The sequence below is a fragment of the Streptomyces sp. NPDC007264 genome (assembly GCF_042869095.1).
In the GTDB taxonomy this organism is placed as follows: Bacteria; Actinomycetota; Actinomycetes; order Streptomycetales; family Streptomycetaceae; genus Streptomyces.
In genome coordinates, this window is sequence record NZ_JBIAFD010000013.1 from 54,724 (window position 1) to 225,137 (window position 170,414).

At 72.1% G+C, this 170,414-nt stretch carries 129 protein-coding genes, 1 pseudogene and 1 riboswitch (1 of these 131 running past the window's edge); of the genes and pseudogenes, 39 read left to right on the forward strand and 91 right to left on the reverse strand.

Annotated features, from left to right (window positions below; genetic code table 11):
- Window positions 1-368, reverse strand: the 5' end (the start) of a protein-coding gene (locus ACFYMU_RS22565) for a cupin domain-containing protein (RefSeq protein WP_388375913.1). It extends 802 nt beyond the left edge of the window; 368 of the gene's 1,170 nt are visible here — the first part of the coding sequence; it begins with the start codon at window positions 366-368; its stop codon lies off the left edge, out of view.
- Between the two features lie 75 nt (window positions 369-443).
- On the opposite strand from ACFYMU_RS22565, the gene ACFYMU_RS22570 reads away from it, so the two are divergent.
- Window positions 444-1,220 carry an IclR family transcriptional regulator gene (locus tag ACFYMU_RS22570; RefSeq protein WP_388375916.1) on the forward strand — a complete coding sequence of 259 codons (777 nt, stop codon included), beginning with the start codon at window positions 444-446 and terminating at the stop codon, window positions 1,218-1,220.
- A 343-nt stretch (window positions 1,221-1,563) separates the two neighbouring features.
- Window positions 1,564-3,201 (forward strand): MFS transporter, encoded by a 1,638-nt coding sequence (locus tag ACFYMU_RS22575; protein WP_388375919.1) that lies wholly within the window; start codon window positions 1,564-1,566, stop codon window positions 3,199-3,201.
- 114 nt (window positions 3,202-3,315) lie between these two features.
- Here the strand turns inward: ACFYMU_RS22575 and ACFYMU_RS22580 are convergent, their stop codons facing one another.
- From ACFYMU_RS22580 to ACFYMU_RS22605, 6 genes are all read right to left on the reverse strand, one after another.
- The gene (locus ACFYMU_RS22580) at window positions 3,316-5,040 is read right to left on the reverse strand and encodes a CocE/NonD family hydrolase (RefSeq protein ID WP_388375921.1); all 1,725 of its coding nucleotides are present in this window, start codon (window positions 5,038-5,040) and stop codon (window positions 3,316-3,318) included.
- A 19-nt stretch (window positions 5,041-5,059) separates the two neighbouring features.
- On the reverse strand, window positions 5,060-5,998 hold the full coding sequence (locus tag ACFYMU_RS22585; protein WP_388375925.1) for an MBL fold metallo-hydrolase: 939 nt from the start codon (window positions 5,996-5,998) through the stop codon (window positions 5,060-5,062).
- A gap of 88 nt (window positions 5,999-6,086) precedes the next feature.
- Window positions 6,087-7,010, reverse strand: coding sequence for an alpha/beta hydrolase (locus ACFYMU_RS22590; protein WP_388375928.1), 924 nt, complete (start codon window positions 7,008-7,010; stop codon window positions 6,087-6,089).
- Window positions 7,011-7,015: 5 nt separating this feature from the next.
- Window positions 7,016-8,140 (reverse strand): FAD-dependent oxidoreductase, encoded by a 1,125-nt coding sequence (locus tag ACFYMU_RS22595; protein ID WP_388375930.1) that lies wholly within the window; start codon window positions 8,138-8,140, stop codon window positions 7,016-7,018.
- Between the two features lie 25 nt (window positions 8,141-8,165).
- A complete protein-coding gene (locus tag ACFYMU_RS22600; RefSeq protein ID WP_388375933.1) occupies window positions 8,166-9,119 on the reverse strand; it encodes a phosphotriesterase in 954 nt (317 codons plus the stop codon).
- Window positions 9,120-9,176: 57 nt separating this feature from the next.
- The gene (locus ACFYMU_RS22605; RefSeq protein ID WP_388375936.1) at window positions 9,177-10,151 is read right to left on the reverse strand and encodes a phosphotriesterase; all 975 of its coding nucleotides are present in this window, start codon (window positions 10,149-10,151) and stop codon (window positions 9,177-9,179) included.
- Window positions 10,152-10,332: 181 nt separating this feature from the next.
- On the opposite strand from ACFYMU_RS22605, the gene ACFYMU_RS22610 reads away from it, so the two are divergent.
- From ACFYMU_RS22610 to ACFYMU_RS22625, 4 genes are read left to right on the forward strand one after another with little or no spacing between them, the layout of a single operon-like run.
- Window positions 10,333-11,505, forward strand: a complete 1,173-nt coding sequence (locus ACFYMU_RS22610; protein ID WP_388375939.1) for a cytochrome P450 — start codon at window positions 10,333-10,335, stop codon at window positions 11,503-11,505.
- Window positions 11,502-11,690 (forward strand): ferredoxin, encoded by a 189-nt coding sequence (locus tag ACFYMU_RS22615; protein ID WP_360748075.1) that lies wholly within the window; start codon window positions 11,502-11,504, stop codon window positions 11,688-11,690. The genes ACFYMU_RS22610 and ACFYMU_RS22615 overlap by 4 nt, the downstream gene beginning before the upstream one ends.
- Complete coding sequence (locus ACFYMU_RS22620; protein WP_388375942.1) at window positions 11,687-12,826, forward strand: NAD(P)/FAD-dependent oxidoreductase; 1,140 nt, start codon at window positions 11,687-11,689, stop codon at window positions 12,824-12,826. Before ACFYMU_RS22615 ends, ACFYMU_RS22620 begins: the two co-directional genes overlap by 4 nt.
- Before the next feature lie 10 nt (window positions 12,827-12,836).
- A complete protein-coding gene (locus ACFYMU_RS22625; RefSeq protein WP_388375945.1) occupies window positions 12,837-13,760 on the forward strand; it encodes a LysR family transcriptional regulator in 924 nt (307 codons plus the stop codon).
- A 73-nt stretch (window positions 13,761-13,833) separates the two neighbouring features.
- On the opposite strand, the gene ACFYMU_RS22630 is transcribed toward ACFYMU_RS22625, so the two are convergent.
- The gene (locus ACFYMU_RS22630) at window positions 13,834-14,442 is read right to left on the reverse strand and encodes a TetR/AcrR family transcriptional regulator (protein ID WP_388375948.1); all 609 of its coding nucleotides are present in this window, start codon (window positions 14,440-14,442) and stop codon (window positions 13,834-13,836) included.
- Between the two features lie 98 nt (window positions 14,443-14,540).
- Window positions 14,541-15,809 (reverse strand): PucR family transcriptional regulator, encoded by a 1,269-nt coding sequence (locus ACFYMU_RS22635; RefSeq protein ID WP_388375950.1) that lies wholly within the window; start codon window positions 15,807-15,809, stop codon window positions 14,541-14,543.
- Window positions 15,810-15,957: 148 nt separating this feature from the next.
- On the opposite strand from ACFYMU_RS22635, the gene ACFYMU_RS22640 reads away from it, so the two are divergent.
- The 5 genes from ACFYMU_RS22640 to ACFYMU_RS22660 all read left to right on the forward strand — a co-directional run bounded on the left by ACFYMU_RS22640 (window position 15,958) and on the right by ACFYMU_RS22660 (window position 21,884).
- The gene (locus tag ACFYMU_RS22640; RefSeq protein ID WP_388375953.1) at window positions 15,958-17,427 is read left to right on the forward strand and encodes a class I adenylate-forming enzyme family protein; all 1,470 of its coding nucleotides are present in this window, start codon (window positions 15,958-15,960) and stop codon (window positions 17,425-17,427) included.
- 3 nt (window positions 17,428-17,430) lie between these two features.
- Window positions 17,431-19,236, forward strand: coding sequence for a DUF3556 domain-containing protein (locus tag ACFYMU_RS22645; RefSeq protein ID WP_388375956.1), 1,806 nt, complete (start codon window positions 17,431-17,433; stop codon window positions 19,234-19,236).
- Window positions 19,233-20,642 carry a phytoene desaturase family protein gene (locus tag ACFYMU_RS22650; RefSeq protein WP_388375958.1) on the forward strand — a complete coding sequence of 470 codons (1,410 nt, stop codon included), beginning with the start codon at window positions 19,233-19,235 and terminating at the stop codon, window positions 20,640-20,642. Before ACFYMU_RS22645 ends, ACFYMU_RS22650 begins: the two co-directional genes overlap by 4 nt.
- A gap of 182 nt (window positions 20,643-20,824) precedes the next feature.
- Window positions 20,825-21,232 (forward strand): hypothetical protein, encoded by a 408-nt coding sequence (locus tag ACFYMU_RS22655; RefSeq protein WP_388375961.1) that lies wholly within the window; start codon window positions 20,825-20,827, stop codon window positions 21,230-21,232.
- 292 nt (window positions 21,233-21,524) lie between these two features.
- Window positions 21,525-21,884 (forward strand): hypothetical protein, encoded by a 360-nt coding sequence (locus tag ACFYMU_RS22660; RefSeq protein ID WP_388375963.1) that lies wholly within the window; start codon window positions 21,525-21,527, stop codon window positions 21,882-21,884.
- A gap of 104 nt (window positions 21,885-21,988) precedes the next feature.
- Here ACFYMU_RS22660 and ACFYMU_RS22665 read toward each other — a convergent pair whose 3' ends face one another.
- The 6 genes from ACFYMU_RS22665 to ACFYMU_RS22690 form a co-directional block, all read right to left on the reverse strand.
- Entirely contained in the window at window positions 21,989-22,297 is a 309-nt protein-coding gene (locus ACFYMU_RS22665; protein WP_388375966.1) for an SCO5918 family protein, read from the reverse strand.
- A gap of 49 nt (window positions 22,298-22,346) precedes the next feature.
- Window positions 22,347-22,751: a CBS domain-containing protein gene (locus ACFYMU_RS22670; protein ID WP_388375968.1), complete on the reverse strand. Its 405-nt coding sequence runs from the start codon at window positions 22,749-22,751 to the stop codon at window positions 22,347-22,349.
- Between the two features lie 46 nt (window positions 22,752-22,797).
- A complete protein-coding gene (locus ACFYMU_RS22675; protein ID WP_388375971.1) occupies window positions 22,798-24,294 on the reverse strand; it encodes a DEAD/DEAH box helicase in 1,497 nt (498 codons plus the stop codon).
- A gap of 345 nt (window positions 24,295-24,639) precedes the next feature.
- Entirely contained in the window at window positions 24,640-24,843 is a 204-nt protein-coding gene (locus tag ACFYMU_RS22680) for a cold-shock protein (RefSeq protein WP_388375973.1), read from the reverse strand.
- 655 nt (window positions 24,844-25,498) lie between these two features.
- Window positions 25,499-25,690 (reverse strand): DUF397 domain-containing protein, encoded by a 192-nt coding sequence (locus ACFYMU_RS22685; RefSeq protein WP_388375976.1) that lies wholly within the window; start codon window positions 25,688-25,690, stop codon window positions 25,499-25,501.
- A complete protein-coding gene (locus tag ACFYMU_RS22690) occupies window positions 25,687-26,559 on the reverse strand; it encodes a helix-turn-helix domain-containing protein (RefSeq protein ID WP_388375979.1) in 873 nt (290 codons plus the stop codon). The genes ACFYMU_RS22685 and ACFYMU_RS22690 overlap by 4 nt, the downstream gene beginning before the upstream one ends.
- Window positions 26,560-26,706: 147 nt before the next feature.
- Between ACFYMU_RS22690 and ACFYMU_RS22695 the strand changes: the two genes are divergently transcribed.
- The 4 genes from ACFYMU_RS22695 (at window position 26,707) to ACFYMU_RS22710 (ending at window position 35,215) form a co-directional block, all read left to right on the forward strand.
- Window positions 26,707-27,177, forward strand: coding sequence for an ATP-binding protein (locus ACFYMU_RS22695; protein ID WP_388375981.1), 471 nt, complete (start codon window positions 26,707-26,709; stop codon window positions 27,175-27,177).
- Window positions 27,178-27,321: 144 nt separating this feature from the next.
- A complete protein-coding gene (locus tag ACFYMU_RS22700) occupies window positions 27,322-27,714 on the forward strand; it encodes a hypothetical protein (RefSeq protein WP_388375984.1) in 393 nt (130 codons plus the stop codon).
- A 6-nt stretch (window positions 27,715-27,720) separates the two neighbouring features.
- Window positions 27,721-31,623: an AAA domain-containing protein gene (locus ACFYMU_RS22705; protein WP_388375986.1), complete on the forward strand. Its 3,903-nt coding sequence runs from the start codon at window positions 27,721-27,723 to the stop codon at window positions 31,621-31,623.
- A 727-nt stretch (window positions 31,624-32,350) separates the two neighbouring features.
- Window positions 32,351-35,215 carry a BTAD domain-containing putative transcriptional regulator gene (locus ACFYMU_RS22710; RefSeq protein ID WP_388375989.1) on the forward strand — a complete coding sequence of 955 codons (2,865 nt, stop codon included), beginning with the start codon at window positions 32,351-32,353 and terminating at the stop codon, window positions 35,213-35,215.
- On the opposite strand, the gene ACFYMU_RS22715 is transcribed toward ACFYMU_RS22710, so the two are convergent.
- The 11 genes from ACFYMU_RS22715 to ACFYMU_RS22765 form a co-directional block, all read right to left on the reverse strand.
- The gene (locus ACFYMU_RS22715) at window positions 35,205-35,342 is read right to left on the reverse strand and encodes a hypothetical protein (protein ID WP_388375991.1); all 138 of its coding nucleotides are present in this window, start codon (window positions 35,340-35,342) and stop codon (window positions 35,205-35,207) included. The two genes, ACFYMU_RS22710 and ACFYMU_RS22715, sit on opposite strands and share 11 nt — an antisense overlap.
- Window positions 35,343-35,443: 101 nt before the next feature.
- Entirely contained in the window at window positions 35,444-36,334 is an 891-nt protein-coding gene (locus ACFYMU_RS22720; RefSeq protein ID WP_388375993.1) for a hypothetical protein, read from the reverse strand.
- Window positions 36,335-36,365: 31 nt separating this feature from the next.
- Window positions 36,366-37,238 carry a metal-dependent hydrolase gene (locus ACFYMU_RS22725; RefSeq protein WP_388375995.1) on the reverse strand — a complete coding sequence of 291 codons (873 nt, stop codon included), beginning with the start codon at window positions 37,236-37,238 and terminating at the stop codon, window positions 36,366-36,368.
- Window positions 37,235-38,086 carry a phosphotransferase gene (locus tag ACFYMU_RS22730; protein WP_388375998.1) on the reverse strand — a complete coding sequence of 284 codons (852 nt, stop codon included), beginning with the start codon at window positions 38,084-38,086 and terminating at the stop codon, window positions 37,235-37,237. Before ACFYMU_RS22730 ends, ACFYMU_RS22725 begins: the two co-directional genes overlap by 4 nt.
- Before the next feature lie 85 nt (window positions 38,087-38,171).
- A complete protein-coding gene (locus ACFYMU_RS22735) occupies window positions 38,172-39,392 on the reverse strand; it encodes an MFS transporter (protein WP_388376001.1) in 1,221 nt (406 codons plus the stop codon).
- On the reverse strand, window positions 39,382-40,629 hold the full coding sequence (locus tag ACFYMU_RS22740; RefSeq protein WP_388376003.1) for a hypothetical protein: 1,248 nt from the start codon (window positions 40,627-40,629) through the stop codon (window positions 39,382-39,384). The genes ACFYMU_RS22735 and ACFYMU_RS22740 overlap by 11 nt, the downstream gene beginning before the upstream one ends.
- A 133-nt stretch (window positions 40,630-40,762) precedes the next feature.
- Window positions 40,763-43,825 carry an amino acid adenylation domain-containing protein gene (locus ACFYMU_RS22745; protein WP_388376006.1) on the reverse strand — a complete coding sequence of 1,021 codons (3,063 nt, stop codon included), beginning with the start codon at window positions 43,823-43,825 and terminating at the stop codon, window positions 40,763-40,765.
- A 10-nt stretch (window positions 43,826-43,835) separates the two neighbouring features.
- Window positions 43,836-47,006, reverse strand: a complete 3,171-nt coding sequence (locus tag ACFYMU_RS22750; RefSeq protein WP_388376009.1) for an amino acid adenylation domain-containing protein — start codon at window positions 47,004-47,006, stop codon at window positions 43,836-43,838.
- A gap of 326 nt (window positions 47,007-47,332) precedes the next feature.
- The gene (locus ACFYMU_RS22755) at window positions 47,333-49,102 is read right to left on the reverse strand and encodes a DUF4350 domain-containing protein (protein WP_388376012.1); all 1,770 of its coding nucleotides are present in this window, start codon (window positions 49,100-49,102) and stop codon (window positions 47,333-47,335) included.
- Window positions 49,103-49,829: 727 nt separating this feature from the next.
- Window positions 49,830-51,158: a class I SAM-dependent RNA methyltransferase gene (locus ACFYMU_RS22760; protein ID WP_388376015.1), complete on the reverse strand. Its 1,329-nt coding sequence runs from the start codon at window positions 51,156-51,158 to the stop codon at window positions 49,830-49,832.
- A gap of 138 nt (window positions 51,159-51,296) precedes the next feature.
- Window positions 51,297-53,348 carry an APC family permease gene (locus ACFYMU_RS22765; RefSeq protein ID WP_388376018.1) on the reverse strand — a complete coding sequence of 684 codons (2,052 nt, stop codon included), beginning with the start codon at window positions 53,346-53,348 and terminating at the stop codon, window positions 51,297-51,299.
- Window positions 53,349-53,572: 224 nt separating this feature from the next.
- Here ACFYMU_RS22765 and ACFYMU_RS22770 point away from each other — a divergent pair, with 224 nt between their 5' ends.
- Together ACFYMU_RS22770 and ACFYMU_RS22775 are read left to right on the forward strand one after the other, a co-directional pair.
- Window positions 53,573-54,244, forward strand: coding sequence for a potassium channel family protein (locus tag ACFYMU_RS22770; RefSeq protein ID WP_388376239.1), 672 nt, complete (start codon window positions 53,573-53,575; stop codon window positions 54,242-54,244).
- A complete protein-coding gene (locus ACFYMU_RS22775; protein ID WP_381081036.1) occupies window positions 54,244-54,915 on the forward strand; it encodes a potassium channel family protein in 672 nt (223 codons plus the stop codon). The genes ACFYMU_RS22770 and ACFYMU_RS22775 overlap by 1 nt, the downstream gene beginning before the upstream one ends.
- A gap of 209 nt (window positions 54,916-55,124) precedes the next feature.
- Here ACFYMU_RS22775 and ACFYMU_RS22780 read toward each other — a convergent pair whose 3' ends face one another.
- The 8 genes from ACFYMU_RS22780 to ACFYMU_RS22815 all read right to left on the reverse strand — a co-directional run bounded on the left by ACFYMU_RS22780 (window position 55,125) and on the right by ACFYMU_RS22815 (window position 63,130).
- Window positions 55,125-55,886 carry a DUF3159 domain-containing protein gene (locus ACFYMU_RS22780; protein ID WP_388376021.1) on the reverse strand — a complete coding sequence of 254 codons (762 nt, stop codon included), beginning with the start codon at window positions 55,884-55,886 and terminating at the stop codon, window positions 55,125-55,127.
- A 3-nt stretch (window positions 55,887-55,889) separates the two neighbouring features.
- A complete protein-coding gene (locus ACFYMU_RS22785; protein WP_388376024.1) occupies window positions 55,890-56,288 on the reverse strand; it encodes an OB-fold nucleic acid binding domain-containing protein in 399 nt (132 codons plus the stop codon).
- Window positions 56,289-56,407: 119 nt separating this feature from the next.
- Window positions 56,408-57,091: a response regulator gene (locus ACFYMU_RS22790; protein ID WP_388376027.1), complete on the reverse strand. Its 684-nt coding sequence runs from the start codon at window positions 57,089-57,091 to the stop codon at window positions 56,408-56,410.
- The gene (locus tag ACFYMU_RS22795) at window positions 57,088-59,679 is read right to left on the reverse strand and encodes an ATP-binding protein (protein ID WP_388376030.1); all 2,592 of its coding nucleotides are present in this window, start codon (window positions 59,677-59,679) and stop codon (window positions 57,088-57,090) included. Before ACFYMU_RS22795 ends, ACFYMU_RS22790 begins: the two co-directional genes overlap by 4 nt.
- Before the next feature lie 195 nt (window positions 59,680-59,874).
- Entirely contained in the window at window positions 59,875-61,086 is a 1,212-nt protein-coding gene (locus ACFYMU_RS22800; protein ID WP_388376033.1) for an alginate lyase family protein, read from the reverse strand.
- Window positions 61,087-61,270: 184 nt separating this feature from the next.
- Window positions 61,271-62,032 (reverse strand): DUF3710 domain-containing protein, encoded by a 762-nt coding sequence (locus ACFYMU_RS22805; protein WP_388376036.1) that lies wholly within the window; start codon window positions 62,030-62,032, stop codon window positions 61,271-61,273.
- Window position 62,033: 1 nt separating this feature from the next.
- Entirely contained in the window at window positions 62,034-62,528 is a 495-nt protein-coding gene (dut, locus tag ACFYMU_RS22810; protein ID WP_388376242.1) for a dUTP diphosphatase, read from the reverse strand.
- A 17-nt stretch (window positions 62,529-62,545) separates the two neighbouring features.
- The gene (locus ACFYMU_RS22815; RefSeq protein WP_388376039.1) at window positions 62,546-63,130 is read right to left on the reverse strand and encodes a PaaI family thioesterase; all 585 of its coding nucleotides are present in this window, start codon (window positions 63,128-63,130) and stop codon (window positions 62,546-62,548) included.
- A 58-nt stretch (window positions 63,131-63,188) separates the two neighbouring features.
- Between ACFYMU_RS22815 and ACFYMU_RS22820 the strand changes: the two genes are divergently transcribed.
- Window positions 63,189-63,647: a DUF3093 domain-containing protein gene (locus ACFYMU_RS22820; RefSeq protein WP_388376042.1), complete on the forward strand. Its 459-nt coding sequence runs from the start codon at window positions 63,189-63,191 to the stop codon at window positions 63,645-63,647.
- 96 nt (window positions 63,648-63,743) lie between these two features.
- Here ACFYMU_RS22820 and ACFYMU_RS22825 read toward each other — a convergent pair whose 3' ends face one another.
- The 4 genes from ACFYMU_RS22825 to ACFYMU_RS22840 all read right to left on the reverse strand — a co-directional run bounded on the left by ACFYMU_RS22825 (window position 63,744) and on the right by ACFYMU_RS22840 (window position 67,398).
- Window positions 63,744-64,805, reverse strand: a complete 1,062-nt coding sequence (locus ACFYMU_RS22825) for a hypothetical protein (protein ID WP_388376044.1) — start codon at window positions 64,803-64,805, stop codon at window positions 63,744-63,746.
- 13 nt (window positions 64,806-64,818) lie between these two features.
- Window positions 64,819-65,115, reverse strand: a complete 297-nt coding sequence (locus ACFYMU_RS22830; protein WP_003993510.1) for a DUF4193 domain-containing protein — start codon at window positions 65,113-65,115, stop codon at window positions 64,819-64,821.
- A 394-nt stretch (window positions 65,116-65,509) separates the two neighbouring features.
- Window positions 65,510-66,739, reverse strand: a complete 1,230-nt coding sequence (locus tag ACFYMU_RS22835; protein WP_388376047.1) for a sensor histidine kinase — start codon at window positions 66,737-66,739, stop codon at window positions 65,510-65,512.
- A gap of 5 nt (window positions 66,740-66,744) precedes the next feature.
- Window positions 66,745-67,398, reverse strand: coding sequence for a response regulator transcription factor (locus tag ACFYMU_RS22840; protein ID WP_069778299.1), 654 nt, complete (start codon window positions 67,396-67,398; stop codon window positions 66,745-66,747).
- Between the two features lie 413 nt (window positions 67,399-67,811).
- On the opposite strand from ACFYMU_RS22840, the gene ACFYMU_RS22845 reads away from it, so the two are divergent.
- Complete coding sequence (locus ACFYMU_RS22845) at window positions 67,812-67,985, forward strand: hypothetical protein (protein ID WP_388376050.1); 174 nt, start codon at window positions 67,812-67,814, stop codon at window positions 67,983-67,985.
- Between the two features lie 120 nt (window positions 67,986-68,105).
- Here ACFYMU_RS22845 and ACFYMU_RS22850 read toward each other — a convergent pair whose 3' ends face one another.
- Window positions 68,106-68,942 (reverse strand): inositol monophosphatase family protein, encoded by an 837-nt coding sequence (locus ACFYMU_RS22850; protein WP_388376053.1) that lies wholly within the window; start codon window positions 68,940-68,942, stop codon window positions 68,106-68,108.
- Window positions 68,943-68,950: 8 nt separating this feature from the next.
- Window positions 68,951-70,078, reverse strand: a complete 1,128-nt coding sequence (locus ACFYMU_RS22855) for a ferrochelatase (RefSeq protein ID WP_388376056.1) — start codon at window positions 70,076-70,078, stop codon at window positions 68,951-68,953.
- 219 nt (window positions 70,079-70,297) lie between these two features.
- On the opposite strand from ACFYMU_RS22855, the gene ACFYMU_RS22860 reads away from it, so the two are divergent.
- The 3 genes from ACFYMU_RS22860 to sepH all read left to right on the forward strand — a co-directional run bounded on the left by ACFYMU_RS22860 (window position 70,298) and on the right by sepH (window position 74,324).
- Window positions 70,298-71,536: an MFS transporter gene (locus ACFYMU_RS22860; protein WP_388376059.1), complete on the forward strand. Its 1,239-nt coding sequence runs from the start codon at window positions 70,298-70,300 to the stop codon at window positions 71,534-71,536.
- Entirely contained in the window at window positions 71,496-72,815 is a 1,320-nt protein-coding gene (locus ACFYMU_RS22865) for a D-arabinono-1,4-lactone oxidase (protein ID WP_388376062.1), read from the forward strand. The genes ACFYMU_RS22860 and ACFYMU_RS22865 overlap by 41 nt, the downstream gene beginning before the upstream one ends.
- 468 nt (window positions 72,816-73,283) lie before the next feature.
- On the forward strand, window positions 73,284-74,324 hold the full coding sequence (gene sepH, locus ACFYMU_RS22870; RefSeq protein WP_388376064.1) for a septation protein SepH: 1,041 nt from the start codon (window positions 73,284-73,286) through the stop codon (window positions 74,322-74,324).
- A gap of 103 nt (window positions 74,325-74,427) precedes the next feature.
- Here sepH and ACFYMU_RS22875 read toward each other — a convergent pair whose 3' ends face one another.
- Window positions 74,428-75,279, reverse strand: a complete 852-nt coding sequence (locus ACFYMU_RS22875) for a sulfurtransferase (protein ID WP_388376067.1) — start codon at window positions 75,277-75,279, stop codon at window positions 74,428-74,430.
- 217 nt (window positions 75,280-75,496) lie between these two features.
- On the opposite strand from ACFYMU_RS22875, the gene ACFYMU_RS22880 reads away from it, so the two are divergent.
- The gene (locus ACFYMU_RS22880) at window positions 75,497-76,312 is read left to right on the forward strand and encodes a VOC family protein (RefSeq protein WP_388376069.1); all 816 of its coding nucleotides are present in this window, start codon (window positions 75,497-75,499) and stop codon (window positions 76,310-76,312) included.
- 25 nt (window positions 76,313-76,337) lie between these two features.
- Here the strand turns inward: ACFYMU_RS22880 and ACFYMU_RS22885 are convergent, their stop codons facing one another.
- The gene (locus tag ACFYMU_RS22885; protein ID WP_388376072.1) at window positions 76,338-78,104 is read right to left on the reverse strand and encodes a WD40 repeat domain-containing protein; all 1,767 of its coding nucleotides are present in this window, start codon (window positions 78,102-78,104) and stop codon (window positions 76,338-76,340) included.
- A gap of 129 nt (window positions 78,105-78,233) precedes the next feature.
- Window positions 78,234-81,953, reverse strand: coding sequence for a CHAT domain-containing protein (locus ACFYMU_RS22890; protein ID WP_388376075.1), 3,720 nt, complete (start codon window positions 81,951-81,953; stop codon window positions 78,234-78,236).
- 229 nt (window positions 81,954-82,182) lie between these two features.
- Between ACFYMU_RS22890 and ligA the strand changes: the two genes are divergently transcribed.
- Both ligA and ACFYMU_RS22900 read left to right on the forward strand, forming a co-directional pair.
- A complete protein-coding gene (gene ligA / locus ACFYMU_RS22895) occupies window positions 82,183-84,270 on the forward strand; it encodes an NAD-dependent DNA ligase LigA (protein ID WP_388376078.1) in 2,088 nt (695 codons plus the stop codon).
- A gap of 18 nt (window positions 84,271-84,288) precedes the next feature.
- On the forward strand, window positions 84,289-84,852 hold the full coding sequence (locus ACFYMU_RS22900; RefSeq protein ID WP_388376080.1) for a DUF6939 family protein: 564 nt from the start codon (window positions 84,289-84,291) through the stop codon (window positions 84,850-84,852).
- A 161-nt stretch (window positions 84,853-85,013) separates the two neighbouring features.
- On the opposite strand, the gene ACFYMU_RS22905 is transcribed toward ACFYMU_RS22900, so the two are convergent.
- Entirely contained in the window at window positions 85,014-87,059 is a 2,046-nt protein-coding gene (locus tag ACFYMU_RS22905; protein ID WP_388376082.1) for a hypothetical protein, read from the reverse strand.
- A 1-nt stretch (window position 87,060) separates the two neighbouring features.
- On the reverse strand, window positions 87,061-87,957 hold the full coding sequence (locus tag ACFYMU_RS22910) for an SGNH/GDSL hydrolase family protein (protein WP_388376086.1): 897 nt from the start codon (window positions 87,955-87,957) through the stop codon (window positions 87,061-87,063).
- 138 nt (window positions 87,958-88,095) lie between these two features.
- On the opposite strand from ACFYMU_RS22910, the gene ACFYMU_RS22915 reads away from it, so the two are divergent.
- Window positions 88,096-89,328 carry a PucR family transcriptional regulator gene (locus ACFYMU_RS22915; RefSeq protein ID WP_388376244.1) on the forward strand — a complete coding sequence of 411 codons (1,233 nt, stop codon included), beginning with the start codon at window positions 88,096-88,098 and terminating at the stop codon, window positions 89,326-89,328.
- A 48-nt stretch (window positions 89,329-89,376) separates the two neighbouring features.
- Here the strand turns inward: ACFYMU_RS22915 and ACFYMU_RS22920 are convergent, their stop codons facing one another.
- The 5 genes and pseudogenes from ACFYMU_RS22920 to ACFYMU_RS22940 all read right to left on the reverse strand — a co-directional run bounded on the left by ACFYMU_RS22920 (window position 89,377) and on the right by ACFYMU_RS22940 (window position 93,964).
- On the reverse strand, window positions 89,377-90,021 hold the full coding sequence (locus tag ACFYMU_RS22920; protein WP_388376089.1) for a dihydrofolate reductase family protein: 645 nt from the start codon (window positions 90,019-90,021) through the stop codon (window positions 89,377-89,379).
- Between the two features lie 104 nt (window positions 90,022-90,125).
- A complete protein-coding gene (locus tag ACFYMU_RS22925; RefSeq protein WP_388376092.1) occupies window positions 90,126-91,424 on the reverse strand; it encodes an SLC13 family permease in 1,299 nt (432 codons plus the stop codon).
- Window positions 91,421-92,466 (reverse strand): annotated as a pseudogene (locus tag ACFYMU_RS22930) (cation:proton antiporter). The gene ACFYMU_RS22925 and the pseudogene ACFYMU_RS22930 overlap by 4 nt, the downstream one beginning before the upstream one ends.
- A gap of 174 nt (window positions 92,467-92,640) precedes the next feature.
- Window positions 92,641-93,102 (reverse strand): CBS domain-containing protein, encoded by a 462-nt coding sequence (locus tag ACFYMU_RS22935; RefSeq protein ID WP_388376095.1) that lies wholly within the window; start codon window positions 93,100-93,102, stop codon window positions 92,641-92,643.
- 331 nt (window positions 93,103-93,433) lie between these two features.
- On the reverse strand, window positions 93,434-93,964 hold the full coding sequence (locus ACFYMU_RS22940) for a TerD family protein (protein ID WP_388376097.1): 531 nt from the start codon (window positions 93,962-93,964) through the stop codon (window positions 93,434-93,436).
- 188 nt (window positions 93,965-94,152) lie between these two features.
- Between ACFYMU_RS22940 and ACFYMU_RS22945 the strand changes: the two genes are divergently transcribed.
- Window positions 94,153-94,842, forward strand: a complete 690-nt coding sequence (locus ACFYMU_RS22945) for a DUF2993 domain-containing protein (RefSeq protein ID WP_388376099.1) — start codon at window positions 94,153-94,155, stop codon at window positions 94,840-94,842.
- A 21-nt stretch (window positions 94,843-94,863) separates the two neighbouring features.
- Here the strand turns inward: ACFYMU_RS22945 and ACFYMU_RS22950 are convergent, their stop codons facing one another.
- The 4 genes from ACFYMU_RS22950 to ACFYMU_RS22965 all read right to left on the reverse strand — a co-directional run bounded on the left by ACFYMU_RS22950 (window position 94,864) and on the right by ACFYMU_RS22965 (window position 100,296).
- Complete coding sequence (locus tag ACFYMU_RS22950; RefSeq protein ID WP_388376101.1) at window positions 94,864-95,514, reverse strand: thymidine kinase; 651 nt, start codon at window positions 95,512-95,514, stop codon at window positions 94,864-94,866.
- Between the two features lie 85 nt (window positions 95,515-95,599).
- Entirely contained in the window at window positions 95,600-96,790 is a 1,191-nt protein-coding gene (locus tag ACFYMU_RS22955; protein ID WP_388376104.1) for an alkaline phosphatase family protein, read from the reverse strand.
- The gene (locus ACFYMU_RS22960) at window positions 96,790-97,377 is read right to left on the reverse strand and encodes a DUF5998 family protein (RefSeq protein WP_388376106.1); all 588 of its coding nucleotides are present in this window, start codon (window positions 97,375-97,377) and stop codon (window positions 96,790-96,792) included. The genes ACFYMU_RS22955 and ACFYMU_RS22960 overlap by 1 nt, the downstream gene beginning before the upstream one ends.
- Before the next feature lie 114 nt (window positions 97,378-97,491).
- Window positions 97,492-100,296 (reverse strand): GNAT family N-acetyltransferase, encoded by a 2,805-nt coding sequence (locus tag ACFYMU_RS22965; protein ID WP_388376109.1) that lies wholly within the window; start codon window positions 100,294-100,296, stop codon window positions 97,492-97,494.
- A gap of 186 nt (window positions 100,297-100,482) precedes the next feature.
- On the opposite strand from ACFYMU_RS22965, the gene ACFYMU_RS22970 reads away from it, so the two are divergent.
- Window positions 100,483-100,764, forward strand: a complete 282-nt coding sequence (locus ACFYMU_RS22970; RefSeq protein WP_388376112.1) for an HPr family phosphocarrier protein — start codon at window positions 100,483-100,485, stop codon at window positions 100,762-100,764.
- Between the two features lie 245 nt (window positions 100,765-101,009).
- On the opposite strand, the gene ACFYMU_RS22975 is transcribed toward ACFYMU_RS22970, so the two are convergent.
- From ACFYMU_RS22975 to ACFYMU_RS22990, 4 genes are all read right to left on the reverse strand, one after another.
- Entirely contained in the window at window positions 101,010-101,705 is a 696-nt protein-coding gene (locus ACFYMU_RS22975) for a GntR family transcriptional regulator (RefSeq protein WP_388376115.1), read from the reverse strand.
- Between the two features lie 196 nt (window positions 101,706-101,901).
- Window positions 101,902-102,654, reverse strand: a complete 753-nt coding sequence (locus tag ACFYMU_RS22980) for a M23 family metallopeptidase (protein ID WP_388376117.1) — start codon at window positions 102,652-102,654, stop codon at window positions 101,902-101,904.
- Window positions 102,655-102,666: 12 nt separating this feature from the next.
- A riboswitch (cyclic di-AMP (ydaO/yuaA leader) is annotated at window positions 102,667-102,813 on the reverse strand.
- 247 nt (window positions 102,814-103,060) lie between these two features.
- A complete protein-coding gene (locus ACFYMU_RS22985; RefSeq protein WP_388376120.1) occupies window positions 103,061-104,449 on the reverse strand; it encodes a M16 family metallopeptidase in 1,389 nt (462 codons plus the stop codon).
- Window positions 104,446-105,861, reverse strand: coding sequence for a M16 family metallopeptidase (locus ACFYMU_RS22990; protein WP_388376122.1), 1,416 nt, complete (start codon window positions 105,859-105,861; stop codon window positions 104,446-104,448). The genes ACFYMU_RS22985 and ACFYMU_RS22990 overlap by 4 nt, the downstream gene beginning before the upstream one ends.
- Before the next feature lie 332 nt (window positions 105,862-106,193).
- Here ACFYMU_RS22990 and ACFYMU_RS22995 point away from each other — a divergent pair, with 332 nt between their 5' ends.
- A complete protein-coding gene (locus ACFYMU_RS22995; protein ID WP_388376124.1) occupies window positions 106,194-108,650 on the forward strand; it encodes a DNA topoisomerase (ATP-hydrolyzing) subunit A in 2,457 nt (818 codons plus the stop codon).
- A 1-nt stretch (window position 108,651) separates the two neighbouring features.
- Here the strand turns inward: ACFYMU_RS22995 and ACFYMU_RS23000 are convergent, their stop codons facing one another.
- Complete coding sequence (locus ACFYMU_RS23000; RefSeq protein WP_388376126.1) at window positions 108,652-109,941, reverse strand: CobW family GTP-binding protein; 1,290 nt, start codon at window positions 109,939-109,941, stop codon at window positions 108,652-108,654.
- 368 nt (window positions 109,942-110,309) lie between these two features.
- On the opposite strand from ACFYMU_RS23000, the gene ACFYMU_RS23005 reads away from it, so the two are divergent.
- Both ACFYMU_RS23005 and ACFYMU_RS23010 read left to right on the forward strand, forming a co-directional pair.
- Window positions 110,310-110,831 carry a DUF6082 family protein gene (locus ACFYMU_RS23005; protein ID WP_388376129.1) on the forward strand — a complete coding sequence of 174 codons (522 nt, stop codon included), beginning with the start codon at window positions 110,310-110,312 and terminating at the stop codon, window positions 110,829-110,831.
- A gap of 142 nt (window positions 110,832-110,973) precedes the next feature.
- Window positions 110,974-111,210, forward strand: coding sequence for a hypothetical protein (locus ACFYMU_RS23010; RefSeq protein ID WP_388376132.1), 237 nt, complete (start codon window positions 110,974-110,976; stop codon window positions 111,208-111,210).
- 363 nt (window positions 111,211-111,573) lie between these two features.
- Here the strand turns inward: ACFYMU_RS23010 and ACFYMU_RS23015 are convergent, their stop codons facing one another.
- Window positions 111,574-112,740: a citrate synthase gene (locus ACFYMU_RS23015; RefSeq protein ID WP_388376134.1), complete on the reverse strand. Its 1,167-nt coding sequence runs from the start codon at window positions 112,738-112,740 to the stop codon at window positions 111,574-111,576.
- Window positions 112,741-112,836: 96 nt separating this feature from the next.
- Here ACFYMU_RS23015 and ACFYMU_RS23020 point away from each other — a divergent pair, with 96 nt between their 5' ends.
- The 4 genes from ACFYMU_RS23020 to ACFYMU_RS23035 all read left to right on the forward strand — a co-directional run bounded on the left by ACFYMU_RS23020 (window position 112,837) and on the right by ACFYMU_RS23035 (window position 117,875).
- On the forward strand, window positions 112,837-114,096 hold the full coding sequence (locus tag ACFYMU_RS23020; RefSeq protein WP_388376136.1) for a citrate synthase: 1,260 nt from the start codon (window positions 112,837-112,839) through the stop codon (window positions 114,094-114,096).
- 135 nt (window positions 114,097-114,231) lie between these two features.
- On the forward strand, window positions 114,232-115,182 hold the full coding sequence (locus tag ACFYMU_RS23025) for a sucrase ferredoxin (protein ID WP_388376139.1): 951 nt from the start codon (window positions 114,232-114,234) through the stop codon (window positions 115,180-115,182).
- A 267-nt stretch (window positions 115,183-115,449) separates the two neighbouring features.
- Window positions 115,450-117,189, forward strand: coding sequence for an ATP-binding protein (locus tag ACFYMU_RS23030; RefSeq protein WP_388376141.1), 1,740 nt, complete (start codon window positions 115,450-115,452; stop codon window positions 117,187-117,189).
- Window positions 117,186-117,875 carry a response regulator gene (locus tag ACFYMU_RS23035; protein WP_388376143.1) on the forward strand — a complete coding sequence of 230 codons (690 nt, stop codon included), beginning with the start codon at window positions 117,186-117,188 and terminating at the stop codon, window positions 117,873-117,875. The genes ACFYMU_RS23030 and ACFYMU_RS23035 overlap by 4 nt, the downstream gene beginning before the upstream one ends.
- A gap of 16 nt (window positions 117,876-117,891) precedes the next feature.
- Here the strand turns inward: ACFYMU_RS23035 and ACFYMU_RS23040 are convergent, their stop codons facing one another.
- From ACFYMU_RS23040 to ACFYMU_RS23050, 3 genes are all read right to left on the reverse strand, one after another.
- Window positions 117,892-118,953, reverse strand: coding sequence for an ABC transporter substrate-binding protein (locus ACFYMU_RS23040; RefSeq protein WP_388376146.1), 1,062 nt, complete (start codon window positions 118,951-118,953; stop codon window positions 117,892-117,894).
- A 149-nt stretch (window positions 118,954-119,102) separates the two neighbouring features.
- Entirely contained in the window at window positions 119,103-119,966 is an 864-nt protein-coding gene (locus tag ACFYMU_RS23045) for an ABC transporter permease (RefSeq protein WP_388376147.1), read from the reverse strand.
- Window positions 119,956-120,771 (reverse strand): ABC transporter ATP-binding protein, encoded by an 816-nt coding sequence (locus tag ACFYMU_RS23050; RefSeq protein WP_388376150.1) that lies wholly within the window; start codon window positions 120,769-120,771, stop codon window positions 119,956-119,958. Before ACFYMU_RS23050 ends, ACFYMU_RS23045 begins: the two co-directional genes overlap by 11 nt.
- Window positions 120,772-120,929: 158 nt before the next feature.
- Here ACFYMU_RS23050 and ACFYMU_RS23055 point away from each other — a divergent pair, with 158 nt between their 5' ends.
- Complete coding sequence (locus ACFYMU_RS23055; RefSeq protein ID WP_388376153.1) at window positions 120,930-121,622, forward strand: response regulator; 693 nt, start codon at window positions 120,930-120,932, stop codon at window positions 121,620-121,622.
- 41 nt (window positions 121,623-121,663) lie between these two features.
- Here the strand turns inward: ACFYMU_RS23055 and ACFYMU_RS23060 are convergent, their stop codons facing one another.
- From ACFYMU_RS23060 to ACFYMU_RS23085, 6 genes are all read right to left on the reverse strand, one after another.
- Window positions 121,664-123,256, reverse strand: coding sequence for a cation acetate symporter (locus ACFYMU_RS23060; RefSeq protein WP_388376155.1), 1,593 nt, complete (start codon window positions 123,254-123,256; stop codon window positions 121,664-121,666).
- Entirely contained in the window at window positions 123,253-123,816 is a 564-nt protein-coding gene (locus tag ACFYMU_RS23065) for a DUF485 domain-containing protein (RefSeq protein ID WP_388376157.1), read from the reverse strand. The genes ACFYMU_RS23060 and ACFYMU_RS23065 overlap by 4 nt, the downstream gene beginning before the upstream one ends.
- Before the next feature lie 69 nt (window positions 123,817-123,885).
- Complete coding sequence (locus tag ACFYMU_RS23070) at window positions 123,886-124,563, reverse strand: response regulator (RefSeq protein WP_388376160.1); 678 nt, start codon at window positions 124,561-124,563, stop codon at window positions 123,886-123,888.
- Window positions 124,560-125,711 (reverse strand): sensor histidine kinase, encoded by a 1,152-nt coding sequence (locus tag ACFYMU_RS23075; RefSeq protein WP_388376163.1) that lies wholly within the window; start codon window positions 125,709-125,711, stop codon window positions 124,560-124,562. The genes ACFYMU_RS23070 and ACFYMU_RS23075 overlap by 4 nt, the downstream gene beginning before the upstream one ends.
- The gene (locus tag ACFYMU_RS23080) at window positions 125,708-126,229 is read right to left on the reverse strand and encodes a DUF1453 domain-containing protein (RefSeq protein ID WP_388376166.1); all 522 of its coding nucleotides are present in this window, start codon (window positions 126,227-126,229) and stop codon (window positions 125,708-125,710) included. Before ACFYMU_RS23080 ends, ACFYMU_RS23075 begins: the two co-directional genes overlap by 4 nt.
- A 447-nt stretch (window positions 126,230-126,676) precedes the next feature.
- On the reverse strand, window positions 126,677-128,800 hold the full coding sequence (locus tag ACFYMU_RS23085) for a type IIA DNA topoisomerase subunit B (RefSeq protein WP_388376169.1): 2,124 nt from the start codon (window positions 128,798-128,800) through the stop codon (window positions 126,677-126,679).
- 438 nt (window positions 128,801-129,238) lie between these two features.
- Here ACFYMU_RS23085 and ACFYMU_RS23090 point away from each other — a divergent pair, with 438 nt between their 5' ends.
- Window positions 129,239-129,469 (forward strand): hypothetical protein, encoded by a 231-nt coding sequence (locus tag ACFYMU_RS23090; RefSeq protein WP_388376171.1) that lies wholly within the window; start codon window positions 129,239-129,241, stop codon window positions 129,467-129,469.
- Between the two features lie 217 nt (window positions 129,470-129,686).
- On the opposite strand, the gene ACFYMU_RS23095 is transcribed toward ACFYMU_RS23090, so the two are convergent.
- From ACFYMU_RS23095 to ACFYMU_RS23165, 15 genes are all read right to left on the reverse strand, one after another.
- Window positions 129,687-130,505, reverse strand: coding sequence for a S1 family peptidase (locus tag ACFYMU_RS23095; RefSeq protein ID WP_388376174.1), 819 nt, complete (start codon window positions 130,503-130,505; stop codon window positions 129,687-129,689).
- Between the two features lie 120 nt (window positions 130,506-130,625).
- Window positions 130,626-132,158, reverse strand: a complete 1,533-nt coding sequence (locus tag ACFYMU_RS23100) for an RNA polymerase sigma factor (protein WP_388376177.1) — start codon at window positions 132,156-132,158, stop codon at window positions 130,626-130,628.
- 578 nt (window positions 132,159-132,736) lie between these two features.
- Window positions 132,737-133,624: a FadR/GntR family transcriptional regulator gene (locus ACFYMU_RS23105; protein WP_388376180.1), complete on the reverse strand. Its 888-nt coding sequence runs from the start codon at window positions 133,622-133,624 to the stop codon at window positions 132,737-132,739.
- A 162-nt stretch (window positions 133,625-133,786) separates the two neighbouring features.
- Complete coding sequence (locus ACFYMU_RS23110; RefSeq protein ID WP_388376182.1) at window positions 133,787-135,526, reverse strand: ATP-binding cassette domain-containing protein; 1,740 nt, start codon at window positions 135,524-135,526, stop codon at window positions 133,787-133,789.
- Window positions 135,527-135,649: 123 nt separating this feature from the next.
- Window positions 135,650-136,408, reverse strand: a complete 759-nt coding sequence (locus ACFYMU_RS23115; RefSeq protein ID WP_388376185.1) for an NUDIX domain-containing protein — start codon at window positions 136,406-136,408, stop codon at window positions 135,650-135,652.
- A 131-nt stretch (window positions 136,409-136,539) separates the two neighbouring features.
- Window positions 136,540-138,606 (reverse strand): glycogen debranching N-terminal domain-containing protein, encoded by a 2,067-nt coding sequence (locus ACFYMU_RS23120; protein ID WP_388376187.1) that lies wholly within the window; start codon window positions 138,604-138,606, stop codon window positions 136,540-136,542.
- 200 nt (window positions 138,607-138,806) lie between these two features.
- The gene (locus ACFYMU_RS23125; RefSeq protein WP_388376189.1) at window positions 138,807-140,468 is read right to left on the reverse strand and encodes a DUF4192 family protein; all 1,662 of its coding nucleotides are present in this window, start codon (window positions 140,466-140,468) and stop codon (window positions 138,807-138,809) included.
- Between the two features lie 466 nt (window positions 140,469-140,934).
- A complete protein-coding gene (locus tag ACFYMU_RS23130; RefSeq protein ID WP_388376192.1) occupies window positions 140,935-142,005 on the reverse strand; it encodes a YncE family protein in 1,071 nt (356 codons plus the stop codon).
- 35 nt (window positions 142,006-142,040) lie between these two features.
- Window positions 142,041-142,259 (reverse strand): MbtH family NRPS accessory protein, encoded by a 219-nt coding sequence (locus tag ACFYMU_RS23135; RefSeq protein WP_388376195.1) that lies wholly within the window; start codon window positions 142,257-142,259, stop codon window positions 142,041-142,043.
- Entirely contained in the window at window positions 142,256-146,167 is a 3,912-nt protein-coding gene (locus ACFYMU_RS23140; protein WP_388376196.1) for an amino acid adenylation domain-containing protein, read from the reverse strand. The genes ACFYMU_RS23135 and ACFYMU_RS23140 overlap by 4 nt, the downstream gene beginning before the upstream one ends.
- Window positions 146,164-146,394, reverse strand: coding sequence for a phosphopantetheine-binding protein (locus ACFYMU_RS23145; RefSeq protein ID WP_388376199.1), 231 nt, complete (start codon window positions 146,392-146,394; stop codon window positions 146,164-146,166). Before ACFYMU_RS23145 ends, ACFYMU_RS23140 begins: the two co-directional genes overlap by 4 nt.
- A gap of 2 nt (window positions 146,395-146,396) precedes the next feature.
- Window positions 146,397-147,029, reverse strand: coding sequence for an isochorismatase family protein (locus tag ACFYMU_RS23150; protein WP_388376201.1), 633 nt, complete (start codon window positions 147,027-147,029; stop codon window positions 146,397-146,399).
- An 11-nt stretch (window positions 147,030-147,040) separates the two neighbouring features.
- Window positions 147,041-148,723, reverse strand: coding sequence for a (2,3-dihydroxybenzoyl)adenylate synthase (locus tag ACFYMU_RS23155; protein ID WP_388376204.1), 1,683 nt, complete (start codon window positions 148,721-148,723; stop codon window positions 147,041-147,043).
- Window positions 148,720-149,913 (reverse strand): isochorismate synthase DhbC, encoded by a 1,194-nt coding sequence (gene dhbC, locus ACFYMU_RS23160; protein ID WP_388376206.1) that lies wholly within the window; start codon window positions 149,911-149,913, stop codon window positions 148,720-148,722. Before dhbC ends, ACFYMU_RS23155 begins: the two co-directional genes overlap by 4 nt.
- 445 nt (window positions 149,914-150,358) lie before the next feature.
- Window positions 150,359-150,784 carry a DUF3291 domain-containing protein gene (locus ACFYMU_RS23165; RefSeq protein WP_388376208.1) on the reverse strand — a complete coding sequence of 142 codons (426 nt, stop codon included), beginning with the start codon at window positions 150,782-150,784 and terminating at the stop codon, window positions 150,359-150,361.
- 88 nt (window positions 150,785-150,872) lie between these two features.
- On the opposite strand from ACFYMU_RS23165, the gene ACFYMU_RS23170 reads away from it, so the two are divergent.
- Both ACFYMU_RS23170 and ACFYMU_RS23175 read left to right on the forward strand, forming a co-directional pair.
- On the forward strand, window positions 150,873-151,556 hold the full coding sequence (locus ACFYMU_RS23170) for a MerR family transcriptional regulator (RefSeq protein WP_388376246.1): 684 nt from the start codon (window positions 150,873-150,875) through the stop codon (window positions 151,554-151,556).
- A 202-nt stretch (window positions 151,557-151,758) separates the two neighbouring features.
- Window positions 151,759-152,655: a BTAD domain-containing putative transcriptional regulator gene (locus tag ACFYMU_RS23175; RefSeq protein WP_388376211.1), complete on the forward strand. Its 897-nt coding sequence runs from the start codon at window positions 151,759-151,761 to the stop codon at window positions 152,653-152,655.
- 93 nt (window positions 152,656-152,748) lie between these two features.
- Here ACFYMU_RS23175 and ACFYMU_RS23180 read toward each other — a convergent pair whose 3' ends face one another.
- The 7 genes from ACFYMU_RS23180 to ACFYMU_RS23210 form a co-directional block, all read right to left on the reverse strand.
- A complete protein-coding gene (locus ACFYMU_RS23180) occupies window positions 152,749-154,038 on the reverse strand; it encodes an NAD(P)/FAD-dependent oxidoreductase (RefSeq protein WP_388376214.1) in 1,290 nt (429 codons plus the stop codon).
- Window positions 154,039-154,164: 126 nt separating this feature from the next.
- Window positions 154,165-154,899 (reverse strand): 4'-phosphopantetheinyl transferase family protein, encoded by a 735-nt coding sequence (locus tag ACFYMU_RS23185; RefSeq protein ID WP_388376216.1) that lies wholly within the window; start codon window positions 154,897-154,899, stop codon window positions 154,165-154,167.
- 26 nt (window positions 154,900-154,925) lie between these two features.
- Window positions 154,926-156,719: an acyl-CoA dehydrogenase family protein gene (locus ACFYMU_RS23190; protein WP_388376219.1), complete on the reverse strand. Its 1,794-nt coding sequence runs from the start codon at window positions 156,717-156,719 to the stop codon at window positions 154,926-154,928.
- Window positions 156,720-156,731: 12 nt separating this feature from the next.
- Complete coding sequence (locus ACFYMU_RS23195) at window positions 156,732-158,420, reverse strand: acyl-CoA dehydrogenase family protein (protein ID WP_388376221.1); 1,689 nt, start codon at window positions 158,418-158,420, stop codon at window positions 156,732-156,734.
- Window positions 158,417-160,042 carry a PfaD family polyunsaturated fatty acid/polyketide biosynthesis protein gene (locus ACFYMU_RS23200; RefSeq protein WP_388376224.1) on the reverse strand — a complete coding sequence of 542 codons (1,626 nt, stop codon included), beginning with the start codon at window positions 160,040-160,042 and terminating at the stop codon, window positions 158,417-158,419. The genes ACFYMU_RS23195 and ACFYMU_RS23200 overlap by 4 nt, the downstream gene beginning before the upstream one ends.
- Before the next feature lie 45 nt (window positions 160,043-160,087).
- A complete protein-coding gene (locus ACFYMU_RS23205) occupies window positions 160,088-167,767 on the reverse strand; it encodes a beta-ketoacyl synthase N-terminal-like domain-containing protein (protein WP_388376226.1) in 7,680 nt (2,559 codons plus the stop codon).
- Window positions 167,768-167,868: 101 nt separating this feature from the next.
- On the reverse strand, window positions 167,869-170,414 hold a 2,546-nt coding region (locus ACFYMU_RS23210), incomplete at its 5' end, for an SDR family NAD(P)-dependent oxidoreductase (RefSeq protein ID WP_388376229.1).

The window sequence follows — 170,414 nt, forward strand, 5'->3', positions numbered from 1 at the left end:
CCGGGCATCAGGTACTGGATGGCGGCCCACAGCGTGGGCGTGGCGAAGGGGCGGCCGTCCAGGGCCGGGTTGGCCAGGGCGATGGCCCTGCGTTCACCGCCGCGGCCGACCGGCACCAGGTCGCCGGCCTGCGCGGCGAGCTCCCGCAACCGTTCCCAGCGCCACAGATGCGGCACGGCCCGTGAGCGTGGGTGCGCCGGCATCAGGTCGCCGATCTCGGTCCACAGCGGGACGAGCAGTTCGTTCTCGAAGCCCCGGTACAGCGCCTCGAGCGCCGGGGTGACCTCGGGCCGGCCCTCACCGGCGACGGCCTGCAGCCGGACGGGGGAGCCCGTGGCGATGTCTTGAGCGATGGAGGACTGAGTCACAGTCCTCAGGGTGCGGCGTTTCTCTCAGGAAGACATGTAGATTCTGGATAGCAGAACAGCAGCAGTGGAGCAGCCATGGACAAGCCCCTCAAGACACCGCCGCCCTACCCCGTCGCCAGCGTCGACCACGCCCTCAGGGCCGCGACCATGCTGCAGATGGAGGGCGGGGCGACCGTCTCCCAGATCGCCGAACGGCTGGGGGTGGCCAGGTCGACCGCCCACCGGCTGCTGGCGATGCTCGTCTACCGGGACTTCGCCGTGCAGGACGAGAACCGCGTCTACCACGCGGGCCCCGTCCTGGAACTGGCCGCGCACTCCCAGTCGCAGGTGTCCCGGCTGCGGGCCGCCGCCCTCCCCCACCTGCACCGGCTGGTCGACCTCCTCGACGAGACCGTGAACCTGACCGTGCGCACGGGCGACACGGCCCGGTTCATCGCCAGCGTCGAGTGCGGGCAGGCCCTGCGGGTCGGCTCGCGCGAGGGGATGGTCTTCCCGGCGCACCGCACGACCGCCGGCCTGCTCCTGCTCGCCGAGCTCGGCGACGAGGAGCTGGAGGAGGTCTACGCCCCCGAGCGCTACCGCGACCGGCCCGGGGACCGCCCGGACCTCGGACCGCTGCGGGCCGAGCTGCGGCGCGTCGGCCGCAGCGGCTTCGCCGTGAACCGGGAGCTCTCCGAGCGCGGGCTCGTGGCCGTCGGGGTCCCGGTGTGCGACCCGGACGGAACGGCGCAGGCGGGGCTGTCGGTGTCCATGCCCGGCGTGCGCTACGACCCCCACCGGCTCCGGCCCCTGGTCGCCGCCCTCGACTCGGCGGCACGCGCCCTGGAGGCGGATCTGGCCGAGGGACGCTGATCCCGCGGCCGGCGCCCCGGAAGGACCGCTCCCGAGAGCCGCGGCCCTGCATCCGAACCGGTCAAGGTCTTACATCAAGATTGTTGTACTTAATTATCGCATATTTCATTGACGCGACGTAAAGCGAAGTGCCATTCTCCACGGCACCGCGTCCGATTCGGGGCCCCTCCCACCTGCCTGACGGGCAGCGTGCGACGGGCCCCGGTCATGCGCGCCCCCGCCGGGTTCCCGGCGAGAACGGCGAGCCGACGCCGACACACCCCCCCCGCTTTCCGCTTCGGCACGCGCCGAAGCCGTCCCACCCGAGAGCGGGACGACCCACCATCCCAGCCAGGGAGAAGCAATGACGCTCGACAACGGGACGACGACGACGTCCCACGGCCCCACCGCGGGGGCGGCCCGGACACCGGGCTACGCGGGAACACTGGCTGCCGCATGCTGTGCGGTGCTCGTGGCACAGGTCGCCAACGCACTGCCGGCCTCCCTCAACGGGCTCTTCCAGGAGGACCTGCACACCCACGGCTCGCAACTGACCTGGATCACCGCCGCGTTCATGGTGGCGGTGGTCTGCTTCGAGTTCACCTTCGGCGTGCTCGGCGACCTGTTCGGGCGCAAGAAGCTGATCGCGGCGGGCGCGGCCCTCGTCGCCGTCGGCAGCGCGGTGGCCGCGCTCGCACCCACCGTGCAGGCGCTCTGGGTCGGCGCCGCGCTGAACGGCCTCGGCGCCGGCGCCATGTTCCCCGCCTCCCTCGCCATGCTCGCGGTGGCCGCCCGCACCGCCCGGCAGCGGTCCCACGCGGTCGCCGTGTGGTCCGGCTTCCTGTCCGCGGGCGCGGCCGTCTCGCCCCTGCTCGGCGGCATGTTCGCCAAGGTGGGGTCCTGGCGCGGCTCCTTCTGGGTGCTGGTCGCCCTCGCCCTGGCGAGCGTGGTGCTCTCGCTCTGGCTCGCCGCGGAGTCGTCGGCGCCCGAGGGCCGCAGGATCGACGTGCCGGGCCAGATCACGTTCGCGATCGGCCTCATCCTGGTGCTCTACGGCGCCGTCGAGGGTCCCGAGTCCGGCTGGGGCAGCTTCTGGGTCATCCTGGCCTTCGCCCTCGGCGCCGTCTTCCTCGCCGGGTTCGTCCTGGTCGAACTGGGCGCGGGTGCCCCCATCTTCGATCTGAAGCTCTTCCGGAACCGCGCCTTCACGGTGTCGTCCGTCGTCGCGGTCATCGGGATGCTCGCGTTCCTCGGCGCGTGCTTCGCGACGAGCATGTGGCTCGGACCGGTGCAGCACCAGGACCCGATCCGCGTCGCCGTTCCGTTCCTGCTGCTGCAGGGGCCCGCGTTCGTGCTCATCCCGGTCGTCTCCCGGCTGCTGCACCGGGTCGCCCCGGCCTGGCTGCTGACGTCGGGCTTCGCCCTGATGGCCGTCGGATCCTTCCTGTGCACCCGGCTCGACGTCACCGACACCGGCCTGACCCCCTTCGTCGTGCCCGACCTGCTGATCGGTGTCGGCTTCGCGCTCGGCGTGAGCTCGATGACGGCCGTCGCGCTCAACAGCGTGCCCACCCACCTCGCGGGCATGGCGAGCGCCACCACGAACATGCTGCGCGACCTCGGGTTCGCGCTCGGCCCGGTCGTCGTCGGCGCGGTCGCCCTCAGCAAGGCGGGCACGGTGTTCGCCTCGACGCTGGACGGCGCGAAGCTCCCGCCCGACCAGCTGGGCGCCGCGCGCGGGATCGGCCAGGCCGCAGGGCCGATCGCCGTCAACAGCCTGCCGGCGGGCACCCCCGGTTCGGCCGCGCACGGCATCGCCCTGGAGTCCCTGGGCAGCGGCTTCACCTCCGCGTTCGCCGTCTGCGCCGTCGCCGCCGCGGTGGCCGCGGTCCTCACCGCCGTCGGGTTGATCGGCATCCGGGCCGGCCACGCCCACGCCGAGTCCTCGTCCGAGCCGGAGGCCGCGCGCCGGGACGGCACACCGGAACCGGCGGCCAGGTAGCCCGCACCGCCTCCGCCGACGGGTCCGGCGGCGGAGGCGGTGCGCCGGAGAAGCAAGAAGGTCGGCCACCCCGCACGAAGGGGTGGCCGACCCGCAGGATGGTGACGGTCTCTGTCACCCTCGTCCCGCCGTGAACGGCAGCACGAGCCGGGAGCGGTGTGCGGCGTCACGGTAGATCTTGTGGGTGACGGGGCGGCCCACCGGCAGGTGGAAGGCGTCCGGCGGCAGCAGGGCGTTGTGCGCGTCGGCCAGCGGCTCGTCGTTCGACAGCTCCGCCACCAGGCGGTGCCCCGGCCTGAAGGTGGCCGCGAACGGGTAGAGCCGCAGCACGTACTCCTCGATCTTCCCGGGCTCCACCGGCACCGCGCGGGTGTGCGGATGGTAGGGGTTGCCCTCGGTGGTGCGCTCCTCGTCGAGTTCGCGGTGGGACGCCTTGAGGTAGCCGGCGGTGATGAGCTGCCGGCCGCCGCCGGGAGCCTCGTCCCACAGACGCAGGATGAAGTTGGTGTCGGGCTGGTCGATCTCGGCGAAGAGGTGCGCCGCGCCCTGGCCGATCATCTCGGTCGGCTCGGTGAACGGCTCCGTGCTCCAGCTCAGGATCTCCACCTTGTCGGTCACCGTCAGCGGCGCCTGGTAGAAGCCGTCGGGGGCGGCGTACTCGGCGCCCATCGGCTCCGGCTCGAAGGAGAGCTTGCGGCGCGGGCGGAAGTACAGCGACCGGTGCTCGACCGGCTTCGGCGGCCACTGGGCGCCGGTGACGGTCTCGCGCGAGCCCTCGACGTGGACGGTGACGGCGGGCTCGTCCATGATCCCGTTGTCGATGCCCTTGATCCAGTACTCGTACCAGCGGAACATCTTGTCGTGCTCCTCGACGAAGGGGCGCGACTGCATCGGCGGGTACGGGCCGATGTCCAGCTTCTTCGGGCCCTTCAGCGCGTCGAACAGCTCGATGGTGCCGTCCGTCGTCCAGCCGCGGCCCTGGTCGATCTGGAGCCAGACCGGGATGTCGATGTTGGGCGCGAGCGTGATCGGGTTGCGCTCCTCGTACCACTCGCCGTCGACCTCGTTCAGCACGATGTCGAACCAGGCCTCGTGGTTCTTCGGGTAGGTGAGGACATGGACCAGGTTCGGCCAGGCGGCCACGTCCGGGTCGCGCAGCCGCTCGGCGACGCGCTCCTTGATCTCCTCCGGCGAGAGGGTCTCCAGCATCCGGGACTTGACGCCGTCGGTGAAGGCCCAGCCGGAGTCGCCCCCGCGACCCTCGCGGGCGGCGCGCGGCATGAACCACATGACGCCGCCGTGGTAGGTGGTCTCGTAGAAGTCGTAGTGACCGCCGCTGACGAAGATCGCCTTGAGGTGCGGCGGACGCTCGGCCGCGGCGAGCACCTGCATCGAGCCGAAGTAGGAGATGCCGATCATGCCGACGTTGCCGTCGCACCACGGCTGCGCCGCGACCCACTCGATGACGTCGTAGGCGTCCTGGCCGAGCGGGACGCCGCCGGCGTTGTAGTTGCCGATGTGCTCGCCCCCGGAGGCGCCGGAGCCGCGCAGGTCGCCGATGACGTGGACGTAGCCCTCCTTGACGACGCGCGCGATGTCGCCCGCCTCGATGCAGCCGTCCCACATCGGGCTGGGCCGGCGCTGCGGCGGCGTGGTGAGCGCGAGGGCCTGCAGTTCCTTGCCGTACGGGCTCAGCGCCACCAGCGCCGGGCGCGGCGTGTCGTCCACGCCGCTGTAGGTGTCGGCGGCCAGCGTGACACCGTCGCGCATCGGCACCCGGAGGTCCTTACGGACGACGATCTGCTGGTCGCCCGCCTGAATCTTCTGAAACTCACTCATGAGGGCGAAAGCTCCTGTGTCACAAGTTCTGGTCGTGGCTCGTGCGATAGCCGTGCATCGAGGTGAAGAACGGCGACGGTTCGAGCGTGGGATCGCCGGTGTAGCCGAGCTCCTCGGCGACGGGGGCGAACGGGGAGTACGCCGAGTCCGTCTCCCGCAGCCCGGCCTCCATGCAGCCGCAGGCGGCCTCGCCGACCCGGCCCTCGACCGCGAGGCTCTGGGCGATGGCCTCCTGGGCCTGGGCCGCGTCGAGTTCCACGCCGTACGGCGTGCCGTCGGCGCGGCGGTACGGGTGCCCGAGGTACAGGTGACTGGGACGGACCTCGTCGCGCAGGTACTCCAGGCCGGCCCGGTAGGCGGCCGGGTCGGTGAAGCCGGGGAAGCCGTTGGCGGCCCCGTGGACCTGCACCGCGTCGCCGACGAACACCGACCGCTGACCGTCCACGACGTAGGCGACCGACCCGGGCGTGTGGCCCGGGATCGAGTGCACCGAGACGGTGACGCCGCCGAGGGAGAGGGTCTCCCCGCCCCTGACGAGCAGGGTGGGCTCCATCTCGCCGGAGATGACGGCGTTCCCGGCGGCCGTCACCTTCGCCTCGCCCTCGGGGTCGCGCAGGTACCGGCCGCGACCCTCCAGGTACTCCTCCACATGGGCCCGCCTCGAGCGGAGCATCGGCGCGTCGGCCCCGTGGATCACCACCTGCGCACGCCGGCCGGTGAGCTCCCACAAGGCGTGCGCCCCGCCGACGTGGTCGATGTGACCGTGGGTCAGCAGGATCCAGCGCACGTCCTCGATGCGCCGCCCGATCGCCTCCAGCGCGGGAGCCATCCCCTCGGCGGGCGAGGAGGCGATCCCGGTGTCGACGACGGCCGGTTCGGGCGCGTCGATGAAGAAGCTGTAGAGACCGAACCGCCCCCAGGGCGAGACCAGGGGATGGATGTCGACTGCGTGCGTCATGTCTCTCTTTCTGAACGCGTGATCGCGTGATCGCCTGATCGCCTGATCGCCTGATCGCCTGATCGCCTACGAGGTCACCGGGGCGGGGTCAGCGCCGGCGCAGGAAGTCGCGCGTCTCCTCGAAGACCCGGTGGTACTCCGGGATCCAGGAGAAGTGCTGGACGAATCCGTGGCCCGCGCCCTCGTACCGGCTCACCGTCGCCTCCACCCCGGCCTCCCGCAACCGCCGGCCGTACAGCTCGCCCTCGTCGCGCAGCGGGTCGTACTGCCCGGTGACGACGAGGGCGGGCGGCAGCCCGCTGAGGTCGGCCCGCTTGAGCGGCGAGACCAGCGGGTCCGCGGGGTCGGCGCCGCTGTCGAGGTAGAAGGCGTTGAACGGCTTCAGACCGGCCGTCTCCAGGCCGTGGCCCACGGCGTTCTCCCGCAGCGAGGCGTAGCGGTCGACGTCGAAGTCCAGGTCGAGCGACGGGTAGTACAGGACCTGGTGGGTGATCCGGTCGAAGCCGTCGTCGTGCGCCCTGGCCACGACCGCGGCGACGAAGGTGCCGCCGGAGCTGTCGCCGGCGACGGCCAGCGTCGTGCCGTCCCAGCCCAGGCTCGCGCCCTGCTCGGCGACCCAGCGCACGACCGCGTAGCAGTCGTCGAGACCGGCCGGGAAGGCGGCCTCCGGCGCCAGGCGGTAGCCGACGGAGACGACCTCGAGTCCGGTCTCCTTCGCCAGCGACCGCGCGACGTGGTCGTGCGTCTCCAGGCTGCCGAGGAAGAACGCGCCGCCGTGGAAGTACACCAGCACGCCGTGACGGCCGGCCTCGTCCGGGGTGTAGATCCGCACCGGCACCTCGCCCGACGCCGTCCGCACGGTCACGTCCTCGACCGCGTGGAGGGGCAGCCGCTCCGCGAGCGGAGCGACCTGCGCCTCTTCGGCGGCGCGCATGGCGACCGGGTCGAGCGGACCCTCGGGCGGGGCCGGCAGGCTCGCGAGGACCTTGGCGATCTCGGGGTGCAGCGGCATGGGCGTCAGTCCTGGGGCTGCTGGGCCGCGGGCTTCTGCCCGGGGAAGACGGCGTTGATCTCGTCCTCGGTCCACCCCTGGCGCGAGATGCGCTGCAGCTCGTCGGTCATCGGCTTGCGGGTGGCCTGGTACAGGGCCAGCGCCTCCTTCACGGAGTCCGCCTCGCGCAGGGCGTCGGCGAGCCTGCCGGCGTCCAGGATGGCCGAGTTCGCGCCCTGGCCCTGGTGGTGCAGCATCGAGTGGGCGGCGTCGCCGACGAGGGCGACGGAGTCCGAGTGCCAGGTGTCGACCGAGTCGATGTCGTAGACCGCGCGGACGTTCACGGCGCTCATGTCGAGGTCGCGCGCGATGCTGACGAGGCGCTCGTCGAAGCCCTCCACCGCCGCCATGAGGTCGTCCTTGGTGGCCGCCGGCGACCAGGAGCTGTCCGGGCACAGGGTGGTGACGTCGAAGGACACCTGGACGCGGTGACGCAGCGGCAGCAGGTAGATCTTCGTGCCCCGGCCGATGTACATCCGCAGGTTGTCGTCGACGACCGTGCCGTGGGCGTCGTCGACGGAGATCACCGCGCGGTAGGCGTGCTCACCGGAGAACACCGGGGGCTTGTCGCTGAACAGGTTCTGGCGCACCACCGACTTGATGCCGTCGGCTCCGACGACCAGGTCGGCCTCGACGGTCCTGCCGTTGGCGAAGGTGAGGACGGAGGTGTCGCCCTTGTCCTGGATGCTCTCCAGCTTGTGACCGAGGTGCACCATGCCCTCGGGGAGCACGCCGAGGAGGGCCTCGATGAAGTCGCCGCGGTGGATCAGGTGCGTCTTGGTCTCCTCGGCGAAGTCGTCGATCTCCGGCCACGTGTCCTTCATGATCGGGTCGCCGGTGGCCGAGAGGATCTCGAAGTAGTCGCTCGGCGAGCTCACCTTCGCGATCGCGTCGAAGATCCCCCACTCGCGGAACCGGTTCATGCTCGAAGGACGCAGACCGATGCCGGCGCCGACCTCCCGGATCTGGCCCGCCTGCTCGTAGACGTCGACATCGGCGCCGAGCAGGCTCAGGGCCTTGGCCGACGCCGCGCCGGCGTACCCCGCGCCGACGATGGCGATCTTCAGGTTCTTGAGGTCCGAAGTCTGCATTGGGTGCTTCTCTCTGCTTCTGGTTCTACTTCTGGAGGGTGAGGAAGTCGGCCGGGTTGTCGACGAAGACCGTCTTGATGGCGGCCTCGTCGAGGCCGGCGGCCCGGAGGTCCGGGATGAGGTCCTCGAAGATGTAGTTGACGGTGTGCCCCTTGACGCCCGGCCAGCCCAGCGGGCTGCAGTTGGCGTCCGCGGAGGCGAGCACCTGCTTCAGCCGGCCCTCGCCGACGAAGCGCAGGAAGTGGTCGAGGCGCTCCTTGCGGGGGCGGGCCCAGAAGGGCGGGTCCGGCAGCTCGGACTCGTAGCCGAAGGTGTCGAAGCCGATCCGGCCGCCCTGCTCGGCGATCCAGACGTCGCGCGTCTTGTCGGCGTTCACGCCGTCGTCGACGTGCCCGAACAGGACGCGGTCCAGAGCAAGGCCCTCTTCGTCGAAGATCGCGATCGCGTTCTCGGCGTCGATCGCGAGGTGGGTCAGGACGGGTACGCCCGTGGCGAGCGCGGCGCGGGCCGCGGCGCGGTAGATGCGCTTGTCCAGGTCCGTCATCCGACCGCCGCGGCTGACCCCGACCTTGATGACGCCGGCCCGGCTGCCGGTGTCGCCGATGCCGACGGTGATCTCGTGGACGAACTGCCGGGTCAGGTAGTCCACGTCGGCCGTGGCGAAGTGGTACAGGGCGGTGTCGCCGCCGACGAAGCCGGTGCAGGCGACGATGTGCACGCCGGTCTTCGCGGACAGCGACTTGTAGTAGTCGACGTCACGGCCGTTGCAGATGCCGGTCGCGTCGACGAAGGTGCCGCCGCCGTACTCGTGGAACCTCCGCAGCTTCGGGACGGTCTCCTCGTACCGCTGCTCCGGGGTCTTCCACCACTGCGTATCCAGCTCGGAGCCGGGCATGCCGTAGCCGATGTGCTCGTGGATGGCCACGAGACCCAGCTCCTCCGCCGGGATCGGCCCCAGCACGGTGTTCACTCTCGACACAACACTCACCTTTGGGGGAAGAGACTCGATGGTCGTTCGCGCTGCGGGGCGCAGCTCTCAACGCACCGACAGCAGGTCGCGGGGGTTCGCGACGAGAATCCGCCGGACGTCCTCGTCGCTGAGGCGCTGGGCCTTCAGGAGCGGGACGAAAGCGGTCAGGACGTAGCTGTACGGCAGGTCGTTGGCCGGGTGGCCCTTCGCCACCCCGGTCGCGCTGCTCGAGAGCAGGATCCGGTCGCCGAAGCCGGCCCGGACCAGGTCGGCGACCAGGGCGGCGCGCTGGGCGTCGGTGACGTGGTCGTCGTCCTCCACGCCGACGTGGTCGAGGGCTGCGTAGGCACCGCGGCGGGCGACCTCCAGGGGCGCGCCGGCGGCGACGGCGTCCCGGCGGTCGAGTCCGCCGACGGCGACACGGTCGGCCGGCACCTTCTCGTCCAGGACGACGTCGAGGTCGCGGACGGCGTCGGCGCCGTAGCGGACGGAGACGGGGACGCCGGTGGCCAGCGCGGTGCGGGCCGCGCCGCGGAACAGGCTCTCGTCGGTCGCGGTCATGCCCTCGCGGGTCGCCATGGCGGCCACCAGCCCTGCGGTGCCGCGGCGCTCCACGCGGGGGACCACCATGCCCTCGGTGATCTCCTTGGTGAACAGGTCGGCGAACTTCTCGGCGGGCCAGGGCGTCGGCGGGTTGGTCTGGGGCGTGAGGAAGTAGCCGCCGAGCATCTCCTCCGGGCCCTGTCCCGTGGAGGCGACGATGTGCACGCCGGTCGCGCGGGAGAGGGCCTCGTACAGCCGCACGTCCCGGCCGTGGAACATGCCGGTCGCGTCGACGACGGTGCCGCCGCCGTGGGCGCGGAAGTCGGTCAGCTTCGCGGCGAGGGTCTCGAAGATCTCGGCACGGTCGAGGGTGATGTCGAAGGCGTACTCCGCGCCGGGAACCACCGAGAGCAGCGCCTCGTGGACCGCGACGGTACCCAGCTCCTCAGCAGGCACCGGGCCCAGGACGGTGTTCACGGTGTTGCTCTTGCCGCTCATGCCTGCCTCACGTGTCCGGGGTGGGTGCACGGCACCCTGTGGCTCAGCCACGGTAGCCATTCACTTTACGTGGCGTCAATGAAACGAACGCCACGAAAAAGTAACAGCATAAACGATGCAAATATAACATCATGTAAACGATTCATTTGCTGTGTGTGGAACCAGCCACTTCACTGACGGCATGACCACCCCACCCACCTCCGGCATCGACCTCTTCGCCGACGAGGTCGTGCTCGACCCCTACCCCGTGTACGCGGAACTGCGGGAGCAGAGCCCCGTCGTCCGCCTGCCGAAGAACGACGCCTACGCGCTGACCCGGTACGACGCCATCCGCGGCGCCCTCGCGGACTGGGAGTCGTTCTCCTCCACGTCCATCGCCTTCAACCCGATGGCCAACGAGGCGCTCACCGGCACCTCGCTCGCCTCCGACCCGCCGGTGCACACCCAGTTGCGCGCCACCCTCACCGAGAACCTCTCGCCCCGCGCGCTGCGCGGACTGAAGGTCCGGATCGAGGAGAAGGCGGACGCGCTCGTCGCGGAACTCGTCGACAGGGGCTCCTTCGAGGCGATCGACGCCCTTGCCCGCGCCTTCCCGCTGGAGGTCGTCGCGGACCTGATCGGCTTCACCGGCCACGTGCGCGACAACATGCTGCGCTGGGGCCAGGCCGCCATGCAGGTCCTCGGCCCGATGAACCAGCGCACGGCCGACAACTTCCCCATCGCCGGCGAGCTGTACGGCTGGTGCTCCCAGGTCACCGCCGAGGACCTGGCCGAGGGGTCGGTGGGCCGGGGCATCTTCGACGCCGAGGCGCGCGGCGACATCCCGCCGGACACGGCCGGCCACATCATCCACCAGTACCTCGGCGCCGGCGTCGACTCGACGATCGCGGCGATCGGCAACATCGTCGCCCTCTTCGCCGCGCACCCCGACCAGCTCGCCCTGGTCCGCGCGAACCCGTCGCTGGTGCCGGCGGCGTTCAACGAGGTGCTGCGCTTCTGGCCGCCCATCAACGCCTGGGGCCGGCGCGCCACCAAGGACGTCGAGATCGACGGGACCGTCGTCCCGGCCGGTGCGCAGATCGCGGTGCTGCTCGGCGCCGGCAACCGCGACCCGCGCCACTACGACAACCCGGACGCCTTCCTCGTCGAGCGCAACCCGGTCGACCACCTGGGGTTCGGCTACGGCCCGCACGGCTGCGCGGGGCAGGGACTCGCCCGCCTGGAGGCCCACGCCGTGATCGAGGCGCTCTCCCGGCGCGTCGAGCGCCTCGTCGTCGGACCCGAGGTCCGCGTCCCCAGCAACATCACCCGGAGCATCGAAGAGCTCCCCGTCCTGGAAGTGATCCCGGCATGAAGATCGTTCTCGACCGCCCCCGCTGTGAGGGCCACGGCCTGTGCGAGGAGGCCGCGCCCCAGCTCATGCACCTCGACGACGAGGGCGAACTCGTCATCGACCGCGAGGAGATCGGCGAGGCCGACGCCGCCGCGGCGAACGCCGCCGCGCGGGTGTGCCCGGTCGCCGCGCTGAGGATCGTGTGAGCACCGGCACGGTCGGCCGCGTCGTGGTCGTCGGCAACGGGATCGCCGGCCTCACCGCGGCCGACACCCTCCGCGACGCCGGCTTCGACGGCGAGCTGACCATCGTCGGCGACGAGCCGCACCCGGCCTACAGCCGTCCGGCGCTGTCGAAGGCGCTGCTGCTCGACGGCGACGACCTGTCGTCCCACGTGCTGCCGCCGGCCGGCCACGGGGCGACCGAGCTGCTGGGCGTACGGGCGACCGGGCTCGACCTCGACCGGCGGCTCGTCACCCTCGACGACGGCGCGGCCCTGCCCTACGACCGTGTGGTCCTCGCCACCGGCTCCCGGGCACGGCGGCTGTCCGACCTCCCCGAGGAGCTGACCCTGCGCGGTCTCGACGACGCGCTGGCCCTGCGCGGCCTGCTGGCGGCCCGGCCGTCGGTCGTCGTGGTCGGCGGGGGCCCGCTCGGCATGGAGATCGCCTCGGGGTGCCTGGCCGCCGGCTGCCGGGTCACCCTGGTCTCCCAGGGGCTGCCGCTGACCCTCCAGCTCGGTCCGCACCTCGCCGAGGTCTTCGTCAAGGCCGCGCTGGAGCAGGGGCTCACCGTCGTCGAGACCGGGTCGGCCCGGTTCGAACGGCGGGGCGGGGAGGCCCGGGTCGTCCTCGACGACGGTGCGGTCCTCGAGGCTGACGTCCTCCTGTCCGCGGTCGGGGACGTGCCCAACACCGAGTGGCTCGCGGACACGGGCCTCACGGTGAACGGCGCCGTGCCCGTCGACTCCCGCGGGCTGGTCCGCCCCGAGGTCGCGGCCGTCGGCGACCTCGCGGCCTTCCCCACCGCCTCCGGCCTGCGCCGCGTCCCGCTGTGGAGCAGCGCGATCGAGCAGGCGAAGGCCGCCGCGCGGGCGCTCCTGCACGGCGACCAGGCGCCACCGCTGGAGTTCCAGCCCTACTTCTGGACCGAGCAGTTCGGGCTGAGCCTGAAGGCGGTGGGCCATCTGCCGCCGGACGGGGAACCGGAGTACGTCGACGGGGCGCCCGGCGGCCCGGCCCTGCTGCGGTGGCCGCTCGGGGACGGCACCGGCGTGGCCGCGGCGCTCAACTACCGCATTCCGATCCCCCGGCTGCGCCGCATGACCCGCGCGGCCGCGTAGGGTTTTCCGCATGGGCGACGACGGAGAGGGCACCCCCGGTTCCGGGCTCGACCGGCTGGCGTCGGTCAACCTCAACCTGCTGGTGCCTCTCCTCGCTCTCCTGGAAGAGCGTTCGGTGACCAGGGCCGCCGAGCGGGTCGGCCTGTCGCAGCCGGCGATGAGCCACGCCCTGACGAGGATGCGGCGGCTGCTGGGTGACGAGCTCGTCGTCCGGCGGGGGGCGGGCGTCACGCTGACGCCGCGGGCACTGGAGCTGATCGCGCCGCTGCGCAGCGCCCTCCAGCAGGCGGCACAGATCGTGGACTTCCCCCGCTTCGACCCCGCCACGGACCGGCGCGTGATCACGATCGCCATGACCAACAGCACGGCGTTCGTCGTCGGCCCTCGGCTGACGCGGCTCGTGGCCGAGCGCGCTCCGCACGCCACCCTGCGTCTGCGCACCATCACGGTGCCCACCGACGCCACCTTCACCGACAGCGGCGTCGACGTCGTGCTGCTCTCCGAGGGACACGTCTCGCCGTACCCGCGGGAGCGGCTGTACGACGACCGCTGCGTGGTGGTGGCCGCACCGGACGCGCCGCCGGAGGCGAGCGCGCTCGACCTCCTGACCACGCAGCGGCACATCGTCGTGGACACCGACCGGCGGGTCTTCCCCTATGCGGTGCTGGAGGAACACGGTGTCCCTTATCGCGTCGGCGGGTTGATCTCCGACTTTCTGCTGGTGCCCTACCTCGTCGCACGCGCGGGCGGCGTCGCTCTCCTGCGCTACCGGGTCGCCGCCGCGATGCGGACGCTCGCCGACCTCCGGATCGAGGAGTTCCCGTTCCCGATCCCCGGGCTCGGGATCGACATGGTCTGGAACCCCCGGCTGACCGATCAGTACTTCATCGAATGGCTCCGGGCGCTGCTGTTCGACGTCGCGACGCACCTGTGACGCCGTCCGCGCCCACGATCCCCGCCGACGGGCCGGCCGGGAAGCACGCACCGGGTCCTGCGGCCCGGTCGGCTCATGTCAGGAGCCGCACCCAGCTGTCGCCCAGTTCGTCGAGCATCTGCTCACGCGTGATCTTCCAGTCGGCCCGGCCCCAGTGCTGGGCGACGAAGTCGAGCTGGGCCATCGCGAGAACGCCCCGGAAGTGGCGCTGGTGGGGCTCCAGGCGCCCGGCCGCCGTCAGTCCGTCCTCGATGTCGCTGATGGCCTCTTCCAGCCATCGCTCGACCAGGTCGGTGAGTTCCGGGTCGACCGCCGCGGCGTCGCGGGCGATGCGGATGATCGGCCGGACGGCCGGCCAGCTGTCGGCGGTCCGCCGCAGCCATGCCATGATCGCCTCCGGCGTCCCCTCGGTGACGGTGGCGACGAGGTCCCGCGCCGTGGAGCCGTGCTCGGGGGACCGCACGCGCTGCAGCACCTCGTTGAGCTGCTCGTCGATGAGCGCCTTCATCAGATCGCTGCGGGAGGGGAAGTACGCGTAGAAGGTCACTCGTGTGGTGCCCGCCGCGGTGGCGATGTCGTCGACCGTGGTGGCGGCATACCCCTTCGTCTTGAACAGCTCGAGCCCCGACTCCAGCAGCAGGCGGCGCGTCATCTGCTTCTGCGCCTCGCGAAGGTTGGCCATGTCCGAGATCCTAACGCTCCCCCTGCCCGTCGAACGCACAGCCCGCCTTCTGCCTTTACTAGCCGCATGGATACTTGACGTGGGATACACGGAGCCGGTCAGCCCTCCGGCAGCACCACGTCCCCCAGCCAGTGCGCCGCGACCAGCGCCAGCTCCAGCTCGAGGCGGTCGTCCTCCAGGGGGCGGCCGCGCTGGGCGACGGCGCGGGCGATGCGGTACTTGACGGTGTTCCTGTGCACGTGGAGGCGGTCCGCCGCGGCGACGAGGCTCCCGCGCTCCTGGATCAGCACGAGCAGGGTCTCGCGCAGCCTGGCGGCGCTCTCGGTCCGGGCGGCCAGTTCGCCCAGCGAGGTGGTCACCAGGCGGCGGGTACGGGGCAGATCGGCCGTGAGGAACGCGGCGGCGCGGACGCCGGGATCGGCGTAGCTGACGACCGAGGGGGGCCCGCCGCTGCCGAACGTGGCCACGCGCAGGGCCTGCAGGGCGTCCTCGTGGGTGTGGCGGAAGCCGGCCAGTCCCGGGGCCGGAGCGCCGAGGGCCGCGTGCACGCGTGGTGCGGTACGGTCCAGGGCCGCGGCGGCGGCCGCGACGTCGGCCGTCGTCCCGGGACCGAGCGGGAACCAGACCCAGGCCGAGGCCCAGTCCTTCGGCCAGAACACGGGGCTGCCCACGGCGCCCAGGGCCTGCCCGACACGGCCGGCCGCGGACTCCAGCTGCGGCAGGTCGTCGGGGGCGTCGTGCCCACCCGCGATCCACAGCACCGCACCCAGGTGCTGCCGGCGCAGCCGGATGCCGAGCGTGGCCTCGACGGCGGGCTCCTCGACCGCGTCCCCGGCCAGGATCCGCTCCAGGGTCTCCACCCTGATCGTGTTGCGGTGGGAGAGCCAGCGCTCGCGCTCGGCCTGGTACTCCTCGATGACCTGCTCGGAGACCGTGTCGATGTAGACGAAGTTCAGCCCCAGCAGCGCGCGCACGGCGGCCAGCGCCCGCGCCGGGTCGGGGTACTCCCGGACCAGTTCCTCGGCGGACCACGCCAGGTGCAGATGCTGCCCGAGCCGGTAGGCGCGCACCAGCGCGGTCACGGCGACGCCGCACTGGGCCAGCCGGCGCGCGTACTCCCGGGCCTCCGCGGGGGCCACCAGCTCGGCGAGCTCCAGCTCGCCCCGGTAGAGCGCGCTCGCCGCGCGCAGGTTGCTCTCCACGCTCCGAGCGAGCAGAGCCGCGGTCATCCGGTCCTGCGGCAGCTCCGGGATCTGCTCCTCCATGGCGGCGGCCATGGAGGCGGTGAGGTCCGCCAGCTGCCCGGCGAGGGCGGTGCCGATCACGCCGACGTCGGCGGGCACTTCCACGTCGTGACGCCCCACCATCCCCGCACCTCCGCCACACTGCCCGTCCGGCCAAGGAATGCGGCCCGTCGGGACCATTCTGCCCCCATTCCTTGTCCCCCGGGGACAGTGTCGCCCGTCACAGGTCTCCCTACCTTCGACGCACCCCTTCGAAAGACAGGAGCCGCCCATGACGCCGCCGGCGTATCTCCCCTGGTCCGTGGACCCAGCCCACGCCGACCGCCCGTGCGTCCGCGACGAACGCCATCAGCTCACCTACGCGGAGTTCGCCGCGTGGGTGGAGGCGGCGGCCGAGCAGTTCGCCGAGCACGGCATCGGGCGCGGGTCCGTCGTGGCGGTCATGCTGCCCAACCGCGTCGAGCTGCTGGTCGCGATGGCCGCAGCATGGCGGCTCGGCGCGGCAGCCACGCCGATCAACCCGGCGTTCACCGCCGAGGAGGCCGGCTACCAGATCACGGACGCCGGCAGCGCCCTCGTGGTGAACCTCGGCCCGGACGCGCCCGACGGCGGCCGGCCCAGCCTCGCCGCCGACCGGCTGCGGCGTGTGCCGTCGGGTGTGCCGCTGCCCGCGGCACGGACCTCACCGGACGAACTGGCCCTGCTGGTCTACACGAGCGGGTCGACGGGCCGGCCCAAGGGGGTGATGCTGGACCACGCCAACCTGGAGGCGATGACCTCGATGATGGCCGACCTCATGCGGCTCACCGCCGACGACCACTGTCTCCTCTTCCTCCCGCTGTTCCACGTCAACGCGATCTGTGTCAGCTTCCTGTCGCCGATGCGCACCGGTTCCCAGCTGACGCTGATGAGCCGGTTCACCGTCGAGGGGTTCCTCGACGCCGTCGAGGAACACCGTCCGACGTACTTCTCGGGCGTCCCCACGATCTACACCATGCTGCTCGCGCAGCCGCGCGACGCCGACTTCTCCTCCGTGCGGTTCGCCGTGTGCGGGGCCGCACCCGCCTCGAAGGAACTGCTCGACGCGGTGGAGGAGCGCTTCGGCTTCGTCCTCGCGGAAGGCTACGGCCTGACCGAGTGCACCTGCGCCGCGACGAGCAACCGGTGGTGGGACGAGCGCAGGGTCGGCACGGTCGGCCCGGCCTTCCCGGGGGTGCGTGTGGAGATCATGGGCGCCGACGGCACCGTCCTGCCCAGCGGCCGGCGCGGCGAGGTGGTCGTCCAGGGGCCCAACGTGATGCGCGGCTACCTCAACCGCCCGGCGGACACGGCCGAGACCCTGCGCGACGGCTGGCTGCACACCGGCGACATCGGCGTCCTCGACGAGGACGGCTATCTGCGCATCGTCGACCGGATCAAGGACATGATCATCCGGGGCGGCGAGAACATCTACCCCAAGGAGATCGAGACCGTCCTGCTCTCCCACGAAGGCGTCTACGAGGCCGCCGTGATCGGCCAGTCCGACGAGCGGTTCGGTGAGGTCCCGTTCGCCTATGTCGCGCTCCACTCCGGCGCCGCCGTCACCGGGCAGGACCTCGTCGAGGCGTGCACGGCGAGCCTGGCCCGCTACAAGGTGCCGGTGGGCGTACGCGTCCTCGACGCCCTCCCCAAGAACCCCGTCGGCAAGATCGACAAGCCCGCGCTGCGCCGGCAGCACGAGACCGTCACCCCCGGAGCGTGAGGCATGGCCTTCAAGACCCCCGTCTTCCCCGCGGTCGATCCCGAGGAGTTCCTGCGGCGTCCGTTCTTCGAGCGGGTGAAGGTGCTCAGCACCTTCTGGGCCGGGAACGGCTTCGGCAGCCCATGGGTGCTGCACCTGCTCTACATCCTCAAGCTGGTCGGCCTCTCCACCATCGGCGGCCTGCTGGTCGTGACCGCCACCTCCGACGTCGGCGGCCTGTTCGACGTCGGCCGGTGGTGGGACGAGCCGGTCGTCTACCAGAAGCTCGTGCTGTGGGTGGCGCTCCTGGAGGTCGTCGGCGTCGGCGGCGCCTGGGGCCCGCTCACCGGCCACTTCAAGCCGATGTACGGCGGGGCGCGCTACTGGCTGCGGCCGGGCACGATCCGGCTGCCCCCGTGGCCGGGCGCGGTGCCGTTCACCCGCGGGGACCGGCGAGGCGTCGTCGACGCCGTGCTGTACGCGGCGATCCTCGTCAGCCTGGCCGTGGCGATCGTGCTGCCCGGGGCCGACACCGCGGCGCTGTCCGCCGCCCGCCCCGACGTGACCGGTGGTCTGGTGCAGCCCGTGCTGTTCGTGGCGCCGGCCGCCCTGCTCGTGCTGCTCGGTCTGCGGGACAAGGTCGTCTTCCTGGCGGGGCGGGGCGAGCAGTACGTCCCGGTGATGGTCGCCTGCGCCACGCTCGACTTCACCGACATGATCATCGCCGCGAAGCTGATCATCGTCGTCGTGTGGGTGGGCGCCGCGGTCTCGAAGTTCACCCGCCACTTCTCGTTCGTCGTGCCTCCGATGGTGTCGAACGCGCCGTTCATGCCGAGGGCGGTCCGGCTCAGGCACTACAAGAACGCGCCCGAGGACCTGCGCCCCTCCGGCCTCGCGCATTTCATGGCGCACGTGCTGGGCACCCTCGCCGAGTTCGCCATGCCTCTCGTCCTGCTGTTCAGCACCGACCGGGAACTGACCCTCGTCGCCGTCGTGAGCATGGTGCTCTTCCACCTGTTCATCACCTCGACGTTCCCGCTGGCGGTGCCGCTGGAGTGGAACATCCTGTTCGCCTACATCGGCATCTTCCTGTTCGTGGGGCACCCCAACGGCGACGGCTACGGCCCGTTCGACTTCAGCCGGCCGTGGATGCTGCCGGTGATCGCGGCTGCCCTGCTGTTCTTCCCGGTGCTGGGGAACCTGCGCCCGGACCTGGTCTCCTTCCTGCCCTCGATGCGGCAGTACGCCGGGAACTGGGCGTCGGCGGTCTGGGCGCTGGCGCCGGGTGCCGAGGAGCGGCTGAACGAACTGCCGGTCCCGGTCGAGACGCACAACCGGCAGTTGCGGGCCTTCGGCTACTCCGCCCCGCAGGCCGAGATGGCGATGCAGATGTTCATCGCCTGGCGCTCGATGCACACCCAGGGCAAGGGGCTGCTGTCGGTGGCGCAGACCTACCTCGGCGACGACCTCGACACCTACACCGTGCGTGAGGGCGAGATCGGCGCCAACCTCGTCGTCGGCTGGAACTTCGGCGACGGCCACCTCCACGACGACCAGCTGATCGAGGCGATCCAGCGGCGGCTGCACTTCGCCCCCGGGGAGCTGGTGGTCTTCTGGGTGGAGTCCCAGCCGATCCACCGGCCCGTGCAGGAGTACTTCGTCATGGATGCGGCCCTCGGGATCGTCGAACGCGGCCGGTGGGACGTGCGCGACCTCGTCGGCCGACAGCCCTGGCTGCCGGACGGGCCCGTCCCGCTCCAGGTCACCTGGCGGCACCCGCAGCACCACCCGGCGTCGCGGACCGCGAACGGTGAGGACGCGCTCGCATGACGACGGCAGTCGTGGTCGGCAGCGGGCCCAACGGGCTCGCCGCCGCCCTCACCCTCGCCGCCGCGGGCGTGCGGGTCCGCGTCATCGAGGCGGCGGACACCCTCGGCGGCGGTACCCGCTCCGGCGAGCTGACCCTGCCCGGCCTGATCCACGACGAGTGCTCCGGCATGCACCCCCTCGCGCTCGGCTCCGCCTTCGCCGAGCGGTTCGACCTCGCCGGGGCGGGCCTGTCCTGGCGCTGGGCCCCGGTCGAGTTCGCGCACCCGCTCGACGGCGGGCGCGGTGCGGTCGCGGTCCGGTCGGTGACCGGGACCGCCGCCGGGCTCGGCGAGGGCGGCCGCGCGTGGCGGCACACGTTCGGACCGCTCACGAAGCGGTTCGGGACGATCAGCCGGGAGTTCCTGCAGCCCGTGCCGCACCTTCCGCGGCACCCGCTCCACCTCGCCCTCTTCGGTGCCTACGCCGGCCTGCCGGCCACGCTGCTGGCGCGCCGCTTCCGTACGCCGGAAGCCCGGGCGCTCTTCACCGGCGTCGCCGCGCACGCCTTCCGGCCCCTGGACACGCTCGCCTCATCGGCGATCGGGGTCGCGCTGACCACGGCCGCGCACGCCTTCGGCTGGCCGGTGGCCGAGGGCGGTTCGGCCGCGATCCGGGACGCGATCCTCCTCCGCGCGGCCGAGCACGGCGTCGCGTTCGAGACCGGCCGCCGGGTGACCTCGCTCGACGAGCTCGGCGGTCCCGACCTGGTCATGCTGGACACCACCCCGGCGGCGGCCGCCCGGATCGCGGGCGCCCGGATGCCGCCCCGCGTGCGCCGCGCGTACCTGAGGTACCGCCACGGGCCCGGCGCGTTCAAGGTCGACTTCGCCGTCGAGGGCGGCGTGCCGTGGACGCACGAGGGTTCACGCTCGGCCGGCACGGTGCACCTCGGCGGCGACACGGACGAGATGGCGGCGGCCGAGAAGGACGTGGCCGCCGGCCGGATGCCGGAGCGGCCGTTCGTGCTCGTCGGCCAGCAGTACCTCGCCGACGGCACCCGCTCGGCCGGCGACGTGCATCCCCTCTACGCCTACGCCCACGTGCCGGCCGGCTACACCGGCGACGCGACCGCGGCGATCACCGCGCGGATCGAGCAGTTCGCCCCCGGCTTCCGCGACCGCGTCCGGGCGACCCACGTGCGCTCCACGACGGAGATGAGCCGGCACAACGAGAACTACGTCGCCGGCGACATCGTGACCGGCGCCAACGACCCCTGGCAGCTGGTCTTCCGGCCACGCCCGGCGCTCGACCCGTACGCGACCGGCGTGCCGGGGGTCTACCTCTGCTCCGCCGCGACCCCACCGGGCGCCGGCGCCCACGGCATGTGCGGCTACCACGCGGCGCGACGCGCACTCGCCCGGCTCTGAAGCCCGGTTCGCCCGTTGCCGGTCGGCTCTCTCGGGGTGCGTCCGGGCAGGGCCCGCCGACCGGGCGATGCCGCTGGAGGCTTCGCAGACCTCTGCGCCGACATCCGGAGCCCGGGTTCGGCGGCTGACGGGCGGCCCCTGGGCGATCCGCCGATGTCAGTGGCGGCTGCGATGCTGTCGGCATGATCCCCTGGAACCTGTCCGTCATCGACAAAGCCCTGCACGCCAGTTGGGCCGCCGACACCTGCTCCCCGGACGACCTCCCCCGCGCCGAGTGGCACCCCGGCAATCCGGCGTGGGGCCACTGTGACATCACGGCCTTGATCGTGAACGACATCTTCGGCGGCGACCTCATGGTCGGGGAGGTCCATTGCCGCGGGGAACAGCACGGATTCCACTGGTGGAACCGGCTGCCCAGTGGTGTGGAACTCGACCTGACGCGCGAGCAGTTCCACGATGGCCAGACCGTGACCGCGGCCCGCGTCGTCGAACGCCCGCCGGGGCCTCTGCCCCGACGCTGGGCGGAGTACCTCCTCCTGCGTGAGCGCGTCATCGAGCACCTCGGCCACCTCCCCGAGCCCGCCGCCTGACCGGAATCGATCGGATCACGCTGGCGGCCGGGACGGGGACCGGTGAAGGCGGTACCACCTCAGGCAGGTGAGCCGTAGGCCCGGTGGTGGCGACGAAGATCTCGTGCCCCTGAGTCACCGTCGAAGTGACCGTCCACGACCCTGGCCCGCAGGCGCCGCGCATGCGCACCCCTGACCTGTGTCGCGGCACCTGACCTGTGTCGCGGCACCGGGGGAGCCGTGTGCGCCCGTCTTGCCCGGTAGTGCCACCACCCGGGCCGCCCGGGCGGGCCGATGCATAGAATCCGGTCCCATGCCGAAGCCTGACGAGTTGATCGTTGACATCGCCGCCCTTGTGGAGTCTGGGCAGAGCAATCAGATGTCCCTGACCGTGGTCACCGGTGGTGCTGTCATCACCGGTCGGCTGGCTCCAGAAGCCATGTGGAGGCAGAGGGTGTCGGAGGTGCTGACGGACTCCGCCGACCTGGGCGAGTTCTCCGCTGTCTTCGACACTCTCGTGAAGAAGGACGGGCCGCCCACGCATCTGCACTTCCATGTCGCGCGGATCCTTCAGGGCACGGTGGGGATCCCGGAGACGGGCGGGATGTACCGCGTCGCGATCGAGGACGTCAGTGCCTGGACCGTGGGCGACTTCAGCTACTCCGACCACTGACCCACCGCCGCGCCGAGAGCGGCGCGGCACGCAGTGAGGGACCCTGCCGGCGCGCGCCGGCAGGGTCCCTCACTGCTCTGTTCGGCTCGCGCCTGTCCCGTCGGTCAGTCGGACAGGGGGGTGCCGAGAACTGCGGAAGCCCGCTGCAACGGGCTTCCGATGCGCGCGGGCGCGGCCTCGGGAAGGGTGCGACAGGTGAAGCCGAGGCGGGACATGGCCCGGACGACTTCGCCGGCACTGAAATCGCGGCGGTCCTGGCGGGTGATGACCTGGCCGACCTGCTTGACGGGGAAGTGACGTCGTCCGATGATCACGGACTCGCCGGTGACCGGTTCGGGTTTGACGCCCTTCATCGATTCCAGCACGCCGGTCTTGGTCAGGTCGAACGGGAAGCGGGCGATGACACAGCGCATGATGCCTCACAGGGAGAAGGAGAGACGGGGCCGACCGCCGTGAAGCGGTTCAGCGGGAGAGGGCGAGGACGCCCAGAGCGTTGCCGTGTTCGTCGACCACGGGCAGGGCTCCGAGCCGGCGGCAGCGCATCGCTCGTTCGGCTTCGGCCCTCGGGGTCAGCGGCGAGGCGAAGGGCCGGATGACATCGGCGATGTCACGCAGGCGGATCCTGTCCGTGTATCCGGAGCCGTCACTGACGGCCGTGAGACCGGCCCGGGTGACCAGGCCGGTGCACAGACCGTCCTCGTCGCAGACGACCAGATACCCCGTACGGGCGGCGGCCATCACGGACAGTGCCACCTCCACGGTCATGTCCTCCCAGACCTGCGGTCCGGCCGCGTCCATGGTGTCGGCCACCGTGCTGTGCGCGGGGTGGGCGCTCGCCGGGCGGAACTGCGTCTGGTCCAGCGTCAAAGGGTGCCTCCTGCGGAGTTGGGCCGGCTTCCTGATCGCCGAGGTTCTATGCCGCCGCACCGGCGGTGGACTGTCGTACGGGCACGCGGCGGGCCGTCGAAGCGGGGCGGCGTCGGCCGCGCGAGGTGGCGCCGCGCTTCTTGGGGCGTTCGACCACCGGTGCGGTGATGACGACCGGGATGCCGGAGGGGGCCTGGGCGCCGGTGATGCGGTGCAGGGCCTCTTCGCCGGCGCGGACCTCGGTGGTCTGCGGGACGATGCCGGCTGCCGCCATGAGGCGGATCATGCCGCGGCGCTGGTTCGGGGTGACCAGGGTGACGACGCTGCCGGACTCGCCGGCGCGGGCGGTCCTGCCGCCGCGGTGGAGGTAGTCCTTGTGGTCGGTCGGCGGGTCGACGTTGACGACGAGGTCGAGGTTGTCGACGTGAATGCCGCGCGCCGCGACGTTGGTCGCGACCAGCACGTTGACGTGCCCGGTCTTGAACTGCGTCAGCGTGCGGGTGCGCTGGGGCTGCGACTTTCCGCCGTGCAGGGCGGCGGCCCGTACCCCGCTGCTCAGGAGGTGCTCGGTGAGGCGGTCGACGGCGTGCTTGGTGTCGAGGAACATGATCACACGGCCGTCGCGTGCGGCGATCTCGGTGGTGGCCGTGTGCTTGTCGGCGCCGTGGACGTGCAGCACGTGGTGCTCCATCGTCGTGACCGCGCCGGCCGACGGGTCGACGGAGTGCACGACGGGATCGCTCAGGTAGCGCCGCACGAGCAGGTCGACGTTACGGTCGAGGGTCGCGGAGAACAGCATGCGCTGACCCTCGGGACGGACCTGGTCGAGCAGGGCGGTGACCTGCGGCATGAAGCCCATGTCGGCCATCTGGTCGGCCTCGTCGAGGACGGTGATGGAGACCTGGTCCAGCCGGCAGTCGCCGCGGTCGATGAGGTCCTTGAGACGTCCCGGTGTGGCGACGACGACCTCGGCGCCACCGCGCAGCGCGCTCGCCTGCCTTCCGATCGACATCCCGCCCACAACCGTGGCCAGCCGCAGCTTCACGGAGCGGGCGTACGGGGCGAGCGCGTCGGTGACCTGCTGCGCCAGCTCACGCGTGGGTACGAGGATCAGCCCCAGCGGCTGCCGGGCCTCGGCACGCTGCCCGGCCGTACGGGCCAGCAACGCCAGCCCGAAGGCGAGGGTCTTGCCGGAGCCGGTGCGGCCACGGCCCAGCACGTCCCGGCCGGCGAGGGAGTTCGGCAGGGTCGCGGCCTGGATCGGGAACGGCACGGTCAGGCCTTGCGAACCGAGCGCGGCCAGCAGTTCCCGGGGCATGTCGAGATCGGCGAAGCCCGCCACGGCGGGAAGCGCGGGGGTGATCGTCTCGGGGAGGGCGAACTCCCCTCGGACCGAGGTGGGCCGGCGGCCGTAATCACCGGAGCGGCTCGGCCCGCCGGACCGGCGCGGGGCCGACGAGCCGTATCGGCTGCCACCCCTTCCGGAGTCGGCGCTGCCGTTACGGATGCGGGCGAAGCGGTCGTTCGTGCGTGTGCGGTTCATGCGGAACCTTCCTCGATGCGGCACATATCAAGGAATTCCCGCAGCGATGAGCAGCACGGAGAATTGCAAGAAAGGGCCAGTGGTAGGCGAAAGCGGCTCTGGCCGACGAAAATCCGTGCGGGCGCAGGCGCTGAAATGAGTGGCGCGATGTGGGACGCAATATTCGAGGCGTCCACTGCGATCCAGCTCTGTGAAGGGATGCGTCTGCACCCCTGAAGGAGGATCCGTGCACTGAGCCAACGGATTCCTGATCGTTGTCCACAGGTGAAACCACTGCGGAAATGCGAGCAGCCGGGGCCCACGCCCCGAAGGATGCGGGCCCCAGCTGCAAAGTGCGCGTCAGTGTCAGGCGAGAACGATATTCTCGGCCGTCGGGCCCTTCTGGCCCTGCGCGATGTCGAAGGTCACCTTCTGGCCCTCGACCAGCTCGCGGAAGCCCTGGGCGACGATGTTCGAGTAGTGGGCGAACACGTCAGCGCCGCCACCGTCCTGCTCGATGAAGCCGAAGCCCTTTTCCGCATTGAACCACTTCACGATACCAGCAGCCATGCTATATCTCCTTTGGGGCAGTGCATCGGGATCCGCACAGCGCGGACACCATGTCGCCGCGATGATCACCCCGCCCGGAAAAAGACCGGAAATGCAAAAGTGCTTCCAGCGACACAGAAGCCGACCGGAGAGCACTTGAAGTTTCGGGAACCACAACTGCAACTGAGATGGACAGTAGCACACCGCAGCGGCCTGTGTGCGGTGAGAAACCCCAGTTCACTTATTGCGGCAGAAAATCTGTCTGCATGTTCCGTTGAAATCTCAGCCCGCGGGCACAGATATTGATACAGCCGCAGCGCAACGTTTCGGTAAGCATGGTGCGCCCCAAACGGCAGGTCGGATCGCATTTTCGGACCTGCGCACCGATCTTCGGACCGGCCGAAGCGTCACACGAGTCTCACGACCGCTATGGAAGTCGTCGGCAAGCTGGACGGGGTGACAGGGGCGGGCAGGGCCCGCGAAGAGGGAGACACGGCAGGTGACCGAGACACGACCGCGGTTGGACCCCAACGAGAGGAGGGGGTATCGGCCCGTCGGCAGTCGGCCCGAGCCGACGCAGGCTCCGCCGACGCCGCCTCCCGCGAAGGCGTAGCCGTCCAACACGGCCTGGTATAGGTCTGCCCCGGAGCACTACCGGGGGCAGACGACCTGGCACCTACTGAGCAGCGAAGCCGACGAACGCTGCCCAAGCGGCAGCAGCGACCGAGAGGGCAGGTTGGCCTGTGTCCTTGGAGTCCCTTACACGGACGACGTGAGGCAGCACAGCCACCTCGACGCACTGACCGCCCTCACCGCTGCTGTAGCTGCTCGTGCGCCACGTAACAACTTCCTCGACGTCGATGTTCATGTCTCTCCCAGCAGTTCCTCAATGAGGGTCAACGACTCGTGGGGGGTGAGAGCTTGCGCTCGCAGCAGACCGTACTGCTCTTCGAGCTCGCGGACAGTTCCCCGGTCCGTGTAGAGACGGCTGTGCTTGTACGCCTCCACGTAGGCGATCCTCCGCGCATCTTGCGTCTCGATCAAGGTGAAGGGGCCAGCCAGACCGGCGTGCTCGTCACGCGCGTTCGGCATGATCTGGATTTCCACGTTGCGCCGCTGCCCGCACAGCAGAAGTTGCTCCAGTTGTCCGCGCATCACGTAAGTGCCGCCCAAGGGCCTCGTCAGCACGGACTGTTCGATGACGAAGCTGAGGGTCGGCATCGGCAGACGGCTGAAGATCTTCTGCCTCGCCAGTCGTGCGGCGACCCGCTCCTCGATCGTCTCGTCGCTCAGCAGTGGCCGTCGCATAGTGAACACGGCCCGCGCGTACTCCTCCGTCTGCAAGAGCCCGTTGATGAGGTGCGTGTCGTAGACGTGTAGCTCAACCGCCTCCCCCTCCAACCGCGCCGCATCCCGAAAGAACGCCGGATACTGTGCCCGAGCCACCTCCTCCTTCATCTCCTGGAGGACCCCGCCCGCGTCCAGCACCTCGTCCGCCCGGTCGATGAACCTCGGTGGCGGCACCCGGCGTCCCTGCTCGTACGCGGCGATGGTCGACACCGAATACCCCGTCAGCGAGCCGAACTCGGACCGCTCCATGCCCGCCCGCACCCGGAACCGTTTCAACTGACGCCCGAAGACCCGCAGCACCCCGGAGCCGGCGTCCGATTCCGGATGCCGCTCCTCACCCTCGCCGCCCCCGGACGCCTCGTCCACCAGCCCCGTCGGTTCGCTCATCCCCGTACCACCTCCCACGGCCAACGCGCCCCCGCGCCCACCGTCACGCTCCGTCCCGCCTACACCCGCACACCAGCCACTTACAGCGACCGTCCGTGTGCGTGCCGTATCTGGTCACGCTAGGACCGCACCGGCAGCGTGGGTCACATGAACAGCCCAATCTCCACCCCCCGGGTGCACGCCCCCGGCGCCGAGGGCGAAACCGCCCGCCGCCGCCACGAGTTCGCGATGGCCTTCACCTCCTCCCCGCGCGGTGCGCGCCTCGCCCGCAGGCTGGTCTCCCACCGGCTCGACGCGTGGGGGCACCCGTACAGCGGCCGGGTCAACGACGCGCTCACGCTGATCACCGCCGAGCTGGCCGCCAACGCCGTCCGGCACGGGCATGTCGCCGGACGGGACTTCCACGTCCTGCTCACCCACTGCACCGACACCGTGCGCGTCGAGGTCACCGACACCCGGACCGAACGCGTCCCCGTGCTCTCCGACCTGGAATCAGGCGGCGACGCGGAGTCCGGCCGGGGGCTGCTGATCGTCGCGGGACTGGCGACCCGCTGGGCCGTCGCGCCGCGCGACGGCGCGCCGGGCAAGACAGTCTGGGCGGAACTGGGCCTGGCGTGAGACGCACACGACCCGGCCATCGGCAACCGTGTTCACGCCAACGGCCGGGCGGCATGGCGCATCGGGCCGTCGGTGTCAGTGGCGGACGCTAGTGTCGTTCGCCCGGCACGGAGCCGATGGACCGAGGGGGAGCACGAGAACGCCATGCACGACCACCACAGCGGATACCGGATCTCCGTCGTCGACGAAGACCCGCTGCGCGCCCGCAAGGACGCACGCGAACTGCTCGCCGCACTCGCCGAGGCGGGCTCCACGGCCACGCTGGACCTGCCCGAACCGGGCAGCCTGGCGGGGGCCGGCGACAAGGGCGGGCCGTCCGCCGAGACCGTCGGGCTGCTGCTGAGCGCCGGCTCGTTCGTCGCCGCGCTGGTGCAGGTGTGGCTGGCGCGGATCCCTCAGCGCGCCATCGTGGTCAAGCGGCCCGACGGGGCGGTCCTGCACATCACCGGCAAGGAGGCCCGCCAGGACGACACGCTGGTCGAGCGGTTCCTCGCGGCCAGCGGCAACGACGGCGACGACGGCACGACGGCGGGCTGAGCGGCGATGACCGACAACGACCGCCACGCGTTACTCGTCGGTGTCTCCGCGTACGACAGCGAGGCGTACCAGGACCTCTCGGCCGTGCGGGCCGACCTGCACTACATGCGGGCGGTGCTGGAGAACACCGAGATCGGCATGTACAACGAGTGCGCGGTGGCCGCCGAGCCGACGCGCGCGGAGATGCTGCACGCCGTCGAGACCTTCCTGGAGGCCCGGCAGCCCAGTGAGACCGCGCTGCTCTACTTCAGCGGGCACGGGGAGTACTGCGAGCAGGACGGCCAGCTGTACTTCCTGACCCGCGACACCGACCCCGCCGACCTGCCGGGCACGGCGGTGCCGGCGGAGTTCCTGGAGCGGATGTTCCAGTCCTGCCGGGCCGCCTCCAAACTGGTGCTGCTGGACTGCTGCTCCAGCGGTTCCGTCGTGCAGGGCTGGACCGCCAAGGGCCCGGCGGGGGAACCGGACCGGCCGGCGCCGAGCACCCTGCTGAAGCCGACCGGCGTGTACTTCATCACCGCGTCCGACGCCCTCCAGGCGGCCTCCGCGATGGCGCCGCCGGGGTCGAGCCTCGGCACCTCCCGGTTCACCGGGGAGATCGTCGAGGGTCTGCGCAACGGCCGGATCAAGGACGGCGGCTGGATCACCCCGGACGATCTCTTCGCCTACCTGACCGCCCAGATGACCCGCGACGGCGTCCCGGAGGAGCAGCGGCCCACCAAGTCCACGATCAGGGCCACCCGGACCCTCCCCTTCGCCCGGTCGGTGGCCCGGCCCGTGCGCCTTCCCGCGCTCCCCCACGACGCCACCGAAGCCGCCCGGCGCTCCCCCGCGCTGCTGAAGGCCCGTGAGCTGGCCGAGGCGGACGAACGGGACGGGGTCGACCCGCAGCGGCTGCTGCGGTACTACGCGGACTGCCTCACCGCGCAGGCGGCGGCCGGAATGCGGCCCGACCGGGACGGCGGCCGGAACACCAAGTACTTCTTGCTGACCCAGGGCGAGGAGACCATCCAGTCGGGCCGCGGACCGTGCATCGTCGCGCCCGGATCACTGCCCCGGCCCCCGGTCGGGCGGGCCGGGTCGGACACCGAGGCGGGGACGCGGCAGGAGTACTGGTACGGGTATCCGGCGATCACGCTTCCCTCGCGGGACGGGGGCCGGGGGCGGCGCGCGACGGTGGAGCTGGCGCCGCTGCTCGTCCAGCAGATGGAGCTGGCGCCGGACGAGGACGGCCGGGACGTGCAGCGGCCCGGCGGCGTGCCGTCCCTCCACAGCGGCGTCGTCTCGGAACTCCTGGACGCGGGCGACGCCGCCGACCTGGTCGCCCGCTGGCAGCCGGCCTGGCAGGAGGGCAATGACGCCCAGATGCTGCGCGCCATAAGAGAGTTGCTGGAGGAGCTGGGGCTGCCGGAACTCGAACCGCTGGACCCGTCGGCGCTCAGCGACCGCACGGTCATGCAGGCCCTGCGGCCCGGCGCGCACAACGCGGCCGTGCTGCTGGTGCCGTCCGGTGCGGAGGCCGTGGCCGGCCAGGCGCTGGTGGAGAACCTGCTCGAGGTCTCCACCCGGACCGCGCAGATCCCGGGCACCGCCCTGGCGGCGCTGCTGGACGGCGGGGCCCGGCAGGCACCGGCCACGACGGCGGCCTCGGCGAACCCGGTGACACCCGTCGCTCCGGGGCCGTGCAACGAGAGCCAGGAACAGGTGATCTCCTCGGCGATGACCCAGCCGCTGACGGTGGCGACGGGGCCGCCCGGCACGGGCAAGAGCGAGGTCGTCACAGCGGTCGTCACCACCTGTGTCGCCGCGGGACAGTCGGTGCTGGTCGCCTCCACGAACAACCAGGCCGTGAACGTCGTGGCCGAGCGCTGCGACGACATCGCGCCCGGCCTGCTGATGCGGACGGGCAACAAGGACGCGCTGGAGCGGGAGGCGGCCAAACTGGAACGGCTGCTCACCGAACCGGTCGAGGCGCCGCGACGCGGATCGGCCACCGTCGGCGGCGAGCTGCGCAACACCCGGGGAACGGCCGACCGGCTGCGGGCGGATGCGGCACACCGTGTCGGTGCGGAGACGCGACTGCTGGAACTGCTCCGCGACCGGGAGGAGCGGGCCGCCGGACTGGAGCTGGCCCTGCCCCTCCTCGAAGGGGCCTGGGCGGCGGACGCGGACGGCCCGGCAGCGCTGGGCCGGTGGGCGGACCGGGCACGGAGGACGGCCGGGGCCCGCTGGTGGCAGCTGGGGGCATGGCGGCGTGGGCGTGCGCTCGCCGCGCTGGTCGCCGCAGGGGCGGAGCAGCCCGAGGGGGCCGGACCGGCGTGGCCGGAGTGGGCGACCGGACGACCGGTGCCACCCGAACTGCTGGAAGCCCTGGCCGGGATCGTGACCGTGGAGCGGGAGGTGCGCGAACTCGTCCTCAAGCAGGGGGACTGGGACGAGGAGGGCCTCAAGGAGTCCCGGCTGGCGACGGCGGCGAGACTGTCCGGCCTGGCGGCGGAACTGTCCCGCGCGCTGTCCGCCGAGACCCTCGACCGTGCGACCGGCCTCATGAACCAGCGGCTCCAGGCGCTCCGTCGCCGCTCCGGCTACCAGCGCAGCCAGAAGAACCTGATGACGCACATCAAGGGATGGGCCGTCAGCACCCACTCGGTGCGGCAGCTGGAACTCACCCCGAAGCTGTTCGATCTCGTCGTCATCGACGAGGCCAGCCAGTGCTCCGTCCCGTCGGTGCTGCCGCTGCTGTTCCGGGCCCGGCGGGCACTGATCATCGGGGACCCCATGCAGCTCGGGCACATCCCCGGAGTGTCACCGCAGCAGGAGCGGCAGGCACGGACCCGGGCCGGGCTGAGCGCCGCCCAACTGGAGCACCACCGCCTCACCTACCACGTGCACTCCTCGTACCACGCGGCCGAACAGCACGGCGACGGCACGCTGCTGCTCGACGAGCACTACCGCTGCCACCCGCGGATCGCGGACGTCGTCAACAGCCACTGTTACGGCGGCCGGCTGCGGGTGCTGACCGACGTGCGGCGGCAGATGCCGGGACACGACCCGGTGGGAGCGGCCGACCCGGCACCGGTGCTCGGCTGGGTCGACGTACCGTCCGGGGCGTCGGCGCGCGGCAGCGACGGGCGGTCCTGGCGGAACGCGGCGGAGGCGGAGGCCGTCCGGCGCGTGGTCGACGGACTGCTGGCGGGACTTCCGTCGGACGCGACGGTGGGGGTGGTCACGCCGTTCCGGGCGCAGAAGGAGACACTGGCCCGGATGTGGCGGGACGAGAACCGGGTCCGGGTCGGCACCGTCCACACCTTCCAGGGCGGACAGCGTGACGTGATGGTGCTCAGCCCGGTGGCGGCGCACAACACACCGCCCCGGACCACGCACTGGGTCGCGAGCCAGGTCAACCTGTGGAACGTGGCGGTCACCCGGGCCAAGTCGCAGTTGGTCACCGTGGGCTGCCACCCCTTCTGGCAGGAACAGAGCGGGCTGCCGGCCCTCCTCGCCGCGCGCTCGGCACCGCTGCGGGCGGGCGACGACGGCACCACGGCCGAGGCCGGCCTGCCCGGCCCGGTGAGCGAGGCCCGCGAGGACCTCGCCGACCGTCTGCAGCGGTACCTGGCCGGACGAGGCATCACCGATCTCGAGCGGGCCGTGCCGGTGGGCGGACACCCGGTGGACCTGCTGTTCACCGACACCGGCGAGAACACGGCGGTGCTGATCGACCCGGGCCCGAGGCCCGGCGAAGATCCCGCGCGGCACCTTCGGCTCACCCACGCGCGAGGTGACCTGCTCACCGGACTGCCCTCCGGGGGCCACGGGGCCAAGCCCGGCCCGGTGAGCCGGACGGTGCGGGTGCCCGCCTGGCGGATCCTGGCGGGCGAAACCGCGCTGGCACCGCTGTTCGGCTGAGCCCCGGACACGGCGGCCGGGCTCGTGCAGAACGGGAACACAGAGCGGTCCGGACATCGCGGCTCCCCCTCGGCACCGTCCGTGCGCATCCGTTCCCGTCAGAGTCCGTTCACCCGGCAGCACGGCCGTTCCACGATGGGCCCGAGGCGTGAACCAAGGCGCTCGGCGCGGACGGGAAGACCATCCGGCCCGAAGGGAAGAACCGGTCGTACGACGAGTTCGCCGCCGAGCCGACCGCCTGGTAGCCGGCCCGCCCTCAGCCTCCAGGGACCGCCGGCGATGCTGCTGGACCGCAAGGACCGGATGACCATGGCGGTCGGCCCGGAGCTGGAGACGGACGCCTGGATGAGTACGAATTGACCGTCGCCTGAACTGCCGGGACCGGTGCCGGGGTGGCTCGATGACTCGATCAGCTGCCGGTCCAGCTAGGCCGCCGGTCCGGCAGGATGTCATATTGTGGAGATGCACGTTCCGTCGTTCTGCTCATGAGGCAAGGACCGAACGGTGAGTTCCATCAACCAGGCGAACTCAGTGCAGATGTCGACGCCAGGGGGGCGCGTTGCTTCGTTTCAACGTTCTTGGAAACCTTGAGGTCTTGTCCGACGGTTCGAGGCTGCACCTTGGCGGAGCAATTCACGAACGGGTTCTCCTGAGTCTGCTGCTGGATCCGGGCCGGACCGTCCCGGTCTCCTTGCTGGTGCAGGCGGCGTGGAACGACGAACCCCCCATGACCGCCACCCACCAGGTCCGCAAGGCCGTCGCCGACCTCCGTCGCCGGATTCCGGACGGCAACGACCTCATCGTGACCGACGGTCAGGGATATCGAGCCGTTCTGGACGGCGCAGGACTGGACCTGGTCGAGTTCGGCGCCCGCACCGGCGAGGCGGACCGGGCCGTCGCCGAGGGCCGCCCCGCCGACGCCATCGCCGCCCTGCACGAGGCCCTCGCGTTATGGCGCGGCCGCATGTTCGGCCTCGGCAGCTCGGCGCTGGAGGCCGCCGCGGCCCGCCTGGAGGAACGCCGGGTGACCGCCGCCGAGCAGGTCTTCGAGCTGTGCCTGCGGGCCGGCCACGCCGGGGGGCTCGTCGCCGACCTGCGGGACCTGGCCGCCCAGCACCCCTTTCGCGAATCCCTGCACGCGTACCTGATGCTGGCGCTCTACCGCAGCGGGCGCAAAGCCGAGGCGCTGGACGAGTACCGCAAGATCCGGGAACTGCTCGTGGAGGAACTGGGAATCGATCCCGGCCCTCAGCTGAGCGGCCTTTACGAAGCGATCCTGCGCGAAGCTCCGGAACTGACCGTTCCCACGAGTGCGGCCGCGGAACCGCCGGAGCCCGCCCCCGTCACCGCCGACGCCCCCGATCAGGCGCACACCCCGTGCACCCTGCCCTATGACGTATCGGATTTCACCGGGCGGGAGAGCGAACTGCGCACGCTTCTCGACCACATCACCGGCCGGCCGCAGTCGCGCCGCCGCAGTCAGGTCGTGGCGATCGACGGAATGGGAGGCAGCGGAAAGACCTGTCTTGCCGTGCGGGCCGCCCATCAGGTGACCGCCAAATTCCCGGACGGGCAATTATATATTGACCTGCACGCATTCACCCCTGGCGAGTCGCCCCTGACGCCGGCTGCCGCGCTGGACAGTCTGCTGGGTCTGCTCGGGGTGCCCGCCGACCGGATCCCGGGCGATCTGGAGGGGCGCCGGGCCCTGTGGCGTTCGCTGCTGGCCAGCCGCCGGGCCCTCCTCGTCCTGGACAACGCGGCCGACACCGGCCAGGTGTATCCGCTGCTGCCGGCCTCCCCCGGATGTCTGGTGGTGGTCACCAGCCGGGAACGGCTGGTGGACCTCGACGGCGCCGAATGGATCTCGATCGGTCCGCTGGCCCCCGAGGAGGCCACGACGTTGGTCGAAGGGGTGCTCGGCGCCGCGCGCACCGCCGCGGAACCCGAGGCCGTGCAGGACCTGGTCCGGTTGTGCGGCGGACTGCCGCTCGCTCTGCGCATCGCCGCCGCCCGGCTGCGCAACAGACCGCGCTGGACCGTGCGCTATCTCGTGGAGCGCCTGCACGACGAGTCGCGGCGCCTGAAGGAGCTGAGCGCGGGCGAGCGCAGCGTCGCCGCCACCCTGCAGCTCTCGTACCAGGCCATGGACGAGGAACACCGCACCGCGTTCCGGCTGCTCGGGCTGTACTGCGACGCCAACATCGACGTCTATGCGGGTGCCGCTCTGCTGGCGACGGACACCCACGACGCCGAGCAGATCCTGGAACGGCTGCTGGACGTGCACCTCCTGCAGCAGTCCGACATCGCTGTCTACCGGTTCCACGACCTGGTGCGCAACCTCGCCCAGAGCCTGAGTTCGCCCGCCACCGCGCACGACGACGAGATGGCCGTCGAGCGGCTGCTCTCCTACTACTGGACGACGACGGAGGCCGCCTGCGAGGTCCTCTTCCCCGGGCGCGCGAACAGCCCCGCCCTCGTCGCCCCCCACCAGGGCGAGTTCCCGGAGTTCACCACGAGGGAAGGGGCGCGGAGCTGGTTCGCCCGGGAGCACGCCGGCCTGATCGCCGCGGTGGAACTGGCCGACCGCAAGGGTCTGGACCGCTTCACCGTGGCGCTCACCCGGAACATCGTGTTCTGGCTCAACTCCGTCGGCCGCTTCGACGAGTTCAAGCAGCTCAGCCGGCTGGCGGTGGCGGCGGCACGGCGCGGCGACGACCTGGCGGCGCTGGGCAGCAGCCTGTCGAGCCTGGGGGTCGCCTGCTGGCGGCTGGGGCACCTCGACGAGGGGGTCCAGTCGGCCAGGGAGGGACGCGATGTCGCCGCCCGGATGGGCGACCGGCAGACCGAGTCCCACAGCGAGTCGATGATCGGCCTGCTGCTGACTGTGCAGGGGCAGCACGCGGAGGCGCTGTCGCACCTGGAACGCGCCATCGCGCTGGAGCGCGAGCTGAACATCCCGCGGGCGGAGGCCGAGAGCCTCAGCAACCTCAGCACCCTGCACATGCAGTGGGGCCGGTACGAGGAGGCCGCGCGGGCGGCCCGGCGGGCGCTCGAGATCCACCGTTCGCTGGACTACCGCGACAACCACGTCATGGCCCTGACCGACCTCGCCTTCGCGTACGCGGGGCAGGGCAGGTACGAGGAGGCCGACGAACAGCTCCGGGAGGCCCGCGCGCGCTGTGACGCGTCGAGCCCGCCGGGGGACGTGGCGTTGACCTTGGCCCTGTCCGCGGAGGTCGTCCACTGTCTCGGACGGCACGCCGAGGGCCCGGGCCTGGCCGAGGAGGCCCTGGCCTTCGCCGCGATCAGCGGCAGCCCCACGCGTCAGGCGAAGGTCGAGAACCTGGTCGGCCGACTGTTCCGGCGACGCAAGGAGTTCGAGCGGGCGATGGCGCTGCACTCCCATGCGCACGAACTCGCCGTCGCGATGCGCTACCGCACCGAGGAAGCGCACGCGCTCTACGGGATGGCGGAGGCGGCGGCCGCCTTGGGCGACGGAGAGACGTCCACCACACACACCACGAGGGCGGAGGAGCTGCTGCGCTCCATGGACTCCTGTGGGCACGCCGCCTGGTGCCTCACGGGTTAGTGGTCGCCGGTCCCTGGTGGCCGGCCTGTCCCGCGCCGTCGGTGGGCGTCACCACACCCATGGCGCCCAGGGCCAGCATCGACACCGCGGCGACGAGGCCCAAGGTCTTGGTCAGCGTAACTCGCATGTGATCTCCCTCAGTGCTGCGCGGGGTTTCCGCGGCACCGCCAAGGATTCCGGCAGCCGTTCCCGTCCCGATCCCCTCGCCTTCCCCGCGCTTCCCGCCGGTCAGGAAACGGCGGGATCGTTCCGGCCGGCCAGCAGGGACAGCACCTCCGCACCCGGGTCCTGGCCGGTGGCCGCCGCACGCAGCCGGGCCATCGGACCGGGAACGGGGGACACCTGGGCGCTCGCGATGCACGGGCCCCGCGGTGTGAAGACCACGTGGGTGCGGACCCGCCCGCTCTCCAGACCGCTGAGGTCGAGCAGGGCGCGTACCGTGGCCCGGGCCGCCGCCGCGGCCGCCTCGGTCGGTTCGACGGGGTGGACGCACGGGCCGCCGGCGCGGAGCGGGCCGGCCATGCCGAGCACGTGGTGCATCCCGGCGTGGGTGAAGGTGTCCACGGCGATGCGGGGCCCTTCGAGGAACTCCTCGATAACGCACGGCAGGGACGGCCCGCCGGCGACCCACGCCTCCAGTGCGTGGCTGTTGCGGATGACGTCGATGCCGGCCGCAGGACCCGTCTTGACGACCACCGGATGACGGAGGTTCTCCAGCCAGGCGCGCGCGACGCCCAGCGAGCTGACCCGGACGGCGTTGACCACGGAGATCCCGGCCTGGTTCAGGGTCCGGCGCATGGCGGCCGGGTCCTGCAGCGCGTACAGGGCGGCCGCCCGCCGCGGGGACAGTGACACCAGGGCGTCCTCCACGGCGTGGTGCAGGGCCGGGCGGTCGCCGAAGTACAGGATGTGCTCGATGCCGTTGACCCGGGCCGTCTCGACCATGAACCCGCGGGCCACGTCCCGGTCCGTGCCCCGCGTCGCGTCGGTGCTCGCGGCCAGCCGGTCGTCGCTGTCCAGGTTCGACAGGGACCAGACCTCCAAGCCCAGCTCCACGGCGGCCGCGAGCAGGCCCGGCGCCGGATCGATCAGCAGGATCCGCCCAGGGTGCCGTCCCACCGACCCGCTCCTTTTCCGTCTGCCCACGAGGTCAGCTCCGCTTCGGCGTCGTCACCACCACCAGCTCGCCGCCGTCCTCGGAGAGCGCCAGGTCCACCGTCAGCGAGATCAGCTCGCCGAGCCTGCGCACATGGGTCCCGCCGCAGGCGATCCCGACGGTCCGCTCCGGCAGCTCGCACACCCACCGCCGGCGTGCGGTGAGCTCCGGCCCCGGTGTCTCGACGCGCACGGGTGCGTCCTGGGCGAGCCGGCCCGCCAGCCGCTCATTGATCTCGGCGGCCAGCCCGGGCAGCGCCTCGCGCAGTCCCTGCGTGTCGAAGCGTTTGCGCAGCGACGTGCCGATCCGGTAGCGGTCGGTGGTGCCGGCCACGTCGATCCGGGACTCCGCCACGGCCGTGCCGTCGAAGTCCGGGTGGCCGAGGCCGTCGAGGCGCACCTCCTTGCGCCAGCGGCCGGCCAGAGCCTCGTTCAGCGCGAGTGCCATCAGGTGGCAGCCGGTGTGGGCGGCCGACAGGGCGGCGCGGCGATCGTCGTCCACGTGCAGGGTGACCCGCCGGCCGGGGGCGGGCGCCGCGCCGTCCACGAGGTGCACGACGAGCCAGCGCCAGGCCGGGTCGCCGCGCCGCACCGGGATGTCGGCTCCCACGGCGAACGCGCCGTCGGGCCCGATCCCGCCGGTGACGCAGTCCACCACCGGGTGGATGACGCCGTCCGCGACCAGCGTCCCGGTGTCGCCGGGCTGGTCCGGCCAGCTGTGGTCGAGCGGGTGGAAGGGCGTGGTGTCGACCAGCACGCCCGTGCCCCCGGGCAGCGCGCGCGTCCCGAGGACGGTCGCCGTGCCGGTCGTCGCCCCGGTGGGAAAGGTGACCGCGGTCGTGGCCGGCCGCGCCGTCGGGCCCGTCATGACGCGGCCTGACGGCGGGTGGAGGCGCCGGCGTCGGCGGCGAACCGTCTGAGTTCCGGTACGAGTTCGGGATGGTCGCCGCGGGCGGCGTTCTCCAGCAGTTCGGCGGCGGCGGTCAGCCGGGCGACGCGGCCCGCGGAGGTGTCCAGGAGGTGGCCGAGTTCGACGCGGACCCGGGCCGCCGTCCTCGGGACCAGCAGCGAGTAGGCGAGCAGCAGCGCGGCGTCGTAACCCCGGGGCGCGATGCCGTACGCCTCCCAGTCGAGGAGTACCGGTCCCTGCCGGGTCAGGTTGCTCCAGTGCAGGTCACCGTGGGCCGTGGTGTACTCCACGTGCCGCGGGGCGGGCATGCCCAGGAAGCGAGGGAAGGCGTGGTCGAGCCACTCGCGGCGCACGGTCGGGCGGTCGGTCCGCGCGGCGGAGACGCTCGCCAGGGAGGCCCGCAGCGAGGCCCACCAACGGTCCGGGAGGTCGAGCGGGGTGCGCAGGATCGGGCCGGGGGAGCAGACCCGGCTGCTGAGGTAGGCGGCCAGCTCCGCGTGGTACAGGGTCTGGTCCTCACGGGTCTCGTGGACGGCGTACAGACGTGGCTGCGGGACCTCGGGGAGCGCGGCCCACGCTTCGGACGCGCCCTCCCAGAGGACGTCGGGGCGTCGTCCGACGGGGGCCGAGTCGAGCCGCAGCCAGCAGTCGCCGTGCTCACGGTGGCGGCCCCGCCTGCCGAGGGTCCGGCCGTTCCAGCCCCAGCACGCGGGGCCGATGACGGTGACTCCGAGCGTGGCGGCGGCACGGTGGTGTGCCGCCGTCATCCGCCGCTCGTCCACGGGATTGCTCGGCGGGGCGTACATGTCGTGTGTTCCTCCGTGTCGAGGGGGTCGACCGCCGGTGACGACCGGGACGGGCGCGCTCGGTGCGGGTCGACGACGTCGTGGGTCAGGGCTCCAAGACCTCGGCGGCCACCGTCTCGGCCTCCGGTGTCCCGCTCCCCCGCCGTTTCTGCACGGTCTGCCACACCAGCGCGCAGGCGAGACCGGCGGCGACCTCGATCAGCGCGCACCAGGCCAACACGGGCTTCGCGCCCGTCGCGCCGGCGATGTAGGCGGCCACCACACCGAGCGCGGCGCCGCCGGCGCCGCCGGCGAACTGCATGGCCGAGAAGACGAACGGCCGGTGCGCCGCCGCCACGTGCTCCTGGACCGCGCCCTCGACGAGCACGATGCTCACCGAGCCCATGGCGCCGAGGAGGGTGAACAGGGCGCACGCGACGAGCACCGAGTCGGCCTGGGTGAACGCGAAGAACACCAGGCCGTCGAAGACGATCATCCAGGCCAGCGACGACTCGCTGAACACCCGTGGGAAGCGCTGGGTCAGCACGGCTCCCAGGATGCCGCCGAGGCCGCCCAGGCCGAGCAACAGGCCGGTGAAGCTGCCGTCGAGCCCGTAGGCCTGCTCCGCGAACGGGAACATCAGCGGCGACTCCACCTCCAGGATGATCACCACGAGGCAGTACGTGGTCACCATCGCTACCACCTGCGGCATCCCGAAGAGATGGCGCAGCGAGGCGCTGACCGCGACGGAGGTCTCCTTCTCCTGCTCCCCGACGGGCACTGTGGCGGACTTCAACGCGGCCAGCAGCGGCATGACGGCGACGCCCAGCACCGCTCCGATCACCAGACTCCAGGTCATGCCCAGCATGGTCACCGCGATGCCGCCGAGCGGCGGCGCGACGATCACCAGCACGTTGCCGACCATCGTCCGCTGCGCGTTGTACGGGGTGCGCTCGTGCTCCTGCAGCACGTCCGCGTCGAAGGTGCGTTTGGCGCTGAGGACGGCCTGGTGGATCAGGCTGTTGAGGGCGGCGACCACCAGCAGGCTGACGGTGGTGATCGGCAGCAGCGCCGCGCCGGCGAACAGCACGACGCGGGCGCCGTTGAACGCGATCAGGGTCCGCCTGGCGGTGAGCCGGGCCGTGAGGCGGCCGGCCGTCAGCACCATCAGCAGGGCCGGCAACAGCGTGGCGGCGCCGATCAGTCCGACGTCGGCCGTCCGGCCGGTCAGCTGGTAGATGCCGGCCGTGAAGACGGTGTAGTACGCCAGTCCGGTGAGCCGGACGAAGGTGTCGGCAGCGAGCAACTGCCGCAGTTCACGCCTCAATGGAAGGCACCTCGTAGGCCCAGCCGACGGCCGCACCCGCGGACATGTTGATGACGGAAGCCCCGGACCGGCTCCGCAGGAAGCATCCGGACCACCCCTCACCGTAGCGATAGAGGCCCAGGACGCATTCCCGGGACATCGTCTCACTCGAGCCGAGCAGCCGTACGTCGAACTCGGCGGGTGTGACGATCTCCTGGGCGATCCAGCTGCCCCGGTTCTCGCCCGCGAGCCGGTCGCGCAGCTCGGCCTCGCCGACCGTGCGTCCGTCGATGACCCCGGCGCCGCCGAAGTCCGCGGCCGACTTGAAGAAGTAGCCGGACCGGTCGGCGATCAGCGCGTCCACGTTCGCGTCGGTGACGACCCGCGTCAGCGGCACGAGGGCGTCGATCATCGCGAGGGTCGGCTCCGGGAGCAGCGCGCGCAGCTCGGGGTCGTGCAGGAGCCCCATCCACACCTTGCTGCCCATCACTTCGCCGGAGAAGTCGCCGACGACGTGCCCGGCGGTGCGGAACGCCTCGGTGACGAAGTCCAGGTCGCAGAGCGCGTCGTCGGCCATGAAGACGCGGTAGACCAGCGTCTGCGCGTCGATCCGTTCCGCGCCGGACTTCTCGGTCGCCAGGAACACCTCGATGCCGGCGGGCAGCTGGTGGGCCAGCGTCTCGCGCATCCACTCGAGGTCGAACTGGCCGTAGCCCTCCCAGGTGCTCCAGTCCAGCAGGCAGACCTTGGTCAGGCCCTTGCGCCACATGATCGGCGCGAGGTGGCGGGCCAGGTGCTCGTACGGGGTGACGGTGGGCGGCAGACCCGCCGCCAGCTCCTCGTACCGGCGGAACTCGGCTGTCTCCGGGCCGCCGACGCTCGAGTCCAGGTTCAGCTCGCAGATCCGGACCGATCCGTCGGCGACCGGGATGAGGTCGATGCGCATGACGGGGCACTCGTACCCCTCGGGGTCGTCGAGCACCGGCATCCACGGGGTGAGCTGCACCGGGATGCCGAGCAGCCGCAGCACCTCCGCGCTGTCCATGGTCGACAGCAGGTGCTTCAGGAGCACCGCCTGGGCCCGGAAGATCTCCGGCACCGCCGAGCGCACCTGTTCGAGGTCGAAGCCGGTCAGCGGGACGGTGGTGGCGAGCGGCAGGAGTTTGTCGCCGGCCCCGTCCTTGTAGCGCTCGCGGAAGTCCCGGATCCTTGCTCCGATCCAATCGCTTCCGGCCGGGTTGATGACGTCGTCGCTCAATGCGTGCCTTCCTTGATGAGGTCCCCGCCGCCGACCGGTCCGCCCTCGGGGGGCCTGCCGGTCGGCAGGAGGGGGGTGTCGGGGGGTCCGGGCGTCCGGATGCCCGGCTGTCCGTGTACAGGGGCGCGGGTGTCTAGCGCGCCGGCTCGGACCGGGGCAGCTCGCCGGATCGTACGGCCGAGTCGAGGAGCCGGCCGAGCAGTTCACCGGTCATCGGCCAGCCGGGCTCCGGCCGGCCGAGCACGGCCTGGGTGTTGTCGTGGGCGAAGGGGTTGCGGGCCCGGTCGCGCGCCGGCGCCGACTCGCTGTCCTCGTCGAGCACCCCGAGCAGCGGGAAGGCCGCGTTCTCGGGCTGTTCGGCGAGCTTGGCGAGCCACTTCTCGGGCGGGAGGACCTCGGCGTCGAAGCCGTGCTCACCGAGCCAGCCGGCGATCAGGTCGGAGTCCACCATCGTTCCGTCGACGACGTGGAACACCCGGCCGAAGACGTCGTCGCCCAGCGCGACGGAGCACATGGCCGACGCGGCGTACTCGACGGTGAGCCAGGGCTCCGGGACCGCCCGTCGGGGCAGGGCGCCGAGCCGGGCACCGCCGACGACGAGCATCCGCGCCAGGTCGCCCTCGGGCCAGCGCCCGCTCTCCGCGGAGCCGACCACGCGGCCGATCCGCAGCACCGTCGCCGGGACGCCCGCCTGCTGCGCGGCGCCCACCAGCTGCTCGGCGACCCACTTGGACTGGGCGAAGCCGTAGTCCAGGCCGTCCGGGGCGGGCACCGGGAGTTCCGGCCAGATCCGCTCGGCCGCGCCCGTCTTCCAGGGCATCACCGAGACCGTGGAGGTGAAGTGCAGCGCCTTGACCCGGCCGAGCGCCGCGAAACGGATCGCCTCGCGGGTGCCGGACACGTTGGCGGCGCGCAGCGCGGTGTAGGGCTGGGCCAGATTCTCCGTCGCACCGTGGTGGAAGACCACGTCGACCCGGTCCGCCAGCTCCTGCCAGGATCGCTCACCGAGGCCGAAGCGGGGCAGGCGCAAGTCGCCGGCGAGCACCGCCACGTCCTGCGGTCGCGGCAGCGTGATCCCGCTCCGGTGGAGGGTCGCGGCGAGGCGGCCCTTCGCCCGGCGCTCGTCGGGCTCGCCGATCAGGCAGGTCACCGTCGCGGACGTGCGCCGCAGCAGTTCGGCGAGGAGGTGGGCGCCGATGAACTCGTCGGCGCCGGTGAGCAGAATGTGCTCGGGTGCGCGCATCCGAGCCCGGTCGTCGTCCGTGGCGGACACCGGGGCGAGGTCCAGCTCCGTGTCGGCCGCCAGCACCTGGCGCAGGGCGTCGTCGATCGCCCGCGCCTGGGCGGTGCCGTCCTCCTCGATCGCCGTGGCCAGTTCCGCCGGGGTCGGGTTCTCGAATATCGCCGACATCGGCAGCTGGGCGCCGAAGGCTTCGCGCAGCCGGCCCACGACCTTGATCGCGAGGATCGAGTGGCCGCCCAGCTCGAAGAAGTTGTCCCGCACGCCGATCCGCTCGATGTTCAGGACGTCCTGCCAGACCGTCACGACGTGCTGCTGCACCTCGGTCGTCGCGGCCTCGTACGGGAAGCGCAGCTCCGGCCGCTCGGCGCTCGGTTCGGGCAGGGCCCGGTAGTCGACCTTGCCGTTGGCGTTCAGCGGCAGGTTGGCGAGGACCACGTAGTGCGTGGGCACCAGGTGGGCCGGCAGCAGCTCGGTCAGGTGGGCACGCAGCGCGGTCGGGTCGGGATCCTGCTCGGGGTCCGCCGGGGTGACGTAGGCGACGAGCCGCTGCTCGGCCGAGGACGCGCCCGCGGTCACCGCCGCCAGGGCCACCGTCGGGTCCTTCGTCAGCGCGGCCTCGATCTCTTCCGGCTCGACCCGAAAGCCGCGCATGCTCAGCTGCCGGTCGGCCCGGCCATGGAACTCGATCGCGCCGTCCTCGCGCAGCCGCCCCAGGTCACCGGTGCGGTACATGCGCGGCGAGCCGGGGGTGAAGGGGTCCGGCAGGAAGCGCTCCGCAGTGAGCTCGGGCTGGTTGCGGTAGCCGCGGGCGATGCCGGCGCCGCCGATGTGGATCTCGCCCACGGTGCCCGGCGGCACCGGCCGGCGCTGCTCGTCGAGCAGGTAGACGAAGGTGTTGCGGACCGGGAAGCCGATCGGCACCGACTGGTCGGCGGCGGCTGGGTCGACGTCCCAGATGGTGGAGTCGTTGGTGGTCTCGGTCGGCCCGTAGTGGTTTTGCAGGGTGGCGTTCGGCAGCAGCTCGTGGAAGCGCTTCACCATCTCCGGGCGCAGGACGTCGCCGCCGGAGACGACGACACGCAGCGAGGCGCAGAACTCCGCCACGCCCGGGGCCTCCAGGATCTGCGCCAGCAGCAGCGGCACCGAGTCGAGCTGGGTGACCCGGTGGGCGCCGATGAGCTCGGCCAGCCGGAAGGGGTCCTTGCGTTCGTCCGCGGCCGCGATGACGAGGCGGGCTCCGCTGGTCAGCGGCGCGAACATCTCGAAGACGGACGAGTCGAAGCTGAACGAGTACTTCAGCAGACCGACGTCCTCGGCTCCGTAGCCGCTGTGCTCCCGGATCACCTGCAGGGTGTTAGCCACGTTTCCGTGCGTCACCTCGACGCCCTTCGGGCGGCCGGTAGTCCCAGAGGTGTAGATCACGTACGCCAGGTCGTCGAGCGTGGCGGTGGCGGGCAGCGACGGCTCCGCCGGCTCGCCCGCGGCGGGCCGGCCCGGCACCGCGACTGTCGGCACGGGCAGCACGGCGGCGCCCGCCAGCAGGTCTTCCTGGACGAGGATCGCGGTGACCCCGGAGTCGGCGACGAGGAACTCCAGCCGCTCCCGCGGATAGCAGGGGTCGAGCGGCACGTAGGCAGCCCCCGACTTGAGCACGGCGATGGTCGCCGCGACCATCTCCGGGCCGGGGTGGGCCATGATGCCGATCACGGCCTGGGCCGCCGGGGCCGCGGCCTCCGGAGCGGGGGTTGCCGTGGCCGGGGATTCGGGGGCGGCGATCGCCACGGCCGGAGCGCAGGTCCGGCGGGCGATGAGCGAGGCCCACGCGTCGAGCTCTCCGTAGCTGACGCGTTCCCCGCCGAACTCGAGGGCGACCGCGTCCGGCCGGCGCGCGGCGTGCCGCTCGAAGAGGGCAACGGCAGTGGTCTCGGAACGGTTCTCAAGGCCAGTGTTCATGGTCACGCCTTCACGCGGAGGGGCCGGCGGCAGCGCGCCCGACCAGTTCGGACAGGGTCTTCTCGGGGGCGTCCACGACGCGTCGGCACAGCTCGACGAACTCCTCCGCCATCGCCGCGACGGTCGAGCGGTCGAAGAGGTCGGTCGAGTAGATCCACTCCATCAGCACCTCGTCGGCCGGGTCGGAGCCGGGAACGGTCGCCAGCTGCTCGCCCCGCGGGATGACGATGACGTCGAGGTCGTGCTTCGCGCTGTAGTTCTGCAGGTAGTGGATGTCCGCACGAGTCACGCCCAGGGACATCCGCGGTACCCGGGCGTCGTGGTACGAGAAGGCCACCTGGTACAGGGGGTTGTACGACAGGTCGCGCACCGGGTTGAGGTACTCGACCAGCTTCGAGAACGGGAAGTCCTGGTGGCGGTAGATCTCGAGGGCCGCCTCGGTGATCCGGCCGCGCAGTTCGTCGAAGGTGGGGTCGCCCGACAGGTCCGCGCGCAGCAGACCGCCGTTGATCATCATGCCGATCAGTCGCTCGGTCGACTCGAACCGCCGGTTCGCCATCGAGATGGCGATCGTCATGTCGGTCTTCCTGGTGTACTGGTTCATCAGCATGGTGAAGATCGCCGTCATGACCATGTAGCCGGTGGCGCCGGTGGGGCCGCCGAGTTGCCGGATGCGCCGGTACACGTCGGCCGGGACCGGTATGACCACGACGTCACCGTGGTGGCTCTGCACCGGGGGCCGGGGACGGTCCGTCGGCAGCGGCAGCAGCTCCTCCGCGCCGCGCAGCTTCTCCTGCCAGAACTCCCACTGTCGCTGCGCCTCGTCGCCCTTCAGCCACTCCCGCTGCCACACCGCGTAGTCGGCGAACTGGACGGGCAGCTCCGGCAGGTGGGGTCGGCCGCCCTCGGCGAAGGCCCGGTAGCATTCACGCAGTTCCTGCATCAGGACGCCGAACGACCAGCCGTCGTGGATGAAGTGGTGCTCGACCAGCAGCAGCATGTGGTGGTCGGCGGAGAGCCGGAACAGCACCCAGCGGAACAGCGGCAGCCGGCCGACGTCGAAGGGGCGGGCCACGATGGTCTGCATCCGGTCCAGCGCCAGGATTTCCCGGATCTCCTCCGGTTCGGCGCTGAGGTCCTCCACCTGGACGCTCACCGGGTAGGGCGGGTGGACGACCTGCTCCGGCATCCCGTCGGCGCCCGCGACGAAGGTGGTCCGCAGCAACTCGTGCCGGCGGACGATCTCGGTGAGCGACTCCTCCAGCACCGCAACCGACACCGGTCCGTGCAGGTCGAGATAGGCCTGGGTGGCGTACGCGATGCTGTCCGGCACCAGTTTGCCCAGGAACCACACCTGCTCCTGCGGGAGCGAGAGCGGGATCGGCCCGCTCCGCTCGGCCCGGGTCGGGCCCTGGACCTTCGTGGCAGAGTCGGCGTTGGCGCGCAGCCAGGCCACCAGCCCGGCCACGGTCGGGTGCTCGAACACGACCGACACCGGGATGTCGGTCTGGAACTCGGCCCGCACCCGCGTGACGATCTTCGTGACGAGCAGGGAGTGCGCACCGAGCTCGAAGAAGTTGTCGTTGACGCCGACCTCGTCCAGACCGAGGGTCCGCGCCACCGTGGCGGCCACCTGCTGCTCGTCCTGGTCGCCCGGCGCCGCGTACGGCACCGACAGCTCGGGGCGGACGGAGGGCGGGGCGGGCAGCGCGCGCAGGTCCACCTTGCCGCTGATCCCGAGCGGCAGCTTGTCCATGACGACGTAGGCGTTGGGCCGCAGGTGCTCCGGGAGGGCCTCGCGAACGCGCTCCCGGAGGGCGGGGACCAGGATCGTCCCGTCGGCGACCGGGGTGACGTAGGCGACCAGCAGCACGTCGTTGCCGCTGCCGCGGGTGGTGACCGCCGCGGCCTGCACGGCCGGGTCGGCGCAGAGCGCGTCCTCGATCTCGCCGGGCTCGACGCGGAAGCCGCGGACGGCCAGCTGCCGATCGGCGCGGCCCTGGAACTCCAGCGCGCCGTCCGCGCGCAGGCGTCCGAGGTCGCCGGTACGGTAGAGGCGCTCGCCGCGCGGGTCGGTGACGAAGCGTTCCTCGGTGAGCTCCGGCCGGTTGTGGTAGCCGACGGTGACGCCGGCGCCGCCGATGTAGATCTCGCCGATCTCGCCCTGCCCGACCGGGGCGAGCGCGTCGTCCAGGACGTGCACGGACGCGCCGGCGATCGGGAAGCCGATCGGCACCGGCCCGGCCTCCGCGTCGGCGTTGCAGGACCACACGGTGGTGATGACGGTGGCCTCGGTGGGGCCGTACTGGTTCTGCAGTTCGCACCAGGGCGCGAGGGTCAGGAACCGGTGGGCCAATCCGCGCGGCAGCACGTCCGCGCCGGAGATCGCCAGCCGCAGGGTCGCACAGGCGGCGGGGAACTCCGGCAGATCGACGACCTGAGCGAGCATGGCCGGGACCATGTCCCAGATCGTCACGCCGTGCCGCTTGACCGCCGCGACGAGCTTCGCCGCGTCGCGGCGCTCCTCGGCGGCCGCGACGACCAGCTTCGCCCCGTACGCGAGGGGGGCGAAGACCTCCAGCACCGAGGCGTCGAAGGTGAAGGAGTGGGTGAAGATCGTGACGTCGCGGGAGGAGAGCTTGTAGCCCTCACCCACGGCGTGCAGCAGGTTCGCGATGTTGGACTCGGTGACCCGGACGCCCTTGGGGCGGCCGGTCGATCCGGAGGTGTAGATGACGTAGACGAGGTCGTTCGGGCCTCGGCGGGCCGTCTCGACGGCCGGGGCGGACTCCGCCTCGACCGCGCTGGCGACTGCCACCACGGGCAGGTCCCGGCCGGACAGGCGGGCCGCCAGGCGGTCTTCGGCGAGCACCGCGGACATCCCGGAGTCCTCGATCAGGTAGTCGAGGCGCTGCTCGGGGTATTCGGGATCGAGCGGCACGTAGGCGGCGCCCGCTTTGAGCACGCCCAGGATCGAGGCGATCATCGCCGATCCGGGCAGGGCGTAGACACCGACCAGCTCCCCGGGACGCACGCCCCGGTCGGCCAGCTCGTGCGCCTGACGGCAGGCCAGAGCGTCGAGGTCCTGGTAGCTGAGCGTGCCTGTCGCGGACACGACTGCCGTCGCGTGCGGTGTGGCCGCCACATGCTTCTCGAACAAGTCGATGAACGACTCGATCACTGTTCGGCTCCTCAATCAGTAGTCGGTCTCGGAAGGCCCCGCCCCCGGCCGGGCGCCTCGGCGCCTTGGCACGTGGGGGCGCGATGGCGCGATGGCGCGATGGTGGCCGGGTGGCGCGGTGGCTCCGATGGCCGGGGCGGGCCCGCGCACGCTCGGTGGCGCGGGGTCCGGCTAGGCCGGGTGGTCCGGATGGGCCGGGTGGTCCGGATGGGCCGGGTGGTCCGGATGGGCCGCCGGGCCTGGACGGTCCGGGCGGGCCGGGCCGGCCCGCGGCTCGGGTGGCCCGGAGCCCAAGGGCCCAGGAGGCCGGGGCCAGGCGGCCCGCGTCAGACGGCGAACGCCGTCTCGACCACGCGCCCACTGCCACGCCGGTCGGCCGCCGACGGCACCGGGTCGCTCACCAGGCACACCCGCTGCAGCCAGCGGTCCCGGCCGTCGAACCGGGCGGGGAACTCCGAACGCGCGTGGACGGCACGCCGGTTGTTGACGATCAGCAGGTCGCCCGGCGACAGGCGGACCCAGCGCCGCACCTTGTTGACGGCACCCCGCAGTGCCTCCAGCGCCTGCTGCGCGTGCGGCGTGTCGCCGACCATCAGATCGAGGTCGAAGGTCATGTACGGGTCGTACGGATTGCCGTACAGGACCGGCAGCGTCGGACCGTTGCCCTGCACGCCGTTGGCACTGCCGAAGGAGAAGTCCACCCCGGTGCGGAACTGCGGGACGAACAGCTCGCAGCGGTCCGCCAGGCTCAGGTGGGGCAGCGCCATCCGCACGCTCGCCATGATGGTCTTCGCGACGCCCTCGTGGTCGTTGCGCAGGCAGTGCAGCATGAGGAAGTCCGGCATGTGCGGGTGGAACGCCGTCTCGGTGTGGAAGTCCAGCAGGATCGCGGAACTCTCCGAGGAGAGGTTGGCGGCGTTGTGCGGCGTGGGGGCCACGTTCTGGAACAGCAGCCCGTGCTTCTCCTGGAGGTAGGCGAGCGGGAAGCCCAGCGCGGAGGCGAAGCCGGCCAGCCACAGCTCGCTCAGCCAGGTGGACTTGTCGACCTGGCGCCCCGGGTCGGCGGGGGTCGCGGGCAGGTCGGCGTCCACCGGCAGACCGCGGACGAGCAGGCCCTCGTAGTCGTTGGACCGGTGCCGGAAGGTGGTCACCGCCTCCCTGATCACGCGCGGCATCTCGTCGAAGCGCAGCTCCGCCTCGACCAGGAAGGCCGCCTGGTCGCGGTAGGGGTCGGGCAGGACGCCCCCGCCGATCCGCTCCAGCAGGGACCGGTAGGGCCGCGCGTCGACGACGTGGGGGCCGTCGATCAGCGCCAGGTCCTCCTCCGGGGAGAACGAGCGGACCGTGAAGCAGCGTTCGTGCGTGACCGCCTTGGCCATCTCGGAGCCGGCCGGGGCGGGCTGGCCGGTGAGCAGCCAGCCGAGGGTGTTGATCAGGAACCGGGCGTTGTCGGCACGCCCCAGGAAGGGCAGGGCGAACAGCTCGCCGCTGCCCACGACGACGAGCCGCCCCCCGCCGACCTGGCCGGCCACGGCCAGCAGGCTCCCGTCCCGGGCGGCGATCCCGGTGACGGCGGAGCCGGTGACGGACAGGCCCTGTGCGCGGTGGAAGTACAGTTCCTCGACGCCCTCGGTCACCGGGTGGCCCGGCAGCACGTCGGCGGAGACGGAATAGGTCAGGAGGTGGCTGGTCGGCGGCGCCTGGCGGACGGACACGAAACCGGGCTCGAGCACCAGCCCGGGCACCAGGTCGTCAAGCGGCCGGGGCGCGTTCTCGGCCGTGGCACCACCGAGGAGCAACAAGCCCCGGCCCGCGGCGAGATGGCCACGCAGCATCACCAGGTCCTCGTCGGTCAGCGGCGGTTCGTCGTCCCTGGGCAGCGTGAGGACCAGAAGATCCGCCCCGTCCAGCGCGCTCTCTTCCCAGCGGTCGCCGATCGAACGGACCGCGACCTCGCCGAGGTGCTCACCGAGCACCTCGGCGAGGTCGGCGAGGTGCCCCAGGTACTTCTCCTCCGGGGCGGCGGTGGCCTCCCCGCCCGTCGGCTCAATGCGCCACGCATCGGAGTGAAATCGATCCAGAACGATGTCCGGCATAGACAGCTCCCTCATCGAACTTTTCGAGCTCACGCTCGACAAGACAGGCACGCGTGCCCCCGAAGGAAGCTCACCGCGGAACCGCCGCCCCCGAAGCCCGACGACCATGAACCCGCCCCGCACAGTGGAGACGTGGTGTGTGTGCCTCCGCCATCGTCACCCCCGGCCTTCCCGTCCCGTTCCCGCCCCGTTCCCGCCCGCCGAGGAGCAGGGCGGCACCGTCGACGAGTGCGGGCGGTCACGTACACGGCAGCCCCGGTGCGCGTCTCAGTCCTGGACGGGCCGTTCCCTGACCGCGTAACAGGCCCGCAGCGCGGGCTCACCGCCGGGACCGAGGGCGGTCATGATCCGCTGCAACCGCGCGGAACGGAGGTCGCCGGCCACCATGGCGCGGGAATGCTGTTCGACGGGCGGGCAGTATCCGTCCGTTCCCCCCGCACGAGATCGCAGACGGGGGGCGGTCGGCGCGTTCCCGATGCTGAGGTACGCGGCTCCGCCGTGAGCGTCCGCCGCCCGCGCTACGCCATGAACGAGCGTCAACTGAGCGTCGAGACGGTCGCCCTCCCTTCGTCCCAAGAGAAGGGACGACCGCACCGCCGTCCCGGTACGTCATCTGGAACGCCAGGTCAGACGGCATTCGTCAGCAGACCACGCGCTTCACGTCGTGCATTTGGAAAGACAGGTCGACGATTCTTGGCGCGCCTTGGCATCCAGGAGAACATGCAGGTCAGAGGCTTTTTGCAGCGGGCTCCAGAATCGCCACGCACTCCACATGATGCGTCATCGGAAACAGGTCGAACGCCCGCAGCGTCCGCACCCGATACCCGCCGTCCCGGAAGTACCCCAGGTCCCGTGCGAGCGCCGCCGGGTCGCAGGCGACGTAGGCGATCCTGCGCGCCCCCAAGGTCGTCAGATGGGCCACCGTCCTGCGGCCCGCGCCCGCGCGCGGCGGGTCCAGGACGATCAGGTCGACCTCCGTGATGCCGGTGCGCGGGAGGTCCGGTTCGACCTTGCCCTGTTCGATGCGGACGCGGTCGAAGTCGGCCAGGTTGTGCCGGGCGTCCTCGACGGCGCGCTTGCCGGACTCGATGCCGAGGACGGCGCCCTGCTCGCCGAGCCGGTCGGCGAGCGCTCCGGCGAACAGGCCGACACCGCAGTACAGGTCGAGCGCCGTCTCGCCCCTGCGCGGCAGCAGGCCCTGCATCACCGCCGTGACGAGGGTGTCCGCCGCCCTCGGGTGGACCTGCCAGAAACCGCCGTTGCCGACGCGGTACGTGCGGCCGTCGGCGCGTTCGCGGACGAAGGGGCGGCCGTGGACGCGGTGCACCCCACCGGTCCTCTCGTCGACCCGCAGCACCGACACCGGGCGGTCCAGCTCGACCAGCGGCAGCCGTGCGCCCGGCTTCGGCGTCAGGATGACCTGCCGGTCCTGCGAGCCCGTCGCCGCGATCGCCTCGACGGAGTCCATGCCCGTCCAGTCCCGCTTCTCGATGCCCAGCTCGCTGACGCCCTCGGCGGCGATCATGCAGTGGTCGACCGGCTCCACCTCGTGCGAGCGGTGCCGGCGCAGGCCCGCCCTGCCGGACACGTCCACCGCGTACTGCACCCGCGTACGCCACTTCGGCACCTCGCCGGCCGGCAGCTTGTCGCCCTCCGCCGGCACCACCGTGCCGTCCCAGCCCGCCTCCTCCGGCGTGAGGCCCGCGAGCCGGCTCAGCTGCTCGGCGATCACCTCGCCCTTCAGCCGGCGCTGCGCGCCCGGCTTGGCGTGCTGCCAGTCGCAGCCGCCACAGCGGCCGGGCCCCGCGTACTGGCACGGCGCCTCGATGCGGTCCTTCGACGCCTGCAGCACCCGCACCGCGTCCGCCCGCAGGAAACGGTCCCCTTCCTCACCGTCGGTCACCCGCGCCACGACCCGTTCCCCGGGCAGCGTGTGCCGCACGAAGAGGACCTGGCCCGCGTCCGTACGGGCGATGCAGTGACCGCCGTGGGCGACAGGGCCGATCTCGACCTCGTACTCCTCCCCCACCAGCGACTTCTTCGGTTCTGCCTGCATGGCGGGACGGCTCCAGGTACGAGAGGGGTGCGGAAAGGGGGCGGCTGCGAAGCGACGCGGCCGGACAACAGCCCACCAGTCTACGTGGGTGTCGTCCGGCCGTTCACCACGAGCCGGTGGGGGCGGGCGGCGGCAGTCTCAGCCCTTCGGGGCCGACGACTCCTTGGCCCGCTGCTCCGCCGGCCCCCGCCGCACGGAACCCGGGGCGTTCCACTCCTGGCGCTTGCGGGCGCGGACCCTGGCCGCCTCGGAGGACTCCAGCTGGTACGGCACGGAGGTCACCATGATGCCCGGGGTGAACAGCAGCCGGCCCTTCAGCCGCAGCGCGCTCTGGTTGTGCAGCAGATGCTCGTACCAGTGACCGACCACGTACTCGGGGATGATCACGGACACGGCGTCGCGCGGGGACTCCCGGCGCAGGTTCTTCACGTACTCGATCACGGGGCGCGTGATCTCGCGGTAGGGCGAGTCGAGGATCTTCAGGGGTACGTCGATGCCACGCCGCTCCCACTCCTCCTTCAGCGCCTTGGTCTCGGCCGGGTCGACGTTGACGCTGAGCGCCTCAAGCGTGTGCGAACGCATCAGCTTGGCGTAGGCCAGGGCGCGCAGCGTGGGGCGGTGGATCTTGGAGATGAGCACCACCGAGTGGACCCGCGACGGACGCACGGTGTCGTCGCTGCGGCCCTCGGGGGCGGCGAGTTCGTCGGCCACCCGGTCGTAGTGGCGACGGATGGCGGTCATCGTCGCGTAGAAGATGCACATGCCGAGCAGCGCGACCCAGGCCCCGTGGGTGAACTTGGTGACCAGGACGACGACCAGCACGAGGCCGGTGAAGAAGGCGCCGAAGGCGTTGATGGCGCGGGAGCGGACCATGTGACGGCGCTTGGCCTGGTCCTTCTCGGTGGCCAGATGGCGGTTCCAGTGCCGGACCATGCCGGTCTGGCTCAGGGTGAACGACACGAACACCCCGACGATGTACAGCTGGATCAGCCGGGTCGAGTCGGAGCCGTAGAGGATGATCAGCAGGGTCGCCGTGCCCGCGAGCAGCACGATGCCGTTGGAGAAGGCCAGGCGGTCGCCGCGGGTGTGCAGCTGGCGTGGGAGGTAGCGGTCCTGGGCGAGGATCGAGCCGAGCACCGGGAAGCCGTTGTAGGCGGTGTTCGCGGCGAGGAACAGCACCAGCGCCGTGGCCGCCGCGAGCACGATGAACAGGAAGCTGCCCTTGCCGAAGACGGCCTCGGCCACCTGCGAGATCACCGGGTTCTGGACATAGCCGGAGCCCACCGCGACGCCGTTGTGGATCAGGTCGGTGGCCGGGGTCTCGGCCATCCGGACCTTGGTCACCATGGCCAGGGCGATGATGCCGCAGAACATGGTGACGGCCAGCAGGCCCATCATCGCGAGCGTGGTCGCCGCGTTCTTCGACTTCGGCTTGCGGAAGGCCGGGACGCCGTTGGAGATCGCCTCGACACCGGTGAGCGCGGCGCAGCCGGAGGAGAAGGCGCGCAGGAGCAGGAAGACCAGGGCGAAGCCCGCGAGGCCCTGGTGCTCGGCCTTGATGTGGAACGCGGCCGTCGGGGCCCGCATGGTGTCGTCGAGGACCAGCCCGCGGAAGGCACCCCAGGCGATCATGACGAAGACACCACTGACGAAGACGTAGGTCGGGATCGCGAACAGCGTCCCGGACTCCCTGACCCCGCGCAGGTTCATCAGCGTGAGCAGCACCACCACGGCGACCGCGCAGAGCACCTTGTGCTGGACGACGAACGGGACCGCGGAGCCGAGATTCTCGATGCCGGAGGCGATCGACACGGCGACCGTCAGGACGTAGTCGACGAGCAGGGCGCTGGCGACGGTGAGACCGGCCTTGGGCCCGAGGTTGGTGGTCGCCACCTCGTAGTCGCCGCCACCGCTCGGGTACGCGTGCACGTTCTGCCGGTAGGAGGCGACCACCGTGAACATCAGGACGACGACCGCGAGCGCGATCCAGGGGCTGAAGTGGTACGCCGTGACGCCTGCGATGGACAGCACCAGCAGCACTTCTCCGGGCGCATACGCCACGGAGGAGAGCGGGTCGGAGGCGAAGACGGGGAGGGCGATGCGCTTCGGCAGGAGCGTTTCGGCCAACCGGTCACTGCGCAATGCGCGCCCGATCAGGATCCGCTTGGGCACGTCGGTCAGTTTGGACACAACAGTGGATCGTAAAGCGTCGAACTGAAGGTCGCCCACCCACAGGTGGAGATGTGCCTCACGCGTCACGGACCGGGCGAGGTCCCGGAGGGGCGATTGATCGACAAAGCTGCCCGACGCACGTGCACGGGGGTGCCCCGCGTGCACCGTGCCTGTGTAGCTTGGGCGGCGGTCTGAGAACCTGAGGGAACCTAGCTGTCACCATGGACATCGGAAGGACGGTCGTGCACATCGTCATCATGGGCTGCGGAAGAGTGGGCTCCGCTCTCGCCCAGACCCTGGAGCAACAGGGGCACACGGTCGCCGTGATCGACCAGGACCCCACCGCCTTCCGACGACTGGGCTCCGGGTTCGGTGGCCGTCGGGTCACCGGGGTCGGCTTCGACCAGGACACGCTGCGCGAGGCGGGCATCGAGGATGCCGGCGCCTTCGCCGCCGTCTCCAGCGGCGACAACTCGAACATCATCGCCGCCCGGGTCGCCCGCGAGATGTTCGGCATCGAGAACGTCGCGGCCCGTATCTACGACCCCCGCCGGGCCGAGGTCTACCAGCGCCTCGGCATTCCGACGGTCGCCACGGTCCGCTGGACGGCGGACCAGATGCTGCGCCGTCTGCTGCCGTCCGGTGCCGAGCCGCTGTGGCGGGATCCCACCGGTGGCGTCCAGCTCGCCGAGGTGCACGCCTCGCCGTCCTGGGTCGGGTACAAGATCAGCCGGCTCCAGGAGGAGACCGGCGTGCGCGTCGCCTTCCTCACCCGACTGGGTGAGGCGATGCTGCCCACCTCGCAGACGGTGCTGCAGGAGGGCGACCTGGTCCATGTGATGATGCGGACGGACGACGTCGAGAAGGTCGAGGCGGCGTTCGCCGAGGGGCCTGAAGGGGAGGGCGGTCACTGATGAGGGTCGCCATTGCCGGTGCCGGTGCCGTGGGCCGCTCCATCGCGGGCGAACTCCTGGAGAACGGGCACGAGGTACTGCTGATCGACAAGGCGCCGACCGCGATCTCGGTCGAGCGCGTCCCGCAGGCGGAGTGGCTGCTGGCCGACGCCTGCGAGATCACCTCACTGGACGAGGCGGCGCTGCAGCGCTGCAACGTGGTGATCGCCGCGACGGGCGACGACAAGGTGAACCTGGTCGTGTCCCTGCTGGCGAAGACGGAGTACGGCGTCCCGCGCGTCGTCGCCCGCGTCAACAATCCCAAGAACGAGTGGCTCTTCAACGAGTCGTGGGGAGTGGACGTGGCCGTCTCCACACCGCGGCTGATGTCCGCCCTGGTCGAGGAGGCGGTGAGCGTCGGCGACCTGGTGCGTCTGCTCCGCTTCAGCCACGGCGACGCGAACCTCGTCGAGCTGACCCTGCCGCCGGAGTCGGCCCTGGCGGGCACGCAGGTCGGCGATGTGCAGTGGCCCGAGGACACGTCCCTGGTGACGATCATCCGCGGCACCCGTGTCCTGACCCCGTCCCGGGAGGACTCCCTGGAGGCGGGCGACGAACTGCTGTTCGTGGCCGCCCAGGCGCGCGAGGAGCAGCTGGAGGAGCTGCTCTCGGTGCGGCGCGAGGACGCCTGAGCGCTGCGCGGGGCGTCCGTCCGGTGCACCAGCGGCGGGTTCGGTGGGGCACCTCCACCGGACCCGCCGGGACGCACGGGCCCGCACAGGGGTCCGGACGCGGACGGGGCACGGACGAGGGCCGGGCACGAACGAGGGCCGGGCACGAACGAGGGCCGGGCACGGACGAGGGTGCACCGGCGACCGCCGGACGCGCCGCGCCTTCGGGCCTACGACTCCCTGCGGTGCCGCCCCGCGGGGGCCTCGAGCCCCTCGTCGTCGGCCTGCCGCGCCTTCCGGGCCTCCTCCTCGGCGCGTTCCTCGGCCTCCATCTCGGCGAACACGTCGATCGGCGCGGGCGCCTTCGCGAGGAACACCCAGGTGAGCCAGACGGCGAGCAGGAACGGCGGGATCTTCAGCGCCACCAGGACCCAGCCGAGCTGGGCGGTGTCGGCCCACCAGTACAGGGGGAACAGGACCGCGCACTTGGCGAGCAGGATCAGGCCCCAGGCCCAGCTCGCCTTCGCGTACGCCTTCTTCCGGCCGGGATTGCGGGTGCGCCAGGAGAGATTCTCCTTGAAGACCGGGCCGAGGATCAGGCCGATCAGCGGGACTCCGGCGATCGTGGTGACGATGTAGGCCAGGGCCAGGCCCAGTGTGTAGAGCATGCCCGGCAGGTAGAAGTCCTTGGCGTTGCCGGTCATCATCGCGAAGACCACGCCGAACGCGACGCCGAACACACCGCTGAAGGCGTGCTTGACGGTGTCGCGCATCACGAGGCGGACCACCACCAGCAGCAGCGACACCACGAGCGCGGCGATCGCCGACCAGTGCAGGTTCTTGTTGACGGTGAAGATGGTGACGAAGAGGAGGCCGGGCACCACCGTCTCCACCATGCCCCGGACACCGCCGAACGCCTCGAACAGCGCGGCCTCGGTCACCGCCCGCGAGTCGTGCTGGGCGTCTTCGGTCGGCTTCTCGAGTGACGTCACCGGCTACTCCCGTCCGAGCGGTCTGAGTTCGTACTTCGGGTTGAACAGCACTCTGCGGCCCCGGATCATCGAGATCCGGCCGGAGGCGATCAGCTTGCGCCCCGGCTCTATCCCGACGATGGAGCGCCTGCCGAGCCACACCACGTCCAGCGCGGCCGAACCGTCGAACAGTTCGGCCTCCAGGGCCGGGACACCGGCTCGCGGACGCAGCGTGACCGTGCGCAAGGTACCAGTAACCGTGACGATCTGCCGGTCGTGGCAGTCGCCGATGCGCGTACAGCCCGCGGTCTCCGTGTCCTCCCGCAGTTCCTCGGACTCCAGGTCCTCGCGCGACGAGGAAAGCCGGTCCAGCATGCGCCGGAAACGGCCCACCGGCTTTTCGGAACGAGGAACAGCGCTCATACCGAAAGCGTACCGGGCACGCTCACACCGACGTACCCGCGTCACCGCCCGCCCAACCCCGCGTCACCGCCCTCCCGGCCCCGCCGCACGCCGCCCGGTCCGCCCACCGCTCGAACCCCTCACCGCTCGAACCGGTACCCCATCCCCGGCTCCGTGATGAAGTGCTCGGGATGCGACGGGTCCGCCTCCAGCTTCCGCCGCAGCTGGGCCATGTACACCCGCAGGTAGTTCGTCTCCGTCCCGTACGACGGCCCCCACACCTCCTGCAGCAGCTGCCTCTGGCCGACCAGGCGGCCCGCGTTGCGCACGAGCACCTCCAGCAGATGCCACTCCGTGGGCGTGAGGCGTACGTCCTTACCGCCCCGGTCGACCTTCTTCGCGGCCAGATCGACGGTGAAGGACTCCGTCTCCACGATCACGTCCTCCTCGCCGCCCCCGGTCGGCTCGGCCCGGCGGACCGCGGCACGCAGCCGGGCCAGCAGCTCGTCCATGCCGAACGGCTTGGTGACGTAGTCGTCGGCGCCCGCGTCCAGCGCCTCCACCTTCTCGTCCGAGGAGTGCCGGGCGGACAGCACCAGGATCGGCACCCGGGTCCAGCCGCGCAGCCCCTTGATCACCTCGACGCCGTCCATGTCGGGCAGACCGAGGTCGAGCACGACGACGTCGGGATGGCGCGCTGCGGCGAGCTTGAGCGCGGTCGTGCCGTCGGCGGCCGCGTCGACCTCGTACGCGCGCGCCTTCAGGTTGATCACGAGGGCGCGTACGATCTGCGGCTCGTCGTCGACCACGAGCACCCGGGTCATGTCGTCTGCCTTTCCGGTTCGGCGAGTGGTACGGGCCCGCGCGGGCTCTCCGCGGCCCGGAGGGTGAGGACCATCGTGAGCCCGCCGCCGGGGGTGTCCTCGGCGTCGAGGCTGCCGCCCATGGCCTCGGCGAAGCCGCGGGCGACCGCGAGACCGAGGCCGACGCCGGCACCGCGCGGCGCGTCGCCGTGGCGCTGGAAGGGCTCGAAGATGCGGTCCTTGGCGTTGTCCGGGACGCCCGGGCCGCGGTCGACGACGCGGACCTCCACACGGTCGGCGAGGGCGCTCGCGGCGACCAGGACGGGCGCTGCCCGAGGGCTGTACTTGACCGCGTTCTCGACGAGGTTGGCGACCACGCGCTCCAGGAGGCCGGCGTCCACGGCCACCATCGGCAGGGTCTCGGGGACGTCCAGCTCCGCGCTGCCCTCGGGCACCCCGCCGAGCGCCATCGGCACCACCTCGTCCAGGTCGATCTCCCGGATCAGCGGGGTGACGGTGCCGGTCTGGAGCCGGGACATGTCCAGCAGGTTGCCCACCAGATGGTCCAGACGGTCGGCGCCCTCCTCGATCGCCGCCAGCAGTTCCGCGCGATCCTCCTGCGACCACTCGACGTCGTCCGAGCGCAGCGAGGAGACCGCCGCCTTGATGCCCGCCAGCGGCGTCCGCAGATCATGGCTGACGGCGGCCAGCAGCGCGGTGCGGATACGGTCGCCCTCGGCGAACGCGCGAGCCTGCTCGGCCTCCTGCTGGAGGCGCCGGCGGTCCAGGACCCCCGCGGCCTGCGCGCCGAACGCGGCCAGGACCCGGCGGTCGGAGGCGGGCAGGACGCGTCCGGACAGGGCCAGCGCCATGTGGTCGCCGACCGGCACGTCCACGTCCGCGTCCTCCGGCCGCGCGACCGGCGCGCCCGGGCCCACCCTGCCCGCGCAGGTCCACGGGTCGACGTCGCTGCTGCGCTCCAGCAGCGCCGCGCTCTCCATGCCGAAGGTCTCGCGCACCCGTTCCAGGAGCGCCTCCAGGCTGCTCTCGCCGCGCAGCACGCTGCCCGCCAGGAAGGAGAGGATCTCCGACTCCGCGCGCAGCCGGGACGCCTGGTGGGTGCGCCGAGCGGCCAGGTCCACCACGGAGGCCACCGACACGGCGACGGCGACGAAGATTGCCATGGCGACGATGTTCTGCGGGTCCGCGATCGTCAGGGTGTGGACGGGCGGGGTGAAGAACCAGTTGAGCAGCAGGGAGCCCGCCGCGGCCGAGGCGAGTGCCGGCAGCAGCCCCCCGAGCAGGGCCGCCGCCACCGTCAGCGCCAGGAACGCCAGCATGTCGTTGGCGAGGGCGGAGCCTGCGCCGGAGCCGGTGCCGCTGCCGCTGCCGGTGCTGGTGCTGGTGCTGGTGCTGGTGAGCAGGAGGGTGAGGAGCGCGGGGCCGGCCACGCCGACCAGCCAGCCGGCGACGATACGCGACCGGCCGAGCCGGGCGCCCCGGGCCACCGGCAGACCGCGCCCCTTGGCGGCCTCCTCGTGGGTGACGATGTGCACGTCGAGGTCGGGGCCGGACTCCCGGGCCACCGTGGCGCCGACGCCGGGCCCGAAGACGTACTGCCATGCCCTGCGGCGCGAGGAGCCGAGGACGATCTGGGTGGCGTTGGCCCCGCGCGCGAAGTCGAGGAGCGCCGTGGGGATGTCGTCGCCCACCACATGGTGGAAGGTGCCGCCCAGGGCCTCGACCAGGGTGCGCTGGACGGCCGGCTCCTTGGGCGAGCCCGGGGTCAGCCCGTCGCTGCGGGCGATGTGCACGGCCAGGACCTCGCCCCCGGCGCCCTTCTCCGCCAGCCGCACGGCCCGGCGGATCAGGGTGCGGCCCTCGGGGCCGCCGGTGAGACCGACGACGATCCGCTCGCGTGAGCCCCAGATGGCCGACACCCGGTGCCGGCTGCGGTACGCGGTCAGGTACTCGTCGACGCGGTCGGCCACCCAGAGCAGGGCGAGCTCGCGCAGGGCGGTGAGATTCCCGGGCCGGAAGTAGTTGGACAGGGCCGCGTCGACCTTGTCGGGCGCGTAGATGTTGCCGTGCGCCATGCGCCGGCGCAGCGCCGGGGGCGACATGTCGACCAGTTCGATCTGGTCCGCCCGGCGCACCACCTCGTCGGGCAGCGTCTCGCGCTGCCGTACGCCCGTTATCGACTCGACGACGTCACCGAGGGACTCCAGGTGCTGGATGTTGACGGTCGAGACCACGTCGATCCCGGCCGCCAGCAGTTCCTCGACGTCCTGCCAGCGCTTGGGGTTGCGGGAGCCGGGGACGTTGGTGTGGGCGAGTTCGTCGACGAGGGCCACCGCGGGGGCACGGCGCAGGACCGCCTCCACGTCCATCTCCGTGAAGCGGCTTCCGCGGTGCTCCAGTGCCCTGCGCGGTATCTGCTCCAGGCCGCGCAGCATCACCTCGGTGCGGGGCCTGTCGTGGTGTTCCACGACGGCCACCACGCAGTCGGTGCCCCGTTCGACACGGCGGTGGGCCTCGGCCAGCATGGCGTAGGTCTTGCCCACGCCCGGTGCCGCGCCGAGGTAGATCCGGAGCTTGCCGCGTCCCATGGCCTCATCGTCTTCCCGTCACGGCTGTGCACGCCGTGTCGACCTTAGGGTCCATCATCACGGCGGGCGGGGCGCGGGGCGTGAGGAGGGGTGCCCTTGACGAAACCCTGATGCCCGGGGGGCCGCCGCTCCCGGGGGGCCGCCGCTCCCGGGAGGGCGCGGCGGCGGCGAGGGCGTGCGGGCGCCGTGCAGCGGTCAGCCGGGGTTGTCCCCGTGGGTGAGTGTCTCCCAGGCGACGAAGAGGTTGTTGCTGCCGGCCGGGCGGTTCCGCTCGGTCAGCGTCTGGGTGTTGGTCATCGCGATGCCCAGACGGTTGTGCAGCGCGTTGTAGCCGACCTCGGTGACCGGACCGAGGCCGAGGGTGAGGGAGCCTCCGCACAGCCAGCTCGGTACGGCCGCGCCCAGCTGGTACTTCGACTGGAAGCCGAGCGCCTGCCGCAGCCGCTCGCCGACGTCGGTTCCGTACAGGTCCTGGCCCTGGATCCGGCTGGTCTCGGCGATGTGCGAGACGGCCGAGATGCCGTAGCCGGTGTGGGTGAGGTCGCGGCAGGTCTCCTGGGTGAGGCCGGTGACGAAGGTGGACTGCCCCTGCCAGTACTTGACGATCTTGTCCCTGGTGTCGAGGTTCTGCCCCGGGACCGTCCTGGGCAGATCGCCGTCGGAGGCGAGGTAGACGTACGCCGCCGTCCGCGTCCGGAACCTCGCCATCGCCGTGTCGTACGACGCCCTGTCCTCGAGGAAGACGGAGATGCCGACGGCGGCCTCCGTCATCGACAGCTCCCAGTTGCCGTTGGAGTGGGAGCCCCCGATCACCTCCGGCAGGTAGACGTCGCGGAGCATGGCGGCGAAGCGGTCCGCGTTCGCCCAGGCGCCGGCGTAGGCGTACTCGATGATCTCGGCGGCCCTGGGCCAGGAGGAACCCGCCCAGCCGGTCTGCAGGGGCGCGTTGCTGCCGGTGTGCTCCTCGAGGACGGCCGACCAGGCGTCCATGAGCTCGATGGACTTCTTCGCGTACCGCTCGTCACGGGTGAGGTACCAGACGAGGGCGTCGGTGTACGCGGCGATCGCGTCCTCGCGTTCGTCGGTGCAGCCGTGGTTCGGGTCGGAGTAGGAGCCGCACTCGACGGTGGCGCGGGGCTTCGGGGTGCGGTTGAGGTCGGCGTAGGCACTGGCCGTCATCTGGTCGAAGGCGCCCTTCCAGGGCTGGGCGCCGGCCTCGACCCTGCCGCGCGTGAAGTCGAGCTGGGCCCTGGAGACGGTGACTCCGGGGTGGACGAAGGCGGCGGGTGCCGCCTCGGCGCGCCGGGCCGCCGGCTGGAGCAGCAGACCGCCGGTCAGCGCGATGACCAGCGTCAGGAACAGTACGGCGGGCGACCCGCGGCGATGACGTGGGGGAGCAGCAGGCATACGGCAGCCATCCGTTCTCGTATGTGAACGATGGGCGCTCTTTTGAACGCTCGATGGCCGGAGAAGATAGGTACAGACCAAAGCCGGGTCAAGGGCCCCGACACAAAAAGGCCGCACCCCCCTGCCCAGGGGTGCGGCCTGCCTGATCGTGCTGCCCGTGACGGCGGTCAGCGGACCTCGGTGGTCAGCGGACCTCGGTGATCTCGGGTCCTCGCTGCAACTGGCCCATGCCGCCGGAGAACCGGGAGGCGCCCTCGTCCTGCTGCATGCCCTCCGGCACCATCTGGGCGTCGTTCGGCAGCTTCAGGACGATCGGGTCGCGCGGGGCCATCGGACCCTCGCCGCGCACCACGACCGTGTCCCGGAAGATCTGCTCCAGCAGCCCCGCGGCCTGCGGCTGCACGGCGCCCTGGCCGGAGATCACACCCCGCAGGAACCAGCGCGGACCGTCCACACCGACGAACCGCACGACCTGGAAACCGCCCGTGCCGTCCGGCAGTTGCACCGGCACCTGGGCGCGCAGCTCCCAGCCCAGCGGGCCCTCCACCTCGTCGACGATGCCGCCCTGCTGGGTGATGCCGGAGGCGATCTCCTCGCGCACCTCGCCCCAGATGCCCTCGCGCTTGGGTGCGGCGAACGCCTGAAGCTGGACGGCGCTGTCGCGCAGGACGACGGTCGCCGCCACGATCGCGTCGCCCGCGACCTCGACCCGCAGCTCCATCCCGTCCACTCCGGGCACGAACAGCCCGCCGAGGTCCACCCGGCCCTCGCCGGGCTCGCGGATCTCGGAGCTGTCCCAGGGGCCGTCGGGCCTGGGCTCCGGTTCGAGCCTCACGCGCTCCCGCTCGACCTCTTCCTCCGCCTCAGTGTCGACACCGTCGACGACCTGCTCGGCCTCGCCGGCCGCGTCCTCGGCGGCACCCTTCTTCTTGCGACGTCCGAACACGTCACTGTCCTTCCCGGTCGGATACGACCGAAGCGTATCGATTCCCGCCCGCTGCGCCGCCCACGGCGGCATGACCGCCGGTGGACCCGAAGCCCCCCTCGGCCCGCGCCGAATCGGGAAGCTCCGCGACCTCCTGGAAGCGGACCCTCTCGACCTGCTGGACGACCAGTTGGGCAATCCGGTCGAAGCGCTCGAACCGCACGGACTCGCGCGGGTCGAGATTCACCACGATCACCTTGATCTCCCCACGGTACCCGGCATCAACCGTCCCCGGGGCATTCACAAGGCCGACACCGCAGCGGGCGGCGAGACCCGACCGCGGGTGCACGAAGGCCGCGTACCCCTCGGGCAGCGCGACAGACACGCCGGTGGGCAGCACGGCCCGCTCCCCCGGCCGCAGCTCGCAGCTCTCGGTGGTGCGCAGATCGGCCCCCGCGTCGCCGGGGTGCGCATACGCCGGAAGCGGTACGTCGGGGTCGACGCGCCGGATCAGCACCTGCACGGCCCCACGGCTCACGGGTTCACCTCGAAGGCGCGGGCACGCCGCACCTGGTCCGGGTCGTCCATGACGGCCTCGATCTCCTGCGGGCGGCCGTGGTCGATGAAGTGGTCGACCTTCACCTCGATGAAGAGGGCCTGCGCCCGCACGGCGACGGGTCCCTCGGGACCGCCTATCCGACCGGTCGCCCGCGAGTAGATCTTCCGTCCGGACACCGCCGTCACCTCGGCCTCCAGGTGCAGGACGGTGTCGACGGGCACGGGCCGCACGAAGTCGGTCTCCAGCCGCCCGGTCACCGCGATGGTGCGCAGCAGCCAGTTCAAGGACCCGAGGGTCTCGTCGAGGGCGGTCGCGAGGAGCCCGCCGTGGGCGAGGCCGGGCGCGCCCTGGTGGGCGGACTGGACGGTGAACTCGGCGGTGAGGGACACCCCCTCACCCGCGCGCGCCGCCAGGTGCAGCCCGTGGGGCTGCTCTCCCCCGCAGCCGAAACACTGCCGGTAGTGCTCGCCGAGCAGTTCGCCCGGGGCGGGAGCGTCAGGGTGCCGTATCGGCGCCACGGCATCGGCGGGGGGCATCAGAGCTGCGGAATTACCACTCACAGCCGCAGACCTTACCCGCGCGTGAGCGGGGCGCCGACACCGTGCCAAGCTTGGGTCCATGCAGCTCTCCGCGACGCCGTACGAAGAACGCCTCACCGCGCCCCGTTCCTGGTGGCTGATGTGCCTCCTGGTCGGTGCGGCCGTCGGCCTTGTCCTGCTGCCCTTCGGCACGCTGCCGCTGCTCGGCGGCCTGGTCGGCGGCACGGCGGTGTCGGCGGTCGTGGCCAGCTCGTACGGGTCGGTCCGCATCCGCGTGGTGGGCGACTCGCTGATCGCGGGCGAGGCCAGGATCCCGGTGTCGGCGCTCGGTGACGCGGAGGTCCTGGACCAGGAGGAGGCCCGCGCCTGGCGCACCTACAAGGCGGACACGCGCGCGTTCATGCTGCTGCGCGCCTACCTCCCCAAGGCGCTCAAGGTGGAGGTCACGGACCCGGCCGACCCGACGCCGTACCTGTACCTGTCGACCAGGGAGCCCGAGCGGCTGGCGGCGGCGATCGAGGCGGCACGGGCGGCGTAGCGACCGGCTCGTCCCCGGCGCGGGCGGCGTCACGGACGGCCGCGAGAGGACACCGGAAGACCAGGAGACCGGAAGACCAGGAGACCGGAAGACCGGTCAGTGATCGGATCCGCCGACGTCGCCGCGTCCTTCGGGGGCCCCGCTCCCCTCGTGGCCTGCGCTTTTCTCATGGTCTACGCGTTCTTCGGCGCGTGCGCGCTCCTCGGAGCGTGCGCCTTCCTCGGAGCGTGTGTGTTCTTCGAGTTCTTCGAGTTCTTCGAGTTCCGGGGCGCGGGCCGGCGGCTCCAGCGGCGGTAGCCCGGACAGCGCCTCCCACGGGACCTGCGTTCTGCGCAGATCCCTGCGGATCCGCTCGGCGACCCGTTTGGTGTCCCGCCGGTTCATGACCGCCCCGACGGCCGCCCCCACCATGAACGGCATCAGGTTCGGCAGATCCCGCACCATGCGCTTCGTGATCTGCTGCCGCAGTTCGCGGCGCATCTGCCCGCCCAGGGCCGCGTCGAGCGTCGACGGCTTGGTCACGTCGATTCCGCGCTCCCCCGCCCAGGACCTCAGATAGGCCACGCTGCGCTGGGCGAGGCCGCCGGGCGGCCGCGCCCCGTAGACCTCGTGCAGTTCGGCTATCAGCTTCAGTTCGATCGCCGCGACGCCGGTGATCTCCGCGGCCAGTTCGGTCGGCATGGCCGGCGGCACGGGCAGCATCGCCGCCGCCCCGACCCCGGCTCCGACCGCGGCCGTCGCCCCCGCGGCGCCGGCGACGAGCTTGTCGGCGAGCTCCTCGGGCCCCAGCCCGGGGAACTGCCCGCGGAGCGTCCTGAGGTCCCGTACGGGTATCCGGGGGGCCGTCTCGATGATCCGGTCGGTGAGATACGCCAGGCCCTCCCTGGCCCGGCTGCCGCCCTTGCGGACGCCTTCCCTGATTCCGTCCCGGACGGCGGCCGCACGGCGTCGTGGCGGGGGTGCCGGGGCATCGCTCGGCACCACGGGCCCCCCAGGTGCCGTGGGGGCGTCTGCCGGTCGGAGCGGTTCGAGCGAGGCTGTTCCCCTGCCGGAAGAGCCTCGCTCGTCGTCACGCACGCCGTGGGAGCCGGAAGCCGGCCCCGAGTCCGCTCCCCGACGTGGGAAGCGGCGCTTCCGAGGAGGGGTCGAGCCGGTCACGGCCGACCCCGCCTCAGTCGCAGTCGCGGCAGATCGGCTGGCCGTTCTTCTCGCGGGCCAGCTGACTGCGGTGGTGCACCAGGAAGCAGCTCATGCAGGTGAACTCGTCCTGCTGCTTCGGCAGCACACGGACGGCCAGCTCCTCGTTCGAGAGGTCGGCGCCCGGGAGCTCCAAGCCCTCCGCGGCCTCGAACTCGTCCACGTCCACGGCGGAGGCGGACTTGTCGTTCCGCCTGGCCTTCAGCTCTTCAAGGCTGTCGGAGTCGACGTCGTCGTCGGTCTTGCGTGGGGTGTCGTAATCCGTTGCCATTTCGCTCTCCCCCTCTGGGTGTCTGCGTATGTCTCCAGCGCACGTAACGCGTGAGAGGGCGGACTTGTGCCCGCCTCGAGGCGGAGATTTTGCCTCACATCAAGGTCTGTTACTCAATCGACACCCAACCGGACTCCTCAAGAGTGATCGGGTTGGATGGCGAACCGGACCGTACACGGTCCCCGTGCCACACTTCAAAGGCATCTCACCGTGTACTTCCCGTGATCAGACCCCTGGAAAACATGGATTTTCCCGGGCCAACACGGGCAGAAAGCGTCACGGAGAGTAGATGGCCGGAAAGGCGCCCGTGTGATCGATCACACAGGATCCCACCGCTGGGCCGAGCTGAAAATTCCGCGTGAAGCGAACACCAGCCCGGATCGGCGGCAGGATCTCAGAGAGGAAGCGTGACGCGCATGGTCAGCCCGCCTCCTTCTCGTGGTTGCGCGGTGATGTGACCACCGTGAGCGCGCGCCACGGACCTCGCGATGGACAGGCCGAGGCCCACCCCCTTGTCGCTGCCGGTTCGCTCGGTACGCAGCCGTGTGAAGGGCTCGAAGAGGTTGTCGATCTCGTACGCGGGGACGACGGGACCGGTGTTGGACACCACGAGGACCGCCTGGCCGTGCTGGACCTCGGTGGTGACCTCCACCCAGCCGCCTTCCGGGACGTTGTAGCGCACCGCGTTCTGGACGAGGTTCAGGGCGATCCGCTCCAGCAGCACGCCGTTGCCCTGGACCACCGCCGGAGTACGCTCCCCGCGCACCTCGACGCCCTTGGCCTGCGCCTCGGCGTGGACCTGGTCGATGGCCTGGGCGGCGACCTCCGCCAGGTCGACGGGCTTGCGCTCGACGATCTGGTTGTCGCTGCGGGCCAGCAGCAGCAGCCCCTCCACGAGCTGCTCGCTGCGCTCGTTGGTGGCCAGCAGCGTCTTGCCGAGCTGCTGCAGCTCGGGGGACGCCGCGGGGTCGGACAGATGCACCTCGAGAAGCGTGCGGTTGATCGCGAGCGGCGTGCGCAGCTCGTGCGAGGCGTTGCCGACGAACCGCTGCTGAGCCGTGAAGGCCCGCTGCAGCCGCTCCAGCATGTCGTCGAAGGTGTCCGCCAGCTCCTTCAGCTCGTCGTCCGGCCCGTCCAGCTCGATACGGCGGGAGAGGTCCGAACCGGCCACCGCGCGCGCGGTGCGGGTGATCCGGCCCAGCGGCGACAGCACGCGGCCCGCCATCGCGTACCCGAACGCGAAGGCGATCACGGCGAGGCCGAGCAGGGCCAGCAGCGACCGGCTGAGCAGGTTGTCCAAGGCGTGCTGGCGCTGCTCGTTGACGCAGGCGTTCATGGCGTCGTTGAGCTCGCCGGCCGTCGTCTGGGACGGGAAGTTGCAGGTGTCGCTGACGACCTGGCCCGAGACGATCTTGAACGGCAGGTCACTGCCCACGTTGAGCGCGTGCGCCGCGAAGAGGTAGATGATCGACAGCAGCAGGATGCCGGCGATCAGGAACATGCCGCCGTACAGCAGCGTGAGCCTTATCCGGATGGTCGGACGCAGCCAGGGGAACGGCTCCTGCCTCCTGGGGTCCCACGTGGGCTTGGGCGGCGCCGTGGGCGGTGCGGGGGTCGAGGCCACGGGTATCAGATCCGGTATCCGGAGCCGGGCACGGTGACGATGACGGGGGGCTCGCCGAGCTTGCGGCGCAGGGTCATGACGGTCACGCGGACCACGTTGGTGAAGGGGTCGGTGTTCTCGTCCCAGGCCTTCTCCAGGAGCTGCTCGGCGGAGACCACGGCGCCCTCGCTGCGCATGAGGACCTCCAGGACCGCGAACTCCTTGGGGGCGAGCTGGATCTCCCTGCCGTCGCGGAAGACCTCGCGGCGGTTGGGATCGAGCTTGATCCCGGCGCGCTCCAGGACGGGCGGCAGCGGCACGCTGGTGCGCCGGCCGAGGGCGCGCACGCGCGCGATGAGCTCGCTGAACGCGAACGGCTTCGGGAGATAGTCGTCGGCGCCGATCTCCAGGCCCTCGACCCGGTCGCTGACGTCCCCGGACGCGGTGAGCATCAGCACGCGGGTGGGCATGCCCAGCTCGACGATCTTGCGGCACACGTCGTCGCCGTGCACGAGCGGGAGGTCGCGGTCGAGGACGACCACGTCGTAGTCGTTGACGCCGATGCGCTCCAGGGCGGCCGCACCGTCGTACACGACGTCGACGGCCATGGCCTCCCGGCGCAGTCCGGTGGCCACCGCATCGGCGAGCAGTTGCTCGTCCTCGACGACGAGTACGCGCACGTCGCTGTCCTTCCTGTGTCCACCCGCGCGGCCCGGTACGGGCAGCCCGCGGGCAGGTCTGTCGTGGATGAGACCTCCATCCTGCCCTTTTCGGCCATAAACCGGCTGTAAGACAGGTGCGGGGACCGGGTGCGGGCGGTCCGGGGACGCAGGAATGCGAAATTTTCTCGTGGTGTTGAGGTTTCCACGGAAGGAACAGGGGGGAGGACGGCTTTACACCCCGCGATCACGCTCTGCATCCGGCACACCACCATGTGGTCGGCCGCTCATCGCTTCCAACCAGGCGGGCGTGGGTGTCCGGCACCGTCGCCGCCCGGCCGGGGCAGCGCTGGGCACCCAGTGGAGACGTGATCGTCCCTTCCAGGGCACACCCCCGTGCCATCGACCCACGACCCAGGACGAGGGGGCGCAGCATGGACGCATTCACCGCAGGACTTCTGCAGCGCATAAGGGCGACCGAGTCCGACCTGACGCGGGCTCGCGAGACGGGCGACGACTTCCTCGCGGACGTCGAGCAGTCCGAACTCGACGACCTGCACCGTCTCGCCGCCGAGCACGGTGTGCAGGTCGGCGCGATCCGCGTCTGATCCGCTCGCCAGAACGGGGCCCCGGCAGATCCAGGCCGGGGCCCCGCTTCGTGCCCCGCCGCACATCGCGGCGGCCGCCGCCCGCATCCCGCACACCGGGGCGAGGCGGCGCCGGCCGGCTCAGTCGCGCCACGCCTCCAGTTCGTCCAGCCTGCGCTGGAGCTGTTCGAAGAGGCCCGGCGGGGCCGCCACGGCCAGGGCCGGTGAGAGCGGGTCCCCGGGGCGCCCACCGGTCAGGGCGCCCGCCTCGCGGGCGATGAGGTCGCCGGCCGCGTAGTCCCAGGGGTTCAGGCCCCGCTCGTAGTACGCGTCCAGGCGACCCGCCGCCACGTCGCAGAGGTCGATCGCGGCGGAGCCGCCCCGGCGGATGTCCCGCACCTCGGGGATCAGCCACCGGACCACCTCGGCCTGGTGTGCCTTGCGCTCGGCGAGATAGCCGAAGCCGGTGCCCACCAGGGCGAGGGCCAGATCGGGGGCCGGGCGCACGTGCGCGGGGCGGTCGTTCAGGAACGCGCCCTGCCCGCGGACGGCACGGAAGACCTCCCCGCGCGCGGGCGCGTGGACCACTCCGACGAGCGTCTCCCCGTCCTTGCGGGCCGCGATGGAGATCGCCCAGCTGGGCAGGCCGTACAGGTAGTTCACGGTGCCGTCGATCGGGTCGATCACCCACTGGACGCCGCTGCTGCCCTCGACGCTGGCCCCCTCCTCGCCGAGCAGGCCGTCCTCCGGCCTGCGGTCCGCGAGCAGCCCGGTGATCAGCTTCTCGGCGGCGATGTCCATCTCGGTGACGACGTCGATGGCGCTGGACTTGGTGGCGGCCACCCCCAGGTCCGCGGGACGCCCGTCGCGCAGGAAGGCTCCCGCGCGGGTGGCGGCGTCCAGCGCGATCTCCAGGAGTTCGGCCTCCAGCCCGTCGGACGGCTCGGACGGCTCGGGCTGCTCGGTCTGCTCGGTCACGGTGCTCCTCACGCGTACGGGCTGTCGGCGCCCGCGGCGGCGGGCTTGGGGGCGCGGGCGGGGCAGCAGCCCACCGGGCAGACGTGATGGCTCGGGCCCAGTGTGCCCAGGGCGCACGGGGTCGCCTGCTGCCCGCGCTCGGTCGCGGCGCGCTCGACGATCAGGTCACGGATCGCGGCGGCGAACCGGGGGTCGGCGCCCGCGGTGGCGGAGCGGCGCACCGGCAGCCCCAGCTCTCCGGCCTTCGCCGTCGCCTCCGTGTCCAGGTCGTACAGCACCTCCATGTGGTCCGAGACGAACCCGATGGGTGCCATCACCACCGCCGGGACCCCGGCGCCGTGCAGCTCCTCCAGGTGGTCGCAGATGTCCGGTTCCAGCCAGGGGATGTGCGGCGCACCCGAGCGCGACTGGTAGACGAGCCGCCAGGGGTGGTCGACTCCGGTCCGCTCCCGCACGGCGTCGGCGATGAGCCGCGCCACGTCCAGGTGCTGCCGCAGGTACGCCCCGCCGTCCCCGTGCCCCTCGACCGGGCCGGAGGTGTCCGCCGCGGAGTGCGGGATGGAGTGGGTGGTGAAGGCGATGTGCGCGCCGGCCCGGACGTCCTCGGGGAGGTCGGCGAGGGAGTTCAGCACGCCCTCGGTCATGGGCTCCACGAAGCCGGGGTGGTTGAAGTAGTGCCGCAGCTTGTCGATGCGCGGCAGCGGGAGTCCCTCGGTCTCCAGGGCGGCCAGGGCCGCCGCGAGGTCCTCGCGGTACTGGCGGCAGCCGGAGTACGAGGCGTACGCGCTGGTGGCGAGGACCAGGACACGTCGGTGGCCGTCGGCGACGATCTCGCGCAGGGTGTCGGTCACGTAGGGCGCCCAGTTGCGGTTGCCCCAGTAGACCGGCAGATCGAGGCCGTGGCCGGCGAAGTCCTTGCGGAGGGCGTCGAGGAGGGCGCGGTTCAGGCCGTTGATGGGGCTGACCCCGCCGAAGAGGAAGTAGTGCCGCCCCACCTCCTTCAGGCGCTCCTTGGGGATGCCCCGGCCCCGTGTCACGTTCTCCAGGAACGGGACCACGTCGTCCGGGCCCTCCGGGCCTCCGAACGAGAGGAGCAGCAGGGCGTCGTACGGGCTGGCGTCGAGTGCGTCGGGCATGTCTCCGATCCTGCCACCCGCCGCCGACCGCGCTCCCGCCGCCCGCCCGTGCCGCCGGGAGTTCACCGGGCGGCGGCCCGGCAGGAGGGCGGTCGGGTACCGGCGGAGCCCGACCCGTTCGAACACTGGCGCGAACACGACGCCGGGCATACGTTGGGCTCGCCCCACCCGTAAGGCACATGCCATGCTTCGCGCCTTACCGCGTCCCTCGGAGAATCCGTGCCCAGCCCCTACCGCGCCCTGTTCGCCGCCCCCGGCTCCAAGGGCTTCTCCGCCGCCGGTCTCCTCGGCCGGATGCCGCTGTCGATGATGGGCATCGGCGTGGTGACGATGATCTCGCAGCGCACCGGGCGCTACGGGCTCGCGGGCGCCCTCTCGGCCACTCTCGCGCTGTCCGCCGCCGTGGCCGGCCCGCAGGTCTCACGGCTGGTGGACCGGTACGGGCAGCGGCGGGTGCTGCGCCCGGCTGCGCTCTGCGCGCTGACCGCGGCCGCGGGGCTGCTGCTGGCCTCGCACCTCGCCGGGCCGGACTGGCTGCTGTTCGGCTGCGCCGCGGGCATCGGCGCCGTGCCCGGCCTCGGCGCCATGGTCAGGGCCCGCTGGGCCGCGCTGTACCGGGGCACCCCGCACCTGCACACCGCCTACTCCCTGGAGTCGGTGGTGGACGAGATCTGCTTCATCCTCGGCCCCATCATCTCCATCGGCCTGTCCACGAGTTGGTTCCCGGAGGCCGGGCCCCTCCTCGCCGCCGGTTTCCTCGCCGTCGGCGTCCTGTGGCTGACCGCCCAGCGCGCCACCGAGCCCGAGCCGCACCCGCGCGAGCGGCACACCGCCGGCAGCGCGCTGCGCTCCCCCGGGCTCCGGGTCCTGGTGGCCACGTTCGTGGCGACCGGGACCATCTTCGGCGCGGTCGACGTGGTGACCGTCGCCTTCGCCGACGAGCAGGGTCACAAGGCGGCCGCCAGCGTCGTCCTGGCGCTGTACGCGGCGGGTTCCTGCGTCGCCGGCGTCGTCTTCGGGCTGCTGCGCTTCGCCGGGACACCGCACCGCAGGTGGCTGCTGGGCATATGTGCCATGGCCGTGAGTATGATCCCCCTCCTACTGGTCGGAAGCCTGCTGTTTCTGGCCGTGGCGCTGTTCGTTGCGGGCCTGTCCATCGCACCCACCATGATCACCACGATGGCCCTCGTCGAACGGCATGTACCACGCGCACACCTGACCGAGGGAATGACCTGGGTGTCCACCGGGCTCGCGGTCGGTGTCGCGATCGGCTCCTTCGTGGCCGGCCGGGTGATCGACGCGGCCGGGCCGGGCGCCGGGTACGGGGTTCCGGTGGCGTCCGGGGCCGTCGCGGTCACGGTCGGTTTTCTCGGGTATCGCCGGCTGAGCAGGCCGGTTCCGCAGCGGGGAGGGTCCCATGAGCACCACAGTGAGCGGGAAGAGCGGCACGTGGCGTAACTGGGCGGGGAACGTCACCGCCCGGCCCGTGCGGCAGGTCACCCCCGCCTCGGTCGAGGAACTCTCCGCGGCCGTACGCAAGGCGGCCGAGGACGGCCTGACGGTGAAGGCCGTCGGCACGGGGCACTCCTTCACGGCCGCCGCCGCCACCGACGGGGTGTCGATACGCCCTCAACTGCTGACCGGCATACGCCGGATCGACCGGGAGGCGGGCACCGTCACCGTCGAGGCGGGCACCCCGCTCAAGAGGCTCAACGCCGCCCTCGCGCGCGAGGGGCTGTCGCTCACGAACATGGGCGACATCATGGAGCAGACCGTCTCCGGCGCCACCAGTACGGGCACGCACGGCACCGGCCGCGACTCGGCCTCGATAGCCGCCCAGATCAAGGGGCTCGAGCTGGTGACGGCCGACGGCTCGGTGCTCACCTGCTCCGAGCGGGAGAACCCGGACGTCTTCGCGTCCGCCCGCATCGGCATCGGCGCCCTGGGCATCATCACCGCCATCACCTTCGCCGTGGAGCCGATCTTCCTGCTCACGGCCCGTGAGGAGCCGATGCCCTTCGAGAAGGTGCTGGCCGAGTTCGACGAACTCTGTTCGGAGAACGAGCACTTCGAGTTCTACTGGTTCCCGCACACCGGCAGCACGAACACCAAGCGCAACAACCGCAGCGCCGGCCCCGAGCGGCCGGTCGGGCAGCTGAGCGGCTGGTTCGAGGACGAGTTCCTCTCCAACGGCGTCTTCCAGGTGGTCAACTGGGTCGGCCGCGCCGTCCCCGCCACGATCCCGGCGATCGCCCAGATCTCCAGCCGCGCCCTGTCCGCGCGCACCTACACCGACATTCCCTACAAGGTCTTCACGTCTCCACGCCGGGTGCGCTTCGTGGAGATGGAGTACGCCGTCCCGCGCGAGGCCCTGGTGGACACGCTGCGCGAACTGAAGGCCATGGTCGACCGGTCGGATCTGCGGGTGAGCTTCCCCGTCGAGGTGCGCACCGCGCCCGCCGACGACATCACGCTCTCCACCGCCGGCGGCCGGGACAGCGCCTACGTGGCCGTGCACATGTTCCGCGGTACGCCCTATCAGGCGTACTTCACCGCGGCCGAGCGGATCTTCACAGCGCACGCGGGGCGCCCGCACTGGGGCAAGGTGCACACGCGCGACGCGGAGTACTTCGCCGAGGTGTACCCGCGCTTCGGCGAGTTCACCGCCCTGCGGGACCGCCTCGACCCGGATCGCCGCTTCGGCAACGCCTACCTGCGCCGGGTGCTGGGTTCCTAGGCCACGTCACGGGGAGCACCCCGGCGCCGGACCGCGCGGGCGGGAAGCGGGAGAGGCGGGCGAAGCGATTGGTTCCGTTTCTGTCGACCAGGTGAGGAACGCCACGTTTGGGGGGCACGAAACAGGCGCATCGGACGACCAACTCGCCCCCCTTGCCAGAAGTTGGGCGGCGCGCCGACCCACGGACATGGTCCGAATGGAGTACTGTTGCGAGCCCTGGGCCCGGGCTCCCACCAGGATGTCCGGGTCCTTGCTGGACCGCCGGGAGGGGGCTAGTTGCACAGGGTGACGGTGTTGGTCACTTAGCGTTGCGAATAGGTAACCGTGCCATAACGGCGATGCAGGGCCCGTGCCCGACACGCCGGGCAACTCGGCAAGGTTGTGGCAGGCTGCACCCGGGCAGGCCACACTCGACTAGCGGAAGCAGCGACGCACGTGACGTCGGCAGGCACCACCCGGGAGGTCCCCATGCCCGAACTGCGTGTCGTGGCCGTCTCCAATGACGGCACACGGCTGGTGCTGAAGGCTGCGGACAGCACGGAGTACACGCTTCCGATCGACGAACGGCTCCGCGCCGCCGTGCGCGGCGACCGTCCTCGCCTCGGCCAGATCGAGATCGAGGTGGAGAGCCATCTCCGCCCGCGGGACATCCAGGCCCGCATACGGGCCGGGGCGTCCGCCGAGGAGGTCGCACAGCTCGCCGGGATCCCCGTCGACCGCGTGCGCCGCTTCGAGGGGCCGGTGCTGGCCGAGCGTGCCTTCATGGCCGAGCGGGCCCGCAAGACACCCGTGCGCCGACCCGGCGAGAACGCCGGTCCGCAGCTCGGCGAGGCCGTCCAGGAGCGGTTGCTGCTGCGCGGCGCCGAGAAGGACACCGTGCAATGGGACTCCTGGCGCCGCGACGACGGCACGTGGGAGGTCCTGCTGGTCTACCGGGTCGCGGGCGAGCCGCACTCGGCGAGCTGGACGTACGACCCGCCCCGACGGCTCGTCCAGGCCGTCGACGACGAGGCACGCTCACTGATCGGCGAGTCCGACGACCTCGCGGCGCCCGAGCCGAGCTATCCCTTCGTGCCGCGGATCGCCCGCCTGCCGCGCGAGGGCCGGCTGGACCGCGCCCTGGACCGCCAGGCGGAGCGCCCGGTCCTGCCGTCGCAGTCGCCCGAGCCCGTGGAGGAGAGCACCGCCGAACGCGACTCGCTCACCAGCCTCTTGGAGGCGGTGCCCAGCTTCCGCGGCGACATGGTGGTGCCCGAACGGCCCGCGGAGCCGCAGGAGGAGCCCCCCGCCGAGGAGCCGGCGGCGGAGGAGCCCCCCGCGCCCGCGGCCTCGGCCGGCTCCGCGTACGCGGACGTCCTCATGCCGCGCACGGTGGGCAGCCACCGCGACCGGTTGGTCGGTGCGACGGACCGTCAGGCCGAGGCGGACGGTGTCCGGCCCGGCCGCAGAGCCGCGGTCCCCAGCTGGGACGAGATCGTGTTCGGAACCCGGCGCAAGAAGCAAGAGTAGCCGGGCCCACGGGGACGGGGTCCACTCGACGACGGCGTGGACCCCGCACCTGGCGCCGTTCCGGAGCCGGACGCCCCGTCCGGCGGCCCGGTCGGCCACCCGTTCACTGCGGGTCGGGGCCCACCGCCACCGGGCGGTTGCCGTCCGCGGACCACTCCGACCACGATCCCACGTAGAGCGCGGCCGGGATTCCCGCGATCGCGAGTGCCAGCACCTCGTGGGCCGCCGAGACACCCGACCCGCAGTACACGCCGACCTCCGTGCCCTCCGTGGCGCCGAGCGACCTGAAGCGCTCCGCCAGTTCGGCGGCGGGCAGGAAGCGCCCGGTCGGGGCCACGTTCTCCCCCGTCGGCGCCGACACCGCGCCGGGGACGTGTCCGCCCACGGGATCGATCGGCTCGACCTCTCCCCGGTAGCGCTCACCGGCCCGCGCGTCCAGGAGCACCCCCGTGCGGGCCAGCGCCGCGGCACCGTCGGCGTCCAGGAGCCGCAGCGCGCCCGGCACGGGCCGGAAGTCACCCGGGACGGCCTCCTCCGTCCCCGATGTCACCGGTCCGTCCCAGGTGGCCAGCCCGCCGTCGAGCACTCGCACGTCCGGGTGACCCGTCCAGCGCAGCATCCACCACGCGCGGGCGGCGGCCCAGCACTGCCCGCCGTCGTAGACGACGACCGGCCGGTCCGCGCGGACGCCGGCGGCCCGCACGGCGGCGCCGAAACGCTCCGTGTCGGGCAGCGGATGCCGTCCGGCGCGGCCGGGGGGGTCCGCGAGGTCGGCGTCCAGGTCCACGAAGACGGCGCCGGGGATGTGCCCTGCCGCGTACTCGGCGCGGCCGTCGAAGGGCGCGGCGCCCGCCGCCTTCGCGGCGGTCAGCTGCCAGCGGACGTCCAGGAGCGTGGGGGGTCGCGCTCCCGCCAGGTCACTCGCGAGTTCGGATGCGGAGATGATGGCCTTCATGGGCCCATCCTTGCGTACGGGGTGGCCGCCTCGCTCAGGTCCGGCTACTCTGCTCCGCCGGACAGGTCCGATCACCCGGCGTACGGGATCGGACACATGCCGTACGGCCGACGGACATCCCGCGTTCATCGCATCGAAACGGATGCGAGATGACGAATCGGGCCTGCTCGGGCCGTGGGCCGAACGGCCGCCACGAGGGGCCGAGGAGAGAGCGACCATGACCGAGGCACGGGAGTCGGCCGGCCGGAACGGCGCACCGCACGCTCGACACGCGCCCGGCACACCGTGCCGGGTGAGCCTGATGGTGCACGGGATCGCGGCGACCCGGGAGTTCTACCGGGCGCTGTTCGGCTGGGAGTTCCGGCCGGGACCGCAGCAGCTGGGGCCCTACGTGCGGGCCGTGCTGGAGAGCCACGACGTGGCGGGCATCGGGCAGCTGCCGCCGGACCGCCACCTGCCCATCGCCTGGACGCCGTACCTCGCCTCGGACGACGTGGACGCGACCGCCGAGGCCGTCCGCAGCTGCGGCGGCACGGTGGGGGTCGGGCCCCTGGACGCGGGAGAGGCAGGACGGCTGGCGATCGCCTGCGACCCGATGGGCGCGGTCTTCGGCGTCTGGCAGGCGGCCGGCCCCCTCGGCACCGTCCTGACGGGTCAGCCCGGCACGCCGGTCTGGCACGAGCTGCTCACCTACGACACGGAGAGCGTCGCCAAGTTCTACCAGACCGTCTTCGGCTACGAGGAGGAGCCGGTCGTCTCCGCCGACGTCGACTACGTCACGCTGCACATCGGGGGCCGTCCGGTCGCGGGCATCCACGGCGTCGGTCATGCCCTGCCCCGCGACCGGGGCCCACACTGGATGACGTACTTTCAGGTCGCGGACGTCGAGACGGCGGCCGCGCGGGTCACCGAGCTGGGCGGCCATGTCGTGCGTCCCGAGAGCCACACGGCCTTGGGCCCCACGGTCACGGTCGCCGACCCGGAGGGCGCGACGTTCTCGATGGTCAGCCGGGCCGACCGGGCATTCGGGTGAATCGCCGGTCGGCCCGGGCCTGGGGTCAAGGGGTGACGTCGACGGTCACGTAGTCCGCCGACGCCTCGTGCAGCGCGTCTCCGTCGTAGGAAACCACGTAGAGGGTGCTGCCCTTGGCGGGCGGTACGTCGTCCACCGTGAAGGAGCCGTCGGGGCCGACGGCGACGGCGGGCAGGTCGATGACGCCCTTCTTCGTCACCCTGCGCACGTCGACGGTGGTGCCGGCCGACAGCGCGGCCCCCGGCGTGGTCAGGGTGCCGTGGATCTCCACCCCCGACGTGGTCGCCCGGGTGGGCGGGTCGAGGGTCAGGTCGGTGGGCGCCTTGACCACGTCCACGGCGAGCGTGGCGTCCTGGGCGGGGTCGTGCGCGGAGTCGCCGGCGAAGGAGACGGTGTAGGTGGCCTGCCCGGTGACGGCCGGGGTGTCGTCCAGGGTGAAGGTGCCGTCCGAGCCCACGGTGGCCGACGGCACCGCGTGGTCGCCGTCCGAGTCGTGCCGGAGAGCGGTCACCTGCACGGGGCGGCTGGGCGCGGGGCCGTTCAGCTGCAGCCGGCCGGAGATCCGCACTGCCTGGCCGGCGTACGGGGTGCCGGGCTGCGCGGTCAGCGGGGAGTCGAAGGAGGAGTGGTAGCGCGCGTCGGGGTTGCTGATGACGTGGAGCCAGTACGCGTCCCCGGCGGCGTCGGTGGTCATGGCGAACAGGCGGGAGCCGTCGGCGCTGAAGGCCAGTCCGCGGTCGGCCACGCGGTCGCCGCCGTTCGTCCCGTCGGTGAAGGCGTACTCCCGGGGGGCGTCGCCCCGGGCGGGATCGGCGCTCTGGACCAGGAGGTCGGCCGCGGTGCCGTCGACCGCGCCACCGCGCGCGAGGAGCGAGCCGTCCGGGCTGAACGCGACCGCCGTCGAGCTGGTGCCGTCGGGCAACGGCCCGTATCCGGGCGCCACTTCGCTCAGGTCGGTGATCGACAGCGTCTTGGTTCCCGACACCCCGGCCGCGACCAGGGCGAGCTCGCCGTCAGGACTCACCGCCACGTCCCGCGGCACCGTCGTCGGGTCGTTCGGGCCGACGAACCCGCGCAGGGCCGACCGGGTGAGGTTCGACCCGGTCGCGTTCCACACGCCGACGGCCAGCTTGGACCCGTAGGCGTACGCCTCGACGATCTTGTCGCCGGCGGGTGAGACAGCGATCTTCGGGTCGACCTCGCTCGAGATGCTCTCCGGTTGGTCGCCGCCCGGCAGGACGCTGTAGAGCGCCTGGGGCTCGGTGGTGCAGTCCGTCGGGGCCGACTGTCTGGTCATCCTGGTGAACCGGAGCGTGCCGCCGGTCGTCACCACGATGTCCCCGGCGCACCTCCCCTTGAAGAAGTCGCTGCGGACCCAGCCGCCACCGATGTAGGAGAAGGTGTCGGGGTTGAACATCAAGATGTAGCTGCCCACGCCGACGTAGAGGATGCTGCCGTCCGCGGAGAGCATCATCGCTCCCGGGTCGATGAGGGCATCGGTCTTCACGGTCCGCAGCAGGTTGCCGTCGAAGTCGTACACCAGCAGTTCGTGCACGGTGGCGTTGAGCGCGCCCGTGGTGACGTAGACACGCTGGCGGCCCTGGTCGACCAGCATGCGTGAATAGGTGCTGGACGGCAGTCTGACAGCGGTGTCCGACGGTTCGCCCGGCTCGGCCGCGTGCGCGGCCGGTGCGCCGGTGGTGAGCGTGGCGGTGCAGACCGCCAGCGCGGCGAGCAGACCGCGGGCCCGCCGGAAGCGGGCATGACGATGGGCATGACGGTACTCAGACAAGTGAACCCCCCCAAGAGTCCTGTCGAACCGTGATCGCCGCCGGGGCGGCGCTCGGACTGTAACAGAACATCAGTTCTCATACGGCGGAATCGGTTTCGCGATGTGCTCCGCCGCAGGACCTGGCGCTGATCAAGGCCCGCTGTGGATCAGCGACGCCCACAGGTGCGGTCGGCCGGTGTGCTCGGTACGCAGACGCCGGATGACATGGTGGAGTGCGAGCGCCGCGTCGTCGGCGGACGGCGTGTCCGGCATCAGCCGGTAGAAGTGGTCGGCCGCGTCGGCCGCGACGCGGTCGTCCAGCGGCCACAGACTCGCGACGACGTGCCGGAACCCGGCCAGTTGGAACGCGGAGGCGAGGTGGATGGACTCGTCTGCGTGCCGCCAGCCGACATGTCCGGTGGAACACGCGGACAGGTAGGCGAGTTCGGCCTCCCGGAGGTTGCGGCGGCCGATCTCCGCGATGGACAGCACGCCGTCGTGGAGGTGGAGCCCGCCCTCGGACGGCGTGTCGGGGTCGGTGCCGGCGTGGCAGGCGAAGTGTGCCCAGCTCGCCTCGGGGAGTGCGCCGGTCACGCGGGCGGCGGTGGCGTGTTCGTTGACGAGCAGCGGCATGCCGGGATGGGCGGCGTGCAGGTTCGCCGCCTCGGCGGCGGTGGCCGGCAGGTCCGGCAGACCCGGGGTCCGGTCGAGAGCGACCGTGAGCCGGCGCAGGCCCGTCGCGGCCGGGCGTTCGCGAGCACGGGCGAGGGCGCGCAGGGTGGGCGTGTACGACGAGATCACCCGGTCGAGCGCCCCGGCCCGGCCGGGGTGCCCGGCCGCGTGCAGCGGCAGCAGCCCGAGCAGCCCGGTCGGCATCCACCACACACGGGGCGGTGCCCCGTCCTCTCCGCGCACCCGGCGTTCGACGGCGTCCAGGACCGGCTCGACCGCCGTGTCCCACAGCCGGCCGAGCAGCTCCGTCAGCACTCGTCGCCGGCGCAGCTCGCCGGTGAAAGAGCCGGCGCCGTGCGTCGCTTCGGTCAGCTCGGCGGCCCACGCCTCGACGTCCGCCAGCCGCAGTGCGGGCAGCGGCACCGGCAGTGGCGGCCCGTCGGCGGTGACGACGACGGCGTCGCACCGCTGCAGGCCGGCGTTGAGCAGCACGACCGCCCCGCCGGTGGTGGTCGGCCGCAGTTCGGTCCACGCCGGCGGCAGCAGGAACCGGTCCAGGCCCGGCAGTCGGCGGATCTCCGCCAGCACGGCGTCATGCTCGGCCCACAGCCGCTTGCGCCGGTCGACGAGGTCCTGGTCCCGGCCGCCGGGCGGCGCCATGGCGGGAGGGTCCGGCGCGTTGAGGGCGTCGCGGACGTGACGCAGGCGGCCGGCCAGCGCGGGGTGCTCGGCTTCGAGCTCGGTGAGGGGGGTCCGCAGCGCCAGCCGGGACGCCAGCAGGACCGCCCGGCCCAGCTCGCCGGCCCGGAGCGCACCGCCCGGATCGTCGAGGGCGCAGTGCACGGCGATCGTCTCGCCGATCAGCCCCCGGTTCGCGCCGAGGCGGTGCTCGTGGTCCGCTGCGGAGGTCTCCCGCGCCGCGACCAGCGGCAGCAACTCCACCGCCGTGTCGAACAGCAGCCGGGCGGTGTGCAGTTCATCCAGTACGTAGGCCAGCCGGCCGACCGACCAGCAGGCGCGGAGCCGGTTGAACGGAGGCGCCGTCGTGGCCGCGAGCGCGTCCTGCGCGAGCCGGGCGATCCGCGACCGGTCGAGGGGGCCGCCGCTGTTCCACCGCCTCATGTAACAGGTCCCGAGGAGATGGATGCGTGCCGCCCGGTTGGGATGGTCGGCGGGGGTGGCCGCGACCGCCCGTTCCGCGGCGTCGACGGCGCGGTCGAGGTCGGACGCGGCACCGGTCCGCTGGAACCGCAGCCGGTAGGCATGGCCGAGGGTGGACAGATGTCGGGCGCGCTCCGGATGGTCGGCGGGGACCGCGGCGGCCGTCTCCTGCGCGAGGGCGACAGAGCGGTCCAGGTCGGCCGGGTCGCCCGAGTGCTCGTACCGTGTCTGATGGGCCCGAGTGAGGTTGAACAGGCGCAGCGCACGGTCCGGATGGTCCGCCGGGGTGGCCGCGACCGCCAGGAGCGCGAGGTCGACGGCGCGGTCGAAGTCGGTCCCGGCGTGGCTGCGCTGGGCCCGCTCCTGGTACGCGACCGCGAGGTTGTTCAGGTGCATGGCCCGGCCCGGATGGTCGGCCGGTGTCGCGGCCACGGCCTCCTCGTGCTGCGCGACGGCCCGCTCCAGGTCGTGCAGGCTGCCGTTGTGCCCGAACCGTTGCAGGAAGGCGATGCCGAGGTTGTTCAGGCGCATCGCACGGTCCGGATGGTCGTCCGGGGTGGCGGCCACCGCGCGTCTCCCGGCGTCGATGGCCGCGTCCATGTCGGACGCCTTCCCGGTGCGGACGAACCTGGACCAGTGGGCGAGGGAGAGGTTCGACAGGCGGTACGCGACATCCGGGTGGTCCGTGGGCGTGGCGGCCACGGCCTGTTCGTGGTGCGCGACGGCCATGTCCAGATCGGCCACGTCCCCCAGCCGGTCGAACCGAGTCCGCAGGGCCGCCGCGAGGTTGTTCAGGACGGTCGCGCGGAGCGGGTGGTCGGCGGGCACGGCGGTGACCGCTCTGTGCAGGCTCTCGACGGCCCGGTGCATGTCGGCGGGGTTTCCGTTGCGGTTGAATCGCGCGGAGTGGGCGGCACCGAGGTTGGACAGGCGGGGCCCCTGATCCGGGTGGTCGGGGGGTGTGGCGGCGACGGCCTGCTCGTGCTGCGCGACGGCCAGGTCCAGATCGGCCACGTCGCCCAGCCGATCGAACCGAGCTCTGTGGGCGAGACCGAGGTTGGACCGGAACGTTGCGAACTGGCGGTGGCCGGGGGGCGTCGCGGCGACCGCACGATCGAGGCGGTCGACGGCCCGGTCCAGGTCCGCCACGTCCCCCAGCCGATCGAACCGCTCCCGGTACGCGATGCCGAGGTTGGACAGGCGGGCTGCGCGGTCGGGAGCGTCGTCCGGGGTGGCGGCCACCGCGTGTTCGAGCTGGTCGACGGCCCGGTTCAGGTCGGCCGGGCGCCCGGTCCGCTGGAACCGGTCGAGGTAGGCGACGGCGAGGTTGGACAAGGCGTTCACCCGGTTCGGGTCGCCGGTGTCGACGGCGACGGCCTGCTCCCCGATGTCGATGGCACGGTCGAGGTCGGCCGGACGGCCGGCCCGTTCGAAGCGCGCCAGGTGGGCGGTGCCGAGGGTGCTGAGGATGGTCGCCCGGTTGGGGGAACGGTCGGGGGTGGCGGCCAACGCGCGCTCACCCGTACCGATGGCGCGGTCCAGGTCCGCGGCCTGCCCGGTCTCCTGGAACCGCAGCAGGTGTCCCGCGGCGAGATTGGACAGGTACGTCGCCGTGTTCGGGCCGGCGCCCGCCGCGAGGACCGCCTGGTGCGCCAGCTGGATGGCCCGGTCCAGGTCGTTCGGGCGCCCGGCCCCCTGGAACCGCAGGAGATGGGCCGCGCCGACGTTGGACAGGATCAGCGCGGTGTTGGGGTCGCCGTCCTGGAGGGCGGCGACGGCCTGCCGCCCGATCTCGACCGCCCGGTCGGCGTCGTCCGCCTGTCCCGTCAGCGTGTACCGCACCCGGTGGGCCTCGGCGATGTTGTGCAGGCGGGTGGCGCGGTGCGGGTGGTGCTCCGGCGTCATGGCGACGACGCCCTGGAACAACGCGATACAGGTGCCCACCAGGACCGTGTCACCGGACCCGACGGCGCGGCCCAACAGGTCGATCGCCTGCTGGTTCAGGAGCTCCGGATCGGGTGGCGGGTCGGAGGACATCGCCCATGAGACTACCGGCCGACCGGAGGAAGGGGGAGCGGGCGGACGCCTGACCCGGCGGACCGAGGACGCCGCCACCGCGGTCGTCATGTTTCCCCGCGGCGGCGGTCGCGATCAACCCTGAGGAAGGGCGACTGCCGCCGCAGGGCCGGGACGATGCCTCGGGGACGGTGACCAGCCGGAGGCCGGCTTCCTCGAATTGTCAGTGGTGGCAGGCAGGATGACGGGCATGACAACACCCGCAGCTGTGATCACGGATGCCGCCGCTTACGCGCAGGCGGTCGAGGACGCGGTGAAGGCGGCCGCCGCCTACTACGGGGGCGGGACGTCGGCATTGGACGACGACGCCTACGACCGGCTGGTGCGAGGCATCGCCGCGTGGGAGGCCGGCCATCCCGAGCAGGTGCTGCCCGACTCCCCGACGGGGAAGGTCGCCGGCGGCGCCGTGGAGGGCGATGTCCCGCACACGGTGGCGATGCTGAGTCTGGACAACGTGTTCTCGCCGGACGAGTTCACCGCCTGGACCGCCTCCCTGGCCCGGCGCACAGGCCACGAGGTCGAGCGGTTCAGCGTCGAGCCGAAGCTCGACGGGCTCGCGGTCGCCGCCCGTTATGCCGGCGGTCGCCTGAGACAGCTGATCACACGCGGGGACGGGACGGCCGGGGAGGACGTCTCGCACGCGATCGGCACCATCGAGGGCCTGCCGGAGGAACTCGCCGAGCCGGTCACCGTGGAGGTCCGCGGCGAAGTCCTGATGACGGCCCTCCAGTTCGAGCACGCCAACGAGGTGCGCACCGCGCACGGCGGGCAGCCGTTCGCCAACCCGCGCGGCGCCGCGGCGGGCACCCTGCGCGCCAAGGAGCGCGCCTACACGGTGCCGATGACGTTCTTCGGCTACGGCCTGCTGCCCCTGCCCGACACCGAGACGGCACTCGCCGGGCGGCTGGGCGAACTCGCGCACAGCGAGCTGATGGCGCGGGCCGCGACGTTCGGGATCAACACCACCGCCGCCACCGCGGTGCCCGGCATCACCGCCGACACCGTCGAGCAGGTGCTGGCCCGGGTGCGGGAGATCGCCGCTCTGCGGGCCGAGCTGCCGTTCGGGATCGACGGGATCGTGATCAAGGCCGACCTGGCCGCCGACCAGCGGGCGGCAGGCTCGGGTTCGCGCGCTCCGCGTTGGGCGATCGCCTACAAACTGCCGGCCGTCGAGAAGATCACCAGGCTGCTCGAGGTGGAGTGGAACGTCGGCCGCACCGGCGTCATCGCCCCGCGCGCCGTCCTGGAACCGGTCGAGATCGACGGCGCCACCATCACCTACGCCACCCTGCACAACCCGGCCGACATCACCCGCCGCGACCTGCGCCTGGGCGACCACGTCATGGTCCACCGCGCCGGCGACGTCATCCCCCGTGTCGAAGCCCCCGTCGCCCACCTGCGCACCGGCGACGAACGGCCCATCGCCTTTCCCGAGACGTGCCCGCGCTGCGGGGCCGGCATCGACACCGGCGAGCAGCGCTGGCGCTGCGCGAACGGACGCAACTGCCACCTGGTGGCCGCCCTGTCCTACGCGGCCGGCCGCGACCAGCTCGACATCGAAGGCCTCGGCCACACCCGCGTCGTCCAGCTCGTCGACGCCGGCCTCGTCGCCGATCTCGCCGACCTGTTCGCCCTCACCCGCGAGCAGCTCCTGGGCCTGGAGCGAATGGGGGCCACCAGCACCGACAACCTCCTCGCCGCCATCGCCGCGGCCAAGAGCCGCCCGCTGTCGCGGGTGCTGTGCGCGCTCGGGGTCCGCGGTACCGGCCGCTCCATGTCCCGCCGTATCGCCCGGCACTTCGCCACCATGGACAACATCCGCGCCGCGGACGCGGAAGCGATGCAGCAGGTCGAGGGCATCGGCATCGAGAAGGCCCCCTCGATAGTCGCGGAACTCGCCGAACTCGCCCCGCTCATCGACAAAATCGCCGCCGCCGGGGTCAACATGACCGAACCCGGCGCCACCGCGCCCATCCCCTCCGACGGCGACACCGGCGACCACGACGAGAGCACCGAGCGTGCGGGCGGACCGCTGGCCGGGATGACCGTGGTCGTCACCGGCGCGATGACCGGCCCCCTGGAGAAGCTCAGCCGCAACCAGATGAACGAACTCGTCGAACAAGCCGGCGGCCGCTCTTCCTCCAGCGTCTCCAAGAAGACCACCCTGGTCGTCGCCGGGGACGGCGCGGGGTCCAAGCGAGCCAAGGCCGAGGATCTCGGCATCCGCCTGGTCACCCCGGACGCATTCGCCACCCTGGTCGCCGACTACCTCGGCTAGGCCGGAAGGAGTACTCAGATGTCGATCCATGTCGCCGGCCGTCGTCGTGCGACGGCGTCGCTGACCGCCGCGTTCCCTGGCGCAGAGGTCGTCGATGTGACCTCCAAGGGACCGGAGCCGTGGGTGCGGCTGAGTCCGTTCTACCCGCACGGCGGCATCCCGGTCCCCTACTGCCAGGGGGTGACCAGCCAGTCCGTGGAGGGGATCTGGCAGGCCCTCAAGGTCTTCGAGGACTGCGACGTCGATCCCGCGAAGCTCAGGATCACCACGATGAAGGGGCTGAAGCGGACCGTGCGTCGGTTCGGCCCCGTCCAGGGGCACCGCACCGGTCTGCAGGGCGACCGGCTCCTGCCCTACGAGACGGCCCGGCGCCGGATCTACCTGCCGGCCTACCGATGGGTCCTCGAACACCGCGTGGCTGATCTGGTCGAGCGGATCCGCGCCATGAAGGATGTCGTACTCCTGGACTACACCACCAACGGCGACGTCACCGATCCCGCCGGCCCGCTCTCCCACGCTGCGCTCGTCCGACTGCACATAGAAGGGCGCTGGCCCCGAGAAGGTGACGCGGATGCCTTGTGACCTGGCCGGTGATCGAACGCGATGAGTGTCCCGGTGACGGGCCACCACCGCTCGACACCGCGACACAGGGCCTCCTGCCACTCGCTGGATTCGACGACCGCGAGCTGCCAAGAGGCCCTTCCACCGGGTCGCGGCACGCCGCGCGGATCGGCGGGTGTCGGTCAGGAAGTGGGCGCGGCGGTGCAGGGAGCGCTGCCGCAGACGTCGATGACCTGGCCGCTGTCGAGGAAGGCGGCCTTCTGGCGTCGCGCGGCGGGTGAGTTGCGCGGGTCGGAGTGGGGGTCGTGGCCGTAGGCCGGTTCGGTGGGTGGGGTGTTGGTGGTGGGCGGTGACGGCGTTCCGCTGTCCCACACCACCATGGCCGACCCGCGGTAGGGCAGGTTCCCGGCCGGCCGGATGCCCCAGTACGGGACCCGGTCCGGGCTGCGGCCCGTTGCCAGCGCGGGCGTGACCAGCCGTGCGCCGAGTGTACGGGCCTCCACCTCGGCGGCGATGTTCGCCACCTGGTGATCGCCGTACGCGATGTGCATCAGGACCTGGTGCCGGGGGGTGCCGGGCAGCGGGTCACGGGTGAGATGGCCGGCGTAGCCGTTGGTCTCGCCGTGGTCCCAGACCATCTGGGCGAGACCCAGGTACAGCTGCTGGTCGACCTTGTCCGGGTAGGTCAGGTCCAGCACGGCCTGGAAGAGGCCGAAATCGGCGCTGCGGTTGAGGAGCAGGCTGTAGTTCATGCCGGTGACCCCCAGCACGCCGCGGCGGATGTCGGGGGAGGCGGCGACGAGCGCACCCCCGAGGATGCCGCCTTGGCTGTTGCCGTCGTACACCAGACCCTGAGCGGCGTCGAGCAGCGGCTTGCCGTCGGCGGAGCGGAACGCCGGGTCGTCGGTGAATCCCCGGCTGTGGACGAGGGCCCGGCCGACGAAGAGGGCGTTCAGCATGCCCTGCTGGGTGCGCTCGGGGAGCGCCGGGAAGTGGCCGAGGTCGAGCATGGCGGCCACGGCGGTGGGCACGTCCTCCCCGGCCATACCGATCCAGTCGGTGGCGCAGAAGGTGATGTCGTGCTCGTTCGCCATCGCCTTGACGTTGCCCGCACCCACCTCCGAGCGGCTGCCGAACAGTCCGTGCCCGTACAGCGCGGGCCGCGACGGGCGGTCCAGTGCGCTGCGCGGGATCTCGCACCGGAAGGCCGCCTTCTGGACGTTCCCGGGCAGCCGGCTGGGCGTGCCGTCGGCAGCTCGGTTGAACAACGAGCCGGGTGGGCCGCCCGGAGCGTTCAGATAGCTGGGGACGGTGACCTCTCCGTTCACCTCCCGGGCTGTGCGCGGATCCTGCTCCTGGGTGAAGTCCTTCACCTGGGTGATGGTGTAGGCGGGTGCCGCGCCGCCCAGCTGCCGGAAGGCGTCGTCCCGGATGGCGAGGAGGTCGCCGGTGAGGCTCTTGGCCGAGGCGACGGTGAAGTCCCAGGCGAGATCGAGGCCGACGCTGCCGACGCCCGCGTGCCGCAGGTCCTTCAGGACCGCTTTGAGGGCGCGCTGACGGGCATGCAGCGGGTCGTCGTGCGGCAGGCCGGGCCCCGAGAGCCGGGCGAAGACAGCCGGCACCGGCAGCGGCCTGCCGGCAGAGTCCTTCAGACCGCGCAGGGCGACGGCGTAGCGGTGGCCCTCGGTGAAGTTCCGCGCCGGGTGGACGATCAGCGCCTGGCGGTCGGCGCTGCGGGCGTTCGCGTCCAGTTCGGCCCAATACGGCCACCGCTTGCCGGTGGCCGTGTCCACGATGACGATCGGGGCGTCGTCGTCCAGGGAGCGGCCGATGTCCGTGATCGGCGCGGCACCGGTGGACTCCAGGTCGAGGCCGGGGACGAGGGCGAGGAGGGCGGAGCCGGGTGAGAAGCCGTCGGCGCGGTTCCAGGCCGTGGGGTCGGCACGCTCGCCGTCCTGGTTGGCGGGCATGGCCTCCGCCTGGAACGCGACCCGGCGGCCGGTGGGCGTGGTGGGGTCGGCCCTGGTGTACCAGTCGTTGGGGAAGGGCAGCAGGCAGGGGGCCGCCGCGATCGGGTCGCAGCCGCCGCGGGCGGGCGCGTCCCCGGCCCGGGGGACGTCCCCTGCCGACCGGGCGTGCGCGGACGACGTGCCGGATGCGAACGGGGCGAGCACCAAGAGCAGGACGAGCAGCGCGGCGGGCGCCGTCCGGGGGCGGCCGGCACCCATCTCACGCCCCCGCCGACAGGACCTGGCCGATGATCCGCGCGTAGTTCTCCTCGCCGCGCCGGTTGGGGTGCAGCGGTGCCGCGAGGTCGGTGGGGACGAAGCCTTCTATCCACTTGTCCGCGGGATCCTGGCAGGTGTCGTGCCCCGCGCTGGGAGTGCGGACGTCGACGTAGGTGGCGCCGTGCGCGGACGCCTGGTCGGCGATCACGCGGTTCATGTGGTCGACACTGCCCTGCAGCCAGTCCGCGTCCTCGGGCAGCACGGGCACCAGCGGCCAGCAGCCACCGGACTTGATGTAGTCGCCGTACCCGGTGACCAGGATCCGGGCCTGGGGGGCGCGCTGGTGGATGCCGTCGAGCACGGCCGCGAGCTTCGGGCCGAACGCGTCGATGCGCTGGGCCTCCTGGTCCACCCCGTCCTTGATGTAGGACTCCTTGCACGGTGTCGCGGTCGGGTCCAGCCGGACGCAGTTCTGGCCGACGCCGACGAGGCCGGCATCGTTCCCGCCCACGGTGAGGGTGACCAGCGTGGTGTCGGAGGTGAGCGCGTCGAACTGCGGCGGTGCCTGTCCGGCCGGCACACCCAGGACGGAGAGCTTCTGGGACTTGGTCATGTGCTCGCTCGTCGCCCCGCTGCAGGTGACGTCCTTCAGGGTGGCGCCCAGGGACTGCGCCAGGTAGTGGGCGTAGTTGTGCGTGGAGCGGCCACAGCCCAGCGGCCCGGTGATGTCCGGGATGAGCGGGCCGGAGGCCATCGAGTCGCCCAGTGCCACGTACCGGCCGCCGCCGTCGGCGGCGGCCGGCGTGGCGCTCACGCCCAGCATCATGCCCATGGCCGCGGCGGCCCCGATGCCGGCCTTGACGAAGTGCCAAACGCCTGCGTTCGACTTAGAGTTCACAGCGGCTCCCAGATGCCGGGGAATGTGTCGCCGGTCATCATGCAGACGCAAGAGGCGGCCTTTAACTGGCCGGTAACGCAGAGTTCTCCTGGGGACGTTGTGACGCATAACAAGGACCGGGACCGTGGCGGCGCACCTCTGTCCATCGGCGGACGGCCGGTCGGCGCCCATCTGCGGGCCCGCGTTCCGAACCTCACCAAGCGCGTGCTGGAGCGTTTGCTGTCCGAGCTGCCCGCCTACGCCGAGCTGCCGTCCGAAGAAGTCGCCGGGGACATCGCGGACATCGTCCAGCGCAGTCTGCGGCTGTTCGCCGACGTTCTGGAGCGCCGCGCCCCGCCCCGGGGCGACGAACTCACCCGGCAGCGCGACTCCGCCGCCCAACGGGCCGACGAGGGGGTGCCTCTGGACGCCATCCTCAGCGCCTACCAGATCGGAACGGAGATGGGCTGGGCCGAGATCACCGGCAGGGCCGGCCCCCTCGACCTGGCGGATCTCCAGGAGGCCCTGGCCCATCTGTTGGTCTTCCAGCGGCAGTTGACGGCCGTCGTCAGCGCCGCCTACCTGGAGGCCCGGACGATCATCGACAGCCAGGAGCAGGTGGGCCGGAACGCCCTGATGGCGGCCCTGCTGGCAGGAGAGCCCCTGGAGCACCTCACCCGGCGCACCGGATTACGCCTCGCGCCGCACTACGTCGCGATGAGCCTGTCCCTGGGCCGGCACCAGGATGAGAACGGCCCCGGCCCACGGGCCAGGATCGCGGCCCGCCGCAAGATCCGCCGCGTACAGTCCGCACTCGACCACTTCGCGGGCGAAACCTGCCTCACCGCCCTCGACCCGACCGGCGGCACCGCGCTCATGCCCGTCACCGCCGCGCCGCCCTGGGACGAACTGTGCGAACTGGTCGACCACATGGCCCGCACGACCGGTACGTCCATCACCGCGGCAGCCGCCGTCACGGCGCCCGCCGCGCTTCCCTCCGCCATCACCCAGACCTCGGAAATCGTGGACCTGGTCCGCCGCACCGGTCGGCGGCCCGGCCTGTACCGGCTGGCCGACGTACTGCTCGACTACCAGCTCAGCCGCCCCAGCGAAGCGCTCAGCGGCCTCGCCCTGCTCCTCCAGCCGCTCGACCGCAAACCTGAACTCCTCCGCACGCTGGAGACATACCTCCACCACGACCTCGACCGCCGCAGCACCGCCGCCACCCTGCATGTCCACCCCAACACCGTGGACTATCGCATCCGCCGCATCGCCCACCTCACCGGTCTCCACCCCAGCCGGCCCGCCGACTGGCAGCACCTCAACGCGGCGCTCGTCGCCCGCAGGACCCTGAGCCGGGCGACGGCGGCGGAGCACCCGACGGCACAGTGAAGTTCCTCGGGTCCAGGTGCCGGCGGCGGAAGCGCGGAGGTTCTCGCGTCACCTTCGCCAGAACAGGTGGTGCGTCACGCCACTCGGGCTGGGCACGACCTCCAGGTGGAACCGGTCGAGCAGCTCGTCGGGGGACTCCCAGAGCCGCAGTCCGGGCCCGAGCTTCACCGGCGAGACCGCCACATGCATGGTGTCGACGAGGCCGGCGTCGAGGAACTGCCGGATGGTGGTGACCCCGCCGCCGAGTCGGACGTCCTTGCCCTGCGCCGCCTCCCGCGCCTGTTCGAGCACCGTGGCCGGGTCGCCGTCGACGAAGTGGAACGTGGTGTCGGAGAGCGCGAACGACGGACGCGTGTGGTGCGTCATGACGAACACCGGAGTGCGGAACGGGGGCTCCTCCCCCCACCAGCCGCGCCACTCATGGTCCTGCCAGGGCCCGCGCTGCGGGCCGAACTTGTTACGGCCCATGATCTCGGCGCCGATGTTGCGCGCGAAGTCTCGTGTGAAGTAGTCGTCGAGGCCCCGGCTCCCCCCGGGATCCGTGCGCATGGGCCAGCTCGCCGTGGCTCCGGCCCAGCCGAACAGTCTCTCGGGACGGTCGTAGCCGAACGGCCGCTCGAGACTCTGGTGCTCACCGGCACCGAGTCCCTCACTCGAGACGTTGAAGTTCATGACTCTCAGCAGTTGATCCACGTTCTTCCTCGTCAGGTCCTGTCGCGTCATCGCGCGGCGGGGCGCCGCACACCCTGACGTCGAACGGCACGTGGCCGGATCGACAGCGGCCCCCAGCTCTTTTCTCACGGGAGCGCGAAGTGGCGCAGCCACACGTAGACCAGGGAGACCGCCACGGTCGCCGCGGTCACGACGAGACCGTACTTGGTGAACTGCCAGAAGGAGATGGGCTGCCGGTTGCGTTCGGCGATGCCGAGGACCACGACGTTCGCGGAGGCGCCGATGGCGGTGGCGTTGCCGCCCAGGTCGGCACCGAGGGTGAGCGCCCACCACATGACGTGGTCGCCCGCGCCGCCCATGTCGCGCACCAGGTCGCTGGTGATGGGGGCCATGGTGGCGACGTACGGGATGTTGTCGACGATGCCCGACAGCACCGCCGAGCCTCCGAGCAGGGTGAGCGAGCCGCCCAGCTCGTTGCCGCCGATGGCGTCCGCCAGGTGCCGGGAGATCTCGCTGACGACGCCGGTGTCGATGAGGCCGCCGATCATGACGAACAGACCGGCGAAGAAGGCGAGCGTGGGCCACTCCACCTCGGCCAGGACGTCCTGCGTCTCGACGGCCGACACGGCGACGAGCAGACCGGCACCGAGCAGGGCCACGATGCTGGGTTCGTAGTGGAGTACCGGATGGAGGACGAAGCCGGCCACGACCGCGGCGAGGACGACGAGTCCCTGGACGAGCAGCTTCGGGTCGCTGATGGCCTCTCGCTCCTCCAGGGCCATGATCTCGGCGGCGCGGTCCTCGTCGTAGACGAAGGACCTGCGGAACATCACCCGGCAGAGCAGGAGGAGCACGGCCACCAGCACGACGGCGAGCGGGGCCAGGTGGACGAGGAAGTCGTTGAAGGCGAGGCCGGCCCGGCTGGCGATGATGATGTTCGGCGGGTCGCCGACCAGGGTCGCCGTACCGCCGATGTTGGAGGCCATGACCTCGGCGATGAGAAACGGGGCCGCGGGCAGCGCGAGGCGCTCGCACACCAGCAGCGTGACCGGGGCGACCAGCAGCACCGTGGTGACGTTGTCCAGCAGTGCCGAGGCCAGTGCCGTGATGACGACCAGCATGGCCATGACCCGGAACGGTCTGCCGCGGGCCCGCTTGGCCGCCCAGATCGCCAGGTACTCGAACACGCCGGTCCGCTTCAGCACGCCGACGATCACCATCATGCCCATGAGCAGGAAGATGACGTTCCAGTCGATGCCGGAGTCCGCGGAGTAGAACGCCGAGACGTCGTCGGTCGCCCCGATCGCCAGCATCAGGCCCGCGCCGCCGAGGGCCACGGCGACGCGGTGGATCTTCTCGCTGATGATCAGAGCGTACGCGCCGGCGAAGACGACGATCGCGGCCCAGCCGAGCCAGTCGTTCACGTTCCTCCGGTCTTTGCGCCAGGGGCCGGCGGGGCCGCGGTCGGGGGGACGTCCGCGTCGTCGCGTCCGTCCGGGACGCCCGTCAGGTCCTCCACGTCGAAGGCACGGGCGATCGGCACGTCGGTGGAGCTGTGGGCGACGATCGAGAAGGCGATGCAGACGGCGGTCAACGTGAACGCCTTCTCGGCCTGCGGGATGCCGGACCGCAGCACCAGCAGCCCGTACACCACCGACGCGAAGCCCTTGGGGCCGAACCAGGCCGCCACAAGCTTCTCCCGCCGGGAGAGACGCGTGCCGAGCAGCGACAGCAGCAGCGAGGCCGGACGGATCAGGAAGATCGCCAGGATCACCGCCGCGTACCCGCCGAGCGACAGGTCGCCGAACAGCCGCGGGGTCAGCAGTGCGCCGAACACCAGCAGTGCCGCGAACTTCGCCAGCTCCGCCAGCGCCTCCCCCAGCGGCTCGAAGGACCTCTGCGCCTCCGGGGAGACATGCGCGAGGGCCGCGCCCGCCGAGAACGCCGCCAAGTACGGGTTGGCGTGCGTGAGGTGGCAGGCGGCGTACAGGATGATGCCGGTCGCCAGCGGCAGCAGCGGCTGCAGTCCGGGCTCCGCGCCCAGCAGCCGGAAGCGCACCAGCCCGTTGACGCACAGGGGCAGCACGACACCGAAGAGCAGACCGAGCATCAGCTCCACGACGATCTTCCCGGGGGACGCCTCCAGGCCGGCGGCCGTCGGACCGGCCGCGGCAATGAGGGCATGCCCAGGCCGAGGGCCCGTGCCGGGTTCCTCCAGTTGGCGCGCAGCTTCGGCAGCGAGACGTGCATGCCGTCGGTGAACAGCACCGCGAACAGGGCCAGGTCGGCCGTCACCGACACGATCTCGCTGTCGGGAGTGATGTGGATCAGGCCGAGGAAACCGTCACTGACGAGCGCGCCTCCGACCAGGAACAGCAAGGACGTGGACAGCACCGTCCGTGCCGCAAGGCCCGACAACAGCACCGCCACCAGCAGCGCAACGCCGAACACCACCACCAGCACCATGGAAACGCCCCGATCGGAAGAGAGAGAACTGTCCCCTGCTCGCCGACCAGGCTTCCCGGCACACCGGGAGGAACCTTACCTGTCCTTGGTGCGTCTTTGACAGGCCCGTTACGTGCAGCCCTCAGTGCTCCGCATTGCGGCGATCCGGCAATGCGGGCACCTCCGAAACAACCCTCACGAGGCGGCGAGCAGCAGTCGCTCCAGCAAGTGAGCGGCCGTGATCACGCCGAGCAGCCGCACGCCGGCCTCGTCCTCCTCCACCACCGCCACCAGCGGACTGCGCGCCTGCGCCATCAGCGCCGCGACCTCCAGCGCGGTCGCGTCGCACTCGGCCACGGGCGGCGCCGGCACACTCTTCGACAGGCAGTCACGCACCGTGCGGCCCTGGAGCGCCTGGCAGAGCCGGTCGGCATGGCGCTCGTCGATCACCGCGGCCAGCGTCGGATCGTCGATGACGTACGCCGGCACCAGGATCTTGATCATCTGGGAGGCGGGCAGGATCGCCTTCGGCGCGCCTCCCTCGTCGACGACGAGCAAGGCGGGCGCCTTGTGTCGGGCCATCAGCCGTGCCGCCGCCAGGGCGTCGGTGTCGACGCCGACGGTCTCGCACTCCTCTGCCAGGTCTCGTGCCCGCACGGTCGGCTCCCGATTCGTTCCGTCTGCCGTTGGAAGATGGCGTCACGCGGTCGCCACTCGGACCGGCTGCCGCGCGGAGACGGCCCGAGGCAGGGACGATACGGCAATCGCCGTGCCGGATGACCGCGTCGGCGGACTCCGGCGGCGACTCCGGCGGCGACTCCGGCGGCGGGAACGTCACCGGGCCTCACCCACGTCGTCCGTGACCGACCGTGCCGACGCAGCAGCCGTCCACCGCATCGGGGACCCGATGTGAGACGGTCTGCACGCCGGTGAAACGGACTGACCACTGACGGACGCGCCCAACGACCGGACGCGGCACCGGCCGTGATCACTGCGGGATGCGGCCCATCTCGGCGGTGAAGGGCACGGGGTCGCTGTCGAAGCCCCGGATCATCTCGTGCATGTCCCACGCTCCGGTCTCGTTCCTGGTGAACTCGGCGACCGTGGCGGCTGTGGCGTCGGCGACCTGGGTGAAGTCGTCCGCCAGCAACTGCCTGTATCCCTCGTTGACGACCACCCCCGCGTGGGCGATGTCACCGAAGGTGCGGGGGCCGCCGTCCTGGTGGATGGCCACCCCGACCACCACCCGCCCGTAGACGGACGACAGCCGCTCGAACTCCAGCACCATCACCTCGACGAACCCCAAGCCCATGCCGGTCTGACTGTGCCGGATCATGTTGATGGTGCCGTCCGGTGACCGGCTGTCGTAGTGCACGACATACGCCGGCCAGCCGTAGGGATCGTCCGCCGGGTACGTCGCCGCGATGATGTCGAGGTGCCGGGGCGGCTCCCCGTACGGACTCGGATCCCACCGCAGCCGCACCTCGACCTTGCCCAGCCCCTGGCCCCCACCACTCACCCTGCCGCTCCCTCCCAGGACCACCGCGAGACCTACTTACATGGTCGAGTATGCGTTCTCGGCGGGGCTGTTGCCCCGGCAGCCGCTGGTGCATGATCGATCGGCGTGCCGCTGATCACAGGCGGGGCACGGAAGTCACCACGGGACACCGCAGGGGGATCGGTATGAAACGTCGCTGGGTCAGGATCTTGGCGATCACGGTTGTGGTGCCGGCCGTACTCTTCACGGTTGCCGACCGCGTCTGCGTGCACTACGCGAACGACGAGGCCGCTCAGCTCGTCAAGGAGAAGTACGGCTACGGCAACACCACCGATGGCCGGCTGGACGTGTCGATCGAAGGCTTCCCCTTCCTGACCCAGGCGTTCGCCCAGGACTTCGGCCACGTCGAGCTGACGGCGCGGCAGTTCCTCGTCGACACCACGACCAACACCCCAGGGAGCTACCTGCACATCAGGCAACTCCGTCTCGACCTGCGCGGTGTGACGGTGACATCACTGACGGCACGCCACGCGGAGGCGAACCTCGCGACCGGCACGCTGACCCTGTCGTACGAGGAACTGTCCGGTGTGGTGACGCGGTTGGCCGGCAAAGGGGGGTCGGTCAAGGTGTCACAGGCCCCGGGGTCGGCCGGTCAGGCGGCACGCGTCAAGGTCACCGGCACGGCCGACGGAACCGTCCTGACCAGCACGGGCACACTCCTGGCCCAGGGCACGGAAGTCTCCCTGAACATACCCGGTGCCGAACGGGCATCGGTCGTGTGGCGGGTCGGGCTCCCGGAAGGCGTCGGCTTCACGTCGGCACGTGCCACCTCCGAAGGCGTCGAGATCGGCATGGTCGGCCACCAGGTCAACCTCGGCGCGTCGCGCTTCACGAGATGAGCCCGTCCCGCCGCCCAGGCGTCACGTCGCGGTGACCGGCAGCACGTCCGGGGACAGTGCCGCCGCCCGGGCCGCGGCGCTCGTCATCCGCCTGCGGTGATGACGCCGGCAGAGCACCTCGTACCCCACCTCGGCCGCCGACCGGTCCACATCGCCCACGACCACCTGCTCCCCCTCGACCACCATCTCCCCACCCACCGTGCGCGCATTGTGCGTCGCCCGGGCGCCGCACCAGCACATCGCCTCCACCTGCAACGTCTCCAGACGATCGGCAAGCTCGATCAGACGCTGCGAGCCGGGGAACAGCCTCGTCCGGAAATCGGTGGTGATACCGAACGCGAAGACGTCCAGCTCCAAGTCGTCCACGATCCGGGCCAGTTGGTCGATCTGCCCGGCAAGCAGGAACTGCGCCTCGTCCACGATCACGTAATCGACCCGGCCACCCCGGGACAACTGCTCGACCACATACCCGTACAGATCCAGCCCCGGCCCGGCCTCCACCGCATCGGTCACCAGCCCCAGACGCGACGACAGCTTGCCCTCACCCGCACGATCGTCACGCGTGAAGATCAGCCCCTGCAGACCACGCGCCGTCCGATTGTGCTCGATCTGCAGCGCCAGGGTCGACTTCCCGCAGTCCATCGTCCCTGAGAAGAACACCAGCTCGGGCATGAGGAGTTGAAGACCTTTCGGAGCGGGGGTCAGGGAGCGTGCGGGGTCGTCGTGAGCCTACTGGGCCACGGGACGCGCGCCGTGCTCAGGTGCGGACTTCCAGCAGCGGCACCAGCTGTTCCGCGGGCGTCAGAGACCCGTGGTTGCCGACCATCGCCGACTCCTTCGGTTCCCGCTCGGACGCGATGATCAGCACGTCGTCACGGGCCGCCGCGACCACGTCCCCGATGCGTGCGTAGACCCGTTCGTCGACGTGCGGACCGAACCAGCCCGCCGCGATCGCCTCGTCCCGCGAGGCCACCCAGAACTGCTCGCCGAGGACCTCCCGCCAGCAGGTCAGAACGTCGTTCTCGGCGCCCGGGAGGGCGTAGACGTGCCGGGCGCGGCCCTCGCCGCCCAGCAGGGCCACTCCGGCGCGCAGCTCCCAGTCCTGGTCGAAGTCGATGCGGTGCCGTTCGTCGAACGGAACGTCGATCATCCCGTGGTCGGCGGTCACGTACAGGGCGGTGCGCGGCGGCAGCTGCTCGGCGAGGCGCTGCACGAGCCGGTCGACGTACATGAGCTGGCCGTGCCAGGCGTCCGAGTCGATGCCGAAACGGTGGCCGGCACCGTCGAGCTCGGAGTAGTACGTGTAGACGAGCGAGCGGTCGCCCGCGGCCAGTTGCTCGGCCGCCAGGTCCATACGGTCCTCGCCGGTCAGCCGCCCGTGGAACGTTCCGCCGCTCAGCGCGACCTTGGTCAGCGGGGTGTTCTCGAAGGCCGGGGAGGACACCTGTGCCGTGTGGACGCCGGCCGCGTCGGCGAGCTGGAAGACCGTCGGGTACGGCTGCCACGCCCGCGGGGAGGTCCACGGCTGCCAGCGGAGCTGGTTCATCAGCTCGCCGGTCTCCGGGTTGCGCACGGTGTAGCCGGGCAGGCCGTGCGCCCCGGGCGGCAGACCGGTGCCGACGCAGGCGAGCGAGGTCGCTGTGGTCGCCGGGTAGCCCGCGGTGATCGGGCGGCCGGTGCCGCCGCGGGAGGACGGCAGGAGCGAGGCCAGGAAGGGCGCGTCGTCGGGGTGTGCGTTCAGCTGCAGCCAGCCGAGCCCGTCGATCAGGAAGACACAGGCCCGGTCGGCGGCGGCGAGTTCCCGTATGCCGGCCGTCCGGCCCGGTACCTCCATGCCCGCGGCGAGGGTGGGCAGCAGGTCGGCGAGCGAGCCGGTGCCGTACTCGGGGACGGGTGCGGAGCCGACGGCGAGCGGCTCCGGGTGCTGGTCCCAGGTGGGCAGTGCCATCAGCGGGTGAGGTCCGCGGTCGCCTCGGAGAGGGACTGTGCGAAGGCGAGCGCCTGGCGCACCGTCTCCGGACCGTCGCCGGCCTCGCTGACGCGGAGGCTGAGATCGTCGGCCGTCGAACTGCCCGTGTAGCCGTGGTCCGCCTCGCAGTTGGGGTCGCCGCAGGCGGCGGGCTCCAGGTCGATGCGGGAGACGGCGCCCCAGCCGATGGTCAGGACGACCTCACGGGGCAGCGTGCCCGGCGTGTACGACTCCGGGTGGGCGACGACGCGGCTGACGACGACCGACGAGATCCGTCCGAGCTTCACGGATTCGGTCGACGTCGTCGCGTAGGGGGTCGGGGAGGTGTCGTCCGCGGCCTGCTCGTCGGTGTGGCTGACGATGAAGCGGGTGCCGGTGAGAACCAGCACGGTCACATGCCGGCGCACCTCGTTCGCGTCGAAGGTCGTCTCCTGGTGGACCAGATACGACCGGATGGGCTCGCCGCCCACGGCGGCTTCCACCGCCTCGGCCACGAGGGCCGGGTAGTAGCCGCTGCGCTCGATCGCCGCGCGCAGCCCCTGGGTCGTCGTACTGGTCTTGGCCATGACGTCCATCCTAGTCCGTGGGTACGGCCGCTCCGGGACGTCGTCGGCGTCCGGTCCGTTCGAGCGGCGAGGCGATGCACGGGGCCGCGGGCCGGCCGCCGGGGAATCGGTCCGTCAGTACACCGGGAGCGTCCTCGGGCCGAGGTCGTCCCGGGCGGGCGGAGGCCCGAGCCGCACGGTGGCGTCGAGGACGCTCAGGCCGTGCGGGGCGACGACGACGGGCTCCAGGGTGACCGCGACGACCTCCGGGTGGTCGTCGACCAGCCGGGACACGCGCAGCATCAGCTCTTCGAGGGCGGGTGTGTCGACGGGGTCGGAGCCGCGCCAGCCGAACAGGAGGGGGGCCGTCCGGATCGACCGCACCAGGGAGGCGGCGTCACGGTCCGTGACCGGGATCAACCGGTGCGCCATGTCGCCGAGCAGCTGGGAGGCGGCCCCGGCCAGCCCGAACGACAGCACGGCGCCGGCCGCCGGGTCGATGACGGCCTGGATGAGGGTGTCGACACCGCGGGGCGCCATGACCTGCACGACCGGCCGGGTCTCCTCGGGCGGCCCGAACAGCTCGGTCAACTCGGCGTACGCCCGCCTCAGTTGTTCCTCGTCGGCCAGATCCAGCCGCACCCCGCCCAGGTCGGCGCGGTGGCGCAGGTGGGGAGCGGTCGCCTTCAGGGCCACCGGGTAGCCGATCGCCCGGGCGGCCCCGACGGCGGCCTCCGGCGTGGGTGCCGGCAGCGCCTTGCGCACGTGGATGCCGTAGCGCGCGAGCAGGTCGCAGGTCTCGTCCGTGCCGAGGGCCGGTCCCTCGTCCCGCGCGAGCAGCCAGCCGATCAGGTCGGCGGCGCCCTTCTCGTCGATGTCGTCGTACTCGGGCACCTTGCCCGGCTCGGCGGCCTCGCGCCGCCACTGGGCGTACTCGACGGCCTCCGCGAGGGCCCTGACGGCGCGTTCGGCGGCGGGATAGGCGGGGATGAGTCGGGCCCCGGGCGGTGCCGCCACCGGGGTGACCGGCCGCTCCACGGGCCGTGCCAGGTCGCTCCGCTGGGCCTGCGGCGACGTGCCGGCCGCCCTGGACAGCGCCCCCGCGATCCCGCCCATCTCGACGTGCGCCACGAGGACCGGCTTGGCCGGGGCCGCCGCCGCGGCCGACCGGAGCGCCTCCGCCAGCGCCGCGTCCTGGGTGTGGTTCTCGCCGACCGCCGGTATCGCCGTCACCACGACGGCATCGCACGAGTCGTCGGCCAGCGCCGCCGACAGCGCCCGGTGGAAGTCCTCGGCGGAGGCCGCCGTCGTCAGGTCGAGCGGCCGCGACGGCCGCAGCCCCTCGGTCAGGCACGCGTCGTACGTCAGCAGCCCCAGCGACTCGGAGTTCCCGAGGATGGCCACCCGCGGCCCGGCCGGCAGCGGCTGGCGGGCCAGCAGCAGCCCCGTGTCCACCAGCTCGGTGATCGTGTCCACCCGGAGCACGCCGGCCTGCCGCAGCAGGGCGGACACCGTGGCGTGCGGCAGCCGTGTGGCCCGTACGGCATGCCCCTGCGGCGCGCCCCCGTGCCGCGCTCCCTGCACGACGACCAGGGGTTTGGCCAGGGCCGTCCGGCGGGCGAGGCGGGTGAACTTGCGCGGGTTGCCGATGGACTCCAGGTACATCAGGGCGACATCGGTGTCCGGGTCGTCGTACCAGTACTGCAGGACGTCGTTGCCCGACACGTCCGCCCGGTTCCCGGAGGAGACGAAGGTCGACACGCCCGTGACCCCGGTGACGCCTCCCCCGCGCCGCTGAAGCCGCGACAGCAGCGCGATCCCGATGGCACCGGACTGGGCGAAGAGTCCGATGCGCCCCGGGCGCGGCATCTCGGGCGCCAGGGACGCGTTGAGCCGGACCGAGGGTGAGGTGTTGATGATCCCGAAGGCGTTCGGCCCGATGATCCGCATGCCGTACGACCGGGCCCGGCGCACCAGTTCCCGCTGCCGCCGCCGTCCCTCCTGGCCGCTCTCGGCGTATCCCGCGGAGACCACCACGAGCCCCTGCACCCCGTGCTCGCCGCACTCGGTGACGACCTCGGGAACACGCTCCGCGGGCACGGCGACGACGGCGAGGTCGACCGGCTCGGCGATCTCGCGGACGGAGCGGTGGGCCGGGACCCCGTCGAGTTCCTGCTGCCCGTCGGGGAACGCCCTGTTCACCGCGTACAGGCGGCCGGTGAAGCCGGCGTCCCGGAGGTGGTCGAGCACGCTGCGGCCCACTCCCCCGGGCGCGCGGCCCGTGCCGATGACCGCGACCGAGCCGGGCGCGAGCAGCCGCTTGACCGACCGCGCCTCGGCCCGCTGCTCCCGCGCGCGCTGCACGGCGAGCGACCGGTCGGTGGGCTCCAGGTCGAACTCCAGCCGGACGACGCCGTCCTCGAAGCTGCGCTTCTGCCGGTACCCGGCGTCCGTGAACACCTTGATCATCTTGGTGTTGGCGGGCAGCACCTCGGCGGTGAACCGGCGGATGCCGCGCTCCCGGGCCACCGCGGCGATGTGCTCGAGGAGGGCCGACGCGACCCCGCGCCCCTGGTGGGCGTCCTGGACCAGGAAGGCGACCTCGGCCTCGTCGGTCGGCCCCGCGGCGGGCCGGCCGTCGGCGCCGATGCGGTCGTAGCGCACGGTGGCGATGAACTCGCCGGCCACCGTGGCGGCGAGTCCCACCCTGTCCACGAAGTCGTGGTGGGTGAAGCGGTGGACGTCCTTGGCGGACAGGCGAGGGTACGGCGCGAAGAAGCGGTAGTACTTCGACTCGTCCGAGACCTGCTCGTAGAAGCTGACGAGGCGCTCGGCGTCGTCGGCGGTGATGGGCCTGATGCGCGCGGTGCCGCCGTCGCGCAGCACCACGTCGGCCTCCCAGTGGGCGGGATACTCGTGCCGGTCCGACGCGATCTGCATGGGCCCCAGGGTAAGGCTCGCGTCCGGCGCCGGCGCGGGGCGGTCCGGGGGAACCGTTTGGGAACCGTCCGGGAACCGTCCGGGAACCGTCCGGGCCCCCGGGACACGACCGGCATCCCTTCCGGGCGCGCCTCACCGTATGGGAAACTGGTCTAGACAAGATTGACACCTGAAGGGCAGCATCACATGGCTGAGCGCCGCGTCAACGTCGGCTGGGCCGAGGGCCTCCACGCCCGCCCCGCCTCCATCTTCGTCCGGGCGGCCACGGCCTCCGGAGTCCCCATGACGATCGCCAAGGCCGGCGGCAACCCCGTCAACGCCGCATCCATGCTGGCGGTTCTCGGTCTGGGCGCCCAGGGCGGCGAGGAGATCGTGCTCGCCTCCGAGGCGGAGGGGGCGGACGCCGCGCTCGACCGCCTGGCCAAGCTGGTGGCCGAGGGGCTCGAGGAGCTTCCCGAGACCGTCTGACCCTTCCCTCCCCGCGGTGCGGCGGAGCCTCGTCGGCTTTCACGGCGGACGCGGCTCCGCCGCATTCGTGTCTCTCGGCCGGGGGACGTGCCCGTTCGGCACCACCGCGCGCGCATTCCGCGGGGTGCGCAGAAAATCCCCGAGGCGCACACGAATCACCCACGCGGCTATTTCCACGGCCATGCGAAAAACGGGCAGCCCGAATAGCCCCCGTCGAATATCCCTCTTTGTATACGGTGCTCGTGTTAATACCGAGGCCCCGAGATGTTTACGGCTTGTTGCGAAGTCCTCACACGGTCCGTCCGGTCTCCCGCGCCGGGGAAGCGGAGGCGGTGCGCGGCGGTCGCGCGCTCGGTGTGCAGCGCCGTGAGGGTCCGCGCCCGCTCGCCGTCCCCGCGCGCGACGGCGTCCACGATGCCGCCGTGTTCGGCCCAGGACTCCACGGGGTCGGCCGGCGCCTCCACCGCGTACATCCAGGCGATCTTGTGCCGCAGCTGGGCGAGCGTCGAGGTCAGCGCGGGGCTCCCGCATGCCTGTGCGAGCGTCTCGTGGAACCAGCCGCCCAGCGAGCGCAGATCGTCGCTGTTGCCCTTCCTGGCCCGCTCCTGCCCCAGCCGGACCAGGCCCCGCAGCACCTTCAGATGGGCCTCGGTGCGCCGCTGCGCGGCCCGCGCGGCCCCGAGCGGCTCCAGCAGCATCCGCATCTCCAGGAGGTCGGCGGCCTCCCGCTCGGTGGGTTCCGCCACGCACGCGCCGGCATGCCTGCGGGTGACGACGAAGCCCTCGGCCTCCAGCGTGCGCAGGGCCTCGCGCACGGGGACGCGCGAGACGCCGTAGCGACGCGCGAGGAGTTCCTCGGTGAGCCGGGCGCCCCGCTCGTAGACACCCGCGACGATGTCATCACGGATCGCCGTGCATACCGAGTGCGCCGGAATACGCATGTCCGACCTCCGCCTTAATCCCCGTGAAACGCCGCCGCTCGGCGGGTGTTCAGCCGACTCTATTGCAGCGGGCCGGAATTTCCGACGGCGGACCGGAATCCATGGATATTTTTTGGACAGCAGTCCTTCGAAACGACGATGACCCCGGCCCGTCGGCCGAGGTCATCGGACACCCGCACCCCATCGGGACGCGCGGTCAGACGTTCACACCGTGGGCCCTGAGGTAGGCGACGGGGTTGATGTCCGAGCCGTACTCCGGGGTCGTACGCGCCTCGAAGTGCAGGTGCGGCCCGGTCACGTTGCCGGTGGCCCCGGAGAGGGCTATCTGCCGGCCGGGGGTGACCCGCTGGCCCACGGAGACGCCGATGGACGACAGGTGCCCGTACTGCGTGTAGGTGCCGTCGTTCATCCTGATGACGATCTGGTTGCCGTACGCGCCGCCCCAGCCCGCCTCGACGACGGTGCCGGCGCCGACCGCGTGCACGGGCGTGCCCGTCGCGGCGTGGAAGTCGATGCCGGTGTGGGTACCGGAGGACCACAGGGAGCCGCCGGTGCGGTAGCCGGTGGAGACGTACGAGCCGTGGATCGGCGCCACGTACGCGTTCAGGCGCCTGCGCTCAGCCTCGCGGGCGGCGCGCTCCTTCGCCGCACGCTCCTTCGCGGCCTTCTCCGCGGCCCGCCTGCGCGCGGTCTCCTCGGCCGTCTTCTGTTCGGCGGCCTGCTTCTGGGCCGCGGCCTGGGCGTCGATCGTCTCGGCGACCGAGTCGCCGAGCGAGACGGCCCGCATCAGTCCGGTCTGCTCGACGGGGTCGCCGGCCGCGAACGCGGGGGCGGACAGGGTGCCGATGACACCGGTCGTGGTGAGCGCCGCGACACCCACGGCGTTCGTGGTCGTGCGCTTCACGCGGCTCGGACGGCGGTGCTTCCCGCCGGCGCAGGTGAACGCCATGAAGTGACTGGTCCTTTCCTTCCCTCTCGCCTACCGGGTTAGCTGACGGGTTCGGAGCAGGAAGGTCTCCTACGGGCGGCGCCCGATTCACCCCAGGGACTGCGGTGGGTCCCCGGCTCCCCTGGCTCGCGCCGTACGGGGACTCGGCGATGACTGTCCGGTGCCGCGGACGCGGCCTACTGCCTGACGGACAGCCGGACCGACGCTAAGCGCGGCCTTTCCCGATCGACAAACCGAGCCCGGGATTTGTAGCGCATCCCACAGGGCAGAAGGGCAACCTCCGTGGCAATGCGGACAAAACACCGACGACAGGGGCCCCGGTGACCGAACAGTCACCGGGGCCCCTCGGGACGCCGTCGCCGTGCGCGCGTGTCCTCCACGGTTCCACGCGCGCGTACCCGCCCTCCTACTCGGCCGGGACGACGCTCACTTCGCCGATGCCGAGCGCCTCGACCGGCTCCGCGATCTTCGCCGCGTCGCCGACCAGGACGGTCACCAGACGGTCCACCGGGAACGCGTTCACGACCGCGGCCGTGGCCTCCACCGTGCCCGTGGCGGCGAGCGTCTGATACAGCGTCGCCTGGTAGTCGTCCGGAAGGTGCTGCTCGACCTGGTCGGCGAGCGTGCTCGCGACGGCCGCCGCGGTCTCGAACTTGAGCGGCGCCACCCCCACCAGGTTCTGCACGGCGACATCGCGCTCGGCGTCCGTCAGCCCCTCGGCCGCCAGGGTGCGCAGCACCTTCCACAGGTCGTCGAGCGCCGGGCCGGTGTTGGGCGTGTCGACGGAGCCGCTGATGGCGAGCATCGCCGCACCGGTCCCGTCGGGCGCGGAGCGCAGTACCTGGCCGAACGCCCGCACGCCGTAGGTGTAGCCCTTCTCCTCGCGCAGGACGCGGTCCAGGCGGGAGGTGAGGGTGCCGCCGAGGCAGTAGGTGCCGAGCACCTGCGCGGGCCACACCCGGTCGTGGCGGTCGGCACCGACACGCCCGATGAGCAGCTGCGTCTGGACGGCACCGGGGCGATCCACGATGATCACCCGGCCGGTGTCGTCGGCGGTCACCGGCGGCACGGCGCGCGGCTTGGCGGGCGCCCCCGTCCAGGCGCCGAGGGTCTCGCCCAGCAGTGCGTCCAGGTCGACCCCGGTGAGGTCGCCGACCACGACGGCGGTGGCCGTCGCGGGCCGCACATACCGCTCGTAGAAGGCGCGGACGGCCGCGGAGTCGATGCGCTCGACCGTCTCCTCGGTGCCCTGGCGCGGGCGCGACATGCGCGAGGAGGCGGGGAACAACTGCCTGGACAGCTCCTTGGCGGCGCGCCGGGCCGGGTTGGCGGTCTCGTGCGGGATCTCGTCGAGGCGGTTGCGCACCAGGCGCTCGACCTCGCTGTCCGCGAACGCCGGCGACCTCAGGGCGTCGGCGAGCAGCCCGAGCGCCTTCGGGAGGCGGGACACGGGCACTTCCAGGGAGAGGCGGACGCCGGGGTGGTCGGCGTGCGCGTCGAGCGTGGCGCCGCAGCGCTCCAACTCGGCGGCGAACTCCTCGGCGGAGTGCTTGTCGGTGCCCTCGGAGAAGGCGCGCGCCATGATCGTGGCGACGCCGTCGAGGCCGGCCGGCTCGGCGTCCAGGGGCGCGTCGAGGAGCACCTCGACGGCCACGACCTGCTGGCCCGGGCGGTGACAGCGCAGCACGGTCATGCCGTTGTCGAGCGTGCCACGCTCGGGGGCCGGGAACGCCCACGGCCTGGCCTCGCCGGGCTGGGGCTGCGGGTGGAAGTCCATGGTCGCGAGCTCGCTCACTTCGCCGACTCCTCGTCATTGCGGTTGCCTTCGCCGGCGGTGCCTTCGGCGGTGGTGCCTTCAGCGGTGCCTTCGGCGGTGGTGCCTTCAGCCGTCTCCTCGGCCTCGGCCGCGACCGGCTCGTACACGAGCACCGCGCGGTTGTCGGGGCGCAGCCGGGCCTGGGCGACCGCCTGCACCTCCTCCGCGGTGACGTCGAGCACGCGCTGGACGGCGGTCAGGGCGAGCTGGGGGTCGCCGAAGAGGACGGCGTAGCGGCACAGTTCGTCGGCGCGGCCCGCGACCGTGCCGAGCCGGTCCAGCCACTCGCGCTCCAACTGGGCCTGGGCGCGCTCCATCTCCTCGGTCGTGGGGCCCTCCTCGGCGAACCGGGCGAGCTCCTCGTCGATGGCCGCCTCGATGACGGGTACCTCGACGTCGCCGGAGGTCTTCACGTCGAGCCAGCCCAGGGACGGCGCCCCGGCCAGCCGCAGCAGGCCGAACCCTGCGGCGACGGCGGTGCGGTCCCGCCGTACGAGCCGGTTGTACAGACGGGATGACTCGCCGCCGCCGAGGACGGTGAGCGCGAGGTCGGCCGCGTCGCACGCGCGCGTGCCGTCGTTCGGCAGCCGGTAGGCGGCCATCAGGGCGCGCGCCGGGACCTCCTCCTCGACGACCTCGCGCAGCTGCGCGCCGATGACGTCGGGCAGCGAGCCGTCGCGCGGCGCGGGCTTGCCGTCGTGCGAGGGGATGGACCCGAAGTACTTCTCGACCCAGGCGAGGGTCTGCTGCGGGTCGATGTCGCCGACGACGGACAGGACGGCGTTGTTGGGCGCGTAGTAGGTGCGGAAGAACTCCCGCGCGTCCTCCAGGGTGGCCGCGTCCAGGTCCGTCATCGACCCGATCGGCGTGTGGTGGTAGGGGTGGCCCTCCGGGTAGGCGAGCGCGGTCAGCTTCTCGAAGGCGGTGCCGTACGGGACGTTGTCGTAGCGCTGGCGGCGCTCGTTCTTCACGACGTCCCGCTGGTTCTCCATGGACTCGTCGTCGAGGGCGGCCAGCAGCGAGCCCATGCGGTCGGCCTCCAGCCAGAGGGCGAGCTCGAGCTGGTGGGTCGGCATGGTCTCGAAGTAGTTGGTGCGCTCGAAGCTCGTCGTGCCGTTCAGCGAGCCGCCCGCGCCCTGCACCAGCTCGAAGTGGCCGTTGCCCTTGACCTGGCCCGAACCCTGGAACATCAGGTGCTCGAAGAGGTGGGCGAGGCCGGTGCGGCCCCGGACCTCGTGGCGGGAGCCGACGTCGTACCAGAGGCACACCGCCGCGACCGGGGTCAGGTGGTCCTCGGAGAGCACCACGCGCAGGCCGTTGGACAGGCGGTGCTCGGTCGCTGTCAGGCCGCCGGAGCCTGCCTCGGCTGTGGCCGTGTGACCCATGGGCATGTACGTCCCTTCGATCGCGGAAACTGTCGGGGAAACCGCGGTTTCCTGCCGGTCCTGTCACTGTATGCAAGCGTGCGCGCGGGTGGCCAAGTTCCCGTGCCCCGTACGCCGAGAGCGAGACCAGGATTACGGGGGGTGGAGGACGAGGACGAGCACGCGGTTGACGCGGAGGCGGGAGCGGGGCTCGTCCCGAGCGGCCGGAGGCGCCGTGCGGAGCCCTCCCGCCCTGGGCTCCCGAGGGAGCCGGTCACGGGATGTCGGTGCGGCGGTCCACAATGGTCCGCGTCAGATTCCGTTCATGCCCCGCGCAGACCGTGAAGGAGCCGGCAGCAATGGCCCGCCGCAGCACGAGGACCCAGCCGCCCGGCGACTCGTACGAGGAGAAGATCCTCGACATCGACGTCGTCGACGAGATGAAGGGCTCCTACCTCGAGTACGCGTACTCGGTCATCTACTCCAGGGCCCTGCCGGACGCCCGCGACGGCCTCAAGCCGGTGCACCGGCGCATCGTCTACCAGATGAACGAGATGGGTCTGCGCCCCGACCGCGGTTACGTGAAGTGCGCCCGCGTCGTCGGCGAGGTCATGGGCAAGCTGCACCCGCACGGCGACGCGTCCATCTACGACGCCCTGGTACGGATGGCCCAGCCCTTCTCCATGCGCGTCCCGCTGGTCGACGGCCATGGCAACTTCGGCTCGCTGGGCAACGACGACCCGCCCGCCGCCATGCGGTACACCGAGTGCCGCATGGCCGAGGCGGCGAGCCTGATGACCGAGTCGATCGACGAGGACACCGTCGACTTCGCGCCCAACTACGACGGCCAGGAGCGGGAGCCCGAGGCCCTTCCGGCCGCCTTCCCGAACCTGCTGGTGAACGGCGCGTCGGGCATCGCGGTCGGCATGGCCACGAACATGCCGCCGCACAACCTGCGCGAGGTGATCACGGCCGCCCGCCATCTGATCAGGTACCCGGCCGCGGACCTGGACACCCTGATGAAGCACGTCCCCGGCCCCGACCTGCCCACCGGCGGCCGCATCGTCGGCCTGTCCGGCATCCGCGACGCGTACGAGACGGGCCGCGGCACCTTCCGGATCCGCGCCACCGTCACCGTGGAGGACGTGACGGCGCGCCGCAAGGGCCTGGTCGTCACGGAGCTGCCCTTCAGCGTCGGCCCCGAGAAGGTGATCTCCAAGATCAAGGACCTGGTCGGGTCGAAGAGGCTGCAGGGCATCGCCGACGTCAAGGACCTCACCGACCGTGAGCACGGCCTGCGTCTGGTCATCGAGATCAAGAACGGCTTCGTGCCCGAGGCGGTCCTGGAGCAGCTCTACAAGCTGACGCCGATGGAGGAGTCCTTCGGCATCAACAACGTGGCGCTCGTCGACGGCCAGCCGCTCACCCTGGGCCTGAAGGAGCTGCTCGAGGTCTACCTCGACCACCGCTTCGACGTCGTACGGCGCCGCTCGGAATTCCGCCGCGGCAAGAAGCGCGACCGGCTCCACCTGGTCGAGGGCCTGCTGACGGCGCTGGTGGACATCGACGAGGTCATCCGCCTGATCCGCTCCAGCGAGAACTCGGCGCAGGCCAAGGAGCGCCTGATGCGCCGCTTCTCGCTGAGCGAGGTCCAGACGCAGTACATCCTCGACACGCCGCTGCGCCGCCTCACCAAGTTCGACCGCATCGAACTGGAGGCGGAGAGGGACCGGCTCACCGCCGAGATCGAGGAGCTGACCCGGATCCTGGAGTCGGACGCGGAGCTGCGCAAGCTGGTCTCCGCCGAACTCGCCGCGGTGGCGAAGAAGTTCGGCACCGACCGGCGCACGCTGCTGCTGGAGTCCTCCGGCGCCCCGGCCCAGGGGGTCCCCCTCCAGGTCGAGGACGCACCGTGCCGGGTGCTGATGTCGTCGACCGGCCTGCTGGCACGCACGACCAACGGCGACCCGTTCGCGGAGGACACCGACGGCAGGCGCACCAAGCACGACCTGATCGTCTCCGCCGTCCCGGCCACCGCACGGGGTGAGGTGGGCGTGGTGACGTCCGCCGGACGGCTGCTGCGGCTGAACGTGATCGACCTCCCGCAGCTGCCGGACACGGCGGCGCGGCCGAGTCTGTCGGGGGGCGCGCCGGTCTCGGAGTTCGTCTCCCTGGAGGCGGGCGAGACGGTGGTGTGCCTGAGCACGCTGGACGAGTCCTCGCCGGGCCTCGCGCTCGGCACGGAGCAGGGCATCGTCAAGCGGGTGGTCCCCGACTACCCGGGCAACAAGGAGGAGCTGGAGGTCATCACCCTCAAGGAGGGCGACCGGATCGTCGGCGCGGTCGAGCTGCGCACGGGCGAGGAGGACCTGGTCTTCGTCACGGACGATGCGCAACTGCTGCGCTATCCGGCCTCCCACGTGCGCCCGCAGGGCCGTCCCGCGGGCGGCATGGCGGGCATCAAGCTCTCGGAAGGCGCCAAGGTGATCTCGTTCACGGCGGTGGATCCGGCGGTCGACGCGGTGGTCTTCACGGTCGCCGGTTCGCGCGGCACGCTGGACGACTCGGTCCAGACGACGGCCAAGCTGACGCCGTTCGACCAGTTCCCGCGCAAGGGCCGCGCCACGGGCGGGGTGCGCTGCCAGCGGTTCCTGAAGGGCGAGGACTGCCTGTCGGTGGCCTGGGCGGGCGCCGCTCCGGCGCGGGCCGCGCAGAAGAACGGCATGCCGGCCGAGCTGCCGGAGATCGACCCGCGCCGGGACGGCTCCGGCGTGTCGCTGCCGAAGACGGTGGCGGCCGTGGGGGGACCGGTGTAGGTCAGTCCTGGAGGCCGCCGGGGCCGGCGGTGGTCTCGGCCTCCTTGTCCCGCACGTAGCGAAGGACGCCCCACATGCCGTGCTCGTCGGCGTGCGGGGCGTCGTCCGTGCACCCCTCCAGTTCCTTGTGGAGGGAGTCGGCGTCGATGCCCGCTCCGATGAGGACGAGCCGGGTGAGCCGCTCGTCATCGGCCGTCCACGGCTCGGGGTGGAATCGCAGGAACCGCCCCACGGCGTGAACCGCGTAGCGGTTGCGCGCATCGGCGGCACCGAAGTCGACGTATCCCTTGATCCGGTAGAGGCCCCGCGGCCTGTCGTCGAGGAAGCGCATCAGCCGTCGGGGGTTCATGGGCAGGGCGGAGCGGAAGGAGAGGCTGTCGTACCCGGCGTGCAGATGGCTGCGAGACGCGCTGTCGTGTCCGTGCGCGCGGGACGTGTCGTCCCGGGGCGCGTCGTCGCGGGACACGTGGTCGCACGACGCGTGGTCGCGGGACGCGTCGCCGCAGGACACGTGGTCGCAGGACATGTGGTCGCGGGACGCGTGGTCGCAGGACACGTGGTCGCAGGACATGTGGTCGCGGGACGCGTGGTCGCAGGACACGTGGTCATGAGGCTCGTGTTCGCCGGGATCGTGCTCCTCGTGCCGCAGGTCGTCGAAGGACAGCTGCCCGATCCGTTCCGTGGCCGGCCTGCAGTCGAAGAGGAACTCGGGGTCGATCCGCCCGTGGGCGGCCGGGACGACGGCGGCGCCGTCGGCGAGCGACCGGACCAGCCGCACGATCCGCTCGCTGTCGTCGGCCCGGTCGGTCTTGTTGACGACCACGAGGTCGGCGAGGGCGAGATGGCGGTCCAGTTCGGGATGCCTCGCCCGGGTCGCGTCGAACTCGACGGCGTCGACGACCTCCACGAGCCCTCCGTAGTGCACGCGCGGCTGCTCGCTCGCGAGCACCATGCGGACGAGCTCCTGGGGTTCGGCGAGCCCGCTGGCCTCGATGACGATGACGTCGATGCCGACGGCGGGGTCGGCGAGGCGGTCGAGATAGCCGTCGAGTTCGCTGGCGTCGACGGCGCAGCACAGACATCCGTTGCCGAGCGAGACGGTGGAGTCGCCGAGCGCCCCGGCGACGGCCATCGCGTCGATCTCGATGTCCCCGAAGTCGTTGACGATGGCCCCGACGCGGCTGCCTCGGCTGTGGTGGAGGATGTGGTTGAGCAGGGTGGTCTTGCCCGAGCCCAGGAATCCGGCGAGTACGACGACCGGGATCTGCTGCGGACCCGACGACTGGCTCAACGTGCGCCCCTTCTCCCACCATGCGTGCGCCGGATCGCGGACCGGCGGTCGTACGAGAACGGCGCACGGACCGGATCTCACCGGAACGGGGCGGCTCTCGTCCGAGTATTGAATGCCGATCCAGGATACGAGTGGGTGGAAACCCCGCGAAGTGAACGATTGTTAGCGGCGCTCGCGGGGCACACGTTTGGCATGGCGCCGGGGAACGCGACCCGCACTTCCTTCTGTGCGCCTCCTCTCCGCCTCCCCGTCGATCAGAGCCGCTCGGCACCCTGGGAGGCGGCAAGCGCGCCGCCCATCGCTCGCCGGTCCCTCCAGTCGACCCGCGCCCGACGACCGGCGGAGGGTCGCCTGATTCGGGGGTTGACATGGCCACACAGAAATTGGGGCTGCGGGGGCTGGGCTCCGCCGCGACGGGCCTCGTGCTCGCTGCGGGGGCTCTCGCGGTCCTCGCCCGGCAGCAGCACAGGAGCATCGAACTGCGGTTGCGGATCGAGCAGCAGCGGATGCACTTCCATCTGCTGAGCAAGGCCATCGATGACCCCGAGCTGGCGGCCGTGATGAGCACCGTCGACCTCACCAGCCGGCCCGCGGCGGACCAGCCCCGGCTGCGCCGGCAGTACCTCTTCGCCAACGCGCTGTACACCCATGCCCTCCAGAGCTACCTCGCCGGATACATCGACTGGCAGGAACTGCACGGGCACCTTCGCGTCCTCTGCCAGAGCCGCGCCGTCCGCGAGTACTGGGAGGCCACACGCCATCACCGGGAGAGCCTCGCCCGGGCCTCCACGGAGGCGCACGTGGGCCGAATGATGGACCGCATCGTGCGCGATCTCGACGACGCCGACACGGACGAGTGGTGGGTGGTGGGCCGGCCGCTGGAAGAGTAGCCGGGGGGAGCAGCCCGTTCGGGGACCAACCACGGGCAGAGTGAGTCCACTTGGGCTAGTGGGGTCTGACCGCACCCCTGGCATCAAAAGACTAACCTGACCCCGCAATCACCACCTACTGCTCTGAGGACCGGGATCACCTTTGAAGATTGTGCGCCGGATCGGTGCATCTCCCCGTGAACGCGGCAGCGTGACAGGCGAGACCTGCCCCGACATCTTCGAACTCAGCGACGGCAACTTCGCCGTCATCGGGACCGAAGCCACCGCGACGCTCGACAGCGAACTGCCCGCCGACGCCGCACGGGCCGACCACGAACGCATTGTGATCATCAGCCGGGAGACCTTGGTCCGCGCCAAGGCCGAGATCCCGGACGCCTGAGCCTCCACCCCGTCCGCTCCACGCGTACCCCCGCCCCGCTGCACGCCATCTGCGCGCCCAGGGGCCCGATCCCTCCGAGCAGTACAACACCCGGTCCCTGTTCGGCGGTACACGTCGTCAGGCCCGGCGCCAGATCGGCTCCGGGCCTCGCGCACGACACCCGACCGCCGCCTCCGCCCAGTCCGCCGGAGGCGGTGGCAGACACTTCTCGCCGCCCCTGCCGCCCGTCGCACGGGGTCGGCGCAGAACCGGGCCGGCCGGGCCGCCGCGCCGAGCGCCGCCTTCTCCCAGGAGCATGGCTGCCCCCGGGGCCGACGAAGGGTCGTGAGTCGTCCGGACCGCTCTCCGCGGAGCGCGCGTTCTTCAGGCGACGGCCGGTACCGCCACCGGTGGGACCGGCCCCACGTAGCGCGCCGCCGGACGGATGATCTTCGAGTCCTCCGCCTGCTCCAGGATGTTGGCGCTCCAGCCGACCACGCGGGCCGTCGCGAAGGTCGGGGTGAACATCTCGCGGGGCAGACCGCACAGTTCCATGACCACACCCGCGTAGAACTCCACGTTGGTGTGGAGTTCCCGGCCGGGCTTCAGCTCGGCCAGGACGGCCTCCACGCGGTGCTCGACCTCGACGGCGAAGTCCACCAGCGGACCGCCGAACTGCTTCGCGATGTCGCGCAGCATGCGCGAGCGCGGGTCCTCCGTGCGGTAGACGGGGTGGCCGAAACCCATGATGCGGTCGCCCGCCAGGACACGTTCACGGATCCAGGCGTCGATGCGGTCGGGCGTGCCGATCGCATCGAGGGCGTCCAGGGCGCGGCTCGGTGCTCCCCCGTGGAGCGGGCCGGAGAGGGCACCGACCGCGCCGACCAGAGCCGCCGCGACGTCCGCTCCCGTGGACGCGATCACCCGGGCCGTGAACGTTGATGCATTGAATCCATGGTCAATGGTTGCGATCAAGTACTGCTCGACCGCCCGGGCACGTGCGGTGTCCGGCTCCGAGCCCGTCAGCATGTACAGATAGTTCGCGGCGTGCGGCAGGTCCTCCCGCGGCTCGACCGGCTCCTGCCCCCGGGCCAGCCGGTACAGGGCGGTCAGCAGGGTCGGGACGGCCGCGGCGGCGGCGATCGCGTCCTCACGGCGCCGGTCGGTGCCGATGTCGTACACCGGCCGGAATCCCAGGGAGGCACCGAGCAGGGAGAGCGCCGTGCGCAGGCCCGACAGCGGGCCGGAGCGGCCCGAGGCCGCCGCCACCGCGGGAAGCGCGGCCCGTACGTCGCCGGGCAGGCGGCGCAGTTCCGCGGTCCGCGCGGCGAAGGCGGACCGCTGCGCGGCGTCCGGCAGGACACCGTGGACCATGAGATGCCAGACGTCCTCGAAGCCGCGGGTCCGCGCGAGCTCGACCGCCGAGTACTGGCGGTAGTGGTAGAAGCCCTCCAGTCCCCTGACGTCCCCCAGCGCGGTGTCGGTGACGACGACGCCCGCGAGTCCCCGCGGCACATGGACAGAGCTGGACGCGGCCCTGTTGTTCGGCATGCTTCCTCCCTTGAATTGATTCGACTGTCCATGCTTGACTTATTGGGTGTCAATATTGATTGAATCAATGTTTAGTCCATGGATACGGTGACGGACATGAGGGATCACCACGCGGCTCACGGTCGTCACGGCGAGGCTCGGCTCAGCACGAGGGAGGCGGCCGAGCTGCTCGGCGTGAAGGCCGAGACCGTCTACGCGTACGTGAGCCGCGGCCAGCTCAGCAGCCGCCGCGAGCCCGGCGGGCGCGGCAGCACCTTCGACGCCGAGGAGGTGGCCGCGCTCGCCCGGCGCAACAGACGCGGGCCGAGCGGGACTTCGCCGGCCGGCGGCGAGCTCTCGGTCCGCACGGGCATCACCCTGATCGAGAAGGACCGCTACTACTTCCGCGGCGTCGACGCGACGGAACTGGCCGCACGCCACTCCTACGAGGAGATCGCCGAGTGGCTGTGGACCGGGAGCCTGCGGCCGGGAATCACGTTCACCGCCCCGGACTCGTCCGTCGCCGTCGCCCGCAGCGCGGTGGACGCGCTGCCCGAGCACAGCGGCCCCACCGACCGGCTGCGCGTGGCCGCCATCGCGGCGGCCGCCGCGGACCCGCTCCGCTTCGACCTGTCGCCGGACGCGGTCCTGGGCACCGCCCGTACCCTCATTCCCACCCTCGTCGCCGCTCTCCCGCCGCTGCGGCACGACCACCGGGACACGGGCCCGCTGGCCCGGCGCCTGTGGGGACGGCTCACCGGACGGACCCCGGACGAGGCGTCACTTCGCGTGCTGGACACGGCGCTCGGACTGCTCGTCGACCACGATCTGGCCGCCTCGACCCTCGCGGTCCGCGTCGCCGCCTCCGCCCGCGCGCACGCGTACGCCGCCGTCTCGGCGGGACTCGGCGTCCTGGAGGGGCCCCTGCACGGCGCGGCCGGCGGCCTGGCGCACCGGATGCTGCTCGAGGTCCTGGACCGGGGCACCGCCGCGCCCGTGGTCGCCGACGAACTGCGTGCCGGACGGCGCGTCCCCGGACTCGGGCACCGGCTGTACCCCGGGGAGGACCCTCGCGCGCGTGCGCTCTTCGCGCTCCTGGACGACGTACCGACCGCGGCGCCTGCGCTGGCGGCGGCCCGGGACATCGTGGCCACGACGGCCCGCCACGCCCCTCTCCATGCCAACGTCGACCTCGCCCTCGCCGTTCTCACGGTCGCCTCCGGCATGGCCGCCACGGCGGGCGAGGCCGTCTTCGCCGTCGCGCGCACGGCGGGCTGGATCGCCCACACCCTGGAGGAGTACGAGGAACGTCCGCTGCGCATGCGTCCGAGCGGGCACTACGTGGGCGCGCGTCCGCCGCAGCCGCTCCCCGAGTGAGCCGGGCGCGCCCCGCCCCTCACCGGCCCCCCGTCGCACATCTTCGCGCTGCCGCCGCACGCCGGACGCGCCCCGAATACGCCCCCTCCTACGGCCGGAAGTCGACGGCGGTGAAGTCAGGTTAGGCTCACCTCTGTGAGTATCTGTACGACCGCGTCCCGGGACCTCGACGAGCCCCTCATCGGGACCGCGGCGACCGCGAGGACGTGGCTGCTCCTGGAACAGCCCGGCCCTTGGGGTGCCGAGGCGCTCACATCGAGCCACCTGGATCCGGCGCTGGGGCGTGCCCTGGAAGCGGCCGCGAGCGGCACCGGGGTCCGGATCGCGCTCATCCGCCGCCCCGGTCGGCACGCCGACTGCGGCGCACCCGCCGCGCGGCAGGTGTACGCGGCGCACACCGTCCCGGGCACCGTGTGGCTGCACTCCGCCACGACCGCCGAGCCGGAACGGTTGCTCGACCTGGACTTCGCGAGTCTCGGCACGGGCGACCCCCGAACCTTCGACAGCACACTCCAGGGGCAGCCCCACACGGGCGACCCGCTGGCGTTCGTCTGCACCAACGGCAAGCGGGACCGCTGCTGCGCCCTCCTGGGCCGCCCGCTCGCCGCCGAGCTGTCGTCCTCCGGGGTGGACGGAGTGTGGGAGGTCACGCACCTGGGCGGCCACCGCTTCGCGCCCACCCTGCTCGTCCTGCCGTTCGGCTACGCGTACGGGCGGGCCCAGGCCCCGCACGTCAAGGAGGTCCTCCAAGGCGTGCGTGAAGGCCGGGTCGTGACCGAGGGCTGCCGCGGCCGCTCCGCCTGGGAGCGGCCCGCACAGGCCGCGGAGCTCGCGGTGCGCGCATCGGTCCACGAGTACTCCGCCGACGCGCTGACGGTCGTCCGCATCCGGGGCGCGGCACCGCGCTGGGAGGTCACGGTCGCCCACGCCGACGGCCGGGTGTGGCGCGTCGTCGTGGCGCGGGGCGCCTCGCTGCCCGCCCGCCCGGAGAGCTGCGGCTCGGCGCTGGGCTCACCGGCTCGGATGGACGTCGTGTCGGTGCGGGAGATGCCCACGGCGGAGGCAGCGGGACCCGGGCCCCGCTGAGGCGCCTGGACCGAGCGGCGGGTCACGGACGCGGCAGCCGGCCGCCGGCCGAGCGGCGCCGAGCCGAACCAGCGCGCACGCCGCACAAGCGATCCGCACGAACGCCGCACAAACGATCCGGCACGAACGCCACACAAGCGATCCGGCACGAACGCCACACAGGCGATCCGTGCGAACACCGCACAGGCGGTTGCGTCGCCGACGCCCCGCACGAGATCCACGCACACCCCCTGCGGCACCGCACGCCCGGCCCGTACCGTCATACGCATGAGCCCATCACCTCCTGGACGACGCTTGCGCCTCGGTCTGCCGCGGCGGATGTTCTCGCAGGTCCTGCTGATGCAGGTGGCGATGGCCGCGGGCGTCGCCGTGCTCGCCACGGGGCTGTTCCTGGCCCCGCTCAGCCACCAGCTGGACGACCAGGCGATGCGCCGGGCCCTCGCGATCGCGCAGGCCACGGCGGCCCAGCCGCAGATCGCCAGGGACCTGCAGTCGTCGCGGCCGTCGCCCGGCGGGCCCGTGCAGCGGGAGGCGGAGCGCATCCGCAAGGCCAGCGGGGCCGAGTACGTCGTGGTGATGAACATGCAGGGGGTGCGCTGGTCGCACCGGGATCCCGGGCGGATCGGCGAGGTCGTGTCGACCGACCCCAGCCAGGCGCTGGCCGGCAAGGAGGTCATGGAGATCGACAGCGGCACCCTGGGACGCTCGGCCCGCGGCAAGGTGCCGCTGCGGGACGCGCACGACAGGATCATCGGCGCGGTCTCCGTGGGCATCGAGTACGACAGCGTGCGGGCCCGCCTCGTCCACGCCATCCCGGGGCTGCTCGCGTACGCGGGCGCTGCCCTGGCCGTGGGCGCGCTCGCCGCCTACGTGATCTCGCGCCGGGTGCAGCGGCAGACCCGCGACCTCGCCTTCTCCGACATCTCGGCGCTGCTCGCCGAACGCGAGGCGATGCTCCACGGCATCAGGGAGGGCGTCGTCGCCCTGGACCGCGTCGGCCGGGTCCGCCTCCTCAACGACGAGGCACGGCGTCTGCTGGGCATCGGCGACGAGGCCGTCGGCCGGTCTCTCGACGAGGCGCTGGGCGAGGGGCGCACCACCGACGTCCTGGCCGGACGCGTCACCGGCACCGACCTGGTCACCGTGCGCGGGCACCGCGTCCTCGTCGCCAACCGCATGCCCACCGACGACGGCGGCGCCGTCGCCACCCTGCGGGACCGCACCGAACTGGAGCAGCTCGGCCGCGAGCTGGACTCCACCCGCGGTCTGATCGACGCGCTGCGCGCCCAGGACCACGAGCACGCCAACCGGATGCACACCCTCCTGGGTCTGCTCGAACTGGACATGTACGACGACGCGGTGGAGTTCGTCGGCGAGGTCGTCGGCGACCACCGGGCCACGTCGGAACAGGTCACCGAGAAAATCCACGACCCGCTGCTCGCCGCCCTCCTGGTGGGCAAGGCCACGGTGGCGGCGGAGCGCGGCGTGGCCCTGTGGGTGGCGGACCGGACCCTGCTTCCTGACCGGTTGATCGACCCCAGGGGGCTGGTCACCATCGTCGGCAACCTCGTCGACAACGCCCTCGACGCCGTCGCGGGCACGCCGCACGCGTACGTGGAGGTCGAACTGCGCGCCGAGGGACGTACCGCGGTCCTCAGGGTGCGTGACACCGGGCCCGGGATCCCCGCCGAGCAACGGGAGTTGATCTTCACCGAGGGATGGTCGACCAAGCGGCCGCCGGCTCACGGTCAGCGCGGGATCGGCCTGTCACTGGTGCGTCGTCTCGCCGAACGCCAAGGGGGCAGCGCTCGGGTGACCGAAGCACACGGCGGGGGCGCGGAGTTCACGGTCGTCCTGCCGGAGGCGTTCGAGGAGCCCGTGCCGACGCCGGAGCCCGTCGCCGCACCCGTCCCGTACGACGTCGTCGCGGGCCGCGAGGGGCCGACGGCACCCTCGGCACCGGCCCGGGACGCACCCTTCCCGGCCCCACGGGAGGGATCCCGGTGAACCGCCCGATCGAGGTGCTGGTCGTGGACGACGACGCCCGGGTCGCTCGCGTCAACGCGGCGTACGTGGGCCAAGTCCCCGGCTTCCACGTGGTCGGGCAGGCGCACACCGCGGCCGACGCGCTGCACCGGATGGAGCTGCCGCCCCATCCCGATCTGGTGCTGATGGACCACTACCTGCCCGACGGGACGGGGCTCTCGGTCGTCCGGGAGATGCGGCAGCGCGGTCACGAGACCGACGTGATCATGGTGACGGCGGCCCGCGACGTACGGACCGTGCAGGCGGCGATGCGGCACGGCGCGCTCCAGTATCTGGTCAAACCGTTCGCCTTCGCGGGCCTGCGCACCAAGCTGGAGGCGTACGCCGATCTGCGCCGCAGCCTCGACGGCGGAGGTGAGGCCGACCAGGCCGATGTGGACCGGATGTTCGGCGCCCTGTCGGCGGGTGCGGCGCCGGGGCTCCCCAAGGGCCACTCCCCCGCCACCGCGGACCTGGTGCGCCGTGCCCTGATGACCGCGGAGGGTCCGCTGTCCGCCCAGGAGATCGCCGAGCGGACCGGGTTGAGCCGGCAGACCGCCCAGCGGTATCTGAAGCTCCTCGAGCGCACGGGGTGGGCCGCACTGACCCTTCGATACGGCGAGGCGGGCCGCCCGGAGCATCGCTATGTCCGGGCGGCCCGCCGCTGAGGGCGGCCGGCGGGGCTCAGCCGGCGGCCTTCTTCACGAACTCCGTGGTGAAGGTCTTGCCGAGGTCGATCGTGGCGTTCTTGATGTTGGGGTTGAACGCCTTGAGGACCTTCTCGACGGTCTCCGGACCGTCCTCGGGCATGACGCCGTCCTTGGTGAACATCGGCAGCGTGCTCTTGATGGCGCTCGCGTAGAGCGTCTTGTTGCCCTGGGAGTAGTCGGCCGGCATCTTGGCGGCGATCTCGTTCGCGGAGTGCGTCGACATCCACTGCAGGGTCTTCACGAAGGCGTTGGCCAGCTTCTGCACCGTGTCCTTGTGGCTGTCGACCCAGTCCGTCTGCATGTAGAGGCTCGACGACGGGTAGGGGCCGCCGAGCGCGTCCTGCGATCCCTGCGGCGTCCTCATGTCGACGAGCACCTGGCCGAGGTTCTTCTGCATGACCGTGGCGACGGTCGGGTCCGTGGTCATGCCGGCGTCGATGGAGCCCTTCTGGAGGGCGGCGATGAACGTCGGGCCCGCGCCGACCGCGACCGGGCTGAACTCGCTGATCTTCACGCCGTTCTTGACCGCGAGGTACTTGGTGAGGAAGTCGGTCGAGGAGCCGAGGCCGGTGACGCCGAGCTTCCTGCCCTTGAAGTCCTTGGGCGACGTGATGTCGCTCGCACGCTTGCTGGACACGATCTCGACCTCGCCGGGCGCGTGCGAGAACTGCACCACCGACTCGACGTGCTTGCCCTTGGTCTGGAGGTCGAGGGTGTGGTCGTAGAAGCCCACGGCTCCCTGGACCTGACCCGAGACGAGCGCGGTCTCGGCCTGCACGCCGGCCGGCTCGCTCAGCAGTTCCACGTCGAGGCCCTCGGCGTCGAAGTAGCCGAGCCGCTGGGTGAGCATCGCCGGCAGGTAGATGACCTTGTCCAGGCCACCGACCATGATCTTGACCTTCACTCCCTTGCCGTCGCCCTTGCTGCCGGAACCGGACGAGGCGGTGCTGGCGGCCTCGTTGGCACAGGCGGTGAGAGAGGTGGCGGCGAGGAGGCCGGCCGCGGCGAGGGCGGCGATTCTGACGGACTTGCGCATGGCGGTTCACGTCCTTGAGGGAAGGCTGTACGGGGCTGTGCGGGGGCTCTACGGGTTGTGCGAAGCCGTGCGGAGAGGAGGCGGAGGAAGCGGGGAGCGGGCGGTCCCTGAGGGCGCATCGGATGGGCCCGGGAGGCCGGGAGGCCCGGTCAGTGCCCGGAGTCCGACGGCTTCCAGCGGAAGATGCGGCGCTCGGCGAAGGTCAGGAGCCCCTCGGCCACCAGCGCGACGACCGCGAGGATGACCATCGCGGCGTACACACCGGCCGCGTTGAACGTGCCCTGGGACTGGGCGACGAGCAGACCGATGCCCTTGGTGGCGCCGATGTACTCGCCGACGATCGCACCGATGAGGGCGAAGCCGAAGCTGACGTGGAGGCTGGTGAAGATCCACGAGGTGGCCGACGGGATGACGACCTGAAGCGTCACACGGCGGTCGCTCGCGCCCAGGATGCGCGCGTTGGCGACCAGGTTGCGGTCGACCTCACGGGCGCCCTGGAAGGCGTTGAAGAAGACCGGGAAGAAGACCAGGACGACGGCCGACGCGATCTTGGAGGAGGGTCCCAGCCCGAACCAGATCACGAAGATCGGGGCGAGGACGATCCTGGGGATCGAGTTGAGCACCTTGATGTAGGGGCCGAGGACGTCGGCAAGGAGGGTGATCCGCCCCAGCGCGATACCGAAGACCACGCCGGCCACCACACCGATGACCCAGCCGAGCAGCGCCTCCTGCAGCGTGACCCAGATCTGCTCGCCGAGAGAGCCGAGCGCCGTGCCGTGCGTGACCCAGGTGGAGATCTGGTCCCAGATCTTCGACGGCATCGAGAAGTTGAACGGATCGATGGCGCCGGTCCTCGACAGCACCTCCCAGAGGCCCAGCACGGCGACCAGCAGCAGCGCACGGGCCAGCAGGACGACGGCCCTGCGCCGCCGGAGCGCACGCGCGCGTGACGGCGAACGCCCGGTCTTGGAGGTGTCGACACGGGTCGGCGCGGAGATGACCTCAGGCGACATGGGCGGCACCCCTCTCACGCGTGATGCGGACCTCTTCGCCCAGGGACTCCCAGATCTCCCGGTAGATCTCGATGAACCGCGGCTCCAGACGCACCGACTCGACCTTGCGCGGCCGCGGCAGGTCGATGTCGAAGATCTGCTTCACGGTGGCGGGCCCGGCGGTCATCACCACGACCTTGTCGGCGAGCGCGATGGACTCCTCGAGGTCGTGGGTGACGAAGACGACGGAGGCGCCCGTGCCCTCCCACAGCTCGAGCAGTTCGTCCGACATCAGAGCCCTGGTCTGCACGTCGAGCGCGGAGAAGGGCTCGTCCATGAGCAGGATCTCCGGGTCGTTGACGAAGGTGGCGGCGAGTGCGACGCGCTTGCGCTGCCCGCCGGAGAGCTGGTGGGGGTAGCGGTCCTCGAACGCCGCGAGGCCGACCCGGGCCAGCCACTCGCGCGCCTTCCGCCTGGCCTCCGTCTTGGGCACACCGCGGAACCGCGGGCCCGCCATGACGTTGGACAGGACCGTGCGCCAGGGGAACGTGGCGTCCTGCTGGAAGACGAAACCGACCTTGTCGCCGACTCCGGCGACCGGCCTGCCCGCCACCAGGACCTCACCCTCGGTGGGCTCCTCCAGGCCGCTGACCAGAGTCAGGGTCGTCGACTTGCCGCAGCCGGTGGGTCCGACGACGGCGACGAACTCGCCACGCCCGACCGTCAGGTCCAGGTCCCTGACGGCCGGGTGCAGACTCCCGGACGGTGTCCTGAAGGTCTTGCCGGCACCCCGCAGCTCGATGGCGGGGCTGGTGTCTGTGCTCATGGCCCGGACCGTAGGTGCGGCGCGGGCGCGGCAGCAGTCTTCTGGGCGCAACCCCTACTTCTGCTTGCAGAGGGCTGTTGTGCTCATTTTGCTCGCGCTACAACAACGGAGCCGAAACACGGGCTCAGCGCTCGCCTGGCCTTGAGGAGAGAGGCCCGATGATTGACGTCCTGGTCGTGGACGACGACTTCCGCGTCGCCGAGATCAACGCCAAGTACGTGGGGAAGGTTCCCGGGTTCCGGGTCGCCGCCCGCGCGCACAGCGCTGCCCAGGCGCTCGCCGCGGTGGAACGCGCCCCGATCGACCTGGTGCTGCTCGACCACTACCTGCCCGACCAGACGGGCCTCGCACTGGTCCACCGGATGCGCGAACGCGGCCACGGCACCGATGTCATCATGATCACGGCGGCCGGGGATGTCGCGACCGTGCAGGCCGCGATGCGTCTGGGTGCCCTGCACTACCTGGTCAAACCGTTCACCTTCGCGGCCCTGCGCACACGCCTGGACTCGTATGCCGCCCTGCGGCGCACGGTCGACCGCGTCGGCGGTCGCGGCGTTGCGGGACAGGAGCAGGTCGACCGCATCTTCGGCGCCCTGCGCACCGCGCCCGCGGCCTCGTCGCCCGGGCTGCCCCGTGGTCGTTCCGAGCCGACGACGGACCTCATCTGCGATGTGCTGCACCGGGCCGGCCGGCCGCTCTCGGCCCATGACGTGGCCACCAGAACGGGTCTCAGCCGTTCCACGGCCCAGCGCTATCTGCGCCACCTGGAACAGGTCGGCCGGCTGCGCCTGTCCCTGAAGTACGGCGACACGGGACGTCCCGAGCACCGGTACGCATGGGTGGCGCCGTAGGACGCACGGCAGGTGACGCGGAAGGCCCCCGCCGTCCCGCCTCACACTGCCCCCGCGCCCGTGAGTGAGCGCACCTCGGTCTCCGCGTGGCGGGCCTCGTCCGCCGGTTCCGCCGAGGTGACCGTGCCGATCCAGCCCGCCAGGAAGCCGAGCGGGATGGAGACGATGCCCGGGTTCTGCAGCGGGAAGTACTGGAAGTCGACCGCCGGGAACAGCGATTCCGGACTGCCGGAGACGACCGAGGACAGCAGCACGAGCCCGAGCGCGGGGACGAGGCCGCCGTAGACCGCCCACACGGCGCCCCGGGTCGTGAAGCCGCGCCAGAAGAGCGAGTACATCAGCACCGGCAGGTTCGCCGACGCGGAGACGGCGAAGGCCAGCCCCACCAGGAAGGCCACGTTCAGGTCGCGGGCGAGCAGCCCGAGCGCGATGGCGACCACGCCGATGCCGACGGCGGCGGCCCGGGCCACGGCCACCTCGCTCCGCGGCCCGGCGCGACGGCGCCGCAGTGACGCGTACAGGTCGTGGGCGACGGCGGCCGACGAGGCGAGGGTGACGCCGGCGACGACCGCAAGGATCGTGGCGAAGGCGACGGCGCCGACCACTGCGAACAGAACCGTTCCTCCGGTGGACTGCGCCCCGCCGCCCAGCTTCAGGGCCAGCAGCGGCACCGCGGTGTTCCCGGCGGCGTTGGACCCTCGTACGGCCTCGGGTCCGACGACGGCGGCAGCGCCGAAGCCCAGCACCACGGTCATCAGATAGAAGCCGCCGATGAGCCCGACCGACCAGACGACCGAGCGGCGGGCGGCGCGCGCCGTCGGCACGGTGTAGAAGCGGGACAGGATGTGCGGCAGCCCGGCCGTGCCCAGCACGAGTGCCAGGCCCAGGCTGATGAAGTCGAGTCGCGCGGACCAGCTCCCGCCGTACTTCAGGCCGGGCGCGAGGAACGCCGGGCCGTACCCGCTGCGCTCCGCCGCGGTGCGCAGCAATGCGTCGAGGTCCCCGTGGAAGCGCACCAGGACGAGGACGGTCAGCGCGATCGTGCAGCCGAGCAGCAGGACCGCCTTGACGATCTGGATCCAGGTGGTGGCGCGCATCCCGCCGAACGCCACATAGACCACCATGAGCGCGCCCACCACGATCACCGCCCAGGCACGCGCCGCCGTGCCGGTGTCCCCGAGCAGCATCGCGACCAGGCTCCCGGCCCCCACCATCTGCGCCACCAGGTACAGCACGGACACGGTCACGGAGGACGTTCCCGCCGCGATCCGCACCGGCCGCTCCCTCATGCGTGCCGCGACGACGTCGGCGAGCGTGAACCGGCCGCAGTTGCGGACCAGTTCGGCCACGCAGAAGAGCACCACGAGCCAGGCCACGAGGAAGCCGACCGCATACAGCAGCCCGTCGTATCCGCAGAGCGCGATGAGCCCGGTGACGCCCAGGAAGGATGCCGCCGACATGTAGTCGCCCGCGATGGCAAAACCATTCTCCATGGGAGAGAACAGCCGCCCTCCGGCGTAGAACTCCTCCGCCGAACCATGCCTGTTGCGGCTGACCCACGTCGTGATCGCCAGCGTGATCGCGACGAACACCCCGAAGAGCAGCAGGGCCGGTGCCCGATGGTCCCCGGTCACCGCTCGCCACCCCCGAGTCCCCGCGTGAGCTCCTGGGTGTCCCAGCGCAGATCGAGCGCCGCCCGGTCCCTGCGCAACCGGGCGTGCCGGGCGTACGCCCAGGTGAGCAGGAACGTGGTCAGGAACTGCCCGAGCCCCGCCAGCATCGCCACGTTCACGGCGCCGGCCACCGGTCGTGCCATCAGCCCGGGCGCCGTCTGTGCGGTCACCACATAGCCGACGTACCAGCTGAGGAAGACCGCCAGACCCGGCACCACGAACCTGCGGTAACGGCTGCGGACCTCCTGGAACGCCGCACTGCGCTGCACTTCCAGATAGACGTCGGCGGCGCGGACCGCGCCCTCCTGCTCCCTGCGCGCGGGCGGCACGGCGGGGGCGGGCGCGCCCGTGCCGTCCACCTCGCCCCAGCCGGAGGAGAGGGCGTCGCACCAGGGGTCGTCGTACGCTGCGCTCCCGGCCGCTCCCGCGGCCGCGGCAGCCGGGTCACGGCCGTCGTACGTCTCGTGCGAACCCTCGGGACCGCCCCCGCGGCCGCCGGGACGGCCATCATGTGACTGCATTGCCCAAGGATGGACAGAACGTCAGGTTCTCCGGCCCTTCTTCGCCGCGCTCTCACCCCATCAGGTGACTCAGAGCGAGGGTGGTCTCACCAGCCCTCTGGCGTAGGCGTAACGGACCGCCTGGGCACGGTCCTTGAGTCCCGTCTTCGCGAAGAGGTTGTTGATGTGGGTCTTCACGGTGGCCGTGGAGACATGGAGCCTGCGGGCGATCTCCTGGTTGGTCAGTCCTTCGGCGATCAGTGCGAGCACCTCGGTCTCCCGCGCCGTGAGTCCGTCGGGCGCCTCCGCGGCCGCCGTCGGCGCGGGCTCCGACAGCCGCTCCAGCAGCCGCCGCTGAATGCTCGGCGAGAGCCCCGCGTCCCCGGACAGCACGGCGTGCACCGCCCGCACGATCTCGTCGCCGCCCGCGTCCTTGGTGAGGTAGCCCCGCGCGCCCGCTCTCAGCGCCGGGAACAGCGAGTCGTCGTCCGCGTACGTCGTGAGCACGACGACCTGGGTGCCGGGGTGTTCGGTGCGGATGCGCCGGGTCGCCTCGACGCCGTCGCAGCGCGGCATGCGCAGGTCCATCAGCACCACGTCGGGCGCGAGTTCGGCGACCAGCTTCACCGCGTCCTCCCCGTCCCCGGCGGCCCCGACGACCTCGATCCCCGGAAGGAGCCCGAGCAGCATCACGATGCCCTCGCGCACCACCGTCTGATCGTCCGCCACCACGACCCGGGCGGGCTTCCTGCTCTCCTCCTCCGTCACAGGGGTACCTTCAGCGTCACCACGAATCCCTCCTCGCCCGGCCCCGCCTCCAGCGAGCCGCCCAGCAGCTCGGCACGCTCCCGCATGCCCAGCAGACCGTACCCGGCCCCCGATCCGGTCAGATCGCCCGGCGAGCCACCGGAGTCCCTTACGTCCAGCGTCACTTCGTGCTGCGCATAATCCAGCCGTACGTGCACCTTGGCGCCGGGCGCATGCTTGCGGACGTTCGTCAGGGCCTCCTGCGCGACCCTGCGGACCGCCTGCGACGCCTCGGCGGGCAGCGGTCTGCGCTCACCCGAGACGGTGACATCGGCGCCGGCCTCCGAGGTGACGAGCTCGTGCAGGAAGTCCTCGACCGGGGACATCTCGCCCCGCAGCGCGGACAGCGCCTGCCGGGTCTCGGCGAGCCCCTCCCGCGCCATTCCCCGGGCCGCCACGACCCGTTCGAGGATCGTGTCCCGGTCGGCCCCTCCCTCGATCAGCAGCCGGGCCGCCTCCAGGTGCACGAGCTGGGCCGAGAGGCTGTGGGCGAGCACGTCGTGGATCTCGCGTGCGATCCGGGCCCGTTCGGCGAGGGCTGCGGACGTCGCCTCGGCCGCACGGGCGGCCCGCTCCTGGGCCAGCAACCGCACGGCGCTGCCCCGCGCCTCGGCGTCGAGGCGCACCACATATCCGGCGAGGGCGATCCCGGCGGCGGTGATCGCTGTCGTCGTCCAGGCGTCGTGGGTGACCGTCGCGTACGCCCCCAGGCCCACCGCGGCGGCGGGCACCGCGACGGCGAGGGGCAGCCGCTCCATGGCTGCGATCGCGCACCCGCACCACAGCACGATCGCCGGGATGCGCAGATCCGTGACACAGCCGGCCAGCGCCAGCCCCATCAAGGCCGCCAGCAGGGCGACCGAGGGCAGCAACCGGTGATGCAGAGTGGTCCGGAAGAAGGCCCATGCCGCGACCGCGCACGCCAGGAGCCCGAGTGTCGCCAGGGCGATGCCCCATGCCGGCAGGCGACCGCCCGTGAAGGTCGTCCACAGCAGCATGGCCAGGGCGGCGAGCCGGCCGGCCCAGGCGAGTGCACGCCGCGCGCCGGAGACTCCCGCACGGGAGAGTGCCTCGCGGGAAGGCCAGCGCATCCACACGTTGTCCGTCACACGGGCTCCTTCCGCGAGGGCCGGGGCACGCGCTCACCGTACGCCGTGCTCCGGACGGCCGAAGGGGGCACGGACCGGGACCGCCGGACCAGGACCGCGTTGCGCACCCAGAGGGTCGTGGCCAGAGCGAGGACCAGGGCGGAAGCCTCCTGGTGCACTCCGAGTGCCGCGCCGACGCCGAAGAGACCGATGCGCAGGACCACCGCGCCGAGCCACACCGTGACGCCGGCCCTGGTGCTCCGGCTCCAGACCGTGCCGTCGGGCTCCCGCCATATCCGGGTCGTCCAGGCCCAGGCGGCTCCGGTGACCAGTCCTATGAGCAGCTCGGTCCCGAGCAGCAGGGCGGACTGCGCGGGGTGGTGGTCGAGGAGGCCGGGCTTGCGCAGGGCGAGGAGGGCCAGGACTACGGGGACGCTCCACCAGCGCCGGTGTGCGGTGATGCGGCGTGTGCGGAACTGGCGCACGACGATCAGGACGACCGCCGCGGTGAGCAGCAGGGCATCGGCGGGCCCGGACATCGGGAACCTCCGTCGGCGGGAAGGGAGAATGCCGGCGGCGGGTGCCGTCGACGCCTTCGACGCTACGGAGATCGGCAGGCCCGGAGATCGGAGCCGGGGTGGATCCGGGGTGGATCCGGGGTGGATCCGTGTCGGACCGCACGTCCACCCGCGGGTGGAGAAACACCGGTGTGGCCGTGGGCGTACCGTCCGTCCGAGCCTGCCGGCCGTGCGGGCCCGGCCCGGGCCGCTGCCGGGGATCATGCACCCTGCGGTGCCGGCGGCGTGCGGGTGCTCGCCCACCACGCGCACCACCGGTCACAGGAGGCGCGCAGCGCGGACGTCCTCGCCGCGCGGGCGGCGCCGGGCCGACGCTGAACGGCCGGCTGCCGCAAACGCAGGGCGGGTCACCGGGTCACCGGCGGCCTGCCCCGCGCCACGGCCCGTGGACGCAGCCCGCGTCGGGGCCTACGCGTCGATGCGCGACCGGTCCAGCGTCGCCGCCGAGCCGGAGATGAACTCCTTGCGCGGCGCGACCTCGTTGCCCATCAGCAGGTCGAAGACCTGCTCGGCGGCCTCCAGGTCGGAGAGGTTGATCCGGCGCAGGGTGCGGTGGCGCGGGTCCATCGTCGTCTCGGCCAGCTGGTCGGCGTCCATCTCACCGAGACCCTTGTAGCGCTGGATGGAGTCCTTGTACCGGACGCCCTTGCTCTGGAACTGCTGCAGCTTGTCGCGCAGCTCGCGGTCCGAATAGGTGTAGACGTACTTGTCCTGGCCCTTCTTCGGCTGGACGAGTTCGATGCGGTGCAGCGGCGGCACGGCGGCGAACACCCGGCCGGCCTCGACCATGGGCCGCATGTAGCGCTGGAACAGGGTCAGCAGCAGGCAGCGAATGTGGGAGCCGTCCACATCGGCATCGGTCATCATGATGATCTTGCCGTAGCGGGCCGTGTCGATGTCGAAGGTCCGGCCCGAGCCGGCCCCTATCACCTGGATGATCGCCCCGCACTCGACGTTCTTCAGCATGTCCGTGACGGACGACTTCTGAACGTTCAGGATCTTGCCGCGGATCGGCAGCAGCGCCTGGAACTCGGAGTTGCGGGCCAGCTTCGCCGTACCGAGCGCGGAGTCGCCCTCGACGATGAACAGCTCACTGCGCTCCACGTCGTCGCTGCGGCAGTCGGCGAGCTTGGCGGGCAGCGACGAGGATTCGAGGGCCGTCTTGCGGCGCTGCGCGTCCTTGTGCTGGCGTGCGGCGATGCGCGTACGGGCGGCGGCGACGGCCTTCTCCAGGACGACGCGGGCCTGCTGGGCGGCGTCCCGCCTGGCTGAGGTCAGGAACGCCTTGAGCTCCTTGGAGACCACGTTCGTGACGATGCGGCGAGCCGCGGAGGTGCCGAGGACCTCCTTGGTCTGGCCCTCGAACTGCGGTTCGGCCAGGCGCACGGTGACGACCGCGGTGAGGCCCTCGAGCGCGTCGTCCTTGACGATGTCGTCCTCGGCGACCCGCAGCATCTTCTTGGCGCGCAGCACCTCGTTCATCGTGCGGGTGACGGCCTGCTCGAAGCCGGCGAGGTGGGTCCCGCCCTTGGGGGTGGCAATGATGTTGACGAACGACCTGACGGTGGTGTCGTAGCCGGTTCCCCAGCGCAGCGCGACATCGACGCCCAGCTCACGGGTGACCTCGGTCGGCGTCATCTGGCCGTGCTCGTCGAGGACGGGGACCGTCTCCTTGAAGGTGCCCTGTCCGGAGAAACGGAGGACGTCGCACACCGGCTTGTCGCTCGCCAGGAACTCGCAGAACTCGCTGATACCGCCGTCGAAGCGGAACGACTCCTCGCCCTTGCTGCCGCCCTCGCCGAGCCCGTACTCGTCGCGGACGACGATGGTCAGGCCGGGGACCAGGAACGCGGTCTGCCGCGCACGCTGGTGGAGCGTCTCCAGAGAGAGCTTGGCGTCCTTCAGGAAGATCTGGCGGTCGGCCCAGTAGCGCACGCGGGTGCCGGTGCGGGTCTTGGGGATCTTCTTGGTCTTCCGCAGACCGCTCGCCGCCTCGAACTTCGCGTCCGGACCGTCGGCGGCGAAGACGCCCGGCATGCCGCGCCGGAAGCTGATCGCGTGCGTGTGGCCGCTGCGGTCGACCTCGACGTCCAGGCGCGCGGAGAGCGCGTTCACCACGGACGCGCCCACACCGTGCAGACCGCCGGACGCCGCGTACGAGCCGCCGCCGAACTTGCCGCCCGCGTGCAGCTTGGTCATCACGACCTCGACGCCGGAAAGGCGGGTCTTGGGCTCGACGTCGACCGGGATGCCGCGCCCGTTGTCCCGCACCTCCACCGAACCGTCGTCGTGCAGGATCACCTCGATGTGATCGCAGTAGCCGCCCAGGGCCTCGTCGACGGAGTTGTCGATGATCTCCCACAGGCAGTGCATCAGACCGCGGCTGTCGGTCGAGCCGATGTACATGCCGGGGCGCTTGCGCACGGCCTCGAGTCCCTCGAGGACGAGCAGGTGCCGCGCGGTGTAGTTGGAACCGTCCCGGTCTGCTCCGGTCAGCAACGCGGTGGACGGCACGGACGTGTCGGCGGTCACGCGGTTCGCTCCTCGCTGAATTTCAGATGGGGCCCATTGGGGTAAGGGGCCGGCTTCACTTGCGGTCCGAGGGTACCGAGGCCAGGTAGAGCCGTTGTAACGCAACCCTCGTCCGCACTCAGACTAGTCCAGACTCGTACGAACGTTCGATCCCCTCCTCGGGGTGAAGTACATATCACGTTCCCTCCGAGGCATGAACCATTTAGCCTCGGGGCACGTCCTCATCCACAACCGGTAACCCGCCGGGAGGACGGACAACCGACAGACAGCGCGAACCCGTACGACACACACCACGTAATACGGCACATTCGCCGCCAACCGGCAGCAGACAGCCGGCCCGGAAAGATTTTTCGAGGAAGAGCCGCGAGCGGGAACGTTTTCGGCCTGGTTGGATGTTGACCCTGGTACGACAGCTCGTCGAGCTAGAGAAGAGGCGACGTGACTACTGTTCTGACCCCCGCGAGCCCGCTGACGGCCGCTGACCGCTGCGACCGCTGCGGCGCCCAGGCGTACGTGCGCGTCGTCCTCCTGAGCGGTGGAGAACTGCTCTTCTGCGCCCACCACGGCCGCAAGTTCGAGCCAGAACTCAAGAAGATCGCCGCTGAGATACAGGACGAGACGGAGCGCCTGACCTCCGCTCCCGCAAGCGCCTCCGACGAGGAGCGCTGATACTTCACGTCGACGACGAGCCTGCATCGGCACCGAGGCCGATGAACGGGCGGCCACCCCGATCACCCGGGGTGGCCGCCCGTACTCGTGCGTCTCGGCCGGTCGGCATCCTCACGACGCGCGCACGGCTCCCACGCGCGGTGCCGCTCACGGCGGCCCCGCCACGGGGCGCCCTCCGGCGCCCCTGCGATGCTTGCGGTCCGCCGCAGGCGGAGTGTCAGCCGCCACCGTTCAGCACGCCGACGGCGGTCGACACCCTCGTGTAGACCCCCGGCCGGCCGGGCTGCCCGCAGCCGTCACCCCACGACACCAGGCCGATGAGACGCCCCCCGGCGATCAGCGGACCACCGCTGTCGCCCTGGCAGGCGTCGCGGCCCCCCTGCGGCTCTCCGGCACAGAGCATGGAAGCGGCCACGTACTGTCCGTCCGCTCCACCGGGGTACGCCTGCGCGCAGGTCGCGTCCGGCAGGACCTTGACGTTCGTGCCCCACAGACTCTGTGCGTACTCTCCGCTCCCCGTGGTGTCACCCCAGCCGTACACCGTCGCGGCCGTGCCCGACGCGTAGCCGGCGTCGCCGGCCGCCGCCATGGGCACGACGGCGCCGGCGGGCAGTGGCGAGGCAAGGGTGAGCACCGCGAAGTCCCCGGCGTTCGTATAACTGTTGTACTGGGGATTGACCCATGTGGCGGTCACCGGGATCTCCTGGCCCTGACTCGAGGTCAGGTCCGTGCGGCCCGCGATGACCTTGAGGTCCCGTACCTGGCCGGGCGGTACTCCCAGAACGGCCATGCTCAGACAGTGGGCCGCGGTCAGGACCTTGGACGGGCCGACCACCACTCCCCCGCAGAACTGTCCCGCCCGCGTACCCCCGAACCGGTCACGGCTGGAGATGGCGACCGTCCAGGGGCTCTGCGAGATGTCGACCGGAAAACCTCCGATGACGACGCTGTCCGCCGTCGCGGGCGCGGGGGATGTCAGCATTATCAGCGCGGCCGCGGCTCCGAGGGCCAGGGCTCGGGTGAAGGGACGACGCATGGGCGCTCCTTACTGTGAGGTGTCCATAGAACACCTACAGTGATCCAGCTCTCCCCATCCCGCACACGCAGAAGGCCCGGTTCCCTGAGGAACCGGGCCCTCGGCGTACACCGCCGAGACCTAGTCGAGGTAGTCGCGCAGCACCTGGGAGCGCGACGGGTGACGCAGCTTCGACATCGTCTTGGACTCGATCTGGCGGATGCGCTCACGGGTGACCCCGTACACCTTGCCGATCTCGTCGAGGGTCTTCGGCTGACCGTCGGTGAGACCGAAGCGCATGGAGACGACGCCCGCCTCCCGCTCGGACAGGGTGTCGAGGACGGAGTGCAGCTGCTCCTGGAGAAGCGTGAAGCTGACCGCGTCGGCCGGGACCACGGCCTCGGAGTCCTCGATGAGGTCGCCGAACTCGCTGTCGCCGTCCTCGCCCAGCGGAGTGTGCAGCGAGATGGGCTCGCGGCCGTACTTCTGGACCTCGATGACCTTCTCCGGGGTCATGTCGAGCTCCTTGGCCAGCTCCTCAGGAGTGGGCTCGCGGCCCAGGTCCTGGAGCATCTGGCGCTGCACACGCGCCAGCTTGTTGATGACCTCGACCATGTGCACCGGGATGCGGATGGTGCGGGCCTGGTCGGCCATGGCGCGGGTGATCGCCTGACGGATCCACCAGGTGGCGTACGTGGAGAACTTGTAGCCCTTGGTGTAGTCGAACTTCTCGACCGCGCGGATCAGACCGAGGTTGCCCTCCTGGATGAGGTCCAGGAAGAGCATGCCGCGACCGGTGTAGCGCTTGGCGAGGGAGACCACGAGACGGAGGTTCGCCTCCAGGAGGTGGTTCTTGGCGCGGCGGCCGTCCTCGGCGATGATCTCCAGCTCACGCTTGAGCTTGGGGGCGAGCTTGTCGGCGTTGGCCAGCTTGTCCTCCGCGAAGAGGCCGGCCTCGATGCGCTTGGCGAGCTCGACCTCCTGCTCCGCGTTGAGCAGGGGGACCTTGCCGATCTGCTTGAGGTAGTCCTTGACCGGGTCGGCGGTGGCGCCGGCGGCGGCCACCTGCTGTGCGGGCGCGTCGTCCTCGTCCTCGTCGGAGAGCACGAAGCCGGCGCTCTCGGTGCCCTCGGGCTCCTCGCCGGCCTTGCCGGGGGCCTCCTCGAGCACGTCCTCCTCGACGATCTCGACGTCGTCCTTCTTGGCGGTCGTCTTCTTCGCCGCCGTCTTCTTCGCGACGGCCTTCTTCGCGACCGTCTTCTTGGCGGTCGCCTTCTTGGCAGCGGCCTTCTTGACGGGCGCCTCCTCAGCCGGGTCGTCGGCGACCGGGGCGGCCGGGGCGGCGGGGACGGCGGCCTTCTTGGCCGTCACCGTCTTCGCCGCGACGGTCTTGGTGGCGGTGCGCTTGGCCGGGCTCTTCGCTGCGACGCTCTTTCGGGTGCGCTTCGGTTCTGCGGCACTGACCATCAGCGTCACACCCTCTTCCTCGAGGATCTGGTTGAGGCTGCGCAGTACGTTCTTCCACTGAGTGGCCGGAATCTGGTCAGCTTCGAAGGCCCGACGCACATCGTCGCCGGCGATCTGCCCCTCAGCCTTTCCCCGCTCAATGAGAGCCATGACAGAGACGGACTCGGCGATCTCCGGCGGGAGCGTACGGGATGTGCTGGCCGACACGAACAACCTCTCGGAACGTTGGAAAACGGCTTCCGGCCCCGTCCACAGCGGACAGGAGCCGACCGCCGGCTTGGGGATGGGCCGACGGTGCGGGCGGGGGCCTGGAGGATGCACAGCGCCGCGAACGACGTCCGTATTCCCTCCTCGGCTGTCACCTCTTAGGTCATCGCGCAGTCCCGAAGAGCGTTACGCCCAATCTGCGTGGCCCGAGTCACACCCCGTAACCGCTTAAAGGCGTTCAGATATGGGCAGAAGTGGTCATTCGGTGCCGCGATCGCCTCCCGGGTACGACGCTCCACCCGTCGTCGCACCGTGGACCGATGCCGGGCGCCGGGATCTCCCGGTCCGCCGCCGCTCTCCCGGTCGGCTCCGTCCAGGGTGACGGCGTCCGTCCGTGACCGCGTCGGCCGCGGGTGCCGGGCCGCGCCGCCGGCTCCGCCGGGCTCCGCCGGGTCCCGGGAGGATCCGACGGAGTCCGGCGGCGGGCGCGGGGCTCCCGGCGACGGCCGTCGACCGTGCGGACCGGGCGCCGGCCGAAGGGGTCGCCCACTACCCGTCGCACCGTCCGCGCCGCGCGGTCAGTGCTCGCGCGGCGCGGGCACCACGCGCTCCACCTCGGGGTGGACCGTGAGCAGTTGGCGCATGGCCCCTTCGGCCGCCGCCCCGTCGCCCGCCGCGAGGGCGTCGGCGATGCGGGCGTGCTGGGCCAGGGAGGTCTCGTTCGGGCGCTCGCACCCCGTCACGGGGCCGCCGGAGACCTGGAGGGCCGCCGAGACGATCCCCGAGAGGTGCTCCAGCATGCGGTTGCCGGCGACCTGGATGAGCAGCGAGTGGAACTCCGCGTCGGCACGCGCGAAGGTCAGGGAGTCGCCCTGCCCCAGGGCGTGGCCCATGATCTCCACCATGTCGGCGAGCCGCTGCTGCACCTCCTCACGCCCGTGCCCGGCGGCCAGGCGCGCGGCCAGCGGCTCGATGGTCCAGCGCAGCTCGCTGAGCTCGCGGCGCTGGTCGTCGCGCTGGGGCCCGAAGGCCCGCCACTCGATGATGTCCGGGTCCAGGAGGTTCCAGTCGGCCACAGGGCGCACGCGCGTGCCGACGTTCGGTCGGGCACTGACCAGGCCCTTGGCCTCCAGGACGCGCAGCGACTCACGGACGACGGTGCGGGACACCTCGAAGCGCTGGCCGATCTCCTCGGGCACCAGCGGGCGATCCGCGCCCAGGTCGCCGGAGACGATCATCTGGCCGAGCTGCTGGACGAGTTGGCCGTGCAGGCCGCGTCCGCGGCTGCCCGCGGCGCGCCGGCCGACACGGCCCAGCTCCGGGTCCGAGCCCTCCCACGAGGGTGTGCCGACGCGGTCGGCGGCGGGCGCCTCGGCGTAGGGGTAACGGTCGAGTTCGCCCGGTCCGGCCAGGCCGGAGTCTGCGGAGCGGGCGGCGGTCATCATGGTGTGCGCAAGGGTACTCACGGATCTTTTGTCGGCGCCCTCTCCAACTCCCTTGAGGTCTTTGGTGAAAAGCACACGAAAGGGTGATCGCTCACCCCGTCGCAATTGACGCCTTATCGGAAAGAAATGGGCGCTTCCCGGGGAAGTTGTGCACACGGGGAGAACAGATGGGCACGCGGGCGGTCATCGGGCTCTGCTGCGCACCGTGGTGAACAGATACGCACAGAGCAGCGCGGTCAGGGACAAGGCCAGTGCGCTGCCCACGGGTTGCGCGAGCACGCGCGCCACGGCGGCCAGGTAGCGCTCCCCGCCGAAGGGCCACTGCAACAGCATCAGCTCGCGCATGCGTGCGGTGAAACCGGCCGCGGCCCGAACGGACGGACCCTCCAGTGCCTTCTGCAGGAGCGGTACGACGGCGACCGGCACCGCGAGCACCGCGGCGAGGCCGGCGGTCGTGGAGCGGAAGATGCCGGCCGCCAGCACGCCGGCCCAGGCGCAGCCGACGATCAGGCCGATCCAACTCGCGCCCAGGGACGGCCAGTCGGCGGGAAGCCCGGTGAGCTCCCGCCCGTGGACGAGATAGAGCAACTCGATGTCGCAGCCGACGGTCAGGACGGCCAGCAGCAGCGCCGTGGCCCCGGTGACGAGGAGTTTCGCGGCGAGCAGTCCCAGTCGTCGGGGGACGGTTCCGCGATCTGCGGCCAGAGCGGGGTGCCGGAACTCGTCACCGAACGCGACGGCGCCGAGCAGTCCGGCGCCGAGTGCCGCCGGAGGCAGCGGGAACTGCTGGGGCCAGGCGGCCAGCAGGCGGTCCTGGGGGGTGTGGCCACCACGCGCGAGAAGGAGGGAGACCAGGGCGGAGACGACGAGCACGGCGGCCGCGGTGACATAACCGGTGCCGATTCCGGCGGCGCGGCGCAGCTCGTACCGCAGCGGCCGCAGGGGACCGGCGGAAGGCCGCACGCTGATGGGGGGCGGGATCGGGGGCAGATCGCCCGGCTCCCAGGCCTCGGACCGCGGGGACGGGATGCTCTCGGCACCCGCGTTCGGCCCCATGTCGCCGACCTCGTGCGCGAGTTGATGGATGAGGACGCCGTGCCGGAAGGCGGTGTCGCCGACGTCGGCGCAGGTACTTCCGTACACGGACAGCCGGTTGCCGCCCTCGTGGACGACTTCCACGGAACGCCGCGTCATTCTGGCCTCCTTGGCGAGCAGGGTGCCGAGGCGGGCGGCGTGCGGGCTGTTGACGGCCACGCGGGGCCGCAGCCGGGTGCGGGCGAAGTCGGCCCCCGGCTGATCGGCGACCACCTGGCCCCGGTCGAGCGTGATGACGTGGTCGGCGGTGCGCGCGGCCTCCTGGGGATCTCCCGTGGTGAACAGGACGGTGCCGCCCCGGGCCGCGTGCGCGCGCAGGACGCCGTGCAGCCAGCGCCCCTCGCGCGCGGAGACGCCCTCGACGGGGTCGTCGAGCACGAGCGCGTGCGGGTCGGCGAGGAGGGCGCAGGCAAGGCCGAGGCGCCGGTCCATGCCGCGCGAGAGGCTGCCGAGCCGCTCATCGCGCAGACCGGAGAGGCCGACGAGCTCGAGAACCTCGTCGGCCCGGCGGCCCGCGACCCCCGCGGCCGCGCAGAGCATGCGCAATTGTCCGCGGACCGTCCGCGCCGGATGCCCGGGGACATCGCCGAGGAGGACACCCACCTCATGGGAGGGGTGGGCGACACGGCGCAGCGGGCGGCCCCGGAAGTAGGTGATGCCGCGGCCCGGTTGGAGTTCGAGCATGAGCCGGAGCACCGTCGTCCTGCCCGCACCGGAGGCTCCGAGGAGGGCGGTGACACAGCCTGGGTGCGCCTCGAAGGACACGTCGTCGACGGCGGGCGGAAGGTCCTTGTCGGATGTGCTGGTCAGTCCGATCGCCTGGATCACCCGAAGCAAGATAGCGCGATTTGTCCGGTTTTCCGGGCATCGTGAGGAGTGGTGCGGCGCAGACCTCCGTTCTTTCGGCCATCCGCAGGAGGGCCCGTCGTCCGAGCGGGGCCCGCGCGGTGATCAGACTTCAGGGCGCAGCATCGGCGGGTTGAGCAGGGTGGCGCCACCCGCACGGAAGAGCTGTGCCGGGCGACCGCCCTGCCGGGTCGTCGTGCCGCCCGTGGGGACGAGGAAGCCGGGCGTACCGGTCACCTTGCGGTGGAAGTTGCGCGGGTCGAGTGCCACGCCCCACACGGCCTCGTAGACGCGGCGCAGCTCGCCGACGGTGAACTCGGGCGGGCAGAAGGCGGTGGCCAGCGACGAGTACTCGATCTTGGAACGGGCGCGTTCGACGCCGTCCGCCAGGATCTGCGCATGATCGAAGGCGAGCGGCGCCGCCTGCTCCCCGTCCCTGCCGTAGCCGCCCTGCTGCAGCAGCTCCTCCACCGGGGCCCAGCGCACGCTGTTGGCGTCACCGCCGGGACGGGGCGGGGGCAGATCGGGAGCGAGCGCGAGGTGGGCGACGCTGACCACTCTCATGCGAGGATCGCGCTTCGGGTCCCCGTAGGTGGCCAACTGCTCGAGGTGGGCGCCGTTGTCCTGCGCCGGTGCGGACGGGTCGTGGGCGCGCAGCCCCGTCTCCTCGGCCAGCTCGCGGGCCGCGGCCTGCGCCAGGTCCTCGTCGGCCCGCACGAAGCCGCCTGGCAGCGCCCACCGCCCCTGGAACGGCGGCTCGCCCCTTCGCACCGCCAGCGCGCACAGGGCATGGCGGCGCACGGTCAGCACGACCAGGTCCACGGTGACAGCGAAAGGCGGAAAGGCTGACGGGTCGTAGGGCATGTCGTGATCATAGTCGTCTGCCTGACGATAAACACTCCTTTCTTGAACCGCTTCGACGGTGGGTCCACCTCTGTCCGGGACGGCTCTCACCGACGGCCTCCGTTCACGGTCCGCATCCACGTCGTCCGAGGTCACACGCCCAACTGCAATCCGTCGGCCGCCTCCTCCACCATGGCGAGACCGAGCCGCCCGACGCGCACGGAGAAGGGGGCGCCCGCGAGCCTCAGGCCCGTCAGAACGATCTCGCCGAGCGGTGCGCTGCGGACCGGGCACAGGGTCACCGTCCCGGCCGGGACGTCCGGTCGGACTCCGGTGAGCGCGGTCAGGAGCAGCACGCCCGCCGCGGCCGCCACGGCGGCGGGGCGGCAGGCCGCCGGGTGCGGCGGCGGGGCGCTCCCCTCCGTACGCGGCTCGCCCGCGAACATCTCGGGCAGCCGGTAGTCGAACGCCTCCGCCGCCGCCAGCAGCCCCCGCAGCAGGCCACTCGCCGCCTCCTCGTGGCCGGCGGCGGCCAGCCCCGCGACGGCCACCGCGGTCTCCTGCACCCGCACCGCCCCACCGCGGTGCCCGAACGGGTTGTACACCGCCGCATCGGTGCCCAGGCCGCGCAGCCCCCAGCCCGAGTCCATGGCCGGACCGGAGAGCAGCCGCGCCAGCTGCTCGGTCCGCGCCTTGTCGAGCAGTCCGGGTGCCAGGGCGCCGCATCCGAGCAGACCGGTGTCGAGAAGATGGGCGGCGCCCGCGCCGAGGTGGGGCACGAGGCGTCCGTCCCGGGTACGGGCGGCCGCCGGCCTGCCGCCCGACCGGTCCTCGATCCAGAAGCCCTCCGAGAAGGCGTCGCGCAGCGCCTCGGCCCACTGGCACAGCTCCGGCCCGCCCGGGCGCCCACAGGCGTCGAGCAGATCGGCGCCGAGAAGCGCCGCCCGGTGGGCGTGGGCCTGCGTCTCGCAGCGCAGCGGGCCGTCCGGTTGCGGGTCGGGGAGGTACGCGCCGTCGCCGACGGTGGTGCGCAGCCACCGCAGACACTGCTCGGCCGCGGGCAGCAGCTCCTCGGTCTCCCGGTCCGGAAGTCCCCAGCGCCGGGCCTCCGCCAGGAGTACGGGGAACAGCAGTGTGGCTTCGGTACCGGTGCAGCGCGGCGGGAGGTGCGCCCCCGCGTCCCGCCGGGGGCCGGGGATCACGCCCGAGCGGACTCCGGGGCCCCGGAGTTGGGTGCGGGCCAGGATCCGCAGTGTGCCCGCGGCGAGCCGGGTGCCGAGCGGGAGGGCCATCCGGGCCGCCGCCAGGGACTCTGCGGGCGACGGACCGCAGCGCCAGGGCGCTCCCGCCGCGAGATGGACGTCGAAGGGGCGGACCCGGTCGCGCAGGAGCAGCGCCCGGAGATCCTCGACGCAGGTGCGCAGCAGCGGCTGGATGCGGGGGTCGTCTCCGGTGGCTTCGGCGCCGGCGAGCGGGTCGGAGGTGCCACGTCCGACGGCTCTGGCCGGTCTCGCGCCGCCCTGCCGTACCCGCAGCTCCACGCTCCGGGTCCCTCCCGGCGGAAGCTCCAGCTCCCAGCGCAGCAGCCCGGCGGAGGCGAGGGCATCGGCCGGCGGAGGATCGGCCGTGACCGCGGAGTCGCCCTTCGGGCAGGACCAGCGCAGCCCGCAGTCGTGGACGGTGGCGGAGAGCTCGTCCCCGCTCGTGCCCGAGGCGATCGCGCGCAGGTCCGCGAGGTCCGTGCCGAGAGCCACCTCGACGGGCAGGCGCAGCACGCGCGGCGCCGCGCTGCGCAGAATGATCCGCTCGACGCCGTCCGCGGACCTGATGCGTTCCACGACGACATCCGGGTCCGGACCGGCGTCGGGGGCCGCGTGAACCGTGCCCACGAACCGGGCCCGGTCGGCCGCGATCATCCGGGCCTGCACCGCAAGCGGTTCCCGCCCCGCCACCCGTACCTGGCAGCGGGAGAGCACGCGCCGGCCCGCGCGGTAGAAGCCCTCCAGGCCGTGGCCGGTCAGCTGTCCCCGGTCGGTGGAGATGGCCAGTCCGGGAAGGGCGACGCAGATCAGCACGCTGTGGGCCGGCGGGAGGTCGATCGGACCGCGCGGGGAACGCGGTGCGGGCGGTGCGACGCCCCCCGTGGAGGGGGGTGCCGCACGGTCGTGTCGGGAAGGTCGGTCGCCGTCCTGGGAGAGGGGTGGTCTGGGCGGGGTCATGATGCGGTTTCCTCTGCACTCGGTACGCCTTGGGCGCGCCCGGCGCCGGGTGAGGGGCTCCGGAGGGGGTGGTGCGCGGTGCGGCGGCACGACCCGATCAAGGGTTCGGCCACTCAGGTGAACGGATGGGGCTTGCTCCGAGTCACGCCCGCGGGCCGGGATGACGACCGAATGGCGGTGCGTCGAGAAGCAGGGTGCGCTCATGTGCCCTCCTCGTCCGCGCGGCGACCGGCACCACCGCGCCGGATCCCGGGCCGAGCCGGGCGGGCCGGGCGCCGGTGGGGAGCCGGGCGGCCGGGCCGGGTCGGCCGAGCCGGCCGCGTGAACCCGCTGGTCGCAGCCTCGGCCCGGCGCCGCGGCCCGCCGCCGCGGCCGGGGCCGTCGGCCGGACGCCGGTGGGGAGCCTCGGCTGTCGTGGGGATGTCCGCTGAACGGTGCGCCGGCCGATCGCCGCCGCTCACAGGGCGCGCCCCGGCAGGTCGGTCGCTCCCCTCGACGCGCTCCGGGTCCGTGCTGCGGGCCGGGCCGGCCAAGGGCGGTGCGGCGCCACCCGGCGGCGTCGTGACCGGCCGCCCCTCCGTCGTCTCCCCCGTCCCGTCGGCCGTCTCCCCCGCCCCGGCGGCCTCGTCGGACTCCTGCGTCCCGCGGCCCGCCCTCTCCGACCGCAGGCAGCGGCGGACGGACTCCGGGTCCAGGCCCTCGTTGCACGCCTGGTGCAGGAGGCGGGCGAAGAGGTAGTCCGGGTCGGCGCCCAGGGCCATGGCGAAGGCTTCGCGGGCTTCGAGCTCGTCCCCCGTCGACCATGCGACCCACCCGGCGAGTGTCAGAGGCGCGGCGGCGTGCTCGCCGTACGAGGCGACACAGCGGCGGGCCAGGGCGCGCCACAGTCGCAGGGCCAGCAGGGCTTCCGCGCCCTCCATCCACTCCGCGGCGCGGTCGCGGGTCGTGCGGTCCTGGAGGCCGAGGATCAGGGCCGCGGCCTCGTCGTGTGCGAGCAGGTCGTCGTCACGCAGGTCCGCCGACAGGGTGCCGGACACGGACGGGGCCTCCGCGAAGCGCGCCATGACGAGCTCCGCCAGTTCCAGCGTCCGTGCGGCGACCTCCTCGCGGGTGCCCTCGCCCAGGATCCTCGGAACGAGGGCCAGGCTCGCGGCGTCCAGAGCGGCCTCCTGGTCGAGGGCGGCCGTCGTCTCCCGGGGCGTGAGTCTCGCCCTGAACTCCTTCAGACTGCCGCGCACTTGCAGGCCCGCGTAGGTCGCGGCCGCAGCCAGGACGGAGGTGCCCGGCAGGCCCATCGGCCGCCCTTGGGGCGGACAGCACCCCGGGCTCGGGCAACAGTACGACCAGTAGCGGCCGTCGGAGATGCAGAGGGCCTCCACCACGGGAACGTCGAGGCGACCGCATGCCGTGCGCAGCAGCTGGGCGAGGGGGCGAAGACGCTCCATCACGTCGCGCCCCGTCTCGCCGTTCGCCGGTTCCTGGACGAGGTAGGCGATCATGTGCCCCGGCCGGGAGCCCCTGCGCTCGCTGCCGGTCACCAGCCCGTGTGCCAGGCGCTCGGCCACGGACGGCCAGTCGTCGGGGTGAGCGGGGATGCCGAGTCGTGCGCGCCCGCCGAACCCTCCCCGCTTCTCCCCGTCGTGCAGCGCGACCAGCACCGCGCTGTCCTCGGGGCGGTACCCGAGAAGGTAGGGCAGGGCGTCGGCCAGCTCGGCCGGGGTGCGGAGCGTGACCTGAAGCTCACCGGGGAGTCCCACCGAGGGATCGTGTCCGCTGTGCACCGCGGGCTCCCTTCCGTCGCACCCGGATCCGCTCGTGTCACCGGGGCCGGAGGAGCCGGCCGCTTCGTCATGGTTCGTCATGCGGCGACCCTCTCGCGGATCATGGAATTCCGCTTGACCTGTGGACAACCCCGGCCATGAGCACGCCAGGAGTTGTCCACAGGTCAGGTGGCCCGCTCGCCCGATGTCCGAACGGTCGGGTTGCATGGACGCCATGACCCGTGAACACCCGCGCCCCACAGCGGAGGACCCGCACAGCACGGCCCCGGGCTCGCCCACCCCGGCGGGAGTCCTGCCCGTCCCGACGAGCGGCCAGGACTCCACCCCGAGAGAGCCGCACATCCCGGCTGAAGGCCCGCCCGCCGCGGCCGTGGATCGCCCGCCCGCCCCGGCCGAGGACCGTGCGCACGCCCCGCCCAAGACCGCGCGCACGCCGGCCGAGGACCGCGCACACCCCCCGGCCGGAGACCCGAACGCCCGCCCGCGGTCGGGGGCCTGGCGTGCGGGCCCGGATCCTGCGGATCGGCGCGCGTTGCCGGACGTCGCGTCAGCGCACGGCGGTGATGCGGTGGATCGAGTCGACGGCCTCCGGACCGGCCGCCGCCTTGTCGACCGCATAGGCCGTGCCGTGGGCGAGGATGACGTGGTCGGTGTTCGCACCGGTGGCGATCTCGGCCACGAGGGTTCCACGGCGGGGGTCGACGACTGTGGTGGTCCCGGCGTCCTTGTTGGCGGCGAACACATGGCCCGTGCACGCGTCGACCGCCACGGCGAGCGTCCCGGCGCCGGTCTTGATCTCGTTCTTCATCTCGCCCGTGACCAGGTCGACGACGGAGACGGACCCGGCGGTCTGGTTGGCGGTGTAGGCCGTGCGGCCGTCGACGGACAGCACCACGTCGACGCTGCCCTCCCCGGCGGGGAGCATCCTCGGCTGGTCGGAACCGTGGGCCACCTCGATCAGACGGCTCTTGGCCAGGTCCGCGGCGTAGACGTTGCCGGTGAACGGGTCGACGGCCACGCCCGCGGGCCAGGCGCCCTCGACGGTGACCCGCCTCCTCTCCTCGTACGTGTTGAGGTCGAAGGCGACGATGCTGCCGTCCAGAAGGGCGCCGCACCAGGCCAGGCCGCGCACCTGGTCGATGGCGACGTCCCGCGAGTGCTGCACGCCGGGCAGCACGGCCAGGTGGCGGCCGGTGCGCTGGCTGTACACGGCGAGGGAGTTGGCCAGCGTGGCGGAGACCCACACGGTGTTGCGCACGTCGTCGACGGCCACGCCGTAGACGGCCTCCAGCTCACCGGTGTTCTCGTCGACGACCGGCGGCGTGTAGGCCGCCAGCACCTCCAGCGACCGAGGGTCCACCTTGAGAAGCTGGGACTGGGTGACCGGGGGGTAGCCGACGGAGCGGGTCACCCACAGCACGTCGTTGCGTGCGGAGTGGGCGACCTGATAGAGCCCCTGGGCGAGTGGGGCGGACTTCACGGTGTAGGACAACTCCTTCGCGTGGGGCCGCTTCGGCGTGGCGGCGGACGCCGTGGCGGCCGTGGCGAGCGCGCCGCCTGTGGCGAGCGCCGCGCCGAGGACGGCGCGACGGGCGATCGGGTTGCGGGTGCCGGACATGGCGTTTCCTCCAGGATCAGGATCAGGATCAGGTGTCAGGGGGTGGATGAGGCGGGGGCGTTCCGGCCGGTCGGTGGGACTTCGGTCCGGCGCAGGCAGTCCTCGTACGAGGCGGGCCCGAACTCGACGGTCCAGCCGTGCGGAACGCGCAGCCATCGCGGCCACAGCGACCGCCGGCCCGCGGCGTCGGCCAGGACCAGGTGCGTGAGGTCGTCGGGGTCGTCGGGGTCGTCGGGGTCGAAGGGCCGGGTCATCCGTCGAGTTCCTTCATGCGGGCCGCGAGCACCGCGGCGATCTCGTCGAGCGGGCCCGGGCGGGTCATCTCCGGGTGCAGGCACTCCACCGGGTGCTCCTCGACCGGCCCGGTGACGTACGGTGCCCATGCCCGCGGCGTCAGCCAGTGCTCGGCGCGGGGTGCGGTGGCGGTGAAGAACAGCAGGTCGCCGTCGAACACCTGGTGCCGCTGGGTGCGCATCAGACGGGCGTTGTTGATGACGATGCCGACGACGGCGTCGAGCACGCGCTCGGGCAGCGCCGCGAGCGCGCTGCCCTCACGGCGCAGCACCTCGAGGACGCCCTGACGGGTCAGTCCGCTGCCGCCCTCGTACCCGGCCATGCGCAGCAGGGCGTTGAGGGCGTCGGCCTCGGTCGGGCCGGCGAGGTCACGCCACTGGTCGGAGGGGTAGGCGTCCATCAGCGCCAGCAGTTCGACGGCCTCGCCCGCCTGCTGGAGGTGGACGGCGACGGTGTGGGCGATGACGCCGCCGACGGACCAGCCCAGCAGCCGGTACGGGCCGTGCGGCCTGACCGTGCGCAGCCGGGCGGCGTAGTCGGCGGCCATCTCGTCCATGGTGGCGGGCAGCGGTTCGTCCTCCCGCAGCCCACGAGCCTGCACCCCGTGGATCGGCTGGTCCGGGCCGAGACGTGACAGCAGGCCCGAGTAGCACCAGCTGATGCCGCCGGCCGGATGGAACACGAACAACGGAGTGCGCCCGCCCGAGGCGCGCAGCGGCAGCAGGACGTCCAGGGCGGTGTCGCCCGCGCCGCCGTCGGTCAGCCGGTCGGCAAGCGCGGCGGGTGTGGGCGCCCGGAACAGCGTGCCGAGCGGCGTCGCCGTCCCCAGGGTGTCTCGGATGCGGGACATCAGGCGCGCGGCGAGCAGGGACGTGCCGCCCAGGTCGAAGAACCCGTCCTCGACACCGACCCGATCGACGCCCAGCACCTCGGCGAACAGGCGGGTCAGCGTCTCCTCGGTGACATTGCGCGGGACGCGGCCGCCGTCGCCGCCGCCGGTCGTCGCGGGCGCCGGGAGCGCCGCCCGGTCCAGCTTGCCGTTCGGGCTGAGGGGGAAGTCGTCGAGGGCGACGAACGCCGAGGGGACCATGTAGTCGGGCAGCACGGCGGCGAGACGGGCGCGCAACTCGTCCGGAGCCGGGGCGCTGCCGGTGGTGTACGCGACGAGCCGCTGGTCTCCGGGGCGGTCCTCGCGCAGGACGACCACGGCACCGGTGACGCCCTCGACGTCCGCCAGGCGGGCCTCGATCTCGCCGGGTTCGAGGCGCTGCCCGCGCAGCTTCACCTGGTGGTCGGTCCGTCCCAGGTAGACGACCTCCCCCTCGGGGGTCCAGCGGGCCAGGTCGCCGGTGCGGTACATGCGGGAGCCGGCGGGACCGTAGGGGTCGGCGACGAACCGGGTGGCGGTGAGACCGGGGCGGCCGAGGTAGCCGTCGGCGAGCTGGACGCCCGCGAGGTACAGCTCGCCCGCGACACCGGGCGGGCACGGCTGAAGGGCCGTGTCGAGGACGTACAGCCGTGTGTTCCACACCGGTCGGCCGATCGGAACGGCGCCGGTGCCGTCGGCCGTGCAGGTGTGGTGGCTGACGTCGACCGCGGCCTCGGTGGGCCCGTACAGGTTGTGCAGCGGCACGGACGGCAGCACACGGTGGAAGTGGTGCGCGGTCTCACGGGGCAGCGCCTCGCCGCTGCAGAAGACGTGGCGCAGCCCGGTGCACCCCGCCGCCTCCGGTTCGGCCAGGAACACCTGGAGCATGGAGGGCACGAAGTGGCAGGCCGTGACGCCCTGTTCGCGGATGAGGCGGGCCAGGTACGCCGGGTCCTTGTGCCCCTCGGGATCGGCGAGGACGAGGGTGGCGCCCGCCCGGAAGGCCCAGAAGAACTCCCACACGGAGACGTCGAATCCCGACGGCGTCTTCTGCAGCACGCGGTCTCCGGGCGCCAGCGGGTAGGTGTGCTGCATCCAGCGCAACCGGTTGTCGATCGCCGAGTGCGATACGACGACGCCTTTGGGCCTGCCGGTCGAGCCGGAGGTGTAGATGACGTAGGCGGGGTGGCTCGGGGTGAGCGCGCGCGGCGGGTCGACCGCCGGCAGATCCCCGAGGTCGGTGCGGTCCAGGAGGACGTGTCGGCGCCCGCTTCCGGGCAGCCGGCCGGCGGTGGCCGCATCGGTGACGACACAGACCGGGTCGGCGTCGTCGAGCATGTGACCGAGCCGGTCGGCCGGGTAGCCCGGGTCCAGCGGGAGGTAGGCGCCGCCCGCCTTGAGGACGGCGAGCAGGGCGACGATCAGCCGCACGGAGCGGGGCAGCGCGACGGCGGCGAGCGTGCCGGGGCCCACGCCCCGGGCGGCCAGATGACCGGCCAGGCGGTTGGCCTGCGCGTTGAGTTCCGCGTACGTCAGGGTCCGCTGCCCGTGGACGAGGGCGGGGGCGTCGGGGGTGCGCCGGGCCTGGGCCTCGATGGGGCCGATGAGCGTGGTGGCCGGGAGGTCCCGGCCGGTGGCGTTGAACTCGGCCAGCACCAGGTGCCGCTCCTCGTCGGTGGCGATGCCGAGCTCACCGAGGGGGGCGGCGGGATCGCAGTCGGCGATCCGGGCGAGCAGGGTGAGGAACCGCTCCTGGTGGGTGGCGAGTTCGTCGCGGGTGTAGAGGGCGGGGTTGGCGTCGTGGTCGATGCGCAGGCCCCGGCCGTCGGCGCGGTCGTAGACGTTGACGGTGAGGTCGTCGACCGGGCCCGCGGACAGGTTGTGCGGGACGGCGGGGGCACCGGCGAAGGTGAGCTCGTAGTCGAACGGCATCACGTTGATCAGCGGGCCGACGAGCGGGCGGCCCTCGCCGAGCAGGCCCAGGTCGCGCCTGATGTCCTCGAAGCGGTAGCGCTGGTGCCGGCGCGCGGCGCGTACCCCGAGCACCACCTGCCGGGTCAGCGCGGCGAGCGTGGTGGTGGCACGGACCTCCAGCCGCAGCGGCAGCACGTTCATCACCATGCCGGGCACCCGCAACGCCACCGAGCCCAGCCGGCCCATCAGCGGAAGGCCCAGCACCACGTCGGAGCGCGCGGTGACCCGCGACACGTACAGGGCCTGCGCAGCCATGATCACCTCGGGCCAGGTGGCCCGCAGGTCGCCCGCGACCGCCCGCAGCCGGGCGGTGACGTCGTCCGGCAGTCGGGCGCTGGAGCGCAGGAAGGTGCGGGAGGGCAGTGCGGTGCGTCCGGCGGGCGTGGGTGCCTCGGGCCGGTCGGCGAGGGTCTCGCTCCAGTGGGCGCGATCGATGTCGTACCGCTCGGAGGCGCGGTAGGCGAGATCGTCGGCCACCAGCTCGTCGAAGCGGCCGAAGGGGCTGTCGCCGGGCGGCCGTCCCCCGGCGAGGGCCGTGTAGATCTCGGCGGTGCGCCGGGCGAGCAGCGAGTAGCCGAATCCGTCCATGACCAGGTGGTGCACGCGCTGGTACCACAGCCAGCGCTCGTCACCCACCCGCAGCAGCGCGTGCCGGAAGAGCGGCCCGGTGGCGAGATCGAACGGCAGGGCCAGGTCGCGGTCCATCCAGTCCCGGGCGGCGGCCTCGGGGCGGGGCGCAGGGCGCAGGTCCGCCGTGTGCAGCGGGAACCCGTGGCCGGGTGCGGGGGCGGGGCACGGACACTGCCGTGGGCCGTCGGGGGTTCCGACGATCCGCATGCGCAGCGCCTCGGCCTCCTCGGCGGTGCGGTGCAGGGCCTGCGCGAAGAGCCCGGGCCGTAAGGGACCGTGGATCTCCAGGCACTCGGCCGTGTTCAGGGCGGGGCTGTCCGGGTCGAGGGCCTGCGCGTACCACATCCCCGTCTGGGCGGCGGTCAGCGGCAGGCCCTGTTCGGGCGCGGTCGTCATGCGTGGGCTCCCAGCAGCGGGGCCCAGGCTTCGATGGCGGGCCGGTCGGCGAGGTCGACGAAGGAGATCTCGGCGCCGTGCTCGCGCCGCCATCTCTCGACGAGGCTCATCAGCCGGACGGAGTCGAGGCCGTGGTCGAACAGGCTCTCGTCGTCGGGAATGTCGGCGGGGTCCTCCCCCAGCACGTCCGCGACGTCCTCACGTATCCGCTGTACGGTCAGCGCCATGGTCACTCCCCCCAAAAGACGGTGTCGGCGGTGGTGACGACCGCGCACGAGCGCACGGCCCAGCGCAGCGCCTCGAGGTGCTCGCGCACCCCGAAGTCGGCCACGGCGTCCGCGACGACGAAGGACTGGATGTCCCGCATCCAGGCGTCGCAGGCCGTCATCGTGACCCCGAGGTGCGCGTAGACACCGGTGATGATCAGCTGGTCGCGGCCGTGCTGCGCCAGGAAGTCGGCCAGCTCGGTGCGGACGAACGCGCTGTACTTCCACTTGGTGAGGACGGTGTCGCCGTCCTGCGGCGCGACGGCGGAGGCGATGGCCACAGCGTGCGCGTCGTCGGGCAGCCCGAGCCCCCAGAAGTCCAGTTGCAGCCCGCGCAGCGCGGGACTCTGACCACCGGGCTGCGCGGAGTAGACGACCGGGACGCCGCGCCGGCGTGCCTCGTCCGCCAGCCGGGCGGTCCGCGCCAGGAGGTCGGTGAGCGGCGCCGCATCCGGTGCGAACGCGGACAGGAAGTAGTTCTGCATGTCGTGGACGAGCAGCACGGCCCGGGACGGGTCGACGGTCCAGTCGACCCGGTTGCCGGGCAGCTCGGAGCCGGACGGCATGGGGTACGGAGCGATGGAGGGCAGTCCCATGGTGAGGTCGCCTAATCGTGGGAAGCGGCTGCGGTCTCGGCGGCGGTCGTGCGCAGGTCCTTCTTGCTGACCTTGCCGACCCCGGTGTGCGGGAAGGCGTCGACGAACTCGACCCGGTCGGGCACCTTGTAGGCCGCCAGCCCCCGCTCCCGTACGAACCGTCTGAGCGCGGCGGGGCGCAGTTCGGCTCCTTGGCGCAGGATGACGTAGGCGCAGGTGCGTTCGCCGAGGTAGTCGTCGGGCACGGCGACCACGGAGACGTCGTGCACCGAGGGGTGGCCGAGGATGACGTTCTCGACCTCCTCGGCCGCGACCTTCTCGCCGCCGCGGTTGATCTGGTCCTTGGCGCGCCCCTCGACGACGAGGTCACCGCTGCGGGTCGCCCGTACGAGGTCACCGGTGCGGTAGAAGCCGTCCGCCGTGAAGGAGCGCGCGTTGTGCTCCTGGGCGCGCCAGTAGCCGCGGATCGTGTAGGGGCCGCGGGTGAGCAGGTGTCCTGTCCGTCCCGGCGCGACGTCCCGGTCCTCGTCGTCGACGATGCGGATCTCGTCGTCGGGTGAGAGCGGCCGCCCCTGGGTGGTGACGACGGTCTCCTCGTCGTCGTCGAGCCGTGTGTAGTTGACCAGGCCCTCCGCCATGCCGAAGACCTGCTGCAGCGCGCAGCCCAGAGCGGGCCGGACACGGCGCGCGGCCGCCTCGCTGAACTTGGCGCCGCCGACGAGCAGCACCTCCAGGCTGCTCAGGTCGTACCGGCCGGCGGTCGCCGCCTCCGTCCACATCAGGGCGAGCGGCGGGACGAGCCCTGTGAGGGTCACGCCCTCCCGCTCGACGAGGGGGAACGCGGTGTCCGGGTCGGGCCTCGGGCACAGCACGACCCGCCCGCCCGCGGCCAGCGCACCCAGCGAACCGGGCGAGCTGAGCGGGAAGTTGTGCGCCACGGGGAGGACCACGAGGTACACGCTGTGCTCGTCGACCGCGCAGACCTCGTCGGAGGCGCGCACCGAGTACAGGTAGTCGTCGTGGGTGCGCGGGATCAGTTTGGGCACGCCGGTGCTGCCGCCGGACAGCTGCAGGAAGGCGAGGTCGCCCGCGTCGGGCCCGTCGTGCGCGACGGGGTCGCGGGGTACGTCGGCGAGCCGGGTGTGCTCTCCGGGCTCGCCCACGACGAAGACGTGCCGGAGCGTGGGCGCCTTCGCCTTCACGCGAGTGGCCAGTTCCCGGTAGTCGTACCCCTCGTGCACATCGGCGACGACGTAGGCGACCGCCTCGCTGAACGAGCAGAAGTACGCGATCTCCACATCCCGGTGTGCGGGCAGCGCGAAGACCGGCAGCGCGCCGATCCGGAAGAGGGCGAAGACGGTCTCGAAGAACTCCGCGACATTGGGGAGCTGGACGACGACCCGGTCGCCCCGCCGGATGCCGGCGGCGAGGAAGCCGGACGCCAGCCGGTCGGCGCGGCCGTCCAGTTCGGCGTAGGTCCAGCGGCGTCCGGCACCGGCCGGGTCGACGACGGCGATCCGGTCCGGGTGCTGACCGGCCCGTGCACGCAGCATCTGCCCGAACGTCTCGCCGCGCCAGTGTCCGGCGGCACGGTAGCGTTCCGCGAACTCGGCGGGCCAGGTGGGCGCGTCGGCCGGCTCTTTCGGGCCGGCGGGTGGGGTGGAGGCGGGCCCGGCGGGCGCTTCGGTGGTCACAGCGCGGCCCCCACGGCGTCCAGGAACGTGCGGAACTTGGCGCCGGTCTCCGCCGTTTCGGCCGCCGGGTCGGAAGAGGCCACGACGCCGGCTCCGGCGAAGAGGCGCAGGCCCCGCTCGGAGACCTCGGCGCAGCGGATGGTCACCACCCACTCGCCGTCGCCGTCGGCGTCGCCCCACCCGACGACGCCGGTGTACAGCCCCCGGTCGAAGGGCTCCAGTTCGCCGATGACTTGGCGTGCCAGGGCGGTCGGCGCGCCGCAGACGGCCGGCGTGGGGTGCACGGCGCAGGCGAGTTCCAGCGCGGAGACCGACGGTGCGGCCAGGGTGCCCGTGATGGTGGTCGACAGATGCCACATGGCGGCGGTCTTCACCAGCGTGGGCCGCTCGGGGACGTGGAGTGCCGTGCAGTACGGGGCGAGGGCGGTGCGCATGGCGTCCACGACGACGGCGTGCTCGTGGAGGTCCTTGGCGGACTCCAGCAGCGCCGCGGCGCGTCGTACGTCCTCGGCGAGGTCGTCGCTGCGCGGTGTGGAGCCGGCCAGGGGATTGGCCACCAGGGTGGTGCCGCGGCGCGAGACCAGGAGTTCGGGGCTGGCGCCGAGCAGGGTGCCGCCGGTGCCGGTGGGCAGGGCGAAGGTGTGGCCGTGGGCGTCGCGGCGGGCCAGGCGTTGCAGCATGGCGGGGATGTCGGGCTCCCGGTCGCCGGTGAGGTCGAGCGCCCGCGCGAGGACCACCTTGGCGAACTCACCGGCGTTCATCCGGTCCACGGCGGCCCCGACGGCGGCCGCGTAGTCGTCGGGCGCGGGCACGGGGCGCACGGTCCAGGCGACGGGCTCGGGCCGGGGTGCGGAGAGCGCGATCAGCGGGTCCGCGCCGAGGGCCGGGGCCCTGCGCAGGGCGGCGGGCACGACGAGCGCGGCGGGTGCGGTGCGGTCGAAGGCGATCGCACCGACCACCACGGGGTCCGGCTCTCCTCCGGCGCGCGCCGCCGTCAGGGCGTCCCGTACGCGTTCGGGTAACGGGCGTTCGTCGTGGGCCACATGGGCACGCACGCCACGGGCGAGGAGTGTTCGCGTCGGCGAGGCGAAGAAGCGGTCCGTGCCGGGCCGGTAGGCGTCGAGGAGGGCCGTCGCCGTGCCGACGGCGCCGATGTCGGTCTCGCGGAGTGTCTCGTGGACCGTGGTCACCTTGGGTTCTCCGAGTTCTCCGGTACGCGGGTACCGGGGCCGATGGGGTCGGTCAGTGCGGGTGGCCGAGCACGTCGCCGGAGCGGTGTGGGTCACGCATCGACTGGTCGTCCTGGCGCACACGAGACGGGCGCCGGTTCGTCCGGCGGGGGAATCAGAACCCGCGCCGGGCACCTCGGTGCGGAACAGTAGCGGGGGTACGTCGCCGCGGGCTCACCGTCTGACACGGCCTGACATCCGGCGGCGACGTCCCGGCCGGCGCGGCCGAGGAGGAGCAGAGGGCTCGACCACATGGGGCTGCCCAGGGGGCCGGCGGGCAGGGGTGGCGCGAGGGCACACCGCTGCGGCGGGCGACGCCGAGCCGCCGTCACACGCGGCTCGGCGACGCCCGCAGTCGAGGGGCGGGTACCCGGTCCGAGGGCGGGGGTGTCCTCGGACCGGGTGGTCAGTGGACGGCGCGGCCGCCGCGGGCCGCGTCGGCGCGGGCCTGTTCGTCGATGCGCCGCTTGGCGTCCTTCCAGCTGATCGGCAGCTGCTCCACGGGCACCTCCCAGAAGGTGAACGTCGAGACGCGCATGGTGGAGCGCAGTCCGCTCATGACGCTCTTGTGGGGCTCGGTCCTGGCGTACGTGTAGAGCGCGTCCCGGCTCTCCCACGCGGACAGGGTGAAGAAGACCCCCTTGAAGAGCTGGGCCTCGAGGGAGGCTCCGAGCGCGCCCGGGGCCTTGCGCACCTGTCCCCATGCGGAGAGGGACTTCAGGAAGAAGCGGGGGACGTCCTTCGGGGAGCGCACTTCGAACCGGGAGGCCATGACGAAGGCGCTCGTGTCGGGCGGGGCCGGATTCGGCTTGATCCAGGGAAGAGTGGGCACGATGGTCTCGCCTCCACGATTGGTGAGTGGCACTATCTATCTTAGACAGTGGAGCTACCCAATTGCCAGGGGAAGAGCGGTGACGCGCGTGAGAATCTCGGAACTCAGTCGCCGGAGCGGGGTGCCCAACGCAACGATCAAGTACTACCTGCGGGAGGGCCTGCTGCCGCCCGGCCGCGCCACGGGCGCGACGCGGGCGGAGTACGACGAGTCGCACCTCAGACGGCTGCGGCTGGCCCGCGCGCTGGTCGGGGTCCGCGGGCTGTCCGTCGCCGCGGCCCGACACGTCCTGGACACCATCTCGGAGAACAGGACGGGTACGCATCAGGTGCTCGGCCTGGTCGTCGGCATCTGGCCCGCCGACGACGGCGCGCCGGAGGCACCGCAACCGGAGGCACCGCAGGAGGCCGACTCCCCGCACGGGCACAGCCCCGAGGCGGGCGACCTCCTGGAGGCGATGGGCTGGTCGGTGTCCGAGTACAACCCGGCCCGGCGCATCATCGACCGGACCGTGCAGACCTTCCGATCGCTGGGCATGGACTTCGACTGGCGGTCCCTCCTTCCGTACGCCGAACTCGCGGCGCGGACCGCCCGGCTGGACCTCGACGAGCTCAGGTCGCTGAAGGACCCGCTGGAGAAGGCGGAGCGTGCGGTGCTGCTGACCTTCCTGCTGGAGCCGGCCCTGATGGCGCTGCGCCGGCTCGCGCAGGAGGCCGAGTCCGTCGTGCGTCATGGCGACGACGACCCGTCCAGCGCGCCTCCCCGGCCCTGACGGGAGGGGCGAGGGAGCATGAGTGAGCGGTACTCACGTCCGCCGGCGGGCAACCCGCCGACGGCGAGCGGCACGGCCCGCCCCGGACCGCCAAGGTGAGTACCGACGACTCAGGCCCCCTTCCGCCTCTCCGTGGTCTTCTCGTGTGCGGAACTCAGTTCGGCGCATGCCGTGCGTCCACCGCACACGGAAAGGCAGAGGAATGCAGTTCCGGATTCTGGGCCCACCCGAGTTGTACGACGAGATGCGTGACCGGAGCGTGCCGCTGAACGCCCCGAAACAGCGAATGCTGCTCGGCTCCCTGCTCGCACAGCCGCATTCCGCGGTTCCCCGCGACCGGCTCATCCGGGAACTGTGGGGCACCACTCCGCCACGCGGGGCGGCCCACACCCTCAATGTCCATGTGTCGGCCTTGCGGAAGTCCCTGCACCAACTGGAAGCGGAACGCCGCGACACTCAGCGTCTCGTGGCGCGCGGGCCCGGTTACGCCCTGGACGCGGATGCGACGGAAACCGACGTCGGGCGCTTCGGCCGGACCCTGGCGGTGGCGCGCCGCACCACGGCACACGATCCCGAGAGCGCGTACGAGTCGCTGCGCCGGGGCCTCGCCCTGTGGCGCGGGGCCGTGCTGGGGGGCAGCGCCCAGGGCCCGCTCTGCGCGAGCCTGGCCGACCGCCTGGAACGGGAGCGCCTGGAGGCACTGGAGATCTACTTCGACTGCGCGCTGCGCACCCGTCGGCACCACGGCATCGTCCCCGAACTGGAGGACATCACGGCCGCCCATCCGCTGCGCGAGCGCTTCCACGACCAGTTGATGCTGGCCCTGTGCCGCTGCGGGCGCGGCCCCGAGGCGATCCGCGCGTACCAGCGCGCCCGGCGCCGGCTGGCCGCCGTCACCGACCGGACCCCGCTGCTGACCGCCCGCCTCGAGCAGATCAGCGTCTGCTCCCCCGTGCTCACCGATCCGGCCGCCGAGGCCCACGGGACCGGTCCGTCACCTCGTGGGACGGGTGCGGTCGAGCCCGTCGAGGAGCCGTCGCCGCGCTCCGTCATGGGGTATCTGACCGATCTGCTCAGCGGTCAGGTGCTGACGTCCTGAGGCGCGCGCCGAGGCCCGCTCGGCGACGTCCCGGCACACCACAGCGCGCCCCCCGCCCGAAGCGGAGGGCGCGCTCTTGTGCCGTCGGAGCGTTCAGAGCTCGCTGAGGAGCTGCCGTGCGACGTCCATTCCCGAGGAATACCCGGCCTCGTGCGAACCGATCTGGTCGACGCCGTGCCGCTTGGCGTGGAAGTAGGCGCCGCACAGTTTCACACGGGTTCCGGCATTGACGTCGTAGATGTCCTTCTGCATGTTCCGGACGTGGATGTCGATGACCGGGTGGGTGTACGGGAACGCGGCGATGACCGTCTGCGGATCGATCTCGCGCGGGTAGTCGAGGGTGACGAAATAGTCCTTCTCCGAAGTGAATCCATGGAGCTTGTTCATGTAGTAGGCGACGTACGTGCGGTCCTCACCGCCGACGGCGACCTTCCCGTAGTTCCATGCCTCCCAGCGCCCGCGGTCGTCGGGCATCACCGAGCGGTCGGTGTGCAGGACGACCGAGGAGGAGTTGTAACGGACCTTGGAGAGGACCTCCCGCTGGTGCTCGGTGGGGTTGTCGAGCATGGCGAGAGCCTCGTCCGCGTGGGCACCGATCACCACGTAGTCGTAGCGCTCGCTGCCCCGGGCGGTCGTGACGGTGACGCCGTCCGCCTCCTGGCGGAGGGCGGTGACGGGCTCGCCGCTGCGGATCTCGGGGCCGATGGCGGCGAGCGCCTTGCGCACGTAGGAGATGGAGCCGCCGCCGACGGTGCGCCAGTCGACCTGGCGGCCGCCGAGGCCGCCCTCGTCGTGACCCATGAAGAACGCGATGGCGGTACTGGCCGGCATCTGCCAGATGAGTTCGGCCGGGATGGACCAGACCGCGGAGCAGAGCAGGATGACGTACGAGTTGCGGAACGCCTGGCTGTAGCCGCCGCGGTCGAGGTACTCCCCGAGCGGAATGTCGGCCTTCTTGCGGACGAAGTCCCTGCGGCCCTCGGTGTGGAAGCGGCGGGCCTCGCGCCAGATGGTCAGGAACTCCTCGGAGTAGCGGGCGGCAACCTCTTCCTCGGCCAGGCCGAGCTCCTTGGTCCCGTACTCCAGACCGGAGTCCAGGTCGAAGAAGTTGAAGGCGCCCTTGTGCTCGACCGCCTCGACGCCCAGCTCGTCGAAGAACTCGCAGAGATTGGTGTAGGCGGGCCGGTTGAAGACGACGAACGCCGTGTCGATGCCGAGAGTCCGGCCGTCGTCCTCGACCTCCACCGTGTTCGCGTGACCGCCGAGGCGGTCCTCCCGCTCGTAGATCGTGATACGGGCGCGCTCGCGCAGGTGGTAGGCCGCGGAGAGGCCGGACACGCCGGCACCGACGACGGCGACACGAGGGGTGGTGGGTTGCGTCATGTGTCATGTCCTTCATGGTCGATGTCCTACGGACGTCACGGCGGTGCCGTCACGGACCGGGCGGTGCCGTGCAAGGCCGTGCCGGGGCTGTACCGGTCATGCGGCGTCATGCGGCGTCATGCGGCGTCATGCGGTGGAGACGAGAGCGGTGAGCGAGAGGTCCGACAGGTCCGTGCGGCGCAGGGCTCCCGGCCGGCCGTGCTCGGTGGCGACCGCGAGGACGTGCCGGGGGCCCGGATAGACCAGGTCGAACCACCAGCGGGACTCCGCGCCCGGCCGCTGCGGGTCCCGTACGGCGATCCCGCCTCCCGGACGCCGTACGAAGGTGAAGCTGCCGAGCCCCCGGGCCAGCCCGGTGCCCAGCGCCTTGAGGTACGCCTCCTTCAGCACCCACAGCTCGCCCGCCAGGGCGGCGCGCGCGCCGGGCGCGGCCTCGGCGAGCTCCGCGCGCTCGTCGGGGCCCAGCTGCCGGCCGAGGTGGGCGGTCAGCTCCGCGGAGGCCGGGGTGGGGCCGACGTCGAGTCCGCAGCCCCGTCCCCGGGTGACCACGCAGGCGATGAGGCCGTCGGTGTGCGAGAGGTTGAACCGCAGGTTCCCGTCGGCGGGTTCGGGTTCGGGCCGGCCGTGGACACCGCGGGTGAAGCGCCAGCTGTCCAGGGGACGGCCGGTGCGCGCGGTGAGCGCGTAGCGGCACAGCAGCCGCGCCCCCAGGTAGCGGCGGCGACCGCCCGGAGTCAGCCGGCGGTCGAGTGCGGCACGCTCCACCGCCGTCAGCAGCCGGGTGCCCCCGAGCGCGGCGGCGAAGCCGTCCACGGCATGTTCGGGCAGCAGCCACAGGAACGCCGGATCACTGCGGTTCACGTGGGGCACCTCTCTGGTCGAACGGCTCAGCGGCAGGCGGCGGATTCGTCGGTGGCCCGTTTGGCGAGCGGGAACTGCCAGTACGAGAACAGGCTGTTCTCCTGGTGCAGACGGCGCAGCACCTGCATGACGTCGTCGACCACCGCCTGCGAGGTGACCAGCTCGTGCGGGTACAGCTGCCTGCGGATCCGCTCCAGCTGGAGCAGCAGCAGTGACGCGCTGGGCAGCGGGCCTTCCATGGCCTCGCACGAGTGGACGTAGGTAAGCACACACGCCGCAGCGGCGTGCAACAGGCAGTACTCCTTGGCCAGTTCGAACAGCTCGGGCGACTGCGGACAGTCCTTGCCGAGCGCCGACTTCAGTGCGGCGGCGCGCTCCCTCATCGGACCGGCCCGGCCCAGCAGCTCCTCGGCGAGGTCCGCCGCGCCCAGCAGCCGCGCGGCCTCGGTGCCCCGCGCCTCCCCGGCGAGGGCGCGCAGCCGGCGCAGCCCGTCGGGCGCGGCCAGGACGGCGTCGTCCAGACCGCGGCTGAACAGCTCCTGCCTGACGGGCTCGTACACCGGGAGTTCCCGGTCCATGCCGAAGAGCGTGGCGGCACGCCCGGCGGCGGCCTCGCGCACGCTCTCGTCGGCCCCGGTGGCCTTGTCGAGCAGGCCGGCGAGCTGGTGGGCGAGGTTGCGCAGGTTGACCACGGTGTTGCCGTCGGCGATGTCCGTGATCAGGATGTCACGCACCATCTTCTGGTGCATGCCGTAGTGCGGGTGGTCGCGCAGGAAGGTGCGCGCGCCGAGCACGACGGTGAGCTGTGCCATCGTCTTCTGCAGCAGCGTCGGCACCAGGTACTTGGCCACCGACGACCAGACGCTGATCTGTTCCGGAGCGGCCTGCAGAGCACGGGCGGCGCCGAGGACCATCGCGTCGGCGATCATCAGGTCGGCGAACGCCTCCGTGAGCTGGCGCCGGGTGTAGGGCACATCGCTGATCGCGTCGCCGAACAGGACCCGGCGCTCGGCGAAGTCGAGGGCGAGCCGCAGGCTGGTGTCCACGGCGGACAGCGCCAGGTGCAGCAGGACCACGCGCGCGGTCTGGCTGGTCTTGAGCGCGATCTCCAGGCCCTGGCCCTCCCGCCCGATCATCGCCGAGTCCGGGACGAACGCCCCCTGCATCCGGACCCCGCTGAGGTCCAGGGCGCGGGTGCCGTACAGGTCCTCGAAGGGCAGGTCCTCGACCGTGCCGGCCTCGGCCTGCCACTTGTCGAGGACGAACAGCGAGTAGGCCGCGGGGCCCGGACGCTTGCCGGTGCGGGCGAAGACGACCGTCTTGTCGGCGACGGTGGCGTTGCCGATCGGCCACTTCTCGCCCGTCAGCAGCCAGCCGCCGTCGGTCTTCTCGGCGAGTACCTCGTTGGCGACCAGATCGCTGCCGTGGACGCGCTCGGACAGGCCCCAGGACACCGAGCTGCCGCGCTTCATGTCGGCGATCAGCGCGCTCTTCTGCTCGGAAGTGCCGAGAATCCACGCCGGCATGAAGCCGAGGCTGTTGAGGGCGAGGCCGACCGCGGTCGACGGGTCGCGGCGGGCGACCAGCCGCATCAGGCCGATGCCGGTCTCCACGTTGCCGGCCAGTCCGCCGTCCGAGGCGGGCAGGCAGCGCAGGTGCAGGCCCCAGCGGCGCAGCAGGGCGACGAACTGGTAGGGGTACTCGCCCCGCACGTCGTGGTCGAGGATCTGGACGAAGGGCATCCGGCTGTCCGGGTCGTGCGGGTCGCCGAGGTACTCCTCCAGCTCCGCCGCCAGCTCGGTCACATCGGACTTGGACATCTGTGGGCTCTCCTATCGGGTGGTGGCCAGCCGTACGGGCAGCGCGGTGAACAGCCGGTTGCCGTCCCGCAGCGCGAGGGCCGCGTCGAGGGCGGGTGCCAGCACGGCCCCGCGGTGGCGCGGGTCCACGCCGTCGGCGCGGGCCAGCAGGTAGCCGAGCGCCGCGCCGAGCCAGCCGGCGGAACCGGGCTCGGCGCCGTACAGGGACCGGTCGCGGTTGGCGCGCCACAGGTGCAGGCAGCACGCGGCGGCGTGCAGCCAGGCGTACCGCTCGGCGGCGTCCACCAGGGCGTTCGGATCGGCACCGCGCTGCCGGGCGGCCCGGGTCAGCTCCGCGAGCCCGGCCACCGCGTCCGCCAGCTCCCGGACCAGCTCGCCGGTGTCGCCGAGGTCGCCGGCCGCCGCCGCGGCGGCCTCGGGGAGCCCCGCGAGGACCGGGTCGGAGCCGCGGGCGAACATGTCCAGCCGTGCCGGCTCGTAGGGCGGCAGGTCGGCGTCCAGGGTGAAGACCGTCTCCAGCACCGCCGGGTCCGGGCGGGCACCGCCCTCGGTGAGCGTGGGCAACTGGCCCGTGTACGAGCGGAGGTTGGCGAGTGTGCTGGCGTCGATCACGCGGACGACCGCCGAGTCGCGCTGGAGCTTCTGGAACAGCCCGGCGCCGGGCGCGCCCTCGCGCAGCACCGAACGCGTGGCGAGCACCGTGCCGCATCGGCGGATCAGGTCGTCCGCCGCCTCGGCGACCACGTGCTTGGCGGACAGCGCCCACACGCTGAACGCCTCCGGCACCACGTGCACGCCGCGTGCCGCGCTCAGCGCCACCGCGTCGGCAGCCAGCAGGGCTGCTGCGGCGACGGCCAGCTCCCGCCGGGAATAGGGGGATTCGACGAGCCGGGTGCGGCCGACCCGGCGGGCGGCGGCGAAGTCCAGGGCGATCCGCACGGCGCTGTCGGCGATGCCCAGGCTGCCGGCCATGCTCATCAGCCGTACCGCCTGCTGGGCCTTGACCGCGGCCTCCAGGCCCTCGCCCTCCTTGCCGACCAGCGCCCCGGACGGCACCGGGGTGCCGTGGAAGCGCAAGGTGGCGAGGTCGATGCCGCGCATGCCTCCGGTGCGCGGTGCGGGCACCCGCTCCAGCCGGCCCTCGGGCACGCCGGCCGTCTCCAGCAGGACCGCGGAGAAGGCACCGGGGCCGCGTTCGCCGGTGCGGGCGATCACGTAGACGGCGTCGCAGCGCAGACCGAGGCCCACCATCCACTTCTCGCCGTCGAGCACACCGTCCGGGCTCAGCCGCAGCTCGTTGGTGAGCAGGTCGCTGCCGTGCCCGGCCTCGGTGAGCGCGAAGGCCACGGCTCCGCCCCCGCGCAGGATCTCCGCGGCCCGAAGTTGCTGTTCGACGCTGCCGTGCAGCTGGAGGCAGGTCGCGGCGATGATGCTGAACATCGTGCCGGGCATGATGTTCACATCCCGGCGGGCGGCCGACCGCACCAGGGTGAGGCTGCGGTCGAAGGACTCGAAGGTGCCGCCCCAGTCTCCGGGCAGGTAGTTGAGGTGGAACCCGGCGCGTACCAGCTCCGCGCAGAGCTCCTCGGGGAACTCGTCCCGCTCGTCGCGCGCCACGGCGGCCGCGAAGCCGTACGGGTTGGCGTCGTCGGAGGGGTCGCCGAGCCGCTCCTCCAGCTCCTCGGGGGTCAGCGGGCTCATCGCAGCCCCACCGAAGGTCCGTGGGCCGGGCTCTCCAGCGGCACGGGCCGGTAGTCGGCGGCGGTCGGCGGGATGTGCACGCCCGCGGTGCGCAACTGGGCGAGCCGGGTGTGGAAGGCGGCGCCGCGCATCAGGTGGTGGGCCACGTCCGCGACCCTGCGGTTGCCCGGGGTCTTCAGGTAGCTGCCGGTCACCCAGTCGTTGAAGCTGCCCATCGCCGGGCCGCACCAGACCTGGTAGTCCATGGCCCGGCCCTCGTCGCCCGTGACCGCCCAGCGCGAGGACATGCCGAGGTACCAGCGGAAGACCAGGGCCATCCGGCGTTTGGCGCTGCCCTCCGCACGCGCGAGCTGCTGGGGGTCGCGGCGGGTGAAGTAGGTGACGCACTCCTGCCAGACGTCCTCCAGGGAGCGGCGGAAGATCTGCTGCTCCAGCCGGGCGCGGTCGGCCGGCGGAATCGACTCCAGGCCGTCGTACGTCTGGTAGAGCTCGTACAGGCGCTTGGCCCGCATCGGGAAGAGCGTGCCCTTCTTCAGGACCTGGAGTTCGACGCCCATCTCGAACATGTCGGCGGCCGGTGCCATCTCGCAGTCGGCGATGCCGGCCTCGGCGAGCATCGTCTTGGCTCTGGTGGAGGCGCCGGATTCCAGGCAGGACTGGTTGACCGAACCGGTGACCACGTAGGCGGCGCCCATGGCGAACGCCGCCGCCACCGCCACCGGTGTGCCGAGGCCGCCACCCGCACCGACGCGGACCGGCTCCGCGTAGCGGAACTCGCGCTGTACGAGGTCACGCAGCCGCAGGATGGACGGCAGCAGGGCGGGCAGCGGGCGCCGGTCGGTGTGGCCGCCGGAGTCCGCCTCCACGGTGATGTCGTCGGCCAGCGGCACATGGTGGGCGAGCGCGGCCTGCTCCGGGGTGATGAGCCCCTGTTCCAGCAGCGCGCTCACCAGCGTGGCCGGGGCGGGACGCATGAAGCGCTCGGCGGTCTCGGTCCGGGAGATCTTGGCGATCAGCCGGTTGTCGGCGACCACCCGCCCGTCGCGGTCCCGGCGCAGTCCGGCCAGCCGGTAGCGCACGACGTGCGGTGTGAGGTCCATGTAGGCGGATGCCTCCACGCAGCGCATGCCGTGCCGCAGGAACAGTTCGACGGCCTCCCTCTCCAGCCGGTCCTCGCTGGGGCTGTGGATCAGATTGACGGCGTAGGGCAGTCCGGGGATCTCGGCGGCGAACCGGGCAAGGGCCCGCTCGATGGTCTCGGGCAGCAGACCTGCCGCGCCGAAGGACGCGAGGAAGCCCTCCCGGGCCAACGCGACCACCAGGTCGGCGGAGGCGATCCCGCCGGCCATGGCCCCGGCCATGTACGGCTGCCCCACGCCGTGCGCGCTGCGGAATGCGGCCGAGCCGAGGCGCTCCGGCGGCAGCGGCTGGACGGCGGCGAGCAGCGGCAGGCCGTCGCCCTCGGCCGAGGCGAAGCCGCCGGAGACCGCGCCGATGCCCTCGGGCGTGACGGCGATGAAACAGGGCTGGTCCAGGTCGGCCAGCGCGTGGTAGATGCCGGCGGGGTCCGTGCTGGGGTACCGCTCTCCGTACCAGCGGAGAGGGGTGTCGCGAATGTCCATGGGGAAACGAAGCTCCTTGGCTGAGCGGCGGGTGCGGGCGGGCCGTCACACCTCGGCGGAACGGACCTCGATGGCCACGTCGGTCAGTTCGTAGATGCGCAGGCCCGGCTTCCACAGGTCGGCGTCCGCGACGACCAGCAGGCGGCCCTCCTCGCGGCGGACCTCCTTGATGTGCACGTCGAAGAACAGTTCCTTGTCATGGCGCAGGATCTGGCCGCGGTACTTCCAGGCCGTCTCGACGTCGGTGGCCATCGCGAAGCGGGGCCGCTGCATGCCGTCGGCGAGGTTGTGCTCCAGCACGAACAGGCGCATGGCCTGCAGGACCGCCTCGACGCCGAGGGAGCCGGGCATCACCGGGTCGCGGTGGAAGTGGCAGTCGAAGTACCACTCGTCGGGGCGGATCGCACGGTGGCCGTGCAGGTAGCCACGACCGTGCCGGCCGCCGTCGGCGACGAGGTCGACGCGGTCCACCAGCGCGAACTTGTCGCCGGGCAGGCGCAGGTGGCCGCCGGTCGTGTCGGTGAACGCCGGTGCGTCCGCAGGGAGTTCGATGCGGCGGACCCGGGACGCGTCCGGCTTCTCGGTCTCGATCCAGGGAGCGACGTACTGGCCGTTGTCGAGGCCGACCTGATTGGCGAGGGCCGCCTCGTTGAAGTAGCCGAACAGCGATTCGCCGGTGTAGAAGACCTCGCCGTCGGCGGAGAGCTCGTAGCTGAAGTTCTGCAGGACCGCGCCCTGGACGGCGCTCGTCATCAGCAGCTTGGAGTGGTGCCGGACGGTCTTGCCGCGCAGGTCGATGTCCTTCACCAGCGTGGCGCGACCGTCGAGGTTGCGGATCGAGTACTGCTCCGCGGGGTTCTTCAGCGTGGCGCCGAGGTAGTAGCCGAGGAAGATCGCCGCCTGGAGGGACGTCTCCATGTAGACGGCGTTCGGCATGTGCGGGAAGGAGTTCTGCTCGTAGTACCAGGCGTCTTCCGGGGAGTCGTACTCGGTCACCATCTCCGAACCGGGCGACAGATCACCGCGGGTGCCCTTGAGGGACATCACGCGGTCGACGAACTGGAAGTCGCCGTTCGGGATGTAGGGGGCGCGGCTGTCGCGGTAGACCTCGAACTCCGGGCCCATCGCCATGTCGAGCAGGCCCTTCGCGGCGTGCGCGAGGTGCAGCTCGTTGATCATCGCGGGTTCGCCGGCCCGGTTGCGGCGGCCGAGGAACTCCGGGACGCCGCCGATCTCCGGACGGTGGGGCGAGCCCTCCTTCTCCCGTACCTGCAGGCCGAGGTTCTTCATCCGGATGACCGGCTTGTCGCCCAGGTAGATGAGGACGTCGGCGATGACCGTGGCGCGCGGCAGGAGCGTCAGCTCCATGACCTCGACCTCGTAGCGGATCTCCTCGTGGGCCTGGGTGATCTGGCCGCGGACCTGGACCTCGATCGGGGTGTCCGTGACGCACTGGAAGCGCGCGTCGGGGAGGGTCAGGTGCATGCCCTGGTGCATCAGGTAGATCTGCAGCAGCTGCACGGCGCCCTCGGCGACCAGCGAGCCCGCCAGGACGTGGTCGTCCGGGAAGTGGCAGGTGAAGTACCAGGCATCGGGCCGGAGTTTCTTGATCGCGCTGAGCGTGCCGAGCCCGCGCGGGCCGCCCTTGCGGTCGATGACGACGTCGTCGACCATCCTCAGCTTCTCGTCCGGCAGGCGCAGCGCCGGGTTGACGCCGGGGTCCTGGGCGTGGTCCGGGCCGAAGACGTCACCGGGCCGGCCCTGCGCGAGCAGGTCGAGGTCCTCGCGCGTGAGGTGGTTCTTCTCGGTGTACGCCAGCGGCTTGAAGTAGCCCCTGGGGAGCTGGGCGCGGGCGACCTTCTCCTTCTCGGTCATCACGATGCCGAGCGGGGTGTCGAGTTCCCGCCGGCTGAAGAACCCGGCGCAGGCGTCGTGCAGTTCGAGGATCAGCTCGCCGTCGGCGTAGCACTTGTAGCTGAAGAAGAAGAGGGTGGTCTCGCCCTGGTGCACGAAGCGGTCGATGGAGATGTCGTAGCGCAGGGTCTGGCCGACGCGGGGCAGGTTGCCCCGGAAGATCAGGGTGCTGTCGAGCAGGCGGTAGACCCGCTCGCCCTTGTTGCGGAAGTCGATGCCGAGATAGCTGACGAGCAGCAGGTCGCACTGGCCGGCCTCGACCGTCACGGCCGGCGGGACACCGCCGTCCACGGCGTACCAGGCGTCCTCGGGGACGTCGTACTCCGTGGTGATGGTCGCGGGCTTGAACTCCCCCGTCGTGCCGTCGAGCGCGGTCACGCGGGTGACGAAGTGGTACGGCGGTGCCGGCAGCCGGACGCGCTTGGCGTAGCCGTCGATCACGCCGAACTCCGGGCCGAAGACCTTGGCGACGGAGCCGACGGCGAACTCGAGGAGGTCGGCCTCGTCCCAGATGACGCCTTCCTTCACGTCCTTGACGTCCTCGGCGACCACGGCCCGGGCGACGACGGCCTCGGCGGCGCGGTCGCCCGAGTCCGGGGCCGGGGTGTCCTGCCCGCCCGGCGTGGCCGGGTGGAGGGCGGGGCGAGGGGCCGCGGCGGAGGGCGCCGCGGGGAGGGCGGGAGCCGGCACGACGGTGGGCGCGAGCTCCGGACGGGCCGTCGTGCCGGGCGCCTGCTGCGGGGCGGCGCCGTCCAGCAGTGCCTCCACCCGGCTGAGCGTGGACGCCTGGAGGATGTGCTGGGTCTCCATCACCACGGAGTGGGTGGCGACCATCTGCCGGCGCATCTCCCGCACCAGGTCGGCCGCGACGGAGGCCGAGACCTCGCCCTCGGTGTGGGCGGTCGGACCCGCCGGGGCGGGGGGTGCCGCGGGGACCCTCGGCGCGGGAGGGGTCTGCGCGGCAGCGGTCTGCGCGGGGGGCGTCTGCGCGGCCGGTGCGCCGCCCGGTGCGTGCTGTGCCCAGGGCAGGTAGGCGATCGGGGTGCCGTCGAAGGCGATGACCTCGGCGTCGGCGAGGGTCGGATCTGCGGGCATGAGAGCTGAGTCCTCCGGCGGTACGGACGGGGCGGGGTCGGGGGCCGACGTGGCAGCGACGGAGTACGGGGCCGCGCCGCTGGGGCCGGTCAGGGGTCCGGGACCCGGGGCGGTGCCCGGCGCGGACGGGGTTCCGGCGGGACCGGAGCCCGAGGCGGCACCGGCCGGTGTGCCGGAGGCGGCCGACGCGGGACCGGAGGCCGACCGGGGCGCCCCGGCACCCGGGGCCGGGGCCGTGGCGGAGGCGGAGGCGGCCGAAGCGGAACCCGCGGCCGGCACCGGGGCCCAGGCGGTCGTGGGGCTGTCCGCTGTGGCGGCCAGGGCGGCCGGGGCGCCGACCGCGGCGGCGGTCCTCGGCACGTCGGCGGCCGAGGCGCCGGCGGCCGGGATCCCGCGTACCGCACCGGCCAGTTCGCGAGCGATCCGTGCCGGAGCCGGGTCCGCGCCGCCCACGCGGAAACGGGCGGGACGGGCGGGACGCGCCGGGACGCGCCGGTCGGCCGGGCCCAGCAGCGGGGACAGGTCGACATCGAGGCCGTGGGCGGTCAGCCGGGCGACGAGCCGGGCCACGGACTTCGTGGCGGTGACGCCCCGGCGGTCGACGGGTGCGGCGACGTGAGCCAGGTCGCCCAGGCTTTCGCGGACCCAGCGGGAGCACGTGGCGCTGGGCCCGACCTCCAGGAAGTAGCGGAAACCCCGCTCGTAGGCGCTGTGCACCAGCCGCGGGAAGTCGATCGGGGACCGGAGGGTGTGCGCGATGCGGCGGGCGATCTCCTTGCGGTCCAGGGCGGGCAGTGCCTCGTAGTCGTACGCGCTGAGGAGTTCGAGGTCACCGAAGGAGCCCGTGGGATAGTCGTTCAGGCCGGCGAGACCGTCGAACTCGGCGTCCACCACCGGGCAGTGCATGACCGCGTTGACGGGTGAGCGCGCCGCGGGGCAGCCGAGTTCCTCGATCAGTGCGCGGCACTCGGCCGGGTCCCCGGCGATGACCAGCTCGGCGGGCGTGTTGACGTGGGTGAGGTGGACCCGGCCGTAGCGGGGCAGCACGGCCCGTACCGACTCCGCGTCGGTGAGCAGCACATGGCTTGCCCACACGTCGGAGTCCGGCGTCGCGTCGGGCAGGCGCCAGGCCTCGCGCACCGTACGGCGCGGACCGCACAGCCGGTCCTTGAAGACCGGGGTGTTGCTGATGAGCGCGTCGTCGCGGCCCTCCGGCAGCCAGCCGCCGGTGGCGAAGAGCATGCTCGACTCTCCGAGGCTGTAGCCGAACCCGCCGTGCGCGGTGATGCCGAGGACGTCGCGGACCAGCTCCGTGTAGAGGATCGCGAAGCTGGTTCCCGTGGCGAGCATGAACGGGATGTCCTCCCCGAGGGATGCCTCCAGTCCCATCAGCTCCCGCCGCCCGGGGGCGGTCTGCGTGCGCGGGTACAGCTCGGCGGCCCGCAGGTGCCGCTCCGGGGCGTGGGCCTGGCTCTCGAACCGTTCCAGCAGGCCGGGGAAGGCCCGGAACAGGTCCCGGCCGAGTCCGGGATAGGAGTTGAACGCGCCCGGGTAGACCAGCGCCACCTTGCCGTCGGGGCCGATGGGGCGCGCGGTGAAGCAACTGCCGCTCGGCGTGGCCCACTCGCCGCCCGAGGAGTGCACGGCGGGCAGGTCCCGGGCGGCGAGCTCGAGCTGGGCCCGCAGCTCGGCGAGGTCGCGCCCGACGAGTACCGCGCGCAGGGTCCGGCCCGGCAGCCGCCCGGCCGCCTCGCGGGCGAGCGCACAGGGGTCGGCACCCCCGGCGAGCAGTTCCCGGTGCCGTTCGATCTCGGCGAGCAGCCCGTCGAAGGAGTCCGCGGACAGCGGCAGCACCACGGGCCCGCCCGCCCGCTGCCACTCGCTGGCCACGACCGTGCCGCGGGTCGCCTCGGCGGAGAGCACGAGGTGGCCGTGGGCGCCCGACGCGCCGATGAAGCCGACGGCCGCGTACCGTCGGGTGCCTGCCGCACGGCGCAGCCACGGGCGGGACGTGTCCGGCACGTACAGCGCCGAGGCCGCGAAGTCGTCGGCGAGTTCGGCGGCCGGAGCGCTCCATCCGCGGGTGCCGGGTACGTAGCCGTGGTGCAGGCAGAGCACGGTCCGGACGAGCCCGGCCATGGTCGCCGCGCAGCCGGTGTCGCCGATCTGCGCCTTTGCGCTGCCGAGCGCCACCCGGCCGGTGCGGCCCGCCGGGCCCTCCGGCTCGCTCGCGGCCGGATACACCTTCGCGAGGCCCGCGATCTCCGCCCGGTCCTGGGCCGGCGTGCCGCCCGCGTGGACCTCCACGTAGCCGATGTCCTCGGCCGTGACCCCCGCAGCGGTGAGCGCGGCCCGGGCCGCGGCCGCGTAGGTGTCGGCGTCGGCCTCGGGCACTCGGCCCTCCGCCGGCGCCGCGTGCCGGACCGCGATCGCGTCGAGCCGCGCGTACACCGGTGCGGCGGACTCGCCGGGCCGGGTGACGACGACCGCTCCGGCGCCCTCGCCGATCCGGCGGCCCCGGCCGCCCTCGGCGAAGGTGAGTCCGGCCTCGGCGACCGCGTCGGGCCGCAGCAGCAGGTTCTCGGCGGAGCCGGCCAGATCGACGGCGCCGACGAGCACCGCCTCGATGCCCGGGTCGAGCAGCAGCAGCCGGGCGACCTGGAGGGCCTCGGCCGTGGCGGAGCCGTCGGAGGAGACGGTGAAGGAGGGGCCGGTCAGGTTCCACAGGGAGGAGATGCGGCTGGCCATCACGTTGCCGATGTAGCTGAGCACCTCGTTGGCCACGATCGGATCGACCACCGCGTCCCGGCCGACGGCCGTCAGCCGGGCGAGCTCCTCCTCGTCGACCTGGACGCCGGCGCGCGCGAACTCCTCGCGCACGAAGGCCCCGAGGCCGTACCGGGTGATCCGCAGGTGCGTGGTGGGTTCCGTCTCCATGCCGACGACGACCGCGATGCGGCGCTCCGGCGGTGCGGTCTCGCCCTTGGTGACGGCACGGCTGTATCCGGCGTCGTGCAGTGCCTCGTCGGCGACCTTGATGGCCAGCGCGTGCTGGAGGTTGTAGGTGCGCAGGTCGGCGGGCGGGATCTTCAGGTCCATGGGGTCGATGCCGAGGCCGTCGACGAACGCGCCGTGCGGCAGCGCGTCGGGCGAGACGCCGGCGCCGTGCTCGAGGGAGCCGCCACGGGTCTGGTCCAGGCCGCGCCACCGCCTCTCGGGCAGCGGGACCAGGGCGTCCTGGCCGTCGTGCACGGCGCGCTCGTAGGCGTCCAGGGAGTCGAAGGAGCCGAAGTGCGCGCCGAGGCCGACGATGTCGAGCGCGGGCACGGGTGTCTCGGGAGCCGGGGCGCCGGCCGCCGCGGAGTCCGGCTCGGACAGCACGACGTGCGCGTTGGTCCCGCCGAAGCCGAACGCGGAGACCGCCGCCCGGCGCGGCCCGTCGCCCTCGGGCCACTCGCGGCCGGTGCGGACGAGGGCCTCCTCACCGACCCGCCCGTCCTTGGAGCGGATGGGTTCCTGCACGCCGGTCGTGGGCGGGATGTAGCCGTGGCCCATGGCGAGCACGACCTTGAGCATGCTGCTGAGGCCGGCCACGGTGAGCAGGTGGCCGATGTTGCCCTTGACCGAGCCGATCAGCGGGACGGCCCCCGCCTCGCCGAAGAAGTCGGCCACGGACTGGGCCTCGGTGGCGTCGCCGATGGGCGTGCCGGTGGCGTGGCATTCGAGGTAGTCGATGGCGGAGGGGTCGATCGCGGCGTGCTCGTAGGCGAGGCGGTACGAGGCGAGCTGGCCCGAGCCCTGCGGGACGAGGAGGTGGCGGCCGCTGCCGTCGTTGGTGAGCCCGATGCCGTCGACGACGGCGTGGATGTGGTCGCCGTCGCGCAGCGCGTCCGCGAGCCTCTTGACGGCGACCATGCCTGCGCCCTGGCCGGTGAGGATGCCGCCGGAGCGGGCGTCGAAGGGCTGGCTGACCCCGTCGCGCGGATAGGCGTTGAGGTCGCCGAAGGAGAGGTGGATGAGAGTGGGGTCGGGTGCGCAGACACCGCCGGCGAGCACGAGGTCGGCCTGTCCGGCGGCGAGGTGGTCGCAGGCCAGCTTGAGCGCGTACAACGCGGAGGAGCAGGCCGCGTCTAGGGCGTAGCGGGGGCCGCCGAGGCCGAGCGCCGTGGCGGCGACGGTGGCCGGGGAGCCGCTGACGCGCAGGTCCTCGGCGTTCAGCCGGCTGCGGTCGATACGGTCCTCGGGGTGCGCGAGCGCGCCGAGCGGCGGGTGCCCGGCCCGGCGCAGCCCTTCCAGCACGGCCTCCTGCACCAGCGGCACGCTGACCCGGGCCGACGTGGGCGTCGGGAAGGAGTAGTTGCCCAGGATCAGACCGGTGCGGGCCAGGACCTGCGGGCGGTCGGCGTGTCCGCTGTCGCGCAGCGCCTCCCTGGCCACGTGCAGGGACCAGTGGAAGATCCGGTCGAGGCCGGCGAGGTGCGCGGGATCGAGCAGATAGCCGTCCGGGTCGAAGCTGAAGTCGGTGATGAAGCCGCCCCGGCGGCAGTAGATCTCGTGTTGCGGGTCCGCGTCACCGGGCGCGGGCGTCCGGCCGAAGACCTCCTCGCCTCCTTCCCGGCGGCTGTCGGCGCCGGAACGGAGGTTCTGCCAGAACTCGGCGGGCGTCTCCGCGCCCGGGAACAGGCAGGAGAGGCCGACTATGGCGTACTTGCTCATGAGAGCTCTCGGGTCCCTTCTGACGGGCGGCCGGCCCGGACGGCGGCATATGAGGAACCGTCCGGGCCGGCCCGATCGCTTGCGCTGGATACGAAGCGGAATCAGCCGCTGATGAACTTGGCCGCCAGCTGCGGGGCCGAGACCACGCGGACGCCGTCGAACCGCGCCAGCACCGTTCCGTCGGGGGTGCAGGCGGTGAGAGTGAGCGACGCGGTGGTGGAGCTGCTGCCCTCGGCGGGCTCGACGACGATCAGGAACGGCGCGCCGTCGGGCAGCGGGTGGTGCAGGTCGGCGCGGGCGACCGACAGGGGCAGCGAGGCGCTGTCCTTGAACAACCGGACCCACACCAGAGCCGCCTGGAGCAGCAGGTCCGCCGTGCCGGGTGCGAAGCGGGTGCCGCCGAACGCGCCGCCTTCCGGATGCCGTTCGGCAATCTCGCACTGCAGGACCAGCCGCGATTCCTCCTCGGCCAGGATGCGGCGCACACCCCGCAGGGCCGGGCCGTGGAAGAGGGTGCCGTCGGCGTAGAGGCCCTCGGCGTCCCGCCCGCCGCCGACGGCCGGCAGACCGGGGACGGTGGCGCCCGCCGGTGCGGCGCCGGGGACGATCACGGCCGCGTAGTGGGGGCGTGCGGCGCCCTCGGGGTCCGTGGACCGGATGGCCACCTGGACCGTGTCACCGGCCGGAGTCATGGTGAGAGCGAGGCCGGCGGGCTCGGTGCCGTCGAAGACGATGCCCTTGTGGACGGCGAAGTCGCGGACCTGCCGGACTTCCTCGCCGCGGCCGCGCTCGACCGCGCCGATCGCCCAGCCCAGCGCGACCACCGCGGGCAGCACGGGCGCCCCGCCGATCACGTGGTCGGCGACGATCGGGTCGCCGGGCAGGGCGTCGAGGGTCCGCTCGACGGTGACCGGGCCGGTCGCGGTGGGCCTGTCCGGCTCCGACAGGGGGGTCGTCGGGCCGAGCACGGTCACCACGTCGGCCGCGCGCTCGGGGGCGAACTGCTCGGTGAACAGCCGGGCTCCGGTCTCCACCGGGATCAGGGTGATGCCGCGCTCGCGGAAGACCGCCTTGATCTCCGGGGAGACCATGCCGCTGTCCCAGGCGCCCCAGTTGAGGGAGGTGACGCGGGCGGAGGGATGACGCTGCCGGAAGGAGGAAGCCCAGGCGTTGAGGACCTCGTTGGCCATCGCGTAGTCGGACTGGCCGCGGTTGCCGAAGAATCCGGCGACCGAGGAGAACAGGATCACGTGGCGCAGCCGGTCGGCGTCGAGCGCGGCAGCCACCGCGCGCAGTCCGGCCAGCTTGGGCGCGAAGACCCGCTCGATCTCGGATGCCTTCTTGTTGGCGATGAGCTGGTCGGCCAGGACTCCTGCGCCGTGCACCAGACCGGTGACGCGCTCCTTGTACGGCGCGAGCACGGCTGCCGCGGCGGCCGGGTCGGTGATGTCGACGGCCAGGTACTCGACGGTGCTGCCGGCGGCGCGTACGTCGGCGAGGGTCTGCCGTATCTCCCGGGCACCGATCACGGCGCGGAAGAGCTGCTCGACGCGCTTCGGGGTGGGCTTCTCGCCCGCCGCCTTCAGCTGCGCGGCGGCCGCCGCCTTCAGACCGGCGTCCCCGACGCCGTGCGCCCAGGCCGGCTCGTCCTCCAGCGGGGTGCGGCCGAGCAGAAGCAGACCGGGCCGGTGGTTGCGGGCCAGTTCGGCGACGCAGGCGGCGGTGATGCCGCGGCCGCCGCCGGTGACGACGAGCAGGTCGTCGGAGGTGAGGGCGGGGGCGTCGGATGCCGGGTGCAGCGGCTGCTCGGCGAGGCCGAGGCCGACCCTGCGGGTGCCGTCGTGGCCGACCTGCGTGGTGTCGCTGACGGCGTCCCGCGTCTCGTCCAGGACGAGGGCGGCGCCGGTCTCCGGGGTGAGCGCCGGGGCCAGGTCGACGGCCCGGCAGAACAGCCGCGGTGCTTCCACGGCCAGGGTCTTGACGAGACCCGCCGCGCCGGCGGCCGGGGCGAGTTCCTCGCTGACGCCACCGAGGCCGAAGGCGCCGTCGAGGCGGGTGACGGTGACGAAGGCGGCGCGGCCCGCGTCGGCCGCGGAGTTCAGCGCCTCGACCGCGTGCTTGGCCACGAGCAGCGTGTGGGCGAGGCGGCGCGTGCCGTCGGTGAAGTCGCCGTAGTGGGCGGCGGAGAGGTCGAGGACCAGGCTGATCCGGTCGGCGAGGATGACGTCCATCCGCTCCGCGAGCTCGGTCACGCCCCAGCCGGACAGCGAGTGGTCCTTGACGCCGGTGATGCGCTGGGCCACACCGGGCAGCCGCAGCACGTGCACGTGCCGGCCCGAGTCGATCAGCTTGGCCGCCAGCGGGGGCGCCAGCTCGGAGCCGTCGTCCACGACCAGTGCGCCGGAACCCTGCGGGTAGGCGTCGACGAGCTTGTCCGGGGTGGGCAGTTCGACGAGCGCGGCCTGCGCGCGGCCGATGCCGCCGCTCGGCCGGTCGGCCTGCGCGGGCTCGGCGGACGCAGCGGCCGGGGTCTGCGGAGCGCCGGCACCGGAGCCACCGGACATGAAACCGACGATGTCACGCAACGTCCGCAACTCCGCCAACTGCTCCGGACCCGCCGCCACACCACCCCCGAACCGCTCCTGCA

Coding starts and splice junctions, on each gene's coding strand:
- ACFYMU_RS22785 (WP_388376024.1), bottom strand. CDS start 56,288: ATGAGCGCTGTTCCTCGTTCCGAAAAGCCGGTGGGCCGTTTCCGGCGC.
- ACFYMU_RS22905 (WP_388376082.1), bottom strand. CDS start 87,059: ATGGGTGCCGGCCGCCCCCGGACGGCGCCCGCCGCGCTGCTCGTCCTG.
- ACFYMU_RS23095 (WP_388376174.1), bottom strand. CDS start 130,505: ATGCGTCGTCCCTTCACCCGAGCCCTGGCCCTCGGAGCCGCGGCCGCG.
- ACFYMU_RS22965 (WP_388376109.1), bottom strand. CDS start 100,296: ATGCAGATCGCGTCGGACCGGCACGAGTATCCCGCCCACTGGGAGGCC.
- ACFYMU_RS23005 (WP_388376129.1), top strand. CDS start 110,310: ATGGCCACACAGAAATTGGGGCTGCGGGGGCTGGGCTCCGCCGCGACG.
- ACFYMU_RS22950 (WP_388376101.1), bottom strand. CDS start 95,514: ATGCCCGAGCTGGTGTTCTTCTCAGGGACGATGGACTGCGGGAAGTCG.
- ACFYMU_RS23140 (WP_388376196.1), bottom strand. CDS start 146,167: ATGACGACCGCGCCCGAACAGGGCCTGCCGCTGACCGCCGCCCAGACG.
- ACFYMU_RS22830 (WP_003993510.1), bottom strand. CDS start 65,115: ATGGCAACGGATTACGACACCCCACGCAAGACCGACGACGACGTCGAC.
- ACFYMU_RS22890 (WP_388376075.1), bottom strand. CDS start 81,953: ATGTCCTCCGACCCGCCACCCGATCCGGAGCTCCTGAACCAGCAGGCG.
- ACFYMU_RS22635 (WP_388375950.1), bottom strand. CDS start 15,809: ATGGTGGGGCGTCACGACGTGGAAGTGCCCGCCGACGTCGGCGTGATC.
- ACFYMU_RS23020 (WP_388376136.1), top strand. CDS start 112,837: ATGAGGGATCACCACGCGGCTCACGGTCGTCACGGCGAGGCTCGGCTC.
- ACFYMU_RS22615 (WP_360748075.1), top strand. CDS start 11,502: ATGAAGATCGTTCTCGACCGCCCCCGCTGTGAGGGCCACGGCCTGTGC.
- sepH (WP_388376064.1), top strand. CDS start 73,284: ATGCCCGAACTGCGTGTCGTGGCCGTCTCCAATGACGGCACACGGCTG.
- ACFYMU_RS23200 (WP_388376224.1), bottom strand. CDS start 160,042: ATGGACATTCGCGACACCCCTCTCCGCTGGTACGGAGAGCGGTACCCC.
- ACFYMU_RS22865 (WP_388376062.1), top strand. CDS start 71,496: ATGAGCACCACAGTGAGCGGGAAGAGCGGCACGTGGCGTAACTGGGCG.
- ACFYMU_RS22980 (WP_388376117.1), bottom strand. CDS start 102,654: ATGGCGTTCACCTGCGCCGGCGGGAAGCACCGCCGTCCGAGCCGCGTG.
- ACFYMU_RS22975 (WP_388376115.1), bottom strand. CDS start 101,705: ATGCGTATTCCGGCGCACTCGGTATGCACGGCGATCCGTGATGACATC.
- ACFYMU_RS22970 (WP_388376112.1), top strand. CDS start 100,483: ATGGCTGAGCGCCGCGTCAACGTCGGCTGGGCCGAGGGCCTCCACGCC.
- ACFYMU_RS22880 (WP_388376069.1), top strand. CDS start 75,497: ATGACCGAGGCACGGGAGTCGGCCGGCCGGAACGGCGCACCGCACGCT.
- ACFYMU_RS22745 (WP_388376006.1), bottom strand. CDS start 43,825: ATGAACACTGGCCTTGAGAACCGTTCCGAGACCACTGCCGTTGCCCTC.
- ACFYMU_RS23115 (WP_388376185.1), bottom strand. CDS start 136,408: ATGCCCTACGACCCGTCAGCCTTTCCGCCTTTCGCTGTCACCGTGGAC.
- ACFYMU_RS22695 (WP_388375981.1), top strand. CDS start 26,707: ATGAACAGCCCAATCTCCACCCCCCGGGTGCACGCCCCCGGCGCCGAG.
- ACFYMU_RS23055 (WP_388376153.1), top strand. CDS start 120,930: ATGATTGACGTCCTGGTCGTGGACGACGACTTCCGCGTCGCCGAGATC.
- ACFYMU_RS22680 (WP_388375973.1), bottom strand. CDS start 24,843: ATGGCTGCTGGTATCGTGAAGTGGTTCAATGCGGAAAAGGGCTTCGGC.
- ACFYMU_RS22995 (WP_388376124.1), top strand. CDS start 106,194: ATGGCCCGCCGCAGCACGAGGACCCAGCCGCCCGGCGACTCGTACGAG.
- ACFYMU_RS22690 (WP_388375979.1), bottom strand. CDS start 26,559: ATGAGCGAACCGACGGGGCTGGTGGACGAGGCGTCCGGGGGCGGCGAG.
- ACFYMU_RS23175 (WP_388376211.1), top strand. CDS start 151,759: ATGCAGTTCCGGATTCTGGGCCCACCCGAGTTGTACGACGAGATGCGT.
- ACFYMU_RS23120 (WP_388376187.1), bottom strand. CDS start 138,606: ATGACCCCGCCCAGACCACCCCTCTCCCAGGACGGCGACCGACCTTCC.
- ACFYMU_RS22855 (WP_388376056.1), bottom strand. CDS start 70,078: ATGCCCGACGCACTCGACGCCAGCCCGTACGACGCCCTGCTGCTCCTC.
- ACFYMU_RS22795 (WP_388376030.1), bottom strand. CDS start 59,679: ATGGGACGCGGCAAGCTCCGGATCTACCTCGGCGCGGCACCGGGCGTG.
- ACFYMU_RS23205 (WP_388376226.1), bottom strand. CDS start 167,767: ATGAGCAAGTACGCCATAGTCGGCCTCTCCTGCCTGTTCCCGGGCGCG.
- ACFYMU_RS22730 (WP_388375998.1), bottom strand. CDS start 38,086: ATGTACGCCCCGCCGAGCAATCCCGTGGACGAGCGGCGGATGACGGCG.
- ACFYMU_RS22630 (WP_388375948.1), bottom strand. CDS start 14,442: ATGGCCAACCTTCGCGAGGCGCAGAAGCAGATGACGCGCCGCCTGCTG.
- ACFYMU_RS22570 (WP_388375916.1), top strand. CDS start 444: ATGGACAAGCCCCTCAAGACACCGCCGCCCTACCCCGTCGCCAGCGTC.
- ACFYMU_RS23065 (WP_388376157.1), bottom strand. CDS start 123,816: ATGCAGTCACATGATGGCCGTCCCGGCGGCCGCGGGGGCGGTCCCGAG.
- ACFYMU_RS23180 (WP_388376214.1), bottom strand. CDS start 154,038: ATGACGCAACCCACCACCCCTCGTGTCGCCGTCGTCGGTGCCGGCGTG.
- ACFYMU_RS22580 (WP_388375921.1), bottom strand. CDS start 5,040: ATGAGTGAGTTTCAGAAGATTCAGGCGGGCGACCAGCAGATCGTCGTC.
- ACFYMU_RS23130 (WP_388376192.1), bottom strand. CDS start 142,005: ATGTCCGGCACCCGCAACCCGATCGCCCGTCGCGCCGTCCTCGGCGCG.
- ACFYMU_RS23125 (WP_388376189.1), bottom strand. CDS start 140,468: ATGACGAACCATGACGAAGCGGCCGGCTCCTCCGGCCCCGGTGACACG.
- ACFYMU_RS22655 (WP_388375961.1), top strand. CDS start 20,825: ATGATCCCCTGGAACCTGTCCGTCATCGACAAAGCCCTGCACGCCAGT.
- ACFYMU_RS22675 (WP_388375971.1), bottom strand. CDS start 24,294: ATGAACCGCACACGCACGAACGACCGCTTCGCCCGCATCCGTAACGGC.
- ACFYMU_RS22640 (WP_388375953.1), top strand. CDS start 15,958: ATGACGCCGCCGGCGTATCTCCCCTGGTCCGTGGACCCAGCCCACGCC.
- ACFYMU_RS23050 (WP_388376150.1), bottom strand. CDS start 120,771: ATGAGCACAGACACCAGCCCCGCCATCGAGCTGCGGGGTGCCGGCAAG.
- ACFYMU_RS22645 (WP_388375956.1), top strand. CDS start 17,431: ATGGCCTTCAAGACCCCCGTCTTCCCCGCGGTCGATCCCGAGGAGTTC.
- ACFYMU_RS22900 (WP_388376080.1), top strand. CDS start 84,289: ATGTCGATCCATGTCGCCGGCCGTCGTCGTGCGACGGCGTCGCTGACC.
- ACFYMU_RS22845 (WP_388376050.1), top strand. CDS start 67,812: ATGGACGCATTCACCGCAGGACTTCTGCAGCGCATAAGGGCGACCGAG.
- ACFYMU_RS22610 (WP_388375939.1), top strand. CDS start 10,333: ATGACCACCCCACCCACCTCCGGCATCGACCTCTTCGCCGACGAGGTC.
- ACFYMU_RS23040 (WP_388376146.1), bottom strand. CDS start 118,953: ATGCGCAAGTCCGTCAGAATCGCCGCCCTCGCCGCGGCCGGCCTCCTC.
- ACFYMU_RS22715 (WP_388375991.1), bottom strand. CDS start 35,342: ATGCGAGTTACGCTGACCAAGACCTTGGGCCTCGTCGCCGCGGTGTCG.
- ACFYMU_RS23080 (WP_388376166.1), bottom strand. CDS start 126,229: ATGTCCGGGCCCGCCGATGCCCTGCTGCTCACCGCGGCGGTCGTCCTG.
- ACFYMU_RS22605 (WP_388375936.1), bottom strand. CDS start 10,151: ATGAGCGGCAAGAGCAACACCGTGAACACCGTCCTGGGCCCGGTGCCT.
- ACFYMU_RS22660 (WP_388375963.1), top strand. CDS start 21,525: ATGCCGAAGCCTGACGAGTTGATCGTTGACATCGCCGCCCTTGTGGAG.
- ACFYMU_RS22700 (WP_388375984.1), top strand. CDS start 27,322: ATGCACGACCACCACAGCGGATACCGGATCTCCGTCGTCGACGAAGAC.
- ACFYMU_RS22705 (WP_388375986.1), top strand. CDS start 27,721: ATGACCGACAACGACCGCCACGCGTTACTCGTCGGTGTCTCCGCGTAC.
- ACFYMU_RS22590 (WP_388375928.1), bottom strand. CDS start 7,010: ATGCCGCTGCACCCCGAGATCGCCAAGGTCCTCGCGAGCCTGCCGGCC.
- ACFYMU_RS22585 (WP_388375925.1), bottom strand. CDS start 5,998: ATGACGCACGCAGTCGACATCCATCCCCTGGTCTCGCCCTGGGGGCGG.
- ACFYMU_RS22710 (WP_388375989.1), top strand. CDS start 32,351: ATGACCGCCACCCACCAGGTCCGCAAGGCCGTCGCCGACCTCCGTCGC.
- ACFYMU_RS23135 (WP_388376195.1), bottom strand. CDS start 142,259: ATGACCCGGCCCTTCGACCCCGACGACCCCGACGACCCCGACGACCTC.
- ACFYMU_RS22665 (WP_388375966.1), bottom strand. CDS start 22,297: ATGCGCTGTGTCATCGCCCGCTTCCCGTTCGACCTGACCAAGACCGGC.
- ACFYMU_RS22960 (WP_388376106.1), bottom strand. CDS start 97,377: ATGGCCAAGACCAGTACGACGACCCAGGGGCTGCGCGCGGCGATCGAG.
- ACFYMU_RS22820 (WP_388376042.1), top strand. CDS start 63,189: ATGCAGCTCTCCGCGACGCCGTACGAAGAACGCCTCACCGCGCCCCGT.
- ligA (WP_388376078.1), top strand. CDS start 82,183: ATGACAACACCCGCAGCTGTGATCACGGATGCCGCCGCTTACGCGCAG.
- ACFYMU_RS22595 (WP_388375930.1), bottom strand. CDS start 8,140: ATGCAGACTTCGGACCTCAAGAACCTGAAGATCGCCATCGTCGGCGCG.
- ACFYMU_RS22575 (WP_388375919.1), top strand. CDS start 1,564: ATGACGCTCGACAACGGGACGACGACGACGTCCCACGGCCCCACCGCG.
- ACFYMU_RS23015 (WP_388376134.1), bottom strand. CDS start 112,740: ATGCCGAACAACAGGGCCGCGTCCAGCTCTGTCCATGTGCCGCGGGGA.
- ACFYMU_RS22625 (WP_388375945.1), top strand. CDS start 12,837: ATGGGCGACGACGGAGAGGGCACCCCCGGTTCCGGGCTCGACCGGCTG.
- ACFYMU_RS22875 (WP_388376067.1), bottom strand. CDS start 75,279: ATGAAGGCCATCATCTCCGCATCCGAACTCGCGAGTGACCTGGCGGGA.
- ACFYMU_RS22775 (WP_381081036.1), top strand. CDS start 54,244: ATGAGGGTCGCCATTGCCGGTGCCGGTGCCGTGGGCCGCTCCATCGCG.
- ACFYMU_RS23190 (WP_388376219.1), bottom strand. CDS start 156,719: ATGTCCAAGTCCGATGTGACCGAGCTGGCGGCGGAGCTGGAGGAGTAC.
- ACFYMU_RS23045 (WP_388376147.1), bottom strand. CDS start 119,966: ATGTCGCCTGAGGTCATCTCCGCGCCGACCCGTGTCGACACCTCCAAG.
- ACFYMU_RS22760 (WP_388376015.1), bottom strand. CDS start 51,158: ATGCAGGCAGAACCGAAGAAGTCGCTGGTGGGGGAGGAGTACGAGGTC.
- ACFYMU_RS22955 (WP_388376104.1), bottom strand. CDS start 96,790: ATGGCACTGCCCACCTGGGACCAGCACCCGGAGCCGCTCGCCGTCGGC.
- ACFYMU_RS23195 (WP_388376221.1), bottom strand. CDS start 158,420: ATGAGCCCGCTGACCCCCGAGGAGCTGGAGGAGCGGCTCGGCGACCCC.
- ACFYMU_RS23145 (WP_388376199.1), bottom strand. CDS start 146,394: ATGGCGCTGACCGTACAGCGGATACGTGAGGACGTCGCGGACGTGCTG.
- ACFYMU_RS23030 (WP_388376141.1), top strand. CDS start 115,450: ATGAGCCCATCACCTCCTGGACGACGCTTGCGCCTCGGTCTGCCGCGG.
- ACFYMU_RS22725 (WP_388375995.1), bottom strand. CDS start 37,238: ATGACGGGCCCGACGGCGCGGCCGGCCACGACCGCGGTCACCTTTCCC.
- ACFYMU_RS22650 (WP_388375958.1), top strand. CDS start 19,233: ATGACGACGGCAGTCGTGGTCGGCAGCGGGCCCAACGGGCTCGCCGCC.
- ACFYMU_RS22685 (WP_388375976.1), bottom strand. CDS start 25,690: ATGAACATCGACGTCGAGGAAGTTGTTACGTGGCGCACGAGCAGCTAC.
- ACFYMU_RS22800 (WP_388376033.1), bottom strand. CDS start 61,086: ATGCCTGCTGCTCCCCCACGTCATCGCCGCGGGTCGCCCGCCGTACTG.
- ACFYMU_RS22755 (WP_388376012.1), bottom strand. CDS start 49,102: ATGCCGGACATCGTTCTGGATCGATTTCACTCCGATGCGTGGCGCATT.
- ACFYMU_RS23150 (WP_388376201.1), bottom strand. CDS start 147,029: ATGGGACTGCCCTCCATCGCTCCGTACCCCATGCCGTCCGGCTCCGAG.
- ACFYMU_RS22990 (WP_388376122.1), bottom strand. CDS start 105,861: ATGCCCATGGGTCACACGGCCACAGCCGAGGCAGGCTCCGGCGGCCTG.
- ACFYMU_RS22790 (WP_388376027.1), bottom strand. CDS start 57,091: ATGACCCGGGTGCTCGTGGTCGACGACGAGCCGCAGATCGTACGCGCC.